The organism is Roseibium suaedae (assembly GCF_900142725.1).
Lineage (GTDB): Bacteria > Pseudomonadota > Alphaproteobacteria > Rhizobiales > Stappiaceae > Roseibium > Roseibium suaedae.
Map to the genome: position 1 here is coordinate 230,687 of NZ_FRBW01000003.1, position 230,686 is coordinate 461,372.

A 230,686-nucleotide genomic window follows, 5' to 3' on the forward strand; every position below is an offset into this window, starting at 1 on the left:
TTACGAACCTCGCCAATTCAATAATTGACGTTAAGATTTTGGAGATGGACCTTCCTCACCGGGAGCAGGCAGACGCCTTCAGTGAAGACCACGGGAAGGACAATGGGGAGGACCATCATGACAGATAATCCGAAGGTTCCGGAAGATCAGCCGTCCGCCGGGACGTTCGATCTGATCGTGGCCGGGTCGGGCGCTGCGGGGCTTTGTGCCGCCGTCACAGCGGCCTTCCACGGACTGAAGGTCTGCCTGCTGGAAAAGACAGATGTCATTGGCGGCACAACCGCCTGGTCCGGCGGCTGGATCTGGGCACCGTGCAATCCGGTGGGCCAGAGAGCTGGCATCGTCGAAGACACCACTGCCCCGCGTCTCTATCTCCAGTCTCTTCTTGGCAATCACTTCGAGGCAGACCGCATCGACGCTTTCCTTGCCGCCGCCCCCAGGATGGTCGGTTTTCTGGAAGATAACACCGCGCTGGAATTCGAAGGCGGGCTTGCCATTCCGGACACCTACAGCCACCTGCCGGGCGCGGGCATGGGCGGTCGTTCGGTCATCGCCAGGCCATATGATGCCCGCAAGCTCGGCACCTCTCTCAAGCTGTTGCGCAAGCCGATGCGCGAGACAACGTTTTTCGGCATGACCATTCAGGCAGGACCGGACCTGCGGGCCTTCCTGACCATGCTGAGGTCCACGGCCAGCTTTGGTCATGTGATGAAGCGAACCTTGCGCCACTTCCGGGATCTGGCCCTCCATGGCCGGGGCATGGACCTGCGCAATGGCAACGCCCTTGCTGCCCGCTTGCTGCGCACGGCGCTGGATCTGGGTGTCGACATCCGCACCGGAGCCGTGATCGACCGCCTAATCACTTCCGATGGCAGGGTTCTGGGAGTTGCGCTTGAAGACGGCACGCAATTGACTGCGGAACGCGGCGTGGTTCTGGCGTGCGGCGGATTTTCGCAAAACCCCGTCATCAGGCAAGGCATCTTTCCGCGAAACGAAGACCACAGGTCCCTTGCCCTTCAGAGCGCGGCAGGAGACGGCCTGACCCTTGCCATGAGCGCTGGCGCGGTTCCCAAGACCAATCTTGCTCACCCTGCGGCCTATTGCCCGGTTTCAACCGTGCCTTGGGAAAACGGCCAGTCAGGTCAGTTCCCTCATATCATTGACCGGGGCAAACCCGGCGTCATTGGCATTCTCGCCTCCGGGCGCCGCTTCTGCAATGAAGGGCTTGGCTACCATGACTATGTGACGGCACTTCTTGCCGCTGTGCCTGAAGAGGAAAAGGCGGAATCCTGGCTCGTTTGCGATCACAGGTTCCTGCGCCGCTATGGCCTGGGTATTGTCCGTCCCTCGCCTGTTCCTTTCGGCGCCTGGCTTCGCAATGGCTATCTCAAGACCGGCAAGACCCCTGAAGAGCTGGCCAGAGCCTGTGGCATTGACCCGGCAGGTCTCACCACCACACTGGATACCTGGAACAGGCATGCTGCGACGGGCGAGGATCCCGAATACGGCCGGGGCGCAACCCCCTATATGCGGCTTCAGGGCGATCCTGCCCAAAAGCCAAACCCCTGTGTCGCCCCGATTGCCTCCGCGCCCTACTACGCCGTGAAGGTCGTTCCCGGCAGTTTCGGGACCTTCGCCGGGATTGCCACAGATTCCAGCGCCCGTGTGTTGAGCACGGACGGAACACCAATTATCGGGCTCTATGCCGCCGGCGCGGACGCTGCCAGCGTCTTTGGCGGCTTTTATCCTGCCGGCGGGATCAATCTCGGCCCAGCCCTCACCTTCGGCTATATCGCAGGCTGCCATGCAGCCGGGAAAGACATCTGATGCCCCGCACGCTCTCCGTTGCCCATCTTTCGGCCATTGATCTTGCCCCTCCGGCGTTTCTGGAGGCTGCGGCCGAGGCGGGTTTTGAGGCTGTGGGCCTGCGCCTGATCCGGGTGACAGACACCTCGCCCGGTTATCCCTTGATGGAGGACCCGGCGGCCCTGCGGCAAACCCGGTCCGCCATGGCCTCAACTGGCCTGCGTGTCGCCGACATCGAATTCGTCAAGATCACGTCGCAGACCAATATTGAAGCCTTGCTGCCGTTTCTGGACGCAGGCGCAGAGCTCGGCGCGGCCCAGGTCATCACGGCCCCTTACGATCCTGACCTGACCAGGCTCGCCGACACACTGGGCCGCTTGTCGGAGGAAGCCCGAGCGCGTGGGCTCGGCACGGTTCTGGAATTCTTCCCCTGGACCAATGTTCCCGATCTTGCCGCCTGCTGGCAGGTGGTGAGCCAGGCCGGTCCACACACAGGCCTGCTGGTGGACAGCCTGCATTTCGACCGGTCCAACTCATCTCTGGACCTTTTGAAGGCCTTGCCCAAGGACAGGCTTCCTTTCGCCCATCTCTGCGATGCCCGCTGCCAGCCGGCCTATTCGGAAGAAGAATTGCTGGAAACCGCAAGAGCCGAGCGGCTTGCCCCCGGAGACGGTCAGATTGATCTGGCCGCATTTCTGGACGCATTCGACCCCGACCTGCCCCTCGGCATCGAAGTTCCGATGAACGCCAAGGCCGCCGCAGAAGGCTCACCTGCCGTGTTGAAGCACCTTTACCGGCGGACCTCGGAGTTTCTCGAAAACCTGCCTGGCGCGTGACCCTATCCGCCGGGTCCGCGCTGAACCGGAGCAGACCCGGCATAGACCGACAATCCGGCTGCATTGAAAATCTCGCCGAATTCCGGATCCGGGTCTTCATCGCAAACCAGACCATTGAAGTCACCAAGCTCGGCGACATGCACATGGTCCCGGTGGCCGAGCTTCTCGCGGCCCGCCAAAACATAGCGGGACCGGGCAGACGCGATCATGGCGCTCTTGATGATTGCGAGCGTGCGGATTGCCTCGCTGACGCCGTTGCTGTCGATGCCCGAAGCCCCGATGAAACAGGCATCCACCGTGTGACGATCGAGAAAGGCCAGTGCCTCCGCTCCCGAAACAGCCGCCTCTGCAGCAAGGTAGTCTCCCGGACAAAGCACGACATCAATGGAAGAAGACTGGCCAAGGGTCATGGCAACCGGAAGGCTGTTGGTCAGAACGGTGCAAGGGGTGCCCGCGATCGCCAGCTGACGGGCCATCTGCAGCGTGGTCGTGCCGCCATCCATCATCAGGATCGATCCGGGCTGTACCAGTCCGGCAGCGCGGCGCCCGATCCTTTCCCGCTCTTCCTTGCGGCTCGCGGACCGCGCATCCAGATCCGAATAAAGCCGGAAAACACCTGTCACCGGAACGCGCCCTTCGTCCTGCCGGGGAACCAGGCCTGCCTGGCTCATGCCCTCCAGATCCTGACGGATGGTTTCATCGCTGACGTTGAACTGTTCGGCCAGTTCGGAGATCCGCATGTGTGGCCGCGCCTGGAGCTCTCTTAATAGCTGCTGCTGGCGCTTTTCCGTTTCCAGTGTGGAGTCAACACCTTCTCCATCACGAACACCGGACTGCAATTTGTCCAAATCAACCTCCTTGCCCTTACCCCAACCCTATAAAGCCCATAAATTTTTAGGGGCGCTAGATGGATTTCTTGAAAACCTTTCTTTCTCTGCCGAATGCTGTTGCAAATGACACACTCCGGTGTTGAACTTGGGACTGATTTGATCGGCATATCCGGACTTTTCGCTTTTCGCTTCAGACGACTAACAATTACCCGGCTCAAGGTCTCTCGATAGAGACCTAAGGCGGCTCAGTTGGGCGCACCCGCCCCGTCCCACGCGAAACCCTTAAGACCGGGAAGCCCTCCCGCTTCGCTCCTTGCCTGACCTGACCGGACCTTGGTGAATGCTCGCATTTATTCTGAATCTCGCTGGTGCGATTGCCCTGCTGCTTTGGGCTGTCAAACTTATCCGCCATGGCGTGGAACGCGGCTTCACCAACCAACTCCGCTCCGGCCTGCGCCGGGCCGGTAAATCCCCCATCAGCGCCGCTTTTGGGGGGGCCATCGCGGCCTTCTGCCTTCAAAGCTCCACAGCCGTTGCGCTGCTTGCCACGTCCTTTGCCGCCAGCGGCGCCCTCGCAGCGACAGCTGGCGTGACCCTGCTGCTGGGCGCTGATGTCGGATCAGCCCTTGTGGTTCAGGCCCTGGTGCTGCCTGCCGGAATGCTCATCCCTGTGTTTCTTCTGGCCGGGGTCACTCTCTATCTGCGCGCGGGCGAGCGGCGCTACAAGGAAGCCGGCCGCATCCTGATCGGCCTTGCCCTGATCTTCGTCTCGCTCGGCATGATCCGTACCGCGACCCTGCCGCTGGCAGGCAGCGAGCTGGTGGAAATGATCGTCTCCTATCTGTCGCGCGACATGATCAGCGCCTTTCTCATCGGCGGGCTGATGGCTTTTGCCATGCACTCAAGCGTCGCTGCGATCCTGACCTTCGTGGCCTTCGTGGCCGAAGGCATGCTGCCGGTCCCAGTTGCCGCAGCTCTCGTGCTTGGCGCCAACACCGGCGGCACCCTGATCCCGCTGTTCCTGACCTCAGGTGCGCCCGCTGCAAGCCGCAACATCGTCATCGGCAATACAGTGCTGCGCGGTGGCGGCGCGTTGCTGACGCTCTTTGCCCTGGTCCAGTTCTCGCCTGACCTTTCCTTGCTGGGAAGTTCGGCAACCCGGCAGCTGATCAACCTGCATCTGGCCTTCAATGTGGCCGTTGCCCTTGTCGGACTGCCGCTTGCCGCCCCGCTGACCAATGCCATCCAGCGCCTTCGGACCAGCAACACGCCTGTGCAGCCAGTTGCCCAAGCCAGTGCGCTTGACCCTGCGGCCCTCGCCCATCCGGAACGGGCTCTTGCCTGCGCGGCACGAGAAGTCCTGCGCATGGGTGAGACAGCCCATCAGATGCTGGTTCCGGCAATGGACCTCATGCGAACCTGGAAGCGCGAGAATGCCACCACCATCCGGACGCTGGAGGACGAGGTTGACCGGATGCATTTCGAGACCAAGCTCTATATCGCCAAGCTGCAGCAGCAGCCCCTGACGGCGGACCAGGGACGCCGGGCAATGGATCTCGCAGGCTTTGCCAATAACCTTGAAGAAGCCGGAGACCAGATCTCCACCGCCCTTCTCGAGATTGCCGAGAAGCTGAATGAAAAGGCGCTGAAATTCTCCGACAGCGGCTGGCATGACCTGTCCGATTTCCATGACCGGGTCGTGACCAATGCCCAGCTCGCCCTCAATGTGATGATCACCCATGATCAGGGCGCCGCGCTTCAGCTCGTCGAGGAAAAGGACCATATCCGCGAAGCGGAACAGGACATGCAGGCCCGCCATCTTGACCGGTTGCGCTCGGGCAACACCGCCAGTATCGAGACCAGTAACCTGCACCAGGAGACCCTTCGGGCGCTGAAGACCATCAACACCTGTTTCTCCATGACGGCCTATCCGATCGCCGAGGAATCCGGCGCTCTGCTTTCCAGCCGCCTGGCCCAACGCAGCAAGGCGGCTGCCGGAGTGTGAGGAAGCTGCGGCCAGTCTTTCTCTGAGAGCGTCGGAATCGGAGCCTAAAACAGCCTCAGCAGTAGCCGAATGGGTACGGCATGGACCCCATGGTCAAGCCATGGGTGACGAATACGGAGGGGCAGGAGAACGATGAAAGGTCGTTTCACCGACGGCGTGGTTATCTGGCGGTGAGGTTGCGTTGGCAAACCAAAACAGATGCGGCAGCCGCTGAAGATACTTTCATCCTCCAACCTCTCCTCCGTCATGCCATGGCTCGACCATGGCATCCATTCCGTAACCTTACTTCAAAAGGTCACGTCTCAATTTGAGGAGACGAAACGGCATGTATCCCCAGGCTCAAGCCCGAGGATGACGAACGAGCCTGAATTTGATCCCCGGCCAAGCCGGGGATAACCGCAGGGAGAATCTTGTCTCCCTCGCCCTGATCACACCACGTTGCGTTCGCGGTAAGTCTGTAAGAAAGAACGGACGCGGGGGTCGTCAGGCTCCCGGCCGAAGATGTCGGCGGGCGGTGCCAGGGTGACAAGACGGCCCTTGTCGAGGAAAGCGACCCGGTCGGCCACATGGGCGGCAAAGCCCATTTCGTGGGTGACGACCACCATGGTCATGCCCTCGGCGGCCATTTCCTTCATCACCGTCAGCACTTCGCCGACCAGTTCCGGATCAAGGGCCGACGTCGGTTCGTCAAAGAGCATAACCCGCGGCTCCATGGCAATCGCCCGGGCGATGGCCACGCGCTGCTGTTGGCCACCGGAAAGATTGGCCGGATGGTTCTGCGCCTTGTCGGACAGGTGAACCTTGGTAAGCGCAGCCATGGCCGCGTCCTGTGCAGCCTTCTTGCCCAACCCCTTCACCTGGATCAGGGCCTCGGCAACATTCTCCAGAGCCGTCAGGTGCGGCCAGAGATTGAACTGCTGGAACACCATGCCGATGTGCTGGCGCTGGCGGCGCAAGGTGCCAGCAGCAACGCGCCTGCGCGGCTGGGCAGTGCCCTCCTGCCAGCCGATGAGTTCACCTTCGAGCCGGACTTCTCCGGTATCATAGGCTTCCAGAAAGTTGAGGCAGCGCAGCAGCGTGGATTTGCCGGACCCGGATGGGCCGATCAGGCAGACCACTTCGGAGCGGTTCACATCCAGCGTGATGTCGCGCAGCGCCTCAAAGTCCTTGAAGGACTTGCTCATGTTGCGGACCGAGATAAGCGCCTCGGTGGCAGCGGACGGTGTCTTTGTGTTCATCGGGATGTCCCTGCTTGTCTCAGTCTCAAGTGCGCTTCAAATGGCGCGTGACGCGGGCTTCGACCCGGCCACCAAGCCAGCTCGTGACGATGACCATCAGCCAGTAGAACAGCGACAGCACCAGGAACGGCTCGATATAGGTGAAGGTCTCAGCGGCCATGGTCTGCGTTTCATAAAGCAGCTCCGGCACGGTCACGACCGACAGGATGGCCGTTTCCTTGCTGAGAATGATGATGAAGTTGGTCAGCGGAGCCGTGATCGGCACCAGCATCTGCGGCAGGATGATCCGGCGCATGATACGGGCTTCCGACAGGCCGACGCAGCGTGCCGCCTCGATCTGGCCCTTCGGCACCGCATTGAAGCCGGACCGGAAGATCTCGGCAAAATACGGGCTGCCATAGACGATGAAGCTCAGGATACCAGCCTGAACCGGCGTCAGCACCAGCCCCAGATAGGGCCCGCCATAATAGAGGATGAAAAGCTGGATCATGAACGGCGTGCCGCGGATCAGCTCCACATAGAGGTCGATAATCCAGCGGACCGGTCGGATGCTCCAGCGGTAAAGGCAGGCAATGGCGAAGCCAAGCAGCAGACCACCGACAGAGCCGACAATCCAGCACAGGATGGTTACACCGAAGCCGCGCAGGAGATCCGGGCCATAGCGAACGAAAAGGTCGAGTTCCATCTCCGCCCCCTACCCGATCTGCAGCCGCTTTTCGGCCATCCGGCCAAAGCGCGACAACACGAAATTGATGACGAAATAGATCCCGGCCGCAGCCACATAGATCTCCAGCGGACGGTAGGTCTCGCCGGTAATGTTCTGGGAAACGCGGGTCAGTTCGGCAATGCCGACGACCGAGGCCAGGGAAGAAACCTTGACCAGAAGGATCAGCTCATTGACCAGCGACGGCAGGCCAAGGCGGATGGCCTGGGGCACCAGAATGCGCCGCCACAGAGCCAGAGACGGGATGCCGAGCGCTTCTGCTGCTTCCGCCTGCCCCTTGGGGATGGCCTGAAGCGCACCGCGCAGGATTTCCGCCGTATAGGCCGCCGAGCACATGCCGGTGGCAAGGATCGCAGCCGCGATGGCCGGAAGATCCAGCCCGACATAGGGCAGCATGTAGAAGAACATCAGGAGCTGCACCAGCAGCGGAACACCGCGGAAGAAGCTGATGTAGAACCGCGCGAAACTGGCAAGCGCCAGGTTCGACGAAAGCCGCGCCGCACAGAGCAGCACGCCCAGCACGATACTGATCGCCATTCCGGCCACGGAAATGAGCAGGGTCCACCGCGCAGCTGCCAGAAGATACGGCAGATTGTGCGCGATGACGTCAAAAGAAAAGTCCACCGGGGATCGCTCCGCACTGACGGTTGCCGCGGGTGATGGTTTTATAAAAACCAGCCCGTGAAAACGAATGCTCCGGCAGGGTTACCCTGCCGGAGCGCGGTCGGCGTTACTTCACGTCCGGCATGGTGGTCGGCAGCTCCGGAGAGGTGCCCAGCCACTTTTCGTTGATTGCCTTGAGGCGGCCGTCTTCGTGCATCTTCAGCAGAGCAGCGTTGATGGCTTCGACCAGGGAAGCGGTCTCGTCGCCCGGACGGGCAACCCAGCCGAAGTACTTCGGCTCGCCGAACGGCGGCATGACCATTTCGAACAGGCCCGGACGCTGAACGGCAGCATAGCCCATCAGCGGCATGGAGTTGGCAACACCCTGGATACGGCCCGCGGCAAGGTCAGCCAGCGCTTCGTCGATATTGACGTATTCACGGATGTCGGCCGGAGTTGCCAGCGTTGCGGAGAAGGCCTTCAGCTGTTCCAGCTGGGCAGAGCCCTTCTGGGAACCCACGGCTTTGCCGGCGATGTCTTCCGGCTTGGCGATCGAGCTGTCACCGGCCTTCTTGGCGAGCGCAACGGTGGCGTTGCCGATCGGCAGGGAGAAGCTGTAGCGGCTCAGGCGCTCGGCGGTGATGGTCACCGGAGCGTTGACGATGTCGAACTTGCCAGCTTCCAGGCCCGGAAGGATCGACTGCCACGGCAGATCGAGGAATTCGACCTCGACGCCCAGTTCCTTGGCAACTTCGGTGAAGAGATCGTGGCAGATGCCCTGATATTCACCATCCTTCAGGATGTCGAACGGTGCGTAGTGCATTTCGGTTGCGGCCACGATCTTGCCCTTGGCCTTGATGTCGGCCAGCAGATCCGCATGGGCAGCCCCGGCCAGACCAAGGCTGAAACCCACTGCGGCAACCACACTGAGGAACTTCGCTTTCATTCTCACTGTCTCCTAATTCTCTGGGAGGTTGAACCTTTTGGTCTTCTTATTGTTTTTGGTCTCTTCAGCCAAGGATGGCTGGAAGATTCAATTGATGTTCTTTTGCGCAGTCGATGGCGATTTCGTAACCGGCATCCGCATGGCGCATAACCCCCGTTGCCGGGTCATTCCATAGCACCCGGGCAAGGCGCTCATCAGCATCTTTCGTGCCATCGCAACAAATCACCATGCCGGAATGCTGGGAAAAGCCCATGCCGACCCCGCCGCCGTGGTGGAGCGAGACCCAGGTCGCGCCTGACGCGGTATTGAGCAGAGCATTCAGGAGCGGCCAATCGGACACGGCATCCGAGCCGTCCTTCATGGATTCGGTCTCGCGATTTGGCGAGGCAACCGATCCCGAATCGAGGTGATCGCGGCCGATGACGACCGGCGCCTTCAATTCGCCATTGCGGACCATTTCGTTGAAGGCAAGACCCAGGCGGTGGCGCTGGCCAAGGCCGACCCAGCAGATGCGGGCCGGAAGCCCCTGGAAGGCGATCCGCTCGCGGGCCATGTCCAGCCAGTTGTGCAGATGCTCGTCATCGGGGATGAGCTCCTTCACCTTCTGGTCGGTCTTGTAGATGTCCTCCGGATCCCCCGACAGGGCGCACCAGCGGAACGGACCGACACCGCGGCAGAAGAGCGGGCGGATATAGGCCGGAACGAAGCCCGGGAAGGCAAAGGCATTCTCGAAGCCCTCTTCCAGCGCGACCTGGCGGATGTTGTTGCCATAGTCGAGGGTGGGAACGCCTGCGTTCCAGAAGGCGACCATGGCCTCCACCTGCTTGCGCATGGATGCACGTGCAGCCTTCTCTACGGCCTTCGGATCGCTTTCGCGCTTGGCCTTCCATTCGGCAATCGTCCAGCCTTCCGGCAGATAGCCGTTGATCGGATCATGGGCGGAGGTCTGGTCGGTGACGATATCCGGGCGCACGCCGCGGCGCATGAGTTCCGGGAAGATCTCTGCAGCGTTGCCCAGCAAGCCGACAGACTTCGCTTCGCCAGCGGCTGTCCACCGCTCGATCATGGCAAGAGCCTCATCCAGCGAGGTTGCCTTTTCATCGACATAGCGGGTGCGCAGGCGGAAATCGATGCGGGTCTCGTCACACTCGACCGCAAGGCAGCAGGCGCCAGCCATGACGGCCGCCAGCGGCTGAGCGCCGCCCATGCCGCCAAGGCCACCGGTGAGGATCCACTTGCCCTTGAGGTCGCCGCCGAAATGCTGGCGCCCTGCTTCGGCAAAGGTTTCATAGGTGCCCTGAACGATGCCCTGAGTGCCAATATAGATCCACGAGCCGGCAGTCATCTGGCCGTACATGGCCAGACCCTTCTTGTCGAGTTCGTTGAAATGATCCCAGGTCGCCCAATGAGGCACCAGGTTGGAGTTGGCGATCAGCACGCGCGGCGCGTCCTTGTGGGTGCGGAACACACCCACCGGCTTGCCGGACTGGACCATCAAGGTCTCGTTTTCTTCCAGAGACTTGAGCGCGCCGACAATCTTGTCGAAGTCGTCCCAGGTGCGGGCAGCGCGGCCGATGCCGCCATAGACCACCAGTTCATGGGGATTTTCAGCCACATCCGGATGCAGGTTGTTCATCAGCATGCGCAGGGGCGCTTCGGTCAGCCAGGACTTGGCATTGAGTTCCGTGCCAGTGGGCGGAAACACGTCACGGGAATTATGGCGGCGGTCAACCATTTTGATCTCCTCGGGTGGTCAGGCTTTACGCCAGCTTTTCTTGTGGGGCCTTGGCCGGGTTCTGGGGAAGGTTCAGCGCAATCTCTGCCAGATCCTTCAGGATCAGTTCGAGATGGGGGCGAAGACGCCCTGCCCGGTCCTCGTCATAGTCAAAGGGAACATCTTCGCTGGCCAGATGAGTGGCCTGGGCCAGTTCCATCTGGATGGCATGGACGCCGGTTTCCGGGCGGCCATAATGACGAGTGGTCCAGCCGCCCTTGAAGCGGCCATTCAGGATACTTGTGTAACCCTCGGCAGCCTTGGTTCTCAGAACCGTTGCGGCTTCGATCGCCTGTGCGCAGGTGGTGCCGTTGTTGGTGCCGACGTTGAAGTCCGGCAGGCGTCCCTCGAACAGGAACGGAATGGTCGAGCGGATCGAATGGCAATCGTAGAGAATGGCGACACCGTGGATCGCCTTCACCCGTTCGATCTCGGCAGCAAGGGCTGCGTGATAAGGGCCGTGCCAGTCCTTCTGGCGGGCTGCGATTTCTTCTGAGGCCGGCTCAGCGCCCTCCAGATAGATCGGGCGGCCATCAAAGTCGGTCGTGGGGCAAAGAGACGTGGTGTTCTGGCCCGGATAAAGGCTCACATCCGCAGGGTCTCTATTTGCATCAATGACATAGCGGTGAAAGTTCGCACGAACCATCGTCGCGCCAGGCAGAAGGTCACGGTAGAGCCGGTCCACGTGCCAGTCCGTATCGGCCAGCACCTTGCCCGTGTCGTTGAGCATTGCCCAGATGTCCTGCGGCACATGGGTGCCCGCGTGGGGCACGCCGAGAATGACCGGGCTGTCGCCTTGGGTGACCTCAAACGGCAGCATGGTCAGCCTCCAGGGACAGAAGCGCGATGTCACCAACGCTGGCGACCAGATCTCCGCTGGAGACGATCTCCGCCGCAGCCTTCAGGTCCGGCGCCATGTAGCGGTCCTCGTCCAGAGTCGAAACCTTGGAGCGCAGGCAGCTGACGGCCGCCTGAAGCGCCTTGCTGGTGGCAAGCGGCGTGCGGCATTCGACACCAAGACCAGCGCAGAGCAGCTCGACACCGAGGATATTCGCCAGATTGTCCGTCATGCGGCCAAGGCGGCGGGCACCATGGGCGGCCATGGAGACATGGTCTTCCTGATTGGCACTGGTCGGTGTGGAATCCGTCGAACACGGATGGGCCAGATGCTTGTTCTCGCTCATCAGGGCAGCGGTCGTCACTTCCGCGATCATCAGGCCGGAGTTGAGGCCCGGATCCTTGGCAAGGAACGGCGGCAAGTCGAAGGACAGGGTCGGATCGACCATCAGGGCCACCCGGCGCTGGGCAATGGACCCAAGTTCGGCCACAGCCAGCGCGATCTGGTCAGCAGCAAAGGCCACGGGCTCGGCGTGGAAATTGCCGCCGGAAACGATGCGTCCAGCTTCCGTCAGAACCAAGGGATTATCGGTTGCCGCATTGGCCTCAATGCGCAGCGTGTTGCCGGCCATGCGCAGAAGATCGACGCAGGCCCCAGCAACCTGCGGCTGGCAGCGGATGCAGTAAGGGTCCTGCACGCGGGTGTCACCTTCCCGGTGGCTTTCGCGAATTTCAGATCCGTCCATCAGGCGGCGCATGGCAGCGGCGACTTCGATCTGGCCCCGGTGGCCACGCAGCTCGTGAATTTCCGGCAACAAGGGCGCCGTGGAGCCCATGATGGCATCGGTGGACAGCGCTGAGGTGACAAGGCAGGTCTCAGCAAGCCGCCAGGCCTCGAACAGGCCAACCAGCGCATAGGCGGTGGAGAACTGGGTGCCGTTGATGAGACCCAGCCCTTCCTTGGGACCGAGGACGACCGGCTCAAGTCCGGCTTTCGCCAGGGCCTCGCGACCAGACAGACGCTCACCGGCATAATCGGCCTCCCCGGCGCCGATCATGACGGCCGTCATATGGGCAAGCGGTGCCAGATCGCCAGACGCCCCGACAGAGCCCTGAGCCGGAACCACAGGGGTCACGCCTTTTTCCAGCATCGCCTCGATCAGCTCCAGAACCGTCCAGCGGACCCCGGAGGCACCACGGGCAAGAGACAGGAGTTTCAAGGCCATCATCAGCCGCACGATGGCAGCGGGCATATCATCGCCCACGCCGCAGCAATGGGACAGAATGAGATTGCGCTGAAGGGTTTCCGTATCTTCAGGAGCGATCTTGACGCTGGCGAGCTTGCCGAACCCGGTGTTGACACCATAGACGGCTTCCGCGCCCTGGGCCGCTTCCCGCACACGCTCTGCAGCCGCCGCAATGGCCGGGCGGGCCGCACGGTCTATGGTGACGGCAGCACCGGAGCGGTAGATCTCCTCAAGATCGGCAAGGCTCACCTTGCCCGGGGTCAGAACCAGACGGTTCATTCCATTCCTCCAAAATAACGGGAAATAAGCGGATTGAAGCCAACCCGGTAGCTGAGTTCCGCCGGATGCTCGATGCCCCAGACCGCTAGATCGGCGCGTTTGCCAACCTCCAGCGTGCCGCAATCGGTCAGCCCTAAAGCCTGCGCCGCATTGCGTGTTGCGCCCGCAAGTGCCTCCTCCGGCGTCATGCGGAACAGGGTGCAGCCCATGTTCAGGGTGAAGAGCAGCGAATTGACGGGCGATGTGCCCGGATTGCAGTCGGTCGCCAGCGCCATCGGCACCCCATGCTGACGCAGCAGTGCGACCGGCGGCGCCTTTGTTTCGCGCAGCATGTAATAGGCGCCGGGCAGCATGACGGCGACCGTTCCGGCAGCGGCCATGGCCTTCACACCTGCCTCGTCCAGATGCTCCAGATGATCTGCAGACAGGGCGCCATAGCTTGCGGCCAGCGCCGCACCGCCGAGATTGGAAAGCTGCTCAGCATGAAGCTTCACCGGCAGTCCAAGGGCCTTGGCGCGGTCGAAGACCCGGGCGATCTGCTCCGGAGAAAAGGCGATGCCTTCGCAAAAGCCATCAACCGCATCCACCAGCCCTTCCGCATGGGCCTGCTCCAGCGCCGGGAGGCAAACCTCGTCGATGTAGCGGTCCGGCTCGCCCTTGTATTCGGGCGGCTCTGCATGGGCGGCAAGAAAGCTGGTCTTCACCCGGATCGGGCGGAGCTGGCCGATGCGCCTTGCAGCCCGCAGCATGTTGAGTTCGCTCTCGATGGAGAGACCATAGCCGGACTTGATCTCAAGGGCCGTCACACCTTCCCAGATCAGGGTATCAACGCGCGGCAGGGAGACTTCGAGCAGCTGATCAACAGAGGCTTGCCGGGTCGCCTTGACCGACGAGACGATGCCGCCACCTGCCCTTGCGATCTCTTCGTAGGTCGCGCCTTCCAGGCGCATCTCGAACTCGCGGGCGCGGTTGCCGCCATAGACGATGTGGGTGTGGCAATCGATCAGCGCGGGCGTGACCAGCGCACCCTGAAGGTCCCGCTTCGGCAGCCCGGTGTAGGCTTCGGGCAGATCCGTTTCCTTGCCAATCCAGGCAATGGTTTCCCCCTTCACCACCAGTGCGCCACCGGGCCGGAGCCCATAGGCTTCGCCGCCGGGCACCATCGTGGCAAGTTTGGCATTGGTCAGAAGGAAGCTTGTCACTGGCCTGATTTCCACACTTGATTAAATCGCGTTATTAGCGATTATGCATGCACATATTAACGTGTCAACGAGGATTGAGCCCATGCCGGAACAAAGCCCAAAGACCCAGGAAATGATCTTTGCGGAACAGGCCCTTACGCCCTCCGGCTGGCAAAAGGACGTGCTGGTGGAAATCTCCGGTGACGGGCGGATCACCAGCATTACTGCCGGAAAGCAGCCTGCGGCAAACCAGCCTGTCACCCGCGTTGCAACGCTTTTGCCTGCGCCGGTGAACCTCCACAGCCATGCGTTCCAGCGGGCCATGGCAGGCATGAGCGAGCGGCGCGGCCCGGAAGCAATCGACACGTTCTGGACCTGGCGCCAGATCATGTTCCGCTTTCTGGAAACCCTGACCCCGGATGACATCGAGGCCATTGCTGCCTTGGTGCAGCTTGAAATGCTGGAGGCCGGTTACGCCGCCGTGGGCGAATTCCACTATGTCCACCACCAGCCGGACGGCACGCCCTACGCCAACATTGCAGAACTCAGCGAGCGCATTGCTGCCGCCAGTGCAGCGACCGGAATCGGCCTGACCCTGCTTCCCGTTCTCTATAGCCAGGGCGGTGTCGACGGCCGCCCCCTGAAACCAGGTCAGATCCGGTTCGGAAATGATTTCAATCGCTTCCAGAGACTTCATGAAGCAGCCTCAAAGACTGTTGCTGGACTTTCTGCCGATGCGCGGATCGGTGTCGCGCCCCATTCCCTGCGGGCCGTGACAAGAGATCAGCTGGCCGACTGTGTGACGCTCGCAGGCTCTTCACCGCTTCACATGCACCTGGCTGAACAGGTCGGCGAAGTGGCTGAAGTTGAAGAGGCCTATGGCAAGCGCCCGGTGGACTGGCTGCTGAATGCCCATGAAGTGAAGGACAATTGGTGCCTGATCCACTGCACCCAGATGACTCCGGAAGAAACAGTCGGTCTTGCCCGCACCGGCGCGGTCGCTGGCCTCTGCCCGATCACCGAGTCCAGCCTTGGCGACGGTATCTTCGACGGCGTGCGCTATCTGGAAGCGGGTGGACGCTTTGGCACGGGTTCTGATTCCAACATCCGGATTTCCCTCTCCGAAGAGCTGCGCACCTTCGAATATTCCCAACGCCTGCGTGACAAGTGCCGGGCGACAGTGGCAACCCCGGACCACTCCACGGGACGGGTCGTCTATGAAGCAGCGGCAAGCGGCAGTGCTCAGGCAGCAGGCCGCGCCTCCGGCGCCTTGGAAGCAGGACGTTTTGCCGACCTTCTGGCACTTGACGGCAAGGCCATGGATCTGGAAGGAACGGCCGGCGATGAAACGCTGGACACCTGGATCTTTGCGGGCGATGACCGGATGGTTGCCGATGTCTGGTCCGCTGGCCGCCATGTGGTGACGGGCGGCACGCACAAGAACGCCGATGCCATTCGCGAAAAATACCGCCGGACCATGCGGGAATTGAGACAGAGACTGTGAACCTGCGCGTGAAAGAGCCCAATTCCTGGACCCAGATCCGTGAGGAGCTGCTTCGGCGCATCAACGAGCGCGTCTGGCAGCCCGGGGAAACCATTCCCGGCGAGGCGGATCTGGCGGAGGAGTTCGGCTGCGCCCGGACCACCGTCAACCGCGCGCTCAGGGATCTGGCGGAGACCGGGCTCGTGATCCGCAAGCGCAAGGCGGGAACGCGGGTGGCCGTCAATCCGCCCCACAAGGCGACGCTCACGATTCCGATCATCCGCGAGGAAGTCGAGGCCCGCGGTGCGGAGCATCGCCATGTGCTGACGCTCAAGGAAATCCGCCCGCTTCCGCCCCATTTGCACGCAGCCTTCCCAGTACCGCCGGGGGCAGACGCCCTCTACACGGAAACGCTGCATTATGCGGATGACCGTCCCTTCCTCTATGAGGAGCGCTATACCAATCTGGAAGCCGTGCCGGAAATGTCCGTCGCCCCGATGGACAAGATCAGCCTGAACGAATGGCTGGTCCAGAACGCCCCCTACACAACCGGCGACATGACCTTCTTCGCCATCTCGGCCGACACGGCCCTGGCGCGTTTCTTCGAATGTCCTGTTGGAACGGCGCTTTACGTGGTCGAGCGCATCACCTGGAACAGCGACCTGCCGATCACCCATGTCCGCATGACCTATGCCCCCGGCTACCGCATGCGTACGCGGATCTGAGGCCCTAGCCGAATGTTCTGATGGCCAGGGAAATTGCTCCCGAGAGCCCGTCCCCTTGGGGCTCCTTAAGCAGCGATCTGTGATGGGGCGCAATCCAAGAATCATAGGACCGGCTCAGGCCACCGAGCAGGCACAGGGCATCACAGCCATCGAAGCGGATCTTGTCCAACGACAGATTGATAAGATGGGCGGCCTCACTGAGGATCTGAATCGCGGCTTCATCGCCCTGGCCGGCAGATGAGAACAGGTCCGCGGCATAGGTCGCAAATGCTGACGGCGGGGAGGATTTTGCAAAGCTGATCACGCCGGACAGGCCGTTGCCAAACCCGGCAAGGGTCTTCTCCAGAAGTGGAGTAAAGGGCCTGAGACCGTCGCAGGCGAGAAGGCATTCCTCCAGCAGCGCCCGGCCCAGCCTCGCGCCACCACCATGATCTCCGAGCAGAAAGCCTCGTCCCCCGAGGGAGGTCAGTTCGCTGCCCTGCCGTGCCATGAACAGCGATCCTGTGCCAAGGATCGCGATCATGCCATCTCTTGGGCCAAGCGCCCCCTCCAGGGCAATCACACCATCGGAACGGACTTCAGAGAATGAAAAAGGCAGGAGCGGTTTCAGCCGCTCGCCTGCCTGGCCGGTCATGCTGCCGGCAAGGCCGAGGTAGGCCGGATAAAGCTCCAGATCCTGCGCGAGACCCGCATGTTCAAGCGCTTGCCGGCACACTTGCAGGATCGTCTGCAATGCCCCATCCGGGTCCGTGGTGATGTTGGCGGCCCCTGCCTGCGCACGCCCAAGGATCGCGCCGGACCTGTCCGAGACCGCGGCACGGCAACTGGTGCCACCGCCATCAACACCCAGAAAATAGTCCGGTATTTTTGAACTCGATGACAAATGTTCGAACTCTTCGATCGTCATCCCGGCCAAGCAACGCGCGAGCCGGGACCGGTGAGCCAAAAGACTATCAAGTCCACAGAGCTCGGTCCCGAGATTTTTCGGCTCACCGGTCCCGGATCTTCGCTTCGCTGCGTCCGGGATGATGATCCGAGAGGTTACGAGCGGGAAAACTGGCTAAGCCAGCCTTTCCGCATGAGAAATTCCCTCCGTCTTCGTCCTGCCATGGCTTGACCATGGCATCCATGCCGTAACCTCGCCCCATATAAAAGCTGTGCTTTCAGGAGGTGGAACGGCATGGATTCCGGGTCAAGCCCGGAATGACGGCGAGAGGAAAGGCTGGACACCCTATCCCCCTTGAGAACAGAGTTGATGACGATTTGATAGACTTACCGGGGACCTCATGCACCTGCCTGCCACAATAAATCTCAGATGCAGCATCAAAGAACCGGAATAAAGAACTGATAGATCAAATATTTTCCAGAATTGACGGCGTGCTCATCGCCAGGAAGAACGGGTTGAGCAGATCTGCCTTTACCGCCCCCGGCTTGACCTCGTAGGACAAGGGAGCGCGGGTTTCGGCGACCAGCACTTCACCGCCCGCGGCCCGCAGCACCGCATCGCCCGCGCCGATATCCCACTGCATGGTCGGGGCAAGGCGCGGGTAGAAATCGGCCTTGGCTGCCGCCACCCAGCAAAGCTTCAGGCTGGAGCCGACTGATACCATTTCCGCAACGGTCAGTTTCTCGATCAGCGCAGAGGTTTCCGGTGACAGATGCGAGCGGCTCGCCAGCACCGTCAGTCCTTCTGCGGGAACCGCACGCACCGCGATGGACCGTACTTCCCCGATTTCGCCGTCGGCAACCGAACCTGCAAAAGCCCCCGTTGTGGGCGACGCCTCACCGCAAAGATCTTCCGGCAGGGCTCCGCCCCAGTAGATTTCGCCGAGCGCCGGAGCATAGACAACGCCGAATACCGGGACGCCCGCATCGATCAGGGCGATGTTGACCGTGAACTCGCCGTTTCGGGCGATGAATTCCTTGGTGCCATCCAGAGGATCGACGAGAAAATAGCGGCTTGCGGCTTGCGGCAGGTTGCCCGCTTCCACAGCCTCTTCCGCAACCACCGGAACGGACGGAAACAGATCGCTCAGCCCCGCCAGAATGATCTTTTCAGCCGCCTCATCCGCCACGGTCACGGGCGAACCATCTGCCTTGGATTCGGAGCCGAATGCGGAGCCATAGACATCCAGAATGGCATTGCCTGCCTCAATAGACAGATCGAGAAGAGCAGTATGAGGCATGAAGTCCCACCAAACAGAGCTTTGAAAATCAGCACACCGGACCGGCGTATTCCTGCCGTGAATGCCCGGTTTTGCGCCCGGAGGCAATTGAGCAAGGCGTATTTTTGCCAAAGGATGCAAGGTTCGTCCGGCATCTGTTGCAACTTCGCCAGATTTCCGGAATATCGCGGTCACACAAAGAGATTAGACACTGCCATTCATTTGAGATTCTGGAGTTCGATCAGGTCATGACTGTTCTTATTACCGGCGGCGCCGGATACATCGGTTCCCACTGCTGCGTGACCTTTCTGGAAGCCGGTCTGGACGTCGTCGTCCTCGACAACCTTGTGAATGCCCGCGAAGAAAGCCTGAAGCGCGTTGCACAGATCACCGGCAAGTCCGTTTCCTTCGAACAGGGCGACATCCGTGACCGCGCCAGGATCGAGGAGATCCTGAAGGCCTATGGGGTCACCAGCGTCGTGCATTTCGCCGGGCTCAAGGCCGTGGGCGAATCCGTTGCCCAGCCCCTCGCCTATTATGAGACGAATTTCGTCGGCACCCACGCGCTGCTCACGGCCATGGAAGCCTGCGGCGTCCACAAACTGATCTTTTCCTCTTCGGCCACTGTCTATGGCGAGCCCAAGTTCCTGCCGCTGACCGAAGAGCACCCCACCGGCCCGGTCAATCCTTACGGCCGCAGCAAGCTGATGGTCGAAGAAATGCTGAGGGATCTGGCTGCCAGCGACCCCAAGTGGCGCTTTGCGATCCTGCGTTATTTCAACCCGGTCGGCGCCCATGACAGCGGTCTGATCGGCGAAAACCCTCTGGGCATTCCGAACAACCTGATGCCCTTCATCACCCAGGTCGCAGACGGGCGGCGCGAACGGCTGGCAGTCTTCGGCGATGACTATGACACCAAGGACGGCAGCGGAGTGCGCGACTACATCCATGTGGTCGATCTGGTCGAGGGCCATCTGAAGGCTCACGAGGCCCTGAACGGCCTGAAGAGTGACAAGAATTGCCTGACTGTGAACCTCGGGACTGGCACAGGCTATTCGGTGCTGGAAATGGTCCGGGCCTTCGAGCGGGCCTCCAACCGCACCATTCCCTATGAAATTGCGCCGCGCCGGGCAGGCGATGTGGCGGAATGCTATGCCGACACGTGTCAGGCGGAATCCGCGCTTGGGTGGCAGGCTCAAAAGGACCTGGCGGCCATGTGCCATGACACCTGGACCTGGGTCTGCAAGAACCCGCGCGGTTATGAAGACGAAGGCTCCGGCAACTGACCGGATCCACACCGGTCGAAGCCAGACCAGAGGGCAACAAAAGCAGACGGAAACAGCAGGTCCTGATTTGATCCAGGTCTTGCCCTTCTTGGCTCTGTTCCGGTACTTAAGGGCCTGAATGACCAGCCGCTCAAGTCACGGCCGCCATGAGCGCCGCCGTGCCGTCAGGAGTTTACGATGCGTATCGCAATGATTGGATCAGGTTACGTGGGCCTGGTGTCCGGAGCCTGTCTCGCGGATTTCGGTCACGACGTGGTCTGTGTGGACAAGGCCGCTGACAAGATCGAGGCGCTGAAGCGCGGCGAGATTCCGATCTTCGAACCGGGCCTTGATGCCCTGGTCGCAAGCAATGCCAAGGCGGGCCGCCTGTCCTTCACCACCGACCTCCGCGGTCCGGTGAGCGAGGCTGATGTGGTTTTCATCGCGGTCGGCACCCCCTCCCGCCGTGGTGACGGCCATGCAGACCTTTCCTATGTCTATGGTGTAGCCCGCGAAATCGCCTCGGCGGTTAAAGGCTTCACGGTTGTGGTCACCAAGTCGACCGTGCCGGTTGGCACGGGAGATGAAGTCGAACGGATCATCCTGGAAACCAATCCGGATGCGGATGTTGCCGTGGTCTCCAACCCGGAATTCCTGCGCGAAGGCGCTGCCATCGGCGACTTCAAGCGCCCGGACCGCATTGTCGTCGGCCTGGAAGACGAACGGGCCCGCGAGACCATGACGGAAGTCTACCGTCCGCTTTATCTCAATCAGTCGCCGCTGCTCTTCACGAACCGCCGCACGTCCGAACTGATCAAATATGCAGGCAACGCCTTCCTCGCCATGAAGATCACCTTCATCAACGAGATGGCCGATCTGTGCGAACGGGTTGGTGCGGATGTTCAGGGCGTCGCCCGCGGCATTGGCCTCGACGGGCGCATCGGCTCCAAGTTCCTGCATGCAGGTCCCGGCTATGGCGGATCCTGCTTCCCGAAGGACACGCTGGCGCTTGTTAAGACCGCACAGGACCACGACAGTCCCGTGCGCCTCATCGAAACCACTGTCGCGGTGAACGACCAGCGCAAGCGCGCCATGGCCCGCAAGGTCGTTGCGGCCTGCGGCGGCGATGTGCGCGGCAAGACCATCGCCATCCTCGGCCTGACCTTCAAGCCGAACACGGACGACATGCGCGAAGCCCCGTCCCTGTCCATCATTCAGGCCCTTCAGGATGGCGGCGCTCGCGTCCGGGCCTTCGACCCGGAAGGCATGAAGGCGGCAAACGATCTTCTGTCCGATGTCACCTACACCAAGGATGCCTATGATTGTGCGACCAAGGCTGACGTTCTGGTGATCGTGACCGAATGGGATGCATTCCGTGCACTCGACTTCCCGCGTCTGGCCGAAACAATGGCCGCCCCGGTTCTGGTGGACCTGCGCAACGTCTACAAGCCAGAGGAAGTCACCCGCCACGGCTTCAGCTATGCCAGCATCGGACGCGGTACGACACGCGGTGTTCCCCCCATGTCGGAAGCTGCCGAATAACGCAGTCCTTGAAACAGGCGGACGCTGAGACCAGCGTCCGCAATGAAGCGCCCGAAGTGGCGCAAGAACGAAAGACACAGATCCCGTGAAAAAGGCTCTCATCACTGGCATTACTGGCCAGGACGGCTCTTATCTCGCCGAATTCCTGCTGCAGAAGGGCTATGAAGTCCACGGCATCAAGCGGCGCGCGTCTTCTTTCAATACCCAGCGCGTGGATCACATCTATGAAGATCCGCATGTCGACAATGCCCGCTTCAAGCTCCATTACGGTGACCTGACCGACACGTCGAACCTGACACGTATCCTGCAGGATGTGGAGCCTGACGAGGTCTATAACCTCGGCGCCCAATCCCACGTGGCGGTCAGCTTCGAGGCACCGGAATACACCGCGGATGTGGACGCCACCGGCACCCTGCGCCTGCTTGAAGCCATCCGGTTCCTGGGTCTGGAAAAGAAGACCCGCTTTTACCAGGCGTCGACGTCAGAGCTCTACGGCAAGGTTCAGGAAATCCCGCAGCGGGAGACCACGCCTTTCCACCCGCGCAGCCCCTATGCCGTGGCCAAGCTCTATGCTTACTGGATCACCGTGAACTACCGTGAGGCTTATGGCCTCTATGCCTGCAACGGCATCCTGTTCAACCACGAATCCCCGCGCCGTGGAGAGACCTTCGTGACCCGCAAGATCACCCGGGGCCTCGCCAATATCGCGCTCGGGCTCGAGCCGTGCCTCTACATGGGCAACATCGACAGCCTGCGCGATTGGGGCCACGCCAAGGACTATGTCCGCATGCAGTGGATGATGCTGCAGCAGGACGCACCGGAAGACTTCGTCATTGCGACCGGCGTTCAGTATTCCGTCCGCGAGTTCATCTCATGGGCTGCCGCAGATCTCGGAATCACGCTGGAGTTCAAGGGAACCGGTGTCGACGAAATCGCCGTGGTAACCCATATCCAGGGCGACCTGGCCCCGGCGCTCAAGCCGGGTGACGTGATCGTCCGCATCGATCCGCGCTATTTCCGTCCGGCTGAGGTCGAAACCCTGCTGGGGGACCCGACCAAGGCCAAGGAAAAGCTCGGCTGGGTTCCGGAAGTCACGGCCCGCGACATGTGCCGCGAGATGGTGGAGGCAGACCACAAGGCCGCCCGCCGCTATGCGCTGCTCAAGGAGCATGGCCTCGACCTTCCCGTAAGCCTGGAGGGCTGACCCATGACCTATGATCTGACCGGAAAACGGGTCTGGGTTGCCGGACACCGGGGCATGGTCGGCGGCGCCGTTGTCCGGCGCCTTGCCTCGGAAGCCTGCGATGTCATCACAGCCGGCCGCGACGTGGTGGATCTCACCGATCAGGCCGCTGTCAACGCCTGGATGGCGCGGGAAAAGCCGGATGCCATTGTTCTCGCAGCTGCGAAAGTTGGCGGCATTCACGCCAACAACTCAAGACCGGCGGAATTCATCCGGGACAATCTGGTCCTCGAAGCCAACGTCATTCATGCCGCTTACGAAAATGGCGTTGAAAAGCTGCTGTTCCTGGGGTCGTCCTGCATCTATCCGAAGTTTGCGCCGCAGCCGATCAAGGAAGAGCATCTTCTGACCGGAGCCCTCGAGCCGACCAACGAATGGTATGCGATTGCAAAGATCGCCGGCATCAAGATGTGCCAGGCCTATCGCAAGCAATATGGGGTGGACTTCATCTCTGCCCAGCCGACCAACCTCTATGGTCCCGGCGACAATTACGACCTGGAATCCAGCCATGTGCTGCCTGCGCTCCTGCGCAAGTTCCATGAGGCAAAGGTTGCGGGCAGCCCGTCTGTGACGCTCTGGGGATCCGGAACGCCCTTGCGGGAATTCCTGCATGTGGACGATCTGGCCGACGCCCTCGTCTTCCTGCTGAAGTCCTATTCGGGCGATGTGCCGGTCAATGTGGGGTCAGGCTCTGAAGTCACCATCCGGGAACTGGCCGAAACGATCGCCTCGGTGGCCGGCTACGAGGCAGAACTCGTCTTTGACAGCACCAAGCCGGATGGCACACCGCGCAAGCTGATGGACAGTTCCTACCTGCATGGCCTTGGCTGGAACAAGGCGAGAAGCCTCAAGGATGGTGTCACCCAGACCTATGACTGCTTCCTGCGGGATGTTGCCGGGAAGTAATCCAAGTCATTTGAAGTCGAATAGGCTCTAACCCTCACCCGGACCTTGCAGTCCGACCTCTCCCAGCTTTGGGAGAGGTTGAGGCTGAGCTTGCCGCAAGTTTTCCTAAAACTTGACCGCGCGCAGGCCCCAAACACCTCTCCCGGGACCGGGAGAGGTCGGCGCAAAGCGCCGGGTGAGGGTCGAGCCTTCTCAAACAAAAGCCCGCGAAGTGATATCGCGGGCTTTTGTTTTTCAGATCACGATGAAGGGCTTGAACCGATCCCGGAAGGGGCCGCGCTGCTTGTCGGAGACCCGCACTTCGACGCGGATTTCCTTTTCGCCGTCCTCCCGCTCCAGGACTTCGGCCATCTGATAGAGCGCCGCGATCAGGCCACCGTCTGTCACCGGCAGAGCCAGCGAGAACAGATCGTCGTTCTGGCCCATGAAAGCTTCGATCCGGGCATAAAGCGCATCGATGCCGCTGCCGGTCAAAGCCGACAGGGCAACCGGCCCCTCGCCGTCCTGAGAGGTCAGCAGCTTTTCGGCATAGGCCGGGTCCAGACGGTCAATCTTGTTCCAAACTTCCACGATCGGCGCACCGGTCTGAGCACTGACGCCAAGATCCGTCAGCGTCTTTTTCACGTCCTCAGCCTGCGCATCCGTATCCGGATGGGAAATATCGCGGACATGAAGGATGAGATCGGCTTCCAGGACCTCTTCAAGTGTCGCACGGAATGCAGCCACGAGATGGGTCGGCAGCTCGGAAATGAAGCCCACAGTGTCGGAGAGGATCACCTCACGCCCATGTGGCAGCCGGATCTTGCGCAGGGTCGGGTCGAGCGTTGCGAACAGGAGATCCTTGGCGAAGACGTCCGATTCCGTCATCCGGTTGAACAGCGTCGATTTGCCAGCGTTCGTGTAGCCGACCAGCGCGACGACCGGCTGCGGGATCTTCTTGCGCTTCTTGCGGTGAAGGTCACGGGTGCGGCGAACCTGCTCAAGCGCCTTTTCAAGCGCCGTGATCCGGTCCTGAATCTGACGGCGGTCCGACTCGATCTGGGTTTCACCGGGGCCGCCCATGAAACCAACACCGCCGCGCTGACGCTCAAGGTGGGTCCAGGAGCGGACAAGCCGGCTCTTCTGCCAGGTCAGATGCGCAAGATCGACCTGAAGCCGGCCTTCACGCGTGCGGGCGCGGTCACCGAAGATCTCCAGGATCAGACCTGTCCGGTCGATCACCTTGGTCTTCAGGCGGCGCTCAAGGTTACGCTGCTGAACCGGTGTCAGCGGATGATCGACCACGACAAGGTCGACTTCCTCAGCCTGAACCAAGCCAGCCAGTTCCTCGACCTTGCCTTCCCCGAACAGGATGGCAGGCTTGGGCTGGTTGATCCGGACAACTGCGGAATGAACGATGTTGAGATTGATTGCGGCGCCGAGCCCTAGGGCTTCTTCAAGGCGCGCTTCAGGGCTGCGGTTGGAGCGGACATCCTCGCCCGCTGCCTCGCGCCGCAACTGCACCACAGGTTCGAGAACCATCGCTCGGAAAGGCTGGGGGCGGCGGTCAATTCCGGATTCCGCTTCGCTCCCCACCCCGTTATTGCCATCTTCAGGGGACTTGGAAGTCAATCAGTCGCCTGCCTTCTCGCCCTCGTCCACCTGATCAAACAACTGAACAGGCCCGTTCGGCATGATGGTCGAAATTGCATGCTTGTAGACGAGCTGGGAGTGCCCGTCGCGGCGCAGCAGAACACAGAAATTGTCGAACCAGGTCACAACCCCCTGCAGCTTGACGCCGTTGATCAAGAAGATCGTCAGCGGGGTCTTCTGCTTCCGCACATGATTTAAGAACGTGTCCTGAAGGTTTTGCGTACGTTCAGCCATAAGTGTTTTTATCCTGCCTTTTTATCCCGAATGCGGCCGGGCATCCGGTATCTTTTCCTGTATTCTGTCCCTCTGGGGCCTTAAACACAAACTCTTCCGCCCCTAGAAAGCTGCCATCAACAGGCAACCCCGGCACGCCAAAGCTCTTTTGCCTGCCCAGTCCTGCCCTGGGCATTGGCACGTGCTCCCGCATCCAGCCTGATGGTTGATCAAACCATCATGAAATCTGTAGCAGTATGGAACATTTCGCGCAATTGTGTCGCGACCGATCCTGGATGCCCATTCCCAATAATTGCTTCGTCAATTTTCACGACCGGCATCGCGATGGTGGATGCGGCCGTCACGAAGGCTTCCTTCGCATTCTTGGCTTCCTCGACGGAGAAGGGCCGCTCTTCGAATTTCAGCCCTTCCCGCGCAATGATGTCGAGGATCACGGATCGGGTGATGCCGCGCAGGATGCCGCTTTCAGCGGGCCTGGTGACCAGAACGCCTTCCTTGGTGACAATCCAGGCATTGGTCGAGCCGCCTTCGGTGACGTTATTGTCCTTGTCGAAATACCAGGCTTCCTTTGCGCCATTTTCCTTGGCGTGCTGCTTGGCCAGAACGTTGGGCAGAAGCGCAACGGTCTTGATGTCCACGCGCGGCCAGCGGTTTTCCGGATAGGTGACAACCGAAATGCCCTTGGCAGCGGTTGCGTCGGCCACCTTCGGATTGGCCGACCGGGCCGTGATCACGATGGAGGGTGCCACATCTTCCGAAGGAAAATAATGATCGCGCCTGGAAACGCCGCGGGTCACCTGCATATAGACGATGCCATTGCGGACCTTGTTGCGGCGGACGACTTCGCGCATCACGAATTCCAGCGCCCTGCGAGCCATTGGCCATTCGATGCGCAATTCGCCCAGGGAGCGTCCGAGACGGTCCAGATGCCGGGGCGCATCAACGATCTTGCCGCTCCAGACTTCACAGACTTCATAGACGCCATCTGCGAACTGATATCCACGGTCTTCAACGTGAACGGCTGCTTGCGCGTGCGGCACGTACTGTCCGTTGACATAGGCGATTCTGCTCATGATCACTCCCTGGGAGTCAGGCACGAAAGGAAACAACAGCGGCGTGGAATCCTGGGAGGATGCCGCTCTCAATTCGTCGGATTGTTGAACTCAGTTTGCGGCGAACGCAACCCCGGTTGCAAGTGCGGTTTGCAAAAGTCCCTGCACCATCAGAAGAATTCGAGGCTGACGCGGAACATCTGCTCGACCTGACGCACACGGGCGGCAACGGCAAAGATCACGATCCGGTCGCGGGCATAGATCTGCATGTCGCCGTTGGGCGTCAGGACCTTGCCATCACGATAGACCGCACCAATGCGGATACCGGACGGAAGATCGATGTCCCGCAGAGGCCGGCCGACCAGCGGTGACGTATCCAGAGCTTCTGCCTCGACCACTTCCGCAGCACCGTTCTGAAGCGAGTGAACGCCGCGGATACGGCCACGCCGCACATGCTGCAGAATCTTGGAAATCGTGACGGCACGCGGATTGATGAAGGCATCGATGCCGAGCGCCTGGGCAAAGGCCGGATAGCTCGGATTGTTCAGCAGAGAGAGGTTTCGGCGGCAGCCAAGCTTCTTGGCCATGACGGAGGACAGAATATTGACCTCGTCGTCATTGGTGAGCGTCACCATCGTGTCGGCTGTGCCCACATCCGCTTCGTCGAGGATCATCTGGTCGAGCGCGCTGCCATGAAGGATCACCGAGCGCTTCAGCTCGTCCGCAATCGACACGGCCCGCTCACGGGAAGCTTCGATCAGCTTGATACGGGTGCTGGAATGACGCTGCTCAAGCGCACGGGCCACATAAAGGCCGATGTTGCCACCGCCTGCGATCACGACACGGCTGGCTTCCGGCTCCTCATGGCCGAAAATGCCGAGAGCACGGCGGACCTGATCCCGGCGCGCCACCACATAGGCCAGATCGCCAACCAGAAGAGCGTCGGAGCTCTTGGGCACGAACAGCTTGCCATTTCGCACGACACCGACGACGACGGCGCCAAGATCGGGAAAGAGTTCTGTGAGCTGGCGCAGCGGCGTGTCCACCACCGGGCAATCTTCCTCACACATGATGCCGACGGTGACGACCTGATCATCCGCGAAGCGCACGGTTTCCACCGCGCCCGGAAGGGCAAGGCGCCGCAGGACCATTTCGCCCACTTCGATTTCCGGCGAGATGATCACGTCGATCGGCATGTTCTCGCGCGAGAACAGGCTCTGCCAGCGGCCCTGGAGATAGCTCTGGGCACGGATACGGGCGACCTTGGTGGGCACATTGAAGAGCGAGTGGGCCACCTGACAGGCGACCATGTTCACTTCGTCATAAAGCGTGACGGCGATGATCATGTCCGCTTCTTCAGCCCCGGCCTGGGCCAGAACATCCGGATGGGCGCCATGGCCGACGAAACCACGCACGTCCAGCTGGTCACCAATGGCGCTGATCAACTTCGGCGAGGAATCGATGACCGAGACATCGTTCTGTTCCGCCGCAAGGCGTTCTGCGATGCCGTATCCAACCTGACCGGCTCCACAAATGACGACTTTCATAACCACATTCCTTCAAGCGCCCATGCTACCGGGATCCGGCAGACTTCCCTGCCCGGCCTCACGGCACGATCCATCCTACGACAGACCAAGTGTCTTGAGCTTCCGGTGCAAGGCGGAGCGTTCCATGCCGACAAATTCGGCGGTGCGCGAGATATTACCGTCGAAGCGTTTGATTTGCGCCTGCAAATAGTCGCGTTCGAAAATTTCCCGTGCCTCACGCAGCGGCACCGACATCAGATGTTCGCCGCCAGTGGTCGGAAGGCTGGGCAGCATGGCCCCGACTTCCGCAGGCAGCAGATCTGCGGTGATCACGCTGTCCGGCTCGCCGCGGGCAAGAATCAGCAGGCGTTCCACATTGTTGCGTAGCTGGCGCACGTTGCCCGGCCAGTCATGGGTCTGAAGCACGGCCATGGCGTCATCGCCGATGGCCCGCAGCGGAATGCCGGAGGCGGCAGAAATCTGCTCCATGAAATGCTTCACCAGCACCGGCACATCCTCGCGCCGCTCGGCAAGACCTGGAACCCGCAGAGGTACAACGCCAAGACGGTGATAGAGATCCTGACGGAACAGACCCACGGAAATCAGGTCTTCCAGGTTCTTCGCCGTGGACGACAGGATGCGGATATCCACCTGCACCTTGCCAGCACCGCCGACGCGGCTGAAGCTCTGGTCCACCAGAACCCGCAGGATCTTTCCCTGGGTCTCCGCCGGCATGTCGGCCACTTCATCGAGATACAGCGTGCCACCATGGGCCTCTTCGAGCGCCCCGACCTTGCGCGGATTGCCCTGCTCGTCCTCGATGCCGAACAGCTCTTCTTCCATCCGGTCCGGCGTGATCGTCGCGGCGTTCAGCACCACAAACGGGCTCTTGGCGCGCGGCGACGCATCATGGATCATGCGGGCAGCCAGTTCCTTGCCCGATCCGGACGGACCGGTGATCAGGATACGGCTGTTGGTGCCCGCGATCTTCTGCACCGTCTGGCGCAGCTGGTTGGCCGCACTCGATTCGCCGATGAAAACCCCCGGATCGCCACTCTTCTGCTTCAGTTCGCGGATCTCGCGCCGGAGGCTGGAAGCTTCAAGGGCCCGCTCGACGATCAGGATCAGACGGTCGGCCTTGAAGGGCTTCTCGATATAGTCATAGGCGCCGCGCTTGATGGCGGAAACAGCGGTTTCGATGTTGCCGTGGCCGGAAATGATCACCACCGGCAGATCCGGATCCATCTGCTTGATTGCGTCCAGAACGCCAAGACCATCCAGCCGGCTGCCCTGAAGCCAGATGTCCAGAACCACCAGGGACGGCCGACGTTCCTTGATGGCGGCAATCGCCGCGTCGCTGTTGCTGGCCGTACGGGTGCCGAAACCTTCATCGTCCAGAATCCCGGCAATCATTTCCCGGATATCGGTTTCGTCATCAACTACGAGAATGTCATGCGCCATGGGTCATCACTGTCTTTTCGTTATTGTCGTCAGCCGCTTCCGTCGCCACAGCCGATATTGTCAGGCGGACCAGGGTGCCCGTCTCGCCGTCGGCCCGTCCGGGCGCGTCCAGCAAGCTGATGCCACCGCCATGGTCCTCCAGGATCTTGCGGACGATGGCAAGGCCAAGTCCCGTTCCCTTCTCCCGGGTGGTCATATAGGGCTCAAGAAGCCGTTGTCTGTTTTCCTCGGGCAATCCGACGCCATTGTCCGTGACGTCGATCACAATCAGGTCTCCGGCCTTTGAAAGCTCCACCTTGATCTTGCCTTTGGGCAGATCTTCGCCCGTCCGCCCTTCGATCGCCTCGGCCGCGTTCTTGATCACGTTGGTGAGGGCCTGGCCGATCAGGCGGTTGTCGAACACGGCTTCCACCGGCTCTTCCGGGATAATCGTGCTGATTTCCATGTCCGGATTGCCGACGATCTGAAGGAAGGCTGCCTCGCGCACGGAATTGCGCATGTCGGCAAGGCTCTTGGACGGCTTGCGCATGCGGGCGAAGGAGGAGAATTCGTCCACCATCTGGCCGATGTCACCCACCTGCCGGATGATCGTGTCGATGCACTGATCAAAAACCGTGCGGTCCTCCTCGATCTTCTTGCCATAGCGGCGGCGGATGCGTTCGGCGGACAGCTGGATCGGCGTCAGCGGGTTCTTGATCTCATGGGCGATCCGGCGGGCGACATCCGCCCAAGCCGAATTTCGCTGTGCCGAGACCAGATCGGTGATGTCATCCAGCGTCACCACATAGCCATGTTCACGGCGGGTCGACTGTTCGCTGGTAATTCTCACATTCACCGTTCTCTGGAAGCCATTGCGGAGAATTTCGATCTGGGTTTCCTGGAACCGTTCCGTGTCGCGCTCCATGGCAGAACTCAGGAATTCCCCAAGTTCCGGAATCACTTGCGGCAGCTTCTTGCCAAGGATGGAGAGCTCCTCAACGCTCAGGAGGCCTTGCGCAGCCCGGTTCACAAGCATGATCGAGGCCTCATCATCAATGCCGATCACGCCGGTGGAAACGCCGGACAGCACCGCCTCATTGAAACGGCGGCGGCGGTCGATCTGCTCATTGGCAGCCAAAAGCGCGTCCCGCTGCCCCATCAGCTGACCAGTCATCTTGTTGAAGGTCGTGCCGAGATTGGCCAGGTCCCCTTCGGCCTCGCTGGAGGCGACCTTCACCTTGAGATTGCCCTTGGCAACTTCATCGGCTGCAGAAATCAGGGTCCGGATCGGCGACACAAGCCGGTTGGCAAAGCCGAAGCCAATCCAGATGGCCGAGAGAAGCAGCACCAGAGCCACGCCGAGATAAACGAGCGCAAAGGCGATCTGAACACCAAAGCGGCTGTTCTCAAGCTCCTGATACTCCGTCACCCCTGCTTCCGTCAGGCGCTGGTATTCCAGCACCTTTGGATCCATGGCCTTGACCGCGTAGAGATAGAAATCCGAATAGGCCGAGAGTTTCATCACCCCGCCGACGAGGTTCGAGCGGCCGGGCGCGATCAGCACCGGCTCGCCGCTGTCGGCGGTCTTGTAAGTGCTTTGCGGCGGCAGCAGCACCTTGGCATTCGAATCCAGGATGACGCGGGTCACCACGGTGCCGTCGGAATTCATGATGAAGGCAGCCAGCAGACCGCGCACGGAGGCCTGGGCGGAAAAGAAGGAATCGAACCGGGTCGGCTCGTAGTCATAGAGCTGGCGGGCCCGGTCGACGTCGTTAGACATGGCGATGAGATCGCCGCGCAGCACGCGCGCATGTTCCTGCAGATAGGCCTGAGCAACCGTCAGTGCATTGCCGATGATCTGGCGCGTCCGGTCCTCGAACCACCGGTCCAGCCCCTTGTCGAGGGTAAACGTGGCGAGAACGGCCATCAGCAGCGCCGGAACGGCGGCCACGAGACTGAACAGAGTGACCACCCGCACGTGAAGCCGTGCGGCTGCGCGTCCCCTGCGGCGGGCATTCAGCAGCTTGGCGATTTCCCAGCCGATGGCACAGATGAGGCAGGAGGCAAGCGCACCATTGATGCCAAGAGCAATCCAGACGACACCTTCGGTCGGCGCAATCGGCGTCAGGCCCGTCAGGACGAAGAAGGTAACGCCGATCGAGATGAGCGCCACCACCATGATGGCCAGACCGATCCGCCGTCCGAGCTTGCCGCTCGACACCTGCGCCTGCTGAGCCGCCTGCTGCGCTGTCTGTGTCCCCGCCAGAATCATCTGTCCCCGTAAACCTGCTGCCAGCTGCCGGAAAAGCTGAACATCCTCAAAACAATAGAGCCGCCTTGCTCAGACTGGCGAAGACGCGAAGCCCCACTGTCATTTCCGACGCTGCGGCACAGTTATCACACATTGTTGCCAAATTGCGACATTCACGCCCAAATCGTAGAATGTCTACAGGGAAGCGCCAGAGCCTGGCACCCCTCAAAAATCACAGCCAGAGCGGCCGCAAGGAAAAAACTCAAAGAATTGAGGCTCCGGGGAGAGCCCCCGGAGCCGGTCACATCAACGCGAGGACCGCATGACCTGGATATCCAAGTCCCGGATCTTCTTGCGCAGGGTGTTTCTGTTCACACCGAGCAATTCGGCCGCCTTGATCTGGTTGCCGCGTGTCGCAGCCAGGGCCGCACTGATCAAGGGATACTCGACCTCCCGGAGGATGCGGTGATAAAGGCCCGGAGGCGGCAGCGCATCGCCGTAATTGTCGAAATAGCCGTTGAGATAGCGCTCGACCGATGCCCCCAGATTGATGTTCTGCGGGTTTTCCTCTTCCAGCGGCGACACGGCCGGCTGGCTGAGTTCGGTCTCAAGAAGGCCCTCGCCGATCACATCCTGCGGATAGAGCGCAGCCATACGGCGGACGAGGTTTTCCAATTCGCGCACGTTGCCCGGCCAGCGGTAGCGGCGCAGGAGATTCATAGCCCCCTGGTCGACCTGCTTGGGCGGCAGGCCTTCCTTCTCCGCCAGGGCAAAGAAGTGACGCACCAGATCCGGAATGTCCTCCACGCGCTCGCGCAGAGGCGGGAGGCGGATCGGAACCACGTTCAGGCGGAAATAGAGATCCTCACGGAACAGGCCCTGATTGATCAGGTGACGCAGATCCTTATTGGTCGCCGCCACGATCCGCACATCCGTCTTGATGGGCGTGCGCCCGCCAACGGTCGTATATTCCCCCTGCTGCAGAACGCGCAGAAGACGCGTCTGGGCTTCCATCGGCATGTCGCCGATTTCATCCAGGAACAGCGTGCCGCCATCGGCCTGCTCGAAGCGGCCGGAAGACCGGTTCTGCGCACCGGTAAAGGCACCCTTCTCGTGGCCGAAAAGTTCAGCTTCGATCAGATCGCGCGGGATCGCGGCCATGTTGATGGCCACAAACGGTCCGTTGCGGCGCTTGCCATAGTCGTGAAGTGCCCGTGCGACCAGTTCCTTGCCCGTACCGCTCTCGCCGTTGATCATCACGGTCAGATCCGTCTGCATCAGACGGGCCAGAACACGGTAAATCTCCTGCATGGCCGGCGAGCGGCCAACCAGTGGCATGCCCTCGCCCATGTCGTCGATCTCTGCCGGACGGCGGAGCTTCGGCTCTTCCAGCGCGCGGCTGACGATACTCGTCAGCTCCTTCAGGTCGAAGGGCTTGGGCAGGTATTCGTAAGCGCCCTTTTCCGAAGCCCTGATCGCGGTCATGAAAGTGTTCTGCGCACTCATGACGACAACCGGCAGGTCCGGGCGCAGCTTCTTGATCCGCGGCAGAACGTCAAAGATATTTTCGTCCGGCATCACCACGTCGGTGATCACCAGATCTCCGTCGCCCGATGAAATCCAGCGCCACAGGGTGGTGGCATTGGAGGTCAGGCGCACGGTGTAACCGGCTCGCGACAGGGCCTGGTTCAGAACTGTACGGATGGCCGCATCGTCATCGGCTACAAGGATTGTGCCTGTCGGCATGGTCATTCGGTCCCGTCGCTGGAGGAAGCCTCAGGTTCAACATAGGCCGGCATCAAGATCCGGAAGGTGGTCTTGCGGGGAATGCTGTCGCACTCGATCACGCCGCCATGGTCGCCGATAATCTTGGCAACCAGGGCAAGGCCCAGACCCGACCCATTGGTCTTTGTGGTGATGAACGGCTCAAAGAGATGCGGCAGCAGGTCATCGGGCACGCCCGGGCCATTGTCCTGCACCGTGAATTCCAGCGGCAGACTGACGCGCTCGTCGGTGCCGGGCACAGACAGGCGGATACCGGGGCGGAACGCGGTGGTGATGCGGATTTCCCCATCCGGATCATCGCCAATGGCTTCGCTGGCGTTCTTGATCAGATTGAGGAAAACCTGAATGAGCTGGTCCTTATTGGCATAGACCGGCGGCAAGGACGGATCATAGGCTTCCGTGATCTTCTTGCCCCGGGCAAAACCGCTGTCGGCGAGCCGCTTCACATGATCCAGGACCACATGGATATTGACCGGCTCCCGTTCGATCGGACGCTCGTCGGAGAACACTTCCATCCGGTCGACCAGCTTCACGATCCGGTCGGTCTCGTCCGTGATCAGACGGGTCAGCGCACGGTCCTCGTCCGGAACCGACTGTTCCAGAAGCTGGGCAGCGCCACGAATGCCGGAGAGCGGGTTCTTGATCTCATGGGCCAACATGGCCGCAAGCCCGGTGACGGTGCGGGCAGCCCCGCGCGAGGTCAACTGACGGTCGATCTTTTCCGCCATGGAGCGTTCCTGGAACATCAGGACGACAGCGCCGGGACGGTCGGAGACCGGCGAGGCATTGATGTCGACGATCTTGGGCGCGCCGATGCGCGGCGATCCGATATCGACCTTGTATTCATTCACGGCAGCTCCGCGCTCGCGCACCTGTTCGATCAAGGTGAGAAGCGGGCTGCCGAAAGGGATGAAATAGTCGATGGGGTGGCGGCGCAGCACCGAGACACTGGACCGCATGAAAATTTCAGCGGCCATGTTCGCGGATTCGATCACGCCATCTGGAGCGACGAGCAGAACCGGATGCGGGAGGGCATCCAGAATGGTCGGTCCATCACTGGCGAGGGCGGCGGCGCGCCCGGCTTTCATAGCCTGAGGCGTCATGCGGCACTCCGTTGCAGGGAGGTTGAGAACCAGGAAGAGGCAAGGCGGATCACCTCATCCGGATCGTTGGAAGTCATGAGAAGGCGGCGGAGGTCGGACGGCATGTCGCGGCCAAGATCCGAACCGTCCAGATACCAGCCCATATGCTTGCGCGCGATACGCACGCCAAAACGGACACCGTAATGGGACAGGATGCTGTCGTAATGCTCAAGCGCCAGATCCGCCAGCTCGCGGCCACAGGGGGCCGCGCGCTTTTCACCCGTATTGAGATAATGGCCGATCCAGCCCGGCAGCCAGGGCTTGCCATAGGCGCCGCGCCCGATCATGACCCCATCGGCACCAGACTTGCGGCGCATCGTGTCGGCGTCTTCATAGGTGCAGCAGTCCCCATTGGCGACAACCGGAATGGAAACCGCCTGCTTGATCGCGGCGATGGCGTCCCAGTTGGCGGTGCCCTTGTAGAACTGGCAACGGGTGCGGCCATGAACGGTGACCAGCTGCACACCGGCCGCCTCCGCCCTTGAGGCCAGCTCCGGTGCATTCAGGGAACGCTCGTCCCAGCCCAGGCGCATCTTGACGGTCACGGGAACATCGACAGCCCCGACGGTTGCCTCGATCAGGGTCAGGGCATGATCCAGATCACGCATCAAGGCAGACCCGGAATAGCCGGTCGTCACCTTCTTGGCAGGACAGCCCATGTTGATGTCGATGACATCCGCGCCAGCTCCTGCGACGACCTTGGCAGCCTCCCCCATCCAGCGGGCTTCACGTCCGGCCAGCTGCACCACATGCAGACCACCGTCCTGCGCTTCGGCACGCATCTGGGTTTCCGCGTCTCCGCGGATAAAGAGCTCGCTTGCCACCATTTCACTCACGACCATTCCCGCGCCAAACTTTTGGGCGATTCGACGGAATGGCAGATCCGTGACCCCGGACATCGGGGCAAGGACAGCGGGATTATCAAGGCTGAGGTGTCCGATCCGCAGGGAGGGAACACGCGACGCAGGGTTAACTTTGCTCATATCCTGTGCACACTTGAGAGTGCCTATATCGTAGCCATATTTCGCACTGCGGCAAGTGCGAAAATGCCTCATTTATCGCTTTGTGATTGATACTTCACCGGATCCTGCAACATGCCCGGTACCACGCAGATGAATTCCCGGCTAGAACAGCACCGAAAGACACGGTGCGGAGACCGGAAATGACCAAGCAAGCGGCAGCGCTTATCGTTGCAGCAGGACGCGGCTCGCGCCTTTCTGGCGGCGACGGCGACCGGCCGAAGCAATACCGGCTTCTGGGCGGAATGCCTATCCTGTCACATACGCTAGGGGCGTTTTTGTCTCATCCGGGGATCAGCAAAACGCTTGTTGTCATTCATGAGGACGACCTGGACCTCTATGAGACTGCCATCTCTGCTCTTCCCGCGAGCTTGCGCACCGGCCTCCTGCCTCCGGTCACCGGCGGCAGAACGAGACAGATCTCGGTCCGCAAGGGATTGATGGCACTTGCTGAATCCAATTCCGGAACAGCGCCTGATCAGGTTCTCATCCATGATGCGGCCCGCCCCTTCATTCCGGCTGATGTCATCACAAGGGTTCTCGGCCAGCTTGACGAGGGCAAGGCCGCCGTCCTTGCCGCGGTCCCCGTGTTCGACACGCTCAAGCGCCTTTGCCCCGAAGACAGCCGGCTCGAAACCGTGGACCGGAGCCATCTCTGGGCTGCCCAGACCCCTCAGGGCTTTGCCTTTCCGGCAATTCACGCCGCCCATCTGAGGGCAGAGGCGGCGGGGCGCGACGATTTCACGGATGACACGGCGGTCGGTGAATGGGATGGTCTGACGACCAGCCTCGCCGAAGGTCATCCGGACAATTTCAAGATTACGACACAGGCGGACCTTGTCCGTGCCGAACAGAGGATCACCATGACTTCCAGTGCCCTGCCCCCGCTTTCCGGTCTCGGTGACATCCGCCACGGCACGGGCTATGACGTGCACGCCTTTGAGCCGGGCGATGCGGTCATTCTGGGCGGCGTTGCCATTCCCCATGACCGGAAGCTCAAGGGCCATTCCGATGCGGATGTGGCGCTTCACGCCCTGACCGATGCCATTCTCGGCGCGATTGCAGATGGGGACATCGGCGCGCATTTCCCGCCGTCCGACCCCAAGTGGAAGGGCGCTGCCTCGGATCAGTTCCTTCAGGATGCCATCCGACGGGTTCAAGAGCTTGGCGGCAGAATTGCCCATCTCGACGTCACGATCATCTGCGAAGCGCCGAAGATCGGCCCGCACCGCGATGTGATCCGCGCGAAGATTGCCGGGATCTGCGCCCTGCCCGTCACCCGTGTCTCGGTCAAGGCGACGACGTCTGAACGCCTTGGCTTTACCGGCCGCCGGGAGGGCATTGCCGCCATGGCCAGTGCAACCGTGCGCCTTCCCTTTACCGACGACTGAACCGCGAGACACTGCCATGACGGACTGGTCCTCCCTGACGCAAGATGCAGCAACCCTGCTCGAGGCTGCGCGAAAGCATGGTTTGATGATTGCAACTGCAGAATCCTGCACGGGAGGACTGATCATCGGCACGCTCACCGAAGTGGCTGGATCCTCCGATGTGGTGGACCGTGGCTTCGTCACCTATTCGAATGCTGCCAAGATGGACATGCTGGGCGTGCGTGAGGAGACATTGGCGCGGGTCGGTGCCGTCAGCAGGGAAACCGCCATCGAGATGGCGGAAGGTGCTCTGTCACGCTCGAATGCCGACCTTGCGGTGGCCGTCACGGGCATCGCCGGACCGGGCGGCGGATCGGAAGAAAAGCCCGTCGGAACAGTCTATCTCGCCCTTGCCCGCAAGGGACGGGAGACCCAGGCCGTCCATGCCCTGTTCAATCAAAAGGGCCGTGACGGCATCCGGTTGTTCACAATTGCGGCCGCATTCGAACTTCTGTCAAATTCTATCCATTCCTGAACGCTTTCCTTACGGTTCCGCCCCTACACTGCTGCAATCATACATTGCCGCCCCACGTGCATCTTCACATTAACTCAGGTTGAGGTGACGGACTATTATGAAGCGTCTTTTTGTTTTTACTTGTTTCGGTGCGCTGCTGGCACCTTTGGCAAATGCTGAGACCTCCATGCCTCTCGATGAATTTTCCATCGTCTCCAGAGACACTGCGGGGAATTTCGTTGGCAGCCACAAGATCTTCAAGCGCAAAGCCGCAGGCATGAAGCAGGTAATCTATTGCGAGGAAAAATACTGGGTCCGGCCCTATACCGTTGCCTGGACGCAAACAGAGGTTGAGAACAAGCGCATCGTCCGGGTCGAATACAGTGCTGGCAAAGGCTGGCGTCCGATCTGTGCCAATCCTCAAACACAAGTGACGCTGAACGATTTCGGCATCAAGCAGGACGCGTCCGAAGTGATGTATTTCGGCGGCTTCAATGGCGCAAGCGAAGGGGTCTTCGACAGCATGAAGCGCGGCTTCTCCACCCCCAAGGCCGACGAGAAGCCAGCCGGCTCCTACCACACAAATTAACGTGCGGGTGGGTGGGTTGAAACAGCCGCCCCTCTGTCACATCTACCTATGTTTTTTCGAGCCTGACGGCAAAGTGCCTCGTGTTTTCTTCGTCATCGATAAAACTTTAGGTTTCCCCAAAATGAATTCGACAGACATCCTTGCTACCGTGCAGGTTGAAAAGCCTTGCGGGATCGACCAGTCCTACAGGGCGGGCAACAACTGCATAGGATAGAGCCGTTATGCAAACACTCATACGAGCCGCTCTCGGCTTCTGCATGATGGCCACAGTTGCACAGGCAGCTCCGCAAATTGGAAATGGCGATTTCTATCTGATCTCCCGGGACGGCAACGGCCAGTTTCTTGGAAGCCACAAGATTTTCGACAAGAACTCCGAGGGAATGCGGCAAGTGGCCTATTGTGGCCGCACTTACTGGATAAGACCGGTCACAGTGGCATGGACCGAAGTTGAGGTCGAAAACGAAAACATCGTCCGTGTCGAATATAACTTCGGAAAAGGCTGGCGGCCCATTTGCAACGAGCCGGAGAAGCAGGTCACCTTGAGGGATCTGGGTATCGAGAAAGATGCTCGCTACGTTCTCTACAGCAACGGCGCCGATCTGGATGACAACCAGAAGCACCGGTTCACCGCCATCCGCAAGGCTTTCTCCGCGCCGGATGGAAAGTCACGGGGCAAGGCCACCTATCACGATTGATGGCACAAGCCATCGGCTGGGCAGATCCGGCCAGAAATATTCGCTCTCGGCGGAAAATCGCCAGAGCCAGGAATGACGACAAGGAGCGCGATCATGCGGCGCAACCGCCTCTCCACACGACGAGAAATACAGCCTCACCGCTGCAAGCTTCTCGCTGTGATGGCGGTAATGGTTCCCCTGTTCACCGCGTCAGACCTCGCAACCGCTGACCCCATGTCATTGCCGACCGACGATTTCTACATTCGCTCGACCAACCGGCAAGGCCAGTTCCACGCCTATCACCAGATCCTCTCGGAGCCCCAGAAGGGCTTCATCGAGGCCCAATATTGCGACCGCACGTTCTGGGTCGCGAAAGACACGGTGATCTGGACCCAGAACGAGGCTGAGGCTGGCCGCAAGCTGGTTGTCGAAGCCAATGACCTGAACGAACGCCGCGTCTTGTGCGAGGACCCCCAGACTCAGGTCACGCTGGATGATCTCGGCCTCAATGATCTTGAATTGGCCAGGCTGCGCCAGGCCAAGGACGGAGTGGGCGGCGGAAACCGGCTGAAGATCATCGGCGAGGCCTTCAAGGGCTTCAAGTAGCCCGCCAACTACTCCCCATTGCCATCTGCAGGGCGCTGCAAACGGCTCGTCTGGAGCCCATCCTTCGAGACGGACTTTTAGCCCTGCTCAGAGCAGGCCAGAGGAATCAGATCCGCTGCGTGCCATAGATCGCGTCGGCGCGTTCCTCGAAAGCCTTTGAGAACTTGCGGAAAGCCTTGTCGAACATGGCGCCCATCAGGGTGCCAAGCGCGCGGCTCTTGAATTCATAATCAATGAAAAAACCGACGTCGCACTGGCCTTCGCCCTGATCGGTAAAGGTCCACTGGTTGTCCAGGTGGCGGAACGGGCCGTCGAGATACTGGACCAGGATCTTGTGCTCGTCCGGAACCAGTTCCACCCGGCTGGTGAAGGTTTCCTTGAACATCTTGTAGGCAACCGTCATGTCCGCGACCAGAACGGACCGGCCATTGCCCAGCTCCTTGCGGCCACGCACATGCAGCGCCTGGCACAGAGGTACGAACTGCGGATATTTCTCCACGTCCGCGACAAGGCTGAACATGTCGCGGGCCGGATGATTGACCCGCTGGATGTTGCTGAAGGAAGGCATGCCGTTCCGGGATCCGCCTCAGAAGCCCTGGCGGGCCTGACGGGCCGCCTTCAGTTCCGCAAAGTCTTCACCGGCATGGTGGGACGAACGGGTCAACGGGCTGGCCGAAACCTTGAGGAAGCCCTTTGCATAGGCGATCTTCTCATAGGCCTTGAATTCCTCCGGCGTCACGAAGGACAGCACCGGGTGATGCTTCTTCGAGGGCTGGAGGTACTGGCCAACGGTCAGGAAGTCCACGTCGGCGACCCGGAGGTCATCCATCAGCTGGAGCACTTCGTTCCGCTCTTCGCCGAGACCAACCATAATGCCGGACTTGGTGAACATGGACGGGTCCAGTTCCTTGACCTTCTGCAGCAGGCGGATGGAGTGGAAATAACGGGCGCCCGGACGGACCTTGAGGTACTTGGAGGGCACCGTTTCCAGATTGTGGTTGAAGACGTCCGGACGGGCTGCCACGACGATCTCGAGGGCACCGTCCTTGCGCAGGAAATCCGGGGTCAGCACTTCGACCGTGGTCGAGGGCGACTGCTCGCGGATGGCCTTGATGACATTGGCAAAGTGGGTTGCGCCACCATCGTCAAGATCATCCCGGTCAACGGAAGTGATCACAACATGGTCGAGACCCATGCGCGCAACGGCTTCGCCGATGGAGGCCGGTTCGCTCTGGTCGACCGCGCCGGGCATGCCGGTGCGCACGTTGCAGAAGGCGCAGGCGCGGGTACATGTGTCGCCGAGGATCATGAAGCTGGCATGCTTCTTCGACCAGCATTCCCCAATGTTCGGGCAGCCGGCTTCCTCACAGACGGTCACCAGACCGTTCTTCTTCACGATGTCATGGGTTTCCCGGTAGACCGGAGACGTCGGCGCCTTGACGCGAATCCACTGCGGCTTGCGCTGAACCGGATTGTCAGGCCGGTGGGCCTTCTCCGGGTGGCGGGGCCGTTCATTGCGCGCATCTGTGCCGCGCGTAAGCGTGTCGACGATCGTAACCATGGGCTTCACATGTCGCTCTTCTGAAAAAAGGTCAAGGCTTCTTTCGCATGCCTGCTATGCGTCCACGCCTTCAAGCTGGCAGGCCTTGAAACGCTCACGGGCAAAATCTGACAATCGCTGGGATTTCCGCGTTGTCTTGTTCATCTGGACGATCACCGACTTGGCACGGGCAACCGGCTTTCCGTCCTGAAACACCATCTGCCCAAAGGCCACGGAACTGGAATTGACGCTCAGAACGCCCGTGCCGGTCTGAACCTTTCCCGGCCAGCGGACTTCTCCCATGTAATCCAGTTCCAGCCGGACAATCACGAAACCGCAATCCTCGGACAGAACATCGGCCCGGTCGTCCATCAGCACCTCGACCCGGCCCGTTTCCAGGAAGGTGGAGAAGACCGCGTTGTTGACGTGGCCCATGGCATCACAGTCACCATAGCGGATCTTGTCTTCGGACTTGAAGGGATAGGCCTCGAGACTGTCTGGGAGTTTGTTCAAAACGCTGCCTTTCGGGCACTTGGTTCTCGTTCCGTTGGAGCCGGCTGTTCCTGAGCTGCCTCAGAACACCTTTTTCCAGATGAACAGAAACAGGATCGCTCCAAGGGTGGCAATGACCAATTGGTCCAGCATGCCGCCGGTGACATTGAGCCGCAGCATATGCGCCAGTTCTCCACCGACCAGGGCACCAACCAGACCGACCACCAGACTGCCCAGGAACCCGCCGCGGCTGTTCAGCACCCGGTGCGCAATCGCACCAGCGATCAGGCCGATGATGATCCAGAGAATGAAACCCATTGCCGTGTTTCCTTTTTGGCTTGCGGCGGCTGGACTTAAAAGAGCTCTGCCACATGCCAACTGGCCAGCGACAGATGAGGGTCCAAACCTCTCCATCCTCGTCATTGCAGGACTTGATCCTGCAATCTACCCCGTAACCTGTCCCACCAGAAATGCCGTGCTTTCAGGTGGCGGAACGGCATGGATGCCATGGTCAAGCCATGGCATGCCGGAGCAAGGAGCGAACTGACCAGAGAACCAGCACGGCTTTCCCAGTCCATAAACAAAGACCGGCTGGAGCCCGCCGGTCTTTATGCAATCAAATCAGGCGTTCAGAGCCCGGCCGTAGGCGTCGAGCACGCTTTCCTTCATCATCTCTGACAGGGTCGGATGCGGGAAGATGGTGTGCATCAGGTCTTCCTCGGTCGTCTCCAGGTTCATGGCGACAACAAAGCCCTGGATCAACTCGGTCACTTCCGCCCCCACCATGTGGGCACCGATCAGCTCGCCGGTCTTCTTGTCAAAAATGGTCTTGATCAGACCGTTGTCCTCACCCAGCGCAATGGCCTTGCCGTTTGCGCCAAAGGAGAAGCGGCCGACGCGGATGTCCCGGCCCTGTTCCTTGGCCTTGGCTTCCGTCAGACCGACAGATGCGACCTGCGGGTTGCAGTAGGTGCAGCCCGGGATCTTGCCCTTGTCCATCGGATGGACACCCGGCAGGCCGGCAATCTTCTCGATGCAGATGACGCCTTCATGCTCTGCCTTGTGGGCGAGCATCGGGGGACCTGCCACGTCGCCGATGGCATAGAGGCCGGGCACGTTGGTCTTGCCGTAGCCATCAATGACGATGCAGCCACGGTCGGTCTTCACGCCAAGCGCTTCCAGACCGAGGTTCTCGATGTTGCCGACAACGCCGACAGCGGAGATCAGGCGGTCGGCGGTGATCTGCTGAACCTTGCCGTCCTTAGTCTCCACATGGGCGGTGATGGAGTTTGCGCCCTTCTCGACCTTGGCAACCTTGGCTTCGGTCAGGATCTTCAGCCCACGCTTTTCCAGCGCCTTGCGGGCGATGGCGGAGATTTCCGCATCTTCGACCGGCATGACCTGCGACATGACTTCCACGACCGTCACATCCACACCCATGGAGCGGTAGAAGGACGCAAACTCGATGCCGATGGCACCGGAGCCCATGACCACCAGGGACTTCGGCATGAAGTCCGGCTTCATGGCTTCAAAATAGGTCCAGATCAGCTTGCCATCCGGCTCGATGCCCGGCAGGGCACGCGGACGGGCGCCGGTGGCGACGATGATGTGCTTGGCCGTATAAGTGCCTTCACCCTTGACGCCCTTCGGCACCGGGTTCTGCGGCTGCACGGCCGGCTTTGTGGAGGCGCCGACGACGACTTCACCCGGCTTGCTCAGCTTGGCTTCGCCCCAGATCACATCGATCTTGTTCTTCTTCATCAGGAAGCCGACACCGCCGTTGAGACGGGCGGAGACACCGCGCGAGCGGGCAACCACGTCCTTGACGTCGGCGGTCATCTTGCCTTCCAGCGTCAGGCCATAGGACTTGGCGTGGTTGGCGTGGTCCATGATCTCGGCAGAGCGCAGCAGCGCCTTGGTGGGGATGCAGCCCCAATTGAGGCAGATGCCGCCCAGATGCTCGCGCTCGATGATTGCCGTCTTCAGGCCGAGCTGCGCGGAACGGATCGCGGTCACATAGCCGCCGGGGCCGGAACCGATGATAAGGACGTCATAATTGTTCGACACGGGACACCATCTCCTTGGACTGGAACCGCGCTTTCGCACCGGTCCGCTTGTGCGGGACAGGGCCTGAAAAGAAGGCCGCCCGTCCCGTGATTTCCTGTTCTTGGAGCCGGACAACCGGCTCGAAAGGCCCGCTCAAGTGCGGGCAAAATCGTCAGATCAGCAGCATGGCCGCGGCAATCGGGGCGACAGCCGCACCAATGGCACGGGTTTCAACCGCATCCAGATGCACACCATCAACCGGGCTTGGCTTGGCGACCGTGGACATATCCATGAAGCCGCAGCCGGTCTCGTCGGCAAGAAGCTCGTAGCGGGCGGCAAGCTTCTTCACTTCCTTCCGCTTCAGGGACATGAAATCGTCCATCTCCTTGTCGCCGGTCTTGCAGATATGCGGCGGCGACAGGATCAGGATCGACGGGGTCTGACCCGTCTTGCCGAAATCATGGTTCTGGATGATCTGGACGATCCGGCGCATGCCGCGCTCTGCAGCAATCGCAGTCTGGCCCAGATATTCCTTCAGGTCGTTGGTGCCGAGCATCAGGATGACGAGATCCAGCGGCGCATGGGACTGCAACAGGGTCGGCAGGATTTTCGCCCCGTTGCGGTCCGCAGCGCTGGTGTGATCGTCAAACACGGTGGTGCGTCCGCCCAGTGCTTCCGGAATGACCCGAACGCCATGACCAAGGGACTTCTGCAGTACAGAGGTCCAGCGGTCTTCATAGGCATGCCGGGCGCCGGTTTCGGGGTCATGGCCCCAGGTCAGCGAATCCCCGAAACACAGGACGGACTTCATCACCATTGTTCCCTTTCAAGCCCTGCTCAGACGAGCATGGACATCGGGTTTTCGATGTAGCCCTTGAAGGCTGCCAGCAGTTCCGCGCCAAGTGCACCATCCACGCAGCGGTGGTCGGTGGAGAGCGTGACGGTCATGACGGTGGCAATTGCCAGAGCGTCGTTCTTGACCACCGGGCGCTTCTCGCCTGCCCCGACCGCAAGGATCGTGGCATGCGGCGGGTTGACCACCGCAGAGAAGTTCTTGACGCCCATCATGCCCATGTTGGACACGGCGGTTGTGCCGCCCTGGTACTCTTCCGGCTTGAGCTTGCGCTCCTTGGCCCGCTTGCCCATGTCCTTCATCTCGTTGGAGATGACCGACAGAGCCTTTTCTTCGGCCTTGCGGATGATCGGGGTGATCAGACCGCCCGGGATCGACACGGCAACGCCGACGTCGGCGTGCTTGTGCTTGACCATGGCATCATCGGTCCAGGACACATTGGCGTCCGGCACATCGCGCAGGGCGAGAGCCAGAGCCTTGATGGTCATGTCATTGACCGACAGCTTGTAGGCAGGCTTGCCATCCTTGTCCTTGGGAGCTGCATCGTTGAGCTGAACCCGGAGGGCCAGCAGCGCATCCAGTTCGCAATCCACGGAGACGTAGAAATGCGGGATGGTCTGCTTGGACTCCTGCAGGCGCTTGGCGATGGTCTTGCGCATGCCGTCGTGCGGAACCAGCTCGTAGGAGCCTTCCTCGAACAGCTTGAGCACCTGATCCTTGGACGGGCCGGTCGGCATGGCGGCCGCGGGAGCTGCCGCAGCTGCCTTCGGAGCCTCGGCGGCGGCCGCAGGAGCGGCCTTGCCGGTTCCGGAAGCGACAGCAGCCTCGACGTCCTTCTTGACGATACGGCCATGAGGACCGGTGCCGGTCAGAGCCCTCAGGTCCAGGCCGTTGAGCTGCGCCAGACGGCGGGCCAGCGGCGAGGAGAAGATCCGGCCGCCATTGGCGGCAACCGGAGCCGGACCAGCAGGCGCTGCCGCAGGTGCAGCAGCGGCCGGGGCCTGTGCCTGGGCCGGGGCCGCAGCGGGTGCCGGAGCCTCAGCTGCAGCGGCCGGGGCAGCAGCAGGAGCCGATCCGATGGCGCTTGCGTCTTCGCCTTCAGCCAGAAGAACGGCGATCAGCTCGTTGACCTTGACGCCCGCCGTTCCGGCCGGAACGACGATCTTGCCAACGGTGCCCTCGTCCACGGCTTCCACTTCCATGGTCGCCTTGTCGGTCTCGATTTCGGCGATGACATCACCGGCAGAAACCGTATCGCCTTCCTTCACCAGCCACTTGGCCAGGTTGCCCTCTTCCATGGTCGGAGAGAGAGCCGGCATCGTGATATTGATTGGCATTGAAGCCTCCCTCTCGCCTTAAGCCGTGTAGGTGACGGCCTTGACCGCGTCGATGACCTCGCCAACGTTCGGCAGGGCCAGCTTTTCCAGGTTCGCGGCGTAGGGCATCGGAACGTCCTTGCCGGTGACGCGCAGGATCGGGGCATCGAGATAATCGAAGGCCTTTTCCTGAACCTGGTAGGCGATTTCGGAAGACACCGAGCACATCGGATAGGCTTCCTCGACGGTCACCACGCGGCCGGTCTTGCGGACCGATGCCAGAACCGTGTCGATGTCCAGCGGACGGATCGTGCGCAGGTTGATGACTTCGGCAGAGATTCCCATGGCAGCCAGCTCATCAGCGGCCTTCATGGTGTAGGTCATACCGATGCCCCAGGACACGAGGGTCACGTCGGAACCCGTGCGCTCGATCTTCGCCTTGCCGATAGGCAGAACGAAATCTTCCACATCCGGGATCTCGAAGGACTGGCCGTAGAGGATCTCGTTTTCCAGGAAGATGACCGGGTTCGGGTCGCGGATCGCGGCCTTGAGCAGACCCTTTGCGTCGGCTGCGGACCAGGGCTGAACGACCTTCAGGCCCGGGATATGCGCGTACCAGGAAGCATAGTCCTGGGAGTGCTGGGCACCCACGCGGGCAGCGGCACCGTTCGGGCCACGGAAGACGATCGGAGCACCCATCTGGCCGCCGGACATGTAGAGCGTCTTGGCAGCGGAGTTGATGATGTGGTCAATCGCCTGCATGGCGAAGTTGAAGGTCATGAACTCGACGATCGGCTTCAGGCCGGCCATCGCAGCACCGACGCCGAGACCGGCAAAGCCGTGTTCGGTGATCGGGGTGTCGATGACGCGCTTGGCGCCGAATTCGTCCAGCAGCCCTTGCGTGATCTTGTAGGCGCCCTGGTATTCGGCGACTTCTTCACCCATCACGAAGACATCGCCGTCACGGCGCATTTCCTCGGCCATCGCGTCGCGCAGGGCTTCACGAACGGTGGAGGCCTTCATCGGCGTACCGGCCGGAACTTCCGGATCTTCGGCAGGCTCGCTTGCGACCGGAGCTGCAGCAACAGGCGCGGCGGCGCTGGCGGCCGGTGCTGCCGGAGCAGGAGCTTCCGCCTTGGCAGCCGGTGCGCTTGCGGCTGCGTCTGCAGCGCTTGCGTCTTCACCTTCGGCCAGGAGGATCGCGATCTTCTCGTTGACCTTCACACCTTCGGTGCCTTCAGCCACGAGGATCTTGCCCAGAACGCCTTCGTCCACGGCTTCCACTTCCATGGTCGCCTTGTCGGTTTCGATCTCGGCGATCACATCGCCGGCAGTCACGGTGTCGCCTTCGGCCTTGAGCCACTTGGCGAGCTTGCCCTCTTCCATCGTCGGAGAAAGAGCCGGCATCAGAATATCAATCGGCATGGTAACTCCCCGGCCTTAGAGCAGAATGTCGGTGTAGAGCTCGGAAACATCCGGCTCCGGATCGTTCTGGGCGAATTCCGCGGACTCGGCCACCAGGGCACGGACGTCCTTGTCGATCGCCTTCAGATCTTCCTCGGTTGCCCAGTTGGCATCGAGCACGCGCTTGCGGACCTGCTCGATCGGATCGTGCTCGGTACGCATCTTCTGCACTTCGTCCTTGGACCGGTACTTGGCCGGGTCGGACATGGAGTGGCCACGGTAGCGGTAGGTCACCATCTCGAGGATGTACGGACCCTTGCCGGAACGGCAATGCTCCAGAGCCCGGTCGGAAGCAGCCAGAACGGCGCGCACGTCCATGCCGTCAACCTGCTCGCCCGGGATGCCGAAGGAGGCGCCGCGCTGGGACAGGTCGGTGGTGGCGGAAGAGCGCTCGACGGAGGTGCCCATGCCGTACTTGTTGTTCTCGATCACATACACGACCGGCAGCTTCCACAGCTGGGCCATGTTGAAGCTTTCGTAGACCTGGCCCTGGTTGGAGGCGCCATCGCCGAAGAAGGCCATCGCAACGTTGCCGTTCTCACGGTACTTGTTGGAGAAGCCAAGGCCGGTGCCCAGAGCAACCTGAGCGCCCACGATGCCGTGTCCGCCGTAGAAATGCTTTTCCTTGGAGAACATGTGCATGGAACCGCCCTTGCCCTTGGACAGGCCGCCGCGGCGTCCCGTCAGCTCGGCCATGACGCCTTTGGGGTCAAGGTCCATGGCCAGCATGTGGCCGTGGTCGCGGTAACCGGTGATCATCTGATCACCGTCTTTCTTGGCCATCTGCATGCCGACAACGACAGCTTCCTGACCGATATAAAGGTGACAGAACCCGCCGATCAGGCCCATGCCATACAACTGGCCAGCCTTTTCCTCGAACCGGCGGATGAGGAGCATTTCGCGATAGGCATGGAGCTCCTGCTCCTTGCTGAAGTCTGCGATGGCGGGAGCCGAATTGTCGCCGGCGCCGCGGGACCGGCTATCGGCTTTCGCGCCGGCGCCGGAAGACGTTCTTTTTGTAGCTGCCATTTCCCTCATCTCAAGCTGACGTTTCCCCATGAAGAGTCCAACGGAAAATAACCCGGCCCACTTGTCAATCCAAGCAGGAAGGACTTCCCTGATGCATGGCGGTAATCGGCTGATTTCCCGCGCAAAACATCACTTAACCGACTTTCGGTTTATTCGATTGTTTTAACAGGATTTGCGTTAATGCTGCTGTTGCAGCACCCGCGGACGCAGGATGGTGAGCTCGTTGGCCTGGGTCAGATTGAGGTTCAGGCGCGCACGCTCATCGATCATGTCCGGATCGAGGCTCTCAGGACGCAGCAGGCTGACCCGGGCGGTCAGTTCCTGACGCTCCGCAACCAGCACATCAAGCTGGGATTGCAGGTCCGCAACCTCGCGCTCGATCCGCGCCCGGCCAACAAGCCCGAACTCCCCATTCAGCGCATGAAAGCCGAAATAGGCAAGAACAGCGGTTGCGACGGACGGAATGATCAAGCGGCGAAGAAACGACTTCTTTCGCTGACGAGTGGTGGCTGGCACGATAGCGGACCCAACAATATACAAGGATGGTCTGACAGCATCATGGGGTCATGTTGGTTAAGGGAGAGTTGAGGGAATGTGGCAAGGCTGTTGATCCACAGGGCAAAAAAGCAAGACGGACCAGCGAAATTGCCAGACGCATCCCCTCCCCGCTAACGCTGTGAAATGACGGGTTCCCGGGAGCCGGACCACTCGAAGACCCAGGTCTCACCTTGCCGGATATTCTGCACGAGATTGGGCCGGAACGCAGCCAGACAGCGCCCGCCGGACTTCCGGGCAGACGGATAGAGCACGCCATGCCCGCCTGCCGCTAGAATGCTCCTGGCAAGGGACTGGCCCGCAGGATAGGCAGCCGCCGGATCCGGCCCGAGACTCGCCTCCTCGACCATCCCTGAAAGATCATGGAACCGGGTGGTAAATCCGGCAAGCAGCTCCCGGTAGGCGGTAATGTTCTGAAAGCAGCCCGTTGCCTCCAGTTCCCGCGTGAGATGAAACGCGACTTCTGCCTGAGTGGTTCGGGAAGCGTCTTCACCATAGGCCGCATACCAGGCGCCCCGCTCCGGCCCATTGAAACGGCCACCATCGGCACGGGTGTAGCAGAAGGCTGCATTGACGTAGGTCCAGCCGTAGCCATGCCGCTCGTTTTGCAGCTCCAGCGGATGAATGCCATCGGGCACGGGCAACTCGCCGGTCTGACGCGCGGATGTCAGCGCCTCTATTTCAGCCAGAAAATCCAGCTCTTCGGGCGTATCGACCAGCGGCGCCATGGCCGGTTCATCAATATAGGCTGTGGAAATAAGGCGAATGGTCGCCGCATCCGTGAAGTCCCTGACAGGCAGGTCTTGAAGCATCCTCAGACCCCGCCACGCAGCGCATCAATGTGCTGGCGCACCCTGTACATCGCGACGATACCGCCGTTGATCATGACCTCGCAGGGCGTCTTGCCGCGGAACAGGCCACCCCGGTTCGCTGTCCTGACCCAGCCATAAGTCAGCGGCCCGTTGAAGAGCAGGCGCAATCCCTTGAAAATGCCGATGAGCAGGCTGATGCGGGTGATCTTGTCCCGGTCGATCTCGCCCTTGTACTTGCCCGACTTCATGCGCCCCCAAGTGGCCGCAGAAACATCCAGAAGGGCCGCCGCCTCTTCGTTGGTCAGTTCCCAGGCTTCAACCAGGTTGGTGACAGCCTTCAGAAGCGTCGCAATCTTGTCCCGGTCCGGCTCGCCAAGCGGCCGAACCACAGGAGCTTCAGGCGCTGCAATGACCGGGACCATCGCAATTCTCCTCATATGAGAAACTTTTTCATTTCATATGATAGGGTCATTCTCGAATTTTTCAAGAGCACAGTCGCGGCAACGTCCTGCTCACCGCCCATCCGGAATGACACGGATGCTGTCGATTGCCGGTTCCGCCCCGCGGCTGCCTGGGTCTAGGTTCCGGGCAACATGAATCGGTTTGCGCAGCGCATCCACCAGACGAGACTTTAATGACAACACACATCCTCGCGCTGTCCGGCGGGATTGGGATCTTTCTGTTCGGAATGTTCGTCTTGACCGATGCACTCCGGCAGCTTGCAAGTGCCCGGATGCGCTCGGTCCTGACCCATTTCACCAGATCGCCCTACAGCGGCGCCGTGGCAGGCATGTTCACCACGGCTGTCATCCAGTCCTCCAGCGCGACAATGGTGACGGTGATCAGTTTCGTCGGCGCGGGCCTGATCACCTTCCCCCAGGCGCTGGGTGTCATCTATGGCGCCAATATCGGCACGACCATTACCGGTTGGATTGTCGCCCTTGTCGGGCTGAAGCTCAGCCTCTCCACCGTTGCCCTGCCCGCTCTCCTGGTGGCCAGCCTGATGCGGGCGGCCGGCAACACCTTGATCAGCCGTATTGGCCTGGTGCTGGCCGGGTTCTGCCTGATTTTCATCGGCCTCGGCATGATGCAGGAAGGTGCCGCCGTCTTTCAGGACCTGCTGACCCCGCAAAGTTTTCCCGCTGACACCTGGACTGGCCGGCTTTCTCTAATCCTGCTCGGCGCCGTGATCACCCTGATCATTCAATCTTCCAGCGCCGGCGTCGCCATGGTGCTCGTTCTGTTCAGCGCCGGCAGCCTGACGCTGACGCAAGGCGCATCGATGATCGTCGGCATGGACGTCGGAACGACTGCGACCGCCATGCTGGCCACCCTCGGCGGATCGCGCAACATGCGCCGGACTGCCATGGCCCATGTGTTCTACAACCTCATCACCGGCACGATGGCGTTCCTGTTTCTTGGGCTGATCACCAAGGGTCTGGCCACCGTCTTTGCCGCCAATGACCCTGCCGCCCTTGTTGCTTTCCACAGCCTGGTCAACATCCTCGGCGCGGCCATCCTGCTACCCGCAAGCGGCGCCTTCGCCCGCATGATCATCGCTCTCACGCCCAGCGAAGAGGAAAGCCTGACAGATGCGCTGGACAGGAAACTGCTGCCGGACACGCTTTCGGCCCTGACGGCCGTGCAGACAGCGCAGACCCGGATTGCACATCGGATCTTTGCCGTCCTGAGCCACGCAATCGGCCAGAAAGACAAGCCCCGTTCAACCGCGTCTCCCGATGCGGATATTGGCTTCGCCCTTGGCGAACTGGAGACTTTTCTTTCGGCCATTCAAGCAGATCCCGACCGGCCTCGCGAAACGGGCCTGTTCTCGGACCTGCTGCACGAGACAGACCACTTGCGCCGCCTGCTGAAACGCTCTGAGCGGCTGGAGTTCATTCCAACACTTCTGTCAGACAGGAAGCTGCGCCGGCCGACCCTCGTCTTCGGTGCCATCCTGTGCCGTGCCGAGAAAGACGACACCGGCAAAATAGCCCGGCGGCTGGCACGGCTCGAACACTGGGTCGAGCAGCGCACCTACCAGCACCGCCGGTCACTGCTTCTTGGCGAACATGCCGGGATCTATTCCCTGCCCGAGGTCTTCGCGCACACGGATGCCCTGCGCTGGCTGCAGCGCTCGCTCCACCATGCCGCACGGATCACCGCCTATGAGGCGGAGGCGCGCACCCTGCTGCGCAATGGCAAATCGTGAGTGCGCGCCGCAGACCACTGAGCCTCAAACCAAATCCTAGCCGGTGGCCAGCTTTGCGAGTTTCGCCAGAATCGTTGCAGCGCCCTTGAGCCGTGTGTCGGTCTTTTCCCAGTCGCGGGTGAGCACGACTTTCTGGTCCGGACGGATCTTGGCCAAAACGCCCTGCTCGGCGATATAGCCGACAAGCGCTGCCGGGTTCGGGAACTCGCTGTTGCGGAAAGTGATGACGATGCCCTTTGGCCCCGCGTCGACCTTCTCCACATTGGCCTTGCGGCAGAGCCCCTTGATGAAGACGATCTTCAGGAGATGCTGCACTTCTTCCGGCATCGGGCCGAAACGGTCGATCATTTCCGCACCGAAGGCATCGATCTCGCCAGCTTCGGTCAGATCGCCCAGGCGGCGGTACAGCGACAGGCGCAGCTGCAGATCCGGCACATAGCTTTCCGGGATCAGAACCGGCGTGCCGATGTTGATCTGCGGCGACCATTGTTCTTCGCCCAGATCCTCGCCGCCATCCTTGAGGCTCGCCACCGCCTCTTCCAGCATCTGCTGATAGAGCTCGAAGCCGACTTCCTTGACGTGGCCGGACTGTTCTTCGCCCAAGAGGTTGCCCGCGCCGCGAATGTCCAGATCGTGGCTGGCGAGCTGGAAACCAGCGCCGAGGGTTTCGAGCGACTGCAACACCTTCAGGCGGCGTTCTGCGGTCGTGGTCAGGGTCTTCTTGGCCGGAACAGTGAAGAGCGCATAGGCACGGGTTTTCGAACGGCCAACACGGCCGCGCAGCTGGTAGAGCTGAGCCAGACCGAACATATCCGCCCGGTGCACGATCAACGTGTTTGCGGTCGGAATGTCGAGACCGGATTCCACGATGGTGGTGGACAGAAGCACGTTGTACTTGCCCTCGTAGAAGGCATTCATGACGTCTTCCAGCTCGCCCGGCGGCATCTGGCCGTGGGCAACAGCCACTTTCAGCTCCGGCACGCTTTCTTCCAGGAACTGCTTCTGTTCGGCCAGATCCGCCAGGCGCGGGCAAACATAGAAGCTTTGGCCGCCGCGATAATGTTCGCGCAGCAGTGCCTCGCGCACCACCAGCGGGTCGAAGGGCGAGACGAAGGTGCGCACAGCCAGACGGTCCACCGGAGGCGTTGCGATCAGGGAGAGTTCGCGCACGCCGGTTAGCGCCAATTGCAGAGTGCGCGGGATCGGCGTGGCGGACAGGGTCAGCACATGCACGTCGGATTTCAGCTCTTTCAGCCGTTCCTTGTGTTTCACCCCGAAATGCTGCTCTTCATCAATGATCAGGAGCCCGAGATCGCGGAAGGTCACGCCCTTGCCGAGCAGCGCATGGGTGCCGACAACAATATCGACAGATCCGTCGGCCAGGCCTTTCTTGTTCTCGGTAAGCTGTTTTGCAGGCACCAGACGCGAGGCATGGGCCACGTTGATCGGCAAGCCATGAAATCGCTCTGAAAAGGTGCGGAAATGCTGGCGCGACAGCAGAGTTGTTGGCACGACCACTGCCACCTGACGGCCAGACATGGCGGCAATGAAGGCGGCGCGGAGCGCAACTTCCGTCTTGCCGAAGCCCACGTCGCCGCAGACCAGACGGTCCATCGGCCGGCCCGAGGACAGATCGCCGAACACAGCATCAATGGCGTTGAGCTGGTCTTCGGTCTCGTCATAGGGGAAGCGGGTGGCGAATTCGTCATAGACGCCTTCCGGCACCTCGACCACCGGCGCGGTCTTGAGCGCACGCGCTGCGGCCGTCTTGATCAGGCCGTCGGCGATCTCAAGGATACGCTTCTTCAGCTTGGCCTTGCGGGCCTGCCAGGCGCCACCGCCCAGCTTGTCGAGCTGGGCTTCCGTATCTTCCGAGCCGTAGCGGGACAGAAGCTCGATGTTTTCGACCGGCAGATAGAGCTTGTCGCCACCGGCATATTGCAGCTCGAGGCAGTCATGCGGCGCGCCGAGCGCCTCGACGGTCTTCAGGCCGATGAAGCGGCCGATACCGTGATCCACATGGACGACCAGATCGCCTTCGGAAAGGCCGGTTGCCTCGGTGATGACATTGGCGCCCTTGCCCTTCTTCCGGCTCTTGCGGACCAGGCGGTCGCCCAGAATGTCCTGTTCGCCGATGAAGGAAATGTCTTCCAGCTCGAAGCCATGCTCGATGCCCAGCACACAGAGCGCGGTCACGGCCTTGGGCAGGTCATTGACTGCCGCCAGTGTTTCCACTTCCTTGGCGGCGGTCAGCCCGTGATCGGCGAGGATCTGACCCAGACGGTCGCGGGAGCCTTCGGACCAGCAGGCGATCACCGTGCGCTTGCCGGCCTTCTGCAAGGTCTTCACATGGGCCGTCAGTGCATCGAAGATGTTGATGTCACCGGCAGCCCGCTCCGCTGCAAAGGTCCGGCCCTGGCGGCCCGCGATATCCACCACCAGCTTGCCGGACCCCGGCGGCGGCGTGAAAGGATCAAGCGCTGCGCTGGCATGATCCGCCAGAACCGCCGTCCATTCATTGTCCGACAGGTAGAGCGCGGAAGGCTCCACCGGCATATAGGGCACGGAGCCTGCACTGCGGCCGCTCTCACGCGCTTCCTGGCGGGCAGCATAATGCTCGCCGACCTGATCCAGACGCTCACGCACCGCATCACCGGCCCGGGCATCCAGCACCACAGGCGCCGAGCCCAGATAGTCGAACAGGGTTTCCAGCCGCTCATGGAACAGCGGCAACCAATGTTCCATGCCCGCATAGCGGCGACCATCACTGACGGACTGGTAGAGCACGTCATCGCGGCTCGCCGCGCCGAACTGGGCGAGATAAGACCGGCGGAAACGGGAAATCGCCTCTTCCGAAAGCACCACTTCGCTCATGGGCACCAGATCCAGGCGCTTGAGCTGCTTCAGGGTGCGCTGGGTTTCCGGGTCGAAGGAGCGGATCGATTCCAGCGTATCGCCAAAGAAATCAAGGCGGACAGGTTCTTCGGATCCCGGTGTGAAGAGATCGATGATGCCGCCGCGCACGGCGAATTCACCGGTTTCCCGGACGGTCGACGTACGGGAGAAGCCGTTCATGTCCAGCCAGGAGGCAATGCCGCCCATGTCGAGCCGGTTGCCAGGCGCCATGGCCAGGGTCTGCTGGCGCATCCACTCCACATTCGGCACCCGCTGGACCGCCGCATTGACCGTGGTCAGGAGAAGGGTCTGCTTCGTTTCCGGCAAGCCATGAGCCAGAGCGCCAAGGGCCATCAGGCGGCGGGCACTGATTCCGGGGTTCGGCGACACCCGGTCATAGGGCAGACAGTCCCAGGCGGGCAGCTGCATGACCTCGACGTCTGGCGCGAAGAAGGAGAGCGCTTCGGTGATCATCTGCATGCGCGTCGCATCACGGGCGACAAAGACCAGCGACAGACCCTTTTTGCCGCTCTCGGCGAGAATGCGCGCCAGCGCATGCGCCTCCGCGCCATCCGGCACGCTCGCAAGGGTGATATTGGCCTGGTCCTTCAGCAGGCTTTCAAACACGGCGCTCTTCCTTGTCGCTTGGATCTTCAACGCAAATTGTGGGGGTAAGCTGCTCTGCAGACCTAGATATCGCGGGCGGTGATGATCCGTCCGGCGGCAATCTCGTCCTGATGCCAGGTCACGATACGGCGGTACAGCGGGCCATCCCACTCTTCCGGCAACGGCTTGCGGCCGGTCATCCAGGCATAGAGATCCTGGTCATGGGCTGTCACGATATGTTCCAGCTCGTCCAGCTCCTGATCATTGAGGCTGTCAATGTGAACCTCGACGAAGCCGCCCAGCAGCAGATCCATTTCCTTCATGCCCCGATGCCAGCAGCGGAACAGGATGCGCTTGCGCCGGTTGTCACGTTCTGGCGTTTGGTCGAGAGGCTGTGTCATCCAGGTCCAGTGTCCTTGAAACGTTGGCCCATGCAAAAAGCACAGGAATGACGCGCATTGCAGAGAATTACGCGGAGGGCATTGGCGCTATATAGACCCGTCCACGGCCCCTGTCAGCGCCTTCCAATGAAAAATGAGAACATATTGCGTACATCCGTTTCTTCGTGGCACAAGGGGACCGTTCGCTTCGCCCTGCGGCCCGCACCGCAGCCCTTCGCCTTGCACCGATCGGAAAGTCCGCTTCTGCCATGCGCCCCTCGGTTCTCGATCCGCTGTTTGCCTCCGTATCGACCCTGCCGGGTATCGGCCCGAAGATCGCGCAGCTGCTGACAACGTTTCTGTCCACCCAGCCGGGGCGCGAGGCGAGCGTTGCCGATCTGCTGTTTCACGCCCCTCATGGCGCCATCGACCGGCGGCACCGGCCCGGCATCGCCTATAGCGAGAGCGGGCAGATCGTCACCCTGGACGTGACCATCGACCGGCATATGCCCGGACCGCGCGGTGGCAAGGCGCCCTACCGGATCACCGCCTTTGACGACACGGGGTCGATCTCCTTCGTCTTCTTCCATCCGCGCCGCGACTGGCTGGAAAAGCAGTTCCCGGTTGGTGAACGTCGGATCGTGTCAGGCAAGGTGGAATGGTTCAGCGAACGGCCGCAGATGGTCCATCCGGACTATGTGCTGGCACCGGAAGAAGCTGACGCCATGCCGCCGCTGGAACCGGTCTATCCGCTGACGGCTGGGCTCTCGCCCAAGACGCTGCAAAAGGCTGTAAGTGCAGCCCTTGGCAAGCTACCTGCCCTGCCCGAATGGCTCAACGGCCCGCATAAGGACCAGAACCACTGGCCCGATTTCGACGAGGCGCTGAGACGCCTGCACCAGCCGGAGGAGCAGCAGGACATTGATCCGGAATCGCCCTTCCTGCAGCGCCTTGCCTATGACGAACTGCTGGCAAGCCAGTTGGCCCTCGCACTGGTCCGGGCCAACATGCGCCAGCTCGGCGGCATTGTCCGCAAGCCTTCCGGAGCGCTGCAAAAGCGAGTGATCAGCTCCCTGCCCTTTGCACTGACACCCGGCCAGGCCTCAGCCATCGAGGACATCAACGCCGACCTTGCCGAGCCGACCCGAATGCTCCGCCTGCTGCAGGGCGATGTGGGCGCGGGCAAGACCGTGGTGGCACTCGCCGCACTCGCCCAGGTGATCGAGGCAGGCGCGCAAGGCGCCTTGATGGCACCAACAGAAATTCTCGCCCGCCAGCACTTTGCCTCCATGAGCCCCCTTTGCGAAAAGGTCGGCATCCGCCTCGCTCTTTTGACCGGCAAGGACACGACCCGCGAACGGCGTCTCACCCAGGAAAAGCTGGATGCAGGCGAGATCGATCTGGTGGTCGGCACCCATGCGCTCTTTCAGGGCTCGGTCACTTTCAAAGACCTCGGCCTCGTGGTCGTCGACGAGCAGCACCGCTTCGGCGTTCACCAGCGTCTGGCGCTCTCCGCCAAGGGCAAGGGTGTCGATGTGCTGGTCATGACCGCAACGCCGATCCCGCGGACACTGGTGCTGACCTGTTTCGGCGACATGGACGTCTCCCGCCTGACCGACAAGCCCGTGGGCCGCAAGCCGATCACCACTGTCTCGGTCTCCCTCGACCGGCTGGACGAAATCGTCGGCCGCATCCGCTCGGCCATTGCCGAGGGACAGAAGGTCTATTGGGTCTGCCCACTGGTGGAGGAGTCCGAAAAAATCGACCTTGCCGCCGTTGAAGACCGCCACCGGGTTCTGGAACAGGTCCTGCGCCAGAAAGTGTCCCTCGTCCATGGACGCATGTCCGCCGACGAGAAGGACGCGGCCATGCAGGCCTTCAAATCCGGAGAAACGCGGGTTCTGGTGGCGACAACCGTGATCGAAGTGGGTGTGGACGTTCCCGACGCAACGATCATCGTGATCGAGCATGCAGAGCGCTTTGGCCTTGCCCAGCTGCACCAGCTCCGCGGCCGTGTCGGGCGTGGTGACAAGCCCTCGTCCTGCGTTCTGCTCTACAAGGGACCGCTCGGCGAGACGGCAGGGGCCCGGCTCAACATCATGCGTCAGACCAACGATGGCTTCCTGATTGCCGAGGAAGACCTGAAACTGCGCGGCGGCGGCGAGATTCTCGGCACGCGTCAGTCCGGAACTCCCGGCTTTCGAATTGCCCGCCCCGAAGAACACGCGGATCTGATGGAAGTCGCCCGAGACGACGCAAAGCTGATCCTGGAGACCGATCCGGACCTGAAAACCCCGCGCGGGGAAGCTCTCAGGTGCCTGCTCTATCTCTTTTCCCGCGACGAAGCGATCCGTCTGCTCCGGGCAGGGTGAATTGGGCACGCGCTATTGGTCACCCCGGGCGCAGGCAAGGCCGGAGACGCGGGGCCCACTCACAACCAGAGAGGCACTTGGCATAATGTACCGTCCCTTGGACGGTCAAATAGCTGCTGTGAATTGCAGCAGCAGCTGACGTCTATCCGCTCCACTCTGCAATCGAGTGGGCCCCGGGTCTCGCGTTGCTCGCCCGGGGTGACTTTTGTTTCTTTGCGACCGGCTTCAAATCGCAAACCCCGCCTCCCGGTCGTCAGCAAGCAGGCCTTAAAGTACCTCCATCACTCGGTCGTCATCCTCGGGCCTGACCCGAGGATCCATGCCGTATCATCTCCTCAGACCGAAGCGGTGGATTTGCCTCTAGGTCACGGCATGGATGCCATGGTCAAGCCATGGCAGGACGGAGGAAGGTGTGTGCGAATCTTCGCCCGCGATCGCTGATCCCGCTCACCGGCGTAGTAAATTAGGGGTCGAGCAAAATGAGCCTAATTGGACTTGAACTGAATAGCCGAGAAAGAACCCGAGCTTATACAGCACTGGTTTCCAGCACCTTATTGCCTGTCTGCTGAGCCACGATGTCCGGGAGGTCCGGATTGATCAGACCAGCGGAAATGATCAGTTTCGCCGCTTCCTCGACGCTCATGTGCAGTTCGATGATCTCGTCTTTCGGCACGAACAGCAGGAACCCCGAGGTCGGGTTGGGGGTTGTCGGCAGGAAAACGGCCACGGTTTCCGCCTTTCCTTCAAGCCTGCGGGCAATTTCGCCCTTCGTGTCGGTCGCAATGAAGACCACCGCCCAGAGGCCCTTGCGCGGATATTCGATCAAGGCCGCCTTCTTGAAGGAGTTGCCGCGCTCGTCCAGAACGGTTTCGAAGATCTGCTTCAAGCCGCTGTAGAGATTGCGCACCAGGGGCATGCGGTTGACGAGCGACTCGCCAAAGGACAACAGGCTGCGGCCGAGGAAATTGGCGGCCAGAAACCCGAGAAGGGTCAGCATGACGGCCGCAACGATCAGACCGAGCCCCGGCACAGTGAACGGCAGATAGGTCTCGGGGCTATAGGCCACCGGCAGGATCGGCTTGACCCAGCTATCGACCCAATGAATGAAGGTCCAGGTCAGCCAGAGCGTGATGCCGATCGGTCCCGCAATGACGAGCCCGGTGAGGAAATAGTTGCGGAGACGTGTTGCGAACCGGTTGCGCCGCTTCGGTTCGATGACCGGCGGGATTTCGGGGGACATGTCATCTCCGCTCATTCACAGCACCTTCCCGTCGCTCATCAGATCTCGTGCAAAATGCGGAGGAACAGAGCTTGTCCACCTCTCGCTTTCTCACTTCCGCTTGTCTACATAATGCGTCAGGATGCACTGCGGTATCCTCTCAGGCTGAGATTTTTTGTGCGATCAGCCGCTTCACCTGCACCAATTGGAGGCAGCCCTTGCGGCGCACCACCTTCAAGGCCCTCGGAGCCGGTTTTGTCGTCCTCGGTGTGATCGGCGCCTTCCTGCCGCTTCTGCCGACCACGATCTTCTTCATTCTGGCTACCGGTTGCTTTGCCCGTTCCTCGCCGGAGCTGGAGGCGCGCATCCTCGCCCACCCGACTTTCGGCCCGCCAGTCCAAGCCTGGCGCGACCATGGTGCGATTCCGTTCAGGGCCAAATGCTTCGCACTCGGCGGGATGACTTTCGGTTTCGGCGTTTTTTATCTGAGTGCCCGACCGCAACCGTGGCTGGCTCTCGTCGTCGCAGCTGTCATGATCAGCTGCGCGGCCTTTGTCGCCACCCGCCCCGCGCCACCTGCAAATTTGTCCTGATCAGGGTCGGCTCACGATGAACGTGAGCGTCTTTCCATTCAGATTCAGTAAATGGGATCAGCTGCTTGATGACGCTGTGTCAGGTGTCGGGAATGAGCCGCTTGCCAAGCAGAACGGCATCATCCTCCGCAAAACCCAGACGGTCATAGAACGCCAGAACTGCCGTGTTGCTGCGGCGGCGGCCAAGGCCCGCAGACTGATGATCCGGATGAACCGCCAGATAGAAGATCGAGCCGCGATGGCCGTCATAGCCTACCATCACCGACCCGAGGACCTCTTCTGCTTCGCCTTCGCCGCTCAACACCAGCAGGAACTGGCCCACCGGGTCCGTCAGCTTCCGGTCGATATCCTTGTCCGGATCGTTCCAGGGGCGGATGAGACCGCAGGCTGCCCACAATCCGGTCACGGCAGAACGGTGCCGCTCCTCGAACGGGGCAATCCTGTAGCCTTGCATGCCCGCTTACTCCACCGTCACCGACTTTGCGAGATTGCGCGGCTGATCCACATCCGTGCCCATGAACACCGCCGTATGATAGGCGATCATCTGGATCGGCAGGGCATAGATGATCGGTGCGGCGATTTCCGGGACATTCGGCAGAATGACCGTGTTCTGTGCCGCATTGCCGCTGGCATCCGCGCCCTTCTGATCGGTGATCAGCACGATGCGGCCACCACGGGCAGCCACTTCCTGCATGTTCGACACGGTCTTTTCGTAGATGCTGTCATGAGGTGCGATGACGAAGACAGGCATGTTCTCGTCGATCAGGGCGATCGGGCCATGCTTGAGTTCGCCGGCTGCATAGCCTTCGGCGTGAATGTAGGACAATTCCTTGAGTTTCAGCGCACCTTCCAGGGCCAGCGGGAAATTGGTGCCCCGGCCGAGATACAATGCATCGCTGACACGGGACAGCGGCAAGGCCAGCGCCTCGATGCTGGTCTCGCACTTCAGAGCCTGAACGGCGAGACCCGGAATGGAGCCGAGCGCTGCGACCAGATCCTTTTCCTGCGCTTCGCTCAGAACTCCGCGCTGGCGGCCTGCATGAAGCGCAAGAGAAGCCAGAACGGCAAGCTGACAGGTAAAGGCCTTGGTCGAGGCGACACCGATTTCAGGTCCGGCAATGGTCTGGAACACCACATCGGATTCACGCGCGATGGTGCTTTCCGGCACATTGACCACGGCGCCGATGGTGGCACCATTTTCCTTGCAATAGCGCAGAGACGCGAGCGTATCGGCCGTCTCACCGGACTGGGAGATGAACAGCGCAAATTCTCCATTTGCGACCGGTGTTTCCCGGTAGCGGAATTCGGAGGCAATATCGATCTCGACCGGCAGACGGGCGTATTTCTCGAACCAGTATTTGGCCACGAGACCCGCCAGATAGGCCGTGCCGCACGCAGAAATGATGATGCGGTTCAGCTTTGAGAAGTCGACCGCCTCGGCGCCCGGAACCTTCACCCGGCTGTTGCCGAGATCGATGTAGCGCGACAGGGTGTGGCCCAGAACTTCCGGCTGCTCATGGATTTCCTTGGCCATGAAGTGCCGGTAATTGCCCTTGTCCATCAGCGCAGCGGTCACGGAGGACTTTGCTTCCGGACGGCTGACAACCGCATTGTTGCTGTCGCGAATGGTCACGCCGGATCTTGTCAGCACCGCCCAGTCGCCTTCATCCAGATAGGTGACGCGGTCAGTAAAGGGCGACAGGGCAATGGCGTCGGACCCGAGGAACATTTCGCCCTCACCGTGTCCAACCGCAAGCGGAGATCCCTTGCGGGCACCGATGAGCAGGTCCTCTTCGCCTTCGAACAGGAAGGCCAGCGCAAAGGCGCCATGCAGGCGCGGCAGCACGACTTCCACCGCATCCACCGGCGATAGCCCCTTGTCGAGCAGGGCGTTGACCAGATGCGCCACCACTTCGGTGTCGGTCTCGGAGGTGATCACGGCGCCATTGGCAGTGACTTCCGCGCGAAGTTCCAGATAGTTCTCGATGATGCCGTTGTGAACGACGGCCACACGGCCAGCCATGTGCGGATGGGCATTGATAACACTTGGGCCGCCGTGGGTCGCCCAGCGGGTATGGCCGATGCCGGCAGCACCGCCGACCGGATGGCTGGCAATACGGGCCTCCAGATTGCGCAGCTTGCCTTCCGCGCGGCTGCGCGCCAGCTTGCCGTTTTCCAGAGTAGCAATGCCTGCAGAATCATAGCCCCGGTATTCCAGACGCTTCAACGCATCAGTCAGACGCGGAGCGACTTCAATGTTTCCAAGAATACCGACAATGCCACACATAAAATTTTTCCTTCAGAATTGAAAAGGCCGCCAAGCTTTACCGGAGGCGGCCTTTGAATTTGAAATCAAACCCTGTTTCACTTCGTTTCATCGGTAGAAACGCAAAGACAGGCTCTCAATCAGTCACCTTTGGACTTGGCCGCTTTTGCAGCCTTGAAGCGGGCCCGAAGCTCTTCCGCCCGGTGGCGCTTGATCACCTGACGGGCACGTCCAATCACGAGAGCATCCGCCTCGACCGGCTCTGTCACCACACTGCCGGCCGCCACATAAGCGCCCTTGCCGAGCGTGACGGGTGCAACGAGCGTCGAATTCGAACCGATGAAACTGCCCGGTCCGATGTCCGTGTGATGCTTGCCGAACCCATCATAGTTGCAGGTGATCGTGCCGGCGCCGATGTTGCTGCCCGCGCCAACCGTCGCATCGCCGATATAGGTCAGGTGATTGACCTTGGCGCCCTCACCCACCTTTGCATTCTTGATCTCGACGAAGTTGCCGATGTGAGCCCCATCAGAAAGATCTGCGCCAGGACGGAGGCGGGCAAAGGGCCCGACAGTGGAACCGGCACCGACCCTTGCACCTTCAAGATGACTGAAAGCCCGGATGACAGATCCGCTCTCGACCGAAACGCCAGGTCCGAAGACGACATTCTGTTCCAACGTCACGTCTGCATCGACGCGGGTATCGTGGGCAAAAAACACGGTTTCAGGGGCAAGGAGCGTCACTCCACGCTCCATCGCATCCTTGCGCATGCGGGCCTGGAAGACTGCCTCGCAGTGGCTGAGCTGTTCGCGGGTGTTGACACCCTGCACATCGCGCTCGTCACCTTCCACCGCCGTCACCTTGAGACCGCGGGCCGTTGCGATCTCAACCGCGTCCGTCAGGTAGAACTCACCCTTGGCATTCGTGTTGCCAATCGCTTCGAGCAAGGACAGGAGATGGGGTCCACGGAACCCCATGATGCCGGAATTGCAGAAAGCAACCTTCCGCTCTTCGTCGCTGGCATCTTTCTCCTCCCGGATCGCTGTCAGACGCTCGCCATCCATCAGAAGGCGTCCGTATCCGAAGGGATTGGCAGCCCTGAAGCCGAGCACGGCGACGTCCGCACCTTCTGCAAGCTCCTTGCGCACTAGTTCCACGGTTTCGGGTGTGACGAGCGGCGTGTCGCCAAAGAGAACCAGCACATCATCAGACACGTCAGCCAGCGCCGGACGGGCAGCCAGAACTGCGTGAGCTGTGCCGAGACGATCGGTCTGCTCGTGACAACTCGCATCGGGCGAGAGCTTTGCGACCAAGGTTTCCAATTCCGGCATATCCGGGCCGATGACCACGGCAGCGCGATTTGCTCCAGCAGCAGTCACCGTGGCCAGAACATGACCGACAAGCGGGAGATGGCCAACCTGGTGCATGACTTTGGGCAGAGATGACCGCATGCGGGTGCCAAGACCTGCGGCCAGGACGATGGCCAGGAAGCTGCGGGTGGTCATTTGGGATCTCCCGAAAGAAGTTGCGGCATTTGAGCGAAAGGGCAAGGAACGCGACCATTCTTGCACCGTTTGATGTCGTCTATATGCCTTGTTCAAAAAAACTATGAAAGAAGAAGAGCCGCTCTATAAGCCACAATCAGGAAAAGTGAAACTTTGTCGGCGTTTAGGCTTCGCAATCTTTGGATCGCTACCGTCACGCGATTGCCCGTTAACTATATTTTGGGTCAGATAGGAGAGATTGCGGACAGATTCGTCTGATCCGTATTCTTTACGTTGCGCAGGACAACAAGACGCGTGCCCAAGGGACCGGCAAAACGCAAGACCAGAGACCTCGTCACGCAGGCGTTGACCACCCAGCGTGTCTTCGTCAGCTGCTGGGCGCTTGGTGCCATTCTGTCCGGCAGCCTGGGCCTTGCTGCCTATCACTTTGGAAGCGGCCATCTGGATTTCAACACCTATGCCGGTGTCCGGCTGCCACCTGCAGGAAATGTCAGCACCACGGCTTCTATCGGCCGCACTGAAATCCAGGTCTATCCTTCCCAGCGCAACCAGCTTCCGCAAAGCACAGCACATATCAATGCGCTGCAAACCGAGCTTGCGACGCTGCGCATGCGCCTGACCACCCTGGCGCAGCAGAACGAACTCTATTCCGCGAGGCTTGCCAAGCTGGAGCAAACCGCTGCCCTGCCCGCCCCCGCTGGACTTGCAAGTGGGGCGGGGAAAGACGCAGCTGATAAAAAGCCAGAAAATACAAAAGCAGCCACAGCGGACATGGCGCCTCCCGGCAAACCAAAGAGCGAACCTGCCCGCGCCATCCCAAAGCCCGCCCCGCAAACGCCGCCCTCGCCAGTCCCTATGCGCATGATCGAAACCATGCCTGCGCCTGAGCTCAGCGGTGCTTTTTCCAAGCGCGGCAATCCGGAATGCATGTCACCGGTTTCGGATGCAACCGGGCAGGACCACACCCCGACAGCCAAGCCGGATCTGGTCCGCTTTGCCAACGCCGGCGCATTGCTTCCGCCAATTGACGGCGATCCGGTGGAAACCGGCTCCATTCCGGAAAAGGCTTCACCTGAGCCGGAATCCAAGCCTTCGCTGGTCGTCCCAGGCCAGGCCTCCGGCCGGATCTCAGGCTCGGATGGGACCGCTCTCAAACGCACGGATTTCGCAGTGGTCGTCGGCCACTACAAGACCGAGGCTGGCGCAAGAACGGCCTGGCAGAATTTCGAGCATCAAAATGCTGACCGCATGCGCGGCATGCAGGCCAAGGTGATTGCCTCGGATCTGAATCCGGGCGAGCTCGACCTTCTGCTCGGCCCCTTCGCAAATGCAGCCGACGCTGCCGTCGCCTGCCTGAAGCTGCTGGATATTTCGGGCACTTGCCGCCCGGCCTTTTTCGCCGGCAGCGACCTTCCGGAAGATCAAGTCCGCCTGGAAGCGAACTCCCGCTACTGATCCCCGCCCCGCTTCAAGCAAGCGGAGCCAGACATAGCCTTTTCAAGCTGCATCATCCGATGGCGGAAAAGGCCGGGAAGGTTTCAAGCAGCCAGTAGGAGAAGGTCGCCATCTGTCCGGTGATGAAAAGCACACCGGTCAGAACCAGAACCACACCCATCGCCTTTTCGACCATGCCCATATGGCGGCGGAACTTCTTCATGAAGCCCAGGAATGGCCCGGCAAAAAGCGCGGCCAGAAGGAAGGGAATACCGAGACCGAGCGCATAGGCCGTCAGAAGCAGGGCGCCTTGTGTCACCGTGTCCTCGGATCCGGCAACGAAGAGGATTGCCGCCAGGATAGGTCCAACGCAGGGCGTCCAGCCAAAGGCAAAGGCAAGACCGATCACATAGGCGCCCAGAAGCCCTGTCGGCTTGCGCTCCACATGAACGCGGGCTTCCCGGTAAAGGAAGGCAATGCGGAAGACGCCGAGAAAGTGAAGCCCCATGACGATGATTGCCGCGCCCGCAATATAGCCGAGAAACTGGATATGCTGGGTGACGAACTGACCAAGGAAGCTGGCACTCGCCCCAAGGGCAACAAACACCGTGGTGAAACCGGCAACGAAGGCAAGCGAAGCAATGAAAACCCGGCGCGACGCAGTCTTGTGATCGTCCTTGCCGGTCAGCTCTTCAAGAGACACACCGGCAATGAAGCCCAGGTAAGGCGGCACCAGCGGCAAAACGCATGGTGACACAAAAGACAGCAGCCCCGCCAAGAAGGCTCCCCAGATCGTCACATTCCCCAGCATCACACGTCTTTCTGATCATGGCCGGACGGCCGCCAGCCTTTCTTTTTAGTCCAGGCTCCCGGACATTCCGGCACCTGCTGCGATCTATAGTCGATGGAGCAGAAGAACAGGAAGCCACAATCGGGTCACCATTTCGAGAGGCAGATCGACGCATCGCGCTAAACCGCAGTCAAGGCCACATCGGTTGGGGGCAACCCAAAACAGAAAAAGCGCCAACGGTTTCCCGCAGCGCTTTCCGAAATCTCTATTGCTATCTCGCTTGGCACAGACCCTGGAGGCCTAGTCCCGCCCGCCCTTGATCACCTCGAAGAGGGATTGGCGCAGTTGGCTCTCGTCCCTGCCGGAACGCAGTCCATCGCGCCATTGGTCCAGCACGAGGCGGAGACCCAAAGTGTCGCGTGTGTGGGGCAATTCCGAAATAAAGCCGGCAAAAAAGGCATCAAGCCTTTCGCGATCGATCACCCCCTGATCGATCAGCCCAAGGACAAGGGTCATGGTCGCGGCGATGTGGCCGCGAACAAACTCAAGCTCAATGGGTTCCGCAACCGGATCAGCATAACGGTCTGGCATTTAGCCTCACTCTTGATGTGCTGCTATCATGAGAACAATGGAGTAACGCCCGTGTTGCTCCGAGTTTGCAAGTGCTGCAAACAATGATGACTTAAAGCTACAACATTTTGCCGGGAACAGGAATCGTCAATACGACCTAAGAGCGCCGCTTTTTCCGGGCAGAAAGAAACAACCTTCCGGTTAGGTTAATGCCGCCGGAAGCTTCGCCTTTCTCTTTGTTCTCACCTTTACGCACGATTTTTTGCAGGAACAGGGTTGAAACCCGGAGCCGGTCAGCATACACAACGCGACATTCGCAACGGAAGCGCCTCTGGCGCGGCTAACCAGAGCCAATTTTCCAGGCGGATCTCCTTTCTGGGAGCGCGTAGCTCAGCTGGTAGAGCAACTGACTTTTAATCAGTAGGTCCAGGGTTCGAACCCCTGCGCGCTCACCACTCTCCCTTCCGACAAACTCCTGATATGACAAGCCTTTCCGGCTAGCTGCGGGCCCTTATCATTTGCGCCATGCGGCGCACTGCAGCCGGAATTGGCTCAATCAAGGGGACAGGACTTTTGGGCGCAAGCACGCGTGCTGCAGCGGCCAATGGACCACCGCCAATAATCACCGCCTCAACTGCATCCTGACGGACAGCATCTTCTATGCCGCGCAGCAGAGCCTCAAGCAGAGCTTCTTCCTGAGCCATCAACCGGGCAGGATCGCCCGGTGTCAGCCAGACGCCGGCAAATTGAGCCCCGAAGCCTTCTCCGATCACTCTTGCCGTGATGGCCGCCTTCAGGTCCGGCGTGGTTGTGACCACGGCGAATCTGCGCGCGCCTTCTGCCGCCTCGCGAAAGGACGATTCGGCAATTCCGGCCACCGGAATGCTCAACCGGCGGCGCAAGGCATCCAGTCCCGGATCCCCGAAGGCAGACACAATGACCCCGGCCGCATCCGGCATCAGAGACATCCCAAGCTCCAGAACCGCATCAGCTGCCGCATTCAATGCGGGCTCGTTCGTGATCAGGGGCACGCCGGAGGAAACGGTGGCGCCTTCGATAGCAAGCCCGCCCGGACCGTCCGACAGCTCTCCGGCAGCTTCCTGGGCAATCTGAACCATGCGGCTTGTCGTGGAGCGGTTGGTGTTCGGGTTGATCAGAACGACCCGCGGCCTCGAAGCGCGTCGTTCTTCATCGATCCGCCCTTCTGCTTGTGCCGCCATCACAAAGCAGCTGCCAGCGCCAGAAGATCCTGGTCACGCAGCCTTGGCGCAATCAGCGAGAGGCCGATCGGAGCCCCCTCATGAAGAAGCCCCGGCACGGAAAGCTCCGGATAGCTGTTCAGGCCGGAGATGCAGGTCAGGCACATGGTCTGGGCGCGGTAGGCGTCCAGCTCCGGCTCAAGTGTGTCGATCCTGGGCGCCGGACCGGGCGCAGACGGAATGACCAACACTGTGCCGGCCCCGAAGACCGTATCCATCTCCGCGCGAATTGCTTCCCGGTGGGCAGCTGCATCCTGAAACGCCTTTTCCGAGATCTTCGAGCCGAACTCGAACCGGGCTCCGACACCTGGCCCGAACTCTGGCTTCTCGCGGGTGATCCAGTCACCATTCGCCTGCCAGGCTTCGTAGCTTTGCAAGGTCCGGAAGGTCTGCAGCCACTCTTCCAGCGGCAGACCCGGCAGGGCAGACCGCTCGATCTCAATTCCAAGGGTTTCAAGCTTGCTCAAAACGGGGGCAAAAGTCTCCCGCACCTCGGGTGAAAGCCTTGCCCAGACCTCGTCGGGAAGCCAGAGCCGGTCCGGCATGCGCCCTGCCCCGGCCTTGATGCCAAAGCTTGCAGACACTTTGAGCAGCGTATCAAGGTCACGGGTAAACCAGCCCGGCACATCGAAACTGGCCGCCAATGGCAGCAATCCATTGCCATCGATGCGCCCATGGGTCGGTCGCAAACCATAGAGGCCGCAGAAGCTTGCAGGCACCCGCACAGATCCGCCCGTATCACTCCCGAGGGCAAAATCAGCTAGCCTGGCCGCCACCGCAGAGGCAGAGCCGGAAGACGATCCGCCAGGCACCCGGTCAGGCGCAGCACTGTTGAGGGGCGTGCCATAATGCGCGTTGATGCCGGTGATCGAAAAAGCCAGCTCTTCCATCAACGTGAACCCGTTCAGCGCAGCGCCTGCAGCAAGCATCAGCCTCACGGCCGGGGCCGTTTCCTGATCGGCCGAATGGGTCGCTTTCCAGAGCGGATTGCCGTTTCCCGCGACCCTGCCCTGATAGATGTAGTTGTCCTTGACGGCGAAGCTCAGACCGGTGAGCGGGCCAGCCCCCGAACGCACTGGCTGCTGGAAATACTCGGCATAGGCACCGGCGGTATCGGTTGCCACATGAGTAACGCTCATCGGGAAAACTCCTTGGGGGAAAGATCAAGATCGATATCGCACCGCCGAGCGGCGGCAATGATGTGGGCTTCCAGCGCTGCGCAGGCAGCTTCGCAATCTCCGGCCTCTATGGCAGCCAGAATGCTCAAATGTTCCTCGGCGGTATCGCGCACCTGCTCCAGCATCACCATGGGCACCCATTGGCTGTTCTGCATCACCCTGGACAGGTGACGGCGTATATCGTCATGCAAGCGGTTGCCGCAATTCTCGAAAATCACGTCATGAAACAGCGTGTCCTGCTCCGCCGCAAGGACGGAGTTGCCGCTCAGGGCGGCATCCTTCAGGGCAAATGTGAACCGGCGAAGCTTTTGCAAGGCAGGCCCGGTCAGGTTGGCGAAGGCCAGACGCAGGGCAGCAGGCTCGAAACTGGCGCGGAACTGGAACACTTCCTTGAGAGAATAGCCCGCCTCCAGCGGCCACATGTCGGCAGGACTTCTGCCACCGGGAGCGGCCACAAAGACCCCTCGGCGCTTCTCGACCCTTACGAGGCCGAGCGTTTCCAGCATGGAGATCGCCTCCCGCACGGAAGGGCGTGACGCGCCCAGCAGAACCGTCATGTCCCGCTGCGAAGGCAAGGGATCGCCTGCCTGCAGGTTTCGCTCGGAGATCATGTCCTGGATGGATCGGGCGACACGGGCCGGCACGGAAGACACTTCTTCCTCCGGAGCTTCTTCGACGGCCAACCGGGATGCGGTCAGCTTATCAGCTGGAAACTCAGGCAATCCATCCGGCGACGCCTCTGATGGTTTTTCCGGCGATGACACCGCTGAAGTCCGGTCTGCTGCATTTCTCATCATTTATGCCCAAACTATGATCTTGCATGATTTTTGACCAAAACCTACCGTCATCTGGTCAGACCAGACATTCGTAACCTGACTTCAGAGTTGAAAACAAGTACGAAAATACGCTGACAAGATATTGTTTTTTATAACTTTTCTCCTCGAGAGAAGAGTTGAAAGCGTCAAGGCAGACCGGACATATGACCGGACGTCTGGCGTGAAGGCAGGGTCGGATCACAGAGGAACATCCTCTGGGTTCTTCTGTCCAGAGGAGCAGCGGCCGGCAAGGCCGACAGGTGACAAGGCAGCGCAGAAATCATCGCGCCACAAGGGAAACGCATCAGGCACACGGCAGCAAAAACGACAACGCAAGCGCATCGACCTTGCGTGACGATTGAGAAGAGGATGATGGGAATGGCTCTCAAGACGTTCAAGAAAGCAGCGCTCGCGACCCTGTCGCTGGCCTTGCTTGCTTCCACCTCCATTGACGGGTGGGCCGGTGGCACATTGCGCATTGGCATGACGGCAGCCGACATTCCGCTGACCACCGGTCAGACGGACCAGGGCGGCGAAGGCATGCGTTTCATGGGCTACACGGTCTATGACTCCCTCGTCGAATGGGACCTGACCAGTGCCGACAAGCCGTCCGTCCTGATCCCGGGCCTTGCCACCGAATGGTCGGTCGATCCGAGCGACACCACCAAGTGGACCTTCAAGCTGCGCGAAGGCGTCACCTTCCATGACGGTAGCCCGTTTACCGCCGAAACCGTGGTCTGGAACCTGGAAAAGCTGCTGAACCCGGATGCGGAGCAGTATGACCCGCGCCAGTCCGCCCAGGGCAAGTCGCGTATTCCGGCCGTTGCCTCCTACAAGGCCATCGACGACCTCACCCTCGAAATCACCACCAAGGAGCCGGACGCAACCCTGCCCTACCAGCTCGCCTGGATCCTGATGTCCTCCAAGGCAAACTGGGAATCCCATGGCAAGAGCTGGGAAGAGGTCGCCAAGGCTCCTTCCGGCACAGGCCCGTGGAAGCTGACCAGCTTTGTGCCGCGCGAGCGCGCTGAAATGGTCCCGAACGAAGCCTATTGGGACAAGGCCCGCGTGCCGCAGCTGGACAAGATGGTCCTGATGCCGCTGCCGGAGCCCAATGCCCGTACCGCTGCCATCATGTCCGGTCAGGTCGACTGGATCGAGGCTCCGGCTCCGGACACCATTCCGGCCCTGAAGGGCGGCGGCTTCCAGATCGTCTCCAACGCCTATCCGCACAACTGGACCTGGCACCTGTCCCGTCTGGACGGTTCGCCTTGGAACGACATCCGCATCCGCAAGGCCGCAAACCTTGCGATCGACCGGGATGGTCTCAGCGAACTGCTCGGTGGACTGGCCATTCCGGCCAAGGGCTTCCTGCCGCCGTCCAGCCAGTGGTTCGGCAAGCCGACCTTCGATGTGAAATATGACCCGGAAGAAGCCAAGAAGCTGCTCGCCGAAGCCGGTTACGGCCCAGACAAGCCGCTGAAGGTGAAGGCCCTGATTTCTCCGTCAGGTTCCGGCCAGATGCTGCCGCTGCCGATGAACGAATACATCCAGCAGAGCCTGGCCGAAGTCGGCATCGAAGTGGAATTCATGGTCGTGGAATGGAACCAGATGATCAATCTGTGGCGTGCAGGCGCTGCCGATGCGAGCGTCGAAGGCTCCCAGTCGATCAACTTCACCTACTTCATCCAGGACCCGTTCACCGGCCTCATCCGTCACCTTTCTTGTGACCTGATCGCCCCGAACGGCACCAACTGGGGCCACTACTGCGATCCGGAAATGCAGGATCTGTTCAAGCAGATCAAGACGACCTTCGATCCGGAAGCCCAGAACGAAGTTCTGCGCAAGACCCACGAGAAGTACGTCAACGACGCCCTCTTCCTGATGGTCACCCACGACGTGGCACCGCGCGCCCTCAGCGCGAAGGTGAAGGGCTTCGTTCAGGCCCAGAACTGGTACCAGAACTTCTCGTCCATCACGATGGACTGATGACATTCCGGCTGGCGGAACCTTTCGCCAGCCGTTCCTTCAAGGCCGATGGGTCCAACCAATCGTGTCCGGCGGAGGTTCCTTTGTATTGTTCACAAGCGGCCCGGCAGGCTCCAGTCTCCCCCCTTGAGGGGGAGATGTCCCCGAATGGGGACAGAGGGGGGTATCGACCTCCCGGAGTTCCACCGTGTCTGCTGGCTATACAGATGCGTTACCCCCCTCTGTCAGCTTCCGCTGACATCTCCCCCTCAAGGGGGGAGACGGCCCATGCCGCGACCGGCTGATATCCGGTCAAACGCATACCGCGCAGACCGGCAACAGGTTTGCAATCACAGTCACTGGCGGATCCGATCCGCCCGATATCCGCGCCGGCAACGGCCAGCTTCTCGAGGAACGGACCAGGGAATGTTCACCTATCTCGTTCGACGCCTGATCTATGTTCTCCCCGTTGCCATCGGTGTGAGCATGTTCTGCTTTCTGCTCGTTCACATCGCACCCGGTGATCCGCTGACCGCGATCATGCCGGTGGATGCCACCGCTGAAGAGCAGGCGGCCATGCGCTCGGCCTATGGCCTCGACAAGCCCATGCCCGTTCAATATGCGATCTGGATCGGCAAGGCTGCGACCGGCGATCTCGGCAAGTCCATCGCGACCGGACGGCCTGTGGCTGGCGAAGTTTTCCTGGCCGTTAAGAACTCGCTGCTTCTGGCCTTCGCCGCCAGCCTGATCGCCTTTCCGATCGGCCTGTTCCTTGGCTTTCTGGCCGGTTACTTCCGCGACACGATCTTCGACAGGATGATCACCGCGGTGGCCATCACCGGTGTTTCCGTTCCCAATTACTGGCTCGGTATCGTTCTGGTCATCGTCTTCTCCGTCCAGCTCGGCTGGCTGCCTTCCATGGGCGCAGGCCCCGGCGGCTCCGGCGAATGGAGCTGGGACCTGGAGCATATCCGCTACCTGGTCCTGCCGGCCGTCACGCTTGCCGTCGTGCCCATCGGCATCGTTGCCCGAACGGTTCGCGCACTGGTCGGCGATATCTTCTCGATGGACTTCGTGCAGGCCCTCTTCGCAAAGGGGCTCTATCCGATCGACGTGCTGCGCCATGTAATCCGCAATGCCGCCCCGACCGCCCTTTCCGTCATGGGCCTTCAGCTCGGCTACCTGCTCGGCGGCTCGATCCTGATCGAGACCGTGTTTAACTGGCCTGGCTCCGGCTTCCTCCTGTCGAATGCCATCTTCCAGCGCGACCTGCCGCTTCTGCAGGGCACCATTCTGGTGCTGGCGCTGTTCTTCGTGACCATGAACCTGATCGTTGACGTCCTTCAGGCGGCCATCGACCCGCGCATCAAGAGGTCCTGACATGAGCATGGCAGCAACCGAGGCAAAGGCTCCGGCCGAGCAGGTCGCCAAGACCAAGGGCTACTGGAGCGGGGTGCTCAAGCGCTTCTCCCGTGATCCCGTCGCCGTCACCTGCGCCGTAATCGTCCTGCTCCTGATCCTGGCCGCGATCTTCGCGCCCTATCTGGGCCTGAACGATCCCTACAAGGCCAGCATGATCAAGCGGCTGAAGCCGATCGGCTTTCCAGGTTTCCCGCTCGGGACCGATGAACAGGGCCGCGATATGCTGGCCCGCCTGCTCTATGGCGGAAGGCTGACGCTCTTTGTCGGCCTGATGCCGGTGGTGTTCGCCTTCGGCATCGGCTCCACCCTTGGCCTGATCGCAGGCTATGCGGGCGGCTGGGTCAACACGATCATCATGCGCACGGTCGACGTCTTCTTCGCCTTTCCCTCCGTGCTTCTGGCCATCGCCATTTCCGGCGCCCTGGGGGCAGGTATCGTCAACAGCATCGTGTCGCTCACAATCGTGTTCATTCCACCGATTGCCCGCGTGGCCGAAAGTGCGACCTCCAGTGTCCGGGCTCTGGACTATATCGATGCGGCAAGGGCATCGGGCGGCAACGCCCTGACGATCATCCGCGTGCATGTGCTCGGCAACGTGCTCGGCCCGATCTTCGTCTATGCAACGAGCCTGACCAGCGTCTGCATGATCCTGGCCGCTGGCCTCTCCTTCCTCGGCATCGGCGTTCGCCCGCCAGAGCCGGAATGGGGCCTGATGCTCAACACCCTGCGCACGGCGATCTACGTCAATCCCTGGGTCGCCGCCCTTCCCGGCCTGATGATCTTCATCACGTCCCTCTGCCTCAACCTGCTGAGCGATGGGTTGCGCAGCGCCATGAATGTCAAGGACTGAGCCCATGACCAGACAAGAGGACCGCGGCGGACCACGCCAGCCACTCCTGATCGCCAAGGATCTGAAGCGTCACTTCCCGATCCGTTCAGGGCTGCTCAACCGGCAGACAGCCACCGTTCACGCGGTCGACGGCGTCTCCTTCGACGTGAAGAAGGGGGAAGTTCTGGGCATCGTCGGTGAGAGCGGTTGCGGCAAATCGACGACCGCCCGGCTGATGATCGGCCTGATTGAACTGGATGACGGCCAGATCATTTTCGACGGCGACGTTCTGGGCGAGGACATCACGCTCAAGGAATTGCGCCGGGGTGTCCAGATGGTGTTTCAGGACAGCTACGCGTCCCTGAACCCCAGACTGACCATTCTGGACTCCGTCGCCTTCGGCCCGAAGATCAACGGACTGGAAGATCCGGAAGGCAAGGCCCGGAACCTGTTGAAGCGTGTCGGCCTGGAACCGGACCGGTTTGCCCATCGCTATCCCCATGAGCTGTCAGGCGGTCAGCGTCAGCGCGTCAACATCGCCCGGGCCCTGGCCATGGAACCCCGGCTGGTGATTCTGGACGAGGCGGTTTCCGCCCTCGACAAGTCGGTCGAGGCACAGGTGCTCAATCTGCTCAATGAGCTGAGAGAAGAGTTCGGCCTGACCTACATCTTCATCTCCCACGACCTCAATGTCGTGCGCTACATCTCCGACCGGGTTCTGGTGATGTATCTGGGCGAAGTGGTCGAGGTCGGGCCCGCCGAGGCGATTTATCACAACCAGGCGCATCCCTATACCTCGTCCCTGTTCGCGGCCATGCCTTCCATGGATCCGGACAACCGCACGGAAGAACCGCCGCTCGCAGGCGATCCGCCCAACCCGATCAACCCGCCTTCGGGTTGCCGATTCCACACCCGCTGCAAGTTTGCCGAAAGCGTCTGCAGCGCAGCCAAGCCGAAGCTCAGTGTCATTGGCGGTGATGAGACCCATCTGGCCGCCTGCCACATGATGGACCCGGCCTCCGGCCACAGCCAGTCATTCAGGGAGGCCGCGGAATGAGCGAGACCCCGCTTGTCGAGTTCAAGGATCTTGTCGTCCGCTTCAAGGGTGACCGCACGGTCCATGCCATCAATGGCCTGAACCTCAATCTGAAGCCCGGCGAAATGCTGGGACTGCTCGGCGAATCCGGTTCGGGCAAGAGTGTCACGCTCAAGACGCTTCTGCGCCTACTGCCCCCCAAGCGCACGGACCTCGAAGGCTCCGTGAAGGTTCTGGGCACGGATGTCATGTCGCTCTCCGGGCGGGCTCTGGCCAAGTACCGGGGCGGCGATGTCTCCATGGTATTCCAGGAACCGGCCCTGGCGCTTGATCCGGTCTACACGATCGGCGACCAGATCGCCGAAGCCGTCATGCGCCACAAGGGCATCAGCAAGCTTGCTGCCATGGATGTTGCGCTCGACATGCTGACGCGGGTGCGCATTCCCTCCCCCGAACGGCGCCTGAAGAACTATCCGCATGAAATGTCCGGCGGCATGCGCCAGCGGGCCATGATCGCTCTCGCGCTGGCTTGCCGGCCGAAGCTGCTCCTGGCCGATGAGCCGACGACCGCACTGGACGCGACGGTCCAGATCCAGATCCTTCTGCTCCTGCGCGAATTGCAGAAGGAATTCGGCATGGGCGTCATCTTCGTGACCCATGACATCGGCGTTGCCGTCGAGGTCTCGGACCGGATCGCGGTCATGTATGCGGGCAATATCGTCGAGACCGGCAAGACCCGCGACGTGATCAAGAACCCTCGCCACCCCTATACCAGGGGGTTGCTTGCGGCCAATCTCCATGGCGCGGTGAAAGGCAGCCGTCTCGACGCGATCCCCGGATCGCCACCGCCTCTGGAGGAAGCGCCTTCCAACTGCTCCTTCGCGCCCCGTTGCAGCCTGGCGCGGCCGGAGTGCTGGAAGGCGCTGCCTCCCAGGATCGACATCGGCAACGGCCACGAAGCCGCCTGCGTTCTGGCAGCCGAAGCTGCAGTGACTGCATAATCGGGCATTTGGGTTGCGTCAGACCCAGACGCCACGCCGCCCCGGCCTTGAGCCGGGGCCTCGCCTCCAGCCAGCCATAGGGTCCCGGCTCGGAGGCCGGGACAGCGCGAGCGACAAGTTTTTGTCTCTCGCACAGATTATAGGTCTCCTATCACCTCATGCTGAGGAGGACCGAAGGTCCGTCTCGAAGCATGGGCGATAGGCCCGGTGCATGCAGCCGATCCTTCGAGACGCCTGGCGATTGCCAGGCTCCTCAGGATGAGGGAGAGCAAGGACCAGTTAGACCTCATTGCACTTTCTCTCTTCCCGTTTCCAGAATCTTCGCTCCCCCGATTTTGGGGAAGGACGAAGCCTCGAGAAATGTGCCAAGGTGTGATCATAGAATGACTTAGCGAAGCCGGGAGGACTTCCACACACATGGCTCTGATTACCTATCTGACCACAATCGTATTCGACCACGGTGCCATCGCCACTATCGGCCAGCACGCTTCCAGTCTCGGCATGAAACGTCCACTGATCGTGACCGACAAGGGCGTGATCGGCGCCGGACTGCTGGAGAAGCTGACCGGACCGCTGGGCATGGAAAGCGCCGTTTTCGACGGCACCCCTTCAAACCCCACGGAAGCAGCTATCCTGGAGGCCTATGCGCTCTACCAGAAAGAGGGCTGCGATGGCGTGATCGGGCTCGGCGGCGGGTCCTCGATCGATCTTGCCAAGGGCGTTCGGCTTCTGTCCGGAAATCCGGCGCCGCTTGCCCAATATGCCGCAATCGAAGGCGGCATTTCGAAGATCTCGCCCAAGGTATGCCCGATGATCGCGGTCCCCACCACGGCGGGAACCGGATCGGAAGTCGGCCGGGCCTCTGTCATCAACATGACAGACGGGCGCAAGCTTGGCGTGATCAGCCCGGCCATGATGCCGTCCATCGCCCTGTGCGATCCCGAACTGACCCTGGGCCTGCCGCCCTTCCTGACAGCGGCGACCGGCATGGACGCAATTTCCCATTGCCTTGAAACCTACATGGCGCCGTCCATCAATCCGCCCGCAGAAGCCATCGCGCTTGATGGCCTGACCCGCGGCTTCAGTGCGATCAGGACAGCGGTGAAAAACGGATCGGACCGTCAGGCCCGCTGGGACATGATGATGGCGTCAACCGAGGGAGCCATGGCCTTCCAGAAAGGGCTCGGGGCGATCCATTCGCTGACCCATCCGCTGGGTGCGATCAAGGAATTGAACCTGCATCATGGCACGCTCAACGCCATTTTGACCCCGCCTGTCCTGCGCTTCAACAGGCCGGTGATCGGTGCGAAGTGGGATGTGATGAGCGGCATTCTCGGCGGCGAGCCGGATGAAGTCATGGCAGAGCTGATCAAGGATATCGGCATCCCCTCAGGCCTCGACGCTCTCGGCGTCACGGCGGAGCACCGTGCCCAGGTGGCCAAGGCCGCCCTCCTGGATCATTGCCACGCCACCAACCCGCGCCTTGCAACCGAGGAAGACTACCTCGCGATTCTGGAAGACGCCCGCTGACCTGCTCAGCCGTTCAGGGACAAGAACTCAAAGAGCCGCTTTTCAGCGGCTCTTTTCAGTTTCAGATGTGTTTGTGCTCACCCTTCGGCCTGGGCGGCTTCCGGTTCCTTCGCCTTCATGCCAAGCATGTTTTTCACCTTCTCGCGCGTGGATTGAACGACCACATACAGGGAAGGAATAAGCAAGACACCGAGGGACGACGCGAAGAACATGCCGCCGAAGACCGCGACGCCGATCGCCCTTTGGCTGGCCGCGCCAGCGCTGCTTGCAGTCAGCAGCGGCACCACGCCGAGCAGGAAGGACAAGGCGGTCATCATCACGGCGCGGAAGCGCATATGGGCGGCTTCTTCTGCCGCAGCGATAATCGACTTGCCACTTTCCCGCTGCTCGATCGCAAATTCCACGATCAGGATCGCGTTCTTTGCCCCCATCCCGACCAGCATGATCATACCGATTTGCGTGTAGAGATTGACGTCTCCGCCGGTCAGGAAGACGGCAACGAATGCGCCCAGCAGAGCCACCGTCACGGACATCAGGATCGCCAGAGGCATGCTCCAGCTTTCGTACTGGGCGACCAGGAACAGATAGGCAAACAGGATCGACAGGAACAGGATGAAGAGCACGATGTCTCCCGATCCCTGCTGCTGGAGGGCCGTCCCCGTCCATTCATAGCTGTAGCCCGAGGGCAGCGCTTCCGTCGCCGCAGACTGCAGGGCTGCCATCACGACGCCGGTTGACGCCCCCTGAGCCGGATCTGCGTTCAGCGTTGCAGAGCGGAACATGTTGTAGCGCGTCAGGGTTTGCGGCCCCAGCGTGTTGCTCACGCTCACAAGTGAACTCAGCGGCACCATGGCCCCGCTCGCTGAGCGGACATAAAGCCGTCCAATGTCGTCCGGGTTGTTGCGATACTCGCCGTCAGCCTGAAGCATGACCTTGTAGGTTCGCCCGAAGATATTGAAGTCATTCACATAATATGAACCGAGGTAGGTCTGGAGCGTGGTGAAGACATCCGCGACATTCACACCGAGGGTCTTTGCCTTCTCCCGGTCGAGATCGACAAAGAGCTGCGGCACGTCCGACCGGAATGTCGAATAGGCCTGTGCAATTTCAGGCGACTGGTTCGCGCCATAGACAAAGGAACCAACCGCAGAGGACAGGTCCTGCGGCGTGCCGCCAGCGGTCTGCTGAACCATCATCTGCACACCGCCCGTTGTTCCAAGTCCGGGAATCGGCGGCGGATTGAAGGCAATGATCCGCGCACCCGGGACGGCTGAGAACTCCGCCCAGAACTTGCCCAGGATGGCGTTGACACGCAGTGAGGTTTCCTGCCGCTTCGACCAATTGTCCAATGTGGCAATGATCATCGCCGAATTGGAAGAAAGGGCCGAGTTCAGGATCGAGAATCCATTCACTGTCACGACATTGGCGACGCCCGGTGTCTGCCCCACCTTCTCGATCAGCGACTTGGTAATGATCTCGGTGCGCTCCAGAGAGGCCCCATCGGGCAGCTGGATATCCACCATCAGATAGCCCTGATCTTCCAGTGGCAGGAACCCCTGCGGCAGCCGCCCGCCAAGCACCACAATCAGCGCCACAACAGCCGCAATCACAGCAAGCCCCAGAAACGCGACGCGCAGCAATCTGCGCACCAGAGCAGAATACCCATTGCGCACGCCGGTGATGCCCCGGTCGAACAGGGACATTATTCCGCGCGGCGGGCCGGCCCGCCGTCTGAGGATCATGCCGCACAAAGCCGGAGACAGGGTCAGGGCGTTGATCGACGAAATGATCACGGACACTGAAATGGTGATCGCGAACTGGGAATAGAGTTCCCCGGTGATGCCCGGCATGAAGATTGTGGGAACGAAAACCGCGAGCAGAACGAGGGTCGTCGCGATGACTGGCCCGGTAATCTGCCCCATGGCCTTGGCCGTCGCGTCCTGCGGACTGAGATCCTCTTCACTCAGGATCCGTTCGACGTTCTCCACCACTACGATGGCGTCATCCACCACAATCCCGATGGCCAGAACCAGGGCGAAAAGCGAGATCGTGTTTAGCGACATGCCCAATTCGAGCAGAACTGCGAAGGTGCCAATGAGGGAAACAGGAATGGCAACGGTCGGAATGATCGTCGCGCGCCAATTGCCCAGGAAGATGAACACCACCGAGACCACCAGAACAAAGGTGATGCCCAGTGTCACAATCACATCGTCCATTGATGCCTGGACGAAATCCGTCGTGTTGAACGGTACCTCATAGGCAACGTCGTCAGGAAAGGCCTGGGACAGTTCCTCAAGACGGGCCTGTACTCCCTCGGCGACGGCAATCGCATTGGCGCCGGGCGCCTGATAGATCGCCAGAATTGTCGAGGCCTTGCCATTGAACGCACCGCTGGCCGAATAGGACTGCGCCCCTCTTTCGACCCGGGCCACGTCGCCAACACGCACAATGGCGCCATCCTTGCCGGTGCGCAGCACGATGTTCTCGAACTGCTCGACACTGGACAACCGTCCCTGTGCCTTCACTGTGTACTGGAACTGCTGGCCGGCGGGGACCGGCGGGGCACCGATCTGACCGGCTGCCACCTGCAGGTTCTGGTCTCGAATGGCCGTGATGAAGTCGGTCGGCGTCATGCCCATACTGGCCAGACGGTCCGGGTCGAGCCAGATCCGCATGCCATAGGCAAAATCCGTCAGCACGTCCGCCTTGCCAACGCCCGGAACGCGGGCGAGCGAATCCTTCAGATTGATGGACGCATAGTTTGACAGGAACACCTCGTCATAGGTGCCCTTGGGAGAATAGAGCGCCACCACCAGAAGCATGTTGGTCGAGGCTTTTTGAACGGTCACACCATTGGCCGTCACATCAGATGGCAACTGGCTGGTGGCCTGACTGACGCGGTTTTGGACATTGACTGCGGCAATATCCGGATCCGTGCCGACGGCGAAGGTCACGTTCAGGGAATAGCTGCCGCTATCGGAGCTGTTCGACGACATGTAGAGCATGTCGTCGACACCATTGACCTGCGCCTCGATCGGGGCAGCCACCGTATCTTCCAGAACATCGGCACTGGCGCCGGCATAACTCGCCGACACATTGACGACCGGCGGGGTGATGTTGGGAAACTGTTCGACAGGAAGAGCAAAATACCCGAGGACACCGGCGATGGTGATCACAAGGGAAATCACCAGGGCGAATCTGGGACGCCGGATGAAGAAGACTGAGAACATGAGCCCTACCCCGCCTGGCTGACTGACTGGACCGCCTTGACCGGGACACCGGGCCGGACCTTCTGCTGCCCCTCCGTGATCACGCTCTCGCCCTCCTGCAGCCCCTCCTTCACGACGAAGTCAGTTCCAACTTGGGCTCCGAGCTGAACATAGCGCTGTTCCACCGTGCTGCTGGCGTTGACCACGAGCACGAAACTACCGCGCTGATCCCGCTGGACAGCCGCCTGCGGCACCATCAGGGCTTTTGTTTCCTGAGGGGATTCGATTGTCACAGACACATAGGTGCCATCTGCCAGGAAGCCGTCCTGATTGGCAAACTTGCCCCTTAGCGCAATTGTCCCGGTCTGGGCATCGACCTTGTTGTCGATGAAGACGATCTTGCCAGTCTCGCCATATTGTTCCCGATTGGGCAGGCTCAGCTTAAGGTTGGGCGTTTCTTCCGGTTTGAAATCGGACGGGTTCAGATTGTGGGCTTTCAAGGCATTCAGATATTGAGACTGGCTGACTGAGAAGTTCACATAGACCGGGGCCAGTTGCACCACGGTGCCGAGCGGGCTGGAAGACGGACCAACCACGTCCCCAACACTGTAAGGCGTCTTGCCAATCCGGCCGTCAAAGGGCGCGGCAACATCGGTGTAGCTGAGATCGAGATTCGCCTGGGCGAGCGCTGCACTCGCCGCTTCCACGGCCGCCTTGGTCTGAGCCGTCAGGGCTTGCGTTGCCTGGAAGGCGGCCTGGGAAAGATGACCCTTTTCAAACAGGTCCTTGTCCCGGGCCTCATTCGCGGTCTTCAGTGCCGCATCCGCCTTGGCACTCTCCAGATCCGCCTGAGCCTTCTGAACATTCGCTTCATACTGGCTTTTCTCGATCACGAAGAGCGTCTGCCCCTTCTTGACCAGCGATCCATCCGGAACGGCCTTCTCGTTGAGGAAGCCGCTCACGCGGGCCACGAGTTCCACCTCGTTGATGGCGGCGACCTGACCAACGAAGCTCGCGCTCTGGCGGATTTCCTTGGTCTGAATTCCGGAAACCGTGACCGAAGGCACCGGAACGGCGGCAGGTGTCTTCGCCTCGTCTCCGCATGCCGTCAAAGCGGAAAGTGTCAGCAAAGCGAAAACCTTCGCGCTGCCGGAAAATGCGCGGTCGGAAAATTTCATAAACAAGGCCCCCTACGGCACGACAAACGGGAAAATACGTCCCGCCCATGTACAGGTTGAGAACCCTACAGGCCAAGTGCGTGGGCGGGCAACACCTGAAAAACAGGGTCGCGTGACAAACCGCTGACGAAAGGAAAGGAATTAATCTCAGGCAGGCACAAGAGCCAAAGTGATGCCGAAGAGGTCCCGAGCCGGAATCACCTTGCGCTCGGACAGGCCTTCGCAGGCCACTTCGAGGGCGGCCAGAACCGGAGGGCTGGACGGCAGGCTGTCAGCAGCCGCGTCGCCATCGCGGAACCGGTAGGCCCGCGGGGTCAGAACGGAAATCGTGCCACGGGGCGTGTCCATCTCGAGGCCGAGACTGGTCGCGCGCATTTCGCGCTGACCGGTGAAACCGCCGAGAAACTCGTGATGATCGGAAGGATCAGCCGCCACCATGGTCACGCCCTTCAGGCTGCGCGCACCATTTTGGTGGGTCTGATAGGCCGGCTTCCAGAAGTTCTCGGGAAACCGGTTGTAGCAGGTGAAGAACCCGATTTCCGGTGCCAGAGGCTCGGCCGTGAAGGTCAGGTCAAACCCGACTTCGCGAACGGATCCATCCGGCTGCACCGCCTTGCGGCCGAAGGAAAACGGCTCGAAGGTCTGCAAGCCCAATTCCTGAAAGGCCGCACGGTCGGCTTGCGGGTCCCGGCTCTCGGCAACGAGCATGGTCATGCCCTCTTTGCCCAATGCCAGATAGTCCCGGTTGAAGGCACCGAAGGAGAAGGCGCCTTCGCCTGCGTCCTGAATGAGGGAAGCATCGTCCAGGGCGAGCAGCTCGATAAAGAACCCATCGAGCTGGATCAGCCGGTTGGCGGTTCCCCAGGGGTGAACCGCCTTTGGCGTGACGGAGAAGCCAAGCGCTTCCCAGGCGCGTGCCGCTGCATCCAGGTCCTGAACAGCAGCGACGACGTGATCGAGCCCGCGAACCATGGCTTCCCCCTCATTGTTCCTTGCAAGACCTGACCGTCAGACGAGACGGCCCTGGTGCATGGCAGCCTTGACGAAGGAAGCGAACAGCGGATGCGGTTCGAACGGACGGGACTTCAGTTCCGGATGGTACTGAACGCCGATGAACCAGGGATGATCCGCGATTTCGACCGTTTCCGGCAGAACGCCGTCCGGAGACGTGCCCGCGAAAATCAGACCACAGGCTTCCAGCTTCTCCCGGTAGCCGATGTTCACCTCATAGCGGTGACGGTGGCGTTCGGAAACGCTGATGGAGCCATAGATATCCGCAATCTTGGACCCCGGCTTCAGGGCAGCGGTGTAGGCGCCCAGACGCATGGTGCCGCCGAGATCGCCATCCTGCGAACGGACTTCCTTCTCGTTGCCCTTGGACCATTCGGTCATCAGGCCAACGACAGGCTCCTTGGCAGGACCGAACTCGGTCGAATTGGCTTCCGTGATGCCGGCCATGTTGCGGGCCGCTTCCAGAACCGCCATCTGCATGCCGAAGCAAATGCCGAAATACGGGATTTTGCGGGTCCGGGCGAAGTGAGCTGCGGCAATCTTGCCTTCCGCTCCGCGCTCGCCGAAACCACCCGGCACCAGAATGCCGTGCACGCCTTCCAGATAAGGCGTCGGATCTTCCTTCTCGAAGATTTCCGAATCGATCCACTCCATGTTGACCCGCACCCGGTTAGCGAGGCCGCCATGGACAAGTGCTTCGATCAGCGACTTGTAGGCATCCTTCAGCACCGTGTACTTGCCGACGATGGCGATCTTCACTTCGCCTTCCGGATTGGCAATGCCTTCGGAAATGCCGGTCCAGCGGTCCAGCACCGGCGCAGGAGCCCCCTTGATGCCGAAAGCGGCCAGAACTTCGTCGTCCAGGCCTTCCTTGTGATAGGCGATCGGCACGTCATAGATGGACTTGACGTCATAGGCCGGGATAACGGCGCTTTCACGCACGTTACAGAACAGCGACAGCTTGCGGCGTTCGCTTTCCGGAATCTGACGGTCGCAGCGGATCATCAGGATGTCCGGCTGAATGCCGATGGAGCGCAGCTCCTTGACCGAGTGCTGGGTCGGCTTGGTCTTCATTTCACCCGCAGCCGGGATATACGGCATCAGGGTCAGGTGAACATAGACGGCGTCGCCGCGCGGCAGATCATTGCCAAGCTGACGGATTGCCTCGAAGAACGGCAGACCTTCAATATCGCCGACCGTGCCGCCGATTTCCGTCAGGACGAAATCATAGTCTTCGTTGCCATCGAGAACGAAGGACTTGATGGCATCCGTGACATGGGGAATCACCTGAACGGTGCCGCCGAGATAATCCCCGCGCCGTTCCTTGGCGATGATGTCCTGATAGATGCGACCGGTGGTGATGTTGTCCTGCTTGTTGGCAGGACGGCCGGTGAACCGCTCGTAGTGACCCAGGTCGAGATCGGTCTCGGCCCCGTCATCGGTCACAAAGCATTCGCCGTGCTGATACGGGCTCATCGTGCCCGGATCGACGTTGAGATAGGGATCGAGCTTACGAAGCCGAACCTTGTAGCCACGCGCCTGGAGCAATGCTCCGAGAGCTGCAGAAGCCAAACCTTTGCCAAGCGAGGAAACCACGCCGCCAGTGATGAAAATGTATCGCGCCATGGAGCAATACCATATCGTTGCCAGGGGTCATCTGACCACCCGGGAGTTTCGTTAGACACAATAAAAATGCCCTGCGAAAGAGGCGCAGGGCACTTAATGTCACGGAACCGCGGCCGATAGAGGCCTCACGGCTTACTGAGCAGCCGGGACCTGCGGACCAGCGGGCTCTTCAGGCTTCTTCAGCGCATCCAGGATACCATTGCCCGAACCACCGGCCGGAGCGGACGGCAGCGTCTGCGATGCAGACGGAGCGGAATCGAGGATCGAAGACGGGGTCTCATTCATCTTGGCGATGAGGCTGAGCGCAATGGACGTTGCGAAAAAGGCTACAGCAAGAATCGCAGTCGCACGGGTCAGGACGTTTGCTGTCCCGCGGCTGGACATGAAGCCACCGCCGCCACCGCCGCCCATGCCAAGTGCTCCACCTTCAGAGCGCTGCAGCAGGACGACCAGCACCAGTGCCAGCACGACCATCAAATGTATGACGATGACTACGGTTTCCATCGTTTGCCATTCTGTTTGTTCAAGATTGGCGGCGTTCTACACCACCTTTGCCGGGCTTTCCACCCTTGAAATGGAACTTTACTCCATCCCTTTTCAAGGGTGAGCCGACAAATGAACCGGTTTCTGCCGAAGATCAGGCGTAGGCGGCCAGGATCCCGAGGAAATCAGCGGCCTTCAGGCTTGCGCCACCGACAAGCGCACCATCCACATTGGCAACGCCCATGAGTTCTGCCGCATTCGCCGGCTTGACCGAACCGCCGTAGAGCAGCCGCATGGCCGCACCTTCCGCGCCAAAGCGCTTCACCAGCACGTCGCGCATGGCGCCATGCATGGCTTCGACATCGGCTGCCGTCGGCGTCAGACCCGTGCCGATGGCCCAGACAGGCTCATAGGCGATGATGCTGTTTTGCGCCGTTGCGCCATCCGGAATGGACCCCGCCAGCTGGGCAGAGACAACAGCGACTTCCTCGCCTGCCTTGCGCTGCGCTTCGGTTTCCCCGACGCAGATGATGGCCGGAACCCCCGCCCTCCAGGCAGCTTCCGCCTTGGCGCGCACATCAGAATCACTTTCGCCATGATCGGCGCGGCGCTCGGAATGACCGACGATAATGGCGCTTGCGCCTGCATCGACCAGCATCTCGGCAGCCAGATCACCGGTGTGGGCCCCATTTGCCTTGGCGTGGCAATCCTGCGCACCGACCTGGACCGGCGTGCCATTTGCGGCCGCAGCCATCAGGGCCGTCAGGGTGGCTGGAGCACAGATCATGGTATCGGCCTTGGCGGCAAGATCCGCACTGACACCCGCAGCAATCCGGCTGAATTCCTCCAGAGATGCCCGGGTTCCGTTCATTTTCCAGTTTCCGGCAACAAGCGGCTTGATGGTCTGCGTCATGCCCTGCGGTCCTTATGAAAGATCTCGAATTGCGGCCCTTCGTCTAGCGCCGAATACCGGTTGCGGCCAGAGAAATTTCGCGATCCGGGCCGTTGGGGAAAAGCTTCCTGGCAGAATGTCGCCCGCCGCCTTGCCCGCTCTGGTTCCCGTCTCTATTATCCGCCCGCTCCGCACTGGAGCTTGAGAGAGTTCAAGAGGCCCGGACAAACCGGACCCCGGATTGGAAGAGACTGGAGACGTCATGCTCGACGCGCTGCGCAAGGGCGCCGGCACCATTGTTGCCAAACTGTTTATCGCATTGCTTGTGCTCAGCTTTGCCGTGTGGGGCGTCGCAGACATGTTCAAGGGCTTCGGCCAGAACGTGGCAGCTACCGTCGGAGGCACTGAAATCTCGCTGGTCAATTTCGACCGCGAATACCGCCGCGACCTTGCAAACTTCTCCAGCCGTATAGGACGCACGCTTTCGACCACCGAAGGCGCACAGTTTGGCCTGCCGCAGCAGACCCTCGGCCGCCTCGTGGCTCAGGCAGCTCTGGATGAAGCCGCCTCCGGCATGCGGCTGGGCGTGTCCAACGAGCGCCTGATCGACCTGATCCATGCGGATCCGGCTTTCCAGAGCCCGACCGGCGGCTACGACCGCAACCGTCTGGCCCAGGTGCTGCGCAACGCAGGCGTGACGGAAGACGAATATGTCACCGACCGCCGCAAACTGGCAGAGCGCCAGCAGCTTGCCGAAGCAGTTTCCGGCGGCATGGTCGCTCCCGACGCTTATCTGGAAGTCGTGAACCGCTATCAGGGCGAAACCCGCAATGTCAGCTTCCTGACCGTCGATGCGGCCAGCCTTGGCGAAATCGCAGATCCGGACCAGGCTACTCTGGACGCCTATTTCGAAGCGCAGAAGACCAAGTTCCGCGCACCGGAATACCGTGAGGCAGTGCTTCTCGAACTGACCCCGGACAGCCTGTCCCGTCCGGAAGATGTGACCGACGAAGCGATCCAGCAGGAATACGAAGCCAATACCGAAGATTATTCCCAGCCGGAGCGCCGCAAGGTTCTCCAGATCGCTTTCCCGAACAAGGACGATGCGGCAAAGGCTGGCGAAGAACTGAAGGCTGGCAAGACCTTTGAAGAGCTCATGAGCGAGCGCAACCTTGCCGACAAGGACGTCACGCTCGGCCTGATGACCAAGGGCGACTTCCTCGACCCGGCCATCGGCGAGTCTGCCTTCTCGATGGAAACCGGCGAGACCAGCGATGTCATCGACGGCCGTTTCTCTCCAGTCGTCATCAAAGTTGCGGAAGTTCAGGCTGCCCACACCAAGCCGCTTGAGGAAGTCAGCGCGGACATCCGCAAGGCCCTGGCCTCGGAAGCTGCCGAACGCGAAGTCCTCGATCTTCTGAACGATGTTGAAGATGCGCGCGCCGGCGGTGAAGGCCTTCAGGCCGTTGCCGACCGTTTCCAGCTCAAGACCCAGACGCCCGCTGCCTTCGACAACACGGGTGCCGGTGAAGACGGCAAGGCCGTTCTGCTTCCGGATGTTGATGGTCTGGTTGCCGGCGCCTTCGACAGCGACATCGGCATCGAGAACGACCCGCTGCCGATCGGTCAGCGCGGCTTCCTCTGGTACGAAGTCACCAAGGTGATCCCTGGCCGCGACCGCGAGCTTTCTGAAGTCCGCGACGACGTGATCAAGGCCTGGAAAGTCGAAGAGACCGAAAAGCGCATCAACGCCCGGGTGAAAGAACTGGAAGACAAGGCCAAGGCCGGGACCAGCTTCGCGGATCTGGCAACGGAAGCCGGCCTGACCGTCAAGACGGCTGAAAACGTCAAGCGCGGCGAAGCCACGGGCGACCTCAGCCAGGAAGCGGCTTCCGTGATCTTCTCCGGCCCGGTCGGAACCGTGACGGATGCGGGCGAAGCAAAGGGCAATGGCCGTCTGCTTCTGCGTGTCGATGCGGTCAACACCCCTGCCTTCTTTGCCGAAAGCGACGATCTGAAGCAGATCCGCGATCAGCTGTCCCAGCAGATCCAGGATTCGCTTCTCAACCAGTACATCTCTCAGGTCGAGACCGAGGCCGGTGTCGAGATCAACCAGGCCGCCATTGGCCTCGTGATCGGCTCCCCGACGAACTGACCCGCCGTGACTGCGCAGCGCCCCGGCAACCCCGAACGGACAAGGCCATGAGTAATTTCAAGGACTATATCGCCAAGGTTGCCGGCGGCGCCTCGCTTTCGCGCGAGGATGCCCGTCAGGCCTTCGAGATCATTCTCTCCGGCGAAGCAACTCCCTCGCAGCTCGGCGGATTCCTGATGGCCCTGCGCGTGCGCGGCGAGACCATCGATGAAGTGACGGCTGCGGTCGACACGATGCGCTCCAAGATGCTTCCGGTGAAGGCACCAGCCGACGCGGTCGACATTGTCGGCACCGGCGGCGACAGCACCGGCAGCTACAATATTTCCACCTGCACCTCGATTGTCGTTGCGGGCTGCGGGGTTCCGGTCGCCAAGCACGGCAACCGGTCTCTCTCCTCGAAGTCCGGTTCCTCCGAAGCGCTCGCCCAGCTCGGCGTCAACATCGACATCGGCCCGGACAAGATCAGCGAATGTATCGAGAAGGCCGGTATCGGCTTCATGTTCGCGCCGCTGCATCATTCCGCCATGAAGCATGTGGGTCCGACCCGCGTAGAGCTTGGCACACGCACCATCTTCAACCTGCTTGGGCCCCTGTCGAGCCCTGCCGGCGTCAAGCGCCAGATGCTCGGCGTCTTTGCCCGCGAGTGGGTCGAGCCGATTGCCGAGGTTCTGCGCAACCTCGGATCCAAGCATGTCTGGGTCGTCCATGGCTCCGACGGTATGGACGAGATCACCACCACTGGCGTCAGCTATGTGACGGAACTGAAGGACGGCGCCATCCGCTCCTTCGAGATCCATCCCTCTGACGCAGGCCTGCCCCTCGCCCGGATCGAAGACCTCAAGGGCGGCGAGCCAGCGGAAAACGCCCGTGCCCTGCGCGAAGTGCTTCAGGGCGCACACAATCCCTATCGCGATGTTGTCTTGTTCAATGCCGCCGCCTCCCTCATCATTGCGGGACGGTGCGAGACCTTGACCGAGGGAGTCACCCTTGCGGCGCAATCCCTCGACAGCGGCGCTGCAGCCGACCGGCTTGAAAAGCTGGTCGCTGTCTCCAACGGATAAATACGATGGCTGACATTCTGAAGAAGATCGAAGAGTACAAGCGCGCGGAAATTGCAGCCGCCAAGAGCGTTGTGTCCCAGCGCGAACTCTCCAACCTGATCAGCGACATTGCCCCGCCCCGCGGGTTCCAGAAGGCAATCGAGGCCAAGCTTGCCGCCGGAGACTACGCGCTGATCGCCGAAATCAAGAAGGCGAGCCCGTCCAAGGGTCTGATCCGCGAGGATTTCAATCCGCCGCTGCTCGCCAAGGCCTATGAGGACGGTGGCGCAGCCTGCCTGTCCGTTCTGACCGATACCCCCTCTTTCCAGGGCAAGCCGGAATTCCTGAACGCGGCCCGCGACGCGGTTTCGCTCCCGGCCCTGCGCAAGGATTTTCTCTACGACACCTACCAGGTCTATGAGGCGCGCGCCTGGGGCGCCGATTGCATCCTGATCATTCTGGCTGCCGTGGACGATGCCATGGCCAAGGCCCTGGAAGACACGGCCTTCGACCTGGGCATGGATGTTCTGCTCGAAGTTCATGACGAGGAAGAGCTGGAGCGGGCGCTGAAGCTTTCCTCCAAACTCTTCGGCATCAACAACCGCAACCTGAAGACCTTCGAAACCTCTCTGGAAACCAGCGAGCGCCTGGCGCCGATGGTCCCAAGCGACCGGATCATCGTTGGCGAATCGGGTCTCTTCACGCCGGACGACCTGACCCGCATGGGCAAAAGCGGCATCAACACCTTCCTGATCGGCGAGAGCCTGATGCGCCAGGAAGATGTTGCCTCGGCAACCCGCGCGCTTCTGACCCGCCAGACCGCCGCAGCTGCGGAGTAAGCAGCTCATGAGCGCAAGCGCTGAAGGTAAGGGACTGACCCACATCGATGCTGCGGGTGCCGCCCACATGGTCGACGTGTCGGACAAAGCCGTCACGTCCCGGATCGCCGTGGCAGAAGGCACTGTCACGATGCGGCCGGAAACCCTTGAGCTGATCCTCTCCGGCAATGCCAAGAAGGGTGACGTGATCGCCACCGCCCGGATCGCCGGCATCATGGCCGCGAAAAAGACCCACGAGCTGATTCCGCTCTGCCATCCGCTGGCGCTGTCCAAGGTCACCATCGACATCGAGCCGGACACCACCCTGCCCGGCTTGCGCGTCACGGCAACCACCAAGGTCAGCGGCCAGACCGGTGTGGAGATGGAGGCGCTGACTGCCTGTTCCGTCGCCTGCCTGACTGTCTATGACATGGCCAAGGCCGTGGACCGGGGCATGGTCATCGGTGGCGTGCGGCTTCTGGAAAAGGCCGGTGGCAAGTCCGGTCACTGGACCATTGCAGACGGCGGAACCGGGGGAACCTGACATGGCTGGAAACGCTCCCCTCATTCCCGTTGCTGAAGCGCTGGACCGCCTTTTGAAGGATGTCCGCCCGCTCGGCTCAGAAGAGGTGCCGCTTTCCGCCGCCAATGGCCGCATTCTGGCGCAGGATCTTGCGAGCCTGCGCACTCAGCCCCCCTTTGCCGCCTCGGCCATGGATGGCTATGCGGTCCGCCATGCCGATGTTTCGGCAGTCCCTGCTGATCTTGCCATCATCGGCGAGGCTCCGGCCGGGCACGGGTTCACCGGTAAGGTGAACAGGGGCGAGGCGGTCCGGATCTTCACCGGTGCACCCGTGCCAGATGGCGCTGACACGGTCGTCATTCAGGAAAACACCAGCCGGGATGGTGGTCTGGTCACCGTTCAGGAGCCGCCAAAGCCCGGTGCGAACATTCGCGCCGCCGGACTGGATTTTGCGGAAGGCGATATTCTCCTGAGTGCAGGCACGCGCCTCGACTATCGCTCCTTGTCGCTTGCCGCCTCCATGAACCATGCGATGCTGCCGGTCCAGCGCAAGCCGCTTGTTGCCGTGCTGGCAACCGGCGATGAACTGGTGGCCCCAGGCGGTAACCCGGGCCCGGATCAGATCATCGCCTCGAATCATGCCGGCATTGCCGCCATGGTCGAGGATTGCGGCGGCGCGGTTCTGGATCTTGGAATTTCCCCGGACGACGCCGGGATCATGGCGCAGCACGTGCGCCGGGCCATCGAAGCCAAGGCCGATGTGCTGATCACGCTGGGCGGTGCCTCTGTGGGCGATCATGACCTGGTGCAGGGCGTGCTCGGCAGCGAAGGCATGGAACTCGCCTTCTGGAAGATCGCCATGCGGCCGGGCAAGCCGCTCATGGCAGGTCACCTCGGGGAGACGAAGGTGCTGGGACTGCCGGGCAACCCGGTCTCCAGCATCGTCTGCGCACTTCTGTTCCTGAAGCCCCTGCTCGCCCGCATGCTGAACCAGCCGGTCTCTGGTGGCCAGCTGGCCGAGGCAACGCTCAGCGCCGGCCTCAAGGAAAACGATCACCGACAGGACTACATCCGCGCGATGCTGACCGTGGAAGAAGACGGACGCCTGAGCGCCAGCCCTTTCCAGACCCAGGACAGTTCGATGCTAAGCCTGCTGGCCCGCGCCGGTGCGCTGATCATCCGCCCGCCCCATGCCCCCACCGCCAAGGCGGGCGACAGGGTGCAGGTCGTCAGGCTCTGACTGGGGTCAGGTTTTCTGGGGTCCGGTTTTCAGCGCTACTGCGTGTCCGGAACGTTGATTTCCCAGCCGTCCATGGCCTCGGTGACGATAATCTGGCAGCTCAACCGGCTGCCGTCCTTCACCTCTGCATTGGCAAAATCCAGCATATCGGCTTCCGTGTCGCTCTTGGCCGGAAGATCCGCGATCTGATCATTGCTGAAATAGCAATGGCAGGTCGCGCAGGCGAGCGAACCGCCGCAATCCGCAACGACACCAGAGACATTGCCGTCCCGCGCTGCTTCCATGACAGACTTGCCCACCGGAGCGTCCACTTCGGTACGGGTGCCATCGGCTTCGATGAAAATGAGCTTGGGCATTGTTCGCGCCTCCTCCTTGCGCAGCAGTCCGGCAGCGCTCTCTCCTAAAGAACCGCTGCCCGTTTCCTCCCGCCGGTGCGTCCCATCCGGCTTGGATCTAGGCGGTAGAGCGCCTGAACCCATCGATCAATCCGATCGCCTCGATAGATCCGATCCAGTTTACCGATGACGCATGGTTATTCGGGCCGGGGAACATCCGGAACCGCCTGTGCGATGCGGGCAATTTCCTGCCGGACCCACATGTGCATGGGCGAATGATGGGTTCTGGAGGTCCAGACAAGATCAATGTCGAAAGGAGCTGGACAAGGACACGGCCGGACCACGACCTCCTGCTCCATGGAGGCTGCCATCCGGCTCGGCAGGGTCGCGATCAGATCCGTGCCCTTCAGGATCGAGCCGAGATCGGCCGGGCTCGGCACGCCCAGAACCTGATTGAGCTGGATGCCCTGCTTTTCCAGTTCCAGCAGATAGTTGGACTTCCAGTTGCCGCCATAGGTCACGATCGCATGGGCGGCAGAAACATAGGACGTCAGGTCCAGATCCCGCGTTGCGAGTGGATTGTTCCGGTCCATCACACAGACATAGTGGTCACTGAGCAACCGCCGCTTGAACAGCCCGCTGTCGTTGAAGCGGATCGGCCCCATCAGGAAATCGCTCTCGCCCCGCTTGAGCTGGGCAGCCCCCGCCCCGAAGGCCTGATAGACCGAAACCGCAAGACCGGGCGCATGACGGCGCAGCGCCTTGATCAGATCCGGCAAGATCACCAGCCGCTCATAATAATTGCAGGACAGAGCCACAACGCCACTGGCCTCTGCCGGGTCAAACCCGCGGGGCGTGGCGATCGCCTGATAGCCATCCAGCATCTCCCGGAGGCCGCTGACAATCTCTTCGCAGCGGTCTGTCGCCGCAATGCCTGCGCCCTGCCGCACGAAGAGAGGATCCTGAAACGCCTTGCGCAGGCGTTCCACCGTGTAGCTTACCGTTGACTGATTGACATCGAGCCGTTCGGCCGCCCCTGAGAAGGAACCTGAATCAAACACCTGAACCAGCGTTCTCAAGGCATTGAAATCAATTGAAAACGGATCAACGCGGCTCATGTTCCCTCCCACTGGACACGCGGCTCGTCCTGACGGGAAATTGAATTCCCCGATAGGACATATCAATCCGATCTAATTGCCCGATGCAATCGAAAGATCCAGACTTGCCCTCATGAATTCGGCAGTCCACCTTGGTCTGCCAGGGGGCATATGCCGTTGGAGGACGGCGCCCGGGAGGAGAGGAAACAATGGCTGACGCAGCCCTTGCGCGCTCAGGCGCGCCGCTTGCACCGCTGGACACCACCATCACCATCGATCAGCTCACGCGTGATCCCTATCCCATCTACAAGCGCCTGCGCGCCGAGGCGCCGGTCCTGAGGGTTCAGTCCGTCGGGCGGACCCTTCTGACCAAGGCAGCGGACACCAAGATGGTGAAGGACGATCCGGGACTCTTCAGTTCCGACGATCCCAACACCCCGATGCAGCGAGCCTTCGGCGCCCATACGTTGATGCGCCGCGATGGCGAGGATCACATGCGCCTGCGCAACGCCATGGCCTCGTCCTTTTCCGCCAAGAACATCAAGGACGTGTGGATCCCGGCCTATGAGAAAGTGGTCGAGGACTATGTCGCCCGTCTGCCACGCGGCGAAGTGATCGATCTGTTTCCGGCCCTTGCCGGCCCGGTTTCCGCCCGTTGCCTTGCCATACTGCTCGGCATTCCCGAAGCCAGCGACGCTGACATGGAACTGTGGTCCCAGACCCTGATCAATGGCGCCGGCAATTTCGGCTGGAAGCCCGAGATCTTCGAGATCTGCGACCGGGAAAACATCCGCATGGATGCCTGCATCAACGGTGCGGCAGACCGCCTGCGGGGGACCGATGACCCAAGCGCCGTCGCAGCGATGATCAATGCAGCAGATCCGATCGAACAGGAACACATGATCGCCAACATCAAGATCGCGATCGGCGGCGGCATCAACGAGCCCCGCGATGCGGCCCTTACGGCAATCTTCGGACTTCTCACAAATCCGGATCAACTGGACGCCGTCCGAAAGGATGACAAGCTCTGGACAACGGCCTTTGAGGAAGCGGTCCGCTGGGTCGCTCCGATCCAGGCAAGTTCGCGGCGCGTCACGGCTGACACGGAAATCCGTGGCTTCCATATCCCCAAGGGCGATGTGGTCATGACCATCCAGGCGTCCTCAAATCATGACGAGGAGATCTATGAGGACGGGCATCTCTACAACATCTTCCGGCCCAAGGTCCCGCATCAGGCCTTCGGCAACGGCCCGCATTTCTGCATGGGCACCCATATTGCCCGGCGCATGGTCGGCCAGATCCTGCTTCCCTGCCTGTTCGACCGGTTCCCCAACATGAAGCTGACCGACCCGGAAGAAGTCATCTTCTCCGGTTTCGGCTTCCGTGGCCCGCTGAACTTGCCCGTGATCCTCAACTAGTGGCATCTTGAAGTTCAGATTCGTCCCGGGCGACCGCCCGGGACCCGCCCGCCTCCGGCAAGGACAGAACAGGTCCCGCATTGCTCATGAGTGAAACCACATCCCCCGTCGTCGTCATTGGCGCAGGACAGGCAGGCCTGTCCTTCTGTGCCAAGCTCCGCAGCCTTGGCCATGAAGGCCCGATCACCCTGATCGGCGAGGAAGCAACCGCCCCCTATCAGCGCCCGCCCCTGTCCAAGGCCTATGCCCTTGGCGAAATGGACCGGGATCGTTTGCTGCTGCGTCCGCTCGAATTCTACGAAAAAACCGGCATCACGCTGAAGACAGGCGTAAAGGCCACCGCAATCGACCGTACGGCGAAGACCGTTGCCCTGTCCGACGGCACCGAGCTTGCCTATGGCACCCTGGCGATTGCTACCGGGTCGGTTCCGCGCCGCCTGCCGGAAGCCATCGGCGGCCATCTGGACGGGGTGCTGACCATCCGCGACCTGGAGGATGCAGACCGGTTTTCCGCGCTTTTGAAGACCGCGAAGTCCTGCGCCATCATCGGCGGCGGCTATATCGGACTTGAAGCGGCCGCAGTTGCCTCGAAACTTGGCTTGCACGTGACCCTGATCGAAGCTGCAGAGCGTATCCTGCAGCGCGTGGCGGCCAGCGAAACGTCTTCTTATTTCCGCAGTCTTCATGACAGCCACGGCGTCCGCATCCTGGAAGGCGCCCGCCTCGCCCGGCTGAGGAGCGACAATGGCAAGGTAACCGGCGTCGAACTGGAAGACGGAAGCACGATTGACGCGGACTTCGTGATCACCGGCATCGGTGTTCACCCTGCAGATACACTCGCACGGGATGCCGGGCTCGAAATCGACAATGGGATCGCCGTCAATTCCTCCGGCCAAACCAGCGATTCGTCCATCTACTCCTTCGGCGACTGCGCCTCTTTCCCCTATCAGGACGGCCGGATCAGACTGGAAAGCGTCGGCAACGCCATCGCCCAGGCAGAGGCTGCGGCCGCTTCGGTGATGGGCACCGAAGCCCCTTATGTGGCCAAGCCCTGGTTCTGGTCGGATCAGTATGATGTGAAGCTGCAGATTGCAGGGCTCAACACGGGATATGACAAGGTGGTCACCCGGCCGACCGACGAGAAATGTGTTTCCTTCTGGTATTTCAAAGGCATCCGCCTGATTGCCGTGGATTCGATGAACGACCCCCGCGCCTATATGGTCGGCAAGCGCATGATCGAAGGCGGCAAGTCACCGGACCCGGCGCAGATTGCTGACCCGGCTCAGGATCTGAAGACCCTTGCCACGGTGGACACGCCTGCCTGACGGTGAACCGTCTGAGCCGCTCATAGGCCGACGATCTCGCCCATGACAAGAGAAGACAGCTTCAAGACGCCCGGACCGGAGGTCATCCGTGTCCGGGCATTTTCGTTTCTGCTTCCGGCATCCGAACCGCAGAGTTCTGCGGCGGGCAATCTCTGTTCACATATACTGAACACAGCGTGCGAGATTGCAGGCCTTACGCTGCAACGCAACCGGGGTCATGTGTAGGGGCGAGGCAGACCGGACTACGGGTTGCTGCTTAGACAGATTTCTCAGGAGGCCACCATGGCTAAGGTACTCGTTCTCTACTACTCCACCTATGGTCACATCGAGACCATGGCCGCTGCCATCGCTGAAGGCGCCCGCTCTGCCGGCGCAACCGTCGACATCAAGCGCGTTGCCGAAACCGTTCCGGAAGACATCGCGAAGGCCGCCTATTTCAAGCTCGAGCAGGACGCTCCGGTTGCAACCGTCGAAGACCTGAAGAACTACGACGCGATCATCGTCGGCGCACCGACCCGCTTCGGCCGCATGCCGTCCCAGATGGCCAACTTCTGGGAACAGGCTGGCGGTCTGTGGGCCACCGGCGCCCTGCATGGCAAGGTCGCAGGTGCCTTCACCTCTTCCGCTTCCCAGCATGGCGGCAACGAAACCACCCTGTTCTCGATCCTCACCAACCTGCTGCATTTCGGCATGGTGATCGTCGGCCTGCCCTACAGCCACCAGGGTCAGCTGACCATCGATGAAGTGGTTGGCGGCGCACCTTACGGCGCAACCACCATTGCCGGCGGCAAGGGCGAGCGTCAGCCGAGCGAGATCGAACTGGAAGGCGCACGCCACCAGGGCAAGCTGATCGCCGAAACCGCAGCCAAGCTGCACGGCTGATCTGCCACAGACTGATCCTGACGGGCGGGGCCTTTCCTGCCCGTCAGAGCACAAAGACCTCGACGAGAATTTTCGCCGAGATCAACACCAGAAGACCGAGAATGATCCGGTCAAAGGTTTCCCGGGCCACCTTTCGCGCAAGCATTGCGCCAAGCGGCATGGCCGCAAGGATCGCCGCTGTCGCGCCCAGCCCGACGAGAAACCGCTCTCCTGTCAAAAGTCCGACCTCGATCAGCCGTTCAAACTGAAAGGCGGACATGACCGAGAAGAACACCGATATGGTCGCGATGAAGGACAGCCGCGGCAGCTTGAGCGCGTTCAGAAAGCTCAAGGAGGCTGGCGCGGAGATGCCGATTGCCCCCTGCAGCGTGCCGCCAAGGATCCCGACAGGAGCCGCCACCCAGAGGCCTGTCCGGTAAGGCAGAACCCAGTCCGACTTCAGCAACCGGAACGCCACATAGCCCAGCACCACCACGGACATGATCACCAGCAGCGCTTCGGACGGCAGACCTGCCAGGAGATAGGTGCCGATGACCGCCCCGATGCCGCCACCGGCCGCGAACAGGATCACGAAGGGCCAGGGCAGCAGATGACTGCGGGTTTGCCAACCCTGCCAGAAATTGGTCAGAAGATTGGGCACAACGAACACCGCGACGGCAAACTGCACATCCACCAGCGCCGCCAGAACCGGAACCCCGATGATCGGCGCGCCAGCACCGGTCGCCCCTTTCAGCAGGCCTCCCATCGCACAGGCAACCAAGGCTCCGGCGAGCGTCAGGATGTCGAGTTCCACGGTCTGATTCCCTATCGTGAATTGCGTTGTGAAAAGGGTTACCGGCTTGATGCTCTTCCTTCCAGCACAACCGGCAGGAATTGCCAAAGCACCTTCCTCCAGCCCCACCCAGCGGCGTGAATTTCGTCCCGTTCACCGACCCATTTCCCTTTCAGCTGACCTCCCCGATCCCTGGCAAATGCACAGGACCATAAAACGTGCTTGCCAAGTATTTTTGTGAACGTTATATCGTTACTTGTTACTTTATAACACGCACTCACAAGGGAGATCCGCGTGTCCTCTTTGAAACCCCTCAGCCGCTCCCGGCGGCTGGCCTCCATCCTTGGTCTTGCCACCGCCCTTTCGACAGCCAGCGCCGCAGCAGCTCTTGCGGATGCGCCGAATGTGGTGACCTCGATCAAGCCGCTCCAGTCACTTGCAGCCAGCATCATGGAAGGCGTCGGAACGCCCAGTGTCCTGATCGATGGCGCAGCCTCGCCCCATGGCTACTCCCTCAAGCCCTCCCAGGCTTCGCAGCTTCAGAATGCCAATCTTGTCTTCTGGATCGGGGAATCTCTTGAGACCTCACTTGAGAAACCGCTGAGTTCACTGGCTGGCAATGCGGATGTGGTGGAACTGATGCAGGCAAAGGGTCTGCACCTGGTTCCCTTCCGTCTCGGCAATGGCTTCGGTCCTCATGTTCATGAAGGCGAAGGCGGCGGGCATGACGGACATGACCATGATGAGGCCCACGCTCATGACGCAGGCCATGACGGTCATCACGATCATGAAGGTCACGATCATGGTGCGGCAGACCACGATGACCATGGTCAGGATCACGAAGGGGGCGAAGAGGGCCACCACCACGAGGGCACCGACCCGCACCTGTGGCTGGATCCGGAAAACGCCCGCATCATGGCTGCGACCATGGCGGACCACCTGGCGGCCGCAGATCCCGCGAACGCCGGCACCTACAAGGCCAATTTCGACAAGCTGAGCGCCCGTCTTTCGGAACTGGAGGCCGGGATCCGGACTGAGCTGGAGCCGGTTCAAGGCAAGACCTTCGTGGTCTTCCATGATGCCTATCACTATTTCGAGGACCGGTTTGGCCTGGCCGCCTCCGGCTCCATCACGTTGAACCCGGAATCTCCTCCCGGCGCCGACCGGATCCGCGAAATTCAGCAGAGGATCAAGACTGACGGGGTTGTCTGCGTGTTCGGCGAACCCCAGTTCGAGCCCAAGCTGGTCAGCGTGGTTCTTGAGGGCACCGATGCCCGCATGGCGACGCTTGATCCTCTGGGCACCGGCCTGACCAACGGCCCAGGCCTTTACGCAGAGCTTCTGCAGGGCATCGCAAAGACGATGAACACCTGTCTGAGCGGCAAGTAAACACGCAAGAGACAGCTTCAGGCCCTGACTTGAAAAGGCCTGGGGCGACTGGGCCTGACAGGCCGGAACCTTGAGGGAAATTCAGCTTCGGCCCGGCCCACCTGGGCCACAGGAGTTAGGCCTCCTCAGAAAGCACTTCCCTCGAAATCTCTGTGTTGCATCTGGGCTTTCCCGGGGTTGAGCGGTCTTCTTCCGGGGAGTTTCAGGCGCAAGCCCTGTCAGAAAAGGGGCCGCACCTTTATGAGGTGCGGCCCCTTGCCATTTTGGAAAAGCGGTAAGCTTGCCCGGATCAGCCGCGCGCAGCTTCCGTCGCCGTGATCGCCTTGATCAGATAGGCATCGCGGTCATAGACGTCGGAGAAATAGCCGATCGAGCCATCTTCCTGCGGCCAGGCGGTGAAGTAGGAAATATAGACCGGGATATCCCCGGTGACCTTTTCCTGCTGGTTCTGGCCCTGGGAAATCCGTCCACCGACATAGTCCTTGGTCTTGCCAAGCACGGCGGCGGCCATTGCGCGCGGATCCTGAAGACGGATGCAGCCATGGCTATAGGCGCGATCATCCCGGTTGAAGAGGCTCTTCGACGGGGTGTCGTGCATGTAGATGTGGTGCTTGTTCGGGAACAGGATCTTCAGTTCCCCGAGAGCGTTGCTGGAGCCCGGAAGCTGGCGCACGTTCACGCTGGTCTTCTTGCGGGCAACGGCGGCCCAGTTGACGGATGCAGAGGACATGGGCTTGCCGCTGGCTGTGGTCACTTCATAGCCGGTCCGGTCCAGATAGCTCGGGTCCTTCGCCAGCTTCGGCAGCATCTCGTTGACGATGATGGAATAAGGCACGCCCCAGTAAGGGTTGTACTCGACCACCTGGATCTTGTCGTAGAAGAAGTTGGTCTGGTTGGACTTCTTGCCCACCACCACACGCATGGTCAGCGGGTCACGGCCCGGCTCCGTATAGGTGGCGGTGAAGGCCGGCTGGTTGATGAAGACCTTGCGCTCGCCCAGCTGTTCGGGCAGCCAGCGGCTGCGCTCCATCGCCAGAACCAGCTTGGAGATTTTCTCCTCATTGGTCACGCCCACCAATGCCTTGATGGAGTTCTTGCCGACGACACCATCCGGCGTCAGGCCCTTTTCCTTCTGGTAGCCCTTGACCAGCGCAACCAGTTCCGGGCTGTAAAGCTCGTCGCCCGCATAGGCATCCAGAACCGCCTGATGCTCGGCAAGAAGCTCCGGAGAGCCGTTCTTGCGGATCGCGGCGACGACATTCTTCACTTCCGGGCTGGTGTTGTCCGGCTTCAGCAGCGTGCCCGGCGCAATCACGATCCGGTCTTCCGCAACATCCTCGGCCCGCAGCTTGGCAAGGGCCTCTTTCAAAGCCTTGAAATGGCTGCCTTGAGGCTGCTCGGCCTCAAGGGCCGCAGTCACATCCGCGCTGGATGCAACGCTCTGAAGGTCTGCAACCAGATCCGGCTTGTGGCGCGGCAGGTCGTGATAACCGGAGAGACGGTCCGGATCGACCCGGCCGCGCTGCGCGTCCAGCATATAGGTGAGCACGGCTGCCGTGAGGTGCATCTCGAAGTCCATGAGAGCAGCGTCACGTGCGTCACCTTCCAGACCATTCAGGTTCGGCAACTGGACCAGGTAGTCAGCAGGTTCGAGACCGAATTCATCGGCGCTGGCCAGAACACGGCGGGCAAAACCGGCCTTTACACTCAAGCGGCCGTCCTCGATCCAGAGGAAACCCGGATGCTCGCGGTAATAGGCCAGAAGCGCTTCGCCGACTTCCGGCAGAGCCTTGACCTGCATTTCCTTCAGGACCGGACGGACATGGTCAAACGGCGTCAGAACCACAGGCGCCTCGATCACCGGCTGCGCACCATCCGGGCTTGCTGCGGCGGCAGGGTCCGCTACATCGGTGCTGGCGGGTTCACTGACGGCCGGCGTGACTGCGGCAGTTTTCAGCTCGGACAGCTCGGCAAGCGAGACCATCTTAAGCTGGTCAGCCTTGTAGGTGTAATAGCGGGGCGCGGAGACATAGGTTTCCTCGACCACCCGGTCCAGATCCTGCGTCTCGCGCGGCTGGACTTGCTGCACCCGGTTTTCCTTGGGTGCGAACAGGCGCTGAAAAAAGTTTTGAGCATTCGCTTCACCGGCGCTCACACCCACCAGCGTAACCGCCGCGGTGCCGGTCATCAGCCCGGCCAGTGCCAGGGACACAAGCCGTCTTGCGGTGCCTGCGTCCTTGCCCTTGCTCCGCATCTCAAGTGCCGGAGTTCCGGAACGGGACATCTCACGTCGTGCCATGCTCTGCTTATCCAATATATCTAGTCCGCATGCCCTTCCCGCTGCTGGATCCAGCCCGGACCGCACAACGGGGAGCATGCAATTATCCGCCGCGCAGAACCGCCCCATGGCCCTGCAAACCTGATCCATCACCGCGCCCGCACATATGACAGACATGACGGGGCCTGATTGCCCTGGCCCCGGTCATTTGCGCCGCGCTCCCCTCTACTTGTCGCCCGGAAGGAGGCGGACAAGTCAGGACAGCCACAAACTGCCATCATCACAAAGGACTCAAACGGTCCCCACTCCAGAACAGCATGCGGCTGAGAGCCGGAATGTGATTGAAAACACCATCTGATGGATTCCGGCGCAGCATATCCCAATCCGCCGGGGATGGTTAAGGGGGATTGTCACAATTCCGGCATCGCCTTCGCCACTGCGGGAATTCGGTCACACCCTGCAAGACCCGAAGGTGAGATTGAAATCAGGGAGAAAAGTCCGACTCGAACCTGGCCGCCATGCGAGGCTTGAACGGCTCCCTAACAAGTCCTTCCGGGAAATAAATCCATACGCGCTCGGCGTTATGAGATGAAGGCCCGCGAGAGAAAACTCAGCGTTTTGGCGGTCCGGAAAATCCTGATCAGCCAACGTATTTACTTCCAAGGTATTCAAACAATTTCTGAGCTTGCCAAAATGTTTCCAGCGCTTAAAAAACACACGCACTCGTTGAATAAAAAGAAACCGGCAAGCATCGGGAACTGAAAAATTGAAACTCATATCCCTTCTGAAAATACTCCTTCCCACACTGATCCTGACAACCAGCGCGGCAGCAGATGAGTATCAGGAACTGAAAAAGCCCGAGATCGAGGCACTTATCAGTGGTCACACGATGGAGCTTCGCTCTTTTCACCCGATGCAGTTGGTGTTCCACAAGGATGGAACATTCCGAGTTTCGCACCACACCCCATGTGCTGGAGGTGAGAAAAGCACATACGAAGTCGATCGGTATGGGCAATTGAAAATTGTCTTCAGAAACTGCGACGGAAAAAAGCGGTCTTACCTGCAGTATCGCGTGTTCAAAAAAGGGAAACTTTATTTTGTTCGCGACCAGGGGAATACCGGAACCTATAAATTCATCCGGAAAAAATAAAGAACCACCTCTCAAGAACTCAGTTCTTTGGTGAGAGTTTTTCCTCAATACAAAAACGGCCGGGAATCCCCGGCCGTTTGCTGAAACTCGATCAGAACGGAATTTCGTCGTCCATGGCGCCGCCGCCGAAGCCGCCGCCGCCGCCACCGCCGGAAGAGCTGCCACCACCGTAGCCGCCGCCCGAGGACGATCCGCCGCCGTAGCCGCCGCTATCGCCGCCATAGCCACCGCCGCCGTAGTTGCCACCGGAGGAAGATCCGCCGCCGAAGCCGCCGCCACCGCCAGCTCCGCCACCGCCTTCACCACGGCCATCCAGCATGGTCAGCGTGGAGTTGAAGCCCTGCAGGACGATTTCGGTCGAATACTGGTCCTGGCCCTGCTGGTTCTGCCACTTGCGGGTCTGCAGCTGGCCTTCGATATAGACCTTCGCACCCTTGCGCAGAAACTGCTCGGCAACCTTGCACAGACCTTCGTTGAAGATCACCACACGGTGCCACTCGGTCCGTTCCTTGCGCTCTCCCGACCCACGGTCACGCCAGGTTTCAGACGTGGCGATCCGCAGGTTGGCAATCGGACGGCCGTCCTGCGTGCGGCGGATTTCCGGGTCAGCACCCAGATTCCCGACCAGAATGACCTTGTTGACGCTGCCCGCCATGACGCAAACTCCTTGAAACAAGTTCTGTCCGGAGCAGATCGTTGCCGCTGCCGGACAGTGTTCTTTTGGTTCTTTTGGAACGCTTCCTCTGGCGGCCTGTTAAAGCGGCCGAATTGAAGCGCTCTTCCTTATCCATTGCCCGCACGAGCCAGGCGGAACCCGGCTCCCTGACGGTCTTTCGCCGACCCTAACGCCAAGTTGGGGCCCGCGCCGGTTTTATTGGCCGAAGTACTGGCCTTTTCCACAAGCCTCTCAGCCGGAGAGCTGCCGATCCATCAGCTCCAGACGCGCGCCTATGAGAAAAAGCAAAAAACACTGTTCCTTTTTTGTTCCATACCATTTTCCCAAAGCCTGTTCCAGAGATTAAGTCTTGGTCTTCATTCAAGGGGAGATCGAGGACGGACAGCAGCGTTATTCGGACTTGGCGAAACGCCTTGCAAACGCACATCTGTTCGCCATATGTTCCAATCCAGACAAGACCGATTCCGCTTCTGAAAGATCCAACCTTGCGCTGACGCGTAACTGACGGGTTGATCCAGAGCCGCAAAGGCAGCGAAATGGGCGCATTGACGGCTTTTCGAGGCTGGAACCGCCCGGATTTATTGCTATATGCGTCGGGACTGATATCAGGCTCGGCCTGACATTCCAGCAAACGCACCCAGGCGAGCGGTGCGCATCAGGGACAGACTTCATGACCAAGCAAGCCTCAGGCCGTGCGATTGACCCCACCCGCACCATTTCGGTGCGCGGTGCGCGCGAGCATAATCTGAAAGGCGTTGACCTCGACCTGCCGCGGGACAAGCTGATCGTGATGACCGGCCTGTCCGGTTCGGGCAAGTCGTCCCTGGCCTTTGACACCATCTATGCCGAGGGCCAGCGCCGCTACGTCGAAAGCCTGTCGGCCTATGCGCGCCAGTTCCTGGAAATGATGCAGAAGCCGGACGTCGACCAGATCGACGGCCTGTCCCCCGCCATTTCCATCGAGCAGAAGACCACCTCGCGCAACCCGCGCTCCACCGTGGGCACCGTCACCGAGATCTATGACTACATGCGCCTTCTGTTTGCGCGTGTCGGCATTCCCTATTCCCCGGCAACCGGTCTGCCGATCGAGAGTCAGACGGTCAGCCAGATGGTCGACCGGGTGATGGAGCTGCCAGAAGGCACCCGCCTCTATCTGCTGGCGCCGATCGTGCGCGGCCGCAAGGGCGAATACCGCAAGGAACTGGCCGAGCTGATGAAGAAAGGCTTCCAGCGGGTCAAGATCGACGGTGCTTTCCACGAGATTTCCGAAGCCCCTGCCCTGGACAAGAAGTTCAAGCATGACATCGATGTGGTCGTGGACCGTATCGTGGTGCGCGACGACATCGCCGGCCGCCTTGCCGATTCCTTCGAAACGGCCCTGAAGCTCGCCGAAGGAATCGCGATCGCCGAATATGCGGACGGAACCGACGACAAGGGCGATCCGCTGCGCATCATCTTCTCGGAGAAATTCGCCTGCCCGGTCTCCGGCTTCACCATTGCCGAGATCGAGCCTCGGCTGTTCTCCTTCAACAATCCCTTCGGTGCCTGCCCGGCCTGCGACGGTCTCGGCACCACCCTCGCCTTCGAGGCGGACCTTGTCGTGCCGGACCAGAGCCTTTCCTTGCGCGAAGGCGCCGTCCTGCCCTGGGCCAAGACCGGCTCCACCTCGCCCTATTACAACCAGACCCTTGAGGCCCTTGCCCGCCACTTCAGCTTTGCCATGTCCACACCCTGGCGCGACCTGCCCCAGGAGGTTCAGACAGCCATTCTCTATGGCACAGGCAAGGATGCCATCGAGGTCGTCTATGATGACGGTGTTCGCTCCTACCGGACGGAGAAGCCGTTTGAAGGGGTAATCGGCAACATCGAACGGCGTTGGCGCGAGACAGAATCCAGCTGGGTGCGGGAAGAACTCGCAAGGTTCCAGTCCGACCACGCCTGCCCGGCCTGTCAGGGCTTCCGCCTGAAGCCTGAGGCACTGGCCGTGAAGATCAATGGCCGGCACATCGGCGAGATCACGGAAAAGTCGATCCGCGAAGCCGGCGACTGGTTCAATGACTTGCCTGGCAAGCTGACGCCCAAGCAGGAAGAGATCGCCGGCCGCATCCTGAAGGAAATCCGCGAGCGGCTTCAGTTCCTGAATGACGTCGGCCTCGACTATCTGGCGCTTTCACGTGCCTCCGGAACGCTTTCGGGCGGCGAAAGCCAGCGGATCCGCCTGGCCTCCCAGATCGGCTCGGGCCTGACCGGGGTGCTTTATGTCCTGGACGAGCCATCCATCGGCCTGCACCAGCGCGACAATGCCCGGCTGATCGAAACGCTGAAGCATCTGCGCGACCTCGGCAACACGGTGATCGTGGTCGAGCATGACGAGGATGCGGTTCTGGCGGCCGATTATGTGGTTGATGTCGGCCCGGGCGCGGGCGTCCATGGCGGCGAAATCATTGCAGCCGGTACCCCGGCCGAAATCATGGCCAATCCGAAGTCCCTCACCGGCCAGTATCTGTCCGGCGCAAAGATGGTCGAAGTGCCCCATGAACGGCGCAAGATCAACAAGCGGCGCCAGATCAAGGTGGTCGGCGCCAGAGGCAACAACCTCAAGAACGTCAATGTGGATGTGCCGCTCGGCACCTTTACCTGCGTGACCGGGGTTTCGGGCGGCGGCAAGTCCACCTTCCTGATCGACACATTGTTCAAGGCAGCGGCCCGCCGCCTGAACGGTGCCCGCGAGAACCCGGCACCTCATGACCGCATCGACGGACTGGAACTGCTCGACAAGGTGATCGACATCGACCAGTCGCCGATCGGACGCACGCCGCGTTCCAATCCGGCCACTTATACCGGTGCCTTTACCCCCATCCGCGAGTGGTTCGCCAGCATGCCGGAGGCCAAGACTCGCGGTTATCAGGCGGGGCGCTTCTCGTTCAACGTCAAGGGCGGACGCTGCGAAGCCTGTCAGGGCGACGGCGTCATCAAGATCGAGATGCACTTCCTGCCAGACATCTATGTCACCTGCGACGTTTGCAAGGGAAAACGCTACAACCGTGAAACCCTGGAAGTGCTGTTCAAGGGCAAATCCATTGCCGACGTGCTGGACATGACCGTGGAAGAGGCTGCCAGCTTCTTCTCCGCTGTTCCCGCCGTGCGCGACAAGATGGAGACCCTGGCGCGCGTCGGCCTCGGTTACATCAAGGTCGGCCAGCAGGCCACCACCCTGTCGGGCGGCGAAGCGCAGCGCGTCAAGCTGGCCAAGGAACTCTCCCGCAGGTCGACGGGCCGCACGCTCTATATCCTGGACGAGCCGACCACCGGCCTTCACTTCCATGATGTCGCCAAGCTGCTTGAAGTGCTGCATGAGTTGGTCGACCAGGGCAACTCGGTGCTGGTGATCGAACACAATCTGGAGGTCATCAAGACAGCAGACTGGATCGTCGACCTTGGACCGGAAGGCGGCGATGGCGGCGGGACCATCGTTGCGGAAGGCACGCCGGAAACCATCGCCGCGACGGAGGCAAGCTACACCGGCCAATTCCTGAAGGAACTGCTGGAGCGCCGCCCGCAGACCGCAAAAGCCGCCGTGAACCAGTAGGCAGGATACCGATTGGGCCCCTTCCGGGGGTAAAACTCCGGCCAATCAGAATCGCATTGCAGCGCAACATTGCCAATCAAACCCTTTGCAAGCCCTTGGAAAGCCGTGAGAACTGCCTTTCCAAGGGCTTTTTGCATGACTCAGTCATGCTGCATTGCACTGAGCGCATGACTGTCATGCGCTTAATGCGCTTCTTTAAATTTGAGTGGTGAATTATATCTTCGTCAACAGATCGATGACGCGGCGCACAAAACTCTGTTGCGACGCAAAATTTAAAAGGTTATAACATGTTCGACACCGTCGTTCGCAAGTACAGCACCTGGGTCAAGTACCGTCGCACCATCGACGAACTGTCCCGTCTTTCTTCCCGCGAACTGAGCGACCTCGGCATCCACCGCAACGACATCAAGTTCGTTGCACGCCGCAGCGCAGTCTAATTCGAGATCGCGCTCCACCGAGCCACCTCCTCCCAGGCTCCGGAGCGCGTAAAACGGACAAGGCATCCTCCTCCCAGTCTTGTCCGCGGAAACGTCGCCCGTCAGCACCTCCTCCCGCTGACGGGCGAGCGTTCCACCCGGTGAAAGTCCGGACCAGATTTTGAGATCGCGTCTCACATGAGCCACCTCCTCCCAGGCTCGAGACGTGTAAATGGACAAGGCATCCTCCTCCCAGTCTTGTCCAAAGAAACGTCGCTCACCAGCACCTCCTCCCGCTGGTGAGCGTCCGTTTCCTCCCGGAGCCAAAAGCCACGGGAAAAAAGAACATAGAGATCGCGTCTCACCGAGCTACCTCCTCCCAAGCTCGAGACGTGCGACCCGGCGGAGCATCCTCCTCCCAGTTCCGCCAAGTCAAATGCGCCTGCCAGCACCTCCTCCCGCTGGCGGGCGTTTTGCTTTTCAGCCTCTCCATTTTCCCAAAACAGCTCCCAGCATCACCCATGACGCCGGACGCAGACATGCGGCCGCAGCACAGCTTGCCGGGCAGTTCGGCCGCGCCGCACCACAAATAAGGTGCGCCGCACCATCAATCTGCACACACCTTGATCAGCAACTGGACGCAGACGAGCTAAAATGGCCGCTTTGCTTAGTTCGCAGTCACGAAGCCTGCATTTTATGCAGAGCAGGAGTGCAATTTGCCCACTACCTCAGCATGGCAAATCACCCTATTTGAACGGCACACCACGAGGCGGACGCTGCAGCGCAGCGAAAGCCCAATCTCCAAAAGAAAAGAAGAACAACCATGCTTACGTCCGTTGTCCGCAAGTACCAGTCCTGGCGCCGTTACCGCAGCACTTACGAAGAGCTGTCCCGCCTGTCCAACCGCGAGCTGCACGATCTCGGCATTGCCCGCGGCAACATCGACTACTTCGCTTACAACTCGGCTCGCTAAGGCAGACGTTTCCCGCTCAAGACAGGCCGAACGGCCTCAGCGGGATCTGCAAGACGCACCGGAAGCTGCAGTGGCCCCATCCACTCCGAAAAAACAGGTCAGTGCCCACAGAAGGCTCTGGCCGGCAGACCACAAAAGGGAAGAAACAAATGATCGGCACCGTTGCCCGCAAATACCAGAACTGGAAGCGTTTCCGTTCTGTCTACAATGAACTGTCCCGCCTGACCCCGCGCCAGCTGTCCGACATCGGCATCACGCGCGACGACATCATGCCGCTGGCACGTTCCTCCGTACGCTAACCGCACGGCCGGCACAGCCGGCAAGACGGTTCTTCAAAAAAGCCCGTATGGCCCTCCGGCCTGCGGGCTTTTTGTCCTTTCGGGTCCTGCCCAGGTTTCCCGAAGGTGAGATTTCCTTACCAAAGTATTACCAAAGTCCAAGACCTGCATTTTCGTCAGATCAGACGTGCGGTTTGGCCTCTACCTAAGGCAGATCTGCAGGACTATCTTCAGTTCATCAAATGACGAACGGGCCTGACGCCGATCCGCGGTGCTTTAGGCCACAGAGAGAAGAAAGGCCTATCATGTTCACCAACGTTGCACGCAAGTACCAGAGCTGGAAGCGCTTCCGGAACACCTACGACGAGCTGTCCCAGCTCTCGAACCGTGAGCTTTCCGACCTCGGCATCAGCCGTGGCGACATCATGTCCCTGGCGCGGAACGCTTCGCGCTAAGGTCTGACACATATTCCGGGCAGCCGACCTCCTCCCACGGCCCGCCCGGCGCTACGCGAAAGCGGAAGCACAAAAGCCCGCCGGCTCCTCCCTCCGGCAGGCTTTTTTATTGCCTTGCGCAGACCTGATTTCAAACAACGACCAAGTTAATAAAAGTAAATCATTTCCAAGACCTGCATTTTTGGAAGATCAGGCGTGCGGTTTGGCCTCTACCTAAGACCGATCTGCAGGACTATCTTCAGTTCATCAAATGACGAACGGGCCTGACGCCGATCCGGGTGCTCCAGGCCATAGAGAGAGAAAGAAGGCCTGTCATGTTCACGAATGTTGCTCGCAAGTACCAGAACTGGAAGCGTTTCCGGTCCACCTATGATGAGCTGTCCCAGCTCTCCAACCGCGAGCTTTCCGATCTCGGCATCAGCCGTGCCGACATCCGCTCCCTGGCACGCGACAGCGTCCGCTAAGGGTTGAAGATTTCCAGAATCAGACGGCCGCTCCTCCTCCCACAAGCCGTCTGAAGCGCCGCGAAAGCGGACGCAAAAATGCCCGCCGGTTTCCTCCCCCGGCGGGCTTTTTCTTTGTCTGCTCTCCGAGCAATCAGCCTGCCACGACAAGCTACCCGGACTGGCGGGCCATCCAGACATCCAGCGGTGAGATCACTGGCGCTTCGCCGTTGTTGGTCGGCCAGGAATCAATCGCATAGACCGCTCCGCCTTGCTTTTCCTTCACGGTGGCGGAGGCATGCGGATAGCGCCCATCCAGGAAGAAGCCGCGGGCAACGGGCGAGGACACCGTGTGATGCTTCAGATAACCGTGCCGCTGCGCCAGTAGCAGCAGGCTGTTGGTGTTTGTCGATTCATCAATGCAATCCATCTGGCCGCGCACACCGGCATTGTGCATGTCGAGGCCGCCGATGTCGTTGGAGGAGCCAACTATGGGGCCGGCCCTGCGTTCCTGCCAGCTGACGGCCGCAGAGATCGCTTTCCGCTCCGCCTCGGGCGATGCTGCCCCTTTCTGCAGGATGGATTTCAGCCGGGCGAGGTCCTTGCCTGAGAAATGCACGGGTGTCTTGTAGGTGCAGCCGAAGCCGTGACAGACATAGATACGGTCAGCCTTCGGTGCCACGCCATTATGCGCACCGTACCAGGCCTGTGCATCGCCCTCGGACTGACTGGCACAGCCCGCCAGAACGCCGCAAGCGATCAGACCGGCAGAGCCGAGCAGGTTCCTGACGGCTGCTCCTGTCCTTTTCCTCTCAAACACGCAGCGAATCCCCTCTCATTCGTTTGCCCTTACGGAATTGTGTAGCACGGCATTGCGGCTGGCCAAGCAAGACTGTAATCAAACGCCTGACCGCCCGGATGGTTCGTTGGCTTGCGACGCGCCCCGGCAAAGTGATTGAGGCCTGCATAAAGGCCCCCAAAATCCCAAAGGATCGACGACATGACCCCCATCCATGTGATTGGCGGCGGACTGGCTGGTTCAGAAGCTGCCTGGCAGATTGCCCGCCGCGGCATTCCCGTCGTGCTCCATGAAATGCGTCCCGTCCGCAAGACCGACGCGCACAAGGGGGAAGGACTGGCAGAACTGGTCTGCTCCAACTCCTTCCGTTCCGATGACAGCGAGCACAATGCGGTCGGCCTGCTTCATCACGAGCTGCGTCAGGCAGGATCGCTGATCATGGCTTGCGGCGACGCCAACCAGGTGCCCGCCGGCAGTGCGCTGGCCGTGGACCGGGACGGATTCTCAGATGCCGTCACCCGCGCCCTTGAAGAGCACCCGCTGATCACCATTGAGCGTGAGGAAATTGCTGGCCTGCCGCCGGAAAGCTGGGACAGCGTGATCGTGGCAACCGGTCCGCTGACCTCCCCGGCCCTGTCCGAGGCAGTTCTTGCCCGGTGCGGCGAAGATGCGCTGGCCTTTTTCGATGCCATCGCGCCGATTGTCCATTTCGACACGGTGGATCTCTCCAAGGCCTGGTTCCAGTCCCGCTATGACAAGGTAGGCCCCGGCGGCAACGGCAAGGACTATCTGAACTGCCCGCTCGACAAGGACCAGTATGACGCTTTCATCGACGCGCTGATTGCGGGCGACACCGCCGATTTCAAGGAATGGGAAGAAAACACGCCCTATTTCGACGGCTGCCTGCCCATCGAAGTGATGGCAGCGCGCGGACGCGAGACCCTGCGCCATGGGCCAATGAAACCCATGGGGCTGACCAATGCCCATAATCCGACCGTGAAGGCCTATGCGGTGGTTCAGCTGCGCCAGGACAATGCCCTCGGTACGCTCTACAACATGGTTGGTTTCCAGACGAAGCTGAAATACGGCGCCCAGGCGGAGATCTTCAAGATGATCCCTGGCCTGGAAAATGCCCAGTTCGCGCGACTCGGCGGCCTGCATCGCAACACGTTCCTGAATTCGCCGAAGGTTCTGGATGGCACCCTTCGCCTCAAGGCAGAACCGCGCCTGCGCTTTGCCGGTCAGATCACCGGCTGTGAGGGCTATGTGGAATCGGCCAGCGTCGGTTGCATGACCGGTATCTTCGCCGCATTGGAACGCCTCGGCCGCGATATCGTCACGCCTCCGGAAACCACCGCCATGGGCGCCTTGATCGGACACATCACCGGCGGTCATATCTCGCGGGAAAACGAAGGTGGCCCGAGCTCCTTCCAGCCGATGAACGTCAATTTCGGCCTGTTCCCGCCGGCCGAGGCACCAAAGACCGGTGCGGACGGCAAGCGGCTGAAGGGCAAGGAAAAGACCAATGCCAAGAAGCTGGCCATGACCGAACGGGCCAAGGCCGACTTCGCCGCCTGGATCGCCCCGCTTCAGCCGGAATAAGGCTGCCCGAACGTTCAACCGGAGCGCTCCTGAACCAGGCGCTCCGGTCAAGTTTTTCTAGGACAGCTGCTCCAGTTGCACCTCACCGTCCGCCTCGCGGGCGAGATAGGCCCGTCTGGCCGGAAGCGCGAATTTCGCGCCATTGTCTTCCACGATCTTCATTGCCTCGATCAGGAACAGTTCCTGGAACTTCAGGAAGACATTGCGGTCCGCCGTCAGGACATAGGCAAAGACCTCGATATCCAGGGAATAGCTGTTCAGCGCGACCAGATTGACCCGCAACGGGCTTTCGGCAACCATTTCATGGGTTTCGAGGAATATCCGAATCTGATCTGCAATGGCGGTCAACTGCTCCCGGCTGGTCTCGTAGCGCAGGGTCAGAACATGCTTGAGATGGAACTGGTCACGGCGGCTGAAGTTGATGAGCTTCCGCTTCGCAAGGTCGGCATTGGAAACGGTGATGACGGTCCGGTCCAAGGCACGAATTCGCGTGGAGCGAATTCCGATCGCCTCGATCGTGCCTGAGAATTCGTCGAACTGGCAGAACTCCCCGACCCGCACCATCCTGTCGGCATAAAGGATAATGCCGCCAATGAGGTTCTCGAGCGTCGGCTGCGCTGCCAGCGCCACCGCCAAACCACCGACACCGAGACCGGCAATCACACCGTAGACCGGAATTCCGATGCGGGTAGCCCCATATCCGGTCACCAGCACGGCGGCGATCAGCCCCAATAACCGGAAGCCGGTGAAGAGAAGGCTGGAGTCCAGAGAGTTGCTGGCGGTCACCGGGTTGCGGATGATCCAGACGGACAGAAGTTCCACACAGCGGAACACCAGCCAACCAAGGGATGTCCAAACCACTGCGGTGGCAATGGTGCCGACAGCGACCATGGCACTGCCGGTGATGTTGACCTCACCCTCCACCAGGAAGCGGAACAATCCAACGGTGGCAATCACCACGAGCGGCATCATCAAGCTCCTCAACCGCCGCCGCAGTTCAGATACCGGAACGGCGCGCATGCGCTCCCATCGGTAAAGCAGGACAGGAAAGGCAATCGCAACAAGCGACAGGAGGAACAGTGCGATCCACTGCCAATAGGCCTGAGACAGGAAATGATGCCTCAGCCAATCCGGTCCCGACTTGATCAGCTCGAACCATTTGGGCGCGACCAGATTGCCGGGCGTATAGATATAATAGTCATAGAGGTCATCCCCCAGGTCCCGGCGGGAGGGGAACGTCTTGATCAGCTCATAGTCTTCCGGGATCCGGGCAACGGATTCGCTGGTAACCAGATATTCGACACCCTCGCCGGCCTTTTCCTTGCGTGCGAAGGTGATGTTGGTTCCCGGTATTTTCCAGCGTTCCGGCAACATACTGATGGCCTGGGAATCCAGAAACGATCCGGCACCCTCACCCGGCACCTCTGACATGTGGGGCAGATAGATCCGGTCAAGGATTTCCTGAAACTGAAGCACCAGCTCCATGCTGGCCCGTTCTCTGGCCGTCTCCGGAATGGCGGAGAGATCGAAGATCCCCTTCGCCTTGCCGAACAGCGCGAGCACATATTTCAACTGGCGGCGCTGATCGCTTGTCAGAGAACGGCTATCACTGGCCTGGAATCCGTCGCGCACCTCCCGCCAGGTCTGACCGGCCTCGTCCATCAGGAGAACGAAACTCTCCAGCGCGGCCCTTGGACTGCTGGTGTCAGGCGGCGCAAGCGGATTTTGACGCAGATACGATCCGAGATCGAAGGTCGCCGCTTCGATGATATCGTCATCGGTGAAACGGGTTTCCGCCTGTTCTGAGCCAGAGGTCGTTGCTTCAGCGCCAGCTGTCTGAGCATAAGCGGACAGGAAAGATGGGACGCTGATGGCAGCTGCGACGCAGCCAATGACCAGACCTCTCCGGAGCCAGCTCACAACCGAAAATTGCCCCGACATAACCGCCTTCTCCCCATCACCCGATGTGCCCAATCCGCAAGAATTGCGATGACACTACAAAGGGGAGTTGAATCTGAGGTTACGCTACAGGCAGATTCTGAATGCGAAAAATCTGTCCTGCGGGCTGCGCAACCTCACAGAGAGACGCCAGACTTGCGCGCCGCACGCCACAGGATCCACTGGCGCTTGAGTTGGGACAGTTCGGCCGATCCGCGCAGCGGATCAAAATCCTTTGCATCCATCTTCGACAACATTGGCTCGACAAGGGCCAGTGGCAGGAAGACAGCGGCGGCCCGGGCGGGCACCTCAGCGATTTTCTGACGAACCCGGCCAAGATGATGGCGGGCGTGGCCGCGCAACTCGGCAAGGGCGGCCTTCAGCTCGGGCGAGCTTTCGCCCTTGAAGACCGTCTGCGTGTCGACCCCATGCCGCGCCAGCAGATCTGCCGGAAGATACATCTGGCCGCGGGCGGCATGCCAGGGCAGCGCCCGCATCAGGCCGCAAAGACCATAGGCAACACCGGCATGTCCGGCGACGTCTGCCGTACCCGCATCCTCACCCTTGTTCAGAACAAGGGCGCCAAGCTGGAACAGAGCCGAAACGGTCTCGCCGCAATAGCCTTCCAGATCATGGAGCGTGGGCATGCCATCGTCGTAGAGATCAAAGACGCGGGCATCGATCATATCGGTCAGCGCCTTGACCGGAAGCTTGTAGGTCCGGATCGTCTGCCCCAACGCGTCGGCCACCGGATTGGCGGCGGCATCGCCGTGCTCGGTACCTTGCAGGAAGTCCCGCCACCATTGCAGCCGCACTTCGCCGGGAAGCGGATCGCGGATCACATCCCGGACACGGGCGATCTCTGCATTGAAGGCATAAAGCGCCCACAGGCCACCCCGCGCCTCTTCCGCCGCAAACAGCCCGGCCAGATACCGGTCCCGGTCCTGGGCGTAGACGATGTCACGGGCGTGGTCGAAAGAGCTGAAGGTCATGATGTGATCGTATGCACTTTTGAACGGTGCGAAGTCAAAGGATAGCAGACGTGGTTTTGCTCAAGCCGTCCGGCAGTCTCCCGTCTCCGCTATCATCGCATTTGGACAACAGAACCTCGAAAACTCATCGCTATAGCCAAAACAAGGCTTCGGCAACCGGCCCATCCTTCGAGACGCCTGGCATAAGCCAGGCTCCTCAGGATGAAAGAGATTTGTAGGAGTCTCTAAGCTACCCGCAAGTTTTCAACCCGGAAACCCTCATCCTGAGGAGGCCGTCGGGCCGTCTCGAAGGATGGGCTCCGCGTGGTTCGTTCCAGAAAACTCACTCCACCGCCAGCAGCGCTGCGGCGACGGCGCGTTCTTCGGACAGCATGACGTTGAAGGTGCGCACCGCAGCCCCCGTAGACATGCTGTCGGAAATGATGCCCGCATCGCGGAACGCCTGCTTAAGGGGCTGGGGCAAGGGCCGGAGGTCCGGGCCCGTGCCAACCAGAAGCACCTCGATGTCCCCCTGCTCTTCGAGAACACGGGCGAAGGCCTCGATGCTCAGGTCGGAAAAGGAAACCGGGTCCCATCCATAGATGCCCGACGGCACGCACAGGATGGAACCGCGGTGGGACATGTTGGCGAACCGGAACCCGCCGCTGCCGTAGGCATCCAGCGGGGCCCGTCCTGGAAAATGCGCGTCCCGAATTTCCATCATCCGCCTCAGGCTGCCGGAGCTGCGCCGGTTTCCTGCTTGTCCGCGGTCTCGTCGTCAGACTTGTCGTTCGAACGCAGGTTGAACAGGATCAGGAAAGGGGCAGCCAGGAAGATCGACGAATAGGTGCCGATCGCAATGCCGAAGATCATCGCCAGGGTGAAGGACCGGATGACCTCACCGCCGAAGGCGTAAAGGGCAAACAGTGCCAGAAGCGTGGTCAGCGACGTCATGGTGGTGCGCGACAGCGTTTCGTTGATGGACTGATCGAGCAGATCGGTCAGGCTCATCTTCTTGTAACGCCGCAGGTTCTCACGGATACGGTCATAGACCACAACGGTATCGTTGAGGGAGTAACCGATGATGGTCAGCACCGCCGCAATGGACGACAGCGAGAAGTCCAGACGCAGCACGACGAACAGGCCGATGGTGATCAGCACGTCGTTGAAGGTGGTCAGGATCGCGCCGAGAGCGAACTGCCATTCGAAGCGGAACCAGATGTAGAACATGATCGCGATCAGCGACACGCCCACACCGATCACGCCAGCACGGGCGAGTTCCTCGGAAACGCGCGGCCCCACCACTTCGATGCGGCGGAAATCGACCTGATCCTCGGCAAAGGCGTCGCGCACATTGGCAACGACAGCCTGCTGGGCAAGTTCACCGCCCGGCTGCTCTTCGATACGCACGAGAACTTCATCCTCGCCGCCGAATTGCTGCACCTGGACATCGCCAAGGTTCAGATCGCTCATGGTCGAGCGGATGGCCGCGACATCTGCCGGGCCCTGGGTCTTCATTTCAATGACCGTGCCGCCCTTGAAGTCGATGCCGTAATTCAGCCCGACCGTAAAGAACAGCGCGATGGAACCAAGGCCGAGAACGATGGCCAGCGGAAAGCTGACCTTTCTGAGCCACATGAAACGGATCTTTGTGTCATCCGGAACAAGTCTGAGCAAAGCCACTATTTCTACTCCCGGATTACAGAGACAGTTTCGTCGGCCGCGCGCGGCGCACCCACATGGCGATCAGGAACCGCGTGAAGGTGAAGGCCGAGAAGACGGTCGTGAAGATACCGACGGCCAGCGTGACGGCGAAGCCCTTCACCGGACCAGACCCGAGCTGGAACAGGATCAAGGCCGCGATCAGCGTCGTGATGTTGGCATCAAGGATAGTCCCGAGAGCGCGGGAGAACCCGGCATCGATAGCGGAGATCGCAGAACGGCCTGCACGCATTTCCTCGCGGATACGCTCATAGATCAGCACGTTGGCGTCCACCGCCATACCGATGGTCAGAACGATACCAGCAATGCCCGGAAGCGTCAGCGTCGCCTGCAGTGTCGTCAGGACACCAAAGATGAGGATCACGTTCACGGCCAGGGCAATGTCGGCGATCACCCCGAAACGGCCATAGGCAAGGATCATGAAGATCACGACCGCGGCTGCCCCGATGAGCGAGGCAAGCTTGCCCGCCTCGATGGAGTCAGCGCCAAGGCCCGGACCGATCGAGCGTTCCTCGATCACGGTCAGCTTGGCCGGCAGAGCCCCTGCACGCAGGAGCACGGCCAGGTCATTGGCGCCTTCCACGGTGAAATTGCCCGAGATCTGGCCGGAACCGCCCGTGATGGGCTCGCGGATGACCGGTGCGGAAATCACTTCATTGTCGAGAACGATGGCAAAGGGCTTGCCGACATTCTGCTGGGTGACCACGGAGAACTTGCGGGCACCTGCGGTGTTGAAGCGGAAGCTCACCACCGGCTCGTTGCTGCGCTGGTCGAAGTTGACCTGCGCGTCCACGAGGTCTTCACCGCTGAGCAGCGGGGTTTCCGCGATCAGATACGGAATGGGCGGATCATCCGTGGACATGGCGACAACCGTGCCTGCCGGCGGGCGGCCCTGAAGCGCCTGCTGGGCGGACATGGACGTATCGACCATGTGGAAGGTCAGCTGAGCCGTCTGGCCCACCAGGTCCTTCAGGCGCTGCGGATCGCTTTCGCCCGGGGCTTCCACGAGAATACGGTCAGAGCCCTGGCGCTGGATGCTGGGCTCGGTGGTGCCGATTTCGTCGACACGGCGGCGGATGACTTCGATCGACTGCTGGACAATCGACTGCATGCGCTGGTCCAGGCCCTGCTGGGAGAACGTGAAGCGCACGAGGCCATCTTCGGAAACGTTGACGTCGAACTCGTTGACGGCCTGGCCGCCGAAGACCGAGTTGACCAGCGGGCTGCGCAGCTCGTTCAGACGCGTTGTCGCATCTGCAAGCTGGGACAGATCGCGGATACGGACCTGAACGCTTTCGCCCTGGATACCCAGACCGGTGTAACCGATGCGCGGCTGATCGCGCAGTGTCGAACGGATATCGCCTTCAAGAGTGCGGAAGCGCTTCTGGACGTAGTCGGCCTTGTCGATTTCATAGAGCAGATAGGCACCGCCCTGAAGATCGAGACCGAGAACCATCTTGCTTTGCGGCAGGAACCCCGGCCAGCTTTCAAGCGTCTTGGCGGAGAAGAAATTAGGCAGCGTCGTCAGAATACCGGCAATGACCACGAGTGTGATGACGGCAATCTTCCAGCGGGCAAAATAGAGCATGTCGGGTAGCCTGTGCTGGGGTGCCAGGCCGGGGCAATGTACCGGCCTGGCGCAAATGCGAAGTCAGGGGGCGCTTATGCGCCTTCCTTGGCCGGCTCGGACTTGGAACGGACTTCCTGGACCATGGAGCGAACGATACGTACCTTCACGCCTTCGGACAGTTCCACTTCCAGTTCACCATCGTCCACCACCTTGGAGACCTTGCCGATCAGACCGCCGCTGGTGACGATCTTGTCGCCACGGCGCAGGCCAGCGATCAGGGCCTGGTGCTGCTTCATGCGCTGACGCTGCGGACGGATGATCAGGAAGTACATGATCACGAAGATCAGGATGAACGGCAGGAACTGGCCGATCATGCCGACATCGAACGGGGCTCCGGTCTGCGCGAAGGCGGGGGTGATGAACATCAATATCTCCTCAAGGGGCTTTTCGCGCCGGCAAAGCTTGCCGCCAGCAACAAATGCCAAATTCTGGTGGCCGGACTATACCGGCGGCGCGACGGTTTTCAAGTAATCCGGCTAGCTACAAGCGTACCGGAATGGGAATAAGCGCCGTTTTCGTGCCGCCATCCCCGTGTTACTCGTCTTGCTCGCTCCTGGCCGACCCCAAAGTGGGTCCGAAATTCAAGGTTACAAGTCCCCATGTCCGAAACCAGCGACATCGCTTTGCTCAACCAGAAACTCGATTCCCTGCTGCAGCTCGTGGCCCGCGCGGTTCCCCCGCTGCCAGTCGCGCCGGACCTTGATGCGGCAGATGCCTTCGTCTGGTCGCCGGCTCCGGGCGAGCTGGTGCCGGTGGCAAAGGTGAACCGGGTCGACATCGCCCTGCTCTGCTCCGTCTCGCGGGTCCGGGATCTGCTTCTGGAGAACACCCGGCGCTTTGCCAAGGGCCTGCCCGCCAACAACGCTCTTCTTTGGGGTGCGCGCGGCATGGGCAAGTCCTCGCTGGTCAAGGCAGCTCAAGCCGCCGTCAATGTCGAGATGGGCACCAATGATCTGAAGCTGATTGAAATTCACCGCGAAGACATCGAGACGCTGCCCGCACTGATGAAGCAGATCCGCGACGCCAGGCAGCGCTTCATCATCTTCTGTGACGACCTGAGCTTCGACAATGACGACACGTCCTACAAGTCCCTGAAGGCGGTTCTGGAAGGCGGCATCGAGGGGCGTCCGGACAACGTGATCTTCTACGCGACCTCCAACCGCCGCCACCTTCTGCCGCGGGACATGATCGAGAACGAGCGCTCCACCGCCATCAATCCGGCGGAAGCCGTCGAGGAGAAGGTCTCCCTCTCCGACCGTTTCGGGCTCTGGCTCGGCTTCCACAAGTGCAGCCAGGATGACTATCTGGAGATGGTCAATGGCTATGTCGCCCACTACGGTCTGAAGATCGACGCGGACGCCCTGCGGGCACAGGCGCTGGAATGGGCCACCACCCGCGGCAGCCGCTCCGGCCGCGTGGCCTTCCAGTTCATCCAGGATCTGGCAGGCCGTCTCGGACACCCCTTGGGTTGAGCCCCGCAAACCCGCAACAAATGCAAAAAGCCCCGGCAGGACCGGGGCTTTTTCTATGACAGGACGTGAAGAAGACCTCAGTCCTTGGGCAGATAACGCGCCGGATCAACCGGCTTGTTGCCCTTGCGAACCTCGAAATGCACCTGCGGCTGGTTGACCGAACCGGTCGCACCGGCCAGAGCGATGGTGTCGCCCCGGTTGACGGCATCGCCGCGCTTCACGCTCAGCTCCGAATTATGGGCATAGGCCGTAACCCAGCCGTCCTCGTGGCGCAGCAGAACCAGATTGCCGTAACCCTTCAGTTCGTTGCCCGCATAGATCACGGTGCCGCTGTCGGCAGCCTTGACCGGCGTGCCTTCCGGAACTGACAGGTTGACGCCGTCATTGCGTGCGCCGCCCGGCTTTGCACCGAACTCGGAAATGACCTTGCCACGCACCGGCCAGCGGAAGTTGGGCACACCGGTTTCAACCGGATCGGCATTGGCAACAACCTGCGGCTTTTCGATCTTGGCCGGCGCCGTTTCCTGACGCACAGGTTCCGAAGCACTGGAGATCAGCGCGGGCTTGTTCTGGCTTTCCGGAACAGAGCCGGACACGCTCACCGTGCGGGCGGGAGCCGTCGCAGTCGAACGGGTCGGCTTGGCACCCGGCGCACTCGCACGGATCGGAGATGCATCTGTTGCTGTGCCAGAGCGCACTTCCGCGAACTGCGGCTGATGACGCGGCTTGGCGGTCGGCTTCGCGTTGACACCGGCAGCAGAGGCGCTCGGGATCGAACCGGTCGTCATCGTGTCAGCTGCCTGCGCCACCGGACGGACAACCGATCCGGAATCTGCGCGGGAAGACCCGCCGTTTGGCGAATAGGCATAGGTCGGGATGATCAGGCTCTGGCCAGGACGGACAGAGGAAACATCCTCGATGCCATTGACGGCGACGATCGCCCGCTCCGGAACACCGTAGCGCTTGGAAAGGCCTGCAACCGTATCACCATTGCGCAGAGTGACCCGTGTACCGCCTGCAGACGACCAGCCGTTCCAGGACGCAGCGTTGGTGCTGGAGACCGGTGCGGAAGCCACCGGCTCACGCAGTGATGCCGTGCGCATTTCCGGAGCCGGAGCCGTTTCAACCGGAGGCAGGGAATTGGACGTCACCGCAGAGCGCGAAGGCATGGAGGCCGGCGCCTGGGCATAGGCCCCGCCACCGGACGGCACGCTTGCATGCGGCAGCGGCGCTCCATCTGCGGAGCGGGTCACAGAGCCCGTTGTTCCTGTCCGGCCACCGGCAGAGGGAAGCTGGCCGTTGTAACCATAGTTTTGCGAACCGCTGGCGACATCCCGGTAGGACGGCTGCGACGGCTGGCTTGAGGCAGCCGGCCTGTTCGACACACTGCTTGTGGTGAAGTCATAGTCGCTGAAGCGTTCGACAGCAGAGCTGCACCCGGCCAGCAGACCGGCGGTCAGGGACATCAAGGCAATCCGTGACACCAGATCACCGCGGGGGATACGCAGCCGCTTACTCATAGCACTCTCAACCGATAGATGATTGATCATTATGGTTAAGAGTAGAAACCAGTAAGGTTTATAAAGAGCTAAGAAACCGGCTTATTCTAAGCCAGTGCTGACTTTCGGACAAATAGATCCGCACAGATGCCAGATCAAAGCCGGCCAGCAAGGCCCGGGAGCAGCGAAATCATGCGCACAACGCCGAGTTTGCGCCGTTCCTCCGAGCCCCCTGCCCGGTTGAGCTTGATCAGCGTCTGCGGTTCGCGGGGAATGCCGAGCGGCGCGATCAGAATGCCGCCGGGCTTCAGCTGCGCAAAGAGGCCTTGCGGGATTTCCGTCACCGATCCGTTCAGCACGATCCGGTCATAGGGTCCTTGCGCGCTCAGCCCGAGAAGTCCATCGGCATGGTGAATGCGGACGGTTTTCAGCTTCAGGGCCGCCGTACGCTGTCCGGCCAGGTCCACGAGGGTCTGATAGCGGTCAACGCTTTCCACCCTGCCCGCCAGGTGAGCAAGGACAGCCGCCTGATAGCCGGACCCGGTGCCAACCTCCAGGACGGAGTGTTCTGGCTTCAGTTCCAGCTCCTGCATGACCCGCGCCACGAAGGAAGGCGCGGAGACCACCTGGCCGCATTCAATCGGGAGGGCTGCATCGTCATAGGCGAGATTATGATGGACAGCCGACAGGAACAGACGGCGCGGAACCCGCTCTATGGCAGACAGGACCGCACGGTCGCCAATCCCCCGGCGCCGCAACCCGAGCACAAGCGCTGCCCGCGCCTCCACCTCATCGGCGGTTTCGCGGTGCGGCTCAACAAATTGTCCCGGCCCGTTTGCGCCGCTCATTCATGCCCCCAATGGCAACCGGTCAGTCCTGACCGGAACCGTCCGACAGACTGCGTGCCAGCTGGCCGGCCATATCATGAGCGGTCAGGTCGATGCGCAGGGGCGTGACGGAAATATAGCCGTCGTCGATCGCATGCAGATCGCTGTTTTCCAGAATGGACTTGCCGCGGTCGCGGAAGGCCAGCCAGAAATAGGGATTGCCGCGACCATCCTTGCGCTCGTCAACAACCAGCCCGCTCTGCTCGTGATGCCCCTGCACGGTCACCTTCACGCCGCGCACCTCTTCGGCCGGACAGGCCGGGAAGTTGACGTTGAGCAGGGTAAAGGGCGGCAGGTTGAAATCGATCAGCTTGCGGAACAGCTCGGTCGCGTGGGCTTCGGCAATGCCGTAATCGGGCCCATTCTCGTCTGACCAGTTGTAGGCCTGCGAGACCGCGATGGAGCGGATGCCCAGCAGCGAGCCTTCGATGGCACCGGCGACTGTGCCCGAATAAGTGATGTCCTCGGCCAGGTTCTGGCCCCGGTTGATACCGGACAGAACCAGATCCGGCGCACCCGGCAGAACCTTGCGCAGCCCCATGATGACGCAATCGGTCGGCGTGCCGCGCAAGGCATAATGCCTGTCGCTGATCTTGCGCAGCCGCAGGGGCTCGCTCAAGGTCAGGGAATGGGCAACACCGCTCTGGTCCGTCTCCGGCGCAATGACCCAGACGTCATCACTCAAGGTGCGGGCGATCCGCTCCAGAGCCGCAAGACCGGGCGAGTGAATGCCGTCGTCGTTTGTGATCAGGATGCGCATGTCAGCCGATGGTCTCCAGCCCGTTCATGTAGGGACGCAGTGCTTCCGGCACGGTGACCGTACCATCGGCATTCTGGTAGTTTTCCATGACGGCGATGAGCGTGCGGCCCACGGCCAGACCGGATCCGTTCAGCGTGTGGACATGGCCGAGCTGCTTTTCGCCCTTGAGACGGTAGCGCGCATTCATGCGCCGGGCCTGGAAATCGCCGCAGACCGAGCAGGACGAGATTTCACGGAACGTGTCCTGACCCGGCAGCCAGACCTCGATGTCATAGGTCTTGCGCGCACCGAAGCCCATGTCGCCCGAGCAGAGCGTCATCACCCGGTAATGCAGGCCGAGCTTCTTCAGGACGTTTTCCGCACAGGAGAGCATGCGCTCCAGCTCATCCAGCGAATCTTCCGGACGGGTGATGGAGACCAGCTCGCACTTCTGGAACTGGTGCTGACGCAGGACACCGCGCGTATCGCGGCCCGCAGACCCTGCTTCCGAACGGAAACAATAGGTCAGCGCGGTCACGCGCAGCGGCAACTCTTCTTCCGCCAGAATTTCACCGGCAACCAGATTGGTCAGCGGCACTTCTGCAGTCGGGATCAGATAATGATCGCCGGTGGTCTTGAAGAGATCTTCCTCGAACTTCGGCAGCTGACCGGTCCCATACAGGGCCGTGTCATGAACCAGCAGCGGCGGCGACACTTCCGTATAGCCGCTTTCCAGCGTGTGCATGTCGATCATGAACTGGCCGAGCGCACGCTCAAGACGGGCGATCTGGCCCTTCAGAACCACGAAGCGCGAACCAGAGAGCTTGGCAGCCGTGGCGAAGTCCATTCCGCCATGGGTCTCGCCCAGTTCGAAATGTTCCTTCGGCTTGTGATTGAAGTTGAAGACCGGCTTTTCACCAACGACGCGCAGCTCGACATTGCCCGCCTCGTCTTCCCCATCCGGCACATCGTCATGGGGCAGGTTCGGAATGACCGCCAGGGCCGCATCGAGGGCAGCAACCAGCTTGCGCTCTTCCTCTTCGCCGTCCTGAATGAAGGCCTTGAGCTTGGCAACTTCGTCGATTACCGCTTGGGCAGCAGCCTCGTCCCCGCAGGCCTTGGCCTTGCCAATCTCCTTGGAGGCGGCATTGCGGCGGTTCTGGGCGTCCTGAAGCTTGGTGATATGGGACCGGCGCGCATCGTCCAGCGCAATCAGCTTGGCTGCGGAGGGCTCATAGCCACGGCGGGCAAGACCCGCGTCAAAGGCTTCGCTGTTTTCCCTGATCCATTTGATATCGAACATCGTGCTTCCCGGGCGACGCTTGAGGGAGTGCGGATTGCCGCGCCGCGCCGGGACGATTGCAGGAGCCTCAGCCCTCAGCGGCCTCGCGCTCTGCCTCTCGTTCCGCACGCTGGCGTTCGACAAGCCGGACGGAAATAATGGAGACTTCGTAGAGAAGCAGCGTCGGCAGTGCAAGGCCGATCTGCGAAATCGGATCCGGAGGCGTCAGAACGGCCGCGGCGACAAAGGCAAAGACGATTGCGTACTTGCGTTTCTCGCGCAGGGTCTGGGCAGACACCAGACCTGCCCGACCCAGCAGGGTCAGGATCACAGGCAGCTGAAACACAAGGCCGAATGCGAAGATCAGCACCATGATCAGGCTGAGATATTCACTGACCTTGGCCAGATGCTGGATGGCGACCTTGCCGTCTCCGCCCGCCTGCTCCATCGACAGGAAGAAGGTCATCGCCATGGGCATGACGAGGAAATAGACGAGGCAGGCGCCAAGAGCGAAGAGAATCGGCGTCGCGACCAGGAACGGCAGGAAGGCCGAGCGTTCGTTCTTGTAGAGCCCGGGGGCCACGAACATGTAGATCTGGGAGGCCACCACCGGGAACGCCAGGAACAAGGCTCCGAACAGAGCCAGCTTCAACTGGGTGAAGAACCATTCCTGCGGCGCGGTGAAGATCATCGAGACATGCTCCGGATTGGGAGCCGCCTTCAGATAAGGCACCGTCAGGATGTTGTAGATGTCGGTCGCAAAGTAAAAGCAGATCACGAACATCAGGAGGATGGCGATCACCGACTTGAGCAGCCGCTGACGCAATTCGATCAGATGTTCGATGAGAGGAGCCTTGGAGGCCTCGATATCATCCTGGCTCATGCCTTGGATCCCTCGGGAGCCACAGTGGCTGCCGTTTTGGCGGATGCGGGAACGGCCGGTTCTGACGGCACGCTGGCAGCCTCGACAGGAACAGGGTCTGCGACCTGATCCGCAGCCGGAGCCGTTGCCATGGGCACCGGCGGAACCGCTTCAGGCGCAACCGGCTTTGCTGCCTTGGCGCTCTGCTCCGCCTCGATGGACTTCTTCAGATCCCCCAGGGGATTGGTGTTTCCAGCCGCTTCCACCTGCTTGCGCATTTCGTCGATGCCGGCCTGCTGTTCAGCTTCGCGGATCGCTTCATTGAAGGTGGACTGGAATTCCCTGGACAGGCGGCGGGCCTTGCCAATCATCTGGCCAACGGTCCGCAGCATGCGAGGAAGGTCTTTCGGACCGACGACGATGATCGCCACGCAGACGATCACCATGATCTCAGTCCATCCGATATCGAACATTCAGGTCCGGCCCACAGGTTGGGTCCGGCTGCCAGACATGGCGCCGGACGCGTCGTCGCTTCAGGAAGCCTTGGACTTGTCTTCAGCCTGCTCGGCAGACATGGTCTGCGCCGGCTGATGATCGATCGTCTTTGGGGACGCTGCAGGTGTGCTGGAAGCCGACGGTGCATCGTCGTCGTCAGCCATACCCTTCTTGAAGCTCTTGATGCCCTTGGCGACATCACCCATCAGGTCGGAGATCTTGCCCCGTCCGAAAAGCAGAACGACGACCACCGCGATGATCAGAATCTGCCAAACACTCACGCCCATGCGTCTAACTCCCGGTTGGTCCGGCTCTTCAGCCTGCCGCCACTATTACAAAAAAGGCTTCGCAGCCGCAACACAGTGACCATGCCCCCATATAGGAACAAGGAACAAGTCCTTAAAGGTCACGGCCGCGTCTCAAACACCAGAACATCCTGCGGATCCGTGGACAAACCGACGTCCATGCCCACCTCGAAACCACCTCCGGGACGTGCCCGGGCCTGCAGCAACCTGTCGTGGCCCTCGACGCGAATGGCCAGAAGATCCATTTCGCCCACGAATCGTTTGGCCACGATGCGGCCCGTCACGCTGGTGCTTCCGGCCGGTTCCAGAACGATACCGTGCGGACGGACGCAGACCTCAAGGTCCGTTCCGACCGGCGCGCCATTGCCCTGGATCAGGCCGATCGGCGTTTCGATCCCATCGGAGGACACCCTGCCCTGCATCTGGTTGAGCTCGGAAAAGAACCGTGCGGCAAAGACATCGGCCGGATTGCTGTAAAGTTCCTCGGAGGTTCCGTGCTGGACCAGGCGGCCACGGCGCATCAGGGCAATCTTGTCGCCCATGCGCATGGCCTCTTCCGGATCATGGGTCACCACGATGCAGGTCGAGCGGGTTTCCCTCAGGATCGACATGGTTTCCTCGCGCACACTGTCACGCAGGCGCCGGTCAAGGCCCGAGAACGGCTCATCCATCAGCAAGACACCCGGACGCGGCGCAATGGCGCGGGCCAGCGCCACGCGCTGCTGCTCGCCGCCTGAAAGCGCATGAGGATAATCCGCCGCGTAGCCTTTAAGGCCGACCCGCTCCAGCGAGGCCAGCGCCTCCCGCTCCGCAGCGTCCCGGGGCAGATCCTTCAGGCCGAAACAGACATTGTCCAGAATGGTCATATGCGGGAACAGCGCATAATCCTGGAACATCAGACCGACGCCACGCTTTTCCGGCGGCACGAACCGGTTGGGACCCGCAACCTCCTGGCCATTGATCAGCACCCTGCCCCGGCTCTGGCGCTCGACACCGGCGGCAATGCGCATGAGTGTCGTTTTGCCGCAACCGGAATGCCCCAGAAGACACAGAACTTCGCCCGGCGCGACCGAGAGGGAGAGGTCCACAACCGAGTCATTGCCGTCGTAGTCGTGGCAAATGCCGTCGAACACCAGCCCGGCCGCAATCGTCGCACGGGCCGTTCCACGGGTTCCCCAGTTCGGATCCCTGTCAGCACCTGAGGCATGGCTGCGCGAGAGATCTGCTGCCGTTTGGCCGTCTTTTCCCGTCTTCGGGTCTTTCAAGGTCATGGAGTCTCGGTTTTCTGATCCAGATCCGTTTCATCGAACAGGCCGCCTTCTTCCAGCGGATCCTCTTCCTCGGTCAGGTCCGGCGTGTCGTCCGGCGTCGGCACAAAGAACGAGGCAGGGATCGCGCTGTCAAGCAGGCCCGCCCCCTTCAGCTCTTCCAGCCCCGGCAGATCGCGGATGTTTTCCAGACTGAAATGCTGGAGGAACAGCTCGCTGGTGCCATAGGTCACGGGCCGCCCCGGCGTGCGGCGGCGGCCGCGCATGCGCACCCAGCCGGTTTCCAGCAGCACGTCCAATGTGCCCTTGGACGTGGATACGCCGCGGATTTCTTCAATCTCCGCGCGGGTCACCGGCTGGTGATAGGCAATGATGGCCATGGTTTCCAGAGCCGCACGGGAGAGCTTGCGCTCCTCCTCCCGGTCCCGGCGCATGAGATAGGCGAGATCCTCGGCGGTTCTGAAGGCATATTTCCCGGCAACGCGGATCAGGTTGACCCCACGCACCGCATAGGTCCGCTGCAGTTCCGCCAGAATGGCCGGAAGATCGCAGCTGCGTGGCAGGCGGTCCTTCAGCTCATCGACGGAGATCGGGTCGGCGGAGGCAAAGAGCAGCGCTTCCACCATGCGCATGCCTTCCCGGTCCCGGTCGCTGAGCGAAGGGCGGCCGCTTTCGGTAATCGTGAGCAGGTCTGCTTCAGATGCCATCCTGACGCTCCTTTGCTTTGGCGCGAATGTAGATCGGCGTGAAGGCCTCGCCCTGCCGGATCTCGATATGGCCTTCTCGCACCATTTCGAGGCTGGCCGAGAAAGTGCTCGCAATCACGGTTGCCCGGTCCTCATCGTCATAGAGATAGTCGCGCAAGTAATCGTTGATCGGCGCCCATTCCGCAATCCGGCCGACCAGTCTGGTCAACAGTTCCCGCGCCTCCTGCAGCGACCAGACATTGCGCCGGATGACCGTGTGGTGCGTAACAGATGTGCGCTGGCGCTGGGTCGCGTAGGCAGTCAGCAGCTCATAGATACTGGCCGACCAGATGCTCTTGTGGTTGACGGATGTCGTTTCGGGATAGCCGCGCGCGAAGACATCGACCCCGAGCCGCGACCGCTCCATCAGCCGGGCAGCCACGTCGCGCATTGCCTCCAGGCGGCGCAGACGGAAGGCAAGTGCTGCGGCCAGTTCTTCCCCCGACGGCTCGTCCTCACCCTTTTGCTCCGGGATCAGAAGGCGGGACTTCAGATAGGCAAGCCAGGCCGCCATGACCAGATAGTCGGCCGCCAGTTCCAGCCGCATCTTGCGGGCCTCTGTGACGAAATCGAGATATTGCTGCACCAGGGCCAGGATCGAGATCCGGGTCAGGTCCACCTTCTGGGTCCGGGCAAGGCTCAGAAGCAGATCGAGCGGACCTTCGAAGCCCTCGACATCGACCATGAGCGTGGGATCGGACGAGGCACGGTCCTCGCCCAATGCGGTGCTCAGGAGATCGACCTGATCATCATCGCTTGCCATGCCCCAAACTCAGCCCCAGCTGCCGTACTCAATCCGCAAACGGCTCCGGACACCTTACCGGGTCCCCATCATTGGCCGCTACGGATGTCCCAATCCTGTCCCGCCCCCCGGCGGTCAAACCAGGCTTTCGGTCAGGGTGCGGAACCGGGCCCAGGCCGCTCCGGCATCAAAGGCCGGATCCGGCGCCTTGAGCCAGCCAAGCGCCCGCTCGCAGCGCAGGCGGCTCATCCCCGCCAGATCGGGCGCCACTTCCGCGACGGCCTCCATCTGGTCCAGTTCCCCATTGCAATGAAGCACAAGATCGCATCCTGCGGCAAAAGTTGCAGCGGATCTTTCCCGTATATCCCCACCAAGGGCCTTCATGTTGATGTCATCGCTCATCAGGACGCCATCAAAGCCCATCTGACCACGAATAATGCTGTCGATGATGACCCGGCTCTGGGTCGCCGGCGCCTTCGGATCGATGACGGTGAACAGGAGATGGGCCGTCATGGCCATCGGATAGCTGCTCAGGGCCTTGAAGGGGGCGAAGTCTATGGCGTCCAGCTCTTCGCGCGGCGCGTCGACGCGCGGCAACTCCAGATGGCTGTCGACGGTCGCCCGGCCATGTCCCGGCAAATGCTTGAAGACCGGCAGTACGCCGCCCGCCAGAAGACCTTCGCAGGTTTCCTTGCCGAGTTTTGCCACCATGTCCGGCTCGTTGCCATAGGCCCGGTCACCGATGGCATCGACCATGCCCGGCTGGCCGACATCGAGAAGCGGCAGGCAATCCACGTTGATGCCAAGAGACAGAAGCTCATGGGCGATCAGGCGCGCGCCAAGCCAGGCGGCTTCCTTGCCCCGGCCGGGATCGGCCCGGTAAAGGTCGCCGAAAAGCTTCTGCGGCGGAAAGGACGGCCAGTGCGGCGGGCGCAGGCGCATGACCCTGCCCCCTTCCTGATCAATCAGGACAGGCGCATTCTGACGCCCAACGGCCGCCCGGAAATCCTCAACAAGGGCCGCCACCTGCTCGGGATGATCGCAGTTGCGCCGGAACAGGATCAGACCCCACGGATCTTCCCTCGTGAAAAATGCCGTCTCTTCCGCCGTGAAGCGCAATCCGGCACAGCCGCTGATGAATGCCTTGGTCATGAATTGGCTGTATCTGCGCGTTTGCCGCCGGTCAAGCAGGTGGTTGCACCGTGGTCTTGCGTCCGCTTGGGCGAACCGCGCATAAAGGGGCAAAGCCACCGGATCCGGAGACAATATGTACGCGCTTCCAGACAGCCCTCAGGGAACCATCCACTCCCTTCAGATTGCCTCGTCCCTGCTGGGGGCCAACATGCTCGGAGACAGGACAACACGCGAAGTCGCAGTCTATGTTCCGAACGGCCACAGCGGCGAAGGCCTGCCGCTTCTGGTCGACCTTGCAGGCTTCACCGGCAGCGGCCTTGGCCATATCGGCTGGAAGAATTTCGGCGAGAACCTGCCCGCCCGCCTGGACCGGCTGATCCATGAAGGCGCCCTGCCCCCGGTCGTCGTCGCCTTCCCCGATTGCTTCACCCGGCTTGGCGGCAACCAGTATATCGACAGTGCTGCCATGGGCCCCTGGGCAACCTATCTGACCACCGAGATGCTGGAGGCGGTGGAAAGCCGTTTCGGCTGCGGCGGCCCCGGTCTTCGCGCCTGTTTCGGCAAGTCTTCCGGCGGCTATGGCTCGCTGGTCCATGGCATGCTGCATGCAGATGTCTGGTCAGCCGTCGCCTGTCACTCGGGCGACATGGCCTTCGAGCTCTGCTATCTGCCGGACATGCCCGCAACGCTCAGAACCCTGCAGAAGAAGGGATCTATCGAGGATTTCGTCCGCGGATTTGAAGCGGGGCCGAAATATTCCGGCTCCGATATGCATGTGCTCATGACGCTTGCCATGGCGGCGACCTATGATCCGGCTCCGGGCGCTTTCTGCGGCATCCAGCTTCCTGTCGATCCGGAAACCTGCGAGCTGATCGCGGAACGCTGGAACACCTGGCTAAGCTGGGATCCGGTGCGCATGATGGACCGGCATGTCACGGCGCTCAAATCCCTCAAAGGCCTCTGGATCGATTGCGGCACTTTCGACCAGTACAATCTCCTCTATGGCGCGCGCCGCCTGACCCGCAAGCTTTGCGACACCAAGGTCCCGCATGTCTATGAAGAGTTCGAGGACAATCACTCGGGCATCGACTACCGCATGGATCTGAGCCTGCCTTATCTGGCCAAAGCCCTGCTCGGCTGACGGCGCGAAACGGATCAAGAAAACAAGAAAGGCCGGAGCAATGCTCCGGCCTTTTCAATTTCGCAGACTGTTTCCGCCTTACTGGCGGCGGACGAAGCAGTCGCCGCCGGCGGCCTGAAGGCTTTCGCAGACTTGAATGGCCTCATCCTTGGAGCCGGCCGGAATGCGGGCACGGTAGAAGGTGCCCTTGTCCGGAATTTCGGCTGCAACGATCACTGCGGAGCGTCCGCCAAGAACCGAAGGATACTTGCGCTGAAGCGCTGTATAGGCATCACGGGCAGCCGCATCGGAGCGCTGCGAAGTCACCTGAACCACATAAGTGCCATCCGGAATGGAACCGCTGGACGGAGCCGCTGCTGCAGGCTGGGCAACAGCGGGAGCCTGGGCCTGAGTCTGAACCGGAGCCGTTCTGACCGGCGCTGCCGCCGGGTTGGTCAGGTCAAGCGGGCCACTGCGGACAGGAGCGGTCTGCTGCGGCGTGGCAGCTGCCGTGCGCACAGGCGCGGCAGGTTTGCCCTTCGGCAGGGCAGACGGGATTTCGCTTGCAGGCGGCTGTTCAACCGGCGTCAGGTCTGCAGCCGTTTGAGGCGTCCCCTCGGCCGGTGTTTCTCCGGTTTCAGCACCCGAAACGATCGCCGGGACAGCAGGTGCCGCGCCCGGAAGCGTTGTTCCGGGAAGAGACGTATCCGTGCCAGCGGGCGTTTCGGTCCCCGCGGCCGGTTGAGCCGGAGCGGTCGCAACACTGCGGATCGGAGCCGGAGCCCCGGAAGGCTCATCGCCCTCAATGATTGTTCCATCCGGACGCACGACGAGGGTCCGAACCTTCTTCGGACCGGACGGCACCAGCGGATCGCTGGTCACGACGCCAGCAGGAGCAGGCGGCAGTTCGGCCGGCTGGGTCTGCTCAGGCAGCACCAGGCGCTCGCGCGAGGGATCGGACGCATTGCTGCCAACCCGGTCATAGATCAGCTTGGAGCTCTGGTTCTCTTCCTTGGGCTGCTCTTCCGGATAAACCTTCAAGGGCTCTTCCAGGCCAGCGATCACCGGCGGAGCGCCATCCGGAACGCTGACGGAATTGTCCCCGGTCAGAAGCACAACAGCACCGCCGACCAGTGCAACGGCCAGCACGGCACCAGCCGCATAAAGCCCCTTGCGCGATCCCCCGCCATGGGGCGCAGCCTTCATTTCCCGTTCGGGATGAGGCGGCAGAACGCCCTGCTGGCCAATGGTCGGATCGCTCTCCTGCATGGCGCGGGCGACCGCATCCAGATCATAACCACCCGGAGGGGGCGGAGCATCGTCTTCCGGCGTTTCCGGCAGCATGGCTGCTGCTGTCGGCCAGCTCATGTCATCGATGTCATCAGACACATCGACCGGCGCGCGGCCCGAGGCCGGCTTGGCCTTTGCCGATGTCCCGAAATCAAGATCGGCAAAAAGCGCGTCAAAGTCCGGACCGGCAGAGCTGCGGGCTGCTGCTTGAGGCGCGGAAACATGAGATGCGGAATGCGATGCAGAGACTTCAGGCGCACGGTAGGAGGTCGCGGCAGCCTGCGTGTCGATGGACAATGCTGCGAAGAGATCGTCCTCATCGACCACCGACGCCTTGCGCGCCGGTGCCTGATAGGGCTCGTCCGCAGGGTCGTCCTCGTAAGCCTGAGCGGGCTCGGGCTCCTGGTCATACTGCCAGCCGCCCTGCTCCTGATCCCGGGAGCTGGAGGCGTAGGAGCTCACGGAAACGGCGGGCGCCTGATGAACCGGCTCGGCCTCGTAAGGCTCTTCAAATTCGGCTTCGGCTGGCGCAGACAGCTCATAGGCCGTCGCATAGGGATCGGCCGTCTCGGCCTCTTCCGGCCAGCTGTCGGCATAACCTGTATCCGTTGCCTGCGCGCCCTGCGGCTCGGACTGAGCCTCAGCCCCGTCATAAGCGGTCACGTCATAGGCAGGCTCATAAGCGGCAGGGGCATCGGCAGCCTCATCGGCATAAACGGCAGGCTCGGCCTGAACGTCCTCTACCGCGTAGTCCTGTTCCGGATAGTCCACTTCCGGGCTGGCAGGCGCAACAGGATCGAAGCTCTGGCGCAGGGCGCCCATCAGCTCGTCTTCCAGTTCCGCCGTCAGGTTCTGCTCAAGGTCGAGCGAAACAGTGTTGCCAAGACGCGAGGCAGGCTGAACTTCATAGGCTGGGGCACTGGCGGCTGCAGGCTGATGGCTTGCCGCCACCGCCGCGCTCAGGCTCTCTTCAAGTCCCCAGTCATCCTCTGCTGCAACAGGCGCTTCTTCTGCCTGGACGTGCTGTTCCTGGACAGCTCCACCGAACTGCGGCTCGACGCGCTGTGGGACAACAGGCTCCGGGGCACCCCGGCTGAGAGTGTCGGTTTCTCCGCCCAAGTCATCAAGACCTGCGAAATAGTCGGTATTTCCAACGCGATTGCTCGTCACGCTGGCTCCCGCCTGCTTGTTCCGATTGACGATTCGGGCCAGTTCAACCAGCGGATCCTCCGCTGCGGACTGGTCCTCCTGCCCCACTGCGCGAGCCGTGGCACGTAAATCGGAGGTCGGACGTTCGTTTGCTGACATGGGCGTTTTGCTATCCGGCCTAAGGTTGCAGCCCGTTCCCAGCCGGAAACGGGCTATGACTTCCAAAAACTTTTAGCGCATCTCTTCAGGCGCTTCGACGCCCAGAAGCGCAAGACCTGAAGCAAGCACCAAGGAGACTGCACGAACCAAAGCAAGACGCGCTAGGGTTAATTTGGTGTCATTGGCGTTAATAAACCGTAATTGAGGCATTTCCTTGCCTCTGTTCCAGTGACCATGCAAAGAGCTCGCAAGCTCATGCAGGTAGAACGCAATCCGGTGCGGCTCGTGGGTTTCTGCTGCAGCTTCAACGATCTTCGGCCATTCGGCCATCTTCGCAATCAGCTCCAGTTCCCCGATGTCATCCAGCGCGGAAAGATCAGCCGCAGCCAATACTGCATCCGACATGTCTACACCCGGCAATTCTTCACCAGCCTGACGCAGGACCGAGCAGCAGCGGGCATGGCCGTATTGCACGTAGAAGACCGGGTTGTCCTTGGACTGTTCGGTGACCTTCTGGAAGTCGAAATCCAGCGGCGCATCGTTCTTCCGGTAGAGCATCATGAAGCGGACCGGATCACGGCCAACTTCATCCACCACATCACGAAGCGTGACGAAGTTACCGGAACGCTTGGACATTTTGAACGGCTCACCAGCGCGGAACAGCTTCACGAGCTGGCACAGGCGCACGATGACTTCGGACCTGCCACCGGAGACAGCCTTGCCCACGGCCTGCAGACGCTTGACGTAGCCGCCATGGTCGGCGCCGAGGATGTAGATCATCTCGTCGAAGCCACGCAGGAACTTGTCGCGGAAGTATGCAACGTCGGCCGCAAAATACGTGTAGGAGCCGTCGGACTTCTTCAGGGCGCGGTCGGTGTCGTCACCATAGTCGGAAGCCTTGAAGAGGGTCTGCTCACGGTCTTCCCAGTCGTCCGGCACCTGCCCTTTCGGCGGCGGCAGCGTGCCTTCATAGATCAGGCCATCACCGCGCAGGGCTTCAATCATCTCATCGATCTTGGACGGGCCATTGCCTTCATGGGCATGAAGCGTGCGCTCGGAGAAGAAGACGTCATGCTTGACGTTGAGCTGCAGGAGATCGTCCCGGATCATGTCCATCATCGCATCGATGGCAACGTTCTTCACGATCGGAAGCCACTCGTCTTCGGACATGTCCTTGAGAGCAGAACCGTGATCGGCAGCAAGCTTCTGACCGACCGGAACGAGATAGTCGCCCGGATAGAAGCCTTCCGGAATCTCACCGATATTCTCGCCGAGTGCCTCGCGATAGCGCAGGAAGGCGCTGCGGGCCAAGGTGTCGATCTGGGAGCCGGCATCGTTGATGTAATATTCGCGCACCACATCGTAACCGGCATAGTCGAGCAGGCTCGCCAGCGCGTCGCCGACAACGGCGCCACGGGTATGGCCAACATGCATCGGGCCGGTCGGGTTTGCGGAGACGTATTCGACGTTCACCTTCTTGCCGCTGCCCATCTTGGAGCGGCCGAAATCAAGCCCTTCGGCGACGACTGCAGCCAGAACCCGCTGCCACACGGCCGGGGCCAGGCGCAGGTTGATGAAGCCGGGGCCGGCAACGGAGACTTCCGTGATATCAGGGTCGGCGCGCAGCTTTTCGGCCAGCTTGTCAGCCAGATCGCGCGGCTTGACGCCTGCGGGCTTTGCCAGAACCATGGCCGCATTGGTGGCCAGATCGCCATGCGCCGGATCGCGGGGCGATTCCACGGTCAAGCGGGAGATGTCCAGAGCGGATCCGTCAGTGGCCACCAGCTCCAGTCCGGCAACGGCAGCCTTCACCCTTTCGGCAAATTCAGCGAAGATATTCATAATCATCCAACCTTTACGGGTGCCCTTCCGGACCCCCAAGTAGAACAGCCCCGCGCGCTGAAGACGTCGTCACGTCCAGTGCTGCAGGGTCTGAAGTCGAGAAGCGGCCTAACCCAAATCAGGGGTATCGTCAAATAATCTGCGGTGTTCGTCCATGGCGAAGCGATCAGTCATGCCAGCGATATAGTCACAAACGCGCCTTGCCTTGACCTCCTCGGAGGCCACATCCAGTTCATTGCGCCAGGGTGCGGGCATGTCGGCCGGATTCTGCATGAAGTAAGCAAAGAGCTCGCGCACAACCCGCGCAACCTGACGACGGACAGCCAGCACATCCTCATGCCGGTAGACCCTGGCAAAGAGGAAGCGCTTCACTTCCTTTTCCGCAATTTCCATGGCCGGGGAAAACCCGACCATGCAGCGGCCGCAAGCGCGGATCTCTTCCACGGACTTCGGGTTCAACTCCTTGAGACGGCGGAAAGATTCGGAAATGACATCCTCCACCATACGCGTGATGGAGCGCCGCACGATCTCGTGAATCCGCCGGTATTCCTCAAGCCCCGGATACTTGGCGTCAACTTCCGCCAGAATATCGGCAAGGAAAGGCACCGCCTTCATGTCCTCGACCGCAAAGAGACCGGCGCGCAGGCCATCATCAAGGTCATGAGCATCATAGGCAATGTCATCTGCGATGGCGGCGGCCTGCGCTTCCGCACTCGGCCAGCTCGACAGCAGCAGGTCCTGCTTGCCGGCATATTCTCGGATGGCAAAGGGTAGCTGGCTGCCTGCAAACTTGCCAAGCGGCTTGCCGTCTTTCTCAATAAGCGGGCCATTATGCTTGACGAGCCCTTCAAGGGTTTCCCAGGCAAGGTTCAGACCGTCGAACTCCGCATAGCGATGCTCCAGACTGGTCACGACCCGCAGAGATTGGGCATTGTGGTCAAAGCCGCCAAAAGGCGCCATGCATTCATGCATGACATCCTCGCCCTCGTGCCCGAAGGGCGTGTGACCAAGGTCATGGGCGAGCGCAAGACACTCCGCCAGATCTTCATCCAGCCGCAAGGCACGCGCCAGAGAGCGGGCGATCTGGGAGACCTCGATCGTATGGGTCAGGCGGGTGCGGAAGTGATCGCCCTCATGATAGACGAAGACCTGTGTCTTGTGCTTCAGGCGGCGGAAAGCAGACGAATGGATGATCCGGTCACGGTCCCGCTGGAACGGCGTGCGGGTCGGGCTCTCCGGCTCGGGAAACAGGCGCCCGCGGCTCCTGGCCGGATCCTGTGCAAAAACCGCGCGCTCCTGGGCGCCATACCCTAATTCCAAATCCAATCTCGCCTCCGTTGGGGCTATATCCGCCGGGCTCATGCAGGCCCCGCACATTGACGGCGGCGATGCGAACCCATACCTATCAGGGAAAGCGCCTCCCCCAATTCAAGGCTGCACCATGACCGAAACACTTGAACATCCCGTAACAGTGAGTGACCGCGCTGCCAAGCGCATCGCCCGCATTGTTGCCAATGAACCGGAAGGCACCGCCCTGCGCGTCAGCGTGGAAGGCGGCGGCTGCTCTGGCCTGCAGTACAAATATGATCTCGTGACCGAACGGGAAGACGACGACCTTGTGATCGAGAAGAACGGCATTGCCGTGCTGATCGATTCGGTCTCCCTTCAGTATATGACCGGGTCCGAGATCGATTTCGTCGATGACCTGATCGGCCAGTCCTTCCAGATCACCAATCCGAATGCGGTGGCCGGCTGCGGCTGCGGCACCAGCTTCACGATCTGACCCTTTCTGCCCGTCCCCCTTGCGGCTGAGACGCACATTGTACCGACCGGAGCCCTGCGCCTGACATGAAAATCGCCACCTGGAATATCAACGGCGTCAAGGCGCGGGTCGAAGCCGTACAGGAATGGCTGAAAGAGGCCTCTCCGGACATTGCCTGTTTTCAGGAGATCAAGTCCGTGGACGAAGGCTTCCCGCGGGAGGTTTTCGAAGCGCTCGGCTACAACGTTGAAACCCATGGCCAGAAGGGCTTCAACGGCGTGGCCATTCTCTCCAAGCTGCCCCTGGAAGATGTCCAGCGCGGCCTTCCGGGCGACGACAGCGACGAGCAGGCCCGTTATATCGAGGCGACCGTCTCGACACCGCTGGGAGCTGTCCGCTTCGGTTGCCTCTATCTTCCCAATGGCAATCCGCTCGGCACGGAAAAATTCCCCTACAAGCTTGGCTGGATGAACCGCCTGATCGCCCATACGGAGAAACGGCTCGCGGAAGAAACACCCTTCCTGCTTCTGGGCGACTTCAACGTCATTCCCGATCCGGTTGACGCTGCAAAGCCGGAAGCCTGGGTGGATGATGCGCTGTTCCAGCCGGAAAGCCGCCAGGCCTTCCGCGCCCTGATCAATCTGGGCATGACAGAAACCGTGCGCGCCTGCACGGAAGCGCCCGAAACCTATACGTTCTGGGACTACCAGGCCGGCGCCTGGCAGAAGAACAACGGCATCCGCATCGACCATATCCTCTTGTCCCCCCAGGCAACCGACCGTCTGAACGGCTGCGGGATCGACAAATATGTCCGCGGCTGGGAAAAGCCCTCTGACCATGTTCCGGTCTGGGTGGATCTGGCTGCTGCCTGACAGGGCATAGCTGCCGCAACGTTCACAGCCTCTTCCGGCAAACCTGCAGGACGTGTTAGGCTTTAGCCTCCACCGGGAGGCGGCGGCATGCTTCGTCCATTGCGAGGATCAGGATCACAGGCTACGGGCCACAGGGCTCGCGGGCGTTTCCTTGCGCCCGGCCTGATTGTTCCGCTCATGATCAGCGCGATAGCAATGGGCCTTTGGAGCACGGGCAAAGGACTGGCGGCAGAACAGACGCGCGAATGGCCTTCTGCCCAGCACAAGACCGGGAAACAGGAAGAGCCCCCCTGCACCTGCCGCTACTATGGCGAGGAATTCAGGCTTGGCGAAACGATCTGCATGAAAGGTCAGGAAGGCAAAAGGATCGCCATCTGTGTGATGGTGATCAACAATCCGTCCTGGGAAAAGACCGGCGCCGAGTGCCCTTCGGCGCAATTGTCACCCCGAAGGTCTCTTGAAACCCCTGTGAGCTTCGCAAGCCTCAACGGCAAGGGGTAATGCACCCGGCCGGTTTTCGGGAGAATTTAAGCCAGACTACTGAAGCGCGGGCGTGGAGGCCGTCATCACGGCTGCCGGATTATGATCGATCCAGGTATCGGCCATCGCACGGGCACGGCCGCGGATTGCCTCGCTTGCCAAACCGAAATACTGCTCGTGAAGAGCATTGATCCAGCCGGAATCCTGACCATGCGCACGGCGGTGGGCGATGGTGAGCCACATGAGGCCACGCGCCTTGCGCTCGTCATCATGGCCCTGGGTGAACAGGGTCTCGCCGAGACGCGCCTGAGCACCGACATGCCCCTTCAGGGCTGCCAGATTATACCAGCGAACGGCCATGCGGCTGCTGCTGTCCTGATAGAGGCGGCCAAGCTCGTACTGAGCCTGAGGATCGCCAAAATAGGAGGCGGCGTGGGTGAAGATCTGACGGGCACGCGCAACATTCTGGGGAACGGCATCGGAGATCCCGTTGAGATAGTAATTGCCGAGCGCAACGAAAGCGCTGGCGACGAACGGCGCATCCGGAGCTTCCGGACGGTCGTCGCCATGTTCGCGCACGATCTGGCTGTAATATTCGAAGGCCTTGAGGTCGTCTTCCTTGACCCCGTCGCCGGAGGCATACATCTCGCCGAGCTTCCAGGCGGCCATGGGCTGGCCGTTTTCAGCAGCGTAACGCAGGGAGTTCAGGGCACCGGCCTTGTCACCGGAGTAATACTGGCGCGCACCGTAGCGCAGCGCTTCGCTCGGAGAGATCGCTTCCAGTGACAATGGCTTGGTCTGGGTCGGCGTCCCGTCAAAGGCGAGAGCCGCCTGACCACTGAGGGCCATCGTGACAACGCCGGCAGCCACACCTGCCGTTATGATAAGGTCCCGCAATGCGGACATGATCTTGAACTCTCTAGGCCTGTCGTATCCCTGTCCCATCTGTTTCGCACTATATCTGTGCAATTCGACCAGACTTGGGCCTTCCAGGGTCTGAATGTGGCGGTTCGGGGGATTCATCTGGTCAAACCGGGCCATCTTGCCCATTTTTCCGAGATCCAATCTGCCCAAGTCCCGAACCACTCCGCTCGTCTCCTGTTTGCTCCGGGCCAGCCCCTGCCAGGTTCAAGGAGAACGTTGCGAGGCGCCTTCGAAGACCCCTACCGGATGATGTTGAAACATGGCCGAACCGCGGCAGCAACGCCGCATTCAGGGGCAGGATGCGACTCCCTGGGGAACCGTTGCCAAAAGGACACAGATTAACCATCCAACCTCGTCAGCTTCACCTAGGACGGGAAATCCACCAAGGGCAACACAACCGGCACCGGCAGCTTCAGCAGCCGAAATCCGGATCGCTCCTCCCCCGAGAACCTCCCCCGCCCGACCGCAAGCACAGGCTCGCGGAGTCAGACCTTGTCAGAGACACATGGAATCACAATCCGGTTCACATTCGGTTGCCAGAACCGTGAAACTGTTACGCCAGCCTGTTTAAAACGGGGGAGTTCCGCGCTTCCGCTTTGATGTTCCAGCTTTGTTCTGAGACAATCTCTTTTGATTCGGGCAAAAGACGTTTAGGGCAAAGGCATGGCGGCAAGCCCAGTTCCCGCAAGTGGCGCTCAAAAGCTGTTGAGCAGGCCCGGTGCGGATTTAAGATCAGGCGAAGCCAGGCAGAGGATGGACAGGATTCAATGAGCGGTAAAAGCGATTTGTTTGGTGGCAACGCGGCTGAAGCCAGAGAGGACGACCTGCCTTTCCAGAGCGCGCCCAAGCCTGCCAGCAAGCCGGCCGCAGTCCCCGCCATGAATCCGGACGGGGAATATTCCGCCGCCGACATCGAAGTGCTTGAAGGCCTGGAGCCGGTTCGGCGGCGCCCAGGCATGTATATCGGCGGCACCGACGAGCGCGCCCTGCACCACCTCTTTGCCGAAGTCATCGACAACTGCATGGACGAGGCCGTGGCCGGACATGCCACCTGGATCGATGTGTCCCTGGATGCAGAGGGATACCTGACGGTTACCGACAACGGCCGCGGCATCCCTGTCGACGCCCATCCGAAATTCAAGGACAAGTCCGCACTCGAAGTGATCATGACGACGCTTCACGCAGGCGGAAAGTTCGACAGCAAGGTCTACGAGACCTCCGGCGGCCTGCATGGCGTCGGCATTTCCGTCGTGAATGCCCTGTCCGAAGACCTGATCGTCGAGGTCGCGCGCGCCCGCAAGCTGTATCGCCAGCGCTTCCAGCGCGGTCTGCCGCAGGGACCGCTGGAACATGTCGGCGACACCCAGAACCGCCGCGGCACGCTGGTGCGGTTCAAGCCCGACCACGAGATCTTTGGCCGCGGCGCAAAGTTCAAGCCGTCGCGCCTCATGTCCATGGCCCGCTCCAAGGCTTATCTCTTTGGCGGCGTCGAGATCCGCTGGCATTGCGCACCGGAGCAGCTGGAGGAAAAGGACACGACGCCGACCGAAGCCGTGTTCCATTTTCCGGGCGGCTTGCGCGACTTCCTGGCGGAGAAGCTCCATAAGGAACGCCGCGTTGTCGACGACATCTTTGCGGGCACCACAGGCAAGTCCGGTGGCCATGGCGCCGTGGAATGGGCCGTCACCTGGTATGCGGGCGACGGCTTCGTCAATTCCTACTGCAACACCATTCCGACCCCGGAAGGCGGCACCCATGAAGCCGGGTTCCGCTATGCGCTGCTGCGCGGCCTAAAGGCCTATGGCGAGCTGACGAACAACAAAAAGGCTGCGCTGATCACCGGCGACGACGTGATGACCTCTGCCGGCGGCATGCTGGCGGTCTTCATCCGAGAGCCGGAATTCGTCGGCCAGACCAAGGACAAGCTGGCGACCAACGAGGCAACCCGCATTGCCGAAACTGCGGTCCGCGACGCGTTCGACCACTGGCTCACCGCCTCCCCGAACCAGGCCAACAAGCTTCTGGAATGGGTGATCGACCGGGCCGAGGAACGCCTGCGCCGGCGTCAGGAAAAGGACGTTGCCCGCAAGACCGCTGTCCGCAAGCTGCGCCTGCCCGGCAAGCTGGCAGATTGCTCGGCCAATCAGGCCGACGGCACAGAACTCTTCATTGTCGAGGGCGACTCGGCAGGTGGCTCAGCCAAACAGGCGAGAAACCGCGCCAATCAGGCCGTTCTGCCGCTGCGCGGCAAGATCCTGAACGTTGCCAATGCGGGACGCGACAAGCTCGTTGCCAACCAGCAGCTTGCCGACCTGATCCAGGCGCTCGGCTGCGGCACCCGCTCGCAATACCGGGATGAGGACCTGCGCTACGAGAAGGTCGTCATCATGACGGATGCTGACGTGGACGGCGCGCACATCGCCTCCCTGCTCATTACCTTCTTCTACCGGGAGATGCCCGCGATGATCCGCAACGGCCATCTGTTCCTGGCCGTTCCGCCGCTTTACCGCCTCTCCCAAGGCGGCAAGACGCTCTATGCCCGCGACGACGCCCACAAGGACGAGTTGATGGCGACCGTCTTCAAGGGCAAGTCCAAGGTGGAAATCGGACGCTTCAAAGGCCTTGGTGAAATGCTGCCCTCGCAGCTGAAGGAAACCACCATGGATCCATCCAAGCGCACCATGCTGAGGGTCGCCATTTCCGAAATGGCAGAAGAAGACACCAGCGACACGGTGGAGCGCCTGATGGGCAACAAGCCGGAAGCCCGGTTCCGCTTCATTCAGGACAATGCCGAATTTGCAGAAGACCTGGACATCTGATCCGGCCACATTCGGGCAGTGCTATTTTTTGGGCACTGCCTCTCTCTGAACAAATTGACCCAGCGATAATCATAAGTTACTTCTAGCTACAGTTTTTGGGATTTTTTCCTATGCTTCATTCATTGTATTCCGCCATAGACCGCCGGAGACGGCCACTTCGGGAACATCATTTCGTGACGTTTCCGGACATCAAGGTCGCTTATGCGCGCGTCCCAGGCTGCCCTGCACGCACCCTGTCGAAGTTGATCGACCGTCTGTCCAGCTCTGCGCTGGCGTGCAAGTCCGGCATGGCCGCGTCCCGCAGCAGAGGAACTTCGTCTGCTGGCAATTCCAGCCAGCGCAAGCCGGACCCTGCTCTTGTCTGGCACCGGGATGCAGATCTCTACACGGCCCGCGACCTGCAGCGGAAGCTTCCGGATGCCTTCGTCTTTGCCCTGATCCAGAATCCGTTTGAACGGGTCGCAGACAGTTTCGTGTCCGTGATCGAGAGCGAAGCCCCGCTTCCGACCTTCTTTGCCGACAACGGCTTTTCCAAAGACATGAGCCTGGACCAGTTCGCAGCCCGGGTTGCGACCACTTCCGACATGTCCTGCGACAACCAGCTGCGCACCCAGACATCCATTCTGAAACATGAAGGCCGCATTGTTCCGGACCTCATTCTGTCGATGGACCGGCTGCATCTTCAATGGTCCCGCCTGCGGGGCCAGCTCTGGGAACGGTCGAACGTCGACATCGGCCCGAAGGCACCCGCCATCAGCACCTCCGCCCGTGTCCAGGAACTGGCGCAGGCCCTGACAAAGTCGCCTGCAGCCCGTGAGCTTCGCCGCCGCTTTGCCCGCGACTATGTCCTACTGGACACCAGCTGGAACGGCGCGACACCGGTTCGCTCAGCTTCTCCTATCCGCATCTCGGCCTGAAACAGCTGAGCGAGCGGTCTGGCCGGCCGAACGTCCAGCCGCAGCACCCCTGACAGGCGGAATCCCGCAAAAGGCTGCCCTGCAGCACTGATACAACCTCCATTGTTAACCGAAATGAGCGTCAGAGCGCTGATCTGGCGAATTTCTGCGCCTTTAGCCGCTCGCGATCATTGACACGCTAGCGAACAAATGTAGGGTGTGCGCAACCTGGCCTCAGAGGGCCGGAAGATCTCATCATCCGTGCAATAACTTACCGGGCACCCCGCTCTATGTCATTTAATAGTCTCGGCCTTAGCGAGAAGGTTCTCGCCGCAGTTGAAGCCGCTGGATACTCCGAACCGACGGCCATTCAGGCAGGCGCCATTCCTCTTGTACTCGAACGCCGGGATGTATTGGGCATCGCCCAGACGGGAACAGGCAAGACGGCAAGCTTCACGCTGCCGATGCTCACCCTGCTCGAAAAGGGCCGTGCCCGTGCCCGCATGCCACGCACGCTGATCCTTGAGCCGACCCGTGAACTGGCTGCCCAGGTTGAAGAAAACTTCGACAAATACGGCGTCAATCACAAGCTGAACGTCGCCCTTCTGATTGGTGGTGTCTCCTTCGGCGAGCAGGACAAGAAGATCGACCGCGGCGCAGACGTTCTGATCGCGACCCCGGGCCGTCTTCTCGACCACGTCGAGCGCGGCAAGCTGATGCTTCAGGGCGTGGAAATCCTCGTTATCGACGAAGCCGACCGCATGCTCGACATGGGCTTCATTCCGGACATCGAGCGGATCTGCAAGCTCATCCCCTTCACCCGCCAGACCCTGTTCTTCTCGGCCACCATGCCGCCGGAAATCCAGCGCCTGTCGGACGCTTTCCTGCAGAATCCGGCGCAGATCGAAGTAGCAGCGCCCTCGACCACCTCTGCAAATGTCACCCAGCGGCTGAAGGCAGCAGGCTCCGTCGACTATGAAAAGCGCGCGGCTCTTCGCGAGTTGCTTGAAAGCGCCGAAGACCTGAAGAACGCGATCGTCTTCTGCAACCGCAAGCGCGACATCACCACCTTGTTCCGCTCCCTGGAGCGTCACGGCTACAATGTCGGTGCGCTTCATGGCGACATGGACCAGCGCACCCGCATGATGATGCTGGACAATTTCCGCAAGGGCAATGTAACCCTGCTGGTCGCCAGCGACGTGGCCGCCCGAGGTCTGGACATTCCGGACGTCAGCCACGTCTTCAACTACGACGTTCCGATCCATGCCGAGGACTATGTCCACCGCATCGGCCGTACAGGCCGTGCAGGCCGCAAGGGCTCTGCCTTCACCATCGTGACCGGTGACGACAAGAAGTATCTCGACGCGATCGAAACCCTGACCAAGCAGTCCATCGAGTGGACTGGCGATCCGGTTGATTTCGAAGCCGCTGCCGAAGAGCGCAAGGCGCGCCGCCGCGGTGGCCGCAGCGCCGCAAAGGCCGCAGCTACTGACGAGCAGGACGGACAGGCCGCAGTTCCGAAGAAGCGGGCAACCAGAAGCCGCTCCAGCCGCAAGGAAGTTGCAGAGGCAACGGAAACCGCGGTCGAACAGGTCGAGGAAGCGGCAGCAGGCGAAGAAAAGCCGGCACCGCGCCCGTCCCGCCGCCGCGCACCCAAGGCAGCCGCAGAAACTCCGGCGCCTGTCGAAGCCGTGGCCGACGAAATTCAGGACAATGAGCCGCAACCCCGGCCAACCCGCGCTGAGCGCCCTGCCCGTGGCGAGCGCAACCCGCGCAATGACCGGAATGCGCAGCCCCGCGCCCCGCGTCAGGAGCGCAATGAACCAGCCTTCGGGATTGGCGGCCACATACCAGCCTTCATTCTGCGGGATCCGCGCCCAAAGAAAGCGTCCTGAAAATTTTTCAACAGGCCCCGGAGTAATCCGGGGCCTTTTCATTTCCGGCAGATGCTTTCCCGTACTTCTGCAAAAATGCGATAAGTAATTTAACCTGCGCTGACAGATCAGCAGTCCGACGAGCCCCGTCGTGCGGACATTGATCCTGCGTTCCTCGTCCAAGTTCCTTCATTTTATGAAAGAGATGAGGCAGAAGACCAAGTTTCCAGCTCACACAAATCGCGTCAAACAATCATTCAAATTAAATAAAATATATAGATACAACCAAAACATTCAAAGAAATAGACCTCGCCCTTTTACCCTCACCAAACAATGACAAAACGAAACCCTGAGCCACCGGGCGCTTTAACTTTAATTTAAGCGTTATTGTTGATTTTGACGATAGCTCCATTCATTACAAATGTTGCACTCACTTATTTCCGGAAGCGGGCAAACCATGGCGGAAGATGACGACTTCAAAAGGACAATTGTCTACGGCGAGTCAGCCATTTCCTATATCAAGCGCAACAGCCTGCCCGCTTATCCGAAGAGCTATGAGCTTTGGTACACCTATTCCTCTGGCTACAACCACGGCCTCAATCGTGCCGTGAACGAGATCCTGCGCCACAAGGGCAATATCTCGTCCGAGGACATGCAGCAGCTCTACAGCAAGTATCTTTCCCCGACCCGCCTTGGCGACCGTCTCAATGACGTTGGTTCGAAGGTCTCAAAGGAAGTCGAAGGGCTGATCGACTCCCTCAAGCACAGCGTGAATGCGGCATCCGATTATGGCCTGTCGCTGCGCAAGGCGACGAACATCCTGCCGGAACTTCAGGACCCGAAGAAACTGGAAGCCTTCATCACGATGATGGTTCACGCGACGCGGGAAGCCATGGTCTCGAATTCCAAACTGGAGGCCCAGTTGATGGAATCCAAGCGCCAGTTCGAGGTGCTTCAGACCAATCTGGAAGCAATCCGCTACGAGTCCCTGACCGATGAACTGACCACACTCGGCAACCGCAAGCATTTCGACACGGCTCTGGACCAGAGCATTGCCCAGGCCGACCATACCGGCGAGCCGATGGCGCTGCTCCTGACGGACATCGATCACTTCAAGCGCTTCAACGACACCTATGGCCACCAGACCGGTGACCAGGTTCTGCGCCTCGTTGCGCTGACCACCAAGCAGAGCGTCAAGCCGCACGATGTTCCGTGCCGCTATGGTGGCGAGGAATTCGCGATCATTCTGCCGCGCTCCAGCCTGGCAGAGGCGCATGATGTAGCTGAAAAGATCCGGTCTTCCGTCATGTCCAAGGAACTGCTCAAGCGATCCACCGGAGAGAATCTGGGCCGTATCACCGTCTCGATCGGCATTTCCATGTACAGCCGGGGCGACACCGCCCATGGCTTAGTTGCCCGTGCCGACGAAGCACTCTACACGGCCAAGCGCAATGGCCGCAATCTCGTCGTCACCGAGAAAGACCTCAGAGAACGCACGGAAGTTGCCTGAGCAGGACTCAGGCACGCTCTTGCCCCGTTAATCTTGGAAAATACAGGCGCAGCAGCACTAATCAGCGCGCCGCATCCAGACCCATTCGCCAGAAATCGGCCTCAAGCCGGCTTGCCTGGGTGAAGGTCTGAAGCAGGGCCGGATAGCGGGCCTCTGTCAGATACCTGTCGGCCGTGCGGTCCATCCAGTCCGAAAAGGCCTGCGCCACACCCTGATAGCCACTGCCGGAATATTCATCCAGCCAATTGCGGTAGGACTTGGCAGCGGGGCCTTGCGGCTGGGCAGTCAGGTTGTCCCGCCCGATTTCCGCATAACCAAGGACGCAAGGGGCAAGCGCGACCTGCAGGTCGAGCAGATCGCCACGCATGCCGGTCTCAAGCACGAAACGGGTATAGGCAATCGTCTGGCTCGCCTCGGGCAGCTTCTGAAGCTCGTCCTTCGACAGGCCCCAGCCTGCGCACAAGCCGACATGAAGGTCCATTTCCGTGTCCAGAATGGCTTTCAGGCCTGCGAGGGCCTCCTGCATGTCAGCCAGATTGTCAGCCTTGTAGATGGCGAGCGCGTGGGCGCGCGAAAACTGGATCAGAAACAGATAATCCTGCGCCAGATAGGTCCGGAAGGCTTCTTCCGGTAGACTGCCGTCGGCAAGCCCCTGAACGAAGGCATGACGGGTGTAGTCCTGCCAGACAGCAAGACTGTCGGCGCGAAGCCGTTCAAAGAAACTGGACATGAAGACTTAATCTCGGATTCAGGCGCCGGCAGACAGCGCGTTCGGGTCGGCAGCTTGAAGGGACACGCTCTCGCCGCATCCACAGGCAGACACTTCGTTCGGGTTCTTGAAGATAAAGCCCGAGCGGAACTTAGTGACCTCGAAATCCATTTCCGTGCCCAGCAGGAACAGGACAGCGGACGGATCCACATAGAGCCGCACGCCCTTGTCCTCGATGACATCGTCACCGGCCTTGGCTTCCTCGGCCAGCTCCATGGTGTATTCCATGCCCGCACAGCCGCCCTTCTTGATGCCCACGCGCAGCCCGAGCACATCCTTGTCGGAGTTCTCGACCAGCTCGCGCACGCGCTCGGCGGCGGCCTCGGTCAGTGTCATCACCTGGAATTTGCGCATAGCGCCCATGTCAGCCTCTTTGTCCCGGAAAGGATGCCGGAGAGCATCGCATTACGAATCCTGCTTCCACCATATAGGCATTGGGGCAGTGGTTCAAAACCCCTGCCCCGAAACCAGACCCTTGAAGATCAATACCAGTTGAGCGCCACCTTGGCCTCGTCGGACATACGCTCCGGCGACCAGGGCGGGTCGAAGACCATCTCCACATTGACCTGGCCAATGCCTGGAACGGCCTCAACGGCATTCTGTACCCAACCCGGCATTTCACCGGCCACCGGGCAGCCCGGAGCGGTCAGGGTCATGTCGATGTTGATCGAGCGGTCATCCTCGATGTCGACCTTGTAGATTAGGCCCAGCTCGTAGATGTCGCAGGGAATTTCCGGATCGTAGACGGTCTTCAGCGCACCGATGATGTCGTTGGTCAGACGGTCCAGTTCCGCAGCCGGAATGCTGGAGGTCGCGGCCACGTCGGTGCGCAGTTCCTCTCCGGCTTCATTGGTGTCGATGGTGGTCATCTCACTCATATCTTCCGTCCTCAGGCGAAGAATGCCTGTGCCTTGATCAGGGCCTCCACCAGCACGTCGACTTCCGCCCGCGTGTTGTAGAGACCGAAACTTGCCCGACATGTAGACGTCACACCGTACTTTGCCAAGAGCGGCTGGGCACAATGCGTTCCGGCCCGCACGGCAACACCGGCCCGGTCGATGATCGTGGAGACATCATGGGCATGGGCTCCCTTGAGCTCGAAGGACACGATCGCCCCCTTGCCCGGCGCCGTTCCGAAGATGCGCAGCGAATTGATTTCCGACAGCCGCTGATGGGCATATGCAGACAGGTCCGCCTCGTGAGCCGCGATCCGCTCGCGCCCGATCGCATCCATGTAGTCAAGAGCTGCGCCAAGGCCGATGGCCTGGACGATCGGCGGCGTACCGGCCTCGAACCGGTGTGGCGGTTCATTGTAGGTCACCCGGTCCTCGGTGACATCCATGATCATCTCACCGCCGCCCATGAACGGGCGCATGGCCTTCAGCTTGTCGGTCTTCGCCCACAACACGCCGATGCCCGACGGGCCGTAGACCTTGTGGCCGGTGAAGACGTAGTAGTCGCAACCCAGGTCCTGCACATCCACCGGCAGGTGAACCGCGCCCTGGCTGCCATCAACCAGAACCGGAATGCCGCGCTCATGCGCGATCCGGCACACGTCCTTGATCGGAACAACAGTGCCGAGAACATTGGACATCTGGGTGATCGCCACGAGCTTCGTGCGGTCCGACAGCGTGTCCGCAAAGGCATCAAGGTCGAAGGAGCCATCCTCGCGCACATAGACCCACTTCAGCTTCGCGCCATTGCGCTCGCGGTGGAAATGCCAGGGCACGATATTGGAGTGGTGCTCCATGATCGACAGGACGATCTCGTCGCCTTCGCTGAAGTAATCCGGACCCAAGCCATAGGACACCAGGTTGATCGCCTCGGTCGAGGACCGGGTGAAGACGATCTCGTCCACGGACGGGGCATTCAGGAACCGGCGGACCTTCTCGCGGGCGGCTTCATAATTGTCGGTCGCAAGGTTCGACAGGAAATGCAGGCCACGATGGACGTTGGAATATTCCATCGAATAGGCCTTGGACACCGCATCGATCACGGCCTGCGGCTTTTGCGAGGAAGCACCATTGTCCAGATAGACCAGCGGCTTGCCATAGACCTCACGCGACAGGATCGGGAAATCCCTGCGGATGGCCTCGACATCATAGGCCTTATCGAGTTCTGCCGTCGCGACCGTCATGCCGCCTGCTCCTTACCAGAAAATCTGACCCCAGAGGGTTTTGCGGAAACCGGGCGTACCCGGTTCTCTCGATCTTGTCTGCAAACGGTTTGCCATGACTGGCCTGCCCATTTCCAGAGCGCGCTCCCTCTCCCCTCTGGGAGAGGGCTGGGGTGAGGGCTCGTTCACGAGGACGGAAGCCGCCCCCTCACCCGGACCTTTGGTCCGACCTCTCCCCGCCGGGGAGAGGTATAGCCCTCAGAAACGCTGCGGATTTGCAATCCGCGTTCCCTACTTCGCCGCCAGCCAGTCGCGGACGCGCTGTTCGAGGATCTCAGTCACGTCCTCTTCAGCGAATTCCTCGATGGCTTCGGACAGGAAGGCCAGAACCAGAAGGGTCTTGGCTTCTTCCAGCGGAATGCCACGGGCACGCAGATAGAACAGCAGGTCCTCGTCGATCTCGCCACAGGTTGCGCCATGGGCACAGATTACGTCGTCAGCGAAGATTTCCAGTTCGGGCTTGTTGGCCATTTCTGCGCCTTCGGACAGGAGCAGAGCCTGGGTCATCATCTCGCCGTCGGTCTTCTGGGCGTGCTGGGCAACATTGATGCGGCCCTGGTAAACGCCACGGGCATCATCATCGAGAACCGTCTTGAAGAACTCGCGGCTGTTGCAATGAGGCACAGCGTGGTCAACGATCAGGGTCTGGTCGGCCAGAGCCTTGCCGCGGGCCAGCGTGACGCCATAGATCTTGGCTTCGGAGTTCTCGCCGGCAAAGGCGACGAACTGCTGGTTGCGGGTAAAGTCCGGTCCGGCGATGAAGCAGAGCGTCTTGAGTTCCGCTTTCGCGCCGATGCGCGACAGGGTGGTCGCCAGAACGGCGCCGGCCCCTTCGCTGATCATCAGACGGGTGGTTGCCAGATGGGCCTTGTCCGCGACGTCATAGTCGAAGACCGCATTGGTTTCCCCTGCCCCGGCCTTGCCCGCAAAGGTCTCAACCAGGCGCAGCTTAGCACCTTCACCCAGCTCCACGCGGCAACGGGTCACCTGGGCACCTTCGCTGACGGCGATCTGCACCAGCTCGACCGGCTTGGAAACCTCTGCGCCCGCCTTCACGCTCAAGACGACGCCGCCCTGAACAAATGCGGTGTTGAGGGCCAGGACGCCATCGGTTCCGGCAGACTTCGGCTGCGCCAGAAGCGCGGCGCCCTTGTCACCAGCAAGCGCCGCATTGAAGTCGGCAAGGCTCACGCCTTCCGCTTCAAGAGCCGCCACATCGCTGAGTTCGGCCACATAGGAGCCGTTGGCAATCACGATCCGGTAGCGGTCGAGTTCGCCGAGCATGTCGGCTGCGCCGAGGGCGGCCTTCGCCTCGTCCACGGAAACGGCAGCCGCCAGAGGCGCTGCAGACTTCAGGAAAGCGCGAAGATCGGAGTACTTGTACTCTTCGACCCGGCGGTGCGGCAGACCCTTGGCCTTGATCTGACCGGCAGCCGACGCGCGCAGAGCTGCGACGGCATCAGACCCGGCGAGACCCGTCCGCGCTGCATCGAACCGGTCGACAAGACCCGTTTCCGCCTGCGTCAGATTGATCGGTGTGGTCACGTTCATGTCTCCAACCCCGCTCAGGCTGCTGCGCCGGTGTAATCGGCGTAGCCGTTCTTTTCCAGCTCCAGAGCCAGTTCCTTGCCGCCGGTCTTGACGATCTTGCCCTTGGAGAGGACGTGAACGACATCCGGGACGATATGGTCGAGCAGGCGCTGATAGTGCGTGATCACGATCATGGAGCGGTCCGGCGAGCGCAGCTTGTTGACGCCTTCCGACACGATGCGCAGGGCGTCGATGTCGAGGCCCGAGTCCGTTTCGTCCAGCACACAGAGCTTCGGCTCAAGCAGGGCCATCTGAAGAATTTCCGCACGCTTCTTCTCACCGCCGGAGAAGCCGACGTTCAGCGGGCGCTTCAGCATGTCCATGGTGACGTTCAGGTCTGCGGATTTTGCCTTCACCAGCTTCATGAAATCCGGAATGGACAGGGCATCTTCGCCGCGCGCCTTGCGCTGTGCGTTGATGGCCGTCTTCAGGAATTCCATCGTGGCAACGCCCGGGATCTCGATCGGATACTGGAAGGCCAGGAACACGCCGGCAGCAGCGCGCTCATCCGGTTCCATCTCCAGAAGGTTTTCCCCGTTGAACAGGATCTCACCCTCGGTGATCTCGTAGTCTTCCTTGCCCGCCAGGATGTAGGACAAGGTGGACTTGCCCGAGCCGTTCGGACCCATGATGGCGTGGATTTCGCCCGGGTTCACGGTCAGATCGATGCCGCGCAGGATTTCAGAGCCGTCTTCGGCGATGCGGGCGTGCAGGTTCTTGATCTCAAGCATTACTTCAACCTTCGTTTTGGTCCGGCCGGGGCGGCTCGCAGTTCACTGTCTAAACCAGCGTCTGCTCATCGCCTTCAAGAGCTTGGGAAACTCTTCCCCACTCACGCCCAGCTCAGCAACTTCTTGAATGGAAATGACGGAATCGATGCCGCATCTCGGACACATAGCCGTGACCTCGCGCTCGCCGATTTCGTTACACCACTCCTCAATTTCCTTGGCCAGGAAGACCGCCTCGCAGTAGAAGCAGCCAACCTGCGTGTCATTCTGATAGCGCTGCCGCTGCCGGGTACTCAGTTTATGAGCTGCAACGACAGCATCAGGGTTCATTAGCCAACCCTCGCACGAACAATTTCCGCTTCGTCATCCTCGGGCCTGTCCCGAGGATCTACCCGCCTGTCCGCACGAAAATGGTGCGTCTTAATTGTAGTCATCCCACATCCTTGTGTTCCGGTGCGGTTGATAGACATTCTCGATTTCACCCATCCGTTCATAGAGGTCGAGCCAGGTCGGGTTCAGCCCCTCGATCAGCTCGATTTTCCAATCACGCCGGTAGCGCTTCAAAGACTTCTCCCTCTGAATCGCCAAGACGATACTCGGGTGACTTTCGAACCAGACAAGGCTTTTGGCCTTGTACTTCGTTGTGAAACCCTTTCGGACTTCCTCCCGATGTTCCCAGATCCGCTTTGGCAGATCGCTTGTCACACCGGTGTAGATCACGCCCCGGGGTTTGTCTGACATCATGTAAACAAACCCCGACATGGCCTATTCCTCTCCGTCCAGCAGATCCTCGGGACAGGCCCGAGGATGACGAAGAGAGGGGTTAAGCATTAGCCGACCGATCCTTCCAGGCTGATCGAGATCAGCTTCTGGGCTTCGACCGCGAATTCCATCGGCAGCTGCTGGATCACGTCCTTGACGAAACCGTTGACGATGAGCGCCACGGCCTCTTCCTCATTCATGCCACGCTGCTGGCAGTAGAACATCTGGTCGTCGGAGATCTTCGAGGTGGTTGCCTCGTGCTCAAACTGGGCCGTCGCGTTCTTGCTCTCGATGTAGGGCACCGTGTGCGCACCGCAGTCCTGACCGATCAGCAGCGAGTCGCACTGGGTGAAGTTGCGGGCGTTGGAGGCCTTCTTGTGGGCAGAGACCAGACCACGATAGGTGTTCTGGGACTTGCCCGCGGAAATGCCCTTGGAAATGATCCGGCTCGACGTGTTCTTGCCGAGGTGAATCATCTTGGTGCCGCTGTCCACCTGCTGATAGCCGTTGGACACGGCGATCGAGTAGAACTCGCCACGGGAATTGTCGCCGCGCAGGATGCAGGACGGATATTTCCAGGTCACCGCAGACCCGGTTTCCACCTGGGTCCAGGAGATCTTGGAGTTCTTGCCCCGGCAATCCCCGCGCTTGGTGACGAAATTGTAGATGCCGCCCTTGCCGTCCTTGTCGCCCGGGAACCAGTTCTGGACCGTCGAGTACTTGATTTCGGCATCATCGAGCGCGATCAGCTCGACGACAGCTGCATGCAGCTGGTTCTCGTCGCGCTGAGGCGCGGTGCAGCCTTCCAGATAGGACACGTAAGAGCCCTTGTCGGCGATGATCAGCGTGCGCTCGAACTGGCCGGTGTTCTGCTCATTGATACGGAAATAGGTCGACAGCTCCATCGGGCAGCGGACGCCTTCCGGGATGTAGACGAAGGAGCCGTCGGAGAAGACCGCCGAGTTCAGCGTCGCATAATAGTTGTCGGTGACCGGCACCACGGAGCCGAGGTACTTCTTGACCAGGTCCGGATATTCGCGCAGCGCTTCGGAGATGGAACAGAAGATGACGCCAGCCTTCTTCAGCTCTTCCTTGAAGGTGGTGACGACGGAAACACTGTCGAACACGGCGTCGACGGCAACCCGGTTCTTCGGCTCCACGCCGGCCAGAATTTCCTGCTCGCGCAGCGGAATGCCCAGCTTCTCATAGGTCGCCAGCAGCTCCGGATCGACTTCGTCGAGGCTCTTGGGGCCTTCAACGGACTTGGGCGCTGCCCAGTAGTAGAGCGCATCCAGGTCGATCTTCGGATAGGAAACGCGGGCCCAGGTCGGCTCTTCCATGGTCTGGAAGCGGCGCAGCGCATCAAGGCGCCATTCGGTCATCCATTCCGGCTCGTTTTTCTTGGCCGAAAGAAAGCGGACCGTTTCCTCGGAAAGGCCCTTGGCGCTGACTTCGGACTCGATCTCGGTGACAAAGCCATATTTGTACTGATCGACATCGATCTCCTTGACCCTGTCGATCGTCTCCTGCACAGCCGGCATGTCGTTTACTCCGTCTCATCGGGACCTGCGCCCCGGCTTTCAAAATCTGGCCCGCAAGGCGCGCTTCCCGTTCCGGATACGCGCAGCTGAGGCCGTTGGATGTCGCGCCTGACCTGAGCCGGCGCTGGATTTCGTCTTTTGCCCGTTCAGGCAGCCCGGCTCCTGGCCTTGGGGTTTAGCCGGTCGACAATCGACGGCCAGACTTCCAGGAAACGGGCAACATCTGCTTGTGTGCTGTTCCACCCGAGGCTGACACGCAGGGCGCAACGGGCGGCCGCCTCGTCCACGCCCATGGCGCTGAGCACATGGGAAACCGAGACCTTGCCCGATGAACAGGCAGATCCCGACGACAGCGATATCCTCTCCAGATCGAACGCGATCAGCGCGGTTTCAGCGGCAACACCTTCGACTGCGAAGCAGGTGGTGTTGGCGAGCCGGGGCGCATCCGCGCCAAAGATCGTTACATCGGGACATATAGCCCTGAGACCCGCTTCAAGCGAGTCCTGAAGCGCCTTCATTGCGGCATTATCTTCGCCCTCGCCCCGCGCCTCTTCCGCTGCGGCGCCAAATCCTGCGATCCCGGCGACATTTTCCGTGCCGGCCCGGCGCCAGTTTTCCTGGCCGCCGCCCGTCAGAAGGGCCGAGGGCACGCGCGCGGTGGACCGGACAACAACCGCACCCATGCCCTGCGGGCCGCCAAACTTGTGCGCGGACAAGGTGACCACATCCGCCTGCCAGGCCTCCAGATCGATGGGCATGCGCCCAGCAGCCTGAACCGCGTCCACATGGAAGAAGCCACCGGCAGCCTTGACCAGACGGCCGATCTCTTCCAGCGGCTGGATCACGCCGGTCTCGTTATTCGCCGCCATGACGGAGACGAGCGCAGGCTCATTCTCAGAAAGACGCTGTTCCAGCTCCTCCAGCAGGACGATGCCATCCCGTCCGACCGGCAGAACCTCCTGAGACATGGCCGGAAAACGCCCCCCCGCCACAACGGATGGGTGCTCGACGGCACTGCGCAGAAGACGATCCAGATAGAAGGGCGCCCCCTGATCCTGCCACTGCGGCGTCAGGGCCGTCATGTTGGCTTCGGTGCCACCCGACACAAAGGTAACCGCCCTTGTGCGCGCACCGCAAAGCCCCGCAACGGCCTCGCGAGCCGCTTCGATCCGGGCGCGGGCCCTGCGGCCATCGCTGTGGACGGACGAAGCATTGCCCACATCGCTCATGACCTCGATCATGCGATCTTTCACAACAGGCCGCATTGGCGCGCCCGCATTGTGATCTAGATAAACATGTGGCCGCTTCGCGTTCATGACTGCCGTCTGCTTGCGTGTTTTGGACGATGATTCGATCCCGGCACGGTTTTATCGCTTGCCGCGCACGGAAAACTTGAAATTTTCCGGACGGATGGCGTAAAGGTGCCCAAATGCGAAACGACGCGCTGGCCCTGATGGGTTAGCAGCCGCTCCGGCGGCACCTCTCGAGGAGCCGCGCCGAGTTTCGAATAATTCTAAACAAGGGTTTTAGAAACTCGGAACCTGTGAGTCAAGTTTAGACTTAGGGCTTTCACGTAGACAGAACCCGATCCGCCCGATGGGCATTTCTGCCCCTTGAAAACGGGCCAAGACTGAGGACATTGCGCTTCATGCCTGAGGTGATCTTTAACGGTCCCGCCGGCCGGCTGGAAGGCCGGTTCCATCCCGCAAAGAAGCGGAACGCTCCGATTGCTCTCGTGCTTCATCCGCATCCGCAATTCGGCGGCACGATGAACAACCAGGTCGTCTACCAGCTGTACTACATGTACGCACAGCGCGGCTTCGCCGTGCTGCGTTTCAACTTCCGCGGCGTCGGCCGCTCGCAAGGCGCGTTTGACCACGGCCAGGGCGAGCTTTCCGATGCAGCGGCAGCGCTGGACTGGGCACAGACCGTTCATCCGGATGCCCGTTCCTGCTGGATCGCCGGCTTCTCCTTCGGCGCCTGGATCGGCATGCAGCTCTTGATGCGCCGTCCGGAAGTGGAAGGCTTCATCTCCGTTGCCCCGCCCGCGAACCTGTTCGACTTCTCGTTCCTGGCCCCCTGCCCGTCTTCCGGCCTGATCATCCATGGCGACAACGACAAGGTCGTGCCGCTCAAGGATTCCCAGACCCTGGTCGACAAGCTGAAGACCCAGAAGGGCATCGTCATCGATCACCAGATCATGCCGGGCGCGAACCACTTCTTCGAGAATGACGTGGACGACCTGATGGACCGCTGCGGCAGCTATCTGGACCGCCGCCTGGGCATCACCCCTCAGGATTACCTGCCGGTTTCCAGCAGCTAAGCGTCGCCTCCAAAGCTTTCAAAAACCCGCCCTTACCGGCGGGTTTTTTATTGCCCTGACCTCCGCTTACCCCGAGCCATTTTAGAAAATTTGACGTCCGCCATTGCGAAACATGATTTCACGTAATAAATAAAGTTACATGAAAATCGACAGCCGCCTTTCCTCCGTTCTCCACGCCCTTCTGCACATGGCAGAGCGGGGCTCACCGCTCACGTCAGATGAGCTTGCCTGCTGCATGCGCACCAATCCGGTGGTCGTCAGGCGCACCATGGGCTTCTTGCGCAAGGCAGGCATTGTCTCTTCGTCCAAGGGGCATGCGGGCGGCTGGAGCATCACCGCAGACCTCACACAGGTCACATTGCGCCAATTGCATGAAGTTCTGGGAGAACCGGCGGTCTTTGCCATCGGCAACCGCCACGAACGCCCAGAATGCCTTGTCGAGCAATCCGTGAACGCTGCCCTTGATGGCGCCTTCCAGGAAGCCGAAGCCCTGCTTCTGGACCGGTTTTCACAGATCACCCTTGCCCAGCTGGCGGAAGATTTCGCCTGCCGGTTCGACCAAACCAGACCCAAGAAAGACTGACAGATGCAATATGACGTGATCGTCGTAGGCGGCAGCTATTCCGGAATGGCTGCGGCTCTCCAACTCCTGCGCGCGCGGCGCAAGGTGCTCATCCTCGATGCGGGCGTGAGACGAAACCGCTTCGCTAGCCATTCTCACGGCTTTCTGACCCAGGACGGGATCAATCCCGCCGTGATTGCGCAGACCGCCAGAGCCCAATTGCTTGCCTACCCGACCCTGACCTTCAAGGAGACGCAGGCCATCTCCGCATCAGGCACCCTCGACGCCTTTGAAGTGACCGACAAAGAGGGATCCGTTCACAAGGGAAGACGTGTCCTGTTTGCAACTGGTGTCGCGGACCAGTTGCCCGAGATCGAAGGGCTGCCCGAGCTCTGGGGACAGCATGTCTTCCATTGCCCCTACTGCCACGGCTACGAGCTGGATCAAGGCAGGATCGCGGTGATCGCGACCGGTCCGAACTCCCTCCACCAGGGATTGATGCTGCCGGAATGGGGCCCGACCACCTTTTTCACCAATCGGGCCATCGACCTTGATGACCAGATGCGACGGGATCTGGCGGCCAGGAACGTAACCATCGAGGAGGCCCCGATCCTTCAGCTCTCCGGTGGTCTCGAGATCCAACTGGACGATGGTCGCACCTTGTCCTTCGCCGGCGGGTTCACGGCCCCCAGATGCGCGCCGTCCAGCAGGATTGCGGAGACACTTGGTTGCGAAACCGAGGTCACGCCCTTTGGCGAGCAGATCCGGACAAGTGCCGGCAAGGAAACGACCATAGCAGGTGCCTTTGCCTGCGGGGATGCGGCAAAGGTCCCGCATTCTGTCTCTCTCGCCGTCGCAGACGGCGCCTGGGCGGGCGCCAACATCCACCGCACGCTCATTTTCTGAGCCTGCCACACAAACGAAAAAGGCCCGCAAATGCGGGCCTTTGGAAACTTTTGTTGAGAAGGCGTCTTACTCGCCCGGGGTCCAGGCCTTGTAGTCGCCAGTCACCTGCGGGCGGCTTTCCGGGGTCAGGATGGAGCCATCCGGACGGTAGGCCTTCGCAGTGCCGGTGTGGTTCGGCTCATGCGGCTTCTGCCAGGACTTCGCGTGGTAGCTCTCATCAACCGGCGGCGTGTCTACGCGGTGATGCATCCAGCCATGCCAGCCCGGAGGAATGGACGACGCATCGGCCGGACCGTTGTAGGTCACCCAGCGCTTCTTGCCGCCACGCTCACGGTAATACTTGTTGCCGAACTCGTCTTCGCCAACGAACTCGCCCTTGCGCCACGTGAAGAAGCGGGTTCCCATGGTCTGGCCGTTCCACCAGGTAAAGAATTCGATCAGGAAGTTCTTCATCGCCCTGCCGGGTCCTCTTCGCGCAAGTCAGTCAGTCACTGGCTCAGCCACCGAGCTTCAGGCAAGGTCTGGCGAGCCGAATTTTGCCGGACTATGCCGCCTCACTTTACGCCTGTCCAGTGCCGCAATGCCGCAAGTCCCCGTTAAAGACGGCATTTTCCTCGGATCGAGCGCGTTTTGGACGCTGCACTGACCTCGTTAGCCCCGTGAGGCATTGGGCGGACGGCGCCCGGGCTCCCTGTGGGTGCTGGCATAGGCTGACGCAGGCAGTTTTTCCTTGGCAGCCTTTGCCGCCGCCTTCTTTGCCCCTTTTGCGCCCAGCTTGGACAGGACTTTCTTGATCGGACGTGCCTGTGCCGCAACCTTTGCCGCTTCCGCCTGTAGCTGCCTGGCCTCAGCCCCGATCGCCGGATTTTCCGGGATCATGACTTCTTCGGTTTCAACAGCTGTGCGCTCAAATTCCTTGTCGACTATATCTTGTACTGCTGCCAGGCGCTGAATGGCCTGCTGGTGATAGGTCCGGGCATTTTCCAGGGTCTGGATCTTTTCCGCCGCCGCGTCCAGAAGCTGATCGACCCCCAGGATGTTGTAGAAGCCCGTGCTTTCCAGAACCAGCGACCGGTCATCGGTCAAGAGCCAGCGCAAGCGGCTATACAAGGTCGAGGGGGCAACGGGTTTGACCAGAAGATGATGTGCGCCTGCCCTCAAAGCCCGGTCGACCAGTGCACGTGTGCCATGAGCGGTCAGGAACAGGATCGGCACAAAACAAAGCGGATCCATGTGTTTATGACGAACGAGACGCAACAGCTGGTAGCCGGAGGCAGGTTCCATGCGCCAGTCTGTCAGGATCACATTCGGCGGTTCGGCCAGCATTGACTGCAGAGCCTCATCGACCGAATCAAAAGCCCGCACCCGGGCCACCTTGAAGCTCAGCAGGATCGACCGGATGATCGTCTGCATGGGCTTGCTGTCCTCGACAACCACCACATCGAGATCTTCCATCTCAAGCCCGTAGGCTGCATGGTTCTTCATTCTGGCAAAGCCCCTGCTGATCCCCGTTTATCCCGGAAACCACAATGCACAGGGGGCTTTAAATGCCGCTGAAACCGGTCACGGCAATTTTCTTAAAACTTTCATAGAATCTGCCCAGTCTTGATTTACTGGGCCTTTTGGCGGCTTGCGGGCCTTCAAAGGCCTGAACATGGGGACAAAGATGCAGAATCGGCTTGCCCGGTTCCCCTCCCCGCTATCCACAGCGACACACAAGATTTAGCGAATGCCCACAATTTACACACCAGAGCTTGTCGGCTTCGGCTTGACGTTAAAAGTCCGTTTACACTAGATTTCCAATCGTTGCGGTGTGCGTAAGCGGGGCCTGTGTTCTCGGGCTCCCACCCCCCAGTTCAAGCGTAATCAGCGTGTCCCTCCCGGCTCGGCAAGCCAGCCTTCCGGGTGGACGCTGTTCGTGTGTCCGGGTCTCAGAGACCCCCGTGACAAATCTGTTGAAAGACACTACATTTAGTGTTCATTCACCACTCGAAATACAAGATAACGTTGTTCGAGCGGCTCGGCCCCAAGCTGAGCCAATCCACGACAAGCCGGATCTACCACCAGCGCGACGGCAGATGAGCGTCCGGCACCGACACTTTCGACTTGAGGCATGAGGATGCCGCCGGCGGCGAGCGGGCATCCGACCGGGACTTAAAAGGGGACGAGGAATGCGGATTGAGCGGCGCTACACCAAAGAGGGACAATCCCCTTACGCCGAGGTCGAATTCCGGACCGCTACGAGCGAGATCCGCAACCCGGATGGTTCCATCGTGTTCCGTCTGGCGGACATCCAGGTTCCGGCCCAGTTTTCCCAGGTTGCAGCAGACATCCTGGCACAGAAGTACTTCCGCAAGGCTGGCGTTCCCGCCAAGCTGAAGCCGGTTGAGGAAAACACTGTTCCGTCCTGGCTGTGGCGCCACGAAGCTGACGAGAAGGCACTCAAGAAGCTGCCGGAAGATCAGCGCTATGGTTCCGAAATCGATGGCCGCCAGGTCTTCGACCGTCTCGCCGGCACCTGGACCTACTGGGGCTGGAAGGGCGGCTATTTCGATGGCGAAGCCGATGCCCAGGCTTTCTATGACGAACTGCGTTTCATGCTGGCGACCCAGAAGGTGGCGCCGAACAGCCCGCAGTGGTTCAACACCGGCCTGCACTGGGCCTATGGCATCGACGGTCCGAGCCAGGGCCACTATTACGTCGATTTCCAGACCGGCGAACTGGTGAAGTCCGCCACCGCCTATGAACACCCGCAGCCGCATGCCTGTTTCATCCAGTCCGTCGAGGACGATCTGGTGAATGAAGGCGGCATCATGGACCTGTGGGTGCGTGAAGCCCGTCTGTTCAAATATGGCTCCGGCACCGGCTCCAACTTCTCCCGCGTTCGCGGCGAAGGCGAGAAGCTGTCCGGCGGCGGCAAGTCTTCCGGCCTGATGAGCTTCCTCAAGATCGGTGACCGGGCAGCCGGCGCGATCAAGTCCGGCGGCACCACCCGCCGTGCGGCCAAGATGGTCGTGGTCGATGTCGACCATCCGGACATTGAATCCTACATCAGCTGGAAGGTGAAGGAAGAGCAAAAGGTTGCCGCGCTCGTCACCGGTTCCAAGATCTGCCAGAAGCACCTCAGCCTGATCATGAAGGCCTGCGTCAACTGCGAAGCCGACAATGGCGAATGCTTTGACCCGGCCAAGAACCCGGCCCTGAAGCGCGAAATCCGCGCGGCCAAGAAGATGATGGTGCCGGAAAACTACATCCAGCGCGTCATCCAGTTCGCCCGTCAGGGTTTCACCAAGATCGAATTCCCGGTCTACAACACCGACTGGGATTCCGAAGCCTACCTGACGGTTGCCGGCCAGAACTCCAACAACTCCGTGCGCGTCACCGACGGCTTCCTGAGCGCCGTTGTCGAAGACGGCACCTGGGACCTGACCGCCCGTCGCGGCGGCAAGGTGGTCAAGACCGTCAAGGCCAAGGAACTTTGGGAACAGATCGGCTATGCCGCCTGGGCGTCCGCTGATCCGGGCATCCAGTACCATACCACCATCAACGACTGGCACACCTGCCCTGCGTCCGGTGAGATCCGTGCATCCAACCCTTGCTCGGAATACATGTTCCTGGACGACACCGCCTGTAACCTGGCGTCCATGAACCTGATGCAGTTCCGCCGCGAGGATAAGTCCTTCGACGTGGAAGCCTATGAACACGCGACCCGCCTGTGGACCATCGTTCTGGAAATCTCCGTCCTGATGGCGCAGTTCCCGTCCAAGGAAATTGCAGAACTCTCCTACAAGTTCCGCACCCTGGGCCTGGGCTATGCCAATATCGGCGGCCTGCTGATGACCTCCGGCATTTCCTATGACAGCGCGGAAGGCCGTGCGCTCTGCGGCGCCCTCACCGCCATCATGACCGGTGTGTCCTATGCCACTTCCGCCGAAATGGCCGGTGAGCTGGGCGCGTTCCCGGGCTACAAGGAAAACGCGGAACACATGCTGCGGGTCATCCGCAACCACCGCCGCGCCGCCCATGGCGAAGAAACCGGCTATGAGGCCCTGAGCACGGCTCCGGTTGCCCTCGACCATGTGTCCTGCCCGGACCAGAGCCTGATCGAGCACGCAAGACGCGCCTGGGACAAGGCCCTGGAACTTGGCGAGAAGAACGGCTTCCGCAACGCCCAGTCCACCGTGATTGCCCCGACCGGCACCATCGGTCTGGTCATGGACTGCGACACCACCGGCATCGAGCCGGACTTCGCCCTGGTGAAGTTCAAGAAGCTGGCCGGCGGCGGCTACTTCAAGATTATCAACCGTGCGGTTCCCGAAGCGCTCGGCAAGCTCGGCTACACCCCGAGCCAGATCGCAGAGATCGAAGCCTATGCTGTCGGCCACGGCTCCCTGGATCAGGCACCGGGCATCAACCCGTCCAGCCTGAAGACCAAGGGCTTCTCCGACGAAAGCCTGGAAAAGCTGAAGGGCGCCCTGAAGTCTGCATTCGACATCAAGTTCGTCTTCAACCGCTGGACCCTCGGCGATGAGCAGATGAAGGCCCTTGGCGTCGCTGACGAGCAGATGGAAGCCATGGACTTCGAACTGCTGCCGTTCCTCGGCTTCACCAAGGCCGACATCGAAGCCGCCAACACCCATGTCTGTGGCGCAATGACCCTGGAAGGCGCCCCCTTCCTGAAGGAAGAACACTATCCGGTCTTCGACTGTGCCAACCCGTGCGGCAAGATCGGCAAGCGCTTCCTCTCCGTGGAAAGCCACATCCGCATGATGGCTGCGGCCCAGCCGTTCATCTCCGGCGCGATCTCCAAGACGATCAACATGCCGAACGATGCGACGGTCGAGGACTGCAAGGACGCCTACATGCTGTCCTGGAAGCTGGCGCTGAAGGCCAACGCCCTTTACCGCGATGGCTCCAAGCTCAGCCAGCCGCTCAACGCCCAGCTCTTGGCCGATGAGGACGAGGACGAAGACGATGCAGTGGAACTGCTGACGGCCAAGCCGCAGGCAGCCCGTGCGGAAGTCATTGCAGAACGCATCGTCGAGCGGATCGTCGAACGCGTGGTGCGCGAGCAGGAGAAGCTGCCGACCCGCCGCAAGGGCTATACCCAGAAGGCCAAGATCGGCGGACACACCGTGTTCCTGCGGACCGGCGAATATGATGACGGCCGTCTCGGCGAGATCTTCATCGACATGAACAAGGAAGGCTCTGCCCTCCGCGCGTTCATCAACAACTTCGCCATCTCCGTCTCCCTCGGCCTCCAGTATGGCGTGCCGCTGGAAGAATATGTCGACGCCTTCATCTTCACCAAGTTCGAGCCGGCAGGCATGGTGCAGGGCAACGACGCGATCAAGAACGCCACGTCGATCCTCGACTACGTGTTCCGCGAACTGGCCGTGTCCTACCTCGGCCGCAACGATCTCGCCCATGTCTCGCCGGACGTCTTCGGCCAGTCCGGCAAGAGCGCTGCGGAAGCGGAAAGCAAGGCCAAGGGCATCGTCTCTCACGGCCTGATCCGCGGCCAGACCGAGCGCTTCCGCCTCGTGTCCGGAACCGAGCCGGCCGGCAGCCTGACCCAGGCGATCGCCGCCGAACTGACCACCACGGTCGTCGGCCAGACGTCTGCAGTGGCAACGGCCTTTGCCCGCGGTGCGGAAACGGCAGCCAAAGTGGAAATCTCCACCGCCCCTGCCCCGAAGTCGACCGCTGCCCAGCAGATCGCCCAGGCCCGCATGAAGGGCTATGAAGGCGAAAGCTGCCCGGAATGCGCCAACTTCACCATGGTACGCAACGGCACCTGCCTGAAGTGCGACACCTGCGGCAGCACCAGCGGCTGCAGCTAAGGACTGACGGAACTGTTGTCTGTCCCGAGTCGCATAGGATGGCCAATTTAGGCCAATAAGCGGCTCAAACGGCCCTAAAACAAAGAACCCGCCCATCGGAGACGATCGGGCGGGTTTTCTCTTTCCACGATTAATGACGTAGGCTCATTACTTTCGATGAAACTTCTCCGCGCATCGAACGAATGGTAAAACTTGGCCGAAAGTGGCTGGATAGGTTTCGGCCGTGCACTTTCTGAAACCGCAGAATGAGGGCGCGAAAGCCCAGAATCTCTTATTGAACCCGAGAAGAAACTACATGCTCATGATTTAATTCCAGGAGGATAAAATGCCAAAACGCACGGAGGTCGATGACGACATTTCAAACAAAGTCCACGGTGCGACCCTGGAATTGATGCTTGGAATTGGATCTTATTTCGCGCAAGGCGATAAGAAGATCAACGAGATCATATTTGTACCGATGGCGATCACGGCCCGCATCGCCAGGCTTCATGAAGCGATAGCAACACTACTCAAAGATGGCTACATTTCCGAGGCTGCCATCCTTTCACTCACAGTATTCGAGCTCCGTATAGACCTCCTCGACGTCGCGAGCGATATCAAACGTGCTACGGCATGGATCGAGCATGACAACCCCAAACGGAAACTTGAGGGAATGAAACCGAGTCTTGTTCGCCTGTTCTCAGCAGCTCGAGCAAATCGCATGTACGAGATTTTCCGTACCCTTTCGGGCATCAAACACGGCAACCCACTTTTTTCGGATCTGGCATTTCCGGTCACCAAACGCCAAAATAGAATGACGGTTACGACTGGCCCTATTGAAAACGCTTCCACAAAAGCATTCTCTCGTGCGGTGTTCGCATACTCGACATATCAGTTGATTTGGTCCGCGCAAGTTCTAAACAAATTGGTCGCCCAATACACCGTAATTGACCGTCACACCCGCCAAAATGTGCACGATCTTTATATGTCATTACGCAAGGTCGAGACAGAGTTCTACACACATTGCCGGCGAAAGGTCGCCTCGAAAGAGACGTTCTTCAATTTAAAGAAAAGAGATCGATCGAAGAGCAACGCTCCGAAAGACACCGATCCCACCATCGTCTCGTGACTCAATTTCAGACAGACGCACGTTCCTAACTTGCGCCCACGGCCATTGGGTAGAGCCATAGTTCGTTTCCCCGATCAGTCCTTATGCCCCTCCCCGAACGGACAAATCCACTCACGAGAGATAGCGCCGGCAGAAAGTGGTGGCATCATCAAATCAGATAGGAGAGACGAAGATGATTGAGCCTGTAAAGCCAAGAGATGAACTGTTTCCATTCAACATCGTCAATGTCGACGGGCGCGAAAAGGCGGTTCCGAAAGAAAATTGGGATGACTATAAGGAAGTCGCACTTAAACTTCGGTCAATTGAGTACTTACTTCAATACGATCGTAATCATGGTTCAATCGGATTAATGAATATGATTAAATATTTTGGAAGAAAAGCAATGAAAATAGGCAACGAAGAGCAAAAGGTTCGTTTTCGAGAACTCAAAGAGATCCGAATTGTTTGGCTTAAAAACCACCTAAAAACCCGGACGTGACGGGGAATATTCTTCGATTTCATCCTCAATTTCTGGTACAGAAACACTGAAGGCTGCTTCAAGAGCGTCTTCGTAATATTTTCTATTTCCCAGACATTTATTCTTCCTGGAATAAAAATACCATCGACCTTTAAAATAACCTACTGCACAACCGTTTGGCAATTTCTCCACATGAAGAAGCTCTTCGTAAGCAGGAGCTAAATCGGGAGAGTGCTCATCGAAGTTATTTTCGAAAGCGACTTCCTTGTTGTCGGAAACAATCCTGCGCCGTCGTGTCTTCCCACTTTTATCAGAAAGAGGCTTTAAGCTAGTTACGCTTGCAGCCCCCCTACCTTCCTCACCTTCGTCAGAGTCAATGTTTTCAGGTTCATTATCTCTTGACTGACGGCTCATATCTCACATTCCTGAAATGATTTTTTTCAGAACTAAAGCAAAACACGTTAACAAATGTATTCAAGAAAATTTAGAAATGAACAGAAAACAGACTGGAGCGATTGAGGGCCATTTTCTGTTTCCAAAGCTTGGCCAAAATCTTGAAATCTCGAACTGATTGACATTCTTGAGTTTACTATAAGAAAAATCGTCCCACACTTGCACCTGGAGTACGCATGCCGACATATTTGGATGCCAACGCAACAACCCAAATCTCTTCGTCAGCAAGAGACGCCATGGTGAATGCGCTGAACGTCGGTCCCCTCAATCCATCGAGCGCACATTCTTCCGGAGAGCAGGCGCGAAAGTTGCTCACGGCCGCCCGTGACGACGCGGCAAAACTGTTTGGAGATATCTTTCCTGAGGACGTGATTTTCACCTCAGGAGGAACGGAAGGAAACTGGATAGCTATCCAGACCTTCCTCAGACTCGGTGACACCCAGCTCATTTCCTCACAGATAGAACACCCCTCCGTCGCGAATCCTATTTCTACGACGAGGAACAACGTTCTCATTGGGGTTGATGCTCGTGGGCACGTTAAACTCAAGGAACTCTCGGAGGCTTTGACGTCGTCCGCGCTTCCAACGATGGTAAGTGTCCAGTGGGTGAATAGCGAAACCGGTGTAATTCAACCCATCACAGAAATTGTCCAACTGGTTCGAGACATTCGTCCGGAGGCATTCATCCATGTTGATGCAGCGCAAGCCGTTGGTCGCGTTCCTCTCGATTTCGAAGGAATCGACTTCGCAACTTGTTCTGCCCACAAATTGCATGGACCACACGGAATTGGGCTCCTCTACGTTTCCGACCACGCAGTCGAAAGATTGCCGGGCTACATGAACGGTGCCGGTCAAGAACGGGGCATCCGACCTGGAACTGAAAACGTGCCGGCCGCAATCGGTATGGCCGCAGCCTTCACGGAGAGAGCGGAAAATTTCGATCAGCATAATGCTTATATGCAAACTCTGAGGGATGCCTTTGAAACTGCGCTGAAGAGCCGCCTGCCAAACATCCGAATCAATGGAGAAAATTCTCCGCGCGTAGGCAACACTTCAAACGTATGCTTTCCCGGACATGACGCAATGGCTTTGATTGCGGCTCTGGACGCAAACGACATCCTTTGCTCATTTGGATCAGCGTGTTCAAGCGGCAAACCGGAACCATCAAAAACACTACTTGCAATGGGCCTTTCTGAAACCGATGCCTATTGTAGCGTGCGGTTTTCTGTGTCGATAATGAACACTGAATCAGAGATAGAAGAAGCCGCTCAAGTAATTTCCAGGGTTGTAAGAGATTTTAATGACAACAACGGTCGAGGGATCCAAAGAACGATTTGAGTTCGGAAAACATGCCACGTTTCACCTTCGGGAGGGCTGGCTTTCCAAAGGTATGCGCGACGCCGACAAGACGGCCGGTTTCGTCGCGGATCTGGATACGGCGGACCGCCTCGGTCTCGGAAGCCGGATGGTGAAGTCCCTTGCTTTCTGGCTTGAGGCAACAGGCGTAACTCGTGCCGTCGAAGTGGGGAAGTCAAAGAAGAAGGTTATGTTGCCTTCCGCTTTCGGGCGCGCCTTGATCGAACTCGACCCGTATCTGGAGTTCTCCGCGAGCCTGTGGATGGCCCATGTCAATTTGGCAAACAGGACCGGAACTGTCTGGAACTGGTTCTTCAACGACTTTTCCATGAGGTCTTTCGACAGGGAGGCCTGCTCAGGAGCCTTTGTTCGTCATATCCGCGAGCGAGCGAAGAATCCCGCCACTCTCAACACCACTCAAAGGGAGATCAACTGTCTTCTCGCTCTTTACGCCAGACCCGCCGCCGCAGAAGCGGCAGACCCCGAGGACGCCACCGTTTCTCCATTTAGATCGCTCGGTGTTCTGATGCGAAATTTTGAAACTGGCACTTACGAAAGAACCAGACCGTTGGACAAGATCCCGGTTGAGGCCTTCCTAGCGGCCGTTTCCGCAATGTGCGGAGAAGGTGGTGTCGGCACTATTCGCTTGTCAGAGCTGGTCGGAGGGCGCAACGCCCCCGGAAGGCTGATGAACCTTGACGGCGATGCTGTCAATGAGCTCGTTGAAAGGGCGGTGAGCGATTATGCGGAGGACGGCGTCGAAATAGCCCTCTTGGGATCGGACAGAGTAATAACCACCCCGGTTCTGCCGCCCGAGCGATGGCTCAAGAAATACTTCCAGAAGGCCGCATCCTCAGCATGACCCGCAAGATGTTTCGTTCAATCAACATCGCGGATGATGTTTGGCACAGCGAGCGTGTATCTCATTACATTCCCACCTCGAGATCGGCTCCAGTGGTTTCGGCAGTGATCCGACCTGGGGCGACGATGGTTGTCTCGTCGTACGGGAGCGGAAAATCCCTCGCTGCATCCGTGGGGGCCATCTGCGTCCGCAATGCGCCCGACGACGGCCCTTTCCTGAAAGACATGGCCGTTCGAATGGCCGGTATCTCGAATGACGGCGCAGAACTGATCGGATCCCGGGCGAAATCCGGGGCGCGGGGCGCCATGGTCCTGCTCAGCGGATATGTCCGGGATCTCCCGGCTGAAATCTGCGCGTCGCTCGGTCTGGGCAACCTCAAAACCATGCAGAAGACCCTCAACGCCGTCTCGAAGCTCGAAGGCGTCGATCATGTCGCGATCGTCTGGGATGAATTCGGCAGGCATCTCGAAGGCTTGGTCATGGACGGCAGGTCGAGAGATCTCGACAACGTGCAAAGACTTGCCGAATGGTCCGTTCGAACGGATGCCCCGACGGCCAGCCTGACTTTGCTTCTGCACCAGAACCTCCTCGCCTATGCCGAAAGCCTCAACCAGACGGCCCGCAGCGAATGGAGGAAAATCGAGGGCCGTTTCGAACAGATCCGGTTCGTCGAGGACAGTCGGGAACTGTACGGACTGCTCGCCGAGTCAATTGCCGGACGCACGGATGCGCTCCCGGACAAACGCATGATCGGATCGATCGCCGAAGGAGCCGTCGAGTCCGGATGGTTCGACGGAATGACGTCCGCAGATGCGACCGAGACCATGCTGTCCCGGGCCTGGCCTCTCTCCGCAGGCGCGCTTCAGGTCCTGCCGCGTCTAGTTTCTCGTGTCGGTCAGAACGAGCGGTCGTTGTTCTCTTTCATCGAAGGCGTCTCTCTTGAGGACCCGATCGGGCTGAACGAGGTCTATCTCGCGTTTTCGGAAGCAATTCGGTCCGATGTCGGGGTCGGCGGCCTGCACCGGAAATGGGTCGAAGCGGAAAGCGCCAGGGGCAAGTGCGCAACCGATCTCGAACTCGAGATCGTGTCCGCGACGTTTCTCTTGCAGATCGGACTTTCCGGAGAGCGCCGCCATCTGACGCGCGCTGCCCTCGAACTCGCCGTCAGATCGAAAGGATATTCGAGAAAGGACGTTCACGCCGCAGTCTCCGACCTGATCTCGAGGAAGCTCATCCTGCATCGGAAGCTGAATGACGACGTGTCCGTTTGGCATGGTGCGGATATCGATGTCGCCTCCCGCGTCAGCGATGAGCGCATGAAAATCATGACCGGGTTCGATCTTCCGGGATTCCTCTCCGAGCAGCATCCCGCGCCGTTCGTCAAGCCGATCAGACACAATCTCGAAAAGGGAACGTCCCGCTATCTTTCCGGGTTCTACGTGATGCCTGAAAATCTCGCGGACTTCCTCGAATTCGGAGCCCCCGAAGCTCCTTGGGGAGCCGTCGCCTATGTCATGTGCGGTTCCGCTGACGATGTCAGGGTCGCACGGGAGGCAGCGGAATCGGACACCCGCGAAGACACGGTCATCGTCATTCCCCACGATCCCGTGCAAGTCCTGGAAGCCTCCCTCGAGATCGCTTCCCTCCTGTCTCTGAAATCCGACAACGCGTTCCTCTCGGAAGATCCGCTCGTCGGCACTGAAATCGACGAACTTCTCGGCGTCGCCCGCAGGCATCTCGAATTGGCAATGCACCGTCTCACGAGCCAGCGTCCCTCCGCCGCGACCTGGTACAGCGGAGGAAGGGTTCTCAACGTGAATTGGGACAGGCCCGCGTCCGCGTCCGCCTCCGACATGATGGACCGCCTTTTCCCGCTCACACCGAAGATCGTGAACGATCAGATGGTCCGGCAGCGGATCAGCCGACAGATGACGACCAACCGCATCCGTCTGATCACGAAGATCATGGAACATGCCGACAAATCGGCCCTGGGCTATGCGTCCGACGACGGTTCGGCCGAAGCGTCGATATACCGGACGTTGTTGCAACATACCGGCGTTCATGTTTCGGATCCTGACGGGACGGGCCGTTTCGCCGAAACCGGCGAACTCCAATGCCCGGGGCTTGCCGAGGCGTGGATGAAAATCAGGGATTTCTTCGTCGAACCGGGAAGAAAGAGCCTCACGGATATTTCCGACGCGCTGGCCGCCGCGCCCATAGGCATGGCCGAGGGTGTTATCCCCGTATATGTCATGGCGGGCTACAAGGCCTTCGGATCCTGCGTCAGCATCTACAGTGACGGCGACTACGTTCCGGATATACTCGGGTTCGAATCCGTGAGGATGTTCGAGACCCCGGACAAGCACACGTTCGTCATCCATGACAAAAAAGAGGAAACCCTCTCCTACCTTGCCGAAATATCGTTCGCCTTCGCGCAGAAACGTCCCGGCAAGTATCAAGAGCACGTCAGGTTCGCCGACGATTGCCTGAAGGAGTGGATGACCACGGTGGCGGACGGCGCCCGCCGGTCCCGACGCCTCACGGACGACGCGCGAGGACTTCTCAGGCTCATTCAGGAAGCCTCCGATCCTGCCGATCTGTTCCTCGTGAAGATCCCGGAGACGTTCGGGAAAAGGACAAAAAAAGGGCTCCCGGGCATCGTCTCGAAGATCGAAACGTGCAGAACCGTGATCGACGGACTTATCGACGGCTATCTCCGTGACGCCGTGGAAATCATCCAGGCGACGCTATCCGTCGGCAATGCAGAGGATACGATGGAAGGCATCCGCCGATGGGTGTCCTGCATGGACGTCGATATGATGATTCGCCGGCCGGACCTGCGTCAGACGGATAAGGCGATCCTGAGGACCGCCAACGAGAGTTTGCAGGGAAATCGGCACACTCCGGAGACCCTAGCCCGCGTATTTACATCAGTCCTCTTGCAACGAGGGATTGAAAGATGGCAGGACAATACAGCAGAACAGCTCCGCAAGGAGCTTCGCGAGTGTCGGTTACGGATTGAGGCGGCGGCGTTGGACGGCAGTACGCCATCCAGGAAAATGGAACCCATCATCCGCTCGCAAATCGAGCACCTTCAGCAAATGCTCGAGACGATCAAGTCCGAAGAGGAAGGAGCCAGAGCGAAATGACGATCAGACCTGTTCATGTCGATGACGCGTCAATGGATAAGAACGCACGGCACATCGTTCCTCTTTCCGGCGGAAAGGACAGCACAGCCCTAGCGATCTACCTGAGCCAATGTAATCCGGACGTCGACTACGAGTACGTTTTCTCGGACACTGGAGCTGAACTTCCAGAAACATACGATTACTTTGAGCGCCTTCAGAACGTTCTGGGGAAGAAGGTGACCAGGATCACGGCCCTCGACCTTCTCGGCGTTTCGGAGAAACACGGACGGTCGCCCTTCGACGTGGTCCTCTACGAACACTTCTCCGGGTTCCTTCCGAGTCCCCGCTCCCGGTGGTGCACCCGGATGCTGAAGATCCATCCGTACGAGAAATACATCGGATCCGACCGGGCCTACTCCTACATCGGCATCCGCGCGGACGAGAACCGCTCCGGCTACACGGGAAACGGAAAACCCGTACTGCTGTCCGAAGAGCCGAACATCATCCCCGTCTACCCGTTCAAGGACGACGGGATGACCGTTTCCGACATCATGCACCTCCTGGAAGACAGCGGTCTGGGATCCCCCGAGTATTATGAATGGCGGTCGAGGTCGGGCTGTTATTTTTGTTTTTATCAACAGATCGCCGAATGGCAGGGACTGAAAGAACGGCATCCCGACTTGTATGAGAAGGCCAAGGAGTACGAGTCCGGCAAGAACGGTCGTAAATTCACCTGGGTCGACGGCCGTTCCCTCGACCAGATCGAGCAAATGCCCAAACGCACGATGAAGCCGAAATCCGACGAGGACGGCTGCGCGATCTGCCACCTCTGAGGCCCTCGATGCATAAAAATCCCATCGTAGACTTCATCAGGACCTACGGCCCATCGGCCTCATCGGACTCGATATACGACGAACACGTCGTCAGCTCGTCGGAGCGTCTTGGCGTAAGCCCCATCGAGGTCGAAAGCGGACGTCTCGACGACCTCGTTCTCAATTTTCAATCTCCCAACCCGAAAAACGTAATTCTCACCGGGACGGCCGGAGACGGAAAGACCTGGCATTGTCGGCGGATCTTCGAGAAACTCGGCGGTGACCTTACGATCTGGCAGTCCAAACACGGCATGCTCGAAACGACACTTCCCGGATCCGGCATCAGGCTCGTTATCGTCAAGGACCTCAGCCAGTTCGAAGGCAACGACCTTCAGCGCGAAATTCTGCAAGGAATGATAGGCTCCCTGCTCGGACGCGATCAGGCGACCGTCTATCTGGTCGCCGCGAACGACGGCCAGCTTCTTCGGTTCTGGAGGAAATACTCAAGCGAAGGTCCCGACGTCGACCGGATCGGCCAACATATCCGCACCATGCTCGAGACCGGATCCGAGCGATGTGACGACCTCCATCTCGAGATGCACAATCTCAGTCGTCAACGTCACGACGTCCTGTTCAGTCAACTCGTGGATGCGGTGCATAACCACGACGGCTGGACACTCTGCAACGACTGCCCGTTACTGGCCGGAGAGAAATGCGCAATCCGTAGAAACAGGGCAATCATCGGCACCGACGGTGCGACACGGCAGCGCCTGACGGACCTCATTCGCATCGCCGCTGCCAACGATCAGCATCTTCCGATGCGCCACCTTCTTCTTTTGATCGCGAACATCGTACTGGGCGTTTCCGGAAAGAAGACTCCCATGATGACCTGCAAGACGGCCCATGAACTGGCCGACAACGACACCCGGCAGCTTTCCAATCCGTTCGACAACGCCCTCGGGCTGAACCTCGGGCTCAAGGAGAGCATGGGCTATCTCTGCTTCTCAATTCTTCACAATGCGGGGATCGGCGAGGAAACGAACAACGAGATCGACGGACTGCTGATCGAAGGCCAGCCGTCCGACCTCTACGATCAATACGTCAAAAACGACGAACTTCACGGCGCCAATCTCTTCGAGAACAAGAGGAGCAGTTACAGGCGGGGCGAGATCGAGGACTATTCCGAATTTCAACAGGACCTCGAAACCCAGCGAAGAAGACTGTTTTTCACCCTGCCCGATACCGATGAGGACGACGAGATAGATCCCTGGAAGCTGACCGTTTTCAAATACGGGGGGATGTACGTCAGTTTCTGGGACGGACTTAACGAAGGAAGAATGGACGAACACATCAGAAGCCGGCTCGTGATCGGCCTGAACCGGAGCTACTCCGGAATGATGTGCGAGGACAGCGCAACACTCTATCTAACAGGCCCGGCGGCCAACGCCCAAAGCCGTGTCGGCCGGGTTCTCGACTACGATATGCCCGTTGGCTCCTCCAAGAGGGACCTGGTCATGTTCGACTTCGAACCCGGGGATCCCTTCAATAGGCCGAAGATGACGGTCAGGTTCCGCAGATCCCATGGCGACTCATTCATCGAACTCGCTTCCGCACCGCTTCAGCCGATCCTATTCGAATACCTGCTCCGCGTCCGAGAAGGAAGTCTTCCGAGCAGCTTCTCACGTCAGTGTTTCGAGGAATTGCGTCAATTCAGACTACGCATTCTCGCTGGCCTGGAGGCCAATGACCTTATCGACATAGATCACTTGAAAGACCTGAGGATCGTCAAGCTCGGAGAAAGCGGACGCTTGCAGCCTGAAGAGCTGGGTGTGACGGAGAGCATTTAAATATGACCATGAGCCACCTTCAGGGAGCCCTGGAGTCCCCCAACGATCATGAAACCGACGTCTGGATCGAACAGCAGATCTGGGGGCATCGGCTGTATAACGACCAAACGCCGTGGCTGCTCCTGCTGGAGGCGCTCGGCATTATGCAGTTCCGGAACTCCGACGCGAACCACTCTCTCATCTTTCCCGGTCTCATCGACGGTCGCCACGAGAACTTCACGTATTCCCTCGCCATGCGCGAAGAACTTCGGACCATCCTGTTCAAGGATCGCCACATCGAGGAGATCGCATCATCCGGCGCATCGGATGCTCACATGTGGAACGAGTGGTTCGCTCGCGTTATGCCGGGTGGAGAAGGAGCGAACAAACTCGGTTATCTGCGAAAGCGTTTCACGCACTTCACCGCCTTCGCCAATGCGGTCGCGCTCCTGAGAGCCGCGGAAATCGAAAGCAACCGCACGAGACGAGCGACGTCCAGACACCTTGCTCCGCGTGGCCCCAACATGCTTACCGCGGACTATGGAGAAGGACGGAAAGGAACCCCGAACAAGGACCGCCGTTTCTTCTCGAGGGGTGGAGAACTCCTCTACATGATGCTCAATCGGAGCGCCCGGAGAGAGACGCTCGAGAGCCTCGTCGCCGATCGCCTTCTCGCTGATCGGAACAAATGGGACACGCTCGCCCGGGTGTTTCAACCGAAGGAGGAGAACAAGTCCGTTTCCTTCGACAGTCTCGGCTATCTGCCGATGCCTTCCCATCCCGCCTATGATCGGATCGCCGAGGATTGGGTGAGTCTCCTGTCTCTGCACAAACTGCCGGACGACAGCCTGCTCGACCCCCTGATGCGTCTGACCGGCCTGGGCATCATCCGGTACATGATCGAACGCGCCACCGAGGTTCTTGGCATCGATGATGAAATGACCCTGGCCATGCCGATCGACATGGTCAGCACGACAACCGTCGGCGTGAAGAAAATCTCGAAAGACTGCTTCCGGCAGCACAGGGACATCACGAGGATGGTGATCGAGCGGGTCGTCGACGACGTCGAGGGAACCGCTGAATGGGCGACCGCAAAAACGGCAGTCAACCCGGTTCAGGCGATCAACGATCTCGTCAATCGCAAGTTCCACTTCAAGACGGATGACCCGGTCAAACCGGCGGCTTTCCCGGAACTCATCAAAAAAGAAGCCATCAGCAACCACGATCAGCATTTGGGACGGGTCATAGGTTTTTACGCCGAACAGATCGGTCTTGCCGTCGCACGGAAAGGCGTCGGCCGCTGGTATGCCGCCAGTGACGGAATCATCGAAGCACTCGTCTACGCCAACGTCAACGAACCATGGGAGTTCGAGGCATTCCTGACGAAGCTCTGGGATCGATACGGAATCATAATCGGCCCACATGTTGCCGGAAAGGCCTTCAAAACATTCAACTACGGACACTTCAAGGCAAACGAGAGACTCTTCGAAGAAAGGCTACGCGTCCTCGGTCTTTTGAACCGACTGTCTGACGATTGTGCGTTCGTGAAAAACCCGTTCCACGGAGGCAAAACAACATGACGGCTGCCACAAGGCCCGATTACGACCTCATCGGCCAGGTTGCGGCCAAGGTGATCGAACGTGCGATCAAGGATGATCCGACGAAAAAACCTCTGTTTGCGATCGTCGGACTCGAACCCGGGCTGACCAGTGCGATCGTACGCAAGGTTCACTCGACCATTCCCGGCGTCGAGGCCTACGTGAACCCGGAGCTAAGCGACGACAGTCTCCCGTCCTCCATGCTCTCATCTGAAAGCGCGACCCACTTCCGCAACATGGAGAAGTCGGAAGGGGAAGGAGCCATCCTGATCGCCACGTCTACGGACCACCTCGAGGTCGTCGGCGCAACCGTTAAGGACATCAAGAAGATCTCCGAACAATCCCTGCTACGCGAGGAGGACATCTGGATAGACTGTTGCCACGAGCTGCGGACGCTGAATGAACGGGGACGTGAAAATCTGCGCAGGTTCATGATTGCCTCCTACGAGGCCGGACTCGTGATCAACGGCCTGCCCATGTTTGCGGCGTTCATGCTCGCTCTCGACAAGTCGTTCGAAAGCACGCCGAACCTCTCCAAATGCATGGACGACGCCCTGCCGTATTTCCGAATTCCGGCAGGCGCCGGGCACTTCAAGGTGCCCTCGTCGAACGATCGCCCGAAATCCGTCGCGAAATGGCGCACGGAACTGGCCGAGATCCAGACGCGCGCCGAAAATGCGATCTACCTCCGGAACGACCGTGGCAGTCCTCTCGACCTCAAGGAACTCTCCCTTCGCGTCGAGGAACTTTTCTCCGAAGGACGAATTTCGTCCGATGACGCGAACAAGCTGAAAGCCCTCGTAGAAGACGGAGCGGTTCACGCCGGTGATTGGACCGCAGCACAAGAGGAGGCGGTCAAACTGCCTTGGGACGTTTTCGTCCTCCTCTTGAAGCAGAGCAAGGCGCCGAAGAAGGCCCCTCTCGGAGCGGCGACACTGGATTGGTTCGACACCAACGAACCCTCATCCCTATCCGACGATGAGAAGGAACTTCTCACCTCCATTGCGTCGGAACGGGACGATGCGGACGATCAGGAACGGGAACTCTTCTTCCGGCTTCGGGAGTCCCTGAAATCCGACAAGCGCCTTCTCAAGCGATGGGAATCGTTCGTCTTCCGCAAGATCGAAGAGCACGACAACCTGCTCTCGGGCATTCTGATCGCGGCGGCCGACCTTAAGAAATCCATCGAAGACCTTCCGGACGATCCGATTTTTCTGATCAAGATGGTCGGTGCAGAGAAGCTGTCGTTCTGGAAAGAGAAGAATACGGACCTGTGCCGTTACCTGAGGGACAATTGGCGCAGTCTGCCCGGACTCGTGAGTGACGTAGCCGTGCTGGATTTCGGGCTTCTCTGGAGCCATTCCGACCACTGGGATGACGGTAAGACCAGCGAAAAGACTTCCCAGATATCCCGGCAGTTCAAATTCGATATCTTCGTCGTCGACAGATCCGATACCACGACAGAAGAGGATCGGAAGAACGCGATCAAGACGGCCAAGCACTCCACCCAGCTCGTGTGGACGATGCCGCCCAATTCCTTCGCGAACGCCTATTCGGCGAACGTGCGGGACATTGCCAATTTCGATAGCGACGCCGCCATCCTCGCGCTCGGCAGGTTCTCACGATCCCAGGCATCCGACAGGCCCGGGAACGGCGTTATCAGCCTTGATGATCGTTCCAGCGTTCAGGACGCCTTCGACAAACGGGAAGGAGCGCTCGTCGAGGTCAACGATACGAACCTCAATATGGGACAGGTCTTCCGGGCCGCGCTCACTGAGCTTCGTGGGGACATACTCATCGCGGAAAGCGCCGCCGAAATCGAGTCGTCGTTCAACGCTTTCGAAAAATCCTACACCAGTGCCGTCAGGGGGTTTGCGGACGGGACGGGTGCCGGACTTCTAAATGACGATATTTACGAACAATCCCGCCGCTACGGCGAACTTCTTCAAAACCTGAGGCGTCTGGCCAGAAACGACGTTTGCAGGGAACGCCTTTGGCAGCCTGCCCTGTCGATTGGCCTCGCCTGGTCAACGGATGCGCCACCGGCCGCCATTTCTTGTCCCTGGCACCCGTTTCGCCTCGCCGAGCACTGCGCGAAAGCGGAACGCGCCGCCGAGGCGCTTCGAGCGCTCCTCAAGAGCGGCGACAATGGCGCGGACCTGAGGACATTCGCTATCTCCGAAGCCCGATCCATCGAGCGGAGCTGGCATCCAAACCTCTCCCTCACGCCGCTGACCTCCAAACCGAGGCTTCTTGTCGAAACCTCCCATTTCGCCGGGTTCGGGTACATGGAACCCCCGACGGTGGACGAAGGCGCGAACGAATCTTTCGACAGCTACGCCAAGGAGGCCACCAGCGAACTCCTAACCGTCGCCAAGGAATATCTCGACATCCACCCGCACGAACGGGCCAACTTTTCCGCAGTGCTCTACAATGCGGACAATCGGGAACTTCCGGCGAAACTGGCGGACCAGCTCGCCCGCAAGGTCGAGCACGAGGCGGATCTTCGCTGCGACCTCATCCTGACCCACACCAACCCGGAACGCCTCCGCGAGATATACGCGGATCAGAACAACCGCATCTCCATGGAGCTGGACGGCGTTCTCGCCAGCGAGGCCGCCCAGACGTTCCTATCTCGACTCCGCGTCGGCTTCGTCGACGTGGATTCCGTCGATAACGGCTCCGGCACGCACAAGGCGGATGTCGCGCTACTGCACGATGTCATCTCCCGATCCGCACTGGTATCCTGGCGGAAGATTCACCAACCCAGAAGGGGATGGCCGTCCTTTCACAGCCACCTCCCGGACGAGCAAACCCGTCGTCAGTCTCATGCCAAGGGCGAGCGCAAGAGCGAAATGCTCCTCATTCCGTCCACGCGACCGGTCGAGGTGCAGGCCTACGTCAACCTCATTCACGACCTTCACCGCGACGACAAGAACGACACGCTCGAAAACTACGCCCCCGTCAGGGAGATAAACTTCGCCGACAGCTCGGTCGGGGACGCGATCAGAAAAGCTCACAACGTTGCAGAATGGGTGGTGACTTACGACGAAATCGCCGATCGGCAACTCCTGAAGAACAACGACATCAATGTCATTCGTTTCATCACGCGCCCCGGGGCCTCGCACAATCTTATCGTTTCCACGAACAAGACCGGAGGCATCCTTCATTCCCGAATCCAGGACAAGCTGATCGACCTGACCCCCAAGCGCGGGCAGGATCTGAGTAGACTGGCGGACGAGTTCATCAAGGCCGCCGCGAGGATCTCCGGGCGGGTCGTTCTCCAGGCCGCGCGGAGTGAGAAAAATGCGCACGAACTGATTGGCCTCGTTCTCAGCGATTTTGCAATCAGAGCATCCCTGCCGAACGACCTCACTCCCGTCGCCTGTCTGCTGCTTGACGATTTTTCCGACTGGCTCGGCCATTCTGGAAAGAAGGCGGACCTCATGTACCTGTGCATCGGCGAGAAGGACGACGAGCCGTTCGTCGAACTGGTGATCGTGGAGAGCAAGTTCGTCGGGAAAGCCAATCAGGCCCAGGAAATGAAGTCGTCATGGGAGCAGACTCGCTCCACGACCGGGGACCTGAAGAGCAGGCTCATTCTCGACAGCGACAAGCTCAACAGGAGGATGTGGCGCTCGCGGGTCGCCGACCTCCTGCTGGAACACGGAGTGTTTCCGCAATCCCCGGACGGGGCGACGCCCGATATCTGGACGGATATGCTTCGCAGCAATGACGCCGATGTCCGCCTGCGAGCCGCATCCATGGTCTTCATCCATGACACGACCGACGATGAACTCGACCCGTACATTCCGAAGGAGGGCGAGGCCGAAATGCGGCAGTTCGCCTTCAACCAACACCGTATCGAAACCATGATACGGGAGTTCGAAGGATCGGAGGAAAGAAAAACCTCCTTCCTTCAGTTGCCTCATCCGGCAGGAAGCAAACTCCTGCCCGACCCGTCCCCCCCTGCGGACGAGCCCCACGAGGCACCGACGGAACCCGTCGTCGACATGCGGACACCCGACGAAGGGATCCCGGCCGACCCGGGAGACACCGCACCGCCGACCTCGGAAACCGAAGAACCCGTCAAGGAGACCGAGGAAGCCGTCGATCGGTCCTTCCCGCCGAAAGATACGGACGGCGGCAGTTATCCGATGTCGGTTATGGAGTACATGTACGCCCAGCCCGCATCCGTCGACACCGAAGCCGACAACCAATGGCTCGAGACGACGCAGGTTTCCCTGAGGAGGGCTCTGAAGGGCTACGGCATGGAGACGGAGATCGTCGACGCACGGCTCACTCCGATCTCCGGGATGATCAGCTTCAAAGGGAACGACAATCTGACGGTCCAGCAGGTCACCAAGAAGAAGGAGGAACTGCAAACCTCCCACGGTATCGTCGTAACCGACGTTCGTCCCGGCGTCGGCGAGGTTCTCGTCATGGTGCGCAGACCCAACAGAAGGGTTCTTTCCCTGACCGAACTCTGGAAACGCCGTGAACTCCCGGAGACAGCTCCCGTCTATAATGGCAGTTTCCTGATCGGCGAGAGAGAGGAGAACGGAGAACTCGTCTACCTCAATCTTTACGGAGAGAACGGCGGTCAGCCCCAGCACGGTCCCCACACCCTGATCGCCGGCGAGTCGAACAGCGGCAAGGGCGTCCTCACGAGGAACCTGATCCTCGACATCCTGGCGACGAACTCGCCCCGCAATCTCCGTCTCAAGTTCATCGACCCCAAGTTCGGCGGGGACTACCGCTGGCTGAGGGGCATGCCGCACATGGACGGCGACATCATCACCTCCCCGGATCTGGCGATCGCCGCGTTCCGGGAACTGGTGGATGAGATGGAACGTCGGTACGAGGAAATCATGAAGATCGCCTCCAACATCGATAAGTACAACGCCAAGGTCGCTCCGGAGGCACGGCTTCCGCGGATCGTTCTCGTTCACGATGAACTCGGCGACTGGACCGCGGACAAGGAGAACACCGAATATCAGGAAGCGGTCTCGAACCAGGTCGTCAGACTGGCGCAGAAAGCCCGTGCGGCCGGGGTTCACCTCATCGTCATCACGCAGCGCCCGGACAAGGATGCCCTGCCGTCACAGGTCAAGGCGAACCTGAACAACAAGATCTGCCTCAAGGTGTCGTCTGGCATAAACTCGCGCATCGTTCTCGATGAGACGGGAGCCGAAAACCTCATCGGACGGGGCCACTTCGCCGCGAAACTCGCCAATGAAATCCCGACCGGCAATTCCGGACTTATCATCGGGCAGGCGCCTTTCATCGACGAGGACGATGCGGATGACTTGGCGGAAGCGATCAAAAAACACTGGGGGAGAGCCTGAGACTTCCGATGCCTTCCATCGATAGGTTTTCTTTGCGCATTCGCCGGCATTGATTATGGTTCCCGGGTAGGACATTCACATCCACTCGGGAACCCGCCATGTCCGGCGGTCAAGGCATGAACGACAAACGGAAGCATCCCACCGTCGGCAAAAGGGTCGGCGGCTGGCTTTACGTTCACCGATCCGCGCTTTCTCGGCTCCCGGAGGAAATCGGACGCAAGGTCCGCGATGCCGAAAGCGTCTCTCAGGCGACCGACTGGAATGTCGTCAAGATCCGATCGGAAGCCGTCGGACTTCTGACCTATGCGGACTTCGACGAACATCCGTTTCCTGCGCTTCTTCATTCCGCATCCGTCGAACTGACCGCCGGGACGACCAAGTCCATCGACTACTCGACACGTGAAAATCCGCCGATCCTCCACCGGAAGGAACTGCTGCTGCTCCCTGAGGATCCGCGCATTCCCCGGTTTGCCGCCCTGACCCGCGCAGCCGAAGGGCACGGTCTTTTTTCGGAACCGACGAAGATCGGGACCAAAAAGGCATGGTCCGACAAAATCGACGCGGCCGGTCTCGTTCTCGACGGTCACGCGCTTCGCGAACGCGGCGCCCAGACCCGGACGGTCCACCGGTTCAAGACGGCCATCCAGAGATCCGGACTCTCCCAGCCGATCAACCTCATGCTCCGGTTCGGCATGGCCGACCGATCCACATCGATTTTCGATTACGGCTGCGGTCGCGGGAGCGATGTCGGCATCCTGAGGGAAAACGGCTACCAGGTTTTCGGATGGGACCCCGTCCACGCTCCTGACGGCGAGCGCCGGAAAGCGGATATCGTCAACCTGGGCTTCGTGCTCAACGTCATCGAGGATCCCCACGAACGTCTGGAAACACTCAAGGCGGCGTGGTCATTCGCCCGGAACGGCATCGTGGTGTCCGTCATGTCGGCCGGCAAGACCGACACCACGAAGCTCCAACCCTACGGTGACGGCTTCCTGTCAGGATGGGACACATTCCAGAAATACTTCACCCAGGACGAGCTTCGACGCCTCCTGTCCGAGGTCACCGGAGAGCCTCCGGTCAATTTCGCCCCGGGCATCGTTGCGGCTTTCCGCGACAAGGACCTGGAGCAGAGGGTGTTGTTCCGCCGGAAGTCCCGCTCGGTCGCACTGGGCATGAATGTCAGCATTCCCCCGCGAACGCACATCCCCCAAACGAAGAAAAGCCGGCCCGTCATCAGGGATGTACTCAGAGAAGAACTTGAGGAACTCTGGCGTCTCGTTATCGAGCTAGGTCGATCACCGGGCCCTGAGGAGATGCCCGACGATCTGGTGGCGGCGATATCCGGAAAGGGCTTCCGGGTTGAAGCCGCCGTTTCGGAGAGCCTAGCCGCCTTCGGCGATGAAACCACCCTCGAAGCCGCAGCCGCGGCCAGACGGGAGGATCTCTTGGTTCATTTCGCGGTCGGCCTATTCCCGGGCGCTGTTAAGTACGGAGAGCTTCCCATCAGCATCAGACGGGACGTTAGGGCGTTCTTCGGCAGCCACGCCAATGTGTTAAGTCAAGCACGAAGCGTGCTCACAGAAATTGGAAATGTAAACACTTTAATAGATGCGGCGGTAAAAGCCTCTTCCGATGTCGTCGGCTCACTCTCAGAGGACGGCACGTTTTATATGTCCATGGATTCTGAACGTTCGCTTCCGGTGCCCCTGAGAATTATGATCGGCTGCGCTGAAATCCTCGATAAGTCGTTCATGACAAGTGACTTCCTGATAGTCGACCTCAAGACACGATACATAAAAGGCATTCGCTGCGACGACATCTCAAGGCCTATACCGAAGATTGTAGAGGAGTTTCATGTCCATCTCGGCAAGGCGGCTTCAAGTCGGAAGTACCCAAGAGACAAGGCTCTTTATCTCAAATCTAAATACTTGCCTGCTTCAGAAGAGAAGCGAGACCTCCAGCTAAAAATAGATGAAAATTTGAGAAAAACAGGCTTGGTGGATGAGAACGGGAAAGGCCCTAGTCACTCCCAACTATCTATAATATTTAGTCAATCTCATTCAAATTAGAATAATATGATTTCTTCCCACACGATAGGAACTGTTTTGCTGCTTCTAAAGACTGAAAAGCTTTACCCCGGGCATATGACGACAAAGTCGACAGGGACGCACCGGGGTGTTCAAGGGTTCATACCGTAAGAAGAAGCCAAAACTCAACGGGGTATCGCATCTTTGATATCTCCCCTCCCCCGGAACTTGTTTGCCAAATATCCGGCTCGCGTGCGGGGCTATTTCCAACTTCCGACAAATCCAGTTACCGGGGCGACGCCCAACTGATTATCAAACCCTTCCTGGGTTGCGCCTGGCCAACAAACGTTGAAACCACGGGAAATTCAACCCTGCTGTTTATGTTTGAAGCAGACGAGGCGCTGAACGTTTTTCACAGAGTTTGCCCTCGGCACTCTTTCTTCCTGTGCCGACTCCATATAGGCCAACGCCTCCCCGGCCGCTGGAAGTTAGTCAATGAAATCAAAACGATCCGCTCTCACCCCAAGCATGATCGCAGCTTATTGCGAAAAACGCCTCGCGCCTGTTTTCTCATCGCAGGATGTGGAGCTCCTCCGCGGACACTTGGTCGATCTGTTGGAGCGAAACGAATATCCAACTTACCGAGGCAGCCGGTTGGATGTCCGAGCTCTTGCGGAAGGTTTGGGCTTGGATTCCCAAAGTCTGATGGCTGCGAGATCGAACCTCCAGCCGATATTCGACGCGGTTGCGAGGTCAGTCACCGAAAGCACACTCCGTCCGAAATCAAAAAGAAAACGGGGGTCATCTGAGGGAACGCATGAACATGCCCCTCGATACAGTGGAAACAACCGTCGGCGGTTATCAGAGCCTCATTCCGTCGGTCATAAGCGTCGGGGCAAACCACCGCGGCCAGTTGTCGAGTTTCCGGAACCATTGCAGCCGACCTGGGTTGAGCCTTCAAACTTTGGCGCAGCTCTTCGCCTGCATTCCAAGCGCCATGCGGAAACGGTCTACCACCTCTACAATGCTGTGGTCGGTGTCGATGATGACGTCAAACGCAGCACTTTTGTCGGTTGGGGTCGGAGGATCAGCGTACCGGGATCACCGACAAGTCTGAAAATCTTACGCCGCATCGAACACCGCTATTGTCTTCCGGAAGGATATTTCTCCGGAATTTCGGAAGCCGTTGTCGAAAGCCCTGTGAGTTGCGAACTGGATGAAATGACACCGGCCGAACGGCGCCGCCTCGTCTGGCACCTGCCGGACGATTTCAGACAGAGACCACGGACCGAACAGGATGAGATCCTCTCGTGGGTGCGCAACGTGATCATCAGCGGCTCGACGGATTACCGTCGTTACCAGGCAGCGACCCTCCGGCAGCGATACGCTGTACGTTTCAACTGTGCCGCAAGTCCGCGCCGGAAAGTGCCGGCAACTCGCTCATCGGACCCTTCAGGCATCGTGGACGCCCCAAAACGTCTGAACGACGAAATGGCGGAACTCCTACGTTTCAAGACCTCGACCTTTGCGGCGTTCGGCCAGCAACGAAATGGGGTTTGGGGTACAGAGACGGCATCGCAGAAAGTCGAGCATTTTGGATTGTGGTTCGGCGCCTTCACCGCTTCCCCTGAGAACGAGGTTCAGGGCTTCGGCGTCGACCCGGAGGTTCTGACTTTCGCGTTGATGGTCTTCCCTCAGGTTTGGGACTGGTACTTGCAATGGAGAGAACGACGGCGTGGTTTTTATACCAGGTGGGAAGTCGACATGCTGGTGCTGGCGGCAGCTCTGTGCCGGGAGGAAACCGGGTGGTTGCGTCAGACACCACGCATTGCCTCCAGGCTCCAGGAGATCGAAGGGCTGATCTCGGAGCAGGACATTGCAGATGTTCAGGGCGACTGGGCATCCGCCTGTGACCGGATGTTTAAACACGCTCGAAGCCGCATTAAGGAAATTGAGCGTGTCGCCAAAATTCACCGGGATCCTTTTGAGCCGATCATGCCGGTTCTCGAGGCTCGCAGTCCGGTCGGGGGGTATCGGAAGATCACCGAAGAAATCCTGCTCCGGATGCCGGATGAAAAACGTCACCGCCGCGCTGCGGCCGAAGCAGTCCGCTCCTTTCTGCTCCTTCGTATCGGTCTGCATACGGGCCTACGCCAGAAAAACCTGAGAGAGCTGCTGCTCTGCAAACCCGGGGACCTGCCAACGTCAGAGCGAAAACTGGAGGACGCGAAAAGAGGCGAGCTACGCTGGAGCACGCGTGATCGGGGATGGGAAATTCTGATCCCGTCTGTCGCCTTCAAGAACGCGAACTCGTCGTTCTTCGGATCGAAACCGTTCCGGTTGATCCTGCCTGATCTCGGGAGACTCTACGAGATGATTGAGGCCTGGATCGACAGGCACCGTTCACGCCTTATCGGCCCGGCGGGCGATCCCGGCACGTTTTTCGTCAAGACAGCGAAAATTACCAGCACCAATGCCGCCTATTCCCAGAACACCTTTTTCGAGGCGTGGAGAACCGTGATTCAACGATACGGCATCTACAATCCCTGGACAGGGCGCGGTGCGATCGAAGGACTGCTGCCTCATGGACCGCATAACGTCCGCGACGTGCTCGCGACGCATATTCTCAAACAGACCGGATCGTACGAGCAGGCCAGTTATCCGATCCAGGACACACCGGAGATGGTGGCGAAGCACTACGGGCGCTTTCTGCCACAGGACAAAGCGGAAATCGCGGCGAGAATTCTCAATCAAGTTTGGGAAGCCGCGTCGCCGGGGAAAACATGTATATATCAGAATTGATTGCCTAGATTGGGCTGGAAGGGGAATGGCGACTTCTGGCCAAATATGCCGTACAGCGGGCAAACCATGCTAAAAACTGTCATTCAGAAGTTGAAACGCGATGGCTCTCCGCTTGTTCTCAATGCACTCTGCCGAACGGAGCCAAATTGCCATGAAACGTCGAATGACGAGGGGAGCGTATGAACACGATCGAGTTGGCATCCAAGCAGGTTGACTGCAAGGTATTTATCTCGGTCGACTGGCCGGATACTGCCGACATTCCGAGTTCATTCGTTTGGTTGCGACCTTACGACCTCACATGGAACGACTTTGGTCACATAACCAAAGCGATGATCGTGTTTGTTGAAAACGGGGAAGCCGTGTTCGAATATAACGGTAAAGCCGCATATCTCGAGCCGGGGGAACGAAAGTATGTGGGCGTGGGAAATGCCGTTCAGGGACTATCAACGGATGAGCTTGGGGTAATCGCTACCGACAGTCAAAATGTGATCTCTCTGGCTGAAGCTCAAGAGATGTACCGCATGATCATCCGAGAATTAGGGGTCGAGCTAGGCAACGACCGTCTCGCGGCAGCTGGGGATATGGTTGCACTCCAGGGTGATGCATCAAGGAGGGAAATCGAAAGGGCCGCATTGGTATCGGATGTATTCCGATTTTCTCTCACAAGGGAGTCGGAAGCGTACCATGCTTTTAAGAATGCGGGACCCATTCTGCGAGGGCTCGATCAAGAGGACATTTCCTCGGGACCCGAAGCGGTGGTGATAAATGTCGCCGATCAGGATGGCCGGAATGTAGAAGTAGATTTCACATTCGATCACAGTGCTACAATCCCGAAACGTACCTGTGTAATCATTGGCAAGAACGGGGTCGGCAAGAGCAGGGCATTAGGCAACATTGCTCGTAAAGCCTTACGTGGCATCAGTCGCAGTGCCAGCGAGGATAAGAACAGGATAGTTGCGAGCCGAGTATTGGCATTCACTCCTGGGAATGAATATACTGGTATCTTTCCAAATGAGAATTGGAAGCGGCCCGCTACTTACTACAAGCGACTGTCTACAGGTCGCGTGAGGCACAGCACCGGCGGAAATACAGCGACCGCCAGCATCGTGGAATTATCGCGCAACGATAGAAAAATCGCTGACAAATCGCGCTTTTCGATTTTCATGGACGCTGTCCAAGCGATCAATCGGCCAGAAGAAATCGCCTTTCAGTCATCGACGAGCAAAAACATAATCCCACTTACGGAGCTGATGGCTAATACGGAGCAGCACAGACTTGAGTTGCTTTTCGACATGAATCAAGCAGTCGAGCCGGGTCGAATGGTCAACGGCCGTTTTTTCTATCTTAGCAGTGGTGAAGTCCGCCTCATAAAATTGCTGGCACAAGCATGCACCTATATTGAAAACGGGTCTCTGCTGCTGCTTGACGAGCCTGAAACGCATTTACATCCGAATTTCATCGCGCGTCTGATGAGTGCCCTGGAGAAGCTTCTTGCCGACACGGGATCCTGCGCCATCATGGCCACCCACTCTGTCTACGTCGTACGCGAAGTTTTCCATGACCAGGTGCTGGTCATGGAAAAGGATATTGATGGGCTGATTGCAGTCAAAACACCCGGCATGCGTACGTTCGGCGCCGATATTTCCTCGATCTCTGCCTTTATCTTCGGTGAAGAGGACACCTCGTACCTTGCTGAAGACACGATACGCAGAATAAGAGCGGAACACCTCTCTTTCGACGAACTGCGCGATAAGTATGGTGCGTTCCTTTCTCGGGAAATCCTCAGCGAGCTGCGCGAGGAAGAATGAAGAAGTTCGACCACCGTTCGAAGGGGCAATACCGTGCTCTAGCGGCTGTGGCCCGGAATAGTCGGGCCAAAAGAAGCGCTCCTGCTATTAAAACAAGGATGGACTTTTTTGCTTCTGCCTATCGCGAGTACCTGAGGAACCGCGGAAATCCCTGGTTGATGTCCGGTCATGTTTGCGATCAAGAGTTTCGTGAAACAATGGCTGGCCTCTTCGAGTCAAAGATCCAAGCAGTAAGTTATATTGCCGCCCTGCGCAGAGCCTCACGCGGTGGTTGTTGCTCCATGTGTGGTTCGCTCAATAACAATCAGGTCGATCACTATCTTCCTCAAGACCACTACCCCGAGTTTTCGGTGTTTTTGCCGAACCTTTTTCCGATTTGTTCGTGCAACCAAGCAAAGGGAAAAAAAACTGTAGGACCCACCTACGGAGAGCGGTTTCTCCACCCTAAGTTCGATAGAAAGATCGGCGAACGCTCACTGTACGTCCGCATAAGAAATCATGACGAAGCGCCGACATACACCGTAGTCATACGTAAGCCCAAAAGGGTTCGCGATACAGCAGCCTTCAGTTTCCACACCCGTACGCTAGTTTCCCAAAACGCTCTCGTCGAACACGTTAAATCCGGATTCGAGCGCTTCTGCCGGCGACCAGGAAACGTAGTACGGCTGCTCAAGCGCTCTAACCCTGACAGTAAGGAGCATCTGATTCGTCTGCTTCGCGACGAAATCGATGAGGTATGTTGGCAACATCGTACAAAAAACAATTGGGAATCTGTGATGTTACAGGCTCTGATTGAGCGTCGCACAGTTGCGTGGCTTTGGAAACGCTTGTCAGTACCTGGCCGCAATGCGGGAGACCCATTGGTCGACTTGTAGAGAGCCGGGGTCTGCGTGCGACCTGTTTCCGTAAAGCGGGCCTCTTCGGAAATTGCTGTATTTTCCGTACCGACCGGAAAAGATGCGGATCGTCTACACCAGAAGGGGTGCAAACATATCAACTTTCCAGATTTCATAGCTTAGAGCGGCTCGACCGGAAGCTTAGAAGGCATGGATGAAGCGCACGGAGTGTCCGAAATGAAGGGCGCAAAGCGGCTGTTTAGATCTGTTGTTTCAACTGTTCCCTTTGGCATCTCGCAAATGCGTGCTTGCTTGTAAATTTTTACAATAAATTTGATCTGTTAACTTTTTGTCCGGAAAGTTCCGGAAAAACCGGCTTCACCGAACCGCAGGAGCCGTAAATGACTTAGACGAAAATCACCTATCTCACTGATATTATGAAGGTAAGTATGCCTTCAAAGGATTCATTCAGATCACCCGGCGGCTCACAACGATGGTTAAATCCGGAAGCAGAAACTTCGTTTCCAGCCCACCATTCTGAAACCCAAGGTGCCGTCCAACATGACATCATCACGTCAAGGCACATGAATCCCTCCTAGCCCCCTGGCGGAACAGCCGGTTCGCCAACCAGCGAACACTCCCCTCCCCCAAATCCGAACATGTTGAGGATCTCGGCTGCTGTGGCAGTGAATATCTCGACGTGAGGATCAGTCACGCCCAAAAATCGGAAAAATCGCATTATGACCACTCAGACGCCGCGTGCGTTTTCCTATGAACCTGAGACCTTCCGGTCGATCGCTCAAGACCTCCAGACGTACCGAGCCACCGGACATCCCGGCCGTAAAATGTCGTCGACGGCGCCCCTCATTTTGGACTGGAGCAAAACGCTCCTTCCCTTTCCGGGCATCATTGGCACGTCCGGAACGGCCACTGTGCTGGAACCAGTCTTTGCCTTTTCCGACGACAACTCCTGGGCCCTTTTGGCTCAGGGCTGGGTTCGCCTTGAAAATCACATCGACGACCGGCTCGATATCGCTCGCCGCATAACTTCCTGAACCTGGAAGGATTAGAACCCGGCCTCCCCTCACTCTGAGCGTCCGGACCTTCTTTTCTCTCTCCCCAATCCCTCAATACGCGACGCCAACGTTCCGAATCCCTTCGGAGCGAACGCGAGAGCTATGTCTGAAAGCACTCGAATGAAACGACCAAACATAATTCATGGGACCGGACGCCAACTGGGGCTCCTCATGGCCCGCATGGCTGTTCGCCGCGCACTCCGGCAATGCCCGGGCCTGCATCGCCGTTCGGCATACATCCTCGGCGTCGAACTGCCCAATGACATCGACACCAAGCTCTATGAGGAGGCACTTGAGCACGAGTTCCAGAGCATGGATCCGGACGGCCCGGGAAGACGGGCATGCCCGGAGTTTCACTATTTCATCGATGAGCGTGGCAAGTCGTCGTACCGGCGCAAGGCGCCTTTCGAAGCGTTTTCAGTCGGGAAGAAGCTGACCGAACACCAGAGGCTCATCGGCATCGGAACCCCGAAGCATCCAATGTCCGACGTCTTCCGGACGATCGCCGAAGCCGTGATTGAGGTGCGCCCAGAAAGGCGTCACTTGCAGGCCGCCTCTCTAATCGCTCGCGGCTTTCATTTAAGCGATCACATCGCAAACGATCTCATCGCCCACAACATCTCCAACCTCTCAATCGCCTTTCGCGGAAACCGACCGCTGAAGGCAGTTCTCAGTATGCTCGAAGCCCTGGCTGCGGCGGAGGCATCCATTACTCCCAAAGGACGCGACGACGAAGAAACTCCGCCGCTCGAAGAGATGTCCGGATACGGCGAAGCGAAGGAATGGGGGCTGGAGCTTGCTCGCGACCTCAAGGATTGGAGTGCAGGAGCGCTAGCCTGGTCAGACGTCGATCGCGGGGTTCTCCTGCTTGGCGGGCCAGGGACAGGCAAAACGGTTTTCGCTAAAGCCCTTGCAAGGTCCTGCGGAGCCACGTTCGTTGAGTGTTCCTTGTCAAAGACCCAAGCGCTTGGACATCTCGGCGATATGCTGAAAGGCATCAATAAGGCGTTCAGCGAAGCCCGAAACAACACGCCGGCGATCTTGTTCCTGGATGAGTTTGACGGCGTGGGGAACAGGGAGACGCTTTCGCGTCATGCGCCAGAATACGCGACCCAGGTGATCACCGGCTTGCTCGAGTTGATGGATGGGTCTGAAAAGCGCGACGGCGTCGTCATCATTGCGGCCTGCAACCGCCTGGAGACGATCGACCGCGCCTTCCTCAGGCCGGGACGCCTTGAACGCGTCATCGAGATCCGTCCACCGGACTACGCCGCTCGAAAGGCAATCTTCAGCCAGCATCTGATGTCTGCACTCCCGGAGGATGATCTCAATGAAATTGGGCGTCTGACTGAAGGATGGACTGGCGCCGAGCTGGAACGGCTTGCACGCGATTGCCGGAGAGCGGCGAGACGAACTGGCAAGGCCTTGAACGCCCAACAGGTGGAGAGCACGATCTCGAATACATTCACCAAGGTTTCCCCGAGAGAACTCGAGCGGTTCGCGGTTCACGAAGCTGGGCATGTCGTCGCCGCCTATGTGATCAGCGATGTCGTTGCCACGGAAGCTGTTATTCGGGAGTACGGCAAGACAACCAATGGCTATCGGATCGAAAGTGGCGGACAAACTACCCTCCCCGTCGCCCAGGCGAGTTTCCAGGTACGCAGTGATTATCTCGACAAAATCGCTGTCCTTCTGGCCGGACACGCTGCGGAAGAACTTTTCTTCGATGAGGCGTCAGACGGAGCCGGTTTGGTTGCAGGGTCAGATCTTGAGCAGGCAACGATGGTTGCGGCCCGGCTGGTGGCTTCGTCAGGTCTCGCCAAGAACCTTGTTTTCAGAGCTGAGCGCACCGACACCGATCTCCGGCGTATCCTTCGGGAGGATCCCAAGTTCACCCGAGCTTGTGACACAATCTTGAGGGCTCAATCGCAGCGCGCTCATCATGTTCTGGGCCAACACGAGTCCATTTTGAGAGCAATCTCAGCAGAGCTCGGCAGAAGAAAAAGCCTCGCCCGCAAAGAAATCAAGAGATTGCTCACCCTCAAAATGGATCAGAAATCAGATTGACTTCAATTAGTTACGGCATTTTTCGTAAAATCGACAATGGCAAAATTACCCTTCCTTACCCGTGTTTTCCAAGTTTCCTGGAACCGCCAAAGAAAACCTGGTACCGGTTTGTCCTTCGCCTTGGGGTGGCATCCCGCCATCTGTGGGCGAATTCGGCTTCACCCACCAGCTCAGTCTGGCAGGAAATAGGAGGTAGCCGACCATGACTTTCATGCACAACAATTCGGCTCTCCGCGAAGCCGCACAAGATCTCCCGATACACAACGCTTGAGTTGGGTAACCGACCGCCTGCGCGATGTCTGACATTCGACATCCGCCGGAGTTGGTTCCCTTCTGCTGTCTCGTCGTGACCTCACCGGTCATGGCGCGCAGTTTCTGTTGCTGATGTCGGGAAACGATACCCACTGATTGTCGTTTTAACCGGCACAGCAACTCTCCCCTCAAGTGTTCGAGTTTCGAACCCGCCACGGTGCGGGAACAGGAGAATTGTGCCATGTGGAATGCATTGAACCGTATCCGCTCGCTTGCCCAGTCCGGGCTCTGCCGATGCCGGTGGTTCCGCCTGCTGAATTGCTGCCGTGAACAGTCACGTCAGGACCAAGTAGGAAAGGAAACCACCATGTCCAACGACAACTTTAATTTCTTCAAGTCTCGCAAGCCGTCCAAGCGTTCTCGCAAGGGAACCCTGAAGTCCTCTGCCTCGTCCCGGAGCTTTTACCCGAACGACACCCTGGACAGCTGGGCCTTCTGCGAAAGCGCCTTGGAGCGAGAGTTCCTGACCATCGTGCTGGTGCACCCCGGCGTCGTCGAGGTTCAGGAACAGCCTGAGGCTGTCACCTACATCGACGACGACGGCAAGGAGCGGACGCATACGTTCGACTTTCTGATCCGTCTCTGCGACGGCCGGACGATCGTTGTCGACGTCAAGGCTGACAGCCGGCGCTTGAAGAGCGGGATCGATGAGGTTCACCGGCTCATCCAGGCGCAGCACCCCGGCTATGCGGACAAGTTCATTGTCCGTACCGATCGCGAGATCTCTCGCGACGGTGTCCGGAACGCAGAGCTGATCCTGCGGGCACGCACACTCTGGGATGAGGAAGCCATCGAAGAGCTGCGCCGGCACCTCGCCTCGATGCACGGGGTGTTCCGGTTGGCTTCTCTCGTCGCCCTCTTCGACAGCGAAGCCGCCGGTTTCAACGCCGTCCTCAACCTCATCGACGCCCAGGAGCTGAAGCCGGTGACCCGCGGTCGGATCAACGACAACACCGAGCTTGAGATCCGCAAGGCCGCCTAACAGGAAAGGAATTGGAACATGACTGAACTCACCGGCAACAACCAGATCGCAGATGTGGCCTCCGGATCCGATACTCGGATCCGGCTCGATCCTGAAGCAAGGATCTGGATCAATGGTCGCCCGTACGTCGTGGTGACGTTGGATGAAACGACCAACGTGCTGCGGTGCGTGGACCTCCCTCGCGTCTTCGCGCGTTTCACCGACGCCGACCTCCGGAAGCTGATTGCCCGAGGTCGCTTGATCCAGGACTACGGAGCGCTTTCCCCGTTCGAGCTTAGCCTCCGGCACAATCCGGAAGTCACGTTCTGGCACCTGGAACCGGAGGTTGCCGATAGCGTGATTTTCCGGATGTACCTCTGCTTTGGGCTTCTTGAACTGGACCCGAAGGGGAAGCTCCCACGAGGCGATGCCTCCATGGAGGTCGCGATCAGCCAAATCTACGAACGCTGGATGCGCCGGATTTCAAAGTGGGAAGGTTCCAGCCGGCCTCTCCCCACCAACAAGTGTCCGAAACCTCGAACCGTCCGGGATTGGCTTCGGAAATTCGAAGCCAGTGACTTCGAGCCCATGGCGCTCTGCCCGCAGCGACACAAACGCATCATCTGGAGCCGGTGACGCGCCGTCCCTCTCGAACTCCCCCCGATTTCCGGAATGCATCCCAACAGGAAAGGATTTTGAACATGCTTGAACACAACACGAACCAGACCGTCGCCTCCACGTCCGCCTCGCGGATCCGCTTCGCGCCCCATTCCGAAATCATCATCAAGGGAGTTTCGTACACCGAAGCTCTCTCCGATGAGGCGTTCTGCGTTCTGCGGCGCGTCGACAACCCGGACGTCCTCGAGAAGTTCACCTACGTTGAGCTGAACGACCTTGTCGCGCAGGGGCTCCTCACTGAGGAACGAGGCGCATTTGACCTCTCCAAGCAGGCTCTCAAGATCGGTCCTAACGTCAGGCTTTCCGACCTCAAGCCGGAAGTCGCGGAACTCGTTCATTTTCGCCAGTTCATCTGCGATGAATTTCTCAAGATGGAGGCGGCCCATGAGACGTCGCGCAGTGACGCCGCGCTGGAGCAGGCGATCGCGATCCTCCACGGCAAGTGGAGCACTCTGCTTGCGCAGCGTGCTCCTGGGACTCGGTTCAGCAGCCAGCAGACGAAGGGGTCTTTCGGGATTCCAAGACCCAGCACCGTCCGCCGGTGGCTCCAGAAGTACGAAGCCGCCAACTTCAATGTGATGGCGCTGTGCCCCATGAAGCACAAGTGCGGCAACCGGTCGGATCGCCTTCATCCGGACGTCCGGGCGCTTCTGCGCGATGGGGCATGGGAATATGCCAGCCTCTTGAAGCCGACCATGGACAAGGTCTATGGCAAATTTGTTGAACATTTCGACGGGTTGAATGAAGCCCGCGCCGAAAAAGGGCTGCCGGCCCTGCCGCTGCCGAGCAAGGCGGCAATGCGTGCAGAAATTCGCAAGCTGGCGCCCTATCACGTCGACGCCGGTCGGCATGGCGTCCCGTTTGCGAAGAAGAAATACGCCTACATTCAGGGCAAGCATGACCCGGAATGGCCCTTGCAGGTGGTCGAGATGGACGAGTGGCAGGTTTCACTTCAAAGCCTGCTTAAAGGCGATCCCGTGTAGGAAAGCTTGGGCATCACTGCAAAGAAGCAGTTGGACGAAGAGGTCGGGCGCATGCAGCTCTCGGCGGCCATCGATGTTCGAACCAAGTGCATCCTGGCAATGCAACTGGCTCGTACGGCGACTACTGATCTCGCCATCGCCACTCTGAAAATGGCAATGACCGACAAAGGCGACATCGCTATGGCCTCAGGTTGCGACACCCCCTGGGATATGGCCGGTCGCATCCAAATGGTCCGCGTGGACAACGGTTCGGCTTATCTTGCCGATGCATTCAGCACCTCAGCGATCAATGCCGGGATCGCTGTCGACTACACCGTTGCCGGCGCGCCCCATCTGCGCGGCTCCATCGAGCGCGTATTCAACAGCTTCCACACCGGAGCCATCTCGCTCTTTGAAGGACGCACCTTCACCAATGTCGTGGACAGGGGAGAGTACCCGGCAGAGGCGCGAGCGACTCTCACGATTGATAAGCTCAGTGAGGCGCTCGTGCGGTGGGTCGTCGATATCTACCACAATACTCCCCATGGCGGCCTGGGCGGCCGCTCGCCAAGGGAGGTCTGGCTTGAACTCAAAAACAAGGTCGGTGTCCCTCTGTCTCCCCGGAAGGATGAAATGCGTGCCTGCTTCGGGATCACCGTTGAGCGCGACCTCCGCAGTGAAGGCATCCAGCTCTACTGCAACAAGTACCAGTCCACGGAGCTTCAACGCATTCGTCGGGAGTTTCGTCTCCGGAAGAAGTTGAGGGTTCGCTTTGATCCGGACGATCTCGGACACATCTCCGTCGAAACGCCCAAGGGCTGGCTCAAGGTCCCGTGCACCACGCCCGAAATGCATGGAATTCCGCTGGAAGCGCATGTCGAAAACCGGCAGCGCATGCTGGCAAGATACGGTGAAGAAGCCGCCCGCTCTGCCCCGATTGTCAAAAAGGCCCTCGCCGACCTTCGTCGTCTTGCAGATGAATCCCGCGCCCGCCGCGGCATCGCATCGCCGGTCTTCACCGCCACCAACCTCGCCCATCTCGAAGCCCATTTCTCTGACGACCGTGTGCGGGTCGATGAGGCGTTCGACGGCGACATCCTGGGGCTCGATGAACCCGAGGACGCCGGAGTGGCGGGTGATCCGGAAGCTGCCGGTGAGACCACCGTGTCACTGGTCAGGGACTCCATGCCGTTCCTGGGCGACGACGATGATGACGATGACTTCGAATATGTTCTGGAGGACTGAGATGCAGACTGAAATGACCCACGACGAAACTGCCGCGGCTGAAATGCCGTCACGACAAGAAGGACGACGCCGCCGACGAAAGCGCAATCCGGAAACTGCGGCCCTCGAAGTCGCGCTGAAGCACAGCTACTATCCTCACCCCTGCGACGATACTCTGTACGACCGCCTAAACACACTGCTCGACGACTTCGACGACTACAATACCGTTGCGACGCAATTGGGCTTCAGCCGCGTCGGGCGGCTGAACGAAGGCAGGGCAGTCGTCGTCGTTGGAGAGTCTGGAACAGGGAAGTCTCGCTCTCTGGAGCGCGCATTTGCCAACCTCGGGATGAACGACCGATCGGACAAGACCTTTGTGGTCTCCGTCCGAGCTCCCTCTCCGTGCAACCTCAAGCAGCTTGGCATCGAGATCCTGATTGGTTTGGGTTATCCGGTTGAACGCGATTTTCGCGAAAACGTCGTCTGGCGCGTGGTCAGAGAGCAGCTCGCCCTGCGCAGGATCCGTTTCCTGCACCTTGACGAATTGCAGCATCTGACCCAGCTGAATAACCCTGCCGAGGCACTCAAGGTCTGCGACACCCTTAAGGGGGTGATGCAGAATGCGGATTGGCCGATGTGGCTGATCCTGTCCGGCATGCCCAATCTCGCGCGCATCATCGAGAGTGACTTCCAGCTGCGCCGCCGCAGCACCTTTGTGCGCCTTGATCAACTGACCGCCTGCAAGGGCGACCTGAAGGAAGTCCGAAAAGTTCTCGGCAATTTTGGTCACAAAGCGGAATTGTCTCTCGACGGCCTTCCAATTTTGGAACTCGCCAGCCGTCTGCTCCATGGGACTGAGGGTCGTCTGGGATATCTCATTGAAATCGTCCAGGAAGCCTTTTCCCTGACGCTGCAAGAGGGGCGGAAGACCCCTCTCATGGGTGATTTCGAGCGGGCCTATGAGGCTAAGACCGGTTGCCGCCCGGAGCACAATGTCTTCGCCGACGGCGTCGAGTGGCAAAACGTTGACGTCCGCAACACGCTGTTCCCCGACCAGGACCTCGAGGAAGAACCGAGCCCCGGCAAGCGGCGTCGCAAGGTCGTGCGAGGCGCCTGAGCATGAAACTCAATCCCTTCTACGTCCCCACCTGTCACCCGGACGAAACCCTCACGAGCTTCGTGTCGCGCGTCGCTGCCATGGCATCTCGCAGTGCCCGTGACTTCTGCCTCGACATGGGCCTGAACTTCCATGCTCTGCGCGATGGCGACCCGAACGAGGTTGGCGCCTTCGCCGAGCTTGTCGGCTTCGACGACGGAAGATTTCCGGGCGCAATTCTTGAACGCACCGGCGACCGTTCTTTCAAGATGAACGCCGAACCCCTTCCCAGGGCGTCGCTTCGCCGCTCGACGGTTCGCGTCTGCCCTCATTGCATCAAGGCAGATCTGGAGTGCAGCGCTGACCATGAGAAGGTTCGGCCATATGGACGCTGGTCCTGGATGATTGCATCCGTCCAGACCTGTGCGAAACACAATACGCCTCTGATCGTGGCCGCGACCGACGATAACCCTCAGATGCTGCACGACTTCTCGCTGCATCTTCAACCCTTTGCGGAGGAGATCGACCGGCATGTTGCCGAGGCACGTGACCGGATGCCGTCGGACTTCGAGACCTATGTCCTAAGCCGCATCAAAGGCCAACCGTCCAAGTTCTGGCTCTCGTCCCTCCCCGCCTACGCCGCCGCCCGGTTCTGCGAAATCATCGGAGCCACCAAGATCCATGGCGCCCAGGTGATGGCAGAAACCCTGTCCGAGGACGAATGGTGTGACGCAGGCCAGACCGGCTTTGAGATTGCCGCACACGGCCCCGAGGGCATCCGGGCGCACCTCAACGACATGCAGCGGGCATTCATGGAAACGCGGCACGCCTGGGGCCCCAGGCAGATCTATGGGCGTCTCTATGAATGGCTGGCGCATGAGACCGGCGACACCGCTTACGACACTCTCCGCGAGATCATCACCGAGCATGCTTTCAATACGTTGCCCATGGGACCTGACGACGAGATTTTCGGCAAACGACCGACAAAACGGGTCCTTCATTCCATTCACTCCGCCCACCTTGAAACCGGAGCCCATCCAAAGCGGCTTCGAAAGGTTCTCCATGCGGTCGGGCTGATTGCTGACGAACAGATTGCCCTGTCAAACGAACGAACCCTGTTCCGTGCCGACGACGCCAAGTTCTATCTGGACCGGATCGAAGAGAGCATGTCCTTCAAGCAGGCCCGGGTCTACATCAACGCGCCCCGTCCTGTCGAACGGACGCTACTCGCGGCGGGGCTGCTGAAGCCTTGGCTCGAGGGTGGTAACGGCGTTCTCAAGGACCATTCCTTCGCGAAACGTGATCTGGATGAATTCCTGGCGGCCCTGATCGGCGACGCCCTGCCGGTGACGGAGGAAGAGAAGATCTTGGTCCCGATCCTGCGTGCAGTGAAGATGGCGAACTGCTCAACATCGGAAGTCGTGCAACTGATCCTGGACCGTCGCCTGGGCACGATCCGAATGGATCCGGACCTGACCGGCTTTCTTTCCGTTCTCGTCGATCCGGAGGAAGTGAAGTCGCTTGTCCGTCGGGAGGACCACGGCGGCTATTCCCTTCGCGAAGTCGAGCAGAAGCTGAAGACCTCAACACGCGTGATCAAGGCGCTCATCGAGTACCATCACCTTGATGCTGAAATCGCGGTCAACCCGATCAACCGCTGCCCGCAGACCATCGTGAAGCGAGACGTCCTGACCGCATTCATGGACAGGTTCGAGACCGCTAGTTCCCTCGCCCGCAGATCCGGATCTCATCTCCAGACCATGATGAAACGCCTTGATGGTTTGGGCGTCGGCCCCGCCTTCCCGAAGGACCAGATCCCTGCAACCTTCTATGAGCTGGACCGGGTTCGGTCAGCTGATCCGGATCTCATTCCGACGCCTTGAACCGGCTGCCCCACGACCGTCGATAACGCCTCCCATTCCGGGAGGCTTTTTTGTGCCTGCCGTCCGGACTTCAAGGACTTAGGCTTCTGTTGAGCCAGATTATTCATGCATTTGAGTACGACTTTGGCCGAAATCCGGGAATGACTGAGCCAAAGTTGAAAATAAAGCCGTTTAATTTCAATGACTTATTTTCTTCATGAGCCATACTATGCATTCACGTACATTGTCCCGAGTCGCATAGGATGGCCAATTTAGGCCAATAAGCGGCTCAAACGGCCCAAAAACAAAGAACCCGCCTATCGGAGACGATCGGGCGGGTTTTCTTTATTCGCAGCTCATGATGTCAGATCCTGGCTTAACGGCCTCATCGATATTCTTCGGCCGCGGTCGAGCGCTTCTCAAAGCAGCATGTGAACCAGATCACTCGCATTTGTCGTACCGGTAGTCACCGAACTCGAGCCAGCTCGTTTCGCCCTGCTGGAAAACGAGGACCTCCGAATTGTCCTCTCCAAGCAACGCCACGATGAAACCGCCCGGCGGCAGGGAATTGCCGAAATAACTGTAAGCCGTCATCGCCCGGACCTGTGTGCCGTCCACCGTGATTAAGGCATCCCATTCGCCGCCGGAGCGATCCATGATCTCGTACTGGATCCGGCGTTTCACATCGCCGCCGCCGCAATAGATAATACCCTCCTGCGCCTCAAGCGTTTGCGCCAGAATGATGAAGGGCCCTTGCGAAAAGCTCGGCGTCATGGACGGGATCTGGTCGCATCGCGTCTCAATGCTCTTGTCGGCGGTTCCTTGCCGGATTTCGGCAACATCACCGGCATGCCGGTTCCACTCAGCATGGGCGGAAACAACTGCGGCGGAAAGTGCCGCCGCGAACAGGATCATCATTCGTGTCATCACTTGCGGTGCCTTTCCCAAATCATGCGCGTATCTCTTCTTCTGATGGCCGGCAACCAGCCGGAAAGCATCAGCCGAATTGCGATGTGTCGTCATTTGGATCCGGCAACGGCGAATCCGGCAGGTCCGGGACCGCCGGGACGTCCGTATTGTCGGCGTCCGCTGTCCCGTGAGGGCCGCCCTCGATGGTGTCTGCAGGATGATCGGCATCCAGAACCGCCGGGTCCGGAAGATCGGCAGGATGTGCTGTCAGCGCAGGATCGGCTCCCGCAGCATCGAGATACGCGCTCATGTGGCCGGCCCGCGGCGCCGGCGGAGGCGATGCATCGTGCCCTTGCCCGATCGCATCGAAGTAGGCAGCAAGCCGACCGCCTCCCGTCGCATCTGGGCCGGTCGCGGCCGGCATTGCTTGCGACACGTCGCCCGCTTCTCCGTCATGAGAAGGTATGCCCGCATGGTCGGTATCGAGCGCCCCACTGATGAGTTCCTGGGTAGCGGTGTCATGATCTACCGGCGGCGCGGCGCCGATGCCTGTCAGGTCGATGGTGATGTCGTCAGGCCCGGCATCGTCCGGCGCATCATGCTGGACACCGGAAGATGGCGTGAAGGTGATGCCCTGGAGGGTGGTGTGGTCGACATGGTGCCCGCTGCTGCCGTGAACGCTCTGGACATCGATCTGAACCTGAACATCCGCGTCACCCGCGGCAATTCCCTGCTGAACGATGTGAAACGTGTCGACGTGCTGGCCCGAAGTACCAGAGCTTCCACCCTGTTTGATGACACCGGAGTTCTGCTGATAGTGGTATTCGAAGTGTCCAGTCTGCGGGTCGATTACGAGTGTGCCATACTGTCCATGCAGAGATTGAACCGCACCGCCATGCCCATTGTCGATGGCCCAACCGCCTGTGATTCCGCTTGTGATCGTTCCCGTGAGATGCTGAGAGCCAACGCCCTGCACGGTGCCAACAGTCGGTTTCACGGGCGGAGGATCGTAAGTCCCGGTCACCGTGATGACGAGATCTTGCGTATCCGTGGCCCCGGCACCGTCGGTGACCGTCACCGGGATGGTAACCTGCTGGGTCTGGCCGGCGGCAAGGTGTTGATAGGCCGCGTGGCTCGGGTCGAAGCTCCAGGAGCCGTCAGCATGCATGGTGAAGCCGTCGACCGGCTGGCCTATGGAGAACGCCTTGTTATCACCCGTGTCCACGTCCGTTGCAGACATCCGGCCTGTGACAGAGGCGCCATCCTCGGTGGCCGATGCCGTTGCAGCCGTCAGGACCGGGGCATCATTCGTGCCATGGATGGAGACTGTGATGTCGTGCGTGGTCCCGTCGACACTGGCGACCGTCAGCGTGTCCGTGAGCGGCGTGCCACCTGCCTGGAGCGCCTGAACGGCGGCCTGGCTGTTGTCGGCCGTATACGTCCAGTGGCCCTGGGCATCCAGCGTGAATGTGCCGTATGTCCCCGCGCCCGCTACTCCCGAGACCGGTGTAAACGCGGCCTCGCCCACGTCCGGATCGGCAATCGTCAGGGTGCCGTTCGCCGTCAGCAAGCCTCCCGTGAGGTGCTGGTCCTCGGTCACGTCTCCGGTGTCGGTACCGGTGATCACCGCGGCGTCCGGCGTCGCGCCCAGGACCAGCGATGCGGTCTGCTGGACGCTGCCGCCGTGACCGTCGGTGACCTGATAGCTCAGGCTCACCGGACCGTTGTAGTTGGCATCCGGCGTGAAGGTGAAGCCGTGAGCCGCGTCTCCGGTGATCGTCCCGTGGCTGGCGGTCAGACCGGTAACCGAGAGAACATCTCCCGTGTCGATGTCCGTGGCATGCGCCAGAAGCTGCGCCGCGGTGATCGGAACGGCCTTGTCCTCCGTGCCACTGCCGAGATTCACTGGTCCGCTCACGACAGGGACATCATTGGTGCCCGTCACCGTAATGACGAGGTTTTCCGTGTCCGTTGCCCCGGCGCTGTCGGTGACCCTCACCAGGATGGTAACCTGCTGGGTCTGGCTGGCGGCAAGGTGTTGATAGGCCGCGTGGCTCGGGTCAAAGCTCCAGGAGCCATCTGCATGCATGGTGAAGCCGTGAACCGGCTGGCCTATGGAGAAAGCCTTGGTGTCACCCGTGTCCACGTCAGTCGCAGACATCTGGCCTGTCACGGCACTGCCGTCCTCCGTTGCCGAAGCCGTTGCAGCCGTCAGGACCGGCGCATCATTGGTCCCCGTGATCGTGACGGTGATGTCATGCGTAGTTCCATCGGCACTTGCGACCGTCAGCGTATCGGTCAGAGGCGTGCCACCGGCCAGGAGCGCCTGAACGGCGGCCTGGCTGTTGTCGGCCGTATACATCCAGTGGCCCTGGGCATCCAGCGTGAATGTGCCGTATGTCCCCGCGCCTGAAGCTCCCGAGACCGGTGTAAAACCCGCCTCGCCGGCGTCCGGATCCGTGACGTCCAGCTTGCCCGTGGCTGTCAGGTGACCCGAAGCATCCACATGCGAGTCTTCGGTGGCACCTCCAGCGTCCGTTCCTGCAATCACAGCGGCGTCGTTCACCGCGGCAAGTGTCGTGGTGGCCCCGGTGTGGGTGACGCCGCCATGGGTATCCTGGACGTCATAGGTAAAGTGGACCTGGCCGTTGTAGTCCTTTTCCGGCGTATAGGTGTAGGTGCCGTCCTGGTTGTCCCGGATCGAACCGTGATCGACCTTGAGCGCAACCACGGTCAGCTTGCCCGCGTCATTGGCATCAACATCCACCGTGTTGGCAAGCAGTTGCTTCAAGGTCAGGGTCTGGGCAACATCCTCCGTACCGCCCGCGAGCTGGACTTCCGACGAGCAGTAGGGGCGATCGTTGCTGCCATGAATCGTGATCACGATGTCATGGGCCGTGCCGTCCTTGGAGTAGACCGTGATCGTGTCGGTCAGGTTCTGGCCTTCGCCCAGCCGGTCGATGGTCGTTCCGCGCGTCGTCGCGTACCCACCGACGGATCGTACGCTGCCGACATCGGCGTTGTAAAACCACTCGCCATTTTCCCGCAGCATGAGATCGCCGAACTGGCCGTGATAGGTCCAGCCGAGACCATGCGTATCGAAAGACGCTTCGCCGCTGTCCGGATCGGTGATCGTAAGGGTTCCCGTCGCCTGAATCGTCTGATGCCAGAGTTTTGAAATTCCAGGTTGGGCGTAGTCAGGCGACTTGTCCTGTCCAGCCATGTTCTCGGTCACGCTGCCGGTGTCGATACCTCCGATCACGGCTGCATCGCCGGTACCGGTGACCGTGATAACAAGGTTTTGCGTGTCCATTGCCCCGGCGCTGTCGGTGACGGTGACCGGGATGGTGACCTGCTCGGTCTGGCCCGCGGCAAGATGCTGATAGGCCGCGTGGCTGGGGTCGAAACTCCACGAGCCGTCCGCATGCATGATGAAGCCGTCGACCGGCTGGCCGATCGAAAAGGCCTTGGTGTCGCCCGTGTCGACGTCCGTCGCGGACATCCGGCCCGTAACGGCACTACCGTCTTCGGTGGCCGAAGCCGTTGCAGCCGTCAGGACCGGGGCATCATTGGTCCCCGTGATGGTGACGGTGATATCGTGCGTGGTCCCGTCGACACTGGCGACCGTCAGCGTGTCCGTGAGCGGCGTGCCTCCGGCCTGAAGCGCCTGAACCGCCGGCTGGCTGTTGTCGAGTTGATAGCTCCAGGTGCCATCCGGCTGCACCGTGAAAGTGCCATGGGCACCGACGGCATGCGGCTGCGGCACGAACTGTGCCTGCCCGGCGTCCGGATCCGTGACGTCCAGCTTGCCGCCCGTGTTGAGCAGTGTGTCTTCCGTCACCGTACCGACCACCGTGCCTCCAATCCGAGCACCGTCATTGGTTCCGGTCACCGTAATGACCAGGTTTTCCGTGTCCGTGGCCCCGGCGCTGTCGGTGACCGTCACCGGGATGGTAACCTGCTGGGTCTGGCCGGCGGCAAGGTGTTGATAGGCCGCGTGGCTCGGGTCGAAGCTCCAGGAGCCGTCAGAATGCATGGTGAAGCCGTCGACCGGCTGACCGATGGAGAACGCCTTGGTATCACCCGTGTCGACGTCCGTTGCCGCCATCTGACCCGTAACAGAACTACCGTCTTCGGTGGCCGATGCCGTTGCAGCCGTCAGGACCGGGGCATCGTTCGTGCCATGGACCGTGATCTGGATCCGGTGGGCCGTACCATCGGCCGAATGCACCTCGTAGATCGCATGGCCTTCCTGTCCGGCCGCGAGCGCCTGGACGGCGGGATGGGTGTTGTCGACCTCATAGCCCCAGGTACCGACGCGATTGATGTGCAGGCTTCCGCCGAATGGATCCGAGATCGCATGTTCGCCAAAGCGGTTGAACTGGAAGAACTCCTGAGACGGGCCGTCCGGATCATGAACGGACAAGCTCCCGCTGATCGCGAGCGGATGGGCCGATGAAGGCCCGACATTCCGGTCCTCGGTCACATCCCCGGTGTCGGTTCCAGTGATGACGGCGGCATCCGGCGTCGCGCCCAGCACCAGCGATGCGGTCTGCTGGACACTGCCGCCTTGACCGTCGGTCACCTGATAGCTCAGCGTGACCGGCCCGTTGTAGTTGGCATCCGGCGTGAACGTGAAGCCGTGAGCCGCATCTCCCGTGATCGTCCCGTGGCTGGCGCTCACACCCGACACGGAGAGAACATCTCCCGTGTCGATGTCCGTCGCATGGGCCAGAAGCTGAGCTGCCGTAATGCTGACAGCATGGTCCTCGGTCCCGCCGGGCAACGTGACCGGGCCTGAGACAACCGGACCGTCATTGGTGCCCGTCACCGTGATGACGAGATCCTGCGTATCCTTGGCCCCGGCGCTGTCGGTGACCGTCACCGGGATAGTCACCTGTTCGGTCTGGCCGGCCGCCAGATGCTGATAGGCCGCATGGCTCGGATCAAAGCTCCAGGAGCCGTCCGCATGCATGGTGAAGCCGTCAACCGGCTGGCCTGTGGAGAACGCCTTGGTATCACCCGTGTCGACGTCCGTCGCATGCATCTGGCCCGTGACTGTAGCGCCATCCTCCGTCGCGGAGGCCGTTGCTGCCGTCAGGACCGGCCTGTCGTTCGTGCCATGGATGGTGATCTCGATGGTATGCGTCGTCCCGTCGACAGAGCGCACAGTCACCGTGTCGATCAGCGTCTCGCCTGCTTTGAGGGCCTGAACCTGCGGCAGGTTATTGTCACCGTCGTAGTGCCACGTGCCCCAAGGATAGATCGTCAGGCGCGAGTTGCCGCCGAGCGCGGTCGGATAAGCCATCTGATAGGGCGTGTAGGAGACAAATTTGTCCTCTCCCGCGTCCGGATCAGAAATCGTCAGCTTGCCATTCGCCGACAGGGCATACATGCCTGTGATGTGATCCTCGGTGACATCGCCCTTGTCCTGACCGCCGATAACCGCCGGATCACTGACCGGCACAAGGGTCAGGGAGGCCGATTGAAGCACACTGCCGCCGTGACCATCCGTGACTTGGTAGCTCAGGCTCACCGGGCCATTGTAGTTCGCATCCGGCGTGAACGTGAAGCCGTGGGCCGCATCACCTGTAATCGTTCCGTGGCTCGCGGTCAGACCGGTGACCGAGAGGCTATCGCCTGTGTCAATGTCGGTCACATGGGCCAGAAGCTGTGGCAACGTGATGGCAACGGACTGGTCTTCCTTGCCGCTCCCAAGAGAGACAGGACCAGCGACGACTGGCACATCATTGGTACCTGTCACCGTGATGACGAGGTTCTGCGTATCCGTTGCCCCCGCGCTATCGGTGACGGTGACCGGAATGGTGACCTGCTCGGTCTGAGCAGCCGCCAGATGCTGATAAGCCGCATGCCCGGGATCGAAGCTCCACGAACCATCTGGATGCAGGGTGAAGCCGTCAACCGGCTGCCCCATTGTGAAAACCCTGGTATCGCCCGTATCGACATCTGAAGCCTGCATCTGGCCAGAGACGGATTTTCCGTCTTCGGTGGCAGAGGCAGACGCCGCTGTCAGGACCGGCTTGTCGTTCGTGCCCCCAATCTGCACGGTAATCGTCGTCGTCGTGCCGTCCAGCGTCGAGACCGTGAGCGTGTCAGTCAGCTGTCCGCCGCCCGAGGTCAGCGCCTGAACCGCTGGCTGGCTGTTGTCCAGCTGGTAGCTCCAGGTACCGTCCGGATGGACGGTGAAGAGGCCATGAGCTCCGGCCACGCCGGTCTGAGGCACGAACTGTGCCTGCCCGGCGTCCGGATCCGTGACGTCCAGCTTGCCGCCCGTGGTGAGCAGCTTGTCCTCCGTCACCGTGCCGACTGCCGTTCCGCCGATCTTGGCGCCATCGTCAGTGCCGTTGATGGTCACCGTGATCTGCTGCGTCGTGCCATCCAGCGTCGAGACCGTAAGCGTATCGGTCAGCTGTCCGCCGCCCGATGTCAGCGCCTGAACCGCTGGCTGGCTGTTGTCCAGCTGGTAGCTCCAGGTGCCATCCGGGTGGACGGTGAAGAGGCCATGGGCACCAGCCACGCCGGTCTGAGGCACGAACTGCGCCTGACCCGCATCCGGATCCGTGACGTCCAGCTTGCCGCCCGTGGTCAGCAACCTGTCTTCCGTGACCGTGCCGACCGCCGTTCCGCCGATCTTGGCGCCATCGTCAGTGCCGTTGATGGTCACCGTGATCTGCTGTGTCGTGCCGTCCAGCGTTGAGACCGTAAGCGTGTCGGTCAGCTGTCCGCCACCCGACGTCAGCGCCTGAACCGCAGGCTGGCTGTTGTCCAGCTGGTAGCTCCAGGTACCGTCAGGATGGACAGTGAAGAGACCATGGGCACCGGCCACGCCGGTCTGCGGCACGAACTGTGCCTGCCCGGCGTCCGGATCCGTGACGTCCAGCTTGCCACCCGTGGTGAGCAGCTTGTCCTCAGTGACGGTTCCGACTGGCGTTCCCCCAATCCGGGCACCGTCATTCGTACCGGTAACTGTGATGACGAGGTTTTGCGTGTCCGTTGCCCCAGCGCTGTCAGTGACGGTGACCGGGATGATGACCTGCTGGGTCAGGCCCGCTGCCAGATGCTGATAGGCCGCATGGCTGGGGTCGAAGCTCCAGGACCCATCCGGGTGAAGGCTGAAGCCCTCGATCGGCTGCCCTATGGAGAAGGCCTTGGTATCACATGTATCGACATCCGTTGCCTGCATCTGACCTGAGATGGCTTTTCCATCTTCAGTGGCTGAGGCGGTTGCCGCCGAAAGGACCGGCCGATCGTTCGTACCACTAATGACCACGCGCAATTCATGCGAGGTGCCATCGGCCGCATATATGACGATCCTGTCCGTCAACGCTTCGCCGGATTTCAACGCCTGCACAGCAGTCTGACCGTTGTCTGCGGTATAGGTCCATTGACCATCAGGTCGCAGTTCGAATTGACCGAAGGCTCCCTTACCGGCAGCACCGGTCACCGCCGTAAAATGCGCCTGCCCGGGATCAGGATCAGTGATCAACAGTTTGCCACCGGTCGCAAGCTGCCCCGACGCGACCTTTTGATCTTCCGTGACGACGGACGTATCAACTCCTCCAATCTGCGCAGGGGTCCGGGCCGCCGCTGAAGATTGTGCACCGGTTGAAGGATGAGAAGTTGTCTGAGAGCCCGTAAAGCCGTTCAATCCGGCAGACGAGACAAACGATGGCAGTGTACCGACAGGAGGTTGCGTACCAACGGGCGGATGCGTACCTACGGGTGGCTGTGTGCCAGCGGGCGGCTGCGTGCCAACGGGTGGCTGCGTACCAGCGGGTGGCTGCGTGCCAACGGGCGGATGCGTGCCAACGGGCGGCTGCGTACCAACGGGTGGCTGCGTGCCAACGGGTGGCTGCGTGCCAACGGGTGGCTGCGTGCCAACGGGTGGATGCGTGCCAACGGGTGGCTGCGTGCCAACGGGCGGATGCGTGCCAGCGGGTGGCTGCGTACCAACGGGTGGCTGCGTGCCAACGGGCGGCTGCGTGCCAACGGGTGGCTGCGTGCCAACGGGTGGCTGCGTGCCAACGGGCGGATGCGTGCCAGCGGGTGGCTGCGTACCTGCGGGTGGCTGCGTGCCAACCGGCGGCTGCGTGCCAACCGGCGGCTGCGTACCAGCAGGCGGCTGCGTACCAGCAGGCGGCTGCGTACCGGCAGGCGGCTGCATGCCAGCGGGCGGCTGCGTACCTGCGGGCGGCTGCGTACCTGCGGGCGGCTGCGTACCAATGGGCGGTTGCGTGCCAACGGGTGGCTGTGTACCAGCGGGCGGCTGTGTACCAGCGGGCGGCTGTGTACCGGCGGGTGGCTGCGTGCCAACAGGAGGTTGGGAGCTACCGTGAGAGAGAGGCGGGATAGACGGATCAAGGGTCGCGTTCCCCCCGGACGCAGGATGCGATGCAGCGGCCGCGCCGGACAAGTGAAGCACGCCGGCAGAATGACCAGTTTGTGCCAGGTTCGAAGACGGACGAAGGCCAGTCTGATTTCCTGGTGCGGGAACTGCTCGATCTCCCTCAAAGAGATGCCTTGCCGGAGCTTCCGGCACCCCGCCTGGCGTCAAAGACGTCCCACCCATTGGCAGTTCTGACGGACTGCCAGGAGCGCGCGCAGAGTCGCTGGAGGAAACACCCCCCTGCGCAACTGGCGACGCTTCATTGCCCTCAAGAGCGGGCTTCCCGGAAGCGGATGTCCCAGTGCCTTCGCCGTCGTCGACCTTTGTCCATCCGAAGCCTTCTTCAGACTGGATCTTCCGGCTGCCCCTGATTTCTTCGGGCATGTCACCCTGACGAACAGGATTGGTTTTTCCTTCGGACTTATCGGCCATCGCGACAGCTCCTAGCGCTCGGTCAGTGCCAGATCCAGGTTCGTGTAGATCGGCTTCCAGATGTATTCGAAGACTGTTTTCTTGCCCGTCAGAATGTCCGCTTCACCGGTCATGCCTGGCAGAAGTGAATAGCGGCTGGGGTCGTCGCCGAAATGCGTGACGGGCACGGACAGCAGAACCTCGTAATAAGCGGTTCCGCGATCATCCACGATGGTCGTGGGAGAGACCTCGACCACATTGCCGCTCAAGGCGCCGTAACGGCTGAAATCGAAGGAATCGATCTTGAGCTTTGCGACCTGACCGATGGAAACAAACCCCACATCCCGGGGGGGCAGCTGCGCGGCGAACCTCAGGTCAACGTCCTTTGGAACGATTTCTGCCACGAGGCCACCAGCCTCGATGACGCGCCCGACGATGGTCTCGGGCACGGATTGCACGAAGCCATCGACCGGGCTGTGCAATTTTGTCGAGGTGACACGGCGCCTGAGACGTTCCATCTGTTCGTCCAAAGCACTGCGTTCCGCACGGATGTCGGCAATGCGTTCGCGAACTTCGGAAGCCTCGTTCAATCCGATGCGCTCCAGGCTTTCCTTCAGCTCGGATATCTGCGCCTCGGCAACGGCACGCCGGCCGGACAGGGTCGAGAGCTCGTATTCATAGCGTGCCTCGTCCTGGATAGCAGCGACCAGTTGCGGCCTGGCCGCCAGTCCGCGGTCTACCAGTTTCCGCAGGCTCTCAGTCTCCTCACGCGCCACCGCCAACTGCCGCTCGACCGCCGGCTGTTCGCTGTCAATTGCCCAAACGTCGGCTTCCTTTTCGGCAATTTGCCGGTTGATAAGATCCCGCTCATTGCCGAGGAAAGCGGAACGTGCTTCAAATGCCGCCGTTTCCCGCTCAATCAACTCTCGCACCGGTTCACCAGCAATCCTTGGCAGTTGTGAAACGCCCTCCTTGATTGCAATCAGATCTGGAGGAGCTGTGAAGGGACCAGACGCGGCTTGAAAATCAGGCTTGCGGCTTTCAACGATCGCAAGGCGCCGCTCGCGCTCCAAAGCGAGGGCGAGCGACTTTGAACGTGCTTCCCGAAGCTCGGACACCAGCTCGCTATTATCGAAAATTGCGATCAGGTCGCCCTTCGAAACGACGTCTCCCTTTCGGACAAGGACAGTCGCCAGCGCGCCGCCATGCTCACTTTGCAATCGCTGAACTTCACTGACCGGCTCAACCACCCCTCTGGCCTTGGCAATCTCGTCGACCGGGGTTGCGACAGCCCAGGTAACGAACAGGACCAGGCAGACGCCAATCGCGACAGAGGCCATATTGGTCAGCCTGACCGCCCTTCCGTCATTCAATTCAAATCGGCTATCAAGATGAGACGCAGTCATCGGCTGCTTTCCTCCGATGGTAGAAGGGATTGTCCGACCGGCTTGACGGGACCGAAGTAGACCATGCTGCCCTCGTCCAGAATGAGCGCATTGTCGGCGAGTTCGGCAAAGGACGTGTCGTGGGTCGCAAGGAGGACCGTCGCCTTACCTTTGACCGACAACAACAAGTCACGCAGGTGCGAACGGTTTCCAGCGGTCGAAGCACCGCGGGTGTCGTCCAGCAAGATGAACCGGCAATGCCCTTTTGCGCCCTCGCCATTCTCCGAGCGCAAATCTTCCGCAAGCAACGCCAATGCGCTGCAAGCTTCCTCGCCGCCACTCTCCTCGATGCGCAGAAGGCTGGTCGAGCGTGAAAGATCATCCGGGTCGTACTGGCTCGACGAGCGGCCGTTGATCAAGAGCCGTCCCGACTGCGGTGAAAGGAGGCCGGACACCAGTTTCAGGAGGCTCGATTTTCCCGAGCCGTTCGGCCCCATGACAATCGTAAAGCATCCGGAAGGACAGTCGAACGAGACACCCGTCAGTGCCGGCTCCGAACTCTGGTCATACTTGAAGTAGAGGCCTTTGCCGCTGATGTGGGGCGCACCTGCATCCAGCCGTTCGAACGACACCGACTGCGCCTGAGGTGTTCCCCAGGAAAATGCCTGTTCCAGGCCCCAGATTGCTTGCCGAATTGCCTTCAATCTTGGAATCGCGAGGAAGAAGGCCTGGGAAGGGCCTGTAACCCTCCAGGTCAGCAGCATGGTGCCGATGAGCGCCCCTGCCGTGATCGCTCCCTTCATGGCAAGAGCGATACCTATGCAAAGCGTTGTCAAGGCTGCGCCGGTTCCAAGAACATAGGCGAGAGACTGCAATGCGGCAGACCGTTGCGCCTGCCGGTGCTTCAGAAAGGCTGCCTGTCGGGCAAGCGACACGAAACGGGTAAACCAGGAAGCTCCGTGATCGATATTCTGGATGACGGACGCCTTTGCACTAAGTTCGGTGAGAGCTTCGACGCGCTTCAGGTTCGCATTCTCAAGCTGCGGCTCCGTGCCCTGCCTTGCCTCGCTTAGTACCCAGCTCAGGCCAAAGAACAGGGTCAGGTAAAGTGCCGGCACGATCGCCATCCATCCTCCAACGAAGGCGATTGAGAAGATCGAAAGCGGCACGAACGGCGCGTCGAAGATCGCAGGCGTGTTCTGGGCCGCGAACACCTCCGCACTTAAGGACGTTGCCTGCAATCTGCTCTGGAGCCGGTCGAACCCCAGCTTTTGCCGGACGGCGTGGGGCAGCCGCAAGATGCGCGAGAGCGACATCAGCCGCGTTACGGCAGCCAGGCGCGCGTATTCGGCAGCAAGGATTCTCGCCCGCATGCTCCGCAGGATCAGAATGGTCAGAAGCACGACACTTGCGCCCGTCAGAAGCGGCACAAGGCTCTCGGAAGCCTGGGCTCCCAGCACGCGATCAAAGATCGCCATCGAAAAGAACGGGATGAACAACGCGAGTGCATTGAGCACGAACGACAGGAACATGGCGGTCACTGCGACCCTGCGCATCCGGCCCCGGACCGACATCGCGTGAACCGTGGCAACGGAATGGTCCGGACTATGGACAAAAAGCAGTTTTCCGGAATGCCTCATTCGGCGGGAGACCTGATCGCGGTCAAGACCGGCGGATGAGATCGCAACCTCTCGGGTGTCCTCCCGAACGAGGGCATGAACACCTTCCCTGTCCTGAACCAATAGCGCGCCGTCGAGGCCACTTCGCCACGTCGCCGGAAGCCTCGATTCGACGCTCGCGCCGACATCGATGAGGTCGAGCACCATTGCTGCGTCATCGAGAGTCTGAAGGCCGGTTTCGCGCGACATTGCCGCCGCAAGAACGTCGCTGGACCTTCGCCAGCCAAGCTCGGCCAAGACTGCCAGCAACGCGCTTTCAAGATCTGTCTGCCGGTGCGCGCCGGACGAATTACGCACCTTAGCGTTTTCCGTGCTTTCGGTGAGTTTGGCCTGAACGTTCATTCGGCGGCCTCCCTCTTCTGCTTGGGCAAGGAGGGAAGGTCCGCAATCGCGTCAAAGTTCCTGGCAAGCCCGTCGTCCTCGTCGAACATGACAATCGTGACCTTTCCCTCAAGGGCCTTCAGGAGCCCGGAAAGCTGGTCCACACCGCGGGCATCAAGGAAAAGCGAAGGGTTGCGGAGCAGCAGGAGGTGTGGATCTCCCGACAGGGCACGAACCAGCATGAGGCGCTTCAGATGGCCGTCCGACAACGGAACACCAAGACCCGGGGCCAGGCGGGTTTCCAGCCCGTCGCGCAAGCGGCCAATCGCGTCTGCAAGACCGATTTGCTCGGAGAGCCAGACGGCCCGCCCGGTTGCTTCGGTATCAAAGGCTGTCATGTTTTCAAGAAGTGTGCCGTTAAAGACCGTCAGGTCGGCATCACAGATGGAAACGCGGAATTGCGACGCCGCCATAGGCTTGCCGTCAGCCGTGAAGACCTGGACATCTTTCAGGAAAGCCGAGCGATCCGTTTCACATCCTTCCAGTGCAAGCACGAGGCTGCGAAAGACAGACGACCCGTGCTGGTGATCCGAGGACCGAATAACGAGGCTGCTTCCCGGTACGCATTCAAGGCGGTTGCCATCGACCTCAAATCCCAGTCCGATAGTCTCCTGCCCGTGCGAGGCCGTTGTCCGCAACGAAGTGACCGAAGGCAATGCAAGCAGGGTCTGTATGCTGCTGAATGCCGACGCTGAAACCTGATGTCTTGCAAGCGCGGTCAAAAGACCGAGCAGGCCGGCAACACCCCTTTGACCGAGGATGAGACAGGCAGCGAGGCCCCCTGTCGTCATGTCTCCGGAAAGCACGACGAGAGACCCGACCCCGAGGACCAGAACGGTCGTCGCCAACCCGCCTGTCTGGCTGAGATTGAGGGAAGCGGCAAGATTACTTTCAGAGATCTCCTGGGCAACTGCCTTGCGCTTTTCGTGCAGACGCAGGCTGCCAGCAAAATCGCCCAATTCACCGTCCGCGATGATCCGGTCGATATGCTCGCGCCGGCTCATGAGCAAGGTGGCCTCGTCAGCCGACGCTTCGAACAGCTTCATCCCTGCCCGCGCTTGCCGGTATGCCGAAAAAAGAGCGAAGACCCCGAAGACGAGAAGCACCGCCAGTGGTCCGAATACTGTAGGCCCACCCAGGAACCAGACAAGGACAAGAAAGGCGATTGCGAAGGGCGCATCGAAGAGAGCAAGCATGGATTGCCCGATAAGGACATCGTTGGATCTGTTGATTGCCGTGAACAGCTCGCGGATCCGTCCGGGGCCGAAGTCGGCGCGCTTTCTCGGATCGATCGAAAGCAGCTTTTCGGCAGTCCTCAGAGAAAGCTCATACTCCGCCTGCGCGGCAAGGCGCCCCAGAATGGACGAGCGCGCGTATTTGACCAGGCCGTCGAGCACAATGGCCAGGGCCACCGCGGAGAAGATGACAATCGCCGTCCCGACCGCCTGATTGGCGAGGATCCGGTCATAAACCTGAATAAGGGCTAGAGGCAGAGCAAGCGCCAGGATGTTCGAGATCAGGGAGAGAACGATCAACCAGAGGCGCGTGACCATGAATACTGACTTCCGTTACAAAGGAACGCGTGCCCCCATCCCAGACGGGAAAGAGCCCACTCAACCATAACACGTTAAAAGTATAATTCACCTCTTCCTGAAATCTTACTTAACGTAATAGTACAAACAAATACCTACGCAATATTTACGGTGTAAAAATAAGATAAAGCATTCCTCAGCACCATGAAGCAAAACATTTGAAATGTCGATCGGGTACAGGGCGGCCGACTTCAACATCTGCGACAAAACCGATAGTCACCACGCGCCCGGCGGAAGCGACACAAAACCAAATCCAAATTGCACTTCTGGAAGGCGCGTATGTCCGCCATGCGGCTCAAACGACCCAGAAAACGCAAAAAAAACGCGATCGGAGACGATCGGGCGGGTTTTGTTTATGAATGCGGGAACAAGCTTCAGCTACGCGGTCACTTGATACGGTCCCGGCAGAAGAAAATCACAAACTGAATAGTCAGCCAAATCGCGTTTGAAGAACGATGGCCGATGGCCCCGATAATGGGCACAGATGGGACCGGCCGGAATATGCCGGCTCCCATCGCGTCCTTCTTCCTTAAAAGTCTCCTGGAGCGCATTGGAGGCAGGTGAGGCCGGCTTCGCGCCAGAAGGCGACGACGGAAGAGCGGTCATCCACGACCAGCCAGGGGCTGAAGCCGTCACTCCGGATCCGGTCAAGGGCGCTGGCCTTGGCTTCCGGATCCGGCAGGGCATCCTCATGTTCCTGGCGCAAATAGACCGCATCAAAGGGGATCTCGGCCTGGCGCAGCCACTCTTCGGTGCGGGCCTGCCAGCCAACCGGCCGGCCTGAGCAGATCACGATCTCCTCGCCCTGCGCCTTCAGATGGCGCAGCAGACGGACGATGGGCGCGATTGGCGATGCATCGGCCATGGCATCATGGAAGGCATCCCAGTGCTTTTCGACCCCATGCACCAGATGCCCGAGCCGGTCCGCATCGAATGTGGCCAGAGTTCCGTCGACATCGAAGATCACGCAATTCATTTCATCATTCCTTCCGCCAGAAGCGGTTGTTCGCGCCATGTGCCAGAGGCAGGCGTGTAAAGCAGCGGGGTGGTGTTCGGGGCGGAGGGACCTGTTGCGTCCTGACCGGTCAGGGCCCTTGCGGCCCGCACCGTGCCCGAATGGGCAACGATCACCGGCAGGCGGCTGCCCGCAAGATCCATGCATTCGCAGATCGCGGAGCCCATGCGCTGGAGCAGCGTCTCCCATGCTTCTCCGCCCTCAGGCGTGGAAAAGCGCGGCGGCAATTCTGAAACCGGGCGTCCTTCATGGACACCCCAGTCCCGCTCGCGCAGATCCTTCACGACGACGGCCGTCTGATCCGGAAAGGCAAGCAAAGCCGTCTCCCGAGCCCGTTGCTGGGGGCTGGTGAAGACCATGACCGGCTGACCATAGCTGTTGTTTGCCATGGCGGCGGCTGCCCGGCGGCCCTCTTCCGTCAACTGGGCCTCCGTGCGCCCCGCAATGAGATTGTCCCGGTTGGCATCTGTTTGCCCATGGCGGATCAGGACAAAGGGGATATGTGGCAGGATCACAGAAAGGTTCTCCCGGAAATCATGGCAGGAAACCCTGCCTGCTCCCTATAGGCTTCAGGGGCACGGCAGAAAAGCGGCGCAAACCGCTTGGCGCCGAGGCGGGCCAGCATCGCGCGCTGATCTCCCAGAGGTGGATGCACGTTCCAGCGCGTGAAATGGCCGCCAACACTGGCGACTTCACGGGCATGGGCCGTCATGTGCCCGGTGAAGAAGACCACGCCCTTCGAGCCGAGGATGCTCTCTTCCTGCCAGGCCTGCACAATGTCCCAGGCCCTACCGCCATCCGCATTGGGGGTGTCGCAGATCAGGAAGCGGGCCTCCGGGTCGAACGGCTCGTTCAGGAGCGGCGCAATCTGGTTTGCCATCGGCGCAACACCGCCTGACCGGAGCCCCTCCAGAAGCGCCTGACGGCAGGTGTCATCCAGCGAAACCCGTCCCTTGCGCATCAGATGCAGGGCGAGTTCACCGGCCCGGCCGGAAGGCGGGACCGGAAACAGCACCTGAACATCCGGAGCGAGACGATCGATCGCCTCATCAAGCGCCTTCTTGCGGTCTGCCTGCGGCACAGAATCGAGATGATAGGATGCATCGATCAGGGCTGTCCCCGCAGGAGGCGGCACATCGAAGGCGAACCACTCAGATTCTTCCGACCAGTCCCCGGAATAGAACAGCCCTTCCCTGCCGAGATCAAAATGCAGCCAGACGCCTCCCAGGGCATGACCATTGCGCCCCGTGGTCAGCCTGACGCCCTCGAGGATCATTTGCCCTTGCTCGGCAAGCAGATGCACCTGCGCCCCCGGAGGCAGGGATCTGGCGGTCTGGGCCGTCGTATAGATTGGCAGGCCGGCATCGACGACATGCTGTGCGCCGCCGATATGATCGATGTGATCATGGCTGATGAAGACAGCCTCCGCCCCCTCCAGCCATTCGGGTTTGAACGGCGACGTGTCCTCCGGACCAAAGCCCACATCCAGCAGCCATAGGTGACTGCCGGTCCACAGCCGGATACAGGCGGGCCCCTTTTCGCCAAGCCCGGAGAGAACCTCGATCCACGGGGCTGTGCTGACGGTTTGCGTCCATTCGCCTTGAACTGGTCTATCAAGCATGGGCTTCGACCGGGGCTGAGGCGCTTGCGGACGGATCACAGAAGGTCCATGGACGGTGCAGGGAAAGACGCAACTCGTCGCCGATGCTTGCCCGCACCGGGGCATGGGTGATCAAGGTTGCTCCATGGGCTGCCAGCGTCAGACGGAACCGTCCGCCCTGATAGGTACAGGCCGTGACACGGCCCGAGATCGGTCCTTCCGCATCGATCCTGAGCTGTTCCGGGCGAACGCAGACATGGGTCGGTGTCAGGGTCTGGCTCCGGGCCTCGATTTCCTGACCCAGCACATTGATGCGCACGTGGCCTGCAGCCGGTGCACTGGCATCGCGCACGGGAAGGACCGCGCCATCGCCGACGAACCCGGCGACGAAACAATCCTGAGGCTTGTCGTAAAGGTCTTCAGGGGCTGCGAACTGCCGGATGCGGCCTTTCTCCATGACGGCGACCCGGTCAGCCAGGGCCAGGGCCTCGGTCTGGTCATGAGTGACATAGACCATGGTTGCGCCCGTGCGCTGGTGGAAGGCGGTGAAGGCTTCCTGCATGGCGCCCCGCAGGGCCAGATCGAGATTGGCCAGCGGCTCATCCAGCAGGACCGCCCGCGGATCGGCCACAAGGCAACGGGCCAGAGCGACACGCTGGCGTTGTCCGCCGGAAAGCTGGGCCGGAGACCGGTCGGCAAAGGCCGTCAGCCCGGTCAGGTCCAGGGCTTCGGCCACGCGCCGCTTGCGCTCGCTCAAGGATATGCCCTTGACCTCGAGCGGATAGGAGACATTGCCTGCCACGCTCTTGTGCGGCCAGAGCGCATAGGACTGGAAGACGATCCCGATGTTGCGATCTTCCGGCGGCACAAAGGAACCGCCATCCGCAAGCACACGGTCATCCAGCGTCACGCGGCCTTTGTCGGGCACTTCGAAACCGGCGGTCAGACGCAGCAAGGTTGTCTTGCCGCATCCGGAGGGGCCCAGAAGCGCGACAAACTCCCCCTTGCCGATCTCGGCATTGATGCCATCCAGCGCCGGGGTGCCGGCATAGAGTTTCGAGACGTTGCAGAATTTCAACCCTGCCATGGCACGGTTCCTTTGGGTAGGCGGGAGGCAGAGAGCTGGACAACGGCCATCAGGCCAATCACCACCGCGACGATGGAGGAAGCCAGGGCGGACGCCATGACCGTGTCGCCACTGTCCTCGAGATTGAAAATGACGACGCCCAGCGTCTCCGTGCCACCGCTCCACAGCAGCGCCGAGACAGTCAGTTCGTTCACGGCGGTCAGGAACACCAGGATCGCACCGGCGGCAGCGGCAGGGGCCGAGAGCGGCAGAACGATATCCATCAGCCGGCGGCCAAGACGGGCACCGGAACTGGCCGCAGCCTCTTCCATCGCCGGATCCATCTGGCCGATGGCGGCCTGGACCGGCCGGAGCATGACCACGAGGAACCGGGACAGATAGGCAAGCAGAATGATTGTCAGCGTGCCGTAGAGGGTGAAGCCGAAAGGCAGGCGCATGAAGGCCAGGATGCAGGAAATGGCAAGCACCACGCCGGGCAGCGCATAGGGCAGATCGACCAGAGTGTCGACGGCCCGGGTCAGGCGCGTGGGGCGGCGGCTCATGATCCAGGCCAGCGGAATGCTGACGGCCATGAGGATCACGGCCGCAGATGCTGCCAGCATCAGCGAGTTGAGATAGGCCCGTTTGGTGACCGGCTGCCTGAACAGCACTTCCGCCCAGGCCTTGAGTGTCGCGCTTTCAAAGGTCAGCGGCACACCATAGGCAGGGATCAGCGACGTGGAGACCAGCGCCAGAAGCGGCAGGACCAGAGTGCAGAAGATGAATCCCCAGAGCACCGTCTCGACGACCGGACGTTTGCTGCCGAGGGACAGGGACAAGGGCTGAGAGGACAAACCAACCAGACCATAGGACCGGCGGCGCAGGAACAGACGCCCCATCATGACACCGGCGATGGCGACCATGCCGATCAGCAGCGCCAGCACGGCGACTTCCGCCAGCACCGATTGCCCCATTCCCGCAAGACGCTGGTAGATCAGGGTCGGCAAGGTGGAATACCGCGCGGGAATGCCAAGCATTGCCGGGATACCGAAGTTCCCAAGGGCCGTGACGAAGGTCATGGCAGCGCCCGCCGCAAGGCTTGGCAGACTGAGCGGCAGAACGATCTGCGCCCAGACTCTCCAGCCCCGTGCCCCTGCAATCCGGGCCGCCTCGACAAGATCCCCGGGGATCATGCGCAGGCCCGCCCGCAGGGTCAGGAAGATGATGGAAGCGTGCTGAATGCCCAGGAGCAGCGATATGCCCCAGGCCGAATAAAGCGGCTGCGGACTACCGAGCGGCGGTGCAATGCCGAGGGTCTTGAGCAGCACCGACGAGGGGCCTGTGACCTGCATCCAGGCGAGTGCCGTGATCTGGGGCGGGATGATCATGGGGATCATCAGGCAGAAGACCAGAGCAGCCTTGGCGCGGATGTCCGTCAATGCCACGACGAAGGCGAAAGCAGATCCGATCAGGACCGAAATCAGCGAGCCAGCGCCGGCCGTCACGAGGGAGTGCTGCAAGGCCGTCAGAGTGCTGGGCCGCGTGAGCACCTCGGCCGCATGAACCAGCGGCGCTCCGGTGCCGACGCTGATACCCTCGCCCAGAAGGCGCAGGATGGGGCCCAGGGCAATGAGGATGACCGGCAACAGCAACAGGGAAATCAGCCGGTCCGAAGACCGGCTGATCGAATTGGCAGGAAGAGCAGTCATTTTACGCCGAAGGTTTCCGCGAAACGGGCCTTGTTCGCCTCGGTTTCTGCCAGCGCCTTGGCGGCATCGAAGTCCATGAGCTTGAGCTCGTCACGGGCCGGGAAGCCTTCCGGGCTCTTCACGCCGTTGCGGGCCGGGATATAGCCCATGTCGGAGACAAGCTGCTGGCCTTCGACCGACAGGACGAAGTCGACGAACTTGTGGGCAGCGTCCATGTTCGCAGCGCCTTCCATGATCGCCACTGGCTCGGTCACATAGGTTGCGCCTTCAGCCGGGAAGACGAACTCGACCGGCGAACCGCTGGCCTTGGCGCGCAGGGCCATGTAGTCGACGAGGACGCCATAGGGCTTCTCACCGGATGCAACAGCCTTGAAGACGCCGCCGTTTCCGCCCTGAGCAAGGGTTTCGTTTGCAGCCAGCGCTTCATAATGCTTCCAGCCCAGCGACGGATTGCTGGTCAGGGCGGCCAGGTGGATCAGGGCAGCACCGGAATAGAGCGGCGACGGCATGGCCACCAGACCCTTGTATTCGGGCTTTTCAAGGTCAGCCCAGGACGCCGGCACGTCCGATGCGCCGGTGTTGTAGACGATGCCGGTGGTGATCAGCTTGGTGGAATAATAATACCCGTCCGCGCTGTAGAGAGCGGCATCATAGCCTTCAGCTTCGGGGGACTTGTAGGCGGCAAGCTTGCCGTTCTGGGCAAGACCTTCAAGTGTGACCGTGTCGGCGATCAGCAGGATGTCCGGCTGGCCGGCGCCTGCAGCCATTTCAGCGGTCATGCGGGTCATCAGCTGGGTGGTGCCATCGCGGACCCACTCGACTGTGATGCCGGGATTTGCCGCCTGGAAGGCATCAACGGTCTTCTGGGCATCCTCATTGGGCTGAGATGTATAGAGCTTCAGCGTGTCGGCGGATGCGACGGCTGGCAGCGACAGCGAAAGGAACAGCGCAAGGGTAAGGCGGGACATCGTCATCTCCGAGACAATTGTTTTCGAACGAAAGCAGATCACAGCTCTCGACCGAGGCTATTATCGGTGCCACATGACGGTAAGGTGACAGTTTACGGCAAAAATCCGGAATTTCCCTACTTGGAGGGTAGCTCCAAGCGGGGTATGCTTTTAAAAAATGGATTTCGAACGAAAATGAAAAGCCCGGAAATTGCCCGCCGCCACGATCGCATCACCAGCCTTCTGGCAAGTCATGACTCGCTGTCTGCTGCCGCGCTGGCGGATTTGCTCTCGGTCACCGTGCAGACCATCCGCAGCGATCTGCGCATGCTCGACCAGGAAGGCACGATCCGGCGGCGCCATGGCTCCGCCTATCTGCTGACGCCCGGCGACAACATTGGCTATCAGCCACGGCTCGAGATGTCGCGTGACGAAAAGGCAAGGATCGGAGAAGCGGTCGCCTCGATCATCCCGCCCGGTGCGAGTGTTGCGCTGGGAACCGGAACCACGGTGGAGGCCTGCGCCCGGGCGCTCTGCCGCCATGAGGGCCTGACGGTTTTCACCAACAGCATTCATGCCGTTCTGGCGCTGCATCTTGCGCCTCGGATTTCCGTGTCGCTGGCCGGAGGAGCCGTGCGGCTGCGCGATCTGGATTTCATCGGCTCCGAAAGCGTCGAGTTCTTCGCTGGCCTCAGGCTGGACTATGCCGTTTTCAGCGTCGGCGGCATTTCTCCAGACGGCGACCTTCTGGACTTCAACATGGAGGAAGTGCGGGCAAGACGCGCCATTTTCGAAAGCGCCCGTCACCGGATCGTGGTGGCGGACCAGTCAAAACTGGGACGCCCCGCCCCTCATGCCTTCGGCACGCTCTGGGACGCGGAAACCATCGTCAGCGGCTCGGAGATGCCCAGCCTGATGGACGAACTGGAACAGGCAGACACCCGGTTCATTCAGGTGTAGCCCGAAGAAAATCCGACGGATTGCTCATCACCTGAATTCAGGCCCCTCTCCGGCATCCGGTGCTGGAGAGACCACGAAGCCATGAACCAGCGTATGAGTTCCAACAGGCAGAGCCGCCAGCAGGTACGGGATGGCAGTGCGCGGTGAGACCACGTTCATGTGGGTCCGCAAGGACAGGCAGGGCCTTTTCTCATAGCCATCCAGGCTGCGGATCACGGAAACTCCGTTCTGACCGCGTACAGATACCTCAGCACCAGTCAGCGAGCGCTCCCCGAGTTCACTTGCATCGGGAGAGAGAACCATGTGGTCCTTGTACCAGCGGTCAACGGCAAAGCCGGTTTCGACGAGGAGCGCGGGGCGGTCGAGCGTGAAGCGATGGGTGCGCGTGAAAGTTCCCTCTCCGGTCACCTCGATTTCCGTCTCGACCCGTTGATGCCCGGAACGCCAACTGGCAAAGAGTTTGCCGTCCCGGATCTCTGCCGCCTCATTCTCCAGACGCATCTGCCAGTTGGCTCCATCATCAAAGGACAGAGCCAGGATATTATCGCCGAACTTGCCCATTTCGGCATATTGCAGAGCATTCACCTCCATGCCGAAACGGGACGAATAGGCGAACTTGTTGTATTTGTCCGCCTGCACCTTGCGGTGAACCGGGGCGGCGTAATGGACAATTGCATGTCCCTCCACACGCTGGGCGATCATGGGACCGCCTGGCATCTCCACACTGCCGGATGAAAGCGCAAGCGGCTCTTCCGCGCAGGACCAGAAGGGATGATCCTCTGCGAGCGCGAGCGGCAGGAACGCCTTCATCGCCCAATAGGGCGAGGTTGGGGAATTGTACTCCTCGCAGATCACCAGGTTGGGATAGTCATAGCCGCGCGACAGGATGCCTTCGCCGGAAAAGATCGGCTTGTCCCGCCACACGCGGATCTGCCGGGCCCATAGTCCCTTGATCGTGCCGACCGAAAGCGGCGTCTGGCCGGACACCGCAAGCGCCCCCCAGAATGCGGAGGTCGCAAAGCGGTAGGAAAGCGAGCGTCCGACGGCGAGCGTTTCGCCTGTATCCGCAAACCAATGAGAAAAAGGCCCGGCAAAAAGATCTGCCCGCTCCCGGAACAGCGCGGCAAGGGCGGTGTCAGGGGCTTCCGCATAGAGCGCGTAGAGCAGTCCATAGAAATGCATCGCAAAGCCACCATAGTGGTCGACGCCCTGCCCCTCGCCATCGCCATACCAGCCGCCTTCACGGTACCATCCGGCAAGCCGTTGCAGACACTCTTCCTCACGGGAGGCCTCAACGAGTTCCCCCCGGCCGACAGATTTCAGCGCCTCCTGCACCAGCACGGTGAAAAAGAGCCAGTTGTTGTTCGGCATGCGCTGGAACTGGATGCGGGACAGCCACCGTGCGAGATTGTCCTTTTCCGTACTGCTGAAGGGTACCCAGCCTTCCTCGGGCACGAGGAGCAGCATCAGTCCGAAGGCTGCCATCTCGACAGAACGCTGGTCGATATCGCCCGGATCTCCCCAGAACCGGGGGTGCGCGGGGTCCGTGCCTTCAGCAATGACTTTCCGGATGAGCGGCCAATGATCGAACTGGCCTCCGCCCCGCGTCAGGGGAACAATCCCCCAGAGCGGCCGGGCAATGCCCTCAAGCGCACTCGACCGCATATCATAGTGAGCCCCGCCCTCATGGAGATCAAGCGCCGCCCCCTGAGCCTCGAGACTTGCAACCAGTGGTTCGAACAGGTCACACACGCATTGCTGAAAATCCGCGCGGCTCGACAGAGGATTGGTCTGAAACTTTTCGTAATAGGCCATGGGGCAGTCCGTACCGGAAAATGAAAAGGCCGCCACCAAGATTGGGGCGGCCCCTTGCTGGGTCATTTGCTTACATCACGCCGAACAGGCGCGGCAAAGCGAGGCTGAACGCGGGAAGATAGGTGACAACCAGAAGCCCGATGAATTGCACGATGAAGATCGGCAACAGCGGCGGAATGACCCGGGTGATCTTTTCCCCCGTGATCGATGCGGAGATGAACAGAACCGTGCCGACCGGAGGTGTCACGATGCCCATGCAGAGATTGTAGACGATGATCACACCGAAATGGACCGGATCGACGCCAAGCTCCGTGACCACCGGAAACAGGATCGGCGTGAAGATCAGCATCGCCGGCGACATGTCCATGAAGGTGCCGACAATCAGCAAGGCCACGTTTATCAGCAGCAGGATGACGAACTTGTTGTCCGAGATGCCGGTCAGGATCTCGCCGATCTGATCAGGAATGCTCGCGAAGGTCATGCTCCAGCTCATCAGGCCGGAACAGGCGATCAGGAACAGGATCACACCGGACGCGTAGATGGTTTCCATGCCGACGCTGACCAGCTTTTCCAGCGTCAGCTTGCGGTAGCAGATCGCGAGGACAAGGCTGTAGAGCACCGCGACGCCAGCGCCTTCCGTTGCCGTGAATGCGCCGCCGACAATCCCGCCGATGACAAGCACGACCAGTCCGAGACTGGGTACGGCCCGCCACAGAACACCCATGACCTCCGCCATGCGGTAAGGGCTCTTGTCCGAGGCATAGCCTTTGCGCCGGGCAAAGACATAGGCCACGACCATCACCGAAAGTCCCATGACAATGCCCGGGAAATAGCCCGCCAGGAACAGGGCAACGATTGAAGCCGAGCCCCCGGTGATTAACGAATAGACGATGAACGCCCCGGTCGGAGGGATCAGCATGCCGGTCGGAGCAGAGGCCGCATTGACGGCGGTCGTCATCGGCATGTCGTATTTGTTCTCGCGCGCGATGGGCGCGATGATGTTGCCGATTGCGGTGGCCGCAGCGATGCCCGAGCCAGACAGGCAGCCGAAGAGCATGTTGGCCAGCACATTGGTCTGCCACAGGGATCCAGGAATGCGGCGTCCGATCAGCATGGCGAAGTCGATCAGCCGATGGGCAATGCCGCACTGGTTCATGATCGCGCCGGCAAGCACGAAAAACGGCAGAGCCAGAAAGCCGAAGTGATCGAGGCCGCTGAAAATCTGCTCACCGATGGTGGAACTCAGAGCGCCGAAATCGATCTGCAGGCTGAGCGTGAAGATCCCCGCCAGGGCCAGACCTGCGGATATCGACGTGCCCAGAATGAGAAACGTGAAGAACGCCCCGAAGAGAACGATCATCGAGAACGCCATCAGGTGTTCATCGACAAGATAGGTGTAGGCCTCGGACCCGCGGGCCCAAAGAACCAGAGCGATCAGAACGCCCATGCCGGCAGCGATGACCGCGATGCTCCGGACATTGCGGCGATCCTCTCGCAGCAAGAGCGAAAGCTCCAGAACCTGGGAGAGAACAATCGCGCCGCCGGTCACCAGAAGGACGCTCTGCAACCAGCCGATCGGCAGACGGAGCATCGGCGAGACCGTCATCAACCCGTCCATGATCGAGTGATATCCGCCGATGCACATCACCACGCCAAAGCCGAGCGTCAGCAGGGCATTGACGGCTCTCAGCCGGTGTTTCCCCCGTTCCCCGACAAGATCATAGAGCAGCGGCAAGTTGAGGTGCCTGCCTTCCATGAAGCAGAAAGCGCCGCCCAGAACACCAAGCCAGATGAGCAGGAAGCTCAGCAGCTCCTCCGTATAGGCGCTGGGGTTGTTGAAGATGAACCGCGCAACAACCTGATAGATGATGAGCACGCTCATCACGGCAAGGAACAAGAGGAGGGTATATTTGAGGATCGCGGTCACGGCCCGCGCCACCACAAACAGCATGTCCCCGCCACTGTCGACAGCGGCCCCTGTATTTTCCTGCGTCATGTAAGGCTACTTTCCACCCCGGCCGATGGCCCTAGCCAACGGCGATAAGAACTTCCTCATGTTCTGAAAAGGCGGCCACAAGGGCCGCCTCAGCTTTGCCCGAGGTTACTCGCGGCCCTCGATTTCAAAGATCTTGTCCAGAAGCTTGCGGGTGCCCTCGTCCTTGCGCGCTTCGGCATACATCGGCTTGACCGCTTCCATCAGAGGCGCGGTATCGATGTCGACGATGGTAACGCCATATTCCTTCGCGGCCAGTTCGGCAGCTTCATTCTGGTGCTTGTCGGCAACCGCAAGGGTTCCGGCGCTGACGCGGGCAAATTCCTCTTCCACGATCTTCAGATCGGCCGGATCCAGCTTTTCACGGAAGTCCAGGCTGGTGACGGTAAAATCGGTCAGGCGGGTCTGATCTGTCTTCAGAGCCCACTTGGCAACCTCACCCAGCTTTCCGTCATAAAGACCGGCAAGGCCACCTTCAGCCCCATCAACCACACCCTGCTGCATGCCAGCAAAGAGCTCGGAGCGGGCGAGCGGCGTCGGCACGGCCCCGAAGAGGCGCAGCATTTCAATATAGGTTGCGCTCGACATGGTGCGGATCTTCAGACCAGCGAGACCGGAAATGTCTTCAACCGGCTTGGTCACGTAAAGGGAACGGAAACCAGAGCTCAGATAGCCGAGCGGCGCAAAACGATGTTCTGCCGCAGAGGTGAACAGCACGTCCTTGACCGCCGGATCATCCATGACCTTGCCGTATTCTTCCGCAGTGCGGAAAACATAGGGAAGATTGATGGCACCGAAGGTCGGGATCAGATTTTCAAGCGTTGCGCTGTTGACGAGACCAAGGTCCACGACCCCCTTCTGGATCTGCTGCAGATAGCTTTCCTGACTGCCGAGCACACCATTCCAGAAGAACTTGAATTTCACGCGGCCTTCGGTGCGCTCTTCGACGCCAGCGGCAAAATTGTTAAGGGCTTCCGCCGTCGATCCGTTGTTGGCGATGTTGACGGCGAACTTGTAGGTCGCGGCCTCCGCCTGGACAGACAGAGCAGCAACAGCGCCCGCGATAAGCAGCGCCTTCTTGAAAAGTTTCATCGAATTCCTCCTGAGATTTCAATTGTCCAGACGGTTAGCTGCCGTCACTGACCGGCTTCGGCATCCTGTTTTCCAAGTCTGCCGTCTCGCCTTTGCCTGGCTCTGGAGCGCCTCGCATCACGACACGTTTCGCCCCATTCCTCCCGGCGAACAAGCCCAGACCGGTCAATAGGCAATGCGGATAGCATGATCATTTTTCCAATTCCACAAAAACTTTCTTCATTTGCGAAAAGTTTCTTATTGAGAAATTTTTCCTCAATGTTAGAAAACCAGCCACTTCAAAACTGACCGGGACCGGATTTCCGATATGAACGCTGCCGCCAACCCCTATTTCGCAAGCCGCACCATTCCCCGTGCCCGGACGATCCATCAAAAGGCGCTTGAGAGAGTTGTCGCCCGTCTTGAAGAGATGATGCCGGTGATCGGCCTGCGAAATCCGAAGATCGGCGGAGAAGGCAATGCATGGCACTTTTGCAATCCGGGAGACTGGGTCATCAGCTTTCATTCCGGGCAGCTCTGGCTTGCCTACCAGCTCACGGGGAAGGAAAGTTTCCGGAACGCTGCCCAGGCCAGACGGCCAGACTTCCGCTATATCCTTGAACACCGCAAGGTGCGCGACCATGACCTGGGCTTCCAGTTCTCGCTGCATTCGGTGGCCGACTGGCAAATGACCGGCGATGCGGAGGCCCGCGGCATGGCGCTTGAAGCGGCGAAGATGCTGCTCGCACGCTTCCGCGAGGAAGGCGGATATATCCAGGCCTGGAACCCGACCGGCACGGTCGACCGCGAGCGCGCAGCCTATGTCAACGGCAGGATGATTGCCGACTGCATCCAGAACCTGGCCCTGCTTTACTGGGCGCACCGGGAGACCGCCATCGAGGACTTCCGCCTCGTCGCTGACATGCATGCGGACACAAGCCGCCGGTATCTGGTGCGCGAAGACGGAACCAGCTTTCACACCTATCTCTTTGATCCTGCGTCAGGAAAGCCCCTGAAAGGCCAGACCCACCAGGGTTACCGCGATGGTTCCTGCTGGTCCCGTGGCCAGGCCTGGCTGCTTCATGGCTTTGCCCAGTGCTACGCAACAACCAGGAATCCCGAGGACCTTGAGACCGCCCGGATGCTTGCGGCGGCAACAGAACGGTTGATGGGCGAAACATCCGTGCCGGTTTGGGACTTCAGCGTTCCGGAAACTGAACCCCGGCCCTTGGACAGTTCCGCCGGAGCCATCCTGTCGGCAGGCCTCTATATCCTGGCTTCCGTCTGCGAAGGCGCAGAAGCCGAACGGTGGCGAGCCCTTGCCGACCGTCTGCTGGACGGATTGCTGGACCAGTGTGACCTGACCACCGTGCCCGGGGCTCAGGGCCTTCTGGCCCATGGCGCAGCGCATGTTCGCGCTGGCCAGAGCGACGCCATGCTTCCCTATGGCGACTATTACTTCATGGAGGCCCTGATGCGCTCCCTCGGACATACCCGGTTCTTCTGGTAGGAAGCCCCGCAAAAAGACTAGCAAAAACATTGATTTCCGGGTTAATTCTCTCCCATCAGGAAATTTTTCGCTTTGCACCGCCAGGATTGAACGATGGATCACAAACAGGGGCCGACACTGAAAGACCTTGCGGAAGCCAGCGGTCTTTCCATCGCGACGGTCTCCAAGGTGCTCAACAACCGGGACGGGGCGAGCCCGGCAAACCGGGAAAAGGTGCTGAAGCTGGCGGCTGACATGGGCTATCAGGCGCGGGGCTCCAAAGCAGCGGTGCCGGAGCGGCTGACCCTTGTCATGCTGGACCGGTTTGTCACCAACAACACCTTTTACAACGAGATCGTTGACGGGGTCTTGGCCGAGGCCGGAAACGAACTTATTGCGACAGATGTGCGCGTGCTCGCGTCAGCAACGCTCTGTGCTTCCGATATCGAACAGCTTCTGGCCGAAAGTCCCGGCCCTCTGGTGCTCATCGGCATTGACCGGCGGGACATCACGGAGGCGGTACACCGGTCTGCAACCCCTGCCGTCATCATCAACGGCATGGACCGCGACATGAACATTTCGAGCGTGTCTCCGGACTATCATTTCGGCGGCTGGGCAGCGACCAGCGCCCTTCTCGATCTCGGCCACCGCGACATTGTCCATGTCACCCATCCCTATCGCGAGTCGATCAAGCGCCGCCTTGACGGCTTCCGCGATGCGCTGGAAGAAGCCGGCATTGCCTTTGATCCGGATCGCCATCTCCTCGACCTTGGCGACCCCAATCTGGTCAGCATTGAAGCGCGCGCCTCCATCGAACGCTTCCTGGACAAGCGGGGAAGTGTGCCAACCGCCTTCTTCTGCGTGGCGGATATCGTCGCGCTGGCGGCCATCCAGGCCCTGAAAGGCAGAGGGCTCTCCGTTCCCGAGGATGTCTCGGTGATCGGCTTCGACGATCTTTCGATTGGCGCTCACTCCAATCCGCCACTGACGACGGTCCGCATCGACCGGCAGCAGCTTGGCCGCAAGGCCGTGCGTCTGCTGCTGGAGCGCTGGTCCCAGGCAGACACCTCTGTCGAGCGCATCAACATGGGCGTCCGCCTCATCACCCGGCAGTCATCAGGTCCCGTCCGCACATCTTGAGGCAGGCATCTGCCTGGCGGGTGACGCGATCATTGGCTGCGCCTGCTGACGACAACGCCAAAGGCAAGCGCTCCGAACGCGCAGGCAATCAGTCCGGCGGGCACATCCCAGGGGAAAGCGATCATACGGCCGGTCCAGTCCGCAGCAACCATCAATGCTGCGCCTCCGAGCGCACATCCGGCAGCCTGAACCATGGGCCGCCGCAAGCCGCACAGGCGGACCAGGTGAGGAACCACCAGGCCGACGAAGGTGACCGGACCGATCAGGACGGTTGCCACACCCGTCTGCAGGGCCACGAGAAGAATGATCCAGAAGCGGGCGATCTTGATTTCGACCCCCAGCGCAACAGAAACGCTTTCCCCGATCGGCAAGATCTCGAGCCAGCGCCTCAGAAACGGAAGAACGGCCAGCGTGATTGCCAGCACAAGCACCGCCACGGATGCGTCAAAGCCGGTCACCGAGTAGGTCGATCCGGACAGCCACCCCAGAAGACGCGTCAGCCGGATATCGCCGAAGTAGATCACCGTCGACAGCAGCGATCCGCTCAGTGCGGTGATGGCCAGCCCCGTGATCAGCAACCGTTCCGGCGCATAGTGCGAGCGGCGCGCAAGCCTCAGCGCGATTATCAGAAAGATCAAGGCCCCCACCGCAGCAACGAGCATGGTCTGCTCTCGGGACAATGGTGGCAGGAAGAAGATGACCGGGAGCATGACAAGCGTTGCCCCGGACGAGACGCCGATCATTTCGGGACTTGCGAGACTGTTGCCTGTCAGCCGCTGCATGAGGAACCCGGAAAGCGCGATCATGCTGCCCGCGCCAAGCGCAGCGACCACGCGCGGCAGCCGCCAGGGCAGAAGCTCAGGGAAGTTATCGAACGATGCCCAGACAAAGCTGCTGTCGCTCCGCCCCAGGAACAGGGCAAGGCAAGTAACGATGACAAGCAGAAGCACCAAGGCCGACAAAAGCGCTCTGCCGGTGAAGCGCTGCGGGCGCCACTTCAGCTCGAACCGTGTGCCCGGGCTTGTCCGGGTTCGACCCGAGTGAAGGAGGAAAAGAAGCAACGGGGCCGCAAACAAGGCGCAGACCGTCCCTGCCGGGATGGCCATGATCCCCTCACCCCGTTGCAGCACCTGATCGGTGACAAGGAGCAGGCCGGCTGACAGGACGGAGGAAAGCGCAGCCCGATGCAGAAAACGCCGGGCACCGAGCAGCTTGGCAAGCGTTGCTCCAGCAAGGCCGACAAAGGCCAGCAGGCCAATGTGAGCGGTCACAAGCGCAGTCGCTACCGCTGCCAGACCAACCGCCAGAAGCCTCACCATCTTCGGGGAAAGCCCCAGACTGCCGGACACGGTATCCTCGAGATCCAGCATGGACAGTGGCTTTCGCAGCACCACGATGATGAAGGCCAGCAGAACAAGCCCGGCAAGGAGCAGTCTGGTCACGTGCCAATTGTTCTGAACCAGGGACCCGGCCTGCCACAGAAGCAGGTCCGCAAGATCCTCGTAGCGGGTGAGGATCAGCACCGAGGTCACGGCATCGCACAACAGGGCAAGCACAAGCCCGTTCAGGACCAGAAAGAGCGGCGACATCGCCTGGCGCATGGAAAGGCCGATGACGATGACCAGCGCCAGAATGGTACCTGCGAGCACAGGCAAGGCCAGACTTCCGGACAGCGCAGGAAACCAGACAAGCGACCCAGCCACACAAAGACGGCTTGCGGACAACAGGCCAGTGGTGCCGGGTTCGGCAAGCGGATTGCGGAGGCCCTGCTGCAGGAGCGTCGCCGACAGGCCAAGCAGCGCTCCTGCCAGGATCGCAACGCAGAAACGCGGCAGCGTGGCACTGAGCAGCTGAACGGACGCCAGACTGTCAGGAGATGTGGCGCGCCACGGCAGCCCGTCATTCAGACCCGTTGCCTGAAGGTGAGTGACAAGCAGCAACAGCCCGAGGACAAACGGCGCGATCACATACGCGCTGCGGCCTGCCGACCAGCCATCGACGGGTTCAGCCATGAGCGAGCGCTCCCAGATGAAGCCGGAGTTGCTCGGCAAACCGTCCGGCCGAATGGATTCCGCCATTGGGATAAATCACCGGAATGCGAACGACGCGCCCTGCGCGAACCGCAGGCAGGACGTTCCACAAGGCATTTTGCTCCAGCCGGGAAACAGCAACATCCGTCTCGGCTCCCCGGTCGAAATGGACGATGACCGCCTCTGGATCTTCAGCAAGACGCGACAAGGCAGCATTCGTCACACCCGCACCATTCACCCTGCCGGTGAACGCGTTCTCCAATCCGACCCGCGCCACGACATCGGCCAGCATGCCATTGCCGCCGAAGAGGGCAATGTTCCGGCCATCCCGGTTGAAGCGGCAGATATAGATCTTCCGGCCAAACCCGCTGAGCCGGGAGGATGCCTGTTCGATCGCCTGCCACATTCCAGCAATCGCAGCCTTGGCTGTGGCCTCCCGGCCAGTCATGGCAGCAATCTGCTGAAGCAAGGCCTCGGAATGGGAAAGGGCCGGAACCTTCCCCGGGAACACCTTGACCGGAATGACAGGAGCAATCCGGTTGAGCGATTGCAGATTGGGCGCCTGCCAATCCGCCACCAATATGCCCCCGGGTGAAATGCCCTGCAGGAACTCTCGATTGGGCTCGTTGAACGGTCCCAGATCCTTGACAGCAACCGGCAATGCCGGACTGGCCACCAGACGCCGGTAGAGCGGAATGTTGGAAATCGCGAGCGGTGTCTCTCCGAGTGTCAGCAGCATTTCCGTAATCAGCAGATCGAGACTGACAAGCCTTGCGGAGGAAAAGCCACTGGCACCTGACGGACGCCCTGACAGCAGAATGCCGGGAGCAGCAAGAACTGCCCCCAGCACGGATCTTCGAGACATCCTCACATCGACTACCACTTGTAGGACAGGGTCGCCGAAATCGTCATCGGCTCGCTGTAGCGGCAACCGTCCGAGGAAACGCAGGTATAGTATTCCTTGTCGAACAGGTTGCGGGCGTTGAGCTTCAGATCGAGGCCATCGAACCTGTCATCGAACTTGCCCAGATCAAGGCTGGCCATGGCATCGACCAAAACGTAGCCGGGCACGTTGCTCGTGCTGTCGGTCAGGTTCGTCTCACCCACATACCGGACGCCTCCGCCAATGCGCACCCCTGCCAAGCCGAGATCATCCAGCCCATAGTCGGACCAGAGCGAGAAGCTGTGACGGGGCACGAGCGCGACCTGTTCGCCGACTTCTGCCGGCTTTGCGCTCTTTGTGATCTTTGCATCCGTGAAGCTGTAGGCCGCCACGAGACCCAGGTTGCCAAAGTCTCCCCGGGCTTCCAGTTCGACACCCCGGGAATGAAC

The 230,686-nt window shown here is 60.3% G+C and carries 184 protein-coding genes and 1 tRNA gene (1 of these 185 only partly in view); 79 read left to right on the forward strand and 106 right to left on the reverse strand.

Annotated elements, in window-relative coordinates; all coding sequences use genetic code 11:
- Nucleotides 1-117 precede the first annotated feature (117 nt).
- Both BUA94_RS14625 and BUA94_RS14630 read left to right on the forward strand, forming a co-directional pair.
- Complete coding sequence (locus tag BUA94_RS14625) at nucleotides 118-1,827, forward strand: FAD-dependent oxidoreductase (protein ID WP_073014065.1); 1,710 nt, start codon at nucleotides 118-120, stop codon at nucleotides 1,825-1,827.
- The gene (locus BUA94_RS14630; protein ID WP_073014066.1) at nucleotides 1,827-2,642 is read left to right on the forward strand and encodes a sugar phosphate isomerase/epimerase family protein; all 816 of its coding nucleotides are present in this window, start codon (nucleotides 1,827-1,829) and stop codon (nucleotides 2,640-2,642) included. The genes BUA94_RS14625 and BUA94_RS14630 overlap by 1 nt, the downstream gene beginning before the upstream one ends.
- A 2-nt stretch (nucleotides 2,643-2,644) precedes the next feature.
- Here the strand turns inward: BUA94_RS14630 and BUA94_RS14635 are convergent, their stop codons facing one another.
- Nucleotides 2,645-3,490: a DeoR/GlpR family DNA-binding transcription regulator gene (locus BUA94_RS14635; protein ID WP_073014067.1), complete on the reverse strand. Its 846-nt coding sequence runs from the start codon at nucleotides 3,488-3,490 to the stop codon at nucleotides 2,645-2,647.
- Nucleotides 3,491-3,812: 322 nt separating this feature from the next.
- Here BUA94_RS14635 and BUA94_RS14640 point away from each other — a divergent pair, with 322 nt between their 5' ends.
- The gene (locus BUA94_RS14640) at nucleotides 3,813-5,477 is read left to right on the forward strand and encodes a Na/Pi cotransporter family protein (protein WP_073014068.1); all 1,665 of its coding nucleotides are present in this window, start codon (nucleotides 3,813-3,815) and stop codon (nucleotides 5,475-5,477) included.
- A 428-nt stretch (nucleotides 5,478-5,905) separates the two neighbouring features.
- Here the strand turns inward: BUA94_RS14640 and BUA94_RS14645 are convergent, their stop codons facing one another.
- From BUA94_RS14645 to hutI, 8 genes are all read right to left on the reverse strand, one after another.
- Entirely contained in the window at nucleotides 5,906-6,715 is an 810-nt protein-coding gene (locus tag BUA94_RS14645; protein WP_073014069.1) for an amino acid ABC transporter ATP-binding protein, read from the reverse strand.
- Between the two features lie 25 nt (nucleotides 6,716-6,740).
- A complete protein-coding gene (locus BUA94_RS14650; protein ID WP_073014070.1) occupies nucleotides 6,741-7,400 on the reverse strand; it encodes an amino acid ABC transporter permease in 660 nt (219 codons plus the stop codon).
- Between the two features lie 9 nt (nucleotides 7,401-7,409).
- A complete protein-coding gene (locus tag BUA94_RS14655; RefSeq protein WP_235860609.1) occupies nucleotides 7,410-8,063 on the reverse strand; it encodes an amino acid ABC transporter permease in 654 nt (217 codons plus the stop codon).
- Between the two features lie 106 nt (nucleotides 8,064-8,169).
- The gene (locus BUA94_RS14660; protein WP_073014071.1) at nucleotides 8,170-8,988 is read right to left on the reverse strand and encodes a transporter substrate-binding domain-containing protein; all 819 of its coding nucleotides are present in this window, start codon (nucleotides 8,986-8,988) and stop codon (nucleotides 8,170-8,172) included.
- A 64-nt stretch (nucleotides 8,989-9,052) separates the two neighbouring features.
- A complete protein-coding gene (gene hutU / locus BUA94_RS14665) occupies nucleotides 9,053-10,723 on the reverse strand; it encodes a urocanate hydratase (protein ID WP_073014072.1) in 1,671 nt (556 codons plus the stop codon).
- 25 nt (nucleotides 10,724-10,748) lie between these two features.
- The gene (gene hutG / locus BUA94_RS14670; RefSeq protein ID WP_073014073.1) at nucleotides 10,749-11,582 is read right to left on the reverse strand and encodes an N-formylglutamate deformylase; all 834 of its coding nucleotides are present in this window, start codon (nucleotides 11,580-11,582) and stop codon (nucleotides 10,749-10,751) included.
- Nucleotides 11,569-13,125, reverse strand: a complete 1,557-nt coding sequence (hutH, locus tag BUA94_RS14675) for a histidine ammonia-lyase (RefSeq protein WP_073014074.1) — start codon at nucleotides 13,123-13,125, stop codon at nucleotides 11,569-11,571. The genes hutG and hutH overlap by 14 nt, the downstream gene beginning before the upstream one ends.
- A complete protein-coding gene (gene hutI, locus BUA94_RS14680) occupies nucleotides 13,122-14,288 on the reverse strand; it encodes an imidazolonepropionase (RefSeq protein ID WP_208980122.1) in 1,167 nt (388 codons plus the stop codon). Before hutI ends, hutH begins: the two co-directional genes overlap by 4 nt.
- 121 nt (nucleotides 14,289-14,409) lie before the next feature.
- On the opposite strand from hutI, the gene BUA94_RS14685 reads away from it, so the two are divergent.
- Together BUA94_RS14685 and BUA94_RS14690 are read left to right on the forward strand one after the other, a co-directional pair.
- Nucleotides 14,410-15,810, forward strand: coding sequence for a formimidoylglutamate deiminase (locus BUA94_RS14685; RefSeq protein ID WP_073014076.1), 1,401 nt, complete (start codon nucleotides 14,410-14,412; stop codon nucleotides 15,808-15,810).
- An 8-nt stretch (nucleotides 15,811-15,818) separates the two neighbouring features.
- Nucleotides 15,819-16,514 carry a UTRA domain-containing protein gene (locus tag BUA94_RS14690; RefSeq protein WP_235860611.1) on the forward strand — a complete coding sequence of 232 codons (696 nt, stop codon included), beginning with the start codon at nucleotides 15,819-15,821 and terminating at the stop codon, nucleotides 16,512-16,514.
- A gap of 4 nt (nucleotides 16,515-16,518) precedes the next feature.
- On the opposite strand, the gene BUA94_RS14695 is transcribed toward BUA94_RS14690, so the two are convergent.
- On the reverse strand, nucleotides 16,519-17,397 hold the full coding sequence (locus BUA94_RS14695; RefSeq protein WP_175558050.1) for a glucosamine kinase nucleotide-binding domain-containing protein: 879 nt from the start codon (nucleotides 17,395-17,397) through the stop codon (nucleotides 16,519-16,521).
- 469 nt (nucleotides 17,398-17,866) lie between these two features.
- Nucleotides 17,867-18,700, reverse strand: coding sequence for a 3'(2'),5'-bisphosphate nucleotidase CysQ (gene cysQ / locus BUA94_RS14700; RefSeq protein ID WP_073014077.1), 834 nt, complete (start codon nucleotides 18,698-18,700; stop codon nucleotides 17,867-17,869).
- A 227-nt stretch (nucleotides 18,701-18,927) separates the two neighbouring features.
- On the opposite strand from cysQ, the gene galE reads away from it, so the two are divergent.
- From galE to fcl, 4 genes are all read left to right on the forward strand, one after another.
- Nucleotides 18,928-19,965, forward strand: coding sequence for a UDP-glucose 4-epimerase GalE (gene galE / locus BUA94_RS14705; protein ID WP_073014078.1), 1,038 nt, complete (start codon nucleotides 18,928-18,930; stop codon nucleotides 19,963-19,965).
- A gap of 177 nt (nucleotides 19,966-20,142) precedes the next feature.
- On the forward strand, nucleotides 20,143-21,486 hold the full coding sequence (locus BUA94_RS14710) for a UDP-glucose dehydrogenase family protein (RefSeq protein WP_073014079.1): 1,344 nt from the start codon (nucleotides 20,143-20,145) through the stop codon (nucleotides 21,484-21,486).
- 85 nt (nucleotides 21,487-21,571) lie between these two features.
- Nucleotides 21,572-22,690: a GDP-mannose 4,6-dehydratase gene (gmd, locus tag BUA94_RS14715; RefSeq protein WP_073014080.1), complete on the forward strand. Its 1,119-nt coding sequence runs from the start codon at nucleotides 21,572-21,574 to the stop codon at nucleotides 22,688-22,690.
- A 3-nt stretch (nucleotides 22,691-22,693) separates the two neighbouring features.
- Nucleotides 22,694-23,635 (forward strand): GDP-L-fucose synthase, encoded by a 942-nt coding sequence (fcl, locus tag BUA94_RS14720; RefSeq protein ID WP_073014081.1) that lies wholly within the window; start codon nucleotides 22,694-22,696, stop codon nucleotides 23,633-23,635.
- A 234-nt stretch (nucleotides 23,636-23,869) separates the two neighbouring features.
- Here fcl and hflX read toward each other — a convergent pair whose 3' ends face one another.
- The 9 genes from hflX to dusB form a co-directional block, all read right to left on the reverse strand.
- Nucleotides 23,870-25,156: a GTPase HflX gene (gene hflX, locus BUA94_RS14725; RefSeq protein WP_073014082.1), complete on the reverse strand. Its 1,287-nt coding sequence runs from the start codon at nucleotides 25,154-25,156 to the stop codon at nucleotides 23,870-23,872.
- A gap of 90 nt (nucleotides 25,157-25,246) precedes the next feature.
- Nucleotides 25,247-25,501: an RNA chaperone Hfq gene (gene hfq / locus BUA94_RS14730; RefSeq protein WP_073014083.1), complete on the reverse strand. Its 255-nt coding sequence runs from the start codon at nucleotides 25,499-25,501 to the stop codon at nucleotides 25,247-25,249.
- A 209-nt stretch (nucleotides 25,502-25,710) separates the two neighbouring features.
- Nucleotides 25,711-26,574 (reverse strand): D-amino-acid transaminase, encoded by an 864-nt coding sequence (locus BUA94_RS14740; protein ID WP_073014394.1) that lies wholly within the window; start codon nucleotides 26,572-26,574, stop codon nucleotides 25,711-25,713.
- A 149-nt stretch (nucleotides 26,575-26,723) separates the two neighbouring features.
- Nucleotides 26,724-28,100, reverse strand: a complete 1,377-nt coding sequence (gene trkA / locus BUA94_RS14745) for a Trk system potassium transporter TrkA (protein ID WP_073014085.1) — start codon at nucleotides 28,098-28,100, stop codon at nucleotides 26,724-26,726.
- 75 nt (nucleotides 28,101-28,175) lie between these two features.
- Nucleotides 28,176-29,540, reverse strand: a complete 1,365-nt coding sequence (gene ntrX, locus BUA94_RS14750; protein ID WP_073014086.1) for a nitrogen assimilation response regulator NtrX — start codon at nucleotides 29,538-29,540, stop codon at nucleotides 28,176-28,178.
- On the reverse strand, nucleotides 29,530-31,791 hold the full coding sequence (locus BUA94_RS14755) for a sensor histidine kinase NtrY-like (RefSeq protein WP_073014087.1): 2,262 nt from the start codon (nucleotides 31,789-31,791) through the stop codon (nucleotides 29,530-29,532). Before BUA94_RS14755 ends, ntrX begins: the two co-directional genes overlap by 11 nt.
- Before the next feature lie 285 nt (nucleotides 31,792-32,076).
- The gene (gene ntrC / locus BUA94_RS14760; protein WP_073014395.1) at nucleotides 32,077-33,516 is read right to left on the reverse strand and encodes a nitrogen regulation protein NR(I); all 1,440 of its coding nucleotides are present in this window, start codon (nucleotides 33,514-33,516) and stop codon (nucleotides 32,077-32,079) included.
- 2 nt (nucleotides 33,517-33,518) lie between these two features.
- Nucleotides 33,519-34,658 (reverse strand): two-component system sensor histidine kinase NtrB, encoded by a 1,140-nt coding sequence (locus tag BUA94_RS14765; protein WP_073014088.1) that lies wholly within the window; start codon nucleotides 34,656-34,658, stop codon nucleotides 33,519-33,521.
- Nucleotides 34,655-35,680, reverse strand: coding sequence for a tRNA dihydrouridine synthase DusB (gene dusB / locus BUA94_RS14770; RefSeq protein WP_073014089.1), 1,026 nt, complete (start codon nucleotides 35,678-35,680; stop codon nucleotides 34,655-34,657). Before dusB ends, BUA94_RS14765 begins: the two co-directional genes overlap by 4 nt.
- A 179-nt stretch (nucleotides 35,681-35,859) precedes the next feature.
- Here dusB and BUA94_RS14775 point away from each other — a divergent pair, with 179 nt between their 5' ends.
- From BUA94_RS14775 to BUA94_RS14795, 5 genes are all read left to right on the forward strand, one after another.
- Nucleotides 35,860-37,107: a bifunctional 2-C-methyl-D-erythritol 4-phosphate cytidylyltransferase/2-C-methyl-D-erythritol 2,4-cyclodiphosphate synthase gene (locus tag BUA94_RS14775; protein WP_073014090.1), complete on the forward strand. Its 1,248-nt coding sequence runs from the start codon at nucleotides 35,860-35,862 to the stop codon at nucleotides 37,105-37,107.
- A 16-nt stretch (nucleotides 37,108-37,123) separates the two neighbouring features.
- Nucleotides 37,124-37,621 (forward strand): CinA family protein, encoded by a 498-nt coding sequence (locus BUA94_RS14780; RefSeq protein ID WP_073014091.1) that lies wholly within the window; start codon nucleotides 37,124-37,126, stop codon nucleotides 37,619-37,621.
- Nucleotides 37,622-37,787: 166 nt separating this feature from the next.
- Nucleotides 37,788-38,189 (forward strand): hypothetical protein, encoded by a 402-nt coding sequence (locus tag BUA94_RS14785; protein WP_139251146.1) that lies wholly within the window; start codon nucleotides 37,788-37,790, stop codon nucleotides 38,187-38,189.
- Between the two features lie 221 nt (nucleotides 38,190-38,410).
- A complete protein-coding gene (locus BUA94_RS14790) occupies nucleotides 38,411-38,884 on the forward strand; it encodes a hypothetical protein (RefSeq protein WP_208980107.1) in 474 nt (157 codons plus the stop codon).
- 93 nt (nucleotides 38,885-38,977) lie between these two features.
- Nucleotides 38,978-39,469: a hypothetical protein gene (locus BUA94_RS14795; protein WP_139251147.1), complete on the forward strand. Its 492-nt coding sequence runs from the start codon at nucleotides 38,978-38,980 to the stop codon at nucleotides 39,467-39,469.
- A gap of 106 nt (nucleotides 39,470-39,575) precedes the next feature.
- On the opposite strand, the gene BUA94_RS14800 is transcribed toward BUA94_RS14795, so the two are convergent.
- The 12 genes from BUA94_RS14800 to BUA94_RS23825 all read right to left on the reverse strand — a co-directional run bounded on the left by BUA94_RS14800 (nucleotide 39,576) and on the right by BUA94_RS23825 (nucleotide 49,998).
- Nucleotides 39,576-40,037: a type II toxin-antitoxin system RatA family toxin gene (locus BUA94_RS14800; RefSeq protein ID WP_073014095.1), complete on the reverse strand. Its 462-nt coding sequence runs from the start codon at nucleotides 40,035-40,037 to the stop codon at nucleotides 39,576-39,578.
- 18 nt (nucleotides 40,038-40,055) lie between these two features.
- Nucleotides 40,056-41,030 carry a lipoyl synthase gene (lipA, locus tag BUA94_RS14805; protein ID WP_073014096.1) on the reverse strand — a complete coding sequence of 325 codons (975 nt, stop codon included), beginning with the start codon at nucleotides 41,028-41,030 and terminating at the stop codon, nucleotides 40,056-40,058.
- A 54-nt stretch (nucleotides 41,031-41,084) separates the two neighbouring features.
- Nucleotides 41,085-41,522 carry an acyl-CoA thioesterase gene (locus BUA94_RS14810; RefSeq protein ID WP_073014097.1) on the reverse strand — a complete coding sequence of 146 codons (438 nt, stop codon included), beginning with the start codon at nucleotides 41,520-41,522 and terminating at the stop codon, nucleotides 41,085-41,087.
- A 60-nt stretch (nucleotides 41,523-41,582) separates the two neighbouring features.
- The gene (locus BUA94_RS14815; protein WP_073014098.1) at nucleotides 41,583-41,819 is read right to left on the reverse strand and encodes a GlsB/YeaQ/YmgE family stress response membrane protein; all 237 of its coding nucleotides are present in this window, start codon (nucleotides 41,817-41,819) and stop codon (nucleotides 41,583-41,585) included.
- A 303-nt stretch (nucleotides 41,820-42,122) separates the two neighbouring features.
- Complete coding sequence (gene lpdA / locus BUA94_RS14820) at nucleotides 42,123-43,568, reverse strand: dihydrolipoyl dehydrogenase (RefSeq protein ID WP_073014099.1); 1,446 nt, start codon at nucleotides 43,566-43,568, stop codon at nucleotides 42,123-42,125.
- Nucleotides 43,569-43,719: 151 nt separating this feature from the next.
- Nucleotides 43,720-44,358: an SGNH/GDSL hydrolase family protein gene (locus BUA94_RS14825; RefSeq protein ID WP_073014396.1), complete on the reverse strand. Its 639-nt coding sequence runs from the start codon at nucleotides 44,356-44,358 to the stop codon at nucleotides 43,720-43,722.
- Between the two features lie 26 nt (nucleotides 44,359-44,384).
- Entirely contained in the window at nucleotides 44,385-45,737 is a 1,353-nt protein-coding gene (locus BUA94_RS14830) for a pyruvate dehydrogenase complex dihydrolipoamide acetyltransferase (protein WP_073014100.1), read from the reverse strand.
- 18 nt (nucleotides 45,738-45,755) lie between these two features.
- Nucleotides 45,756-47,141, reverse strand: a complete 1,386-nt coding sequence (locus tag BUA94_RS14835; protein ID WP_073014101.1) for a pyruvate dehydrogenase complex E1 component subunit beta — start codon at nucleotides 47,139-47,141, stop codon at nucleotides 45,756-45,758.
- A 15-nt stretch (nucleotides 47,142-47,156) separates the two neighbouring features.
- Nucleotides 47,157-48,209 carry a pyruvate dehydrogenase (acetyl-transferring) E1 component subunit alpha gene (gene pdhA, locus BUA94_RS14840; protein ID WP_073014102.1) on the reverse strand — a complete coding sequence of 351 codons (1,053 nt, stop codon included), beginning with the start codon at nucleotides 48,207-48,209 and terminating at the stop codon, nucleotides 47,157-47,159.
- Between the two features lie 177 nt (nucleotides 48,210-48,386).
- On the reverse strand, nucleotides 48,387-48,725 hold the full coding sequence (locus tag BUA94_RS14845) for an FtsB family cell division protein (RefSeq protein ID WP_175558051.1): 339 nt from the start codon (nucleotides 48,723-48,725) through the stop codon (nucleotides 48,387-48,389).
- Nucleotides 48,726-48,877: 152 nt separating this feature from the next.
- The gene (locus BUA94_RS14850; protein WP_073014103.1) at nucleotides 48,878-49,576 is read right to left on the reverse strand and encodes an RES family NAD+ phosphorylase; all 699 of its coding nucleotides are present in this window, start codon (nucleotides 49,574-49,576) and stop codon (nucleotides 48,878-48,880) included.
- Between the two features lie 2 nt (nucleotides 49,577-49,578).
- Nucleotides 49,579-49,998: an antitoxin Xre-like helix-turn-helix domain-containing protein gene (locus BUA94_RS23825; protein WP_073014104.1), complete on the reverse strand. Its 420-nt coding sequence runs from the start codon at nucleotides 49,996-49,998 to the stop codon at nucleotides 49,579-49,581.
- Nucleotides 49,999-50,210: 212 nt separating this feature from the next.
- On the opposite strand from BUA94_RS23825, the gene BUA94_RS14860 reads away from it, so the two are divergent.
- Nucleotides 50,211-51,788, forward strand: coding sequence for a Na/Pi cotransporter family protein (locus BUA94_RS14860; RefSeq protein WP_073014105.1), 1,578 nt, complete (start codon nucleotides 50,211-50,213; stop codon nucleotides 51,786-51,788).
- Nucleotides 51,789-51,824: 36 nt separating this feature from the next.
- Here BUA94_RS14860 and mfd read toward each other — a convergent pair whose 3' ends face one another.
- Together mfd and BUA94_RS14870 are read right to left on the reverse strand one after the other, a co-directional pair.
- Nucleotides 51,825-55,310, reverse strand: a complete 3,486-nt coding sequence (gene mfd / locus BUA94_RS14865) for a transcription-repair coupling factor (protein WP_073014106.1) — start codon at nucleotides 55,308-55,310, stop codon at nucleotides 51,825-51,827.
- 62 nt (nucleotides 55,311-55,372) lie between these two features.
- A complete protein-coding gene (locus BUA94_RS14870; protein WP_073014107.1) occupies nucleotides 55,373-55,690 on the reverse strand; it encodes an FAD assembly factor SdhE in 318 nt (105 codons plus the stop codon).
- A 248-nt stretch (nucleotides 55,691-55,938) separates the two neighbouring features.
- Between BUA94_RS14870 and recG the strand changes: the two genes are divergently transcribed.
- Nucleotides 55,939-58,041, forward strand: a complete 2,103-nt coding sequence (recG, locus tag BUA94_RS14875) for an ATP-dependent DNA helicase RecG (protein ID WP_073014398.1) — start codon at nucleotides 55,939-55,941, stop codon at nucleotides 58,039-58,041.
- A 526-nt stretch (nucleotides 58,042-58,567) separates the two neighbouring features.
- Here the strand turns inward: recG and BUA94_RS14880 are convergent.
- Nucleotides 58,568-59,281, reverse strand: coding sequence for a DUF502 domain-containing protein (locus tag BUA94_RS14880; RefSeq protein ID WP_073014399.1), 714 nt, complete (start codon nucleotides 59,279-59,281; stop codon nucleotides 58,568-58,570).
- A gap of 197 nt (nucleotides 59,282-59,478) precedes the next feature.
- On the opposite strand from BUA94_RS14880, the gene BUA94_RS14885 reads away from it, so the two are divergent.
- Nucleotides 59,479-59,853, forward strand: a complete 375-nt coding sequence (locus tag BUA94_RS14885; RefSeq protein ID WP_073014108.1) for a YbaN family protein — start codon at nucleotides 59,479-59,481, stop codon at nucleotides 59,851-59,853.
- Between the two features lie 79 nt (nucleotides 59,854-59,932).
- On the opposite strand, the gene BUA94_RS14890 is transcribed toward BUA94_RS14885, so the two are convergent.
- The 3 genes from BUA94_RS14890 to glmU form a co-directional block, all read right to left on the reverse strand.
- Nucleotides 59,933-60,307, reverse strand: coding sequence for a GNAT family N-acetyltransferase (locus tag BUA94_RS14890; RefSeq protein WP_073014109.1), 375 nt, complete (start codon nucleotides 60,305-60,307; stop codon nucleotides 59,933-59,935).
- 6 nt (nucleotides 60,308-60,313) lie between these two features.
- Nucleotides 60,314-62,140 carry a glutamine--fructose-6-phosphate transaminase (isomerizing) gene (glmS, locus tag BUA94_RS14895; RefSeq protein WP_073014110.1) on the reverse strand — a complete coding sequence of 609 codons (1,827 nt, stop codon included), beginning with the start codon at nucleotides 62,138-62,140 and terminating at the stop codon, nucleotides 60,314-60,316.
- A gap of 119 nt (nucleotides 62,141-62,259) precedes the next feature.
- A complete protein-coding gene (gene glmU, locus BUA94_RS14900) occupies nucleotides 62,260-63,624 on the reverse strand; it encodes a bifunctional UDP-N-acetylglucosamine diphosphorylase/glucosamine-1-phosphate N-acetyltransferase GlmU (RefSeq protein ID WP_073014111.1) in 1,365 nt (454 codons plus the stop codon).
- A gap of 294 nt (nucleotides 63,625-63,918) precedes the next feature.
- On the opposite strand from glmU, the gene BUA94_RS14905 reads away from it, so the two are divergent.
- Nucleotides 63,919-65,079: a hypothetical protein gene (locus BUA94_RS14905; protein WP_073014112.1), complete on the forward strand. Its 1,161-nt coding sequence runs from the start codon at nucleotides 63,919-63,921 to the stop codon at nucleotides 65,077-65,079.
- A gap of 52 nt (nucleotides 65,080-65,131) precedes the next feature.
- Here the strand turns inward: BUA94_RS14905 and BUA94_RS14910 are convergent, their stop codons facing one another.
- Complete coding sequence (locus BUA94_RS14910; protein WP_073014113.1) at nucleotides 65,132-65,869, reverse strand: cytochrome c biogenesis CcdA family protein; 738 nt, start codon at nucleotides 65,867-65,869, stop codon at nucleotides 65,132-65,134.
- Nucleotides 65,870-66,148: 279 nt separating this feature from the next.
- Nucleotides 66,149-66,439 (reverse strand): hypothetical protein, encoded by a 291-nt coding sequence (locus BUA94_RS14915; RefSeq protein WP_073014114.1) that lies wholly within the window; start codon nucleotides 66,437-66,439, stop codon nucleotides 66,149-66,151.
- Nucleotides 66,440-66,797: 358 nt separating this feature from the next.
- Between BUA94_RS14915 and BUA94_RS14920 the strand changes: the two genes are divergently transcribed.
- Nucleotides 66,798-66,873 (forward strand) — tRNA-Lys (locus tag BUA94_RS14920).
- 42 nt (nucleotides 66,874-66,915) lie between these two features.
- On the opposite strand, the gene BUA94_RS14925 is transcribed toward BUA94_RS14920, so the two are convergent.
- From BUA94_RS14925 to BUA94_RS14935, 3 genes are read right to left on the reverse strand one after another with little or no spacing between them, the layout of a single operon-like run.
- Nucleotides 66,916-67,638: an aspartate/glutamate racemase family protein gene (locus BUA94_RS14925; protein WP_073014115.1), complete on the reverse strand. Its 723-nt coding sequence runs from the start codon at nucleotides 67,636-67,638 to the stop codon at nucleotides 66,916-66,918.
- Entirely contained in the window at nucleotides 67,638-68,816 is a 1,179-nt protein-coding gene (locus BUA94_RS14930; RefSeq protein ID WP_073014116.1) for an amidase, read from the reverse strand. Before BUA94_RS14930 ends, BUA94_RS14925 begins: the two co-directional genes overlap by 1 nt.
- Nucleotides 68,813-69,508: a FadR/GntR family transcriptional regulator gene (locus tag BUA94_RS14935; protein ID WP_175558052.1), complete on the reverse strand. Its 696-nt coding sequence runs from the start codon at nucleotides 69,506-69,508 to the stop codon at nucleotides 68,813-68,815. Before BUA94_RS14935 ends, BUA94_RS14930 begins: the two co-directional genes overlap by 4 nt.
- Before the next feature lie 540 nt (nucleotides 69,509-70,048).
- On the opposite strand from BUA94_RS14935, the gene BUA94_RS14940 reads away from it, so the two are divergent.
- The 6 genes from BUA94_RS14940 to BUA94_RS14965 all read left to right on the forward strand — a co-directional run bounded on the left by BUA94_RS14940 (nucleotide 70,049) and on the right by BUA94_RS14965 (nucleotide 77,456).
- Nucleotides 70,049-71,659 (forward strand): ABC transporter substrate-binding protein, encoded by a 1,611-nt coding sequence (locus BUA94_RS14940; protein WP_073014118.1) that lies wholly within the window; start codon nucleotides 70,049-70,051, stop codon nucleotides 71,657-71,659.
- A 405-nt stretch (nucleotides 71,660-72,064) separates the two neighbouring features.
- Nucleotides 72,065-73,018 (forward strand): ABC transporter permease, encoded by a 954-nt coding sequence (locus BUA94_RS14945; RefSeq protein WP_073014119.1) that lies wholly within the window; start codon nucleotides 72,065-72,067, stop codon nucleotides 73,016-73,018.
- A gap of 7 nt (nucleotides 73,019-73,025) precedes the next feature.
- Complete coding sequence (locus BUA94_RS14950) at nucleotides 73,026-73,910, forward strand: ABC transporter permease (RefSeq protein ID WP_408011958.1); 885 nt, start codon at nucleotides 73,026-73,028, stop codon at nucleotides 73,908-73,910.
- A 4-nt stretch (nucleotides 73,911-73,914) separates the two neighbouring features.
- Nucleotides 73,915-74,946 (forward strand): ABC transporter ATP-binding protein, encoded by a 1,032-nt coding sequence (locus BUA94_RS14955; protein WP_408011948.1) that lies wholly within the window; start codon nucleotides 73,915-73,917, stop codon nucleotides 74,944-74,946.
- Nucleotides 74,943-75,926, forward strand: a complete 984-nt coding sequence (locus tag BUA94_RS14960) for an ABC transporter ATP-binding protein (RefSeq protein WP_073014122.1) — start codon at nucleotides 74,943-74,945, stop codon at nucleotides 75,924-75,926. Before BUA94_RS14955 ends, BUA94_RS14960 begins: the two co-directional genes overlap by 4 nt.
- A 417-nt stretch (nucleotides 75,927-76,343) precedes the next feature.
- The gene (locus BUA94_RS14965; protein WP_073014123.1) at nucleotides 76,344-77,456 is read left to right on the forward strand and encodes an iron-containing alcohol dehydrogenase; all 1,113 of its coding nucleotides are present in this window, start codon (nucleotides 76,344-76,346) and stop codon (nucleotides 77,454-77,456) included.
- Nucleotides 77,457-77,533: 77 nt separating this feature from the next.
- Here the strand turns inward: BUA94_RS14965 and BUA94_RS14970 are convergent, their stop codons facing one another.
- From BUA94_RS14970 to tpiA, 6 genes are all read right to left on the reverse strand, one after another.
- Nucleotides 77,534-80,686: an efflux RND transporter permease subunit gene (locus tag BUA94_RS14970; RefSeq protein WP_073014124.1), complete on the reverse strand. Its 3,153-nt coding sequence runs from the start codon at nucleotides 80,684-80,686 to the stop codon at nucleotides 77,534-77,536.
- Between the two features lie 5 nt (nucleotides 80,687-80,691).
- A complete protein-coding gene (locus tag BUA94_RS14975) occupies nucleotides 80,692-81,843 on the reverse strand; it encodes an efflux RND transporter periplasmic adaptor subunit (protein WP_073014125.1) in 1,152 nt (383 codons plus the stop codon).
- 147 nt (nucleotides 81,844-81,990) lie between these two features.
- Entirely contained in the window at nucleotides 81,991-82,815 is an 825-nt protein-coding gene (locus BUA94_RS14980; RefSeq protein WP_073014126.1) for a VOC family protein, read from the reverse strand.
- 36 nt (nucleotides 82,816-82,851) lie between these two features.
- Nucleotides 82,852-84,480, reverse strand: coding sequence for a CTP synthase (locus tag BUA94_RS14985; protein WP_073014127.1), 1,629 nt, complete (start codon nucleotides 84,478-84,480; stop codon nucleotides 82,852-82,854).
- Between the two features lie 132 nt (nucleotides 84,481-84,612).
- Nucleotides 84,613-84,984 (reverse strand): preprotein translocase subunit SecG, encoded by a 372-nt coding sequence (gene secG, locus BUA94_RS14990; protein ID WP_073014128.1) that lies wholly within the window; start codon nucleotides 84,982-84,984, stop codon nucleotides 84,613-84,615.
- A 133-nt stretch (nucleotides 84,985-85,117) separates the two neighbouring features.
- Nucleotides 85,118-85,876, reverse strand: a complete 759-nt coding sequence (gene tpiA / locus BUA94_RS14995; protein WP_073014129.1) for a triose-phosphate isomerase — start codon at nucleotides 85,874-85,876, stop codon at nucleotides 85,118-85,120.
- Between the two features lie 241 nt (nucleotides 85,877-86,117).
- On the opposite strand from tpiA, the gene BUA94_RS15000 reads away from it, so the two are divergent.
- Genes BUA94_RS15000 through BUA94_RS15020 form a run of 5 tightly spaced genes read left to right on the forward strand, consistent with a single transcriptional unit; the run spans nucleotide 86,118 to nucleotide 91,631 of the window.
- Nucleotides 86,118-88,010 (forward strand): SurA N-terminal domain-containing protein, encoded by a 1,893-nt coding sequence (locus BUA94_RS15000; protein ID WP_073014400.1) that lies wholly within the window; start codon nucleotides 86,118-86,120, stop codon nucleotides 88,008-88,010.
- Between the two features lie 47 nt (nucleotides 88,011-88,057).
- Complete coding sequence (gene trpD, locus BUA94_RS15005) at nucleotides 88,058-89,071, forward strand: anthranilate phosphoribosyltransferase (RefSeq protein WP_073014130.1); 1,014 nt, start codon at nucleotides 88,058-88,060, stop codon at nucleotides 89,069-89,071.
- Nucleotides 89,072-89,076: 5 nt separating this feature from the next.
- Nucleotides 89,077-89,889 carry an indole-3-glycerol phosphate synthase TrpC gene (gene trpC, locus BUA94_RS15010; protein WP_073014131.1) on the forward strand — a complete coding sequence of 271 codons (813 nt, stop codon included), beginning with the start codon at nucleotides 89,077-89,079 and terminating at the stop codon, nucleotides 89,887-89,889.
- A gap of 7 nt (nucleotides 89,890-89,896) precedes the next feature.
- A complete protein-coding gene (gene moaC, locus BUA94_RS15015) occupies nucleotides 89,897-90,412 on the forward strand; it encodes a cyclic pyranopterin monophosphate synthase MoaC (RefSeq protein ID WP_073014132.1) in 516 nt (171 codons plus the stop codon).
- 1 nt (nucleotide 90,413) lies between these two features.
- Complete coding sequence (locus BUA94_RS15020; RefSeq protein ID WP_073014133.1) at nucleotides 90,414-91,631, forward strand: molybdopterin molybdotransferase MoeA; 1,218 nt, start codon at nucleotides 90,414-90,416, stop codon at nucleotides 91,629-91,631.
- A 35-nt stretch (nucleotides 91,632-91,666) separates the two neighbouring features.
- Here BUA94_RS15020 and BUA94_RS15025 read toward each other — a convergent pair whose 3' ends face one another.
- Together BUA94_RS15025 and BUA94_RS15030 are read right to left on the reverse strand one after the other, a co-directional pair.
- Nucleotides 91,667-91,987 (reverse strand): 2Fe-2S iron-sulfur cluster-binding protein, encoded by a 321-nt coding sequence (locus BUA94_RS15025; protein WP_073014134.1) that lies wholly within the window; start codon nucleotides 91,985-91,987, stop codon nucleotides 91,667-91,669.
- Between the two features lie 176 nt (nucleotides 91,988-92,163).
- On the reverse strand, nucleotides 92,164-93,084 hold the full coding sequence (locus tag BUA94_RS15030; RefSeq protein ID WP_073014135.1) for a LysR family transcriptional regulator: 921 nt from the start codon (nucleotides 93,082-93,084) through the stop codon (nucleotides 92,164-92,166).
- A gap of 188 nt (nucleotides 93,085-93,272) precedes the next feature.
- On the opposite strand from BUA94_RS15030, the gene BUA94_RS15035 reads away from it, so the two are divergent.
- The 3 genes from BUA94_RS15035 to wrbA all read left to right on the forward strand — a co-directional run bounded on the left by BUA94_RS15035 (nucleotide 93,273) and on the right by wrbA (nucleotide 96,688).
- Nucleotides 93,273-94,481: a cytochrome P450 gene (locus BUA94_RS15035; protein ID WP_073014136.1), complete on the forward strand. Its 1,209-nt coding sequence runs from the start codon at nucleotides 93,273-93,275 to the stop codon at nucleotides 94,479-94,481.
- An 86-nt stretch (nucleotides 94,482-94,567) separates the two neighbouring features.
- Nucleotides 94,568-95,806: an NAD(P)/FAD-dependent oxidoreductase gene (locus BUA94_RS15040; protein ID WP_073014137.1), complete on the forward strand. Its 1,239-nt coding sequence runs from the start codon at nucleotides 94,568-94,570 to the stop codon at nucleotides 95,804-95,806.
- A gap of 282 nt (nucleotides 95,807-96,088) precedes the next feature.
- Nucleotides 96,089-96,688 (forward strand): NAD(P)H:quinone oxidoreductase, encoded by a 600-nt coding sequence (gene wrbA, locus BUA94_RS15045; RefSeq protein WP_073014138.1) that lies wholly within the window; start codon nucleotides 96,089-96,091, stop codon nucleotides 96,686-96,688.
- Between the two features lie 43 nt (nucleotides 96,689-96,731).
- Here the strand turns inward: wrbA and BUA94_RS15050 are convergent, their stop codons facing one another.
- Nucleotides 96,732-97,481 (reverse strand): sulfite exporter TauE/SafE family protein, encoded by a 750-nt coding sequence (locus tag BUA94_RS15050; protein ID WP_208980108.1) that lies wholly within the window; start codon nucleotides 97,479-97,481, stop codon nucleotides 96,732-96,734.
- Between the two features lie 273 nt (nucleotides 97,482-97,754).
- Here BUA94_RS15050 and znuA point away from each other — a divergent pair, with 273 nt between their 5' ends.
- Entirely contained in the window at nucleotides 97,755-98,849 is a 1,095-nt protein-coding gene (gene znuA, locus BUA94_RS15055; RefSeq protein WP_328586301.1) for a zinc ABC transporter substrate-binding protein ZnuA, read from the forward strand.
- A gap of 289 nt (nucleotides 98,850-99,138) precedes the next feature.
- Here the strand turns inward: znuA and BUA94_RS15060 are convergent, their stop codons facing one another.
- Complete coding sequence (locus tag BUA94_RS15060; RefSeq protein ID WP_073014139.1) at nucleotides 99,139-101,103, reverse strand: L,D-transpeptidase family protein; 1,965 nt, start codon at nucleotides 101,101-101,103, stop codon at nucleotides 99,139-99,141.
- A gap of 790 nt (nucleotides 101,104-101,893) precedes the next feature.
- Between BUA94_RS15060 and BUA94_RS15065 the strand changes: the two genes are divergently transcribed.
- Complete coding sequence (locus tag BUA94_RS15065; protein WP_073014140.1) at nucleotides 101,894-102,277, forward strand: hypothetical protein; 384 nt, start codon at nucleotides 101,894-101,896, stop codon at nucleotides 102,275-102,277.
- 91 nt (nucleotides 102,278-102,368) lie between these two features.
- Here the strand turns inward: BUA94_RS15065 and BUA94_RS15070 are convergent, their stop codons facing one another.
- Nucleotides 102,369-102,932 carry a single-stranded DNA-binding protein gene (locus BUA94_RS15070; protein ID WP_073014141.1) on the reverse strand — a complete coding sequence of 188 codons (564 nt, stop codon included), beginning with the start codon at nucleotides 102,930-102,932 and terminating at the stop codon, nucleotides 102,369-102,371.
- Between the two features lie 691 nt (nucleotides 102,933-103,623).
- Here BUA94_RS15070 and uvrA point away from each other — a divergent pair.
- From uvrA to BUA94_RS15100, 6 genes are all read left to right on the forward strand, one after another.
- A complete protein-coding gene (gene uvrA / locus BUA94_RS15075) occupies nucleotides 103,624-106,542 on the forward strand; it encodes an excinuclease ABC subunit UvrA (protein WP_073014142.1) in 2,919 nt (972 codons plus the stop codon).
- Between the two features lie 287 nt (nucleotides 106,543-106,829).
- Nucleotides 106,830-106,979: a DUF1127 domain-containing protein gene (locus tag BUA94_RS15080; RefSeq protein ID WP_073014143.1), complete on the forward strand. Its 150-nt coding sequence runs from the start codon at nucleotides 106,830-106,832 to the stop codon at nucleotides 106,977-106,979.
- 802 nt (nucleotides 106,980-107,781) lie between these two features.
- Nucleotides 107,782-107,931, forward strand: a complete 150-nt coding sequence (locus BUA94_RS15085; protein ID WP_073014144.1) for a DUF1127 domain-containing protein — start codon at nucleotides 107,782-107,784, stop codon at nucleotides 107,929-107,931.
- A gap of 149 nt (nucleotides 107,932-108,080) precedes the next feature.
- Nucleotides 108,081-108,230 carry a DUF1127 domain-containing protein gene (locus BUA94_RS15090; protein WP_073014145.1) on the forward strand — a complete coding sequence of 50 codons (150 nt, stop codon included), beginning with the start codon at nucleotides 108,081-108,083 and terminating at the stop codon, nucleotides 108,228-108,230.
- A 284-nt stretch (nucleotides 108,231-108,514) separates the two neighbouring features.
- Nucleotides 108,515-108,664, forward strand: a complete 150-nt coding sequence (locus BUA94_RS15095) for a DUF1127 domain-containing protein (RefSeq protein WP_073014146.1) — start codon at nucleotides 108,515-108,517, stop codon at nucleotides 108,662-108,664.
- 314 nt (nucleotides 108,665-108,978) lie between these two features.
- Nucleotides 108,979-109,128, forward strand: a complete 150-nt coding sequence (locus BUA94_RS15100) for a DUF1127 domain-containing protein (protein WP_073014147.1) — start codon at nucleotides 108,979-108,981, stop codon at nucleotides 109,126-109,128.
- A gap of 151 nt (nucleotides 109,129-109,279) precedes the next feature.
- On the opposite strand, the gene BUA94_RS15105 is transcribed toward BUA94_RS15100, so the two are convergent.
- Nucleotides 109,280-109,927 (reverse strand): hypothetical protein, encoded by a 648-nt coding sequence (locus BUA94_RS15105; protein WP_208980109.1) that lies wholly within the window; start codon nucleotides 109,925-109,927, stop codon nucleotides 109,280-109,282.
- Between the two features lie 180 nt (nucleotides 109,928-110,107).
- On the opposite strand from BUA94_RS15105, the gene trmFO reads away from it, so the two are divergent.
- Nucleotides 110,108-111,508: a methylenetetrahydrofolate--tRNA-(uracil(54)-C(5))-methyltransferase (FADH(2)-oxidizing) TrmFO gene (gene trmFO, locus BUA94_RS15110; protein WP_073014148.1), complete on the forward strand. Its 1,401-nt coding sequence runs from the start codon at nucleotides 110,108-110,110 to the stop codon at nucleotides 111,506-111,508.
- A gap of 57 nt (nucleotides 111,509-111,565) precedes the next feature.
- Here trmFO and BUA94_RS15115 read toward each other — a convergent pair whose 3' ends face one another.
- From BUA94_RS15115 to yajC, 6 genes are all read right to left on the reverse strand, one after another.
- A complete protein-coding gene (locus BUA94_RS15115; protein WP_073014149.1) occupies nucleotides 111,566-113,449 on the reverse strand; it encodes a mechanosensitive ion channel family protein in 1,884 nt (627 codons plus the stop codon).
- A gap of 134 nt (nucleotides 113,450-113,583) precedes the next feature.
- Complete coding sequence (locus BUA94_RS15120) at nucleotides 113,584-114,438, reverse strand: phytoene/squalene synthase family protein (RefSeq protein ID WP_073014150.1); 855 nt, start codon at nucleotides 114,436-114,438, stop codon at nucleotides 113,584-113,586.
- 322 nt (nucleotides 114,439-114,760) lie between these two features.
- On the reverse strand, nucleotides 114,761-115,138 hold the full coding sequence (locus BUA94_RS15125) for an Mth938-like domain-containing protein (RefSeq protein ID WP_139251149.1): 378 nt from the start codon (nucleotides 115,136-115,138) through the stop codon (nucleotides 114,761-114,763).
- Between the two features lie 8 nt (nucleotides 115,139-115,146).
- The gene (gene secF, locus BUA94_RS23830) at nucleotides 115,147-116,100 is read right to left on the reverse strand and encodes a protein translocase subunit SecF (RefSeq protein WP_073014152.1); all 954 of its coding nucleotides are present in this window, start codon (nucleotides 116,098-116,100) and stop codon (nucleotides 115,147-115,149) included.
- A gap of 16 nt (nucleotides 116,101-116,116) precedes the next feature.
- Entirely contained in the window at nucleotides 116,117-117,727 is a 1,611-nt protein-coding gene (gene secD, locus BUA94_RS23835) for a protein translocase subunit SecD (protein ID WP_073014153.1), read from the reverse strand.
- A gap of 74 nt (nucleotides 117,728-117,801) precedes the next feature.
- Nucleotides 117,802-118,134: a preprotein translocase subunit YajC gene (gene yajC / locus BUA94_RS15140; RefSeq protein ID WP_073014404.1), complete on the reverse strand. Its 333-nt coding sequence runs from the start codon at nucleotides 118,132-118,134 to the stop codon at nucleotides 117,802-117,804.
- A 234-nt stretch (nucleotides 118,135-118,368) separates the two neighbouring features.
- Between yajC and BUA94_RS15145 the strand changes: the two genes are divergently transcribed.
- Nucleotides 118,369-119,241, forward strand: a complete 873-nt coding sequence (locus BUA94_RS15145) for an ATP-binding protein (RefSeq protein WP_073014154.1) — start codon at nucleotides 118,369-118,371, stop codon at nucleotides 119,239-119,241.
- A 77-nt stretch (nucleotides 119,242-119,318) separates the two neighbouring features.
- On the opposite strand, the gene BUA94_RS15150 is transcribed toward BUA94_RS15145, so the two are convergent.
- From BUA94_RS15150 to nagZ, 11 genes are all read right to left on the reverse strand, one after another.
- Nucleotides 119,319-120,761 (reverse strand): M23 family metallopeptidase, encoded by a 1,443-nt coding sequence (locus BUA94_RS15150; RefSeq protein ID WP_073014155.1) that lies wholly within the window; start codon nucleotides 120,759-120,761, stop codon nucleotides 119,319-119,321.
- 134 nt (nucleotides 120,762-120,895) lie between these two features.
- Nucleotides 120,896-121,588, reverse strand: coding sequence for a protein-L-isoaspartate(D-aspartate) O-methyltransferase (locus BUA94_RS15155; RefSeq protein ID WP_073014156.1), 693 nt, complete (start codon nucleotides 121,586-121,588; stop codon nucleotides 120,896-120,898).
- Nucleotides 121,589-121,610: 22 nt separating this feature from the next.
- Nucleotides 121,611-122,387 (reverse strand): 5'/3'-nucleotidase SurE, encoded by a 777-nt coding sequence (gene surE / locus BUA94_RS15160; RefSeq protein WP_073014157.1) that lies wholly within the window; start codon nucleotides 122,385-122,387, stop codon nucleotides 121,611-121,613.
- Nucleotide 122,388: 1 nt separating this feature from the next.
- Nucleotides 122,389-123,669, reverse strand: a complete 1,281-nt coding sequence (gene serS, locus BUA94_RS15165) for a serine--tRNA ligase (RefSeq protein WP_073014158.1) — start codon at nucleotides 123,667-123,669, stop codon at nucleotides 122,389-122,391.
- A gap of 67 nt (nucleotides 123,670-123,736) precedes the next feature.
- The gene (gene tatC, locus BUA94_RS15170) at nucleotides 123,737-124,531 is read right to left on the reverse strand and encodes a twin-arginine translocase subunit TatC (RefSeq protein ID WP_073014159.1); all 795 of its coding nucleotides are present in this window, start codon (nucleotides 124,529-124,531) and stop codon (nucleotides 123,737-123,739) included.
- The gene (gene tatB, locus BUA94_RS15175) at nucleotides 124,528-124,983 is read right to left on the reverse strand and encodes a Sec-independent protein translocase protein TatB (protein WP_073014160.1); all 456 of its coding nucleotides are present in this window, start codon (nucleotides 124,981-124,983) and stop codon (nucleotides 124,528-124,530) included. Before tatB ends, tatC begins: the two co-directional genes overlap by 4 nt.
- A gap of 60 nt (nucleotides 124,984-125,043) precedes the next feature.
- Nucleotides 125,044-125,292, reverse strand: a complete 249-nt coding sequence (locus tag BUA94_RS15180) for a twin-arginine translocase TatA/TatE family subunit (RefSeq protein ID WP_073014161.1) — start codon at nucleotides 125,290-125,292, stop codon at nucleotides 125,044-125,046.
- A 119-nt stretch (nucleotides 125,293-125,411) separates the two neighbouring features.
- The gene (locus BUA94_RS15185) at nucleotides 125,412-126,581 is read right to left on the reverse strand and encodes an ABC transporter ATP-binding protein (RefSeq protein ID WP_084082050.1); all 1,170 of its coding nucleotides are present in this window, start codon (nucleotides 126,579-126,581) and stop codon (nucleotides 125,412-125,414) included.
- A complete protein-coding gene (gene scpB / locus BUA94_RS15190; protein WP_073014162.1) occupies nucleotides 126,578-127,285 on the reverse strand; it encodes an SMC-Scp complex subunit ScpB in 708 nt (235 codons plus the stop codon). Before scpB ends, BUA94_RS15185 begins: the two co-directional genes overlap by 4 nt.
- Nucleotides 127,275-128,087, reverse strand: coding sequence for a segregation and condensation protein A (locus BUA94_RS15195; RefSeq protein ID WP_073014163.1), 813 nt, complete (start codon nucleotides 128,085-128,087; stop codon nucleotides 127,275-127,277). Before BUA94_RS15195 ends, scpB begins: the two co-directional genes overlap by 11 nt.
- Nucleotides 128,088-128,201: 114 nt before the next feature.
- Nucleotides 128,202-129,218 (reverse strand): beta-N-acetylhexosaminidase, encoded by a 1,017-nt coding sequence (gene nagZ / locus BUA94_RS15200; protein ID WP_073014164.1) that lies wholly within the window; start codon nucleotides 129,216-129,218, stop codon nucleotides 128,202-128,204.
- A gap of 115 nt (nucleotides 129,219-129,333) precedes the next feature.
- Between nagZ and BUA94_RS15205 the strand changes: the two genes are divergently transcribed.
- Nucleotides 129,334-130,341: an alpha/beta hydrolase gene (locus tag BUA94_RS15205; RefSeq protein WP_073014165.1), complete on the forward strand. Its 1,008-nt coding sequence runs from the start codon at nucleotides 129,334-129,336 to the stop codon at nucleotides 130,339-130,341.
- Between the two features lie 78 nt (nucleotides 130,342-130,419).
- On the opposite strand, the gene BUA94_RS15210 is transcribed toward BUA94_RS15205, so the two are convergent.
- From BUA94_RS15210 to BUA94_RS15220, 3 genes are all read right to left on the reverse strand, one after another.
- On the reverse strand, nucleotides 130,420-132,918 hold the full coding sequence (locus tag BUA94_RS15210; RefSeq protein ID WP_073014166.1) for an SPOR domain-containing protein: 2,499 nt from the start codon (nucleotides 132,916-132,918) through the stop codon (nucleotides 130,420-130,422).
- 72 nt (nucleotides 132,919-132,990) lie between these two features.
- Nucleotides 132,991-134,760 carry an arginine--tRNA ligase gene (gene argS, locus BUA94_RS15215; RefSeq protein ID WP_073014167.1) on the reverse strand — a complete coding sequence of 590 codons (1,770 nt, stop codon included), beginning with the start codon at nucleotides 134,758-134,760 and terminating at the stop codon, nucleotides 132,991-132,993.
- A 108-nt stretch (nucleotides 134,761-134,868) separates the two neighbouring features.
- A complete protein-coding gene (locus tag BUA94_RS15220; RefSeq protein ID WP_139251150.1) occupies nucleotides 134,869-136,086 on the reverse strand; it encodes a deoxyguanosinetriphosphate triphosphohydrolase in 1,218 nt (405 codons plus the stop codon).
- Nucleotides 136,087-136,201: 115 nt separating this feature from the next.
- On the opposite strand from BUA94_RS15220, the gene erpA reads away from it, so the two are divergent.
- The 3 genes from erpA to BUA94_RS15235 all read left to right on the forward strand — a co-directional run bounded on the left by erpA (nucleotide 136,202) and on the right by BUA94_RS15235 (nucleotide 137,895).
- Nucleotides 136,202-136,543 (forward strand): iron-sulfur cluster insertion protein ErpA, encoded by a 342-nt coding sequence (erpA, locus tag BUA94_RS15225; RefSeq protein WP_073014169.1) that lies wholly within the window; start codon nucleotides 136,202-136,204, stop codon nucleotides 136,541-136,543.
- Nucleotides 136,544-136,608: 65 nt separating this feature from the next.
- A complete protein-coding gene (gene xth / locus BUA94_RS15230) occupies nucleotides 136,609-137,394 on the forward strand; it encodes an exodeoxyribonuclease III (protein ID WP_073014170.1) in 786 nt (261 codons plus the stop codon).
- A 177-nt stretch (nucleotides 137,395-137,571) separates the two neighbouring features.
- Complete coding sequence (locus tag BUA94_RS15235; protein WP_139251151.1) at nucleotides 137,572-137,895, forward strand: hypothetical protein; 324 nt, start codon at nucleotides 137,572-137,574, stop codon at nucleotides 137,893-137,895.
- A 36-nt stretch (nucleotides 137,896-137,931) separates the two neighbouring features.
- Here the strand turns inward: BUA94_RS15235 and BUA94_RS15240 are convergent, their stop codons facing one another.
- The gene (locus BUA94_RS15240) at nucleotides 137,932-138,924 is read right to left on the reverse strand and encodes a tetratricopeptide repeat protein (protein ID WP_208980110.1); all 993 of its coding nucleotides are present in this window, start codon (nucleotides 138,922-138,924) and stop codon (nucleotides 137,932-137,934) included.
- A 641-nt stretch (nucleotides 138,925-139,565) separates the two neighbouring features.
- Here BUA94_RS15240 and parE point away from each other — a divergent pair.
- The 4 genes from parE to BUA94_RS15260 all read left to right on the forward strand — a co-directional run bounded on the left by parE (nucleotide 139,566) and on the right by BUA94_RS15260 (nucleotide 145,897).
- Nucleotides 139,566-141,617, forward strand: coding sequence for a DNA topoisomerase IV subunit B (gene parE, locus BUA94_RS15245; RefSeq protein ID WP_073014172.1), 2,052 nt, complete (start codon nucleotides 139,566-139,568; stop codon nucleotides 141,615-141,617).
- Between the two features lie 173 nt (nucleotides 141,618-141,790).
- Nucleotides 141,791-142,534 (forward strand): sulfotransferase family 2 domain-containing protein, encoded by a 744-nt coding sequence (locus BUA94_RS15250; protein WP_073014173.1) that lies wholly within the window; start codon nucleotides 141,791-141,793, stop codon nucleotides 142,532-142,534.
- Between the two features lie 269 nt (nucleotides 142,535-142,803).
- On the forward strand, nucleotides 142,804-144,408 hold the full coding sequence (locus BUA94_RS15255; protein ID WP_073014174.1) for a DEAD/DEAH box helicase: 1,605 nt from the start codon (nucleotides 142,804-142,806) through the stop codon (nucleotides 144,406-144,408).
- A gap of 436 nt (nucleotides 144,409-144,844) precedes the next feature.
- Complete coding sequence (locus tag BUA94_RS15260) at nucleotides 144,845-145,897, forward strand: GGDEF domain-containing protein (protein ID WP_073014175.1); 1,053 nt, start codon at nucleotides 144,845-144,847, stop codon at nucleotides 145,895-145,897.
- A 61-nt stretch (nucleotides 145,898-145,958) separates the two neighbouring features.
- On the opposite strand, the gene tenA is transcribed toward BUA94_RS15260, so the two are convergent.
- The 10 genes from tenA to BUA94_RS15310 form a co-directional block, all read right to left on the reverse strand.
- Nucleotides 145,959-146,627 (reverse strand): thiaminase II, encoded by a 669-nt coding sequence (gene tenA, locus BUA94_RS15265; protein ID WP_073014176.1) that lies wholly within the window; start codon nucleotides 146,625-146,627, stop codon nucleotides 145,959-145,961.
- Between the two features lie 18 nt (nucleotides 146,628-146,645).
- Nucleotides 146,646-147,029 carry a Fe-S cluster assembly scaffold SufA gene (gene sufA, locus BUA94_RS15270; RefSeq protein ID WP_084082051.1) on the reverse strand — a complete coding sequence of 128 codons (384 nt, stop codon included), beginning with the start codon at nucleotides 147,027-147,029 and terminating at the stop codon, nucleotides 146,646-146,648.
- Between the two features lie 119 nt (nucleotides 147,030-147,148).
- The gene (locus BUA94_RS15275) at nucleotides 147,149-147,544 is read right to left on the reverse strand and encodes an SUF system Fe-S cluster assembly protein (RefSeq protein ID WP_073014178.1); all 396 of its coding nucleotides are present in this window, start codon (nucleotides 147,542-147,544) and stop codon (nucleotides 147,149-147,151) included.
- 11 nt (nucleotides 147,545-147,555) lie between these two features.
- A complete protein-coding gene (locus tag BUA94_RS15280; protein WP_073014179.1) occupies nucleotides 147,556-148,803 on the reverse strand; it encodes a cysteine desulfurase in 1,248 nt (415 codons plus the stop codon).
- Between the two features lie 270 nt (nucleotides 148,804-149,073).
- Nucleotides 149,074-150,393 (reverse strand): Fe-S cluster assembly protein SufD, encoded by a 1,320-nt coding sequence (sufD, locus tag BUA94_RS15285; RefSeq protein WP_073014180.1) that lies wholly within the window; start codon nucleotides 150,391-150,393, stop codon nucleotides 149,074-149,076.
- Nucleotides 150,394-150,407: 14 nt separating this feature from the next.
- Nucleotides 150,408-151,163, reverse strand: coding sequence for a Fe-S cluster assembly ATPase SufC (gene sufC, locus BUA94_RS15290; protein WP_073014181.1), 756 nt, complete (start codon nucleotides 151,161-151,163; stop codon nucleotides 150,408-150,410).
- Between the two features lie 42 nt (nucleotides 151,164-151,205).
- Nucleotides 151,206-151,490, reverse strand: coding sequence for a hypothetical protein (locus BUA94_RS15295; protein WP_073014182.1), 285 nt, complete (start codon nucleotides 151,488-151,490; stop codon nucleotides 151,206-151,208).
- 90 nt (nucleotides 151,491-151,580) lie between these two features.
- Nucleotides 151,581-151,922 carry a GIY-YIG nuclease family protein gene (locus BUA94_RS15300; RefSeq protein ID WP_073014183.1) on the reverse strand — a complete coding sequence of 114 codons (342 nt, stop codon included), beginning with the start codon at nucleotides 151,920-151,922 and terminating at the stop codon, nucleotides 151,581-151,583.
- Between the two features lie 68 nt (nucleotides 151,923-151,990).
- On the reverse strand, nucleotides 151,991-153,463 hold the full coding sequence (sufB, locus tag BUA94_RS15305) for a Fe-S cluster assembly protein SufB (RefSeq protein WP_073014184.1): 1,473 nt from the start codon (nucleotides 153,461-153,463) through the stop codon (nucleotides 151,991-151,993).
- A 146-nt stretch (nucleotides 153,464-153,609) separates the two neighbouring features.
- Entirely contained in the window at nucleotides 153,610-154,704 is a 1,095-nt protein-coding gene (locus BUA94_RS15310) for a cysteine desulfurase family protein (protein ID WP_235860613.1), read from the reverse strand.
- Between the two features lie 407 nt (nucleotides 154,705-155,111).
- Here BUA94_RS15310 and BUA94_RS15315 point away from each other — a divergent pair, with 407 nt between their 5' ends.
- The 3 genes from BUA94_RS15315 (at nucleotide 155,112) to BUA94_RS15325 (ending at nucleotide 157,254) form a co-directional block, all read left to right on the forward strand.
- The gene (locus BUA94_RS15315) at nucleotides 155,112-155,786 is read left to right on the forward strand and encodes an alpha/beta hydrolase (RefSeq protein WP_073014186.1); all 675 of its coding nucleotides are present in this window, start codon (nucleotides 155,112-155,114) and stop codon (nucleotides 155,784-155,786) included.
- 139 nt (nucleotides 155,787-155,925) lie between these two features.
- Nucleotides 155,926-156,369 carry an RrF2 family transcriptional regulator gene (locus tag BUA94_RS15320; RefSeq protein WP_073014187.1) on the forward strand — a complete coding sequence of 148 codons (444 nt, stop codon included), beginning with the start codon at nucleotides 155,926-155,928 and terminating at the stop codon, nucleotides 156,367-156,369.
- A gap of 3 nt (nucleotides 156,370-156,372) precedes the next feature.
- Nucleotides 156,373-157,254 carry an NAD(P)/FAD-dependent oxidoreductase gene (locus tag BUA94_RS15325; RefSeq protein ID WP_073014188.1) on the forward strand — a complete coding sequence of 294 codons (882 nt, stop codon included), beginning with the start codon at nucleotides 156,373-156,375 and terminating at the stop codon, nucleotides 157,252-157,254.
- A 66-nt stretch (nucleotides 157,255-157,320) separates the two neighbouring features.
- On the opposite strand, the gene BUA94_RS15330 is transcribed toward BUA94_RS15325, so the two are convergent.
- Both BUA94_RS15330 and BUA94_RS15335 read right to left on the reverse strand, forming a co-directional pair.
- Entirely contained in the window at nucleotides 157,321-157,707 is a 387-nt protein-coding gene (locus BUA94_RS15330; protein ID WP_073014189.1) for an NADH:ubiquinone oxidoreductase subunit NDUFA12, read from the reverse strand.
- A gap of 198 nt (nucleotides 157,708-157,905) precedes the next feature.
- On the reverse strand, nucleotides 157,906-158,739 hold the full coding sequence (locus tag BUA94_RS15335; protein ID WP_073014190.1) for a response regulator: 834 nt from the start codon (nucleotides 158,737-158,739) through the stop codon (nucleotides 157,906-157,908).
- Between the two features lie 686 nt (nucleotides 158,740-159,425).
- On the opposite strand from BUA94_RS15335, the gene BUA94_RS15340 reads away from it, so the two are divergent.
- From BUA94_RS15340 to BUA94_RS15350, 3 genes are all read left to right on the forward strand, one after another.
- A complete protein-coding gene (locus BUA94_RS15340) occupies nucleotides 159,426-163,097 on the forward strand; it encodes a vitamin B12-dependent ribonucleotide reductase (protein ID WP_073014191.1) in 3,672 nt (1,223 codons plus the stop codon).
- A 325-nt stretch (nucleotides 163,098-163,422) separates the two neighbouring features.
- The gene (locus BUA94_RS15345) at nucleotides 163,423-164,205 is read left to right on the forward strand and encodes a hypothetical protein (RefSeq protein WP_073014192.1); all 783 of its coding nucleotides are present in this window, start codon (nucleotides 163,423-163,425) and stop codon (nucleotides 164,203-164,205) included.
- Nucleotides 164,206-164,377: 172 nt separating this feature from the next.
- Complete coding sequence (locus BUA94_RS15350) at nucleotides 164,378-164,683, forward strand: hypothetical protein (protein WP_139251153.1); 306 nt, start codon at nucleotides 164,378-164,380, stop codon at nucleotides 164,681-164,683.
- Here BUA94_RS15350 and BUA94_RS23350 read toward each other — a convergent pair.
- Nucleotides 164,666-165,076: a hypothetical protein gene (locus BUA94_RS23350; RefSeq protein ID WP_139251154.1), complete on the reverse strand. Its 411-nt coding sequence runs from the start codon at nucleotides 165,074-165,076 to the stop codon at nucleotides 164,666-164,668. The two genes, BUA94_RS15350 and BUA94_RS23350, sit on opposite strands and share 18 nt — an antisense overlap.
- 215 nt (nucleotides 165,077-165,291) lie before the next feature.
- Here BUA94_RS23350 and BUA94_RS15355 point away from each other — a divergent pair, with 215 nt between their 5' ends.
- The 19 genes from BUA94_RS15355 to BUA94_RS15440 all read left to right on the forward strand — a co-directional run bounded on the left by BUA94_RS15355 (nucleotide 165,292) and on the right by BUA94_RS15440 (nucleotide 197,776).
- Entirely contained in the window at nucleotides 165,292-166,452 is a 1,161-nt protein-coding gene (locus BUA94_RS15355) for a cysteine desulfurase family protein (RefSeq protein ID WP_073014194.1), read from the forward strand.
- Nucleotides 166,415-167,332 (forward strand): DUF4007 family protein, encoded by a 918-nt coding sequence (locus BUA94_RS15360; protein ID WP_073014195.1) that lies wholly within the window; start codon nucleotides 166,415-166,417, stop codon nucleotides 167,330-167,332. The genes BUA94_RS15355 and BUA94_RS15360 overlap by 38 nt, the downstream gene beginning before the upstream one ends.
- Nucleotides 167,329-170,481, forward strand: coding sequence for a hypothetical protein (locus tag BUA94_RS15365; protein WP_073014196.1), 3,153 nt, complete (start codon nucleotides 167,329-167,331; stop codon nucleotides 170,479-170,481). The genes BUA94_RS15360 and BUA94_RS15365 overlap by 4 nt, the downstream gene beginning before the upstream one ends.
- Nucleotides 170,478-171,293, forward strand: coding sequence for a phosphoadenosine phosphosulfate reductase domain-containing protein (locus tag BUA94_RS15370; RefSeq protein WP_073014197.1), 816 nt, complete (start codon nucleotides 170,478-170,480; stop codon nucleotides 171,291-171,293). The genes BUA94_RS15365 and BUA94_RS15370 overlap by 4 nt, the downstream gene beginning before the upstream one ends.
- 8 nt (nucleotides 171,294-171,301) lie before the next feature.
- On the forward strand, nucleotides 171,302-173,119 hold the full coding sequence (locus BUA94_RS15375; protein ID WP_073014198.1) for a hypothetical protein: 1,818 nt from the start codon (nucleotides 171,302-171,304) through the stop codon (nucleotides 173,117-173,119).
- A 2-nt stretch (nucleotides 173,120-173,121) separates the two neighbouring features.
- Complete coding sequence (locus BUA94_RS15380) at nucleotides 173,122-174,678, forward strand: hypothetical protein (protein ID WP_208980111.1); 1,557 nt, start codon at nucleotides 173,122-173,124, stop codon at nucleotides 174,676-174,678.
- Nucleotides 174,675-180,044: an FtsK/SpoIIIE domain-containing protein gene (locus tag BUA94_RS15385; protein ID WP_073014199.1), complete on the forward strand. Its 5,370-nt coding sequence runs from the start codon at nucleotides 174,675-174,677 to the stop codon at nucleotides 180,042-180,044. Before BUA94_RS15380 ends, BUA94_RS15385 begins: the two co-directional genes overlap by 4 nt.
- 116 nt (nucleotides 180,045-180,160) lie before the next feature.
- On the forward strand, nucleotides 180,161-182,113 hold the full coding sequence (locus BUA94_RS15390; RefSeq protein WP_175558053.1) for a DNA phosphorothioation-associated putative methyltransferase: 1,953 nt from the start codon (nucleotides 180,161-180,163) through the stop codon (nucleotides 182,111-182,113).
- A gap of 486 nt (nucleotides 182,114-182,599) precedes the next feature.
- Nucleotides 182,600-184,873 (forward strand): hypothetical protein, encoded by a 2,274-nt coding sequence (locus BUA94_RS15395; RefSeq protein WP_073014201.1) that lies wholly within the window; start codon nucleotides 182,600-182,602, stop codon nucleotides 184,871-184,873.
- A gap of 179 nt (nucleotides 184,874-185,052) precedes the next feature.
- On the forward strand, nucleotides 185,053-186,681 hold the full coding sequence (locus BUA94_RS15400) for an AAA family ATPase (protein WP_073014202.1): 1,629 nt from the start codon (nucleotides 185,053-185,055) through the stop codon (nucleotides 186,679-186,681).
- Nucleotides 186,678-187,556 carry a hypothetical protein gene (locus BUA94_RS23355; RefSeq protein WP_139251155.1) on the forward strand — a complete coding sequence of 293 codons (879 nt, stop codon included), beginning with the start codon at nucleotides 186,678-186,680 and terminating at the stop codon, nucleotides 187,554-187,556. Before BUA94_RS15400 ends, BUA94_RS23355 begins: the two co-directional genes overlap by 4 nt.
- Nucleotides 187,557-188,257: 701 nt before the next feature.
- The gene (locus BUA94_RS15405) at nucleotides 188,258-188,572 is read left to right on the forward strand and encodes a hypothetical protein (protein WP_073014203.1); all 315 of its coding nucleotides are present in this window, start codon (nucleotides 188,258-188,260) and stop codon (nucleotides 188,570-188,572) included.
- 192 nt (nucleotides 188,573-188,764) lie between these two features.
- Nucleotides 188,765-190,660, forward strand: a complete 1,896-nt coding sequence (locus tag BUA94_RS15410; protein ID WP_073014204.1) for an AAA family ATPase — start codon at nucleotides 188,765-188,767, stop codon at nucleotides 190,658-190,660.
- Between the two features lie 619 nt (nucleotides 190,661-191,279).
- Complete coding sequence (locus tag BUA94_RS15415) at nucleotides 191,280-191,954, forward strand: hypothetical protein (RefSeq protein ID WP_073014205.1); 675 nt, start codon at nucleotides 191,280-191,282, stop codon at nucleotides 191,952-191,954.
- Between the two features lie 18 nt (nucleotides 191,955-191,972).
- Nucleotides 191,973-192,569 (forward strand): hypothetical protein, encoded by a 597-nt coding sequence (locus BUA94_RS15420; protein WP_073014206.1) that lies wholly within the window; start codon nucleotides 191,973-191,975, stop codon nucleotides 192,567-192,569.
- Nucleotides 192,566-193,594, forward strand: a complete 1,029-nt coding sequence (locus BUA94_RS15425) for a hypothetical protein (protein WP_139251156.1) — start codon at nucleotides 192,566-192,568, stop codon at nucleotides 193,592-193,594. Before BUA94_RS15420 ends, BUA94_RS15425 begins: the two co-directional genes overlap by 4 nt.
- A 6-nt stretch (nucleotides 193,595-193,600) precedes the next feature.
- A complete protein-coding gene (locus BUA94_RS15430; RefSeq protein WP_073014208.1) occupies nucleotides 193,601-194,818 on the forward strand; it encodes a Mu transposase C-terminal domain-containing protein in 1,218 nt (405 codons plus the stop codon).
- Nucleotide 194,819: 1 nt separating this feature from the next.
- Nucleotides 194,820-195,914 (forward strand): ATP-binding protein, encoded by a 1,095-nt coding sequence (locus BUA94_RS15435; protein ID WP_073014209.1) that lies wholly within the window; start codon nucleotides 194,820-194,822, stop codon nucleotides 195,912-195,914.
- Nucleotides 195,915-195,916: 2 nt separating this feature from the next.
- Complete coding sequence (locus BUA94_RS15440) at nucleotides 195,917-197,776, forward strand: TniQ family protein (protein ID WP_073014210.1); 1,860 nt, start codon at nucleotides 195,917-195,919, stop codon at nucleotides 197,774-197,776.
- Between the two features lie 420 nt (nucleotides 197,777-198,196).
- Here BUA94_RS15440 and BUA94_RS15445 read toward each other — a convergent pair whose 3' ends face one another.
- From BUA94_RS15445 to BUA94_RS15500, 11 genes are all read right to left on the reverse strand, one after another.
- Nucleotides 198,197-198,682 (reverse strand): hypothetical protein, encoded by a 486-nt coding sequence (locus BUA94_RS15445; protein ID WP_139251157.1) that lies wholly within the window; start codon nucleotides 198,680-198,682, stop codon nucleotides 198,197-198,199.
- Between the two features lie 70 nt (nucleotides 198,683-198,752).
- A complete protein-coding gene (locus BUA94_RS23360; protein WP_175558056.1) occupies nucleotides 198,753-206,171 on the reverse strand; it encodes a VCBS domain-containing protein in 7,419 nt (2,472 codons plus the stop codon).
- A gap of 1,343 nt (nucleotides 206,172-207,514) precedes the next feature.
- Nucleotides 207,515-208,888: an HlyD family type I secretion periplasmic adaptor subunit gene (locus BUA94_RS15460; RefSeq protein WP_084082053.1), complete on the reverse strand. Its 1,374-nt coding sequence runs from the start codon at nucleotides 208,886-208,888 to the stop codon at nucleotides 207,515-207,517.
- The gene (locus BUA94_RS15465) at nucleotides 208,885-210,888 is read right to left on the reverse strand and encodes an ATP-binding cassette domain-containing protein (protein ID WP_073014215.1); all 2,004 of its coding nucleotides are present in this window, start codon (nucleotides 210,886-210,888) and stop codon (nucleotides 208,885-208,887) included. The genes BUA94_RS15460 and BUA94_RS15465 overlap by 4 nt, the downstream gene beginning before the upstream one ends.
- The gene (locus BUA94_RS15470; RefSeq protein ID WP_073014216.1) at nucleotides 210,885-212,480 is read right to left on the reverse strand and encodes an ABC transporter transmembrane domain-containing protein; all 1,596 of its coding nucleotides are present in this window, start codon (nucleotides 212,478-212,480) and stop codon (nucleotides 210,885-210,887) included. Before BUA94_RS15470 ends, BUA94_RS15465 begins: the two co-directional genes overlap by 4 nt.
- A gap of 568 nt (nucleotides 212,481-213,048) precedes the next feature.
- Complete coding sequence (locus tag BUA94_RS15475; protein WP_073014217.1) at nucleotides 213,049-213,495, reverse strand: phosphatase domain-containing protein; 447 nt, start codon at nucleotides 213,493-213,495, stop codon at nucleotides 213,049-213,051.
- Entirely contained in the window at nucleotides 213,492-214,049 is a 558-nt protein-coding gene (locus BUA94_RS15480; RefSeq protein ID WP_073014218.1) for a histidine phosphatase family protein, read from the reverse strand. Before BUA94_RS15480 ends, BUA94_RS15475 begins: the two co-directional genes overlap by 4 nt.
- Complete coding sequence (locus BUA94_RS15485; RefSeq protein WP_175558057.1) at nucleotides 214,046-215,155, reverse strand: MBL fold metallo-hydrolase; 1,110 nt, start codon at nucleotides 215,153-215,155, stop codon at nucleotides 214,046-214,048. Before BUA94_RS15485 ends, BUA94_RS15480 begins: the two co-directional genes overlap by 4 nt.
- The gene (locus tag BUA94_RS15490; protein WP_073014219.1) at nucleotides 215,148-216,221 is read right to left on the reverse strand and encodes an ABC transporter ATP-binding protein; all 1,074 of its coding nucleotides are present in this window, start codon (nucleotides 216,219-216,221) and stop codon (nucleotides 215,148-215,150) included. The genes BUA94_RS15485 and BUA94_RS15490 overlap by 8 nt, the downstream gene beginning before the upstream one ends.
- Complete coding sequence (locus BUA94_RS15495; protein WP_073014220.1) at nucleotides 216,209-217,909, reverse strand: ABC transporter permease; 1,701 nt, start codon at nucleotides 217,907-217,909, stop codon at nucleotides 216,209-216,211. The genes BUA94_RS15490 and BUA94_RS15495 overlap by 13 nt, the downstream gene beginning before the upstream one ends.
- Nucleotides 217,906-218,877 carry an ABC transporter substrate-binding protein gene (locus BUA94_RS15500; protein ID WP_073014409.1) on the reverse strand — a complete coding sequence of 324 codons (972 nt, stop codon included), beginning with the start codon at nucleotides 218,875-218,877 and terminating at the stop codon, nucleotides 217,906-217,908. The genes BUA94_RS15495 and BUA94_RS15500 overlap by 4 nt, the downstream gene beginning before the upstream one ends.
- Before the next feature lie 174 nt (nucleotides 218,878-219,051).
- Between BUA94_RS15500 and BUA94_RS15505 the strand changes: the two genes are divergently transcribed.
- The gene (locus BUA94_RS15505; protein WP_073014221.1) at nucleotides 219,052-219,816 is read left to right on the forward strand and encodes a DeoR/GlpR family DNA-binding transcription regulator; all 765 of its coding nucleotides are present in this window, start codon (nucleotides 219,052-219,054) and stop codon (nucleotides 219,814-219,816) included.
- A 27-nt stretch (nucleotides 219,817-219,843) separates the two neighbouring features.
- Here BUA94_RS15505 and BUA94_RS15510 read toward each other — a convergent pair whose 3' ends face one another.
- The 3 genes from BUA94_RS15510 to dctP form a co-directional block, all read right to left on the reverse strand.
- A complete protein-coding gene (locus tag BUA94_RS15510) occupies nucleotides 219,844-221,631 on the reverse strand; it encodes a DUF2264 domain-containing protein (protein WP_073014222.1) in 1,788 nt (595 codons plus the stop codon).
- Nucleotides 221,632-221,701: 70 nt separating this feature from the next.
- On the reverse strand, nucleotides 221,702-223,627 hold the full coding sequence (locus BUA94_RS15515; RefSeq protein ID WP_073014223.1) for a TRAP transporter large permease: 1,926 nt from the start codon (nucleotides 223,625-223,627) through the stop codon (nucleotides 221,702-221,704).
- Between the two features lie 105 nt (nucleotides 223,628-223,732).
- The gene (dctP, locus tag BUA94_RS15520) at nucleotides 223,733-224,716 is read right to left on the reverse strand and encodes a TRAP transporter substrate-binding protein DctP (RefSeq protein WP_073014224.1); all 984 of its coding nucleotides are present in this window, start codon (nucleotides 224,714-224,716) and stop codon (nucleotides 223,733-223,735) included.
- A gap of 307 nt (nucleotides 224,717-225,023) precedes the next feature.
- Here dctP and BUA94_RS15525 point away from each other — a divergent pair, with 307 nt between their 5' ends.
- Both BUA94_RS15525 and BUA94_RS15530 read left to right on the forward strand, forming a co-directional pair.
- Nucleotides 225,024-226,205 carry a glycoside hydrolase family 88 protein gene (locus BUA94_RS15525; RefSeq protein WP_084082054.1) on the forward strand — a complete coding sequence of 394 codons (1,182 nt, stop codon included), beginning with the start codon at nucleotides 225,024-225,026 and terminating at the stop codon, nucleotides 226,203-226,205.
- Nucleotides 226,206-226,298: 93 nt separating this feature from the next.
- A complete protein-coding gene (locus BUA94_RS15530; RefSeq protein ID WP_073014225.1) occupies nucleotides 226,299-227,324 on the forward strand; it encodes a LacI family DNA-binding transcriptional regulator in 1,026 nt (341 codons plus the stop codon).
- Between the two features lie 29 nt (nucleotides 227,325-227,353).
- On the opposite strand, the gene fhuB is transcribed toward BUA94_RS15530, so the two are convergent.
- The 3 genes in view from fhuB to BUA94_RS15545 are tightly spaced (at most 26 nt apart) and all read right to left on the reverse strand, a layout consistent with a single transcriptional unit that may run on beyond the window.
- Nucleotides 227,354-229,336: a Fe(3+)-hydroxamate ABC transporter permease FhuB gene (gene fhuB / locus BUA94_RS15535; RefSeq protein WP_175558058.1), complete on the reverse strand. Its 1,983-nt coding sequence runs from the start codon at nucleotides 229,334-229,336 to the stop codon at nucleotides 227,354-227,356.
- Nucleotides 229,329-230,204, reverse strand: coding sequence for an ABC transporter substrate-binding protein (locus BUA94_RS15540; RefSeq protein WP_208980112.1), 876 nt, complete (start codon nucleotides 230,202-230,204; stop codon nucleotides 229,329-229,331). Before BUA94_RS15540 ends, fhuB begins: the two co-directional genes overlap by 8 nt.
- Nucleotides 230,205-230,230: 26 nt before the next feature.
- On the reverse strand, nucleotides 230,231-230,686 hold the 3' portion of the coding sequence (locus BUA94_RS15545) for a TonB-dependent siderophore receptor (protein WP_208980113.1). Its footprint extends 1,995 nt past the window's final position; the window shows 456 of its 2,451 coding nt (coding positions 1,996-2,451); its start codon lies off the right edge, out of view; the stop codon is at nucleotides 230,231-230,233.

Bases quoted from the DNA above. Each gene is read 5' to 3' on its own strand.
- BUA94_RS23350 (WP_139251154.1), bottom strand. From the start codon at position 165,076: ATGAGCCGTCAGTCAAGAGATAATGAACCTGAAAACATTGACTCTGAC.
- BUA94_RS14890 (WP_073014109.1), bottom strand. From the start codon at position 60,307: ATGCAAGGCTACAGGATTGCCCCGTTCGAGGAGCGGCACCGTTCTGCC.
- BUA94_RS14850 (WP_073014103.1), bottom strand. From the start codon at position 49,576: ATGCTTCAAGACCTGCCTGTCAGGGACTTCACGGATGCGGCGACCATT.
- hflX (WP_073014082.1), bottom strand. From the start codon at position 25,156: ATGGTTCTCGAACCTGTGGTGCAGTTGCGGCGCGAGGCAGCGGGCGAG.
- BUA94_RS14825 (WP_073014396.1), bottom strand. From the start codon at position 44,358: ATGAAGTCCGTCCTGTGTTTCGGGGATTCGCTGACCTGGGGCCATGAC.
- BUA94_RS15150 (WP_073014155.1), bottom strand. From the start codon at position 120,761: ATGAGTAAGCGGCTGCGTATCCCCCGCGGTGATCTGGTGTCACGGATT.
- sufD (WP_073014180.1), bottom strand. From the start codon at position 150,393: ATGAACGTGACCACACCGATCAATCTGACGCAGGCGGAAACGGGTCTT.
- recG (WP_073014398.1), top strand. From the start codon at position 55,939: ATGCGCCCCTCGGTTCTCGATCCGCTGTTTGCCTCCGTATCGACCCTG.
- tpiA (WP_073014129.1), bottom strand. From the start codon at position 85,876: ATGACGCAGACCATCAAGCCGCTTGTTGCCGGAAACTGGAAAATGAAC.
- BUA94_RS14625 (WP_073014065.1), top strand. From the start codon at position 118: ATGACAGATAATCCGAAGGTTCCGGAAGATCAGCCGTCCGCCGGGACG.
- BUA94_RS14630 (WP_073014066.1), top strand. From the start codon at position 1,827: ATGCCCCGCACGCTCTCCGTTGCCCATCTTTCGGCCATTGATCTTGCC.
- BUA94_RS15295 (WP_073014182.1), bottom strand. From the start codon at position 151,490: ATGAACCCTGATGCTGTCGTTGCAGCTCATAAACTGAGTACCCGGCAG.
- BUA94_RS14930 (WP_073014116.1), bottom strand. From the start codon at position 68,816: ATGAGCGTTACTCATGTGGCAACCGATACCGCCGGTGCCTATGCCGAG.
- tatB (WP_073014160.1), bottom strand. From the start codon at position 124,983: ATGTTCGATATCGGATGGACTGAGATCATGGTGATCGTCTGCGTGGCG.
- BUA94_RS14915 (WP_073014114.1), bottom strand. From the start codon at position 66,439: ATGCCAGACCGTTATGCTGATCCGGTTGCGGAACCCATTGAGCTTGAG.
- BUA94_RS15070 (WP_073014141.1), bottom strand. From the start codon at position 102,932: ATGGCGGGCAGCGTCAACAAGGTCATTCTGGTCGGGAATCTGGGTGCT.
- lipA (WP_073014096.1), bottom strand. From the start codon at position 41,030: ATGGTTACGATCGTCGACACGCTTACGCGCGGCACAGATGCGCGCAAT.
- BUA94_RS15300 (WP_073014183.1), bottom strand. From the start codon at position 151,922: ATGTCGGGGTTTGTTTACATGATGTCAGACAAACCCCGGGGCGTGATC.
- BUA94_RS15445 (WP_139251157.1), bottom strand. From the start codon at position 198,682: ATGACACGAATGATGATCCTGTTCGCGGCGGCACTTTCCGCCGCAGTT.
- BUA94_RS15390 (WP_175558053.1), top strand. From the start codon at position 180,161: ATGAACGACAAACGGAAGCATCCCACCGTCGGCAAAAGGGTCGGCGGC.
- BUA94_RS15100 (WP_073014147.1), top strand. From the start codon at position 108,979: ATGTTCACGAATGTTGCTCGCAAGTACCAGAACTGGAAGCGTTTCCGG.
- BUA94_RS15350 (WP_139251153.1), top strand. From the start codon at position 164,378: ATGATTGAGCCTGTAAAGCCAAGAGATGAACTGTTTCCATTCAACATC.
- hutG (WP_073014073.1), bottom strand. From the start codon at position 11,582: ATGCTGCCGTTTGAGGTCACCCAAGGCGACAGCCCGGTCATTCTCGGC.
- BUA94_RS14975 (WP_073014125.1), bottom strand. From the start codon at position 81,843: ATGAAATTTTCCGACCGCGCATTTTCCGGCAGCGCGAAGGTTTTCGCT.
- BUA94_RS15515 (WP_073014223.1), bottom strand. From the start codon at position 223,627: ATGACGCAGGAAAATACAGGGGCCGCTGTCGACAGTGGCGGGGACATG.
- BUA94_RS15040 (WP_073014137.1), top strand. From the start codon at position 94,568: ATGAGTGAAACCACATCCCCCGTCGTCGTCATTGGCGCAGGACAGGCA.
- BUA94_RS15495 (WP_073014220.1), bottom strand. From the start codon at position 217,909: ATGACTGCTCTTCCTGCCAATTCGATCAGCCGGTCTTCGGACCGGCTG.
- BUA94_RS15090 (WP_073014145.1), top strand. From the start codon at position 108,081: ATGATCGGCACCGTTGCCCGCAAATACCAGAACTGGAAGCGTTTCCGT.
- BUA94_RS15310 (WP_235860613.1), bottom strand. From the start codon at position 154,704: ATGATCGAGGTCATGAGCGATGTGGGCAATGCTTCGTCCGTCCACAGC.
- BUA94_RS15260 (WP_073014175.1), top strand. From the start codon at position 144,845: ATGGCGGAAGATGACGACTTCAAAAGGACAATTGTCTACGGCGAGTCA.
- dctP (WP_073014224.1), bottom strand. From the start codon at position 224,716: ATGAAACTTTTCAAGAAGGCGCTGCTTATCGCGGGCGCTGTTGCTGCT.
- BUA94_RS14795 (WP_139251147.1), top strand. From the start codon at position 38,978: ATGCGGCGCAACCGCCTCTCCACACGACGAGAAATACAGCCTCACCGC.
- BUA94_RS15415 (WP_073014205.1), top strand. From the start codon at position 191,280: ATGTCCAACGACAACTTTAATTTCTTCAAGTCTCGCAAGCCGTCCAAG.
- BUA94_RS14910 (WP_073014113.1), bottom strand. From the start codon at position 65,869: ATGCTGGGGAATGTGACGATCTGGGGAGCCTTCTTGGCGGGGCTGCTG.
- hutU (WP_073014072.1), bottom strand. From the start codon at position 10,723: ATGGTTGACCGCCGCCATAATTCCCGTGACGTGTTTCCGCCCACTGGC.
- BUA94_RS15235 (WP_139251151.1), top strand. From the start codon at position 137,572: ATGATCAGCGCGATAGCAATGGGCCTTTGGAGCACGGGCAAAGGACTG.
- BUA94_RS15115 (WP_073014149.1), bottom strand. From the start codon at position 113,449: ATGTCGGGGCAATTTTCGGTTGTGAGCTGGCTCCGGAGAGGTCTGGTC.
- BUA94_RS14790 (WP_208980107.1), top strand. From the start codon at position 38,411: ATGCAAACACTCATACGAGCCGCTCTCGGCTTCTGCATGATGGCCACA.
- BUA94_RS15365 (WP_073014196.1), top strand. From the start codon at position 167,329: ATGACCCGCAAGATGTTTCGTTCAATCAACATCGCGGATGATGTTTGG.
- BUA94_RS15380 (WP_208980111.1), top strand. From the start codon at position 173,122: ATGACCATGAGCCACCTTCAGGGAGCCCTGGAGTCCCCCAACGATCAT.
- surE (WP_073014157.1), bottom strand. From the start codon at position 122,387: ATGCGCATCCTGATCACAAACGACGACGGCATTCACTCGCCCGGTCTT.
- BUA94_RS14640 (WP_073014068.1), top strand. From the start codon at position 3,813: ATGCTCGCATTTATTCTGAATCTCGCTGGTGCGATTGCCCTGCTGCTT.
- BUA94_RS15145 (WP_073014154.1), top strand. From the start codon at position 118,369: ATGTCCGAAACCAGCGACATCGCTTTGCTCAACCAGAAACTCGATTCC.
- BUA94_RS15400 (WP_073014202.1), top strand. From the start codon at position 185,053: ATGAACACGATCGAGTTGGCATCCAAGCAGGTTGACTGCAAGGTATTT.
- BUA94_RS15095 (WP_073014146.1), top strand. From the start codon at position 108,515: ATGTTCACCAACGTTGCACGCAAGTACCAGAGCTGGAAGCGCTTCCGG.
- BUA94_RS14775 (WP_073014090.1), top strand. From the start codon at position 35,860: ATGACCAAGCAAGCGGCAGCGCTTATCGTTGCAGCAGGACGCGGCTCG.
- BUA94_RS15025 (WP_073014134.1), bottom strand. From the start codon at position 91,987: ATGCCCAAGCTCATTTTCATCGAAGCCGATGGCACCCGTACCGAAGTG.
- BUA94_RS15505 (WP_073014221.1), top strand. From the start codon at position 219,052: ATGAAAAGCCCGGAAATTGCCCGCCGCCACGATCGCATCACCAGCCTT.
- BUA94_RS15020 (WP_073014133.1), top strand. From the start codon at position 90,414: ATGGCTGGAAACGCTCCCCTCATTCCCGTTGCTGAAGCGCTGGACCGC.
- tenA (WP_073014176.1), bottom strand. From the start codon at position 146,627: ATGTCCAGTTTCTTTGAACGGCTTCGCGCCGACAGTCTTGCTGTCTGG.
- trpD (WP_073014130.1), top strand. From the start codon at position 88,058: ATGAGTAATTTCAAGGACTATATCGCCAAGGTTGCCGGCGGCGCCTCG.
- BUA94_RS15185 (WP_084082050.1), bottom strand. From the start codon at position 126,581: ATGACCTTGAAAGACCCGAAGACGGGAAAAGACGGCCAAACGGCAGCA.
- BUA94_RS15525 (WP_084082054.1), top strand. From the start codon at position 225,024: ATGAACGCTGCCGCCAACCCCTATTTCGCAAGCCGCACCATTCCCCGT.
- uvrA (WP_073014142.1), top strand. From the start codon at position 103,624: ATGACCAAGCAAGCCTCAGGCCGTGCGATTGACCCCACCCGCACCATT.
- secD (WP_073014153.1), bottom strand. From the start codon at position 117,727: ATGCTCTATTTTGCCCGCTGGAAGATTGCCGTCATCACACTCGTGGTC.
- BUA94_RS15035 (WP_073014136.1), top strand. From the start codon at position 93,273: ATGGCTGACGCAGCCCTTGCGCGCTCAGGCGCGCCGCTTGCACCGCTG.
- BUA94_RS14980 (WP_073014126.1), bottom strand. From the start codon at position 82,815: ATGGTTCGCGGGCTCGATCACGTCGTCGCTGCTGTTCAGGACCTGGAT.
- BUA94_RS14835 (WP_073014101.1), bottom strand. From the start codon at position 47,141: ATGCCGATTGATATTCTGATGCCGGCTCTTTCTCCGACGATGGAAGAG.
- BUA94_RS15255 (WP_073014174.1), top strand. From the start codon at position 142,804: ATGTCATTTAATAGTCTCGGCCTTAGCGAGAAGGTTCTCGCCGCAGTT.
- galE (WP_073014078.1), top strand. From the start codon at position 18,928: ATGACTGTTCTTATTACCGGCGGCGCCGGATACATCGGTTCCCACTGC.
- BUA94_RS14970 (WP_073014124.1), bottom strand. From the start codon at position 80,686: ATGTTCTCAGTCTTCTTCATCCGGCGTCCCAGATTCGCCCTGGTGATT.
- BUA94_RS15395 (WP_073014201.1), top strand. From the start codon at position 182,600: ATGATCGCAGCTTATTGCGAAAAACGCCTCGCGCCTGTTTTCTCATCG.
- BUA94_RS15325 (WP_073014188.1), top strand. From the start codon at position 156,373: ATGCAATATGACGTGATCGTCGTAGGCGGCAGCTATTCCGGAATGGCT.
- hutH (WP_073014074.1), bottom strand. From the start codon at position 13,125: ATGAACCGTCTGGTTCTGACCCCGGGCAAGGTGAGCCTTGCCGATCTT.
- BUA94_RS14780 (WP_073014091.1), top strand. From the start codon at position 37,124: ATGACGGACTGGTCCTCCCTGACGCAAGATGCAGCAACCCTGCTCGAG.
- wrbA (WP_073014138.1), top strand. From the start codon at position 96,089: ATGGCTAAGGTACTCGTTCTCTACTACTCCACCTATGGTCACATCGAG.
- BUA94_RS15080 (WP_073014143.1), top strand. From the start codon at position 106,830: ATGTTCGACACCGTCGTTCGCAAGTACAGCACCTGGGTCAAGTACCGT.
- BUA94_RS15355 (WP_073014194.1), top strand. From the start codon at position 165,292: ATGCCGACATATTTGGATGCCAACGCAACAACCCAAATCTCTTCGTCA.
- BUA94_RS15420 (WP_073014206.1), top strand. From the start codon at position 191,973: ATGACTGAACTCACCGGCAACAACCAGATCGCAGATGTGGCCTCCGGA.
- BUA94_RS15375 (WP_073014198.1), top strand. From the start codon at position 171,302: ATGCATAAAAATCCCATCGTAGACTTCATCAGGACCTACGGCCCATCG.
- BUA94_RS14860 (WP_073014105.1), top strand. From the start codon at position 50,211: ATGACAACACACATCCTCGCGCTGTCCGGCGGGATTGGGATCTTTCTG.
- BUA94_RS14940 (WP_073014118.1), top strand. From the start codon at position 70,049: ATGGCTCTCAAGACGTTCAAGAAAGCAGCGCTCGCGACCCTGTCGCTG.
- BUA94_RS14945 (WP_073014119.1), top strand. From the start codon at position 72,065: ATGTTCACCTATCTCGTTCGACGCCTGATCTATGTTCTCCCCGTTGCC.
- BUA94_RS15195 (WP_073014163.1), bottom strand. From the start codon at position 128,087: ATGGCAAGCGATGATGATCAGGTCGATCTCCTGAGCACCGCATTGGGC.
- BUA94_RS14950 (WP_408011958.1), top strand. From the start codon at position 73,026: ATGGCAGCAACCGAGGCAAAGGCTCCGGCCGAGCAGGTCGCCAAGACC.
- glmU (WP_073014111.1), bottom strand. From the start codon at position 63,624: ATGACCACCCGCAGCTTCCTGGCCATCGTCCTGGCCGCAGGTCTTGGC.
- yajC (WP_073014404.1), bottom strand. From the start codon at position 118,134: ATGTTCATCACCCCCGCCTTCGCGCAGACCGGAGCCCCGTTCGATGTC.
- BUA94_RS14685 (WP_073014076.1), top strand. From the start codon at position 14,410: ATGCCGGAACAAAGCCCAAAGACCCAGGAAATGATCTTTGCGGAACAG.
- trkA (WP_073014085.1), bottom strand. From the start codon at position 28,100: ATGAAAGTCGTCATTTGTGGAGCCGGTCAGGTTGGATACGGCATCGCA.
- BUA94_RS15470 (WP_073014216.1), bottom strand. From the start codon at position 212,480: ATGGTCACGCGCCTCTGGTTGATCGTTCTCTCCCTGATCTCGAACATC.
- BUA94_RS14755 (WP_073014087.1), bottom strand. From the start codon at position 31,791: ATGATTCTGGCGGGGACACAGACAGCGCAGCAGGCGGCTCAGCAGGCG.
- BUA94_RS15490 (WP_073014219.1), bottom strand. From the start codon at position 216,221: ATGGCAGGGTTGAAATTCTGCAACGTCTCGAAACTCTATGCCGGCACC.
- BUA94_RS15435 (WP_073014209.1), top strand. From the start codon at position 194,820: ATGCAGACTGAAATGACCCACGACGAAACTGCCGCGGCTGAAATGCCG.
- BUA94_RS14955 (WP_408011948.1), top strand. From the start codon at position 73,915: ATGACCAGACAAGAGGACCGCGGCGGACCACGCCAGCCACTCCTGATC.
- secG (WP_073014128.1), bottom strand. From the start codon at position 84,984: ATGGAAACCGTAGTCATCGTCATACATTTGATGGTCGTGCTGGCACTG.
- BUA94_RS15330 (WP_073014189.1), bottom strand. From the start codon at position 157,707: ATGAAGAACTTCCTGATCGAATTCTTTACCTGGTGGAACGGCCAGACC.
- BUA94_RS15460 (WP_084082053.1), bottom strand. From the start codon at position 208,888: ATGACTGCGTCTCATCTTGATAGCCGATTTGAATTGAATGACGGAAGG.
- BUA94_RS14815 (WP_073014098.1), bottom strand. From the start codon at position 41,819: ATGGGTTTCATTCTCTGGATCATCATCGGCCTGATCGCTGGTGCGATT.
- BUA94_RS14870 (WP_073014107.1), bottom strand. From the start codon at position 55,690: ATGACACAGCCTCTCGACCAAACGCCAGAACGTGACAACCGGCGCAAG.
- BUA94_RS15405 (WP_073014203.1), top strand. From the start codon at position 188,258: ATGACCACTCAGACGCCGCGTGCGTTTTCCTATGAACCTGAGACCTTC.
- BUA94_RS15320 (WP_073014187.1), top strand. From the start codon at position 155,926: ATGAAAATCGACAGCCGCCTTTCCTCCGTTCTCCACGCCCTTCTGCAC.
- BUA94_RS15155 (WP_073014156.1), bottom strand. From the start codon at position 121,588: ATGAGCGGCGCAAACGGGCCGGGACAATTTGTTGAGCCGCACCGCGAA.
- BUA94_RS15240 (WP_208980110.1), bottom strand. From the start codon at position 138,924: ATGGGCAAGATGGCCCGGTTTGACCAGATGAATCCCCCGAACCGCCAC.
- BUA94_RS15085 (WP_073014144.1), top strand. From the start codon at position 107,782: ATGCTTACGTCCGTTGTCCGCAAGTACCAGTCCTGGCGCCGTTACCGC.
- BUA94_RS14710 (WP_073014079.1), top strand. From the start codon at position 20,143: ATGCGTATCGCAATGATTGGATCAGGTTACGTGGGCCTGGTGTCCGGA.
- BUA94_RS15485 (WP_175558057.1), bottom strand. From the start codon at position 215,155: ATGCTTGATAGACCAGTTCAAGGCGAATGGACGCAAACCGTCAGCACA.
- fhuB (WP_175558058.1), bottom strand. From the start codon at position 229,336: ATGGCTGAACCCGTCGATGGCTGGTCGGCAGGCCGCAGCGCGTATGTG.
- BUA94_RS23825 (WP_073014104.1), bottom strand. From the start codon at position 49,998: ATGGTCCCGGTCATTGCAGCGCCTGAAGCTCCTGTGGTTCGGCCGCTT.
- BUA94_RS15120 (WP_073014150.1), bottom strand. From the start codon at position 114,438: ATGACCTTCAGCTCTTTCGACCACGCCCGTGACATCGTCTACGCCCAG.
- BUA94_RS14785 (WP_139251146.1), top strand. From the start codon at position 37,788: ATGCCTCTCGATGAATTTTCCATCGTCTCCAGAGACACTGCGGGGAAT.
- trmFO (WP_073014148.1), top strand. From the start codon at position 110,108: ATGACCCCCATCCATGTGATTGGCGGCGGACTGGCTGGTTCAGAAGCT.
- BUA94_RS14965 (WP_073014123.1), top strand. From the start codon at position 76,344: ATGGCTCTGATTACCTATCTGACCACAATCGTATTCGACCACGGTGCC.
- BUA94_RS15370 (WP_073014197.1), top strand. From the start codon at position 170,478: ATGACGATCAGACCTGTTCATGTCGATGACGCGTCAATGGATAAGAAC.
- trpC (WP_073014131.1), top strand. From the start codon at position 89,077: ATGGCTGACATTCTGAAGAAGATCGAAGAGTACAAGCGCGCGGAAATT.
- nagZ (WP_073014164.1), bottom strand. From the start codon at position 129,218: ATGACCAAGGCATTCATCAGCGGCTGTGCCGGATTGCGCTTCACGGCG.
- BUA94_RS14660 (WP_073014071.1), bottom strand. From the start codon at position 8,988: ATGAAAGCGAAGTTCCTCAGTGTGGTTGCCGCAGTGGGTTTCAGCCTT.
- dusB (WP_073014089.1), bottom strand. From the start codon at position 35,680: ATGAGCAAAGTTAACCCTGCGTCGCGTGTTCCCTCCCTGCGGATCGGA.
- BUA94_RS15340 (WP_073014191.1), top strand. From the start codon at position 159,426: ATGCGGATTGAGCGGCGCTACACCAAAGAGGGACAATCCCCTTACGCC.
- BUA94_RS15335 (WP_073014190.1), bottom strand. From the start codon at position 158,739: ATGAAGAACCATGCAGCCTACGGGCTTGAGATGGAAGATCTCGATGTG.
- erpA (WP_073014169.1), top strand. From the start codon at position 136,202: ATGACCGAAACACTTGAACATCCCGTAACAGTGAGTGACCGCGCTGCC.
- BUA94_RS14740 (WP_073014394.1), bottom strand. From the start codon at position 26,574: ATGAGCAGAATCGCCTATGTCAACGGACAGTACGTGCCGCACGCGCAA.
- BUA94_RS15280 (WP_073014179.1), bottom strand. From the start codon at position 148,803: ATGACGGTCGCGACGGCAGAACTCGATAAGGCCTATGATGTCGAGGCC.
- BUA94_RS15530 (WP_073014225.1), top strand. From the start codon at position 226,299: ATGGATCACAAACAGGGGCCGACACTGAAAGACCTTGCGGAAGCCAGC.
- BUA94_RS14985 (WP_073014127.1), bottom strand. From the start codon at position 84,480: ATGGCGCGATACATTTTCATCACTGGCGGCGTGGTTTCCTCGCTTGGC.
- hfq (WP_073014083.1), bottom strand. From the start codon at position 25,501: ATGGCTGAACGTACGCAAAACCTTCAGGACACGTTCTTAAATCATGTG.
- BUA94_RS15465 (WP_073014215.1), bottom strand. From the start codon at position 210,888: ATGAACGTTCAGGCCAAACTCACCGAAAGCACGGAAAACGCTAAGGTG.
- BUA94_RS15210 (WP_073014166.1), bottom strand. From the start codon at position 132,918: ATGTCAGCAAACGAACGTCCGACCTCCGATTTACGTGCCACGGCTCGC.
- serS (WP_073014158.1), bottom strand. From the start codon at position 123,669: ATGTTCGATATCAAATGGATCAGGGAAAACAGCGAAGCCTTTGACGCG.
- hutI (WP_208980122.1), bottom strand. From the start codon at position 14,288: ATGGTGCCCGGCGGCGAAGCCTATGGGCTCCGGCCCGGTGGCGCACTG.
- fcl (WP_073014081.1), top strand. From the start codon at position 22,694: ATGACCTATGATCTGACCGGAAAACGGGTCTGGGTTGCCGGACACCGG.
- BUA94_RS15315 (WP_073014186.1), top strand. From the start codon at position 155,112: ATGCCTGAGGTGATCTTTAACGGTCCCGCCGGCCGGCTGGAAGGCCGG.
- BUA94_RS15060 (WP_073014139.1), bottom strand. From the start codon at position 101,103: ATGCGGAGCAAGGGCAAGGACGCAGGCACCGCAAGACGGCTTGTGTCC.
- BUA94_RS14765 (WP_073014088.1), bottom strand. From the start codon at position 34,658: ATGACGCCTCAGGCTATGAAAGCCGGGCGCGCCGCCGCCCTCGCCAGT.
- BUA94_RS15000 (WP_073014400.1), top strand. From the start codon at position 86,118: ATGCTCGACGCGCTGCGCAAGGGCGCCGGCACCATTGTTGCCAAACTG.
- BUA94_RS15440 (WP_073014210.1), top strand. From the start codon at position 195,917: ATGAAACTCAATCCCTTCTACGTCCCCACCTGTCACCCGGACGAAACC.
- ntrX (WP_073014086.1), bottom strand. From the start codon at position 29,540: ATGGCGCATGACATTCTCGTAGTTGATGACGAAACCGATATCCGGGAA.
- BUA94_RS15030 (WP_073014135.1), bottom strand. From the start codon at position 93,084: ATGAGCCGCGTTGATCCGTTTTCAATTGATTTCAATGCCTTGAGAACG.
- cysQ (WP_073014077.1), bottom strand. From the start codon at position 18,700: ATGCCTCATACTGCTCTTCTCGATCTGTCTATTGAGGCAGGCAATGCC.
- sufC (WP_073014181.1), bottom strand. From the start codon at position 151,163: ATGCTTGAGATCAAGAACCTGCACGCCCGCATCGCCGAAGACGGCTCT.
- BUA94_RS15500 (WP_073014409.1), bottom strand. From the start codon at position 218,877: ATGTCCCGCCTTACCCTTGCGCTGTTCCTTTCGCTGTCGCTGCCAGCC.
- BUA94_RS23355 (WP_139251155.1), top strand. From the start codon at position 186,678: ATGAAGAAGTTCGACCACCGTTCGAAGGGGCAATACCGTGCTCTAGCG.
- BUA94_RS15180 (WP_073014161.1), bottom strand. From the start codon at position 125,292: ATGGGCGTGAGTGTTTGGCAGATTCTGATCATCGCGGTGGTCGTCGTT.
- ntrC (WP_073014395.1), bottom strand. From the start codon at position 33,516: ATGCCGACAGGCACAATCCTTGTAGCCGATGACGATGCGGCCATCCGT.
- BUA94_RS15275 (WP_073014178.1), bottom strand. From the start codon at position 147,544: ATGAGTGAGATGACCACCATCGACACCAATGAAGCCGGAGAGGAACTG.
- BUA94_RS14960 (WP_073014122.1), top strand. From the start codon at position 74,943: ATGAGCGAGACCCCGCTTGTCGAGTTCAAGGATCTTGTCGTCCGCTTC.
- xth (WP_073014170.1), top strand. From the start codon at position 136,609: ATGAAAATCGCCACCTGGAATATCAACGGCGTCAAGGCGCGGGTCGAA.
- BUA94_RS14830 (WP_073014100.1), bottom strand. From the start codon at position 45,737: ATGCCAATCAATATCACGATGCCGGCTCTCTCTCCGACCATGGAAGAG.
- tatC (WP_073014159.1), bottom strand. From the start codon at position 124,531: ATGAGCCAGGATGATATCGAGGCCTCCAAGGCTCCTCTCATCGAACAT.
- BUA94_RS14880 (WP_073014399.1), bottom strand. From the start codon at position 59,281: ATGTCCCCCGAAATCCCGCCGGTCATCGAACCGAAGCGGCGCAACCGG.
- argS (WP_073014167.1), bottom strand. From the start codon at position 134,760: ATGAATATCTTCGCTGAATTTGCCGAAAGGGTGAAGGCTGCCGTTGCC.
- BUA94_RS14925 (WP_073014115.1), bottom strand. From the start codon at position 67,638: ATGGCGGCACAAGCAGAAGGGCGGATCGATGAAGAACGACGCGCTTCG.
- moaC (WP_073014132.1), top strand. From the start codon at position 89,897: ATGAGCGCAAGCGCTGAAGGTAAGGGACTGACCCACATCGATGCTGCG.
- BUA94_RS15345 (WP_073014192.1), top strand. From the start codon at position 163,423: ATGCCAAAACGCACGGAGGTCGATGACGACATTTCAAACAAAGTCCAC.
- parE (WP_073014172.1), top strand. From the start codon at position 139,566: ATGAGCGGTAAAAGCGATTTGTTTGGTGGCAACGCGGCTGAAGCCAGA.
- scpB (WP_073014162.1), bottom strand. From the start codon at position 127,285: ATGGCATCTGAAGCAGACCTGCTCACGATTACCGAAAGCGGCCGCCCT.
- glmS (WP_073014110.1), bottom strand. From the start codon at position 62,140: ATGTGTGGCATTGTCGGTATTCTTGGAAACATTGAAGTCGCTCCGCGT.
- BUA94_RS15205 (WP_073014165.1), top strand. From the start codon at position 129,334: ATGTACGCGCTTCCAGACAGCCCTCAGGGAACCATCCACTCCCTTCAG.
- BUA94_RS15475 (WP_073014217.1), bottom strand. From the start codon at position 213,495: ATGAATTGCGTGATCTTCGATGTCGACGGAACTCTGGCCACATTCGAT.
- BUA94_RS15510 (WP_073014222.1), bottom strand. From the start codon at position 221,631: ATGGCCTATTACGAAAAGTTTCAGACCAATCCTCTGTCGAGCCGCGCG.
- BUA94_RS14650 (WP_073014070.1), bottom strand. From the start codon at position 7,400: ATGGAACTCGACCTTTTCGTTCGCTATGGCCCGGATCTCCTGCGCGGC.
- BUA94_RS15385 (WP_073014199.1), top strand. From the start codon at position 174,675: ATGACGGCTGCCACAAGGCCCGATTACGACCTCATCGGCCAGGTTGCG.
- BUA94_RS14645 (WP_073014069.1), bottom strand. From the start codon at position 6,715: ATGAACACAAAGACACCGTCCGCTGCCACCGAGGCGCTTATCTCGGTC.
- sufA (WP_084082051.1), bottom strand. From the start codon at position 147,029: ATGGGCGCTATGCGCAAATTCCAGGTGATGACACTGACCGAGGCCGCC.
- BUA94_RS15360 (WP_073014195.1), top strand. From the start codon at position 166,415: ATGACAACAACGGTCGAGGGATCCAAAGAACGATTTGAGTTCGGAAAA.
- sufB (WP_073014184.1), bottom strand. From the start codon at position 153,463: ATGCCGGCTGTGCAGGAGACGATCGACAGGGTCAAGGAGATCGATGTC.
- BUA94_RS15125 (WP_139251149.1), bottom strand. From the start codon at position 115,138: ATGGAAATTCGGGACGCGCATTTTCCAGGACGGGCCCCGCTGGATGCC.
- BUA94_RS15410 (WP_073014204.1), top strand. From the start codon at position 188,765: ATGGCCCGCATGGCTGTTCGCCGCGCACTCCGGCAATGCCCGGGCCTG.
- pdhA (WP_073014102.1), bottom strand. From the start codon at position 48,209: ATGGCAGCTACAAAAAGAACGTCTTCCGGCGCCGGCGCGAAAGCCGAT.
- BUA94_RS14800 (WP_073014095.1), bottom strand. From the start codon at position 40,037: ATGCCTTCCTTCAGCAACATCCAGCGGGTCAATCATCCGGCCCGCGAC.